A 228,354-nucleotide genomic window follows, 5' to 3' on the forward strand; every position below is an offset into this window, starting at 1 on the left:
GACTCGATGCTTGCCAAGCTGATAGTCCATGCGGAAAGCCGCGACTCCGCCATTGAGGCCATGCTGGCTGCGCTGGACCAGACCGTGATCGAAGGGGTCAAAACCACGATCCCGGTGCACAAGCTGTTGCTGGCCAGGCCCGAATTCGCCGCGGTCAGCCACCACTCGAAGTTCATAGAAACCGTTGCCGATCTAATGGAGGCGCCATGAATAGCCCCGCACCTGCAGTACCGGAGGCTCGCTACACCTGGGGCGGGGACGAATTCCTGTTCGTTGAAGTTTCGGAGTCCATGAGCCTGGCCGCCAATTTCAAGGTGATGTCCATTGCCGCGAAGCTTTCAGCCATGGAATTGCCGGGCATCGTGGATGTCTGTCCTGCCAACGCTTCGCTGCTGGTGCGGTTCGATCCTGACGTCCTGCCGCCGTCGACCTTGGAAAAGACCGTCCGGACTATTGAAGGGGACCTGTCCCATCAGGAGGATCGGGCCCTGGAAACCCGGATCGTCGAAGTCCCGGTCTGGTACGACGATCCCTTCACCGCAGAGGTGGCCGGGCGGTTCCGCGAAGGCTTCCATCAGGAGCCGGACGGCACGGACATCGACTACGCAGCAAAGGTCAACAACCTCAAGGACGCCGCCGAATTCATCCAGCGCCATCATGAGCAGCCGTGGCTTGTCACCATGGTTGGATTCGTCGCCGGCTTGCCGTTCCTGTTCCAGCTAGTTGAGCAGGACAAGCAGCTGGAAGTGCCAAAGTATCTGAGTCCCCGCACCGATACGCCCAAGCTGACGGTGGGCCACGGCGGCTGCTTCGGCTGCATCTACTCCGTGCGGGGTGCCGGGGGCTACCAGATGTTCGGGGTAGCCGCCGCGCCGATTTTCGATCCGGCCCAGGCACTGGCTGACTTCAAGGACTTTATGGTCTTCTTCCGGCCGGGCGACATCGTGAAGTTCAAGCCGGTCACGGAAGCCGAATACAACACCATCCAGGCCGAGATCTCGGCGGGGACCTTCCGCTACCGGCAGGCGCCCGTGACATTCGATGTGTCCAAGGCGCTGGCCCATCCCGAAGCGTACAACCAGGAACTTATGGGGGCCCTCAATGGCATTTGATATCAAGAACCCCGGGCTTGCCACCACGGTCCAGGACCAGGGCCGCACCGGCCACTACAACGTGGGCATCCCGCAGAGCGGATCCATGGACCAGTACTCTGCCGAACTTGGCAATGCCCTGGTAGGCAACACCGCCCGGGAAGCAGTCCTGGAATGCACGTATCTGGGCCCGGTGCTGACCACCGGCGAGGACGCCGTCGTCGCCATCACCGGGGCTCCAGTGGAGGTGAAAGTCAACGGCGAAGCCCGCCCCCAGTGGACGCGGCTGCGGCTGGGCGCCGGAGATGAGCTGAGCTTTGGGGTTATCCGCGGCGGGACGCGCTACTACATCGCTGTCCAGGGCGGCGTCGACGTTCCCGAGGTGCTCGGCAGCCGGTCCACCTACAGCCTGGGCGCGATCGGCGGCTTCCATGGCCGCAAGCTGGAGGCCGGCGACCAGGTTCCGGTCGGAATTCCGCTGAACGGCGGTGTTGTACCCAACGGCGACACGATTCCGGAAGAATTCCGTCCAGGGTTCGCAAAAGAACAGGACGTCAGGATAGTCCTTGGCCTGTACGACCACCGCCTCACCGCCGAAGGACTGGACAATCTCCTGAACGGCGAGTGGAAAGTGACCCCGGTGGCTGACCGGATGGGCTTGCGGTACTCCGGCCCCGGCGTGAAATGGATAGAGCGCGAGCAGCCTTTTGGGGCCGGTTCCGATCCGTCCAACATTGTGGACGCCGGCTACGCCGTCGGCTCCATCCAGATTCCCGGCGGTACCCAGCCGATCATCCTGCATCGCGATGCTGTCTCCGGCGGCGGCTACGCCATGGTGGGAACCGTCATCAGCGCCGACATGGATCTGGTTGCCCGTGCCGCTCCCGGGACCTCCACCCGATTCGTTGCCGTCAGCCAGGACGAGGCGCTGGTGGCGCGCAAGGAACTCGCTGAACGCAAACAGGAGGCGCGGGCAGCCCTCGGCTCCAGCCGCTGATGCACGGCACAAAAGCAGGAACCGGAAGGACTCCCGGTTCCTGCTTTTGTGTTTCCGGCTGCTGTACGGCCCGGATACTGGCCAATCGTCGATCCCTGCCGTTCACCGCCACTCCACAATGGGTTCATTACCACTGAGTACGTTGGCCGGGTCCTGTTGAGATCCACCCTTTGAAAGGCTCCCCCATGAGCACGACTCGCACCCGAGGCATCCTCACGGCAGCCGCAGCCATCGTCCTGACAGCGGCCGCAATCGGCGGCACTGCGGCCGCCCAGGCCGCCCAGGCCGCCGGCAACAACGATCAGCACGGCGGGGGCGACGCCGGCAGCCACCACGTAACTGACACGGCACTGTCCGAGGCGTTCAGCGGCGTCGACCGTGCCACAGCCTGGCAGCAGACCGGCAAGCTGAAGTTGGACTTTCCCACGTACCACACCGAAGGAATCGCCTTCAGTGAGGACCACATTTTCCTCTCGGCTGTCCAGATCCTGGAACCGACCACCAAGCTGCCCGCCACACAGGACGGTTTTGACCGTACGCCCGGCAAGGGCGTCGGCCACCTGTTTGTGATGGACAACGCCGGGAACCTCCAGAAGGACATCATCCTTGGCGAGGGCGACATGTACCACCCCGGCGGCATCGACTTCGACGGCACCAACGTCTGGGTGCCGGTTGCCCAGTACCGGCCCAACAGCAGCGCCATCGTCTACCGGGTGGACGCGAGCAGCCTCGAGGTGCACAAGCAATTCGAGGTCAAGGACCACTTTGGCGGCATCGTGATGGACAAGCAGACGGGCCACCTCGTCGGCAACACCTGGGGGTCGCGACGCTTCGCCGAATGGGACCTGCACGGCCGGCAGCTCGCTAGCTGGCAGAACCCGAACTACTTCATCGACTACCAGGACTGCCAGTACGTGCCGAACTCAAAAATGCTCTGCGGCGGGATCACCAACCTCCCCCAGGCCACGCAGTCCGGCGGAGCCGGCGCAAGCTACGAACTCGGCGGAATGGCGATGATCGACCTCAAATCCCGCAGTGTACTCCGCGACGTCCCCTTCCAGCAGTGGTCCACCGCCGGTCACGCGGCGACGCGCAACCCGTTCAAAATGACCGCCGACGGCGACCACCTCACCATGAGGGTGGCTCCCGACAACGGCGATGAGGGCAACGGCACCGAAATCCTCAGCTACGAGGCCACCGTTACCGCAACCGAGTAAGCCCCTTGCACCTCCTATAAATGAATGGACACCCTATGCCTCATCCAGCACGCTCCACCCGAAAACGCCTCGCCGCCGTCACCGGCGCCGCGGCTCTGGCCGCGTCGACGCTGGCAGCCGGCCTGATCGGCGTCGGCGCCGCCCCGGCCTCGGCCGGAGATAAGCACGCTGAAACCGCGACCCCGATCAAACATGTGGTGGTGATTTTTCAGGAAAACGTCTCCTTCGACCACTATTTCGCCACCTACCCGGAGGCCGCGAATATTCCCGGCGAAACCCAACAGGGCACCGGCACCCCGGCGGCCACCTTCACTGCCGCCAAGAGCACGCCCAAGAAAATCGACACCCTGGCCACCGCGGGCCTGCTAGCCCCGAACAACCCCAATACTGCCCAGCCGGCCCGCCTCTCGCCCATGCAGGCCGTCACCTGCGACCAGGACCACAACTATGGCGCCGAGCAAAAGGCATACAACGGCGGCTTGATGGACAAGTTTGTTGAGTTCACCAGCCGGGACGCCTGCGGCACCAACCAGTACGGCCGCAGCGGGCTGACAATGGACTACTACGACGGAAACACCGTCACCGGCATCTGGAACTACGCCCAGAACTACGCCATGAGCGACAACCACTTCAGCACCGTCTTCGGACCGTCCACTCCGGGTGCGCTGAACCTGGTCTCCGGCCAGACCCACGGAGCCACCGAATACACGGCGGCCGGCCAGCCCGTTAAACCGGCGGCCAGCGACTACACCGTCCGCCGGCCGGACGCGAAGGGCGTCGGCACCATCATCAACGACCCGGACCCGGTCTACGACGACTGCTCCAACAACAGCCACGCCAAAACCAACAACCTGGCCGGCCTAGACGGCAAGAACATCGGCGACCTACTTAACTCCAACGGCACGTCCTGGGGCTGGTTCCAGGGCGGCTTCGCGCCCACCACCCCGGCGTTCGGGAGCACACCTGCATCGTGCCTGTCCAGCCACACCAACGCCGCGGGCGCCGACGTCGTGGACTACTCCCCGCACCACCAGCCGTTCCAGTACTACGCTTCCACCGCCAACCCGCACCACGTCGCCCCGGCGTCGGACGCGGAAATTGGCCACAACGGCCAGGCCAACCACCAGTACGACCTCACGGCGTTCAACACGGTGGTCAACACCGACAACATGCCCGCCGTGTCCTTCCTAAAGGCGGGCATGTACCAGGACGGCCACGCCGCCTACTCCGACCCCATCGACGAGCAGAACTTCATTACCAGCACCGTCAACCAGATCCAGAATTCCAAGAACTGGGAGGATACGGCCGTGGTGCTCGCCTACGACGACTCGGACGGCTGGTACGACCATGTCGCCGCCAAGGTGAAGAACTCCTCCAACACTGAAGACGACGCCGCCTGGTGCACGGACGCCGCCGCCAGCGGAGTTCCGCTGGCGGGCGGCTACGCTGACCGCTGCGGACCCGGCCCACGCCAGCCGCTCGTGATCATCTCCCCCTACGCAAAGAAGAAGTTCGTAGACCACACCGAGACCGATCAAACCTCGATCCTGCGCTTCATCGAGGACAACTGGCAGACCGGACGGATCGGTGACGCTTCCGCCGACTCCGCGGCCGGCTCGCTGAACGAGATGTTCAACTTCCACAAGCAGCGCACCGGCAAGGTCCTGCTCGACGAAAACACCGGCGCCGTCGCCTCCATCACAAAAAGGAACGACGATGACGAAAAGCACGGCAGGGACGACGAGAGGTAGGCACCCTCGCGCAGTCCCTGCGCGTCCTCAACACAGCACCCCCAGGAACCGCCTCCGGCCACGCGCCGGAGGCGGTTCCTTTTCCTTGGCAGGCGGTCTTGATGCAGGAACCGTTTTCGGAGTAGACCAGCTAATACAGCCAACAGTCCGTCGCCCGGGCCGAGAGGTCCTTGCCGTAGCCGTGCAGACTCCGGGTGCCGGCGGGCGCAACAGCAAGGACAGAGGAGAGCACCATGAGCGAAGAGCAGGCGGCACCGAAGACAAAAGGTGTTGCGGCGCAGCTGCTGGGAACGGTTGACCTGGGGCCCGAGATCGAAGGCATGGCAGGACGCCTGCTCCGGATGCGGATGGTGACCATCGAGCCGGGAGGCGTCTTCGGCCCTGTGCATGACCATAAAGACCGGCCCGGCATGGTCTACATCCTGCAAGGAACCATCACCGACCATCGCAATGGAGCGGCCACGGACTATGGCCCGGGAATGGGTTGGCCCGAGGACGGGAACACCATTCACTGGCTGGAGAACAGGGGGGCCGCTCCGGCGGTGGAGATCTCGGTCGATATCGTCAGGCAGGCGTAGGCGCCCGCAGCGGCCCCGGATCAGGCCGGGAGGATCTTCCGGTTCACGCCTCTGGTGAAGCTATGCAAAAATACCCCCCAGGGTATAGAGTGGTTGGCATCACAGTGTGTAGCAACACGAAGAGAACGGCGTCCGCGCTGAAGCGACGCCCGGTTCGAGAGAGGCGTCTTATCCATGACTATGCATCACGAGATCCTGATCGTCGGAGGCGGCAATGCGGGACTGAGTGTCGCCGCCCGGCTCCGCCATGCTGGCCGGACTGATATCGGCCTGATTGAGCCGAGCGAGCACCACTACTATCAGCCGTTATGGACCCTGGTGGGAGGCGGTTCGGCCAGCCAGACGGAGTCGGTCCGTCCACAGGCAACCGTAATGCCGCAGGGAGTTGCGTGGATCAAGGACGCCGCGACGGATATTGACCCTGAGCGGCGAAGCGTCGCACTGGCGTCCGGCGGATCCGTCACCTATGACTATCTGGTGGTCTGTCCCGGCATCCAGTTGGACTGGGACAAGATTCCGGGCATGGCCCAGGCCCTGGAGTCGCCGACCGTCTCCAGCAACTACCGCTTCGACTTGGCACCAAAGACCTGGGACATGATCAGGAACCTGAAGTCCGGAACGGCCGTTTTCACCCAGCCCTCAGGGCCGATCAAATGCGCCGGCGCGCCGCAGAAGATCGCGTACCTGGCCGCCGATTACTGGCAAAAGCAGGGGGTGCTGGACAAGATCCGGGTCGTGATGGTTCTGCCGACGCCGGGTATGTTCGGGGTCAAGGTGTTCGCCGATGAGCTTGAGCGGGTGGTGGCCAAGTACGGCATCGAAGTCCGCTTCAACAGCGAGATGACCTCTGTGGACCCGGCCGCTGGCGTGGCAGTGATTACTGACAATGCGGCAGGCTCCCAGGAATCCTTGCACTACGACCTGCTCCACGTTGTGCCGCCGCAGTCTGCGCCGGACTGGCTCAAGCGCACCCCGCTGGCGGACCCGGCCAACCCCGCCGGCTACGTGGACGTTGACAAGCACACCATGCAGCACAAGCGGTACCCGGAAGTTTTTGCCCTGGGCGACGCGGGGTCTACACCGAACTCGAAGACCGGCGCTGCGATCCGCAAGCAGGCCCCGGTGCTGGTGAAGAACCTGCTGGCTGCCATTGAAGGGCAAGCCCCGGCCGCCCAGTACGGAGGGTACTCCTCCTGCCCGCTGACCACGGCGCGGGGGAAAATGCTGCTGGCGGAGTTTGATTACACTTTGCAGCCCGCCCCCAGCATTCCGTTCATCGACACCACGAAGGAACGCAGCGACATGTGGCTGCTGAAGCGCTACGGGCTTCCGTTTATGTACTGGAACCTGATCCTCAAGGGGCGCATATAACTCCACGGGCAGCAGGAGAACTCCGGCGGGGCAGGGGCTCCGCCCCGATCCCATCGGCGGGCAGGCGCGCCCACGGCAGGTTCCGGGGGCAACGCCCCGCCGGGGCCAGAATGGCACCATGAGCTTTTTATCCTCCGGCCGCGTTCAGACGCCCGTCCTGGACATCGGATACGAGTCCGCGGGCGACCCGGGCGGGACCCCGGTCATCCTTCTGCACGGATTCCCGTATGACGTTAGGGCCTTCGACGACGTCGCTCCGGTCCTCGCCGGCCAGGGCGCGTATGTGCTCGCGCCCTACCTCCGCGGGTTCGGTCCGACCCGGTTCCTCGACCCCACGACCATCCGCTCGGGCCAACAGGCCGCCCTCGGCCAGGATCTCATCGACTTTATGGATGCCCTCAGCATCGGCCAGGCCGTCGTGGCAGGCTACGACTGGGGCGGCAGGGCGGCCTGCGTCGTGGCGGCCCTGGAGCCCGGACGGGTTTCCGGCCTCGTCTCCGTGGGCGGCTACAACATGCACAACCTTGCCCGGTCCGGCGAGCCTGCCCTCCCGGAATGGGAGCGAAGCTACTGGTATCAGTACTATTTCCACTCGGAGCGGGGGCGCCGCGGGCTGGAACTAAACCGCGAGGAATTGTGCGGGCTGTTGTGGCGTACCTGGTCGCCCGGCTGGGATGGTGCGCGGCAGGCCTTCACCGCGAGCGCCCCGAGCCTGCACAACCCCGACTTCGTCGACGTTGTCATCCACTCCTACCGCCACCGCTACGGGCTGGTCGACGGCGACCCCCGGTACCAAGGGCTTGAGGAGCTGATCGCCCGGGAGCCGCAGATCAGCGTTCCAACGGTAATACTCGAAAGCGGGGACGACGGAGTCGGCGGCCCCGCGGCGGCAGCCGGCAGGGGGCACTTCACCGGCCCTTACCGCCACCGGGTCCTTCCGGGCATTGGGCACAACGTGCCGCAGGAGGACCCGGACGCGTTTGCGCAGGCGGTACTGAGCCTGGTCGGCTAAGAGACTCGAAGCGGGCCCTCAGAGCATAAGTTTGAAACCGAGGTGCGACGCTTCGAAGCCAAGCCGCTGATAGAACCGGTGCGCCGCGACCCGGGAGCCGTCGGACGTGAGTTGGACCAGTCTTGCGCCTCGCCGGCGGCCTTCGTTGACAGCCCAGCTGATCATGGCGCCCCCGAGTCCGTTGCTCCGCAGGTCCGCCCGGACCCGCACCGCCTCAATCTGCAGTCGAGTCGCCCCACCACGGGCGAGTCCGGGGATGAATGTCAGCTGCATCGTCCCAACTACCTCCCGATCAGTCGTCACGACGGCGACCAGCAGTTGCGCAGGATCGGCGTCAATGGCTTGAAAGGCGCGATCGTACGGCCCCCGGGCCTCGGCCGCTACCGAGTCGGTGGAGGCCCTGAGCTGGTCGTCCGCCAGGAGCCGCAAAATCGGGCCGACGTCGGAGGGTTCGGCTTTCCGGATCGTAAAGGGTCCACCGGGCAGGTCCAGTGCGGCGAGCATCATGGGCCCAGTATTTCAGCCCCCTGTGACCAGCTGGGACAACCGATGCCGCCGGCTAGTTTTCGATTGCCTCGGCGCGGCGGTGCTGCCCGGCTGAACCTGCGTTGTGGCTGGTGGCCGGCATGGCGATGACGGCGATCACCGTGAGCACTGCCCCGACCAGCACCGAGAGGAACACTGCCCCGGAGGCCGAGACGATGGTGTGCGGATCCGTGCTGCCGCCCGGGGTGCCGGAGTAGATCGCGTTGGCAACCGCCCCGAAGACTGCCACTCCGATGGCGCTGCCGATCGAGCGGGCGAAGAGATTGGTGCCGGTGACTACCCCGCGCTCGTTCCATTCGACGCTTGACTGGGCGGCAATGAGGCTTGGGGTCGCGACCAGCCCAAGACCGAGCCCGACGATGAAACAACTTATGGCGACTAAAAGAATGCTGGGTGTGGAGGCGGTCAGGGCAAGCACCGCTGCGCCGATGACCGTGACCGCGACGCCGATCATGGCGGTCCGCCGGAACCCGATCCGAAGATAGACCCGGCCCGACTGGGAGGCACTGATCGGCCAGCCAATCGTGAGCGCCGCCAGCGCCAAGCCGGCCAGGATCGGGGAGGTGGAGAGGGCACCTTCGAGGAACGTCGGCACGTAGGAGGTGAGGCCCAGCATGATGGCTCCGACGCCAAAGGAGATCATCGCCGTCGTCGCCAGCAGACGCCGCGATACCACCCACGGCGGCAGGACCGGTTCCGCTGCCCGCCGCTCAACGAGGATAAACGCTGCGAACAAGACTGCGCCGGCGGCAAAAACGGCGATGCTGATCGCGGAGTTCCAGGCCCACGCCTGGCCGCCCTCGAGGGCGCCGAGGATGATCAGGCTGAGCGAGACTGTCAGCAACCCCGCCCCCAAGTAGTCAACGCGGTGCTTCACCCGCTCGATGTCCTCGTGGAAGGACCGGATCAGCATCCACCCGGCCAGGAGGCACAGCGGGATGTTCACCAGGAAGATCCCCCGCCAGATGCCCAGCGAGGAAAACACGCCCCCGAGCGTTGGACCCACGACTGAGGAGACAGCCCAGACGCTGGCCAGGTAGCCCTGCACCTTGGCCCGTTCGGTCAGTGTGTAGATATCGCCGGCGATGGTGATGGCCATCGGCTGGACCGCCCCGGCGCCCAGTCCCTGCAGCACACGGAACGCAATGAGGGCCGGCATGCTCCAGGCGAGCCCGCACAGGATCGAACCGAGCAGGAACAACCCGATCCCGATCAGGATGATCGGTTTGCGGCCCACGATGTCGGAGAGCTTTGCATAGACGGGAACCGAGACGGCTTGGGCCAACAGGTAGGCGGAAAAGAGCCACGGAAAGGACGTGAATCCGCCAACGTCATGCACAATCGAGGGAACGGCGGTCGCGACGATCGTCGAGTCGATCGCCACCAGGCCGGTCGAAAGCATCAGGGCTATCAGGATGGGCCCGCGTTTGGAGCGGAAGCCGACTCCCTCGGCAAGTGTTGTTTTCACGTGATCGTCTCTTCCCGTCCGCGCCGAAGCGCGTTGCAGCCGGAACCGGTTCCGGCTCCGATTCCATAACTGCACCTTGGCGCGAAATAGTCCCGGCCAGGCCCGGGCAGGTAGTGCTCAGGCCTGGCGGTAGACCTTCCGCGCAATGGTCAGGCTCACGGCGGCGAGGACCGCAATGCTCACCAGGTAGAACCCGGGCACCAGCAGGGAACCGGTGGTGCCGATCAGCCAGGTCAGGATAAAGGGCGCGAATCCGCCGAAGACTGTGACGCCGATGTTGTAGCCGAGGGAAAGCCCTGTGGAGCGGATGCGGGCCGGGAACATCGAAGACATAATGGCCGGCAGCGGTGCAAAGTAGCTGGTGGCCAATACCGAGAGCACCAGTTCCACCACGACCATGGTGGGCAGGGCCGGCGCGGCGATGAGGAGCATAAACGCCGGGATGCCGACGACGATTGTGCCGGCAGCAGCCCAGGTCATCACCCGGGCCGGGCCCACTTTGTCCGCCAGCATGCCGATGAACGGCGAACCCAGGCTCATCACCACACCGAAGATCAGGGTGGAGAGGAAGGCCACGGATTTCGGCATCCCCAGGTTCACGATCGCGTAGGTGGGCATAAAGAGGGCAATGTAGACGCCCACGGATCCCAGCGATACAACACCCACGATCGCCCAGAGCCGGCCGCCGTTGCCGATGAACGTCTCCCGCAGCGGCGAAGTGGACTTTTCGGTGGCGAGAAACTCCGGGGTTTCCTCCATCTTGGACCGGATGTACCAGCCCACGGGTCCGATGGCCAGCGCGAAGATGAACGGCAGCCGCCAGCCCCAGGACTCGAGCGATTGGGTGCTGAGGTAGGAGTTGAGTACAAAACCGAAGATTCCGGCCAGCAGGATGCCGGCGCCTTGGGTGGCCACCTGCCAGCTGCCGTAGAACGCCTTCCGGTTCGGCGCGTACTCGATGAGGTAGGCCGTGGCCGTGCCGAATTCCCCGCCGGTGGCGAAGCCCTGGAGCAGCCGGGCGACCAGCACCAGGATGCTGGCGGTGACCCCGATGGCGGCGGCCGTGGGTGCCACGACAATCAGTAAGGTGCCAACAAACATCACCAGGATGGACACCAGCATGCCGGCCTTGCGTCCGGCCTTGTCGGCGTAACGGCCGATGATGATGCCGCCCAGCGGGCGCATGATGAAGGACACCCCGAACGAGGCGAAGGTCAACAGCAGTGATGCGGCTTCATTGCTGGTGGGGAAGAACAACTTGGAGATTGTGACGGCGAACGTGCCGTACACAATCAGGTCAAACCACTCCAGTCCGTTGCCGATCGAGGCGGCGACGACGGCTTTTCGGGCATTTTTTTGTTCCAGCGCCTGGGTGGCCGGCGGGCGCTGGCCGGTAGCCTGGTCACCGGAACCGAGGCTGGGGGCAGTTTGATGGCTCATGGCTGGGCAGTCCGTTCGGTTGGGGAGAGGTGGGCGGAGAGTGCCTGCAGAAAGCTCTCGCACGCGGCGATCTGGGAAAGCTCGATGTATTCGTTGGCCGTGTGGCCTTGGTCCATGTTGCCGGGACCGCAGACCACTGTGTCGATGCCGGCCCGCTGGAAAAGTCCCGCCTCGGTGGCGTAGACCACGGTCTCTTCGACGGCGTGTCCGCTGAGCTGCTGGGCCAGTTCCAGGGCGGCGCGCGGGCCTTCCGGGCTGAGCCCCGGGACCGTACCCCGTGGCTCCATCCGGATGTCTGCGGCCGGGTCCTCCTGTTGGATTTCGGCCCGCAGCTGCGCCAGGTGCTCCTCGATACGGGAGATCACCGTCGCCGGGTCCTCACCCGGAATGGTCCGGAACTCAAAGTCGAAGTCGCAGTGTTCAGCAACGGTGTTCACTGCCGCACCGCCGCTGACCAGGCCCACGTTGGCGGTGGTGTAGGGGACCACAAAGGTGTCATCAAACGGGCCGGACAGCCGGTGTTCGTCGGCGAGCGACCTGATAAAGGCAATGGACCTGGCCGCGTATTCGATGGCGTTGACACCGGTGGGGGTCATGGAGGAATGGGCGGCGATGCCCCTGACGCTGACGCGGAAGAGCTGGCTGCTCTTGTGCGCCGAGACGGGACGCATGCTGGTCGGCTCGCCGACGAAGGCAATCCGGGGATGGATCCCGCGTGCAGCGAGCTCGGTCAGCAGGATGACTGCGCCGTGGCAGCCGACCTCTTCGTCGTAGGTCCAGGCGAAGTGCAGCGGTTCGGACAGTTCGCGGGACAGGAACTCGGGAAGCAAACCCAGGATGGCGCCGCTGAAGGCCTTCATGTCGGTGGTGCCGCGGCCGTAGAGCCGATCCTCGCGAATCTCGGGGGTGAAAGGATCGCTGTGCCAGTCCTGGCCGTCCACGGGTACGACGTCGGTGTGGCCGGCGAGCATAACACCGCCGGTGACGGCGCCGTCCCGGGCCGGGATCGTGGCGAAGAGGTTGGCTTTGGTGCCGTCGGGGCTGGGAACGATGACCGGGGTGATCCCGTGGGCGGTGAGCTCGTCCGCTATGCAGTGGATCAAGGCAAGGTTGGAATTGCGGCTGGTGGTGTCGAAGGAGACCAGCTTCGCCGCCCAGGCCAGACCCGCGGCGCTGGGGGCGGCGGCAGTTGGATCGTCGGTGCTGGGTACTGCTGTTGCCGGTGTGGTGGCGGACGTCATGTGCTGGTTCCTCGCAGTGTTTGACGGCTGGGTGCGGTGGGCGGCAGCAGCTGGTTATGCCTGCGGGCCTATTCCGCTCTCTTCCCCAGTATTTGACCGACTCACCACTCATGTCAACACTTTGAACACGATTTGTTCATTAAATTGAACGCAGCGCATCTCCCGCAGGTCCGCCGTCGGCCGTGGTCCGTTAGAAGGAGGGCGGCGTCATGGCGCCGATCAGCGCCGCGTCTTCCGAGGTGGAGTTGCGGTACCAGTGCGGCAGCGCGGAGTCGTAGGTCAGCGAATCGCCTTCCTCCAGGTCATACCCCACGCCGTTGACGCAGACGTGGAGCCGGCCCTGCACCATGGTCACGCATTCTTCGCCGGCGTGTTTGAAAGGAGCATCCTCGTTGTCCCAGCCCGGGGCGATCTGGGCCCGCAGCATCCCCAGCTGGCCGCTCATGTGCGGTGTCAGGAGTTCGTAGATGAGGTTGTCCTCGGCAACTTCGAGCCGCCGCCGGTCCTCGCGCCGCACAAGCGCCCCGCCTTGGTCTTTGCTGTCAAAGAAGCGTCCCACCGGTACTTTCAGGGCCTGGGAGAGTTTGATCAGCGTGGTCAGCGACGGGTTTCCCTGGCCACGCTCGATCTGGCTCAGCAGGCCGGGGCTGAGGCTGGCCGCCGCCGCAAGGCTGCCGATGCTGTACCCAGCCTCCCGCCGTAGCTGCAGGACCAAAGCGCCGACGGCGGTCATCGCGCGCTCGGCCTGATCCTCGACCGGGGGATATTCCAGTCCTGCCCCGGGGCCAACGCCGTGATTCTCCATCCCACGATCGTCCGCCATAGTGAAGATATCGTCAAGATAATGAAGTGGGCGCGCCAGCCGAGGACACGCAGCAGCAACGGGACGGTGGCGGATGGTGGCGGGTTCGCCGTCGAGGGCAGCGGTCAAAAGGCGCGGCAAAAGGCGCGGCAAAAGTGGGTCCTCCATATTCGCGACACGCGCCCAGTCAACCAAGCAGCGCGCCACTTTCGTAGACTCAGTGGAGACTCGACATGTTTCCGCTAGGGACGTGCCCGCCACAGGAAGAGCCATCAATGAAGATTGTCGTCCTCGTCAAGGAGGTTCCCGACACGTACGGGGACCGAAAACTGAACCATGAAACAGGCCTCGCCGACAGGGAAGCCAGCGAGGCGGTCATCGATGAGATCGGTGAGCGGGCGCTGGAGCTGGCGCTGGCGTACGCCGACGCGAACGCGGGCACCAACGTCGCAGTCCTCTCCCTCGCTCCCGGGAATGCGACGGCAACCATACGCAAGGGGCTTGCGATGGGCGCGGGGAGCGCCACCCATGTCTCGGACGAGGCGCTCCGGGGTGCTGATCTTGGCCTGACCGCCGAAACCCTCGCCGCAGCGCTCCGCCGCATCGAGTTTGACCTGGTGATCACCGGGAACGTCTCCACCGATGGATCCGGGGGCATGATTCCCGCGATGCTTGCGGAATTGCTGGACGTGCCCCACGCCACCGGGCTCAGCTCCGTACAGATCCGCGACGGAGAGGTGTCCGGCTCCAGGGCCGTTGAATCCGGAGTGCAGCAGGTATCAGCGACCCTGCCCGCGGTGATTTCCATTACCGAGGCGCTTCCCGGGGCACGCTTCCCCAACTTCAAGGGAATTATGGCCGCGAAGAAGAAGCCCTTCGAGACGCTCACCCTCGCGGACCTCAGGATCACCGCCGACAGCCCGGACGCGGCGCGTTCGATTATGCTGACCATCGCCGAGAAGCCCCCGCGCGCGGCCGGCGTCAAGATCATCGACGAGGGTGATGCCGGCGAAAAGCTCGCTGACTTCCTGATCGAAAACCGACTGGCGTAAGGAGTAACGACATGACTGAATTCCCTCGTGACGCAATCCTCGTCGTTGTGGAAACCCGGGCTTCCGGTGAACTTGAGAAGGCTGCAGCCGGACTCTTCGGCGCTGCCGCCGCGGCTGGCACGCCGGTTGCCCTGGTACTTGCCGCACCCGGGGCCGGGAGCGCCGCCGCCGCGGAGGCTGCGGCCCTCGGCGCCGCGCGCGTACTGATCGCCGAGACCCCGGATGCTTCCGCGCTCGGCGTTCCGGGCGTTGACGCGTTGGCGGCCGCTGTGGAGCAGGTGCAGCCGGACGCGATCCTGATTTCGCACTCACTGAACGGGCGCGATCTCGCCGGCCGGTTCGCGGCGCGTTCGCGTGCGGCGGTTTCCGTCGATGCGATCGGCGTCGCACGTGATGAGGAGGGCGTCGTGGCTCACCACTCCGTCTACGGTGGCGCCTACAACGTAACCTCAACGTCCACGTTTGGGCCGCCGGTGATCACGGTTCGCCAGGGCTCCATCGAGGCCCGCGCCACGGCTCAGCCGGAAGCGGCGGAGAACCTGGCAGTGGCGCCCTCCGGGAAGCCGGCCGCGCGGATCGATTCCTTCGAAGAGGTTGTGGCGGCCACCTCGCGGCCGGAGCTGCGCGGGGCCGCGAAGGTTGTTGCGGGCGGCCGCGGCCTCGGGTCCGAGGAACAGTTCGCCCTCGTCGGACAGCTCGCCGACACACTCGGTGCTGCCATTGGCGCTTCGCGTGCCGCGGTGGATGCAGGCTTCATCCCGCAATCGCACCAGGTGGGCCAGACCGGGGTTTCCGTGTCATCGCAGCTGTATATCGCGCTTGGCATTTCCGGCGCGATCCAGCACCGGGCCGGCATGCAGACCGCGAAGACGATCGTCGCCATCAACAAGGATGCAGACGCACCCATCTTCGAGATCGCCGACTTTGGTGTGGTGGGCGATCTTTTTAAGGTTGTACCCCAGCTGATCAGCGCCCTTGAGGCTCGGAAGAAGTGACGGCAACCCAGTCCCGGCCGCTGCGGCGGGGCCTGCCGCGCGTGCCGGGTGGTGACCCCTGGCCCGCAGCAGGCCAGGCACCCGCACCCATCGTTATGGAACGAGCGGAGGGGGCCACCGCTCCCGCCGCTGCCCATCCAACGGAGCCGGCAGCTCCGGATCCGGCCGCTCCGGAGCCGGCAGCTCCGGTTCCGGCCGCTCCGGTTCCGGCAGTGAACGCCGACGCCGGGACGCGGCAGCTTCGCCGCGGTCTGCCCCGGGTGCCCGGCGGCGAGCCTTGGCCGCCCGCGGCCCTGGGCTCGGTGCCGGCGTCGGCTATGTCCGGGGCGCCCGCCGCGGGCGAAGCTGCAGCGCCAGCGCTGGACTCTGATTCTGCTGAGCCGGCTGCGCTGGTGGCACCTGCGACGGCGGCAGCGACCCCTGCGCAAGCAATCCCGGCGGCGACGCTACCCGCAGCTACCTTGGCGACCGCACCGGCCACGACGACGACGGCGGCAGCGACCCCGCTGCGTCGTGGGCTTCCCCGTGTCCCCGGCGGGGAGCCGTGGCCGCTGGCTGGACTTGCTCCCTCGGCCGCCGTTGCACCTACAGTTCAGGCAGCTCCCGGGCACATTGTCCAGGCTCCTGCGCGGGCTACCAGCGTGGAGCACGCCGTAGCCGAGGCCGAACCGCCGGTGGCGGCGGCGAGCGCACAAGAGGCCCCCGTGGTCCCGGCGACCACCGTCGCGAGCGTACCCGCCGTCCCGGCATCAGCACCGGCGTCGGCGTCGTCGTCGGGACCCGTACCGACAGCGACAGCGACAGCGGCGGCGACAGCACCGTCCGTTGCCGCGCAAAAGCCCGTCCGGCCAAAAGCCGAGGCGCGGCTCTACGGTGCCCGGACCCTGGGTCAGTGGATAAAGCTGGTGGTAATCCTCGCAGCCGGCGCGGTGGCCGCTGCCGGCATTTTGGTGCTCGCCGCGCGCGGTGTGACCACGCTGCCCGGTGTGCCGGCGTTCCTCGACCGATACCCGGGCGAATACAGCCTGCCCGAGACGGCGGAGCCTGGCTTTCCGTGGTGGGCGCAGTGGTCACACTTCCTGAATATCTTCCTGATCGCGCTCATCATCCGCTCCGGTTACCAGGTGCGCACCCAGCAGAAACCGCCGGCGTTCTGGACGCCGAAACGCGGTGGCAAGAAAATTAGCATAAACCTGTGGCTGCACCAGTCGCTCGACATTTTGTGGCTGGTCAACGGACTCGTCTTTGTGGTGCTGCTGTTTGCCTCCGGCCACTGGATGCGGATCCTCCCGACCAGCTGGGAGGTGTTCCCGAACGCGCTCTCCGCGCTCCTGCAGTACATAACACTCGACTGGCCCGTGGAGAATGGCTGGGTGAACTACAACAGCCTGCAGCAGCTGATGTACTTCATTGTCGTCTTCGTCGCGGCCCCGCTCGCGGCGATCACTGGCGTACGCATGAGCGAATTCTGGCCGAAGAACACAAAGACGTTGAACAGGGCCTACCCGATCGAGCTTGCGCGCGCGGTCCATTTCCCGACGATGCTGTTTTTCGTGGCGTTTATACTCGTCCATGTGTTCCTGGTGTTCGCTACCGGTGCGCTGCGCAACCTCAACCACATGTTCGGCGGCACCGACGCGGTGAACTGGGCAGGCTTCTGGCTCTTCGCCGCCGCCATCGCCGTCACCGCCGCCGGGTGGTACGCCGCCCGCCCGATCGTGCTCGCGCCGTTGGCGAGGCTGTTCGGCAAGGTGAGCAGCCGCTAGTATCGACCCGCGGCTGGCCAGGGAGCCGGTTCCCAGTCCTGTTGTTCGCTGGGGTAGGAGCGTCCCGAGGGCGAGATCCAGCGCGGCGGCTGGTCCCTGGTCGCACCATCAGGCCGCCAGGGCGTGAGGTGTTTGAGGCGGTGGTGCTTTCGGCAGGGCTGGCCAAGGTTTGCGACGCCGGTGCCGCCTCCCTCCGACCACGCCAAGAGATGGTCCGCCTCGTTGTCCAGGGAAGGGTTGCTGCAGCCGGGAAAAGGGCACCGGCCATCCCGGAGCCGGAGCCATTGGCGCATCGCCTTCGGAACCCGGTAGCTGGTGCGTCCGATTTCCAGCGGCGCTCCGCTGGAAGGATCGGTCAGCACCCGCAGGAACGATCCGGCACCATCGCCGACCAACCGGCGGGCCATACTCCCCGGAATGGGACCGTACCCATCCAAGAGAGCCGGTTCCTCCCCTGCGCCAATCAGCGTCAACACCGGAACGGTGACCAGGACCTGAGCCGCGGGTGATGGGGTTCCATCCGCCACTCCAGCCAGCAGCCACGTGGCGGCGACGTCGACCCGCAACTGGGTTAAGGTCCGGGATTCGGACGGACCCTGCAGGGCACGGGCCGCCTCCGTGGCACGTGCCCAGACCCCCGCCGCAGCGTCCGCCGGCAGGTAGGCTGAGAGCCACGCCATGCCGTCCCGGTCCGGGGCATATTCCAGCCGCCGGTCCTGCATGCTTCTGCGGTGGCGCACCTCCATGTTCACCGGATGGTGCCGTTCACGCCAACTGCGCGCCTTGGCCCGAAACCTGCCTGGCACCAGCTCTCCCGCCGGGCAGCCGCGCGCTGCAAAGGGAGCCTCCGGGTCCAGGAAATGAGCCTCCAGGGCGGCGGCCGCGGCGGGCTCCAGCCCGGACGTCTCATCACACATCACCCGTGCGTGCTGCCACGAAATGTTCCCCGACAGCAGCGCCGACAGCGTCAGCGGCAACCCTGTTGTAAGCGTGGCGGACTCCGCGAGGAGTGCCGCGGCCGACCTCTCACTCACTGTCAGCACGCAGGCAACTTCAGCCGTCACCGCCATCTGCCGGGCGATGCGTTGCTGCGGGGACACGGCCGGCGCCGTCATGGCCACCCCCGCGGCGGCGTAGCCGGCGGCGAAATGTACCTTCAGCGCGGCCAACCGGGCTTCCATACGGCCCACCTCAGCAAGACCATCCAGACACGCATCCGCCTGATCCCGAATCGGGTCAGCACCCAGCGCACCCACAATCGTGCCTGCGGTCGCGCTTTCGGTTACGGTCCCGCGGCCGGCGCAAACACCCCCACAGACATGAACAGACAGAGCGGCAACGGCGGCCGCCATGGCCGCCACCGTCTCCAGCACTGCTTCGCCTTCCATGCCCACAGCATCTCAGGAGGCACTGACAATTTAGCCGCCGGCCCGATCGTGCTCGCCCCGATCGCGAAGCCGTCCGGACAGGTGAGCGGCCGGGAGCCCGCGGGGCCCGTTCCGACGTCGGCCTACCGGGCCGTACGTCGAGTGAAGACCAGATGGAGGACACCGAGGGGGGACGGTGTCGCTTCGATGTCAAAGCGTTCTTCGAGTCCTTCGAGTCCGTCCCAGAGCCGTTCGCCCCGACCGAGGACGATCGGCACCAGGACAATGTGCATGTGGTCGATCAGATCGGCCTCGAGGAACTGCCGAACCGTACTGACACCGCCACCGATCCGAACATCGAGGTCGCCGGCCAGGGCCCGAGCCTGCTGGAGCGCGGAGACGGGGTCGGCGTCCACGAAATGGAAGGTTGTTCCGCCTTCCATCTCGAGTACCGGCCGAGGATGGTGTGTCAGCACAACAACAGGAGTGTGGAAGACCGGGCTTTCGCCCCACCAGCCCTTCCATTCCGCGTCCTCCCAGGGACCGCGCTGCGGGCCGAACTTGTTCCGTCCCATGATCTCCACGCCAACCCCGGGCCCCCACTGGCTGGCGAATGAGTCGTCGATCCCGCGGGATCCCGGCGACTCCCCGTGGATACCCATTTCGCGGAAGGTGCGCGTTTCGAACGCCCACTCCACTAGCCGTGTGCCTGCGTGACCGAACGGGGCGTCGAGTTGCTGGCCCTCGCCGGTGCCGAAGCCGTCGAGGGAGATCGAGAAGTTATGCACGCGGACGAGGGACATGTCATCTCCTGGAGTGGTTGTGGTTCGCAGTCACTGTATGGTCATCGATCCCACCGACTCCAGACCAACGCTGAAAGAACCGTACCCCCGTCGAGCAAAAACTGAACTCGCGCGGGCCGGCCGCCTAACTTGCCCAATCGGAGTCGCCGTAGGGGCGGCCACGGAAGTGTGCGCGGAGGTATTCACCCACTACTGCCGCTCCCAGATCGTCGGTTTCCGGCGCCACCACACGCGCATCGATGCGGCGGGCCATCTGCTGGACGAAGCGTTCCAGGCCCGGGTCATCGCCAAGCCGGAAGAACGTGGACTGCGCACCGGCTCGGCCCACCTTGTCCAGTTCCTCGACCGTGCGGCGGATGGTCTGCGGGTGCGGCGGCCAGGAGAAGACCGATTCGCCGTCGGGCAGCAGGTGGGCGGTGGGTTCGCCGTCGGTCACCACCAGCAGGACCGGCTGCATGGACGGGTGCCGGCGGAAGAAACGGCCGGCCAACAGCAGGCCGTGGTGCAGGTTGGTGCCTTGCTCGCGCACGGCCGGCAGGGAGGTGAGCTCGCCAATGTCCATCGACTGCGCGTAGCGGCCGAACGTGATCAGCTGCAGCCGGTCGCCGCGGAACTTGGTGGAGACCAGGTGGTGCAGGGCCAGCGCGGTGCGTTTCATCGGCACCCAGCGTCCCTCGGCGGCCATGGAGTAGGAAACGTCGACCAGCAGGACGACGGCGGCCTGCGTGCGCGCTTCGGTCTCCGTCACCTCAATGTCGTCCACCGCCAGCCGGAGGCCGTGGCTGGTATCGCCGCCGTCGGCGATGGTCCGGCGGATCGCGTTGGTGATGGTCCGGGTGACGTCCCAGGGTGCGGCGTCGCCGAACTCCCACGGCCGGCTGGAGCCGGTGGGCTCCCCCGCTGCCCCGGACTCCCGGGTTTCCCGGCTGCCCTGCCGGCCGGAGAGTTGCTTGGCGGCGTCGCGCAGCAGCGACCTGCCCAGCCGGCGCATGGCCTGGGGTGAGAGCTGCAGTTTCCCGTCCTCGTCACGCTTGAGGTAGCCGCCGTCGTGCATGGCCTTTTCAATCGCGGCGAGCGTGCGGGCGGTGACCGCTGCGTCGTCGCCGAGCTGTCGAGCCAGGGCGCCCAGGTCCAGGTCATCCATATGCGCACTGTCATAATCCTGGGAAAGTTGCTCGGCGAGGTCGTCCAGTTCGGCAAGGTCCTGGAGCGCGCCGGTGCCATCGCCCAGGCCCATCCCTTCCTGGCCCTCGAATTGTTCGGAGCCATTCCAGTCCTCGCCGGGGCGCAGGGCCTGGAGGGTCTGGTCCAGTTGGCCCAGCTGTGCCATCAGCTCCGGTGAGCCGAATGCTTGGGCGGAGAGCCGCATCAGCTCTTCGCGCTGTTCCGGGGACATGGACTGCATCATCCGCTGGGCGGCGGCCGCCCGCTTGGCCAGCGCGTCCACCAGCTCCTGAACCGACTGCGGGTTCTCCGGGAAGTGCTGGCCGTGGCGGGCCATGAAGCCCTGGAAGTCCTGCTCGGTGTCCACGCCGCGGCGGTGCTTGTCCAGGAGCTCGTTGAGGTCGCGCAGCATCTCGCTGATGGCGGCCCTGTCCTCCTCGGTGGCGCTTTCCAACGCCTGCTTCATGCCGGCGAACCGCTGGTCCAGGACTTCGCGGCCCAGCAGGTCCTTGATCCGTTCGTACGTTTCCTTGGCGGTGCTGGACTGCCAGTCGTAGGAGGACAGCTCCTGGACGGCGGCTGCCGTGGACTTGGGCAGGTTCTGCAGCTGCATTTCGCGGAACGCGCGGTCGGCGTTGTCCATCATCGCGTCGCGGGCCAGCTGTTTGCGCTCCTCCAGGACGGCGGCGTCCAGCAACTTTTTGACCTCGTTGAGGGTGCCGTCCAGGTTGTGCTTGCCCAGCAGGTCCTTGCGGCGCTGCTGGATGCGGCCGGCAAGATCGTCCAGGCCCTGTTGGTTCCGGCCGCCGCGCCGGAGGAACTCCTGCAGCGCGCGCCGGGGCGAGTAGCCGGCCATCACGTCGTCGGCGACGGCATCCAGCGCCTCCGCCAGGTCCACCGGGGGCGCCAGCGGGTCGGGTCCGCCGGCGTAGCGGCCGTACCTGGACCGGTTGTGAAGGCTCATGGCGCTTCCTGTCCTCTGCCTTGGAACTACCTAGCCGTAAATGGTGGCCTCGTCGTCGGACTCCTTGGAAATCCGGCGGCTGAGGTAGAGCCCTTCGAGTGCCAGTTCGACGGCGGCGGCGCGCTGGCCGTCGTTGTCAGCGCCCAGGCGTTCGCCGATCTCCTCGTAGAGGCCGGAGCCGTTGAGCGAGGGGAGGTTGGCCAGGAATTCCTTCGCGGTGACCAGCTCGCCGGTGGTCACCGTGGCGTGCCCGTCCAACGCGGTGACCAGCGGTCCCAGGTCCAGGCCGTGGAAATGCTCCCGCACGGCCTCCATGGTGGCGGTGCGCAGGAGGTGGTCCAGGATGTCCTGTTCGCGGCCCTCCTCGCCGGACTCGAACTCGATTTTTCCGGTCAGGACTTCCACGGCGGCGTCCAGGTCGATGATTCGGGCGACGGCTTCGTCCTCGCCGCGGACGCTGGCCCGGCGCAGGGCTGCGGCGGCCACCGTTTCGGCGCCGGCAATGGCGAACCGGGCGGACACACCGGAGGTCTGGTTAATGGCCGGGGACTGGCGCAGGGCCCGGGTGTAGCGGGCCAGGATTTCCAGTATGACGGCCGGTACGTTGGCCACCAGGTGGCCCTCCTGAGCGATGACGGACACTTCGTCGTCGAGCTCGATCGGGTAGTGCGTGCGGATTTCGGCGCCGAAGCGGTCCTTTAGGGGCGTGATGATCCGGCCGCGGTTGGTGTAGTCCTCCGGGTTGGCGGAGGCCACCACCAGGACGTCCAGGGGCAGCCGCAGCACGTAGCCGCGGATCTGTATGTCTCGTTCCTCCATCACGTTGAGCATGGAGACCTGGATGCGCTCGGCGAGGTCCGGGAGTTCATTGATGGCCACGATCCCGCGGTTGGAGCGCGGGATCAGGCCGTAGTGGATGGTTTCCGGGTCGCCCAGCCGGCGGCCCTCTGCCACGCGCATGGGGTCGACGTCGCCGATCAGGTCCGCGACGGAGGTGTCCGGCGTCGCGAGTTTTTCCACATAGCGTTCCGAGCGGTGGCGCCAGGCCACGCGCAGCCTGTCCCCCTCCGTGAGCGCCAAGGCACGCGAATGCGCGGTGATGGGCTCGAAGGGGTGTTCGTTCAGTTCCGAGTCCTCGATCACCGGCGACCACTCGTCCAGCAGCCCGGCCAGGGTGCGCAGCAGGCGGGTCTTGCCCTGCCCGCGCTCGCCGAGGAGGACAATGTCATGGCCGGCGAGCAGGGCCCGCTCCAACTGCGGCAGCACGGTCCGGCCGAAGCCGAAGATGCCGGGCCACGGATCACGTCCCGCCGACAGCGCGGCGAGGAGGTTGTCGCGGATTTCCCGGCGCAGGTCCTTCTGGACGTGGCCGGAGGCTCGCAGTTCACCAACTGTGAAGATTTCAGGGCGTTCAGTCACCCCTCCACCGTAGACCTCGCCTCGGGACCATGGCACCCCCTACCGCTCCGCAGTTTCCCCTTCCCTCGCAAGCTCGGGCGGGGACCCCTCCCGCTACGCTTAGAACTTGATGACTTCAGCAACCTCCGAACCTTCAGCGGAGCCCCGGCGGCAGGGCACGCTCCTGCTCCTGGAGTGCGACTTCGGCGACTGGACCGGCGCGGCAATCGCTGACCTGGCGGTCCTGCCGGAGTGGCGGACCGTGCAGAACAGCCCGTCCACCTTCCGCTTCCCCCACGGTGAGAGCTTTACCGAGATGCAGGACCGGATTGTTGGGTCGCTGGCAGCGCTCTGTGCGGCGCACCCGGGCGGCGTCGTCGTCTGTTTCTCCCACGCCGACACCATCAAGGCGGCGGTGGCCCATGCACTGGGCACACCCCTGGATCTGTTCCAGCGCATTATGATCAGCCCGGGCTCGGTGTCCGCGGTGCACTTTGTGGATGGCCAGCCGTCCACGGTGCCGATGGTGAATTCCCATTCGGAGCCGCTAAGCAAGCTGAGGCCGCAGTGACGCAGGAATCTGCGGGGGCCGGGCGGGAGCTGACGCTGCTCACCGAGGGCGGTGTGGAGCTGGTGGGCCAAATTCTGCGCAGCAGCAACGAAACGTTCCTGGTCCAGCTCAGCCACGGGGAGGACAGCGCACAGGCGGTGTACAAGCCCGTGGCCGGGGAACGTCCGCTGTCCGACTTTGAGCCCGGGCTGCACCGGCGCGAACGTGCTGCGTATCTGCTCAGCGAGTCGCTGGGTTGGGGCATGGTGCCGCCCACGGTGATCCGCGAGGACGCGCCGCTGGGGGTGGGCTCGCTGCAGTGGTTCATCGACTGCGACTTCCGCGAGCACTATTTCACCCTGGCGTCCGAGGACCCTTCCACCCACCCCGACATGGCCCGGATGGCGCTGTTCGATTACATCGCCAACAACACCGACCGCAAGAGTGGGCATGTGCTGCGCGGCGACGACGGGCGGATCTGGGGCATCGACCACGGGCTGTGCTTCTCGGCGATCTTCAAGCTGCGCACCGTGATCTGGGACTTTGCCGGTGACCCGATTCCCGAGGCCCTTCTGCAGGACATCGCTCCACTCGCCGAGGCCGTGCCTGCCGAGCTGGCCGAGCTGGCCGAGCTGCTCGACGATGATGAGGTCACCGCCCTAAAACGGCGCGTGCGGCGGATGCTGGCCGCGGGGGTGCTGCCCGTGGATCGGACGGGCATGCGCTATCCGTGGCCGCTCGTGTAAGGCTCGGGACCCCGCCACCGACGCGCACGGCTAGCACCGTCCAAGCCGGATCGCTCACGGGTTACGAGTAGCTGGCCCCCTCCAACAGCTCAGCGAGTCCCGCGGCAACCCGTTTGGAGCATCCGGATGGTTACCTCTGGCCGTCAGGTCGCTGGGCTGCGGTACGGGCGGACTTCGACGCCCTGGCTGCCGCGATCGCGGCAGGCGAAGCGGCGACGGCCGGTGACATCGCCGCCCGTCACACGACCGAAGCCCTAGAAATCCGCCTGCAGATGTACGCCGAGGGCCCGCGCCGGTTGGAGAGAAATTTGGGAGAGCCATTTCTGGCAATTCGTAGCTGCACCCGCGCTTCGATCCCTGTTGAATGCTACTCGCACTCCTCGCCCCCTTCGACAAGTGCGAGAAATGATATGCGCGGTGACGTCGAAAGGACACGGGGTCACCGACTGCGATAAATATCCGATCGACTTGCTAGATTCATAAAATGAGTGAATGTCCAGTCGTCGGACGTGAGCCAAGAGAGCTACCAAGCTTCTGACGGCTCGGCCAGTCCAAAGTTGCAGCTCCATAATCAGCGCCTTTGGTGGTCGGCAGCTCCCGAAGGCGACTGCGGGCTGGAGATTGAATTATTAATTCTACAACAACTCTTGGGGATGCTAATTATGAAAAGATACATAGTTGAAAAAACTATGGATGACCTGATGCAGGAAGCATATACCCTCATAATAGATGAAGGCCTGAGTATTTCACCGTCCAAAGGCGATGCCAAGGAAATCTTTGGATGCTTGCTGGAGCTGACTAATCCCAGAGCAAGAGTGAGTCGTAGCCAGTCCCGGCAACGCATCATTAGTGCCCTTGGAGAACTATTGTGGTATCTATCCGGATCAGACGATGTGGACCAAATCGCACACTACGTCGATTACTACAAGAAGGATCCGAGTCTTTCGATCGATGGTCACGTGACCGGTGCTTACGGCCCTCGTCTGTTCAACTTTGATGGAATTAACCAGCTTCAGAACGTAGTGGACAGACTCAGGACCAACCCTGATTCTCGCAATGCTGTAATTCAGGTGTTCGATCATCAAGATACCGAAAATGCGCCATGCACCCTCGCGCTCCAGTTCGTGATTCGCGAAGGGAAACTTCTACTGATGGTGAGCATGCGGTCGAATGATGTGTACCTTGGACTACCTCATGATCTTTTTGCCTTCACTATGCTGCAGGAACTTGTGGCACGATCCCTGGGCATCGAGCCTGGATCATATTTTCACTCTGTCGGGAGCTTTCACCTTTACGAACAAAATGAGTCGGCAGCTGGCTCTTACCTCGCAGAGGGGTGGCAAGATGAGGCGGCAATGCCCGTGATGCCTCTCGGTGACCCATGGGATGACATCAGGGAGCTGCTTCGACTCGAAGAGGAAATCCGGCTATGTGAACGGCTTGAGCTCACCAACCTCAAGCTCCCTGCAGACTTATATTGGCGAGACCTCGCTTACCTGCTCTGCGTCCTCAAGCTTCTCCGAGAGAGTAGAGTGTCGGATATTCCTAGTGTGTCTGCGAATATTGAGAGCAAGTACTTTCGCGAAATTCTACTTGAACGTATCGATAAAGAACTATGGAAAGAGAGCAGCGTTAGTGAGCGTAGGCAAGGCTGAACGGCCGAGCTATCAAGGTCGTTTTGATCAGCTAGACAATAGAATAAGGGAGTTCGAGCTTCAGAACGCGCCTCTACCTGGAATCCACAGTGATGAGGAACGCTCGGTTCTAATCAATCAATTAATCGACAGTGAACGACGAAATGAACATTTCGAGAGAATTTTATCGCGCCCCATTAGCGAAGACTTCAGCGATCCTCACTCAGACAACTTTGACCCACTTCGGGCAGCAATCTACCATTGGCGGAAGAACAATCAGGAAGAAGCATTCTGGCTGGTCTTCTTGTTCGTCCACTTTGGTAAACATCCGAGCGCAGGTTGGCGATACGCCCGCGAAGTCTACGGCCGCCTCAACTCGCATCCCATCTGGACTTGGGATGAAATCTCAGCCAACACGCCGGAGTTCCGCCTCTGGCTAGCCGAGAGCCAAGAACAGCTTTTGCGCCGGGATCAGCCACGTGGCTTCGGCAACCACCGCAAATATTCAAGCCTGAGCCATGAGAGCGACCGTGGTACCGCAGCGGTGTTCGAAAGCTACGTCGAGTGGGTCATGAGGTACGGAAGCCACAAAGGACTTATGGCTTACTACTCGTACTTGGGCACCGCCGAGGAACGCTTCGACGCTCTGTACAGGGACATGAAGGTTGTCACGGACTTTGGCAGAATAGCCAAATTCGACTACTTGATGACTTTATCGCGTCTGCACTTTCTCGAAGTTAGGCCCGGCTGCGCCTACTTGCAGGGCGCTACGGGCCCTCTGCAAGGTGCACGGCTACTTGTCACCGGGCCGGGTTCGTCCACGAGTGCTAAAGAGCTCGAAAAAGTTCTCAGCGTTTTCTCCGGAGTCACTCAGACCAGCTTCGACGTAATCGAAGACGCGATTTGCAACTGGCAGAAGAGCCCTGGCAAATTTAAAAAATTTGTTGTCTAGACGGTTCTACGCTTCAGCTTCAGGCTTGATCCATGGCGCACGTATCGGCGCTTCAGGTAGTTACCCTCCGCGTGATCAAGAACTCCACTACTCTGTAATTGGCCAACGACAATCCCGGGACTCGTGCCAGCCTCGGCTGCCATTCTTACTATCGTCCGCTTGGAAGGCTTCGCGAGACTGCTCGGCCGGTCTTCCAGTGGCCAGAGAGTATCCGCAGAGAAAGTGTTAGCTTGAGATTCAGCCTCGTTGCTCGCAAACTCTCCCGGATCGTCGTCGATATGCATTAAGTCATCCCCGTGCAGGAGCAGATGCCCAGCCTCATGGAAGAACGTAAACCAGAAGTGGTCGTCGACGAGATAGCGACCGCTGAGCTGTATCAGAGCTGAGCCGTCGTCAAGAATGCGGCTTGCGCCGCTTGCTGCGCATCCTTCTGGCGTCTGCACTATGACGCAAGATACCCCGCAATCGAGGGTGAGGGCTTGCAATCGGGGTAGGAAATTTTCCGGGTCCGGTACCCGAGTAAGTTCACGTATGGCTGGAAGAGCCGCCCAAAATGCACTAGGGACGAACGGTCCGCGCTTCAACGTTTCGTGCAGAATCTCTCCGGCTCGGAGCCACGCCGAAACCGCTGGAATTTGGCTGGCGAAAGATGCAGATGTGCGGAACTGCACACCCGCCAACTGAGCGGAGTACGTGGTCTTCCAACTGTCTAGGGAATCGATACCGAAATAGTCGAAGCACGCATCGATTCGATCTCGCCACCCGGAGGGAACGTCCAACCATTGGAGCTTCTTCATAGACTTTAGAGGCAATGACTGAACCCACTGGTCCGCTTCCAGAGTCGCCTGCATCTCACGGAACCGTTCCTCCCTTCGAAGCCAGAACGAGGTACTACCGCCGAGACTTGAGGATAAAGCCTCAGCCAGGGACGCATTTATGGTAAGAACACCTTGAATAAGCAAGTCAAATTCGGCCGCATCAAGTCCGCATGCGCCAGCGATATCGTCTGGAAAAAGGTCCTTGCTGCGAATCAGGTCGTTTATTGTGTCGCCAGGTGGGCTGGCCCAGTGCGGCACGAAGTCTTGGGTCGTCGTCATTTTGAAAATTCCGGCAGGTCGGTCAACTGCAATCGGTTCACCTTGCTCCAGTCGGGTTCTGAGGAATCAGCTGTCCAGATCATTGCATGGTCCGCCCGCGCTAGCGCGTAGTGATGTTCGAGTATGTGGACAGGTATACGATCTAGCGTCGACGCGGCAAGATCTACACCGATAGGCAGGTCTATTAGGTGGTCCGCAGCGTCCAGGTCGGCTAGTCGAGCATGGAGGAAATGAGTCAACTCGGGCCCTAACTGTCGGGTAGCGTACTCAGGCTCTAGACACGCTCTCTTCAGCTCACGGGTCTTGTAGCTAAGTATCAAATCTATGCCTTCTGTCGTGGCATCAGTTCCAACTGAAGCAAATCCTTCAGTCAATCCTACTTTGAAGAGCTGCGGGCGAGGCACGCCACGCAGGCGTCTCAGTGAAGAGATCCAGTGACCGGCGGCACAGAATGCCCGACATACGATAAGTCTGGTTGACGCGCGTCCCCTTGCAACTCGGCCGCCAATTCACTCGATCTCCTAGCTGCGGCACGCTGTGTAGCTTGGGAACGGCCTCCCGATTTACAACCGCAAAGTCCTCTTGGCCCTCCGCCATACGGCTCACGGGGAGGGCGAACCGAGGAATTAACGAAACTTGGATCGCCGAGCTTTACGGTAGGAAGATGCGAGATTGACCGCCAAGAAACTACGGGGAAACCAATCCGTTGCAGTAATACCCACTCAACGACCGGCGCGGCGCGAGCAGGAGCACTTCGGAGAGCAGAACTGGGTGAGTACCAAGGCAGGGAGACCGCATTGCGGGCGCGCTAAACCTCCGCCACCGGGGCCGCGAACTGCGCCTCGTACAGCCGCGCATACGCCCCGCCAGCCTCCAGCAGCGACGCGTGCGTGCCCTGCTCGACGATCTGGCCGGCCTCCATCACCAGGATGAGGTCGGCGTCGCGGATGGTGGAGAGGCGGTGGGCGATGACGAACGAGGTCCGGTCCGACCGCAGCGCGCTCATCGCCTTCTGCACCAGGACCTCGGTCCGCGTATCCACCGACGATGTTGCCTCGTCCAGGATCAGCACCGAGGGCCGGGCCAGGAACGCCCGGGCAATGGTGAGCAGCTGCTTCTCCCCCGCCGAGACGTTGGCGCCCTCGTCGTCGAGCACGGTGTCGTAGCCCTCCGGCAAGGACCTGACGAACCGGTCCACGTAAGTGGCCTTCGCCGCTTCCATGATCTCCGTCTCGGAAGCGGAAGGCCGGCCGTAGGCGATGTTGTCCCGGATGGTCCCGCCGAACAGCCAGGTGTCCTGCAGCACCATGCCCATCCGTGAGCGCAACTCGTTGCGGGTCATCGCGGTGACGTCCACGCCGTCCAGTGTGATCCGCCCGGCGTCGAGCTCGTAGAAGCGCATCATCAGGTTCACCAGCGTGGTCTTCCCGGCTCCGGTGGGGCCCACAATGGCCACAGTCTGCCCCGGCTCGGCCACCAGATTCAGGTCCGCGATCAGCGGCTTGTCCGGCGTGTACGCAAAGGACACGTCCTCGAACACCAGCCGCCCGCGCTTGGACTCCGGCGCGGCCCCGGGAACAGGATCAGCCGATTGCTCCTCGGTGTCCAGCAGATCGAACACCCGCTCGGCGCTGGCCACACCGGATTGCAGCAGGTTCGCCATGGACCCCAGCTGGGCCAGCGGCTGGGTGAACTGCCGGGAGTACTGGATGAACGCCTGCACGTCTCCGAGCTGCATGGCTCCGGAAGCCACCTGCAGCCCACCCACCACGGCGATCCCCACGTAGACCAGGTTCCCGATGAACGTCATGGCCGGCATGATCAGCCCGGAAATGAACTGCGCGCCAAAGCTCGCCTGGTACAGCTCCGCGTTCTTCTGCCGGAACGTCTCCTCCACCTCGCGCTGCCGGCCGAAGACCTTCACCAGCGCGTGCCCGGTGTAGGTCTCCTCGATCTGGCCGTTCAACTCACCGGTGTGCTTCCACTGGGCCACAAACAGTTTCTGCGAGCGCTTGGCGATCAGCGCTGTCGTCACCAGCGTCAGCGGAATTGTCACCAGTGCGATTAGCGCCAGCGTGGGCGAGAGGATGAACATCATGATCAGCACGCCCAGCACGGTCAGCAGCGAGGTGACGGCCTGGCTGATGGACTGCTGCAGGCTTTGGGAGATGTTGTCCACATCATTGGTGACGCGGCTGAGCAGCTCGCCGCGCTGCACCGAGTCGAAGTAGCGTAGCGGCAGCCGGTTGATCTTGGCTTCGATCCGCTCGCGCAGCCGGAACACGGTGCGCTGCACAATCCCGTTGAGCACGTACGCCTGCACCCAGCTGAACGCCGAGGCCAGCACGTAGAGCACCAGCGCCCACAACAGCACTGAGGACAGCGCGGTGAAGTCGATCCCAACCCCGGGCGTCAGCGTCATGGCGCTGAGCATGTCCGCTTTTTGGTTCTCCCCCGCGGCGCGCAGCTGGGCGATCAGTTGGGCCTGGCTCACCCCTGCGGGCAGCTGCTTGGACACGACGCCGGCGAAGATCAGGTTGGTGCCCTCACCGAGGAGCCGCGGGCCGATCACCGAGAACGCCACGCTCACCACCGCGAGTCCCAGGACCAGGGTCAACCACAGCCGCTCCGGGTGCAGCTGGCCGAGCAGCCGCTTCGCGGACGGGCCGAAGTTCATCGCCTTCTCCGCGGGCACGTTCATCCCGGCAAAGGGTCCGCCGTGGCCGGGGCCGCCGCGCGGACGGGGAATGCGCTCGACGGCGGCAGGTCCGCCGGGTTTCCCGGTTCCCCCGCCGGGCACCCGTCCGTCAGCTGCGGTCCGCGGGCCGGTGCTGTTGGTGCCGCTCATGCTGCCTCCTCCGCTGCGAGCTGGGAGTTCACAATCTCCTGGTACGTCTCCGAGGTCTCCAGCAGCTCCTCGTGCGTGCCGTCCGCGACGATCCTGCCGTCGTCGACGACGAGGATCTGGTCCGCGTCCACAATGCTGGAGACCCGCTGGGCGATGATCACCAGGGTGGCGCCGGCGGTGTGCTCCTTGAGCGCCCGCCGCAGCCGGGCATCGGTGGCGGTGTCCAGCGAGGAAAAGGAGTCGTCAAAGATGTAAAGCTCGGGCCGTTTCACCAGCGCCCGGGCGATCGCGATCCGCTGCCGTTGCCCGCCGGAGACGTTGGTGCCGCCTTGGGAGATGGCCGCATCCAGCCCGCCGTCCATCTCGCGGACAAAGTCCTCCGCCTGCGCAATGGACAGCGCTTGCCACATTTCATCCTCCGTGGCGTCGGGTTTGCCGTAAAGCAGGTTGCTGCGGACGGTCCCGGAAAACAGGTAGGGCTTCTGCGGGACCAGGCCGATGTGCCCCCAGAGCAGGTCCGGGTGCAGCTGGCGCAAGTCCACGCCGTCGATCCGGACCGAACCGGAGGTGGCGTCGAAGAGCCGCGGCATCAGGTTCACCAGGGTGGTCTTGCCGGAACCGGTGGCACCGATGATCGCCGTCGTCTGCCCCGCGCGGGCGGTGAAGCTGATCCCGGACAGGACCGGCCGTTCGGCACCCGGGTAGGCGAAACCGACGTCGCGCATCTGAAGCTCACCGCGGCCGGTGCGCCCGGAAAAGTCGACCGGATGCTCCGGCGGGCGGACGCTGGACTCGGTCCCGAGCACCTTCCCGATCCGGTCGGCCGAGACCGCGGCGCGCGGGATCATGATCGCCATAAACGTCGCCATCATAACGGACATCAGGATCTGCATCAGGTAGCTCAGGAACGCGATCATGGTGCCCACCTGCATGGAGCCGTCCTGGATCCGGAACGCGCCGAACCAGATCACGGCCACTGAGGAGACATTCAGCACCAGCATCACGGTGGGGAACGCGAGCGCCATCAGGCGGCCGGCGCGCAGTCCGGTGTCTGTGACGTCCGCGTTGGCCCGGCCGAAGCGGGCGCTCTCCACGTCCTCGCGGACGAAGGCCCGCACCACCCGGATGCCGGTGAGCTGTTCGCGGAGCACCCGGTTTACGGTGTCGATCCGGGTCTGCATCAGCCGGAAAAGCGGCACCATCCGGATGATGATGAGCCCCACGGCGACCAGCAGCACCGGCACGCTGACCGCGATCAGCCAGGACAGCTGCAGGTCCTGCCGCATCGCCATGATCACCCCGCCGATGCTGAGCATGGGCGCGGTGACCATCAGGGTGGCGGACATCAGCACCAGCTGCTGGACCTGCTGGACATCGTTGGTGGAGCGGGTGATCAGGCTCGGCGCGCCGAAGTGGGTGACCTCCTGTTCGGAGAAGGCCGCTACCTTACTGAAGATCGCCCCGCGCACGTCCCGGCCCAGCGCCATCGCCGCCTTCGCCCCGAAGTACACGGCGGCGATGGCGCACACGATCTGCAGCAGGGTCACCAGCAGCATCACGGCGCCGGTGCGCAGGATGTAGTCGGTGTCCCCCTTCGCCACACCCTGGTCGATGATGTCCGCGTTCAGCGTGGGCAGGTACAGCGACGCGATGGATTGCGCCAACTGGAAGACGACGACGGCGAGCAGCAGCCGCCGTTGCGGCTGTAAGTATTCAACGAGCAGTTTCCAGAGCATCCGAACTCCAAGCCACGTGTCACACAAAGTGATTCGAGGCTCAGTTTACGTCCGGATGCTTGGAACGGACGGGGTTCCTCTGAGGGCTGATCCGGGTTGGATCTCAGTCGACCGCGGCGCGGACGTCGCCCTCTTTGTGCCCGCCCTCCTTCTTGCCGAACGGCAGCACTTTGAGCAGCGGATGCAGGACAGCCATGACGACGAGGCCCCAAGCGAGACCAAGGACGGCCGAGCACAGGGTGTTCACAAGCCAGGCCAGGAAGCCGCCCACCACCGGGATCCCGGCGAAGGGAGCTTCCAGGACGTGGACCAGGTCATACGGCAGGTGCCAGCCAAGGTCGTAGGCCCCCTGGAGCATGATGTGGCCGCCGACCCACAGCATGGCGACCGTCCCGATAACGGTGATCGTGGTCAGGACGGCGGGCATGCCCTTGACGAGCAGCTCGCCGAAGCGCTGGGAGCCCGCCGACTCCTTGGTGGTCAGGTGCAGGCCGATGTCGTCCATCTTGACGATGAGCGCGACGGCTCCGTACACGCCCACCGTGATCGCGAGCGCCACAATCACCAGGATGACCGCCCGGGTCCACAGGGACTCGGCGGACACCTCGTTCATCGCGATGACCATGATCTCGCAGGAGAGGATAAAGTCCGTAGTGATCGCGCCCTTGGTGACCTTGGCCTCCGCCTCCGGGCCCCGGTCGACCGCCGGCGTCTCTTCATCGGCCTCGTGGTGGCCGCGGAGCTTATGCCAGACCTTCTCGGCACCCTCATAGCAGAGGTAGGTGCCGCCCAGCATAAGGATGAACGGAATGACCCCAGGGATGAAGGCGCTGATGAGCAGCAGCGCCGGCAGGATGATCAAAAGTTTGTTTCGCAGCGAGCCCCAGAAGATCCGCTTGATCATCGGCAGTTCGCGGGACGGGTCCGCCCCGGACACGTACTGCGGGGTGACGGCGGCGTCGTCAATGACCACGCCCGCTGCCTTGGCCCCCGCCTTGGCCGCTCCGGCTGCGACGTCGTCCACCGAGGCGGCCGCAATCTTGGCCAGGGCTGCGATGTCGTCCAGAAGGGCGACGAGACCGCCGCTCACAGCTCGCTTCCGGACTGCTGGAGGGCGTACGGCTGGACGAAGTTGCTTCGGTCAAGGCGCGTGATTGGCATCCTCGAATTATATGGTGGCGTGTAGCCCGTCGACGCTGGATCTGGACCGGGCCGGCTCGGTAGCGTGAAGGGCATGAACATCAGACTTGAGAACGTCGGCATCGCCGTCCGCGACTTGGAGGCAGCGATCGCTTTCTTCACCGACCTCGGTCTCGCGGTCGTTGGCCGGGACACCGTCAGCGGCGATTGGACCGACACCGCCGTCGGGCTTGACGGCAATCACGCCAACATTGCCATGCTCGAAACGCCGGACGGTCACGGCCGCCTCGAACTCTTTGAGTACATCCACCCCGATGCGATCGAGACGGCGCCCACGCGTCCCAACGAGATTGGCATGCACCGGGTCGCGTTCTCAGTTGCTGACATCGACGAGGCCCTGGAAATAGCCGCAAGGCACGGCTGCTATCCGCTTCGCGGCGTGGCGACCTACAAAGACATCTACAAGCTCACGTACGTCCGCGGGCCCAGCGGCATCCTCGTGATGCTCGCCGAGGAATTGAAGAAAAACTGAGCGCCTGGCCGGTGCGCCCGGTCGCCGGCCCGGTGTAGCTCGCGTGGTGGACACCGCGGGGACCGGAGACCCGGCAGCCACCGGAGGAAACACACGGACTGGAAAGCGCGCGTAGCCGGGGTGCCACCGTCGAAGTCGGCCGGTTTTGGGCGGCGGCGCTCGGCTGGGGTGTTTCCAGCGAGGGCCCCGGCGGCAACGAGTTTTGCGTCCTCACCCCGGGGGACGTCCGGGGCGGCGTCGCACGCCAAGTTGGGACCGGCCTGCCTCAGCGCACCACGACCACATCGGCGACGGCCGCGGGCTGCTCCAGCTCGTTGACCCGGACGGCGGCGGTGATCTTCCATTGACCCGCCACCGGCAACACGACCACGGCCCGGTAGCTGCCCGGCGTTTCTCCGGGCTGGACCTCGGCGGCCAGCGGTCCGAGACTCAGGTTCGGCTCAGCCACACTGACCTGCGGCATGCCGAGGGGCACGATGGGAGCGCCCCCGGCGTCGGTGAGGTCGAAGGTGATGACATTTGTCCCTGCCGTGCCCGGGCTGAACCGTCCGGTCAGGTGGCCGGTGCCGAGCTCGGCAAGCACCGGGGTGCCGACTGAAGTGGATGCCTCGGCTGCCGCCGCAACCAGTTCAGCGGGGTTATCGGTGGCGCGGGGGTTCTGCAGCGTCAGGGCCGAGGTAAGTCCAACGACCAGCACCACCCCCACCGCTTCCACGCGGATGGCCAGCGCCAGCCGGGGCCAGGCGCTCCCCGTGATTCCCTCGCGCTTCAGGCGAGGGACGAGCCCGAATCGGTTCCACGCCGCAAGTGCGCCAATGATGACGACCATGCCAAGTTTGGCCAGCAGAAGCAGACCATACGAACTGCCAACGAGGGCCGCCACCGAACCGACCATCACCACGGCCAGGACGGCGCCGGTGACGCCCAGCAGGACAACGATGCCACCGGCCAGCGTGGAGAACCTGCCCAGGACCACGGCCGCCTCGGCAGCGTCGCCCTTCCGGCGTCGGGCGCGGGCGAGGTGGATGACCAGGGCCGCGAGGCCACCCAGCCAAACAGCTGCCGTCCCGGCGTGGACCAGGTCGGCGCCCATCACCAGCCAGCTGGGTCCGAAGGTCCGGGTGTGGCCGACAGGCAGCACCGAGACCAGCGCCGCTCCGGCTCCCACCGTCCCGACCCAGAAGCCCTCCCGGCGCGGCAGCAGTGGCCGCAGCAGCATCAGTGCCACCCCGGAGGCGGCAAGGACCAGGGTCAGCGCGGCAGCCCCGAACCATCCGGTGAGGACGAGAGCCGGATCCAATAGCGCGCCGAGACCCAACCCCCGCTCCCGCACCACGGTGAGTGGCACCAGCACGACGTAGGCGCTAACAGCGACGAGTGCGGCCACCCAGGGGAGCCGACGACCCGCTGCGGTGGTGCGGGCAACAAACAAGTCGAAAACCGTGAAACCCACGAGACAGAACAAGCCCAGATATCCGAAAGCGCCGAGTGCCCCGTACAGGACGTCCACCGGCCGGGTGTCACTTTCGACGATGGTCGGGACCGCGGCGCTGGCCCTGCCCACTGCGAACGACAGCACCCCGGATTCAGGGTGCGAGTCGTCGGAAACCACCCGCCAGCCAAGCACGTAGCTGCCCTCGGCGAGATCCGGTGGCAGGGTAACCCGGACCGTCGTGTCCAGCGCCTCGACAGGCACGGGGCGATGACCCCCGCTGCCGTCGTAAAGCTGAAAGCCGTCGGGGACCAGGAAGACCGGCTCGTCGAAGGCGAGTTCTACCGATCTCTGCGCAACGGCCAGCACGGCGCCTTCGTCCGGCGTCGTGGATACAAGCTCGGCGTGCGCCCATGCCGGGGCCGCGGGCACCGCCAGCACCAGGGTGAGCGCTGCGAACAACATCCCGAGGAGCCGCCGGACCAGGGGTCCCCGGGCTCGGGATTCCCGCTCCCGGGTCCGATGGGGCGTTCCTCTCGACATGATCGTCTCCTCGTTCTGGGTAGCAGTGCCGATGCGGGGCTAGCAACGCTCACCGCCGCCCGGCCTGGGGGCCGGGCGGCGGTGAGCGTTGCTAAAATGCTAGTTGCCCGTTGTGAAGTTCCAGGTGACGGGCGTTAGCAGGTTGCCAGCGGTGTCCTTGATCCCGCTGCTGAGGGTGACGGTGTACTGGGTGTTGGCCAGCAGCGTGCCGGTCGGATTCAGCGTTGCCACCCTTGTGAGGCTGGAGTAGCTGACCGTTGCGGTGAAGGCGGCGCCGTTCGACGTCCGCTTGATAGTGAAGTTCCCGTTCGCCGTGGCCGTGTTTGGCAGACCGGTGACCGCCTCGCTAAATGTGGCGGTGATGTTCGCCGTCCGGCTGACCCTGGTGGCGTTGATCGCCGGGGTCCGAGCCGTGACGACTGGGGCGGGACCGGTGATGAAGGTCCACGTTTTGGCGGTGAGCGGGTTGCCGGCCACGTCCTTGACTGCGTTGCTCAGGGACAGCGTGTAGGTGCGGTCACTGGCCAACGGAGCGTCCGGCGTCAACGTGGCGACCCGGGTGATCGCGTTGTAGGTCACCTTCGAGGCGATGGTCGCCGCCCCCAGCTTCAGGGTGAAGTTGGGCGTACTGGCGGCGGTGGCGGGCAGGCCGGTCACGGCTTCGCTGAACGTTGCACTCAACGGTGTCCGCGCGAAGATCGTGCCCAGACCGACGCCGGTGGCCCCGGCGGCGGGGTTGGTGGTGGTGACTGTCGGGCCGGGTCCGGTGATGAAGCCCCAACTCGTCGCCGCTACCGATCCGCCCGAAACGCTCTTGATGGCCGTGGTCACCGAGAGGGTGTAGGGCTTGTCAGCGGCCAGTGCAGCCGTAGGGACGAGGGTGGCCGTCAACGTCGTCGCGTTGTAGGTCACCGAAGCCGGAACGGCCGTGTTGCCCTGCTTCAACGCGAACGAGGTGTTGCTGACGCCCGTGACTGCTTCGTTGAACGTGACGGTCGGCCGGATGTTGGTCGCCACCCCGGTCGCCCCGGATGCGGGGCTCTTAGTGGTCACCGTCGGCGTGGTGGAAGCGGTAAGCAGCGGTGCGGACACCGTGTTCCCCGCCGCGTTCCACGCCGTTACCCGGTAGGCGTACTGCCCGGTCCCGGCGGTCTTGTCGATGTAGGTGGAGACGTTCGCCAGTGTGGTGCCGACCTGTGCGAAGGCGCCGACCGTGCCGTTGGTCAGTGGCGCACGCTCGATCCTGTAGCCGATCTCGTTCTTGGCGTTGCCCCAGGTTGTGGGATCGGTGATCGACACCGGGGTCCCGTCAGTCCAGCTCAGCAACACGTCATTGGTGGGTCGAGTGAAGCTGACCACCGACGCGTCGGGGAGCGTGCGAGGCGTGCTGACCGAGATGGGCCGCATCATGTCCATCTCCTCGTGGCTGAGGATGTGGCAGTGCCACACGTACTCCCAGCCGAAGTTGGTCATGTCGTTGCTGATCGGGGCTATCGGGTTACCGTTGGTGTCGGTGTTGTTGAACCCGGCTTCGGACCCGTTCGGGCCGGTCGTCGAGCCTTTGGCGCCCAGCGGCATCATCGGGTTGAGTGGCCGGTTGCTGTCCGGGATGGCGAACGGGAGTTTCGGCACGATGGGACGGACCGCCACAATCGTGTCCTCCAGTGGGCTGACACGCACGGTGTCCTTCCAGCCGAGTTCTGTCGGTTCGGGCGGGATGATGATGTTGTCCCAGGTGACCCTGTTCAACACCTGCACGTCGTTGAGGTGGAAGTGCAGCGGGTGGGTGTCCACGCCGTTGTGGGTGATCTTCCAGATCTGCGTGCCGTCGGCGTTGGTGGAGATCGGGGTCACGTTGAGGCTGTTCGTGCCCTTGGTGCCGTCCAGCTTCTCCGTGACGGGGTTGACGAACGGGTAGAGAATGACGTTTTGCAATAGCGGTGTTGCTCCGGGCGCCTCCAACCCGATGTTGCCGCTCATCCGGCCCCACTCGTCAAAGTTAGCCGAGTTCATCTCGTCGTGGACGCTCTTGCCCTCAATGGGGATGCTGAGCTGCGGGCCCAACAGGGTGTCGAACTTGAACGTGTCTCCTCCTTGCTCGGCGATCCTGGCGAAGCCGTCGCACTTGGCTGCGGGGTTGGCGGCCGCGTTGCAGTAGCCGCTGTTGACGAAGCTCTTCCCGTAGGCCTGGTTGTAGGCTGCCTGGCCGACCACGATCGGGTTCTGGCTGGACTCGAAGACCCCGGCGGGGTTGCCGGCCGCGTCGGTGTGGTGATCGAAAGCCGCCATCAGCTTGCCCATCTGGTCGGCCGTGGTGTTCGGCCGGTCGAAGGCGAGCGCGGGTGCGGCGTTCGAAATCTTGACCTGCATGACCGAACGGGTGTCGGGTCCGTAACCGGGCAGGGTCGAAGGAGCGCCGGCCGGGGACATGTCCGGTCCTCCGGTGTAGTAGTCGTAGCCGGGGATCCGGCCCGGGAACGCCGCCGGTGCGTCGTTGTAGAGGATCAGCGTCTTCCCCTTGTAAGCCGAGAAGTCGACGATCACGTCGGCCCGTTCGGCCGGCGCGAGCAGCAGCGAGTGCTGGTCGACGTTGCCGACGTCGAACCGGGTCGGGTCGGTGATCCACGTCGTCTCGTGGGCCGGGACCACCGCCGGGGTCGGCAGGAAGCCGCCCTCGTTGCCGATCTGGATCCAGTCAGGGCCCTTGGGGCTCTTTGTGGTGTCCGGCGTCGGTGTGACGACGGGGTCGGTCTGCGCCATGGAGACCTCGCTGGACTTCAGCGCGACCTCGGTGCCGGTGGCGGGATCGGCGACGTACCAGGAAAGGTTCCAGAACCGGTCATCGGAGCCATTGAGGATCCGGAACCGGTACGTCTTCGGGTCCATGGTCGTCGTTGGGTAGGCGGTGCCGTTCACAACCGGCGTGTCGTGGAAGGCCTCCATGCCGACCGAGTTGTTGGGTGTCGACGGGATCACGGCCGGCTCGCAGAAGTCAGCCACGTTAGGGTCGCAGGCGGGGTCGTAGTAGGGGTTGGCCATCGGCGGGTACTTGGCGTCCTTGGCCGGCGGCCAGAACCATGGGCCGTAGAACCAGCGGCCGAACGCACTCATCCCGCTGGGGTCGCTGGGGTTCTGCGCGGGCATGTAAACGTGCGGCTGCCAGAGGTTGCCCTCACCGCCCCACTTCTTCGGGTCCCAGGTCGGGTCAAGCTGGGCCATCCGCTTCGCGCTCGGCACGAAGGTTTTGTCCTGAATGGTGAGCGAGGTCCCCATGCCGAGACCGTCGAGGGCCCCGCCGGGAGCCATCAGCTTCTGCTCGGTGTCGTCGGTGATCATGTAGCCGGCTTCCTCGCCGGCGTACACGTTGAGCCGCGTGATGCCCCACGAGTGGTCGTGGTAGAACATCATCCGCGCGCTCTGCTGGTTGGTGTAGAAGAAGGTCTCCGCGCCGGGGCCGGGATCCGGCATGTCCGGCACATTGCTGACGCTCACGCCCTTCGGGTACGCGGTGTTCTCACCGGTCGGGGTGACCCACTGGTGCGGTGTGCCGTCGCTGATCCACGGGGTGATACCGCCGTGCAGGTGCAATGTGGCACGGTTCTCCGAGTAGCAAGTAGTCGGCTTCGGCGTCTCGCCGCACATCGGGTTGCGCACGCCGTCGAGGACGCTCTTCTCATCCTTCGCCATGTCCACCGGGATCTTGGTGGTGGGGTCCAGCGTCATCATGCTGGGACCGGCACCCGCACCCATCACAGAGGTGTCGACCGGAAGGAACAGGTCACCATCCACGCCGGTGGGCAGCAGGTTGCGGAACAGTACCCGGACGGGCTTGTTCTTCGTTGCGATGATCGTGGGGCCGAGGTAGTGCGGCTTATCCACTCCGCTGAAGCTGATGGGACTGTCGGGAATGACGGGGTCGAGGTTGGCGTTGCCGAGGGCGACCTTTTTGCCCGGGACGACGCTGGTCGAGAGCTGAACGTACCCGCGGAGCAAAGTGGCCGGCAGGTCGCGGTGGAACTTCATCCGGTACTGCACGACCGCGATCTCGTAGTAGTCGGTGCCGGGGTAGGTAGTGGTGTCCGGCACCGCGACCGGGATGTACTGGCCCAGGTCGTTGGCGTTCGCCTCTCCCTGCCCCGGAAGGGTGTCGACGAACTTCTTGATCCCCGGGGTGAGGTATCCCGCTCCGGGGGTGGTGACCACAATGTCGGTAACCGAGCCCTTGACCGCCACCTTGGCGGTGGCGCTGGCGCCCTTGTCTGGAGTGCCTACGGTGTCGGCGATCGTCACGGTCGGTGCTGAACCGTAGCCCGCGCCGCCGTCGGTGACGTCTATGCGGGTAACGCCGATGGTGGCCTCAACCTTGGCCTCCTGGTCGGGAGCGGTCTTGCTGGCGTCGCTGACGGTCACGGTAGGGGCTGAGGTGTACCCGCTGCCGGCGTTCGCAATCCCGACGCCGGTGACCACGCCGTTGGCGTCCATCGTTGCGCTGCCGGTGGCCTGCTCGCCGTCGGCGAGGTCAGGCTTGGAGATGTTCACCAGCGGCTGGGTCTGATAGCCCTTGCCGCCGTCGGTCAGCTTCAGGTTGTCGACTGTACCGCTGGCCAGCGCATGTGCCTCGGAGCCCGCAGTGGGATTCCCGCCCGCCAGGGTCACGGATGGCGCGGTGAACCCGTAGCCGGTCTCGTTGACGTCGATGCTGGTGATGACGCCGGTGGCGATCTTGGCGGTGGCCTTGGCCATCGTGGTCGGGGTGACGCCAGCGGTCGTGATCTCCACAGTGGGCGGGACCACGTAGCCAGCGCCCGGGCTGGTCACGGTGACACCGGAGATGGCACCCGTCTTCGGGTCGACAGCGGCCGTCGCTTCCGCACCCGTGCCCGGGTCGGTGATGCTCGGCGTGACGTCGGCCCCAAAGGAGTACGTGCGGTCGTGGGAGAAGTCCGGGTAGTTCGAGGCACCGAGCTTGACCGTGCTGTCCTTGGCCGGGACGACGTTGGTGGCCAGCGCCGGGTCACCGCTCGCCGGTGTGCTTAAGGTGTCGCCATTGGCGGGGACTCCGGTGTCGATCGGAATGCCTTGGCCGTAGAAGCCGATCACGTCGTCCTTCTGCACCGTCACCGCTGGCACGGAATAGGTCTCGACCTCACCGGTGCTCACCGTCGGGGTGGGCACCTTCAGCTCGTTGCTGGCGTAGACGACGGTGTACTCCCCCGCGGTGCCGGTGGGTCGGAGCACCAGCGCGTAGAAGGTGTTGCCCGCCGAGGTGGTCGGGCTCGCTCCGGCGGTGCCCTGGTTCCAGCTCTGAAAGTCGTTGAGTGTGCCGGCAGGCAGCTTGGTATGGTCGAGCACCACCAGCACCGGACCCAACTCACCCGTCGGCTTCGCGTAGTCGGTTGCGTACTTGCGCTCGACCAGCGGGTTGCCGAACAGGACCGGCGTCGGGGTCCCGACGCTGATCTTCACCATCGCGTCCGCCAACGTTTGAGGGCTGTTCGCCCAGTTGGGGTAGGGGCCAAAGTAGTGCGGTACCTTCGTCATATCTGTGGCGCTCGAGGGAACCGCGGCCTCGGCCACATCGGGCCGGAAGAGGTTGTGCATCCCCCCCAAGGGGCCGAAGCTGCTGATCAGCAGCGCGAGCGCCACGATAATGGCCGTCCTGGCCAAGCGGCGCCTCGGGGCCCGGTGGAAGGGTGGGCGGGCAGATGGTTGCATGGTTGGTTCCCCTAACAATCGGAGCGCTTTCTGACTGGATACCCCCGCCGAACCAGAGCATACGATGGTGCCACGCCTGGGGCTCGCGTACCCGCTACCCGTCTTTCCACCGCCCCTACGCAGGATCTTGGGCTGCATACCCGCCCCGGGTTGCATCATTGGGGGAACGCCACCCGGAGCGTTCAGGGCTGCCGTCTTTCCATACCTGCAACGGACCACGGCGGCCCGGTTCGCCAGCGCCCCCGACGCTTGGACCGCAGGCTGCTCAGGGTCGTTTAGCCCTCATCCCTGCCGGCCTCGAATAGCTGGCCCGCGCCAGGGAACGTTTGGCTCGGAGGGCTGTGAAGTGACGATCTCGCGGGGGTGGGCAGATGCCGGCCGGCCCTAACGGGTGATGCTCAGTGGTTTCATTGGCGTAACACACGACGCCCGTTGCAAAGTGGCAGCTGCGCCGTCGGCCCTGGTGTTCTTGCCAGTGTCATCGCACCAGTCGATGTTGAACGGGATGGCAGTGACAGCCGCCTCGCCGGCGGCCATTTGAGCTGGGACCTCAAAGCTGTAAATGAAGCCACCCGCGTCATTCATCGGGGCAGTGGTGTTGATGACCGCGACGCTCGTCGCATCGGTGACAGTCACTTGGATGCTGGCGTTCTGGCCGTAGCGGGGATTGCAGTCAGCGTCTGGTGCCCTGACCGTCACCTTGTCGCCGGGCTTCGCGCTGGACGGGTTCACTGCAAAGGCGGGCGGGAAACAAGCAGGTTCTTCGTTCCCTGGCGAGGAAGCACATCCGGAGGCAGCGCCAGCTGCCAGGATGGCACTGACCGCCAAGACCACCGAAGATCGTCCGCCGGGATCGAAAACTGGGTGTCTACACGGGGCCGTCATTTCCTCATTATTAGTGGGTTAGCACCGAGCGGATACTCTGGCCAAACACTCGTCCCCGAATTGTTGCCCGGCAGCCGATACCAATGAGCGAACGGTTTCTTTGCGGGGATAACCAAGGAGCGGGCCGGTCCGCAGCTGGTTTAGCCGCCCAGCACCACGTTCGCCGGCGGCTCGCCCGTCAGCATCAGGTCGATCTGCCGCTGGAGCAGCCGGCCCATCCGCGGGAGCATCGCCGAGGTATCCCCGCCCACATGCGGGCTGATGATCACGCCTGGCGTCCGCCACAGCGGGTGGTCCTGCGGCAGCGGCTCCGGATCAGTGACGTCCAGGGCCGCCCGGATCCGGCCAGTGGCGGTATGCCGGATCAGGGCTTCGGTATCCGCGACGGGTCCGCGGGCCACGTTGACCAGCAAGGCGCCGTCGGGCATGGCCGCGAGGAAGGCATCGTCGATGAGGTGATGCGTGGCGTGGTTGAGCGGGACCCCCACGATCACAATGTCGTGCTCCGGCAGCAGGGCGGGCAGTTCGGTGATGCCGTGGACGTGGCCCCGCGGCTCGGCCCGTTCCGTGCTGGCCACGCGGGTGACGGTGGTTTCAAAGGGCAGGAGCCGGTCCTCGATCGCCTTGCCAACGCCGCCGTAGCCGACCAGCAGTACCTTGCGGTCCGCGAGGCTGGCCGTGGAGCGGGTCTCCCAGCGGCCCTCCTGCTGGTTCTGCAGTTGCCGCGGGAACTCGCGCTGGCTGGCCAGGACCAGGGCAAGGGCCAGCTCCGCGGTGGAGGTTTCGTGGACGCCGGCGGCATTGGCAAACACCCGGCCCGGCGGCAGCGCCTCCGCAACACCGTCATATCCAATCGACTGGCCCTGCACGAGCCCGGTTTCCACGGCCGCCAGGCTGCGCAGGACGCCCGGACCGCCCATGTAGGGCGGCACCACAATGTCGATCCGCGGCCGGGGAGGTTCCCCGGACAGGTCCCACTCGACGACGTCGACGTCGGGGTGCGGCCTGAGGTACTGGCGCAGGGTCGCATCCGGCAGGCTGACAGTAATTTTCCTCGGCATACCTGCCAGCCTAGCGGGGCCGCACGGGCCGACGGCGCAGGCTGCGCCGACCGCGGTGGCACGCCCGACAAAGTCAGAGCTGGGAGTTTCCCCTCAGCTTGGCGCCGCCCCGCGCGGGGCGTGGACTTGCCCCGCCTCCCGGCATACATTTCAAGGAATCCCCCTCTTGTTGACCCGGAAGGTCCTGCACCATGAACACCTCGGGACCCTCCCGCCCGGCCGCCAAAACCCTCAGCGCCCGGAGCAAGCTGCTCCTGGTCTGGGCGGTGACGGTCCTGGTGCTGCTCGGCGTGGGAATCCTGGCCGTTGTGCGCACCGGTCCCGTTCCGGCCTCGGGCTTCCTGTCCAGCCTGAAGGACCAGTGGCCCGGTCAGCCCGGTGCGGCTCCGGCGGCGCAGGCTCCGCGGGCCGCCGTCGACCTCGACGCCGAGATCCCGCGGATCCTGGCCGAGAACTCCCGCTACCGGATCGGCGTCGCAGTGGCGGACACCCGCGGCGGGGAGCCGCGCAGCTACGGCGACGGGGCCGAATTTGTGGCAGCGAGCACGGCAAAGATCATCACGGCGGCTGCCTACTACCATCTGGTGGAAACCGGCGAGAAATCCCTGGACGCGCCGCTGGGCAGCTATGACGCCGCGTTCCAGCTCCAGGCGATGGTCAACACGAGCAGCGACGACTCCTGGCTGCTGCTGATGCAGGACATCGGCTACCCGAAGCTGATCGCGTACGCCGCATCGATCGGGATCAGCTACGACCCGGAACTGAACCTGCTGACACCGGCCGAGATGGCGGGGTTGCTCCAGCAACTGTCCACCGGGCAGCTGCTCAACGCGGAGCACACCCGGGAGCTGCTGGGCTACATGCAGGAGACCAACAACGAACGGCTCATTCCCGCCGCAGTCGGCCCGGAGATCACTGTGCAGCACAAGTACGGCGAGGTGGAGGGCTACGTCCACGACGCGGCGCTCCTGACCACCGGCGAGCGGTCCTACGCGCTCACGATTTACACCTGGGGCGAGGACCTCGAGAGCGAGGAACGGTTGGCCGTGATCCACGAACTGACCGACGTGGTGGCGAGGGCGCTGCTGGACTAGGGCCGGTTAACGGAAAAGGCCCCTGCTGCAGCGGGTGCGGCAGGGACCTTTTCGTTCCGGCGGGAGAATCGGTTTAGCGGCCGAAGAGCTTGGCGAAGAAGCCGGTCTTGGTGCTGACTTCACCCTCGTGACCCTTGCAGCGGTCGGCGCCCTTGACGCCCCGCATGACCTGGTCAACGTGCTGGCCGCAGCCCGCCCAGGTGGTCTTACCGCACTTCTTGCATGCAACCTGTCGGCACATCTGGTTCTCCTTTGGGTAGGTCCGTCACGACGACTATACCCCCAGGGGTATGCCCGCACCAAATGCGGCCCCGGGAACACTCGCTGGCCGGACGGCGTTGGTTCCCTACAGTGGCAGCTGAACCGTGCCGCTCCCGCACAAACTGACTTCCGAACCGTACCGAGAGGACCGCTGATATGGCTTACATCAAGGTTGGAACCGAGAACAGCACCGACATTGAGCTCTACTACGAAGACCACGGGAGCGGGCAGCCGGTAGTCCTGATCCACGGCTATCCACTGGACGGATCCTCCTGGGAGAAGCAGACCACGGCACTGCTGGGCGCCGGCCACCGGGTGATCACCTACGACCGCCGCGGCTTTGGACAGTCCAGCAAGCCCACTGACGGCTATGACTACAACACCTTCGCCGCCGACCTCGACACCCTGCTCACCACGCTTGACCTGAACGACGCCGTGCTGGTGGGCTTCTCGATGGGTACCGGCGAGGCGGGCCGGTACCTCGGCACCTACGGCTCGGCCCGGGTGGCCAAAGCCGTGTTCCTCGGCTCCCTGGAGCCGTACCTGCTGCAGGCCGACGACAACCCCGACGGCGTCCCGCAGTCCGTATTCGACGGCCTGCTGGAGGCCGTGACCACGGACCGCTACGCCTTTTTCACCGAGTTCTTCAAGAACTTCTACAACAGCGACACCTTCCTGGGCACCCCCCGGCTGAGCGAGGAAGTGATGCGGGCCGGGTGGAACCTGGCATCCTCGGGCGGCGCCACGGCCTCCGTGGCCGCCCAGCCCTCCTGGCTCACGGACTTCCGGGGCGACATCCCGAAAATCGACGTCCCCACGCTGATTGTCCATGGCACCGCAGACAATATCCTGCCAATCGACGCCACCGGCCGGCGGTTCGCCAAGGCGCTGCCCAGCGCCGAGTACGTGGAGATCGAGGGCGCCCCGCACGGCATGCTGTGGACGCACGCCACCGAGGTTAACGAGCTGCTGCTGGGGTTCCTGGCAAAGTAGCGCCGCCCGGCTCGCCGGGATACCGAGGCAGCCAGGCACAACAGCTCCCGACGCAACACAAGAAGGGCCCGCGGCGCTGAACTGCTCCCCGAAAGTTGGACTCGCAATTGCGATGTATCCACTTTAGTGGCTAGTGATCGGCTCTTCGCAGAAGTCCCCGTCCCATTTGGGGCGGGGACTTCTGTCGTTGCTGGAAGTTCTGGCTGTTGAGGTAGGTGTCCGTTTGAGGTTTCTCTGGGGGCAGCGCACGATGAGTCTCGATCTGGAGGCCAGTCCGGCACGGTGCAGCGGTCATCCGCAGCGCGGGAATGAGGGTGTCGTCGTCATCGGCGCTACAGATGAACCCTCCGGGCCCAGCTCGGCCAAGCGTCCGGTCGAGTGTCGAGGTCGATACCTTGCAGACGAACCAAGCAGACCTCACCTGGGAGGCGCGTTACCGCCCAGAGGCTGTGGGAGCGACCTCGAGAATGGGCAGGAATCCACTCGAGCACTTCATTGAGGTCCGCGCCCGAAAGCTCCCACTCCTGTTTCGCGGCGTCTTCGGCCCAGAAGTAGACGCGGTACGTCGGATCGTTGACCTGCATGGTTTGATCCCGTGGATCGATGAGTTCTGCTCTCATCCAACGACCGTACATCTTGCGCCAGAGCATAGGTTAGGGCATCGGTTGTCTGTGCCCTCCGCCAGACGGATTAGGGGACCGATAAGGGCGGCTAAGAGGGACCTATGCCGCAAGCATCTGGGCACGATACCGTACCGGACTCAGACCCTTGAGCTTGGTGGAGATTCGTTCGGTGTTGTACCAGCGGATGTATTCGTGCAGTGCCGCGGCCAGGGCGTCAGCGTTGAGGAACCGGACACGGTGGAAGAGCTCTTCTTTGAGGTGACCGAAGAAGTTCTCCATGACGGCGTTGTCATAGCAGTTGGCTTTGCGGGACATCGATTGGACCGCGCCGGCGTCCGCCAAGAGCGTGCGCCAGGAGTTGTGCTGATACTGAAATCCCTGGTCGGAGTGCACGAGTGGTTTCTGCCCGTCCTCCAGCGTGGCCAGGGCGCCGCGCAGCGATGCATTTGCCAGCTCGAGATTGGGTGAAGTGCCGATTGCGTAGGAGATGATCTGCCGGTCAAACAGGTCCATGACGGGTGAGAGGTAGAGCTTCCGGTCACCGACGCTGAACTCGGTCACATCGGTAACCCACTTCTGATTTGGGGCATCCGCTTCGAACTGGCGTTTCAACAGGTTCGGGGCCACGACGCCCTGCTCGCCCTGGTACGAGCTGTACCGCTTCCTGCTTCGGACCTTGCAGACCAGCCGCAGGAAACGCATCAGCTTCAGGACGGTCTTCTTGGCGACCGTCCATCCTTGCTTCAGCAGCTCGATATGGATACGGCGGTGCCCATACCGGCCGTGGTTCTTCGTGAAAATCTCTGTAATGGTGGCCTTCAGAGAGGCCCGTGGATCTGGGCCTTTGAGGCGGGACTGGTGGTAGAAGAACGTGGACCGGGCTAACCCGGCTACCTCCAGGAGAACTTCCAGACGGTGCTCAGCCTTGAGAGCGATGACAGCGCGGACCTTTAGCGCCGTTCCTCGTCCCTCAAGGCGTTTACTTTTCCCAGGAAGGCCACCTCTGCGCGCAGGCGTTCGTTCTCACGCCGAAGACGCTGCAGCTCCGGTTCCTGCTCTGCTGGGGCATCTGGGCTCTTCCTCGGCCGGCCTTTCGGTTTCGGACGGAGGCCTTCCTCGCCTTCAGCCCGATACTTGCCCGCCCACACGGTAATCAGGTGTGGCGAGGACAGTTCGAGCTCCTTGGCTAGAGCGACCCTGTTCTCGCCGGAGAGATATCGCTGCACAGCGTTGAGCTTGAACTCGAACGAATACAGTCTGCTCGGTTTGGTCACTAAAGCAGTATCTCCGCGAACACGCCATCTGTCGTACAGCCGAAGGACTGCCTTCGTTCCTACCCCGAGCTTTGTTGCTACCGCCCGGGTGCCCCAGCCGATGTCAAACAGCGCCACCGCGGCCTCACGCTGCTCCTCGGACAACGAACTTCTTCCATCCATAAAACTGCTCCCCGAAAGTCAGAACTGATTTCTCAGTCCAACTTTCGGGGAGCAGTTCACGCCGCCGCGGGCCCTTCTGCGCGCCCATCGCCGGCCCCTCAGCGCCTCCGCGCCCGGCCCAACCGCACAGTGAGACGATCCCCACGGCAGTCACAATCGGTAATTTGGCCCAGCTGGGCCACAACGCAGGAAAATCCCTTGACAGTGGCGGAGGTCACTTCTACTCTGAATTTTGGGATCCCAAAATGGGATCCCAAAAGATCGCGTTACGGATCCCGAGCCGCAGTCAGTTACTTGCCCGGCGCGTCCGGATTGGACCCAGGGTGCCCCACCAACCGGCCTCCTGCCCCGCGAACACCCACGTCTTTTTCCCCGCCTGCAATCTTCCTCTCTGCAAAGGAGAAGTTGTGTCTGTTCAAAATACTGAAACCGCAGTACCCCTACCCGACGACAAGACCGGCAAGGACGGCGTGCAACGTCGCACCAACGTCCGCTGGAAAATGTTCCTGCTCCTGCTGGTCCTGGTCGCCGTCAACTACATCGACCGGGGCTCCATCTCGGTGGCCCTGCCGATCATCCAGAAAGAATTCAACCTCGCCCCCGAACTTGTGGGCCTCTTGCTCTCCGCCTTCTTCTGGACCTACGCGCTGATGCAGGTCCCGGTAGGCCTCCTGATCGACAAATTCGGTCCCCGCAAGGTCATGACGGCGTCCTGTGTTGGCTGGGGCGCGGCCACGGCAGCGTCCGGGCTGGCCGGCGGCTTCATCAGCATGTTCATTGCCCGGCTGGGCATCGGCGTCACGGAAGCCGGCGTTATGCCGGCCGGCGGCAAGCTCAACGCCATCTGGATGCACAAATCAGAGCGCGGACGCGGCGCCACGATCCTCGACGCCGGCGCGCCCCTTGGCGCCGGCCTGGGCGGCATCCTGATTGCCGGCCTAATCGCATCCACCGGCAGCTGGCGCATCGCCTTCATCATGGCCGGCGCCGCCACCGTACTGATGGGCCTTGCCGTCTGGTGGTACGTCCGGGACAACCCCCGCCAGCACCGCGGGGTCAATGCTGCCGAGGCTGAATACATCGAAGCATCCCACGCTGCCGAGGACGCCGCGGCCGAGCTCGACGGAAGCAAGGGCAAGCGCGCACTCCTGCCCTACCTGAAGTTCCGTTCCTTCTGGGCCATGTGCTTCGGCTGGCTGGGCTTCAACGGCGTCTTCTACGGACTCCTGACCTGGGGCCCGCTCTACCTGGCCCAGGACAAGGGCTTTGACCTGAAGACCATCGGCTGGTCCACCTTCGTAATCTTCGGTGCCGGCTTCGTCGGGGAAATCCTGGGCGGCGCGATCGCCGACAAGTGGCAGTCCACCGGCGCCTCCGCCAACCGCGTGATGCGCACACTCCTGGGCACCTCCAGCGTGGTTGTGATCGGCGGCCTGATTGGCGTCACCGTCGTGGCCGATCCCACCACCGCCGTTGTGCTCCTGTCCGTGGTGATGTTCTTCCTCCGCTGGGTGGGCCTGTTCTGGAGCATCCCCTCCATCCTGGGCGGCCGGACCAACGCCGGCGTCCTCGGCGGCGCGATGAACTTCAGCGGCAACATCTCCGGCTTCGTGACCCCCATCGCGGTCGGCCTGATCGTGGGCGCCACCGGCTCCTACACCTGGGCGCTGCTGTACTTCGTCGGATCCGCGATCATCATGGGCGTCTCCGTGCTGACCCTGAACTACAACAAGCGGCTACCTGTCTAAGCTGGCCACACGCACCTGTTCCTGAAGCCGGGAACGCTATGCCGGAAAAGAACCGAAAGTGGAGAAACATGCACAGCGCAGAACAGACCCAGGACAAGGAACGCCCCCTTCGGGAGTCCGTCCGGGACACCCTCCGCACCAGGATCTTCGAAGGGCATTACGTTCCCGGCACCAGGCTGGTGGAACGCGACCTCGCCGCTGAATTCAACGTCTCCCGCCTCCCCGTCCGCGAAGCGCTCCGCATGCTGCGCCAGGAAGGGCTCATCAGCGACCGGGGCGCCCGCGGGGCCGAGGTCAGCACCCTGAGCCCCAAAGACGTCGAGGATCTGTTCGACGTCAGGCAGTCCCTTGAGGTGTTGGCCTGCCGCCTGGCCGCGGCCCGCGCTACCGCGGAGGACCTCGGCGGCCTCAAGGGCCTGCTGGACGAGGCAGACCGCTGCCTGGCCAGGGGCGACATTATGGAAGCCCACCGCGCCAACAGCGAATTCCACGATGCCCTCACCCGGATCGCGGACAACGGCTTCCTCAGGTCCGCCCTGGAACCGCTCCAGGGCAGGATGCACTGGCTCTTCCGTCACGTCAGCGACCTGCCGGAGCTCATCGAAGAACACCGTGCCCTCTATGCCGCCATCGCCAGCGGCGACCCGGAACGGGCAGCTGCCCAATCGGCGTCGCACATCGGCAAATACCGTGAACAGTTTCCGGAGGATTTCAGCCGGACAGAACCCGCCCTTCATCGGAAGAACCCATGAAACTTCTTGTTATCAACCCCAACATCAGCGACGACGTTACGGCGCTGATCGAGGCGGAAGCCCTACGCTCCGCCGCCCCCGGCACCGAACTTGTGGTCCGGACCGCCGGATACGGCGTGGAATACATCGAAACCCGTTTTGAGTCACTGATCGCGGCGGGAGCAGTGGCCGAAATCGTCGCGGAATACACCCGTGACGGGCCGGGATCCGATACCAGCGTCGACGCCGTGGTGGTGGCCGCCTTCGGGGACCCCGGGATGCCGGCACTGAAGGAACTCACCGGCATCCCCGTCCTTGGCATCACCGAGGCCGCCCTTTGCGCCGCCGCCCTGCAGGGACACCGCTTCTCCATCATCGCCATCTCGGACCGGATCCAGCCCTGGTACCGGGACTGCGTGGAACGCTTCGGCCTCGGCGGCCGGCTCGCATCGATCCGCTCCCTCAACGAAGCGCTCCACGGCATCGCCTCGGTCCAGCAGGACTTCAAGGCAGCCTTGCTGGCACTCAGCCACCAGGCCGTCGCCGAGGACGGGGCCGACGTCGTCATCCTCGCCGGAGCGCCGCTCGCCGGGCTGGCCCGCGAACTCCGAGGGCAGATCGGGGTGCCCGTTGTGGACGGCATCTCGGCGGGCATCCGCCTGGCCGAAGCCGTTGTCGGACTTGATTCCGGCCCGCACCGCGCCGGTGCCTTCGCCGCTCCCCCGGCCAAGGCCCGCCGTGGCCTCTCGGAGAACCTGGAGGCGGCCCTCACCACCGCGCAGAACGCCGCCCGCGGCGAAACCGCCGCGAACCGCGCCATCCGGCAACCGGTCATCACCTAACCGGCCAACCAGCTACTTCTCCCCAGGAGGACACCGATGTCAGACACCCCAGAACTCGTCATCGCCAACGGCACAGTGGTCAACAGCTTCGGCCGCCAAGAGGCCCACGTTGTGGTCCGGGAAGGGCGCATCGACCGGCTTGTCGACGCTGCCGAGCCCATCCCCGCCGGCGTTCGCATCATCGATGCCGCCGGCCGGCTCGTTATTCCCGGCGGCGTCGACGGACACTGCCACGTTGCCCAGATCACCGGCCGTTTCCGCACCCTCGATGACTACCGGACCACGTCGACGGCCGCCTTGTGGGGCGGCACCACCACAATCATCGACTTCGGCATCCCCCGCGATGCCCGGGAGACCCCGCTCGCGGCCGTGCTGCACAAGAAGGAACTGGCCCGGGAGTCCCGCTGCGACGTGGCGCTGCACGGCTCCGTGGTCAGCTGGGACGAAACTGTGCCGTGGCAACTGGAGCAGCTCGCCGCCGAAGGCGTCAGGTCCGTCAAGATGTACACCACCAACCGCGGCAGCACCATGGCGGACGGGGACACGATCCTGAAGGTCATGCGCGAGATGGTGCGACTGGACGGGCTCACCTACATCCACGCCGAGCACGACCCCATCATCGCGGACTGTACGCAGCAGCACGCGGACGACGGCCGGATCGGCATCGAATACCTGCACCGCACCCGCCCCGAACTGGCCGAGGAGGTTTCGGTCAAGGAAACCCTGGCCATGGCCGAATACACCGGAGCCCCCGTCTACTTTGTGCACCAGTCAACCCCCGGCGCCGTGGACCTGGTCACCGAAGCCCGCGAACGCGGCCAGGAGGCGTACTCCGAGACCTGCCCGCACTACCTCACCCTCGACGACAGCGTCTACGGCTCGGTGATGCCCGAATGGTACGCCTGCTGCCCGCCCATGCGCAGTCCGCAGACAGTCGCCGCACTCCGGGATCGGCTTGCCGACGGCGCCATCCATACCGTCGCCTCCGACCACTCCTGCTACGACCTCACGCAAAAGCGGGAGCGCACGGACGACATCCGCGAAATGCCGCACGGACTCCCGGGCGTCGAAACCCGGATGCCCGTCACCTTCACCGCCCTGCTGGAGGCCTCCCGCGGAGCACGGGTGGAGGACTTCGTGGAAGTCTTCTCCGCCGGGCCGGCCCGCATCAACGCCCTCCCGGGCAAGGGAAGCATCGCGCCCGGGTTCGACGCCGACCTGGTCATCTTCGATCCGGCGGAGGAACGCGTTGTCGACGGCGGCGCCCTCCACATGGGCACCGACTTCTCGCCCTTCGAGGGCCGGACGCTCACAGGCTGGCCCGCCGTCGTCGTCTCCGCCGGACGTGTGGTGCTCGACGGCGGCGGGTTCCATGACCCCGGCCCGGTCGGGAACTTCGTGGCCCGCAACGGTTTCCGCGAGCATCAGGCCACCACTGCATCCGTCCGTGTTCCCGCCGCCCAGTCCACCCGCTAGGAGCCCCGCAATGCCTTCCGCAACCCGCGCCACCCGCATCGGCATGATTGTGCCGTCATCCAACACCTGCCTCGAACCGCAGAGCTACCGGATCCTGGGTGACCGTGAGGACGTCACCATCCACTTCGCCCGGATCCCCGTCACCCGGATTGCCCTGGACAAATCCTCGGACAAACAGTTCGATGCCGCCGTCATGCGCTCGGCCGCTGAACTCCTTGCCACCGCCGATGTGGACGTCATCGCCTGGAACGGTACTTCCGGTTCCTGGCTGGGCGTCGACTACGACCGCCGGCTCGCGGCGGACATCACGGACGCCACGGGCATCCCGGCCACCACCTCCACCCTGGCGTACATGGCGGCGTTCAGCTCGTTCGGCACGGAACGCATCGGACTCTTCACCCCGTACACCGCGGACGTCAACGAGCAGATCGTGGCGTCCTATCAACGGGACGGCATCAAAACCCTCGACCATCGGTACCTGGGCCTAAGCGACAATGAATCGTTCGCCCGCGTGGCGGATGAAGAGATGCGTCCGGGCTCGCTGGAGCTGGCGGCAGCCGGGCCCGATGCCATCATCTACCTCTGCACCAACCTCTATGGCGCCAACATCACCGCAGAAATCGAGGCAGAGACGGGCGTTCCCGTCCTGGACTCGGTGGCCGTCACGCTGTGGCATTGCCTCAAGCTGGCCGGCGCACCGCTGCTGGATCGGCGCTGGGGCAGGCTGCTCGCCTCGGCCTGAGCCGGCGCACTTACGCCGGGATGCCGGAACCGAGCAGCTCCTGCAGGCCGCGCTTAAAACCGGACCGGCCGCCATGCGCGGGATGCCTGATTTTCGTCACATCCAGGCCGCTCCGCAGCAGGCTGCGGTGCGCCACGTTGCCCACGGCCACCACTGTTTCGATCGCGAAGGTGTCGGCCAGCGCCCGCCAGAACGGAGATCCGAGTGCTGTTTCGGCGGCTGTTGGAGTGCGGTTGGACAGCGGCCGGCCGGGCACGTGGGTATGCCACGGACACGCACTCCAGAGCAACGGCAGGAAGTCCAGCTCGGCAAGGACCTCCCACATCACCGTTGCTGTGGGCTCTGCCGCAACGCCGTCAGCATCCGGCGGCAGCACGTATCCGCTTCCCGGCCCGAACAGGCCAAACCCGTGAGGATTTTGGAGGGTGGTGCGGCTGGTGAACGGGACTCCGGTGAGCTTCATGCCCCGAAAGCCCGGGGCTTCCCCTACCAGCAGCACTTTCGGGGACCGATCCAGCATTTCCCGCAGGTAAATCGCCAGATTCTGCCGGCGCAGCGCATTCGCGGGGATGCTGTGATCGAAGAAGTTGGCGCAGCCCGGACCCGTTTCCACCGACGCCAGCCTGGCAACAAAGTCCTCAATGGCGGATGGTGCCATGGTGGTGCCGCTCCCTTGGCAGTTCGTTGGTTACTTAGACTATCCGGGCGCTGGGCCGCCGGCACCAGCCCTTGTGGCGCCATATCATGGGGACATGACGGACATGACCATCTTTACGGTGGGGCACTCCACTCATCCCATCGACGAATTCATCAGCATCCTCAAAGCCCACGGCGTCAAGAAACTGATCGATGTGCGCACCGTCCCGAGGTCCCGGCACAATCCGCAGTTCGCTGCGGAAGTGCTTGCGGCGAGTGTGCGTGCCGGCGGGATCACCTACCGGAGAATGGCATCCCTCGGCGGTCTGCGGCCCACCAGCAAAGGAAGCCCCAATGGCGCCTGGCGGAACGCGTCGTTCCGGGGATACGCGGACTACATGCAGACCGAAGAATTCGCCGCCGCCGTCGGGAAGCTGATGGAACGCGGGCGGACCAACGATGCGGCGGTTATGTGCGCCGAAGCCGTCCCGTGGCGCTGCCACCGTTCCCTGATCGGCGACGCCCTCCTGCTCCGGAATGTCGAAGTGCTGGACATCATGACGGAAAAGTCCACCAAACCTCACGCACTGACTCCTTTCGCCCGCGTTGACGGGCACCGGCTCTGGTACCCGGCAGAGTAACCGCCTACCAGCGCGGGTGGATCGATGCGCGGAAATAGCGGTCGTAGACTTCGTGGACCCCGGCGTCGAACGTCGCGTCGATGCCGCCGACACCCGCCGCTGCGGCACTGGACCGGGCCTGGTCCGGGTTCCGCGCCCCGGGGATCACGGTGCTGACGCCGTTCTGGGCCGTGATCCAGGCGATGGCCGCCTGGGCGGTGCTGACGCCGTCGGGCACCAGTTCCTCGAACGCCGCCACCGCGGCCAAGCCCTGCCCGAAGTCCACACCGGAAAAGGTTTCCCCTACGTCGAAGGCCGAACCGGTGCGGTTGTAGTTCCGGTGGTCGTCCGCCGCGAAAGACGTGTCCGCGGTGTATTTTCCGGAGAGCAGCCCGGAGGCGAGCGGCACGCGGGCGATGATGCCTACGCCGGCCGCTGCCGCCGCGGGCAGCACCTCGTCCAGGGGTTTGAGCCGGAAGGCGTTGAGGATGATCTGCACCGTCGCCGTTCCGTCGTGGCGAAGGGCTTCGAGGGCTTCGTCCGTCCGCTCCACGCTGACGCCGTAATTCCGGATGGCGCCCTCGTCCACAAGTGTGTCCAGCGCGTCGTAGACTTCGGCGTTGCTGTACACGGCGGAGGGCGGGCAATGCAGCTGAACCAGGTCCAACTGCTCCAGGCCCAGATTCCGGCGGGAGCGGTCCGTCCACTCGCGGAAGTTCGCCAGGTTGTAGTTCTCCGGCAGTTGCTCCAACCGCCGCCCCATTTTGGTGGCCACGGTGATATCCAGGCCCGGGTTGGTCCGCAGAAACGCACCGATGGCCTGCTCGCTGCGGCCATCGCCATAGACGTCGGCGGTGTCGAAGAACGTAACGCCGGCCTCCACGGATGCGCCCAGCACGGCCTGCGCCTGCGCGGAATCCACGTTTCCCCAGTCCGCGCCCAGCTGCCAGGTCCCCAGTCCCACGATGGAGACGTTCCGTCCGGTCTTACCCAAGATTCGCTTTTCCATCATCAGACTATAGCCACCGTGCCGCGGGGAGGACCGGCGGACGCCACCAGGTCCGGGCGCCGGTCCGCCCACGGGCGCACCGTTTCGACGGCGGCACCCACTGCGAAGACCGTCGCATCATCGAACGGATGGCCCACGATCTGGACCCCCGTGGGAATGCCGCACTCGGCCATGCCGCTGGGCACTGCAAGCACCGGGCACCGGTTGGCGATATTAAACGGCGCCGTCATATGGGCTTGCCAGTAGTGCCCAAGCCGGACGCCGCCGGCGTCGATCCCGTCAAGATACATACCGTCGGCATCCAGCGCCGCGACGGCCGAGGCGGGGCAGATCAGGGCATCAAAGCCCGCCATCGCCGCGGCAAGGTCGGCCTGGATTCGGGTCTCCGCCCGGACCCCGTCGATGAAACGATTTTCCCCGGCAGCTTTTTGTGCGTCGGCCATAAAGCGCCGGGTGTAGGCGGCCAGCAGCTCCGGCGCATCGGCAGTGTCATCTTCCATGACCGGGCCCAGCAGGTAGCCGAAGTGCGTAAATATCGTCCGGCTGATGTGCTCCACGGTCCAGGGCAGTTCGATCTCCTCCACCACGGCGCCCGCTGCGGCCAACGCCGATGCCACGGCGCGTGTGTTGGCCTCCACATCAGCAGCAACCGGGTAGTTACCCAGCCGGATGCACAGTGCAATCCGCAGGCCGGCCACCGAATCGGCACCTGTCGGCGGCACGGCCAGCGCCAGGCCGCCGCCCAGGGACGTATGGTCAGCGGCATGCCGTCCGGCCATCACGTTTGCCAGCAGCGCCGTGTCCGCGACGGTCCGCGCCATCGGGCCGTCGCCCCGGTAGTGGTCTGCGGAAAGCGGCGGCAGGCCCGGGATCCGTCCGTACGGCGCCTTGTAGCCGACGGTGCCCGTAAACGAGGCCGGCAACCGGGTGGAGCCGGCGATGTCCGAGGCTGTGGCGAGCGGTGCCAGCCCCGCGGCGAGCGCCGCCCCGGAGCCTCCCGAGGAGCCGCCGGGGGAATATTGCGGATTCCAGGGATTGCGGGTCACACCCCACAAGGCGCTGTGGGTGACCGTGGCGCAGCTGTATTCCGGGGTTGTGGTGCGCGCATGAATGATTCCCCCGGCCCGCCGGATTCGATCGATGACTGGATGGTCTGCCTTTGCACGGTCCCCTTTGCGGGCGACGAGCCCCTGCGAGAGGGTGCGTCCCTTGAGCCCGTGCTTCTCCTTAGCGGCGACCGGCAATCCGAGCAGCGGTGTCAGGTCCCGTCCGCGTGCATAGCTGGCGGCCGCCTGCCGGGCGGCCGGGAGCGCTTCCTCAAACAGGGTTTCCGTCAGGGCATTGATGCCCCCATTCACGGCTTGGGTCCTTGCCGCTACCGCTTCCAGCAATTCCACCGGTGAGAGTTCCCGGGCCCGGAAGAGCCGCAGTGCCGTCGTAGCGTCAAGGTAGTGCAGCTCGGTCATGCCACGCCCGACGCCGGCACATCGGCAGCTTCCGCGAGGGCACCGTCGATGAGCTGGCGGGCGACTCCGGTGAGCATGTCCACTCCGGTGACCATGTCGGCGTCGGACGTGAACTCGCGTTCGCAGTGCGAGACGCCGTCGACGCTGGGAACGAAGAGCATCACGGCGGGCGCCACGGTGTTCATGGCCACCGAGTCGTGGCCCGCCATGGTCCGGATACGGCGGGAGGACAGGCCCAGGTCAGCGGCGACTTTGTCCGCAAGTTCCAGTCCGGCCTCGGGGAACCGGCGGATCGGGCGCACGTCGAAATCCTTGACGTTGACCTTGATGTCGTGTGTGCGGGCCAGCAGGTCGATGTCAGCGATGAGCTTGGCCCGGGCAGCCGCGACGATGTCCGGATCGCCTGATCGGAGGTCTGCCACAAGATGCACCCTTCGCGCCACCACAATGGGCGAGTTCGGTTCCAGCGTCAGCTGCCCAACGGAAGAGACAAGGGCCTGGTCCGCGAAGTCCTCGGTGACGTCGTGGACCATCAGGATGATTTTGGACGCGGCCACCAGGGCGTCGTGCCGGTCAGCCATGGCCGTCGCTCCGGTGTGGGACTGTTCGCCCAGCACTTCGATGTCCAGTTTCTGGGTGTACCAGCTGCTCTCAACCAAGCCGATATTGATCCCCTCCCGCTCCAGGATCCGGCCCTGCTCGATGTGGATCTCCGCGTAGCCGGCCACCTCGGGTCCCTCGGACGTACCGAGATACCCAATGCCCTCCAGCGCCTCGCGGACGCTGGTGCCGTGCAGGTCCCTGACGTCCAGCATCCGCTCCAGCGGCAGCAACCCGGCGAAGACTGAGCTGCCCATAATGCTCGGGGCGAAACGCCCGCCCTCCTCGTTGAACCAGTTCACCACCGCCAGGTTGAACCGCGGCGCCGGCCCGCCCGCAGCGACGTCGGCCCCGATCCGCCGTGCCGCGTGCAGTGCGGCGATGACGCCGTAGGCACCATCGAACCGTCCGCCGAGCGGCTGGCTGTCCAGGTGCGAGCCAATGAGCACATACGGTGCTCCCGGCGTCCACTCGAGCAGGGCGAACATGTTGCCGATCCCGTCGACCCGAAGTTCCCAGCCGGCGTCGTTGACCCAGTTGGCGAACCAGTTGCGGGTCTGCGCATCCTCGGCGGTGGCCGCCTGCCGGTCGACGCCGCTATTGGGCGTGGCGCCGATGGTGGCCACGAAATGGAAGTCTTGGAGGAAAGCTGCTGAGTTCATGGGAAGTCCTTTGTGTGGTGGGGTGTCGAGGAACCGGCGGCGGCGGGCTTAGCCGACGCGCCCGCGCGTCTCGGGCACCTTGGTGAACAGCACGAGCAGGAGCACAACGACGGCCGCGGCGGCCATGTAGAAGCCGGGTGCGTGGGGAACACCTGTGCTGCCGACCAGGGCCGTGCCGATGAACGGCGCTGTGCCGCCGAAAAGGGCGTAGGCGCCGTTGTAGCTGATCGCCGCCGAGGTGAAACGCGTCCGGGTCGTGAAGATCTCGACGAAGAAGGTGTAGCAGCCGCCGCCGTAAATGCAGAGCGCGACGACGAAGAGTGCCTGGCCCAGCAGGGCCAGGGGCAAGCTGCCGCTGGTGACCAGCATGAAGCTCGGAACCGAGAGCAGCGCCAAAGCTGCCGAACCTGCAATCAGCATCGGTTTGCGGCCGAAACGGTCCCCGAGGCGGCCGCCGATCGGAAGCAGGACAGCGTAGAGGGCGAGGGCTGCAGCGTTGGCCATCAGCGACTGCTCGCGGCTCAGGTGTCCGGTGGTCTGGACATAGGAGACGAAGTAGGCGGAGAGGAAGTAGAACCCCATGGCCGTCAGCCCCATCACAAAGATGACCTGCACCATCCGGAGCTTATTCTCGCGGAAGGATTCGCGGACCGGGCTGAATTCCTTGGTCCGGGCCGCCTTGGCCTCGTTGAACGCTTCGCTCTCCACCGTCCGGCTGCGGATCCAAGCGCCGAAAAGCGCCAGCGGCAAAGCCAGCAGGAACGGCAGGCGCCAGCCCCAGGCCGTGAAATCCTCGTTCGACAGGGACTGGCTGAGGATCAGGATCATCGTGCCGGCAAAGACTGAGGGCAGCGCAGTGGCGGCGATGGTGATGTTGAGCCAGAACCCGCGGCTGTTGACCGGTGCGTGTTCGAAGACAAACGACGGCGCTCCCACAGATTCACCGCCGGCGGAGAAGCCCTGGATGAGGCGGCAGAGGACCAGCAGGACCGGTGCCCATGCGCCGATCTGGGCATAGGTGGGAAGCAGCCCCATCAGGGCGGTTGCCCCGCCGATGGCAATAAGCGTGATGGTCAGGACGTGACGCCGGCCGATCCGGTCGCCGAGGGCCCCGAAGAACAACCCGCCGATGGGGCGGACCACAAATGCCACGCCAAAGGTCGCGAAGGTGGCCAGCATGGCCGTGACGGGATTGCTTCCCGGAAAGAACACCTGCGAGAAGATGACGGCGGTGAGGCCGTACAAGGTGAAGTCGTAGAACTCGATGAACTGGCCGATGCTGCCGCCAGCCAGCACCCGGCGCTGCATCTTGGTGATGCGGGGCACGGCAGGGGCGGAGCCCTGTTCCGTTGCGGTTCGGGCGGACTGCGGCTGGTCTTTGATGTCGTTGCTTGTCATGACAGCCACGCTAGGGGCGCCGTGTTTCCGATGACCTGTGCCAGGTTACGGCCGCGGAAATTGAATTCTGCGGTTGTTGCCGCGGTGTTGCCTGCCTGACTCGGCCTGGACATGTTTCGGACACGCGGGCTGTGAATCGGAACCATGGAATCTCCTTTGATCAGAATGGCTTTCGAGCTGAGGGATTCGGCCTAGGCCGTCGCTGCGGGGATTTTTTCACCGGTAAGTCGCCAACGCCGCCGCACTGCAGCAACTCTGTGTGATCCGCTTCACATCTGTCCAATTGATTGTTTTTGATCGATCGATCGATTTTGCCAATGCCAAAACGGCTGGCCGGCATGGCCGCGGCTGGTTTCGGGCGGCTAGTTCCGGGCGGCACCGTAGAGGCGGATACATGTCTGCTCAAAAGCCAGGGCCCTGCGGGTGGGGGTGACGCCGTCGGGGCGGACCAGCATAACTTCGATCGGCGGGAAATCATCCGTTAGGGTGAGCGCCACAACACGCCCCCCGGAGTACGTCAAGTCGCTGTGGAGCCGCTGGTTGAGCATGGCGTACCCGTGGCCCTTGGCCACAAATGACCGGACCGTTTCATAGCCGGCAAATCGGTGCCGGACATTCGGGGTTACACCGGCGATGGCATAGAGCTGCTCGTAGTATTCCCGGCTGTGCGGCAGATCCAGCACTACCGAAGGTTCGCCTTCAAGGTCCTTCAGCGCGATGCTGCGCTCGGGGCGGTTGGCTGCGGGATGCTCCGCGTGGACGAGCACATGGGGCGGCACGCGCTCCAGGACGGTGTGCGTGAATCCGCGGCCCAGGCCAAGACCGTACATAAGTGCCACATCGCACAAGCCCTCAAGCAGGGCGGACTGCAGACTCGCAAGATCGGCTTCGAGGAAGGAGACCTCAACTCCCGGGTGCTGGCCTTCGAAGGTCTGAAGAATTGCCGGGAGCCTGAACGGCGCCAGCGGCGAAAAGACACCGACTTTGAGCTCCCCCACCAGGCTCGTCGCGAGCCCCCGGGCCGACTCGTAAAGGGAATCGGCGTGTTCCAGCAACACCTTGATGTCCTGGGCCAGTTGCCTGCCGGACGGCGTCAGCCGCAGGCCGCGGGTCCGGAGCCGGACGAACAACTGGGTAGCCAGGCTGGCTTCAAGCTGGGCCATCGCCGTAGAGAGTGTGGACTGGGTGACCAGCAGCCGCTCGGCCGCGTTGGTCATATTTTCGAGCTCGGCCACCACCGCGAAGTACCGAAGCTGGGTGAGGGTAAAGGGCTTCGTCATCCTCAATGGTCGCATTCCCGCCCGCAGCACCATTGCCGCGCGGGCCCGATGGCGCGGACAACGGAAATATTTACAATGTGCAAAACGCGCAGCGATTCTCTTTACGCACCCGCACTTTTGCTGCGCCGCCGCGCCGGACACACTGAAGGCAAACAACTGACCACCCCGCATGAGGAGACACCTTGAACATCATCGAGCACTGGATCAACGGCCGCTACGTCCCGGCCGGGGCGCGCACGGCCCCGGTTACCAACCCGGCGACGGGCAAGGTCACCGGCCTGGTGTCACTGGCGAGTGCGGACGAGGGCAACTCCGCTGTCGCGGCGGCCCGGGCCGCGTTCCCTGCGTGGCGGGACACCTCCTTGGCCCGCCGCACACAGGTCCTCTTCGCCTTCCGCGAACTGCTCAACTCACGCAAAGGCGAACTCGCCGCCATCATCACCTCGGAGCACGGCAAGGTTTTGGATGACGCCCTCGGTGAGGTGACCCGCGGGCAGGAAGTCGTCGAGTTCGCCTGCGGCATCCCGCACCTGCTCAAGGGCAGCTACACGGAGAATGCGTCAACCAATGTGGATGTCCACTCGATCCGGCAGGCGCTGGGGCCGGTCGCCATCATCAGCCCCTTCAATTTCCCGGCCATGGTGCCGATGTGGTTCTTCCCCCTTGCGATCGCGGCCGGCAACACCGTCGTTATCAAGCCCAGCGAAAAGGACCCCACGGCGATCAACTGGATGGCCGAACTCTGGAAGGAAGCCGGGCTGCCGGACGGTGTCTTTAATGTCCTGCACGGCGACAAGGTGGCAGTAGACGCCTTGCTCGGCCACCCCGATATCAAGGCCGTTTCCTTCGTCGGATCCACGCCGATCGCCAAGTACGTCTACCAGACGGCAACCGCCAACGGGAAGCGTGTGCAGGCCCTCGGCGGCGCCAAGAACCACATGATTGTCCTGCCCGACGCCGACCTCGACCTCGCGGCCGACGCAGCAGTGAACGCCGGCTTCGGTTCGGCCGGCGAACGCTGCATGGCCATCTCCGCGCTCCTCGCCGTCGGCGGCATCGCCGATGAGCTGGTGGCGAAAATTGCCGAGCGTACCCGGCCGCTCCGCACCGGAGACGGCATGCGGGGCTGCGACATGGGCCCGCTTGTCACGGCCGTCCACCGGGACAAGGTGGCCGGTTACATTGACGCCGGCGAGGCCGCCGGCGCCACAGTGGTGGTTGACGGACGCCAGGTGGCCCCCGATTCGGAAGGTGACGGCTTTTTCGTCGGCCCCACCTTGTTCGACAACGTCACGCCGGACATGTCCATCTACCAGGACGAAATCTTCGGCCCTGTACTGTCGGTGGTCCGGGTCGACAGCTACGAGCAGGCGCTCGAACTGATCAACACCAACCCCTACGGCAACGGCACCGCCATCTTCACCAACGACGGCGGCGCTGCCCGCCGCTTCGAAAACGAGGTGGAGGTCGGTATGGTCGGCATCAACGTTCCGGTTCCGGTCCCCATGGCCTACTACTCCTTCGGCGGCTGGAAAAACTCGCTCTTCGGTGACACCCACGCCCACGGCACCGAGGGCGTCGGTTTCTATACCAGGGGCAAGGCTGTCACGTCCCGCTGGCTTGACCCCAGCCACGGCGGGATCAATCTTGGCTTCCCGCAGAACGCCTGACCGGCATCACACCAGAAAGGCATTTGATATGACTTCCACAATTGACAGCAGCATCCTGGACATCAAGGACACCGCCGAGACCGCCCGTCGGGCGTACGAGCTGGACCGCAAGCACGTTTTCCACTCCTGGTCCGCCCAGGACCTCCTGGACCCCATGGTTATCACGGCAGCTGCGGGATCCCACGTCTGGGACGGTGAGGGCAACAAATATCTGGACTTCTCCTCCCAGCTGGTCAACACCAACATCGGTCACCAGCACCCCGCCGTCGTAGCCGCGATCGCCGCCCAGGCCGCGAAGCTGTGCACCATCGCGCCAAGCTACGTCAACGACGCCCGTTCCGAGGCGGCCCGCCTGATCACTGAGCGGACCCCCGGGGAGCTGAACAAGATCTTCTTCACCAACGGCGGCGCGGATGCCAATGAGCATGCCGTCCGGATGGCCCGGCTCCACACCGGCCGCCACAAGGTGCTCTCCGCCTACCGCTCGTACCATGGCGGCACGCAGCTCGCCGTGAACCTCACCGGAGACCCTCGCCGCTGGGACAGCGACAACGCCAGCACCGGAACCATCCATTTCTTCCCGCCGTACCTGTACCGCACCGCGTTCCACTCCACCACCCAGGAAGAGGAAAGCCAGCGGGCCCTGGAGCATTTGGAGCAACTGGTCAGTTTTGAGGGCCCGTCCACCATCGCGGCGCTGATTCTCGAATCCATTCCGGGAACGGCCGGCATTTACCTGCCTCCGCCCGGCTACCTCCAGGGGGTCCGGGACCTCTGCAACCGATACGGCATCGTCCTGATCTGTGACGAGGTGATGTCAGGTTTCGGCCGGACCGGCAAGTGGTTCGCCATCGAGCACTTCGACGTCGTCCCGGACCTGCTGACCTTCGCCAAGGGAGTGAACTCCGGCTACGTTCCGCTGGGCGGGGTGGCGATCAGCCCCGAAATCGCGGCCACCTTCGGCAAGCGCGTCTACCCCGGCGGCCTGACCTACTCCGGACATCCGCTGGCCACCGCGGCCGCCGTGGCCACCCTCAACGCCATGGAGGACGAAGGGATTGTGCAGCATGCAGCGCTGCTCGGGGAAACCGTGATTGGGCCGGCACTCGCCGGCTTCGCGGAAAACCACCGCTCGGTGGGCGAAGTCCGTGGAACCGGGGTCTTCTGGGCCATCGAGCTTGTCAAGAACCGTGCGACGCGCGAGCCGATGGCTGCCTATGGCGGCTCCAGCCCGGAAATGAACCAGCTGGTGGCCGCCTGCAAGTCCCGCGGCCTCCTGCCGTTCGCGAACTTCAACCGCATCCACGTCGTCCCGCCCTGCAACACCAGCATCGAAGACACAGCGGCCGGACTCGCCATCCTGGACGAGGTCCTGGACATCGCGGACGGCTTCGCGGCCTGACGAAGGGCGGACTTCACCACGAACTGACGATCCACGCAAGGACGCCACGGCCCCGCGGACGAACATCGACCGCTGGGCCGTGGCGTTGTCGCAGACGGTTCAGGCCATCCGAGGTCCGGACGATGTTCCCCTCCCGAGCGCAGGCTGGCTACATCTGGCTGAATGCTGCCACGGCAGGATCTGCGCCGGCCCGGGCGCCGGACTCCAGCGCCGTGATTTCCGCCAGCTCGGCAGGGTCGAGTTCGAGGGCCACGGCACCGAGGTTTTCCCGCATGCGGGTTGAGTCGGCCGATTTCGGGATGACGATAGTGCCCTGGCTGAGGTGCCAGGACAGCACGATCTGGGCCGGGGTGGCACCGTACGTGTGGGCCAGGGACTTCACCGCGGCGGCATTCAGGTCAGCGCCCTGACCCAGCGGGCTGTACGCCTCCACGGCAATGCCCAGCGCCCGGCTCATGGCGGCCAGCTCCTGCTGCTGGAAGGTGGGGTGGATTTCGATCTGGTTCACGGCCGGGACAACGTCCGACGCCGACAGAAGGGTGTCCAGGTGGTCGGCCAGGAAGTTGGAGACCCCGATGGCACGGCTCCGGCCGCTGGCGTGGATTTCCTCCAGCGCCTTCCACGCCTCGGTGAACATCCCCTGGGACGGCACCGGCCAGTGGATCAGGTAGAGGTCCACATAGTCCACCGCGAGCGCCTTGCAGCTGTTCTCAAACGCTTCCCGGGCCTGGGCCTGCTCACCGTTACGGAGCTTGGTGGTGATGAAGATTTCCTCGCGCGGAATACCGGACGCGGCGATCGCCGCACCCACGCCGGCCTCGTTCCGGTACGCTGCGGCGGTGTCAATGTGTCGGTAGCCGGCCGCCAGGGCATCCTCGACAATGCGCTGGGTTTCCGCGGGCGGAACCTGGAACACGCCGAAGCCCAGCTGCGGGATGCGCAGGCCGTTGTTGAACGTCACGGTGGGAATGGTGGTTTCGTGTGCGTGGGTCATCATCACTTCTTCCGTTAGGGGATGGGCCTGCACACGATGCTACGCAGGCAGCGAAGTGAAGTCAGCGGATTTTCCACTCCCTGCGATTCCTAGGACTGGGAGTCCTACCTTCGGCGTAGAAAGCCAAGCGCCGGGCACGGCAGAATGGAGCGCATGGGTCAGAGCGCCGAGTTTGGAAAATTCCTGAAAGCCATGCGGTCACGGCTGACGCCGGAGAACGCGGGGCTCGCCTCGGGCTCTGCCGGCAGGCGGGTCCCCGGCCTGCGGCGCGAGGAGATCGCGCGGCTGGCTGACGTTAGCACCGACTACTACACCCGGCTGGAGCAGGGCCGCAACATCCACCCGTCCCGCGCCGTGCTGGATTCCGTGGCCCGGGCGCTGCGCCTGGACCCGAGCGAGCAGGCGCACATGATCGACCTCCTCGAGAACTGCGCGGATACCCAGCGTCCGCCGGCTTCGGCCCAGGGTGTGCGGCCCGCGCTGCGCCAACTCCTGGACGCCGTCGGCAATGTTCCAGCCCTGGTGCTGGGCCGCCGCACCGACATGTTGGCCGGAAACCCCCTGGCTTTCCTGTTGCTCGCCGATTTCCCTGCCCTGCCGGCGGCGGAGCGGAACCTGACCCGGTGGATCATCCTTGATCCGCTCGCGCGCGAGCTTTTCCGGGACTGGCCCGCGGTCGCATCCGAGGCCGCCGGGTCCCTGCGTGTGGACGTCGGCCGGCATCCCAACGATGCCCAGGCCAACCAGCTCGTCGGCGAACTCGCGGTCCACAGCGAGCAATTCCGCCAGTGGTGGGCCGGGCACCGGGTGGCCAGGGGCTCCGCGGGAAGTGTCCGGCTCCACCACCCCGTCGTCGGGGACCTGGAACTGAATTTCGAAGACCTCTCCCTGCGCGACGACCCGGATCAGGTGCTTCGGCTCTATTCAGCAAAACCAGGATCGCCCTCCGCCGATTCGCTCGCGCTGCTCGGCAGCTTTGGCGCCGGGTCAGCAGCAACAGAGGAAAGTCCGCGATCACAGGAAACCCGGGATGCATCCGGCGCCGCCAACACCGGCTGACCCGCTTGCTGACGCTTGCTAGCCTGAAGCTGTGAAATACGAATCCCTGTGGATCGGCATGCTCCTCGGCGCGGCCCTTGGCTTTGCCATCGGAGTTGCCACCGCCGACAAGCCCTTTACCGGGCTGTTGATCGGCGTTGCCGTCGGGGCGCTGGTGGGCCTTGCTGCCCGAAAGGACCCCACCAAGAGGTAGCTGGAGGCCTCCGCGGCGAAAAAGCCCGATGGCTTGAAACCGGTGGTTCCGCGCTGCCCGTCCGCTTGGCCAACTGGCAAAGTCGGAATACCCTACCTAGCGCGGTGGTTGTGGGGGGAAAGACTGCAGTGCCAACAGACGGACCCGCAGACCTCCGCAGACCCGAAGGACCCTTTATGAGCCCCCAGCTGACTGTCAAACTCCAGCCCGGAACCCCTGCCCCGGACTTCACCCTTCCGGACGCAGCGGGACAGCACGTCTCACTGGCCGACTACCGCGGCAAGAACGTCATTGTGTACTTCTACCCGCAGGCCGCCACGCCGGGCTGCACCACCGAGGCCTGCGACTTCCGTGACAACCTGGCGTCCCTGCAGGGTTCCGGCTATGAGGTGCTCGGCATCTCCCCCGACGCGCCCGAGGCGCTGGCGCACTTCACCGGCGACTTCGCGCTGACCTTCCCGCTGCTGGCCGACGAAGACCACGCCGTGGCGCTGGCCTACGGCGCTTGGGGCGAGAAGCTGGTCGGCGGCGAAGTCACCGACGGGATCGTCCGCTCCACGGTGGTCCTGGACCCCGAGGGCAAGGTCAAGCTGGCGCAGTACCAGGTCAAAGCGCAGGGCCACGTCGCTGCGCTGAGGGACGAGCTGGGCCTCTAAGCTCTCGCGTTGGCCGGGCGCACTGGGTAGGCTCAGTCCAAACAGCGCCGGACAGCGGCCCAACCGAAGGCGGACACCAAGTGGCAACTGGAACCAAGCTGGATCCGTGGGTCCTCAAGACAGCCCCGGGGACCTCCGAGTACACGATGTACCGCGACGAGGAATCTGATCCCCCTGCGCTCGTCTGCCAGGTCGGCTCCACCACACTGAAGTATCACCTCCGGGCCCTCGAAGACCTACCGCTGTGGCTGATGGAGAAAGTCGATTGGGTGCCATTGGGTGCCGCCGATGAGAACAAAGCGGCAGCCGATGGAACTGTCGAGGCCTGGGGGCGGCGCCCGGACAATCCGGTGGGCGGCTGGTACGGGCTGCGGAAGGGATACCGCGGCCGGTTTGGCATGTACTTGCCGCCCTTGCTGGAAGCGTTGGGCTTGGTGGAGCTCACACATAACAAGCGTAATAACTCCGTCCGAGCCATCATCGCCGACGCCTCGGGACCGGCTATTCCAGCCTAGGCGGGCCCGTCCGCGTTTCGGCAGCGCAGCCGGATCGGCGGTAGCAGTGGCTGCCGGGGCAGTAGGCTTAACGGCATGTCTACCCCCGAAGAATCCGGCACCGCAGGCGAACAGCACGTCCCCGAGCGCCGCAGCGTTACTGTCCGCCGGGCGCCCAAGTATGTGCCATTCCTGGTCCTGGGCGGACTTCTGGGCTTCGGCGTGGCCGCCTTCCTCGCCTACGGACTCCCGGGGGATGAAAGCTACGACGCCAGTGCGGTGTTTGGTTTCTTTATGATTCTCTGCGGCGCGGGCGGCATTATTGCCGGCGGCGTCGCGGCCCTCATCCTGGACCGCCTCAGCGTCCGCCGGGCCGAGCGCGCCGTCGTCGAATCCGTTCCGGACGCCGGGGATCCGCAGGGGCCCTGAACGGGCCGCAGGTCATAATCCGGACCCCGCAAACGTCCTCGCGCACAACGTGAGATAATCGACCGGTGGCACGCGGCGATGGAAAACTTTCTCATGACCTTCTCTCTGGCGAAAAGGGCCCCCAAGACGCATGTGGCGTCTTCGGGGTCTGGGCGCCCGGTGAAGAGGTTGCAAAACTCACCTATTACGGGCTGTATGCGCTACAGCACCGCGGTCAGGAGTCGGCTGGCATAGCCACCAGTGACGGCAACCGGATCAGCGTCTATAAGGACATGGGGCTTGTGTCCCAGGTCTTCGACGAGACCACCCTCAACACCCTGACCGGGCACCTGGCCGTCGGCCACTGCCGCTATTCCACGACCGGCGCGAGCCACTGGGCCAACGCGCAGCCCACCTTGGGCGCGACCGCGACCGGCACCGTGGCTCTGGCCCACAACGGCAACCTGACCAACACCGCCGAGCTCAAAGCCATGATCGCGGACCGCAACGCCGGCCAGCTCACCGGTGAAATGAAACAGGGGAACACCTCCGACACGGCCCTCGTCACTGCCTTGTTGGAGGGCGAAGAGGGTAAGTCGCTCGAACAGACCGCCATGGAGCTTCTGCCCAGGATCAAGGGCGGTTTCTGCTTTGTCTTTATGGATGAAGGCACGCTCTACGCGGCCCGCGACACCTATGGAATCCGCCCGCTGGTCCTCGGCCGGCTGGAGCGCGGCTGGGTGGTCGCTTCCGAGCAGTCGGCCCTCGCCACCGTCGGCGCCAGTTTCATCCGCGAAATCGAGCCCGGCGAGTTCATCGCTATTGACGAAGCCGGTGTCCGCTCCGAGCGCTTCGCCGAGGCGACGCCGGCCGGCTGCGTTTTCGAGTACGTCTACCTCGCCCGGCCGGACGCCTCAATTGCAGGCCGTTCCGTGTATGAGTCCCGCGTGGAAATGGGCCGTCAGCTGGCCCGCGAAAACACCCAGGAAGCGGACATCGTCATTCCGGTGCCGGAGTCCGGCACCCCCGCTGCCGTGGGCTACGCCGAGGAATCCGGCATCCCCTTCGCACACGGCTTCGTCAAGAACGCCTACGTGGGCCGGACCTTCATCCAACCCTCACAGACCCTCCGCCAGCTCGGCATCCGGCTCAAACTCAACGCCCTGGAATCCGTGATCCGCGGCAAGCGTGTGGTGGTGGTGGATGACTCGATCGTCCGCGGCAACACCCAACGCGCCATCGTCCGGATGCTCCGCGAAGCCGGTGCCGCGTCCGTCCACGTCAAGATCTCCTCCCCTCCGGTGCAGTGGCCGTGCTTCTACGGCATCGACTTCGCATCCCGGGCTGAGTTGATCGCCAACGGCGCCACCATCGAGGAGATCTGCCAGGCCATCGGCGCCGACTCGCTCGCCTACATCTCCGAAGACGGCATGATTGACGCCACCCGCCAGCCCCGCGAACGCCTGTGCACCGCTTGCTTCACTGGCAAGTACCCGATTGAACTTCCGGGGGCCGACAAGCTGGGCAAGAACCTGCTCGAACGCACCGACCTGGGGGGACTTCCGGCCGCCGGCGCCCCTGCCGGCCCGGCGCCTGCCACCACCGGCCCCACCGCGGTTGCCACCGACGCCGGGTCCGGATTTTCCCCGGACGAGGATCCGGCCGGGAAACCGGGGGCCACCGGCTGCGATCCGGGCCCCGACGCCGAATTCGAAGAACTGCTCACCGATGCCGATCGCATTGATCGTTCCATTGCTGCCGACAAGAAAGAGCCCGTATGACTTCCGCCTCCCCGGCCGCTGAGATGAACGCCGCCCAAAATGCTGTCGGCATCACCTACGCCTCCGCCGGCGTCGACGTCGAAGCGGGCGACCGCGCCGTCGAACTTATGAAGGGCGCCATCAAGGCGACCCATAACTCCTCGGTGATTGGCGGCGTCGGCGGCTTCGCCGGCCTGTACGACGTCTCGAAGCTGCTCAGCTACAAGCGCCCGCTGCTGGCCACCTCCACGGACGGTGTGGGCACCAAGGTTGCGATCGCGCAGGCCATGGACATCCACGACACCATCGGCTTCGACCTGGTTGGTATGGTCGTTGATGACATCGTGGTGGTGGGTGCCGAGCCGTTGTACATGACCGACTACATCGCCTGCGGCAAGGTGGTCCCGGAGCGGATTGCCGACATCGTCCGGGGCATCGCCGCCGCCTGCTCCGTTGCCGGCACCGCCCTGGTGGGCGGCGAAACCGCAGAGCACCCCGGGCTGCTGGGGGAGCACGAGTACGACGTCGCCGGTGCCGCCACAGGTGTTGTTGAAGCCGCCGACCTCCTGGGCCCGGACCGCGTCCGCGCCGGCGACGTCGTGATCGGCATGGCTTCCTCCGGGCTGCACTCGAACGGCTACTCCCTGGTCCGGCGCGTCATCAACCACGCCGGCTGGGCGCTGGACCGCCATGTCTCCGAATTCAGCCGTACCCTGGGCGAGGAACTGCTTGAACCGACCCGCGTCTACGCCGCCGACTGCCTGGACCTGGCCCGCACCTTCCCGGTGAACGGCTCGGCCGCGGGCGCAGCCGTGCACGGCTTCAGCCATGTCACCGGCGGCGGCCTTGCCGCCAATCTGGCCCGCGTGCTGCCGCAGGGGCTGCTGGCCACAGTGGACCGCTCCACCTGGCAGCTCCCGGCCATCTTCCGGCTGGTCGCCGAACTGGGCAACGTCCCGCTGGCCGACCTGGAGCGTACGCTGAACCTTGGTGTGGGAATGGTGGCGATCGTCTCACCGGAGGCGGCCGACGCCGCAGTGAACCGCCTCAACGAACGAGGCCTGCCGTCCTGGGTGATGGGCACCGTCGAGGAAAACTCGGACTCGGTCATCAAAACCGGCCCGGACTACGTACAGGGCGCCAAGGGCGTCGACGGCGGCGCCGTCCGGCTGGTCAACGCTTACGCATAAGCCGCCCCGGGTGCTCCCGCACCGCCGGGTAACCGGCGGTACGGGAGCACCCGTGCTTTTTAAACCTCCAGGACGCTGAAAACGCCGCCCTGCGGATCCGCGAGGGTGGCGATGGTGCCGGCTTCCTCGGCCTCGTCCGGTTCGATCAGGACCGTGCCGCCGGCCGCGACGGCCGCCGCAACGGCTTCCGCGACGCTGGACACGCCGAAGTACACCTGCCACCCCGGCTTGAGCGTACCCACGGCGTCCGCCGGGACCCCGGCGACCCCGGCCACTTCCGCGCCGTTGACCATCAGTGTGGTGTATCTGCCGCCGTCGTCTTGCGGATACTCCGTCACGTCGTGCCCAAACAGCTGTTGGAAGAACCCGACGGCGGTCTGCGGCTCGGGCGTCAGCAGTTCGGCCCAGGCCAGGGAACCGGGCTCCCCGCTAAGGGCAGCGCCGATGTGGCTTCCGGCTTGCCAGGCACCGGTGGTGCCGCCTCCGGGCGGGGCGAAGAGGACCAACACTCCGGTGCCGCCCACCGGCTCCGGGCCAAACTCAAGGCGTCCGCCGGCGTGGACCAGACCGGCAGCGAGGTCACCGGCGTCGGAAGACGCAAAGTGCACGTTCCACTGCCCCGGCACCCCGGCGCTCCGCTGCTGCGGATTCTGCGGCGCTAGCACTGCCACCAGGTCATCGCCCAGGAAGGCCTGGTGGCAGCTGCTCCCGTCCGGGGCCGGCAGATCGTTGTAGTGCCAGCCGAAGACCGCGGCGTAGAACGCCTTGGCAGACTCAACGTCGCTGCTCTGCAGGTCCGTCCGGCAGATCTCGCCGTCGGTGTACTCAGTATGGGTGGTCATAATATTCCTTCCGGAACAGAGTGCAGAAAACCCGCCGGTCGCTCCCGTACTGGGGGCGGCCGGCGGGCCTGAAATCGTGTGGTCGGCAATCCGCAATCGGAGGAGCATGCCGGAAGGAAGTTTCGACTAACCTATCCGACGGGAATCTACCTCGTCGTCGTCCTCTTCCACATCGTCCGCGTACTTATCCACGTAGGCCGAATAGTCCGGCTCCACTGGCTCAGCCGAGAATCGACTCGGTGCACGAACTTCAGAGCTCTTGAGCTCACGCTGAAGGGCAGTGTAGTCAGTGTTCGGGGAGTAGTACTTGATGTCCCGAGCCTGCTTGGTAGCTTTTGCCTTTTGACGGCCGCGCCCCATGGCGTGACCCCCTTTTTGTACTCGGACCGGAGGTGGTCACCATTGGCGTTAGTGAGGCCCCGGAATGTTTGGTCAATTTGTCGTACACCTAGATTACATGCTTTCAGCGGTAACTGCTCCCCGCGGCAACAGCCGTGGACAGTGTGGCGTGCGCCGCCACCCCTATCGGTCACCCGGCGGCATGCAGCCGGGCCAACATCTTAGATAGAGTTCCGTTGTGGGCTCCCGGAAACGGTCCCCTCCGCCGGACGTCCGGCCCCGGCAAAAACGCACGAAAGTGGTGAATTCTCAGTGACCGAAGAGAACGAAAGGCCCGGGGACGCCGGCACACCCGGGGTTCGCCCGGCCGGTGGATCCGGCGAGCGGCCGGTCCCCCCGAGGCCCTCGTCGCCGCCTACCTCCGGCACACCGGTCGTGCCGCCAGCGGCGCCGCTCCCGCCCCCCGTCCGCCCGTCCGTTCCGCCGGTTAACCGGCCCGACGCCGGGGAAGCCGGCGCGGGCGCGCCTCGAGGTGCCGGGGAAGCCGGCGCGGGTGCGCCTCGAGGGGCCGGGGAAGCCGCGGGAACAGCCGGCACAACCCTCGCAGGGGCAGGGAAGGCCGCCGCGAAGAACGCCAGGCGGCTTGGCGGGTGGGTTCGCCGGCAGCGTCCCGCCAGGATCGGCGCAGCCGCGGCCGCAGTCGTCCTTGCGGGCGCGCTGATCTGGTGGCTGACGTCGTTGGGCGGCGGCACCCAGCAGCCCGCTGCGGATGCCTCGCCCGCTGCCAGCGCCCCGTCGGCGCCGGCAAGCCGTGGGCCGCTCCCGCTGGAGGGTGTAGGCCCGTTGGATTTCCAGCTTGGAGACTGCTTCAAGGATTTCGACCCGGAAGCTCAGACGTCAACGGTCGTCGAGTGCAGCTCCGGCCACTCCGCCCAGTTGGTCGCCGTCGCGCGCTACGCTGACGCGGACTCCTACCCGGGACGGGACGCGCTCAAGCAAAAGGCCCTGGACACCTGCAAAACCGCATCGCTGGCGCCGAAGGAGTCCGACTATCTGCTCGGCTACAGGCTCGCGTACCCGAGCTCCACTAGCTGGGACAAAGGCGACCGTCGTGTGGACTGCTACGTGGCCATAGAGTCCGGGAACACCATCATGGAATCGCTGATTCCCTAGCGGCACCCCGGTCCGCCGGGATTTTTTGGCCCTCACACGAACTGCCAGCCGGAGAAAGGTCCGGCTGGCAGTTGGTGCTTACGGCCGCGCTAGAGGCGGTGGGGCGCTATTCTTTCCGGCGGACGGAGAGACCGTGGCCGGTGGCGGCGCCGCCGTCGGGCCGGTCCGACGCTTCGGCACCGCCCGTGGTGAGCTGGGTCAGGTCCGGGGCGGTATCCACCAGAACGGTGTCACCGTCCGTGATCTCGCCGGCCAGGATGGCTTTGGCGAGCCGGTCGCCGATTTCGCGCTGCACCAGGCGGCGAAGGGGGCGGGCACCATAGGCCGGGTCGAAGCCGGTGACGGCGAGCCAGGCCCTGGCGCCTTCGGTCACTTCCAGGTTGAGGCGGCGGCCCTTGAGCCGTTCGCCGAGTTCCTTGACCTGCAGTTCCACGATCCGGGACAGCTCCTCGACGCTGAGCGGATCGAACAGCACCACCTCGTCGAGCCGGTTCAGGAACTCGGGCTTGAAGGAGGCGTGCACGGTGGCCATCACGGCCTCGCGCTTGGCGTTCGCGTCCAGGGTGGGGTCCACCAGGAACTGGCTGCCCAGGTTGGAGGTCAGCACCAGGATCACGTTCCGGAAGTCCACGGTGCGCCCCTGGCCGTCGGTGAGGCGGCCGTCGTCGAGCACCTGCAGCAGGATGTCGAACACTTCCGGGTGGGCCTTCTCCACCTCATCGAGCAGGAGCACCGAGTAGGGCCGGCGGCGGACGGCCTCGGTCAGCTGTCCGCCCTCCTCGTAGCCAACGTAGCCGGGAGGCGCTCCGACGAGGCGCGCGACGGAATGCTTCTCCGAGTATTCGGACATGTCGATCCGCACCATGGCGCGTTCGTCGTCGAAGAGGAAGTCGGCCAGGGCTTTTGCCAGCTCGGTCTTGCCGACGCCGGTGGGGCCCAGGAACAGGAAGGAACCGGTGGGCCTGTTCGGGTCGCTGATCCCCGCGCGGGCGCGGCGGACGGCGTCGGAGACCGCGGTGACGGCCTTGGCCTGGCCAATCAGCCGCACGCCCAGGACGTGCTCCATGTCCAGCAGTTTCTGGCTCTCGCCCTGCAACATACGTCCGGCCGGGATGCCCGTCCAAGCGGAGATGACCTCGGCGATGTCATCGGCGGTCACCTCTTCGGCAACCATAAGGTCATGCTTGGCACCACCGCCGGCCACCCGGGCCGACTCGGCCTCGGCAGCTTCGTTGAGTTCACGCTCCAGGGCGGGAAGTTCACCATAAAGGATCCGGGAAGCGGCTTCGAGGTCGCCTTCGCGCTGGTACTTTTCGGCCGCGGAGCGCAGTTCGTCAATCCTGGCCTTAAGATCGCCGACCCGGTTCAGGCCCGCCTTCTCCGCCTCCCAGCGGGCGTTGAGCCCGGCGAGCATTTCCTTTTTGTCAGCCATGTCCGCCCGGATGGCGGCAAGCCGCTCCACGGACGCGGGATCAGTCTCCTTGGCCAGGGCCAACTCCTCCATGGTCAGGCGGTCCACCGACCGTCGCAGCTGGTCGATCTCCTCCGGGGCGGAATCGATTTCCATCCGCAGCCGGGACGCGGCCTCGTCCACGAGGTCGATCGCCTTGTCCGGCAGCTGCCGCCCGGAGATGTAGCGGTTGGAGAGCGTGGCAGCAGCGACGAGGGCGGAGTCGGCGATGGCGACCTTGTGGTGGGCTTCGTAGCGTTCCTTGAGTCCGCGCAGGATGCCGATGGTGTCCTCCACACTGGGCTCCCCGACGAAGACCTGCTGGAAGCGGCGTTCCAGCGCGGGGTCCTTTTCGATGTTTTCGCGGTACTCGTCCAGCGTGGTCGCGCCGATCAGCCGGAGCTCACCCCGCGCGAGCATGGGCTTGAGCATGTTCCCGGCGTCCATGGAGCTATCCCCGGAGGCGCCGGCGCCCACCACGGTGTGGATCTCGTCAATGAACGTGACGATCTGGCCGTCGGATCCCTTGATCTCCTCCAGGACCGCTTTGAGCCGTTCCTCGAATTCGCCGCGGTACTTGGCGCCGGCCACCATCGAGGCGAGGTCCAGGGCGATCAGGGTCTTGCCGCGCAGGCTTTCGGGGACGTCGCCGGCGACGATCCGCTGGGCGAGGCCTTCGACGACGGCGGTCTTGCCGACGCCGGGCTCGCCGATGATGACCGGGTTGTTTTTGGTCCGGCGGCTCAGCACCTGGATGATGCGCCGGATCTCTGCGTCGCGGCCAATGACAGGGTCCAGCTTGCCGGAGCGGGCAATCGCCGTAAGGTCGGTACCGTACTTCTCCAGCGCCTGGAAGGTGTTTTCGGGGTCGGCGCTGTCCACCTTCCGGTCGCCGCGGACACCCGGCAGTGCGGCGAGCAGGGCCTCGTGCGAGGCGCCGGCGTCGCGCATCAGCTTGCCGACGGCGTCACTTCCGGAGGCGAGCCCCAGCAGGAGGTGTTCGGTGGAGACAAAGGAGTCGCCCAGCCGCTCGGCCTCGTTCTGGGCGTTCTTGATTGCCTGCAGCGCGGTGCGGGACAACTGCGGCTGCTGCACCGAACCGCCGGAGGTGGACGGCAGCGCTTTGATGGTGGAGCTGGCCTGGACACTGACCGAATCCGGGTCCGTGCCCGTTGCGCGCAGGAGTGCAACAGCGACCCCCTCGCGCTGGTCCATCAGCGCCTTCAGCAGGTGGGCGGGTTCGAGCTGGGGATTGCCCGCCGTCGAGGCGTTCATGGCGGCTGCCGCAAGAGCCTCCTGGCTCTTGGTGGTGAATTTCGCGTCCAAAGAGAGCTCCTTCCGGGAAAAATGCTGATATTAAAGTTGAGTCTACTCCGCTCAACTTTGTGCGCAGTCCCTTTGGCTCCATGTTTGCCGACGGCGAAACTGCTGTCTAGGGCCAGAGTCCCCCCGGAGCGGCGCACCCCCTTGGGACATGCCCTTTCCAGCGCCGCACCAATGGACATGTTCCCAATATGCCCCCCCTCCGGGCCCGGGGCTGGACATGCCCCCCGGGGATCGGACGCGGAGATCGGGCATGTCCACTGGCGCACGGGTACGGGCCTGACCCAGGTCGCGGAGTAAAGTTCAGTCCGCAACCCAAGTGTGGACATGTCCCACGGAATGGGCACGCGGGAGTGGACATGTCCCACCTACCGCCGCACCCATGGACATAATGCAACATGCCCACAGGCTGGCCAGAGGAGTGGACATGTCCCCCAACGGGTCTAGCTCACCTCAATGATGCGCGCGGGCGCGGCGCTTGCCGCGGCCCTGTTCGCGCCGCCGCCGGACCGGCGTCGTGGTCCGGCAGCGCGAACAGGACGCCCCCGCAGCGGGATCTAGGCGAGCCGCGCTTCCTTGACCAGCTCGGCGCAACGCTCCCCGATCATCATGGTGGTGATGTTGGGGTTCACCGTGGTCAGTTCCGGCATCACCGAGGCATCGGCCACCCGCAGGCCGGTGACGCCTTTGACCCGAAGCTCCGGATCCAGCGGCGAGAGGACATCGTCCACGGCACCCATCCGGACCGTGCCCGCCGGGTGGTAGACGGTGTTGTGTGTTTTGCGGATGTAATCGGTGATCTCCGCGTCGCTCTGGATCGCTTCGCCAGGGTAGAGCTCCCGGCCGGCCCACTCCGCCATTTCCGGGAGCGCCACAATCTCGCGGGCCTTGCGGATTCCGGCTACCATCACCCGCATGTCGTGCGGGTCGGTGAAGTAACGCGGATCCACCCTCGGCTTGTCCCGGTAGTCGCTGCTGCGCAGCTTAACGGTGCCGCGGGACCGTGCATGGGTGACGTTAGGTGTCAGGCAAAAGCCGTTTTCCGTCGTCGGGAATCCCTGGCGCAGGGTGTGCATGTCGAACGGTACGGAGCCGTAGTGGAACATCAGGTCCGGGCGGTCCAGCCCTTCCTCCGTGGCGGCGAAGATCCCGATTTCCCACCACTGGGTGGACGTCTCCGGCATGGGCTGCTTGGCTTCCCACTGGATGACACCTTCCGGGTGGTCCTGCAGGTGCTCGCCGACGCCGGGGGAATCCACGCGGACCTCGATGCCGAATTCTTCCAACTGCGCGGCCGGCCCGATCCCGGAGAGCATCAGGAGCTTCGGGGAGTCAATCGCCCCCGCGGAGAGGATCACTTCCGCGCGCGCCGTCAGCGTTTGGGTCTTGCCGAAACTGTTATCCACCACGTCGACGCCGGTGCACCGGTTATCGGCGTCGAAGTTCAATTTGCGGGCCCGGAGGTCGGTCAGCAGCGTGAAGTTTTTACGATCCATGATCGGGTGGATATAGGACACCGACGACGATGCGCGGGTGCCGTCGGCTTGCCGGTTGATCTGGAAGAAGTTCGCCCCGTTGATGACTGTTTCGCCGGAGTTGAACCGCACCTGAGGAAGACCAGACTTTTCGCAGGCCGCCAGCAGTGCCTTGCCGCTGGGGTCCGAGGGCGGGACGTTCATCAGGTGCACCGGGCCGCTGTCGCCGTGGTGCTGACCTTCAGCTCCGGCATCCTCGTTGGTTTCGAGCTTTTTGTAGAGCCGGTACGCCATCTCGGCGTTCCAGCCGGCGGCGCCGAATTTCTGCTCCCACTCGTCAATGTCCTCCCGGGGCGCCCAGAACGCGATGCAGGAGTTGTGGCTGGAACAGCCGCCCATGACCTTGGCGCGGGCGTGGCGCATAAAGGAGTTGCCGTTTTCCTGCTCCTCGATGGGGTAGTCCCAGTCGTAGCCGGATTCCAGCAGTTCCATCCAACGGTCCAGCCGGAGGATCACGTCGTTGCCGCGGTCATCCGGCCCGGCTTCCACGAGGGCAACCTGCACCGCGGGGTCCTCGCTGAGGCGCGATGCCACGGCGGCCCCGGCGGAGCCGCCGCCGATCACAAGGTAGTCGAATTCGGTGTTGTTCAGATCCGTCATGTGCTACTTCCCCCCGTTGTGGTCAGCGAACCAGCCGGTGACCTGCGGATCGGTGTTGTGATAGACATGTTTGGACTCTTGGTACTCCGCCAGGCCGGTGGGGCCAAGCTCGCGGCCCACGCCGGACTGGCCGAAGCCGCCCCACTCCGCCTGCGGCAGGTAGGGGTGGAAGTCGTTGATCCAGATGGTGCCATGCCTCAGCTTGCGTGCCACCCGCTGGCTTTTTCCGGCATCCTGGGACCAGACCGCGCCGGCGAGTCCGTAGTCGGTGTCGTTGCCAAGCCTGATGGCCTCGGCTTCGCTGCTGAACGTCTCCACGGTGACGACCGGGCCAAAAGCCTCATCGCGCAGCACCGACATCCCGCTGGTAACCTGGTCCAAAATGGTGGGCAGGTAGTAGAAACCCTTGGCAAGGTCGCCCTCGCCCCACTTTCCGCCGCACCGCAGCCGTGCGCCTTCGGCGATGCCCTTGTCCACGTAGGCGGTGACTTTGTCCCGGTGGGCAGCGGAGATCAGCGCCCCGGTTTCAGCCTCGGGGTCGAAGGGTCCGCCGAGGCGGATCTGGCCGGCACGGCGAACGAGTTCATCCACAAAGCGCTCCGCGATCGATTCTTCAACGATCAGGCGGGCACCGGCAGAGCAGACCTGGCCGGAATGCACAAAAGCGGCGTTCAGGGCGTTGTCCAGCGCTGCGTCGAAATCGGCGTCGGCAAAAATAATGTTCGGGTTCTTGCCGCCGAGTTCGAGCGCTACCTTTTTTACCGTCGCGGCCGCCGAAGCAGCAATGGTCTTGCCTGTTTCCAAACCGCCGGTAAAGGAGACCATGTCCACATCCGGGCTTCCGGTCAGGACCGGTCCGACGACGCCGCCCGCTCCAAGGACCAGGTTCGCGACACCGTTTGGGAGTCCCAGTTCGTCCAGGACGTCCACCATCAGAATGGCGGTGTGCGGCGTTAGTTCGCTCGGCTTGAGGATGAAGCTGCAACCGGCGGCCAGCGCTGGCGCAATCTTCCACGCTGCCTGCAGGAGCGGGTAGTTCCACGGAGCGATCAAGGCGCACACACCCACCGGCTCGTACTCGATCCGGCTGATCACCGAGCTGGTGCCGGCGTCGACTACCCGGCCGGAGTCCTGCCCGGAGAGCTTGCCGAAGTATTCGAAGCAGTTGGCGATGTCGTCGATGTCGATTTCACTTTCCACCAGGCGTTTGCCGGTGTCCAGTGTTTCGGCGCGGGCAAATTCTGCCTTCCGCTCACGCAGCCGGGCGGCGACACGGAGCAGGAACGACCCGCGCTCCAGCGCCGAGGTACCAGCCCATTCGCCGCCGTCGAACGACTTCCGCGCGGACGCGATCGCCCGGACCGCGTCCGCAGCAGCAGCTTCGGACACAACGCCGACGACTTCGCCGTCCGCCGGGCACCGGATCTCCCGGGTGTCACCGTCGGCTGCTGCCGTCCACGTACCGTCGATGAATAGCGTTTCCGCGCTCATTTGTTTTCCTCCTGGGGTTCGAAATCGGCTTCCCAATTATCTTTTGCTGCGTGTTCCTCGATCAGGACCGTATTGCCGGGCTCGGCACGGTTTGAATGGAGGAACTGCAGATGTTGCTCGTAGTGGTCCAGCACATCGGTGATGACCTGCTCCTTGGTGTAACCCATCAGGTCGTACCCGTGGCTGCCTTCCAGGGCAAAGACTTCCATCCGGTAGTAGTGGTCGCCGGAGCCGGTGCTGCGGGTGGCGTAGGACGGCGTCTCGTACTGCACCGGGTAGACCTGGTACTTGAAGGCCCGCTCGTCGCCCATAGCAACCGCCAGGTCCACACTGTTGATCCTGATCGTGTCGACCTCCGTCACGGAGACCTCGGCCCCGGCACCCTGGGAGACAAGCTCGGCACTGACTTCGCGCAGGGCCGGGAGGGCCACTGTCTCCACGAAGCGGTTGGCCTGCCGTCGTCCCGGGTAGCTCATGGCCCGGGTCAGCCGCTGGCGCCAGTTCAGACCGTCGCGGTGTTCGACGCCGGCCCGGCCGGCAATCATGCCGGGCAGGCTGGCCCGGAAACTGTCCGTCAGGGATGCTTCCACACGCAGGGCCTTGAACAGCCCCAGCATAATGAACACCAGCAGCAGCGACAGTGGCAGTCCCATAATGATGGTGGCGTTCTGCAACGTGGTCACACCTCCGACCATCAGCATGGCCAGGGTCAGCAGGCCGGTGACAACTGCCCAGAAGACGCGCATCCACTTGGGACCGTCGGAGTCGGCGTCCTTGAGGTGTGAGGTGAAGTTGGACATCACCAGTGCGCCGGAGTCCGCGGAAGTCACATAGAAGAGCAGCCCGGTGAAGGTGGCCACCGCCGCGCTGATAGGCACTGCCGGGAATTCGGCGAGCAGGCTGTAGAAGCCCCGTTCCGGGTTGTTCATCGCGATCTCGCCGAACGCGGCATTACCGCCCATGATGAGGTCCAGGCTGGAGTTTCCGAAGATGGAGATCCACAGCAGAATAAACAGGAACGGCACGGTCATGGTGCCCACCACGAACTGGCGGATCGTGCGCCCGCGCGAGATCCGGGCGAGGAAGAGTCCCACAAACGGCGCCCAGGCGATCCACCAGGCCCAGAAGAACAAGGTCCAGGCGTTCAGCCAGTCCGTGGGGCGGTCGTAGGCGAAGGTATCCAGGGTCATGCCCGGGAAACGGCTGATCACGTCGCCGATGTTCTGCACGATGCCGTCCATCAGGAAACTCGTTTTGCCGGTGACCAGCACAAAGAGCATCAGGCCGACGGCGAGGATCACGTTCAGCTCTGACATCCGTCGGATGCCCTTCTCCACACCGGAAACCACGGATACCGTCGCCATCACCACGGACAGGGCTATCAGGCCGATCTGGACGCCGAGGTTTTCCGGGACACCGAACATAAAGGTGAGGCCGTAGTTGAGCTGGACCACGCCGATCCCCAGCGAGGTCGCGATGCCGAAGATCGTACCCAACAGCGCTGCGATGTCCACTGCATGGCCGATGGGACCCTCGATCTTCTTTCCGAAGATCGGGTACAGGGCTGACCGGATGCTCAGCGGGAGGTTGTGCCGGTAGGCAAAGTAGCCCAGCGCCAAACCCATTAGTGCGTAGAGGGCCCAGCCGGTGATGCCGTAGTGGAACAAGGTCCAGACCAGGGCCTGTCGGGCGGCATCAGCGGTACTGCCTTCACCCGTTGGCGGTGCAAGGTACTGGCTGACCGGCTCGGAGACCGAGAAAAACATCAGGTCGATACCGATCCCGGCGGCAAAGAGCATCGCGGCCCAGGTAAACATTCCGAACTGGGGCTTGGAATGATCAGGCCCCAACTTGGTTTTGCCCACCTTGGACATTGCGATGATCACAACAAACACCACAGCGGCGGTGACGATCAGGAAGTAGTACCACCCCATATTGGTCGATACCCACCCGACCAACGAGCCGATCACGGCTTCGGCGTTGTCCTTGGCAAGGATGGCCCAGAGTGCAATGGCAAGAACGCCAATGGCGGAACCAAAAAATACTGTTTTGTTGACCCGGGTCCGGCGTTCCGGAGGGGTGGCGCTGGCGGCGCCGGGCGGAGGATTTTCAGGAGTCCCGGACAAGTCCGTACTCGGCGGTGCTGGCTGGCTCATTGGGGGCCCATTTCAGTTTTCACGCTGCGGTGCGGACGCAGATTCCGCAGCTGTTACTGGTACCGGCGGGGCCTTGCTGGCGTGCGAGACCCGGACGGCGTGCGTCCGGCTGGGTGTCTTTTCGAGTTGTGCGCGGCTTTCGACGCTATCAAGTCACCAACACTCTCCCCCAAACAAGTGAGCCCGGTCACTGTCTCATAGCACACTATCCCATCGGCGAATTCTGAGCTCCCCGCGGGCAAGGCGGCCGGGCAGCGGCTCCGGGCGGGGCGGCGGACGAGACCGGTGAACGTGAGCCAGGGGGCGCCACCGTCGCGCTGTGCGTCCGCTGTCGCGGTGGCCGTTGCGGTGGCGGCCAATCGTGCAGATGACGACGGCGGGGCTGCTGCGGACGCGGCCGGCTCCCCCAAGGAACCGGCCGCGGCGCCGCACTTCACTCCATCAACGATTCTGTCACGAATATGACAAATCTGTCACGCTTCGTGCTTCGCCGTCCGCCGTCGGTATCCTGTGAACCATGGATGAGAACGCGCAAGGCCCGCACGACACCCACCGCCGGCTGTTCCTGGACAAGGCCGATCCGGCCGCCTGGCGCGCGCTCAACGGACTCGGGCTCAAGGCCAAGGAGTCGGCCGACGCGGCTGGACTGGAGCGCGGGCTCATTGAGTTGCTCAACGTCCGCGTCTCACAGATCAATGGCTGCGCTTTTTGCCTCGACCTGCACGTCCGGGATGCCTTGGCCAATGGCGAATCCTCGCAACGCATCGCCGTCCTTCCGGCGTGGCGCGATACCGGGATCTTCAACGACAAAGAACGCGCCGCCCTGGCCCTCGCCGAAACCATTACGAACATTTCCGACGCCGGGACCCGTGAGCAGGCCGGCGCAGCGGCCCGGAAACACCTGTCCGACGATGAATTCGCCGCCGTCAGCTGGCTCGCGATCACGATGAATGCCTTCAACCGCGTCTCCATCGTCAGCGGCCACCCGGTGAGGCCCGCATCCGACTAACGTGCGGTGGCTAAGCCGCCGCGGCCGGCCCGAGCGCGTTCGGCCCGGCCGCGGTTAGACCGGGTAAATCGCGACGGCGGCGGCCTTGATCACAAAGTAGGCCACGGCCCCCGGGACCAGGCCCAGGTCCGCCGAGGCCGCCGGGGTGATGTCCGCGGCGAGCCCGCCGGCACGGACCCGGATCTGGTCCCCGTGCGGTTCGAGTTCAGTGACCACCACCGGAAACGCGTTTCGCGGGCTGCCGTGCGGTAGCTCCGGAAAGACCGAAACTGCCGACGGGGCGAATGCAGCCACCCCGGCGCTGCCGGCGCCGCGGCCGCCGACACGACCGGCGTCGTCAGTCCCGCCGTCTTCGGCGTCATCATGTTGGCCTGCGATTTCCAGCCCCTCGGGCGTCCGCAGGCCCGCCGCCGTGATCGTGCCGGCGAGCAGGTTCAGCCCGCTGAGGCCGGCCGCGAAGCTGCTGCGCGGACGCTGGAGCACCGCGCGGGTGGGCCCGTCCTCGCTGACCCTGCCGTCCTCCAGGACGATCACGCGGTCCGCGAGAATCAGGGCGTCCAGGACGTCGTGGGTGACGATGATGGCCCGGCGCCCGGCCAGCACACGCTTGAGGAGCCGCCGCAGCAGTGGTGCGGCGTGAATATCCAGGGCCGCCATCGGTTCGTCCATTAACAGCAGCTCCGGCCCGGCCGCCAGCGCCCTGGCCACGGCGACCCGTTGGGCCTGCCCGCCAGAGAGCTGCCCGGGGCGACGGTCGGCGAGCTCGGCGGCCCCCACTTCCTGCAGCCAGTGCCGCGCCGTTCTTCTGGCCTGCCCCGGCGAAGCGCCTGCACTGCGGGGGCCGAAAGCGACGTTGTCCAGGGCACTCAAGTGGGGAAACAGCAGGGCGTCCTGCGCCAGCAGGGCGGTCCCCCGGCGGTGCGGTGCCGTCCAGACCGAGGCCTTGGCGTCGAGGTCAAAAAGTTGCTGCCCGCCGAGGGAGGCGCTGCCAGTATCCGGGCGGAGCAGGCCGGCGATCACGGCCAGCAGCGTGGATTTACCGGCGCCGTTGGGACCGAGAATCGCCACAGTTTCCCCTGCCCCAACGCTGAGCGAGACCTTGAAATCCCGGGCAGCCACCGTTGCCTCAAGCCGGAAGGTCACCGTGCAGTCCCCGCCGGAGTCTGGACGGCGCGGGGACGCCGGTATGAGAGCCCGACGACGATCACGGCCACCGCAACGAGGACCATGGACAGGGCCACGGCGGCGTCGGCGTCGGTTTCCCGCTGCAGGTAGATTTCCAGCGGCAGGGTGCGGGTGACGCCCTGCAGGCTGCCGGCGAACGTCAGGGTGGCACCGAACTCGCCCAGACTTCGGGCGAAGGACAGCACCGCTCCGGAGGCAAGTCCGGGCAGCACCAGCGGCATGGTGACGCGGCGCAGGACGGTACCGGGGCTGGCGCCCAGGGTGGCAGCGACCGCCTCGTACCTGGTTCCGGCGCTGCGCAGTGCACCTTCCAGGCTGACTACCAGGAAGGGCAGCGCCACAAACGTCTGGGCCAGAATCACGGCCGCAGTGGAAAAGGCGATCTGGATCCCGGCGAGCTCCAGGCTCCTTCCCAAAAGACCCTGGCGGCCGAAGGTGTAGAGCAGCGCAATCCCGCCTACCACCGGCGGTAGCACCAAGGGCAGCAGCACAAAGGCGCGGAGCAGGCGCTGGCCGGGAAAATCGCCCCGCGCCAGGACCAGCGCCAGCGGGACACCGAAGACAATGCACAGGGCAGTGCTCGCGGCTGCGGTCCGCAGGCTTAACCCCAGCGCCGTCAGCGATGCCTCGGAGGTAACCAAGGGGATGAACTGAGCCCAGTTAACCCGGGCAGCCATGGCCGCGAGGGGCAAGAGGACCAACAGGGCACCCGCCGCCGCGGCGGCGAAAATCCATGCGGGCATCCCGCTGAAGCCGGACGGCTGCCGTACTGCGCGTCCCCGGCCTGCAGGGCGGGCACCGGCAGGGCCGGCACCGGCAGGGCTGGTGGGGCGGGCCATCACGGCTGCGGGGCCCCGAAGCCGGCGTCGGCGAGGACCTTCTGGCCTTCGACGCCGGTCACAAAGGCAATGAATTCGGCCGCCAGTTCCTGGTTCCGACTCGCAGCAACGGTAGCTACCGGATAGGTATTGACCGCTTCCCGGGCGGCGGCAAAATCGATGCCCTGCACCTTGCCCCCCGCCGCCCTGACGTCGGTAACGTACACCAGCCCGGCGTCAGCCTGGCCCGAGCTGACCTTGCCCAGCACATCGGTGACGGACGATTCCTCGCTGACCGGCCGCAGCGCCACGCCGGCGACCCTTTCAACCGTCTTCGCGGCGGCGCCGCACGGAACCTGGGCGGCGCAGATGACCAGCTTCACGCCGGGCCGGGCGAGATCCTCCAAGGAATCGACGGCCGCCGGATTCGACGGCGGCACGGCGATGGTGAGGATGTTGCTGGCGAAGTTCCGGGAAGCCCCGGCCAGAAGCGATGCGTCGGCAAGTTTGGCCATGTTAGCGGTGTCCGCGGAGGCGAAAACATCCGCTGGCGCACCCTGGCTGATCTGGGTGGCGAGGTCGGACGAACCGGCGAAGCTGAGCCTGACGGCGGTGCCGGGATGGCTGGCCTCGAAGTCGGCAGCAAGTGAGGTAAACGTTGGCTTCAGGGATGCCGCGGCGAAGACGGTCAGGGTCCTGTTCGCGTCCCCGCCGGACCCTGACCCGGCAGCGGCGCAGCCCGAAAGGCCGGCCGCCAGCACCCCGGCCGTGATCAGCGCGACGGCATACCGCAGGACAACAGTCCGCCATGCCGCCAGGCCCGGAGTCGGGCCCCGCCTCATACGGCGCCCTTACCGCGCGGCGTCTCCAGGATCACCGTGGTGGCCTTAACAACGGCAGTGGCGACAGAGCCAAGTTCCAGCCCCAGTTCGTGCACAGCTTCGCTGCTCATCAGCGACACCACGCGGAACGGCCCGCACTGCAGTTCCACCTGGGCCATAACGGTGTCGGCGGTGATTGCTGTGACGAGGCCAACGAAGCGGTTGCGGGCCGAGCTGCCCGCTCTGGCCGGGTCATCGGGAAGCTGGGCCTGCTCCCGGGCGAGCCGCGCGAGTTCCAGCCCGTCCACGGCGTGGCGCCCGGCGTCGTCCTTGTGCGGGGTCAGGCTTCCGTTTTCGGTCCAGCGCCGGATGGTGTCATCACTAACACCCAGCAGCCGGGCCACCTCGGAAACGCGAATATTAGGCATAGGGCTACTCTAGCCCGCGCTTGCGGATCTTCAGTTGGTATTTGGGCGCAAAATCGAAAACCCAGACTGACGCCCGGCAGGTTCTTCGAAGCCGGGCCCCATAGCTTGGGCGCTGTTGTTGGGCCTAAAATCTTTGCGAGGGGTGGAGCCTCGGTCGTCCAAGGAGCAGCGCCATGAAATGGGTCAGGCCGGAGAACCCGGACTACGACGAAACACGCAAACTTTTCAACGCGATGATCGATCGGCGCCCGGCCGTCATCGCCCAATGTGCGGACCCGGGCGAGGTGGCCGAGGCTTTGCAGTACGCCAAGGACAACAGCCTGGCCGTTGCCGTCCGCGCTGGCGGGCATTCCGTTGCCGGTATGTCAACCAATGACGACGGTTTGGTAGTCGACGTCCGGCCGATGAGGTCAATCTCGGTGGACCCGGACAACAAGACGGTGACGGTGGGAGCCGGCGTGACGTGGGGAGAGTTCGACCGGGCCACGCAGGAACACGGCCTCGCCTGCACCGGCGGGCGGGCTTCCACCACCGGCGTCGCGGGATTCACACTGGGCGGCGGTTCGGGGTGGCTCGAGCGCTCCTACGGCTTCGCCTGCGACAACCTGCTTTCCGTCAAGCTCGTGACAGCCTCCGCAGAGCGGGTGACCGCCAGCGCCCAGGAGAACCCCGAGCTGTTCTGGGCCCTCCACGGCGGCGGAGGCAATTTCGGCATCGCCACCGAGTTCACGTTCCGCCTGCACCACCTTGGTCCTGGGGTTCAGGCGGGCCTGATGCTCTGGCCCGGCGATGCCTCGACCGAGATCAGCCGCGCCTACCGCGAACTTTGCCTTGCCGCCCCCGACGCCGTGGGCACTGCCCTGGTGTTCCTGACGGCACCGCCGGAACCGTTCGTTCCAGCCGGGATGGTGGGGAAACAAGGAGTAGGGATCGCCTATCTTTATGCGGGAGACCCCACTGACGGTGCTGAACACGCTGCGCCGTTCCGGGAGTTGGGCCCGGCAGTGGATCTGGTCAGCGAAATGAACTATGCCGATTTCCAGTGCATGATCGACGACCCGCCAAACCTGTACAACTACTGGAGCGCCGATTACCACAACGAGTTGCCGGACACCGCCCTGGACGTGCTCGTGGAGTCAGCGCAGAACCTGCCCGGCCCCCACTCCCAACTTCTGGTTGCCAGCCACCGCTGCAGAACCGCAACGCCAGGTGGGTCTCGCACCCGTTCGGGCTGGAGGAAACACCGGAAGGCGGCCAGGTGGCCAAGGCCTGGGTGAAGAAGTTCCGCCAGGACATCTCCCCCTATGCCACGGGCGGCGTCTGGCTGAACTTCGTCGGCGACGAAGGCCAGGACCGGGTCCGGGCAGCCTTCGGCGAGGAGAACTACAACCGGCTGGCCCAGGTGAAACTGGAGTTCGATCCGGAGAACACGTTTCGCGGCAACCAGAACATCCGGCCCGCCGCTACCTGATTGCCCGGCCGGTCCCCCGGCCTGCACCCTCCGGCTGTGAGACGGTTGGTAAGTAAGATGACCATCCGAGAGTGGGAGAGAAAAACAGCATGGGCAGTCCGGAACAGACAACCCCCTGGAGCGACAGCCTGGGCCGCGCCAGCATCAGGACCGCACAGGTCCTCCTGCTGCTGGTCCTGTCAGTGGTGGTGGTCTATGCCCTGATCCAGGTGCGCCTCGTGGTGATTCCCGCGCTGCTGGCCCTGATCCTCGCCGCCGCGATCGCACCCTTCGTCCACTGGCTGCGCCGCCGGGGCTGGCCCAGCACCGCCGCCACCACAGTCTCGTTCCTGGCGCTCCTGATCGCGTTCGGCGCTGTCATCACGGGCATCGTGGTCGCCGTCGTCAGCCAGGCCGACCAACTGGCCAGCAAGGCCACGGAGGGCTTCGACCGGGTTCACGCATTTATTCGTACGGGTCCGATCCCGGTTGATGACCAGCAGATCCAGCAGGCGCGGGACGCCGTCGTCGATTTCGCCACCAGCAGCACCGTGGGCGCGGGCGCCATTTCCGGGCTCAGTGCGGCCGGCAACGTCATCACCGGGGCCCTCCTGATGGCTGTCATCCTGTTCTTTTTCCTCAAAGACGGCCAGAGCATCTGGGCCTTTGTGCTGCGGGCGTTCAAGGGCCCGAACCTGGTGAAGGCACGCCGTGCCGGGGAGCGCAGCCTGAACGTGCTCGGCGGCTACGTGCGCGGAACATCCATAGTGGCCCTGGTCGACGCCTTTTTTATTGGCCTGGCTCTGGTAATAATGGGCGTTCCGCTCGCGCTGCCGCTGGCCGCACTGACCTTCATTGGCGCCTTTATCCCGCTGATCGGCGCTACCCTTGCCGGCACGCTCGCGGCCCTTGTCGCGCTGGTTGCCAACGGCCCGGTCGCGGCCCTGATCGTTATCATCGTTGTGATCGCAGTCAACCAGCTGGAGGGGAACTTCCTGCAGCCCGTGGTGATGGGCCAGGCCCTCAGCGTCCATGCCCTGGTGATTCTGCTGGCCCTAACGGCCGGCACCATCCTCGCCGGCATCATCGGCGCGATCCTTGCCGTCCCCTTGGTGGCTGTGGCCTGGGCCGCGATCAAGGCCTGGAATTCCGGAGACGACATTACCCCCGAGGCCATTGCAGCGGCCGAACACGAAACCCGACTGAACGAAAGGGGCGACGGCGTGCGGTCCAAGCCTAGGCGTGCGCGGGGCCGGCAGAACGACGGGTCGGACGCTGCCGCCGCCGATGTCCCACAGGACTGACCGGCGGCCGGATTAGACTTCCGTCATGGCCATCTACCTCGATCCGCCGCTCTGGCCTGCACACGGAACGCACTTCTCGCATCTGGTCTCGGACGCCTCGCTGGCGGAACTGCACGACTTTGCTGCGGCCGCGGGCATTCCGGACAGGGCGTTCGACGGCGACCACTACGACGTCGCCGAGGCCCGCTACAGCTCCCTAGTGGCGGCCGGAGCCATCCCGGTGGAGGGGCGGATCCTGGTCCGGAAGCTGATCGCCAGCGGGCTGCGGATCCCGGCCCGGCGGCGCAGCGGCTCACTCAAGCTGCCCCTGCTGACCCGGTGGAACGGGACCCTCCCCGGCCACGACGCCCTGTTCCTGGACCTGCTGGATCGCTGGGGCGAGGAGCACCGGAAGTATCACGGCCGCACGCACCTCCTGGCGGTCCTTGAGGCGTTGGACCTCCTCACCGGGCCTGCGGAGCCGCCTCGGACCGTGTTGCTCGCCGCCTGGTTCCACGACGCGGTTTATCGGGGGGTCGCCGGCCAGGACGAGGAGGAGTCGGCCCGGCTCGCCGAGGACCGTCTGGCCCATGCCGGCCTTCGTCCGGCTGAGGTGGAGGAAGTTGGCCGGCTGGTACGGATGACTGCGGACCACCGGCCGGAGCCCGGCGATGACGATGCAGCACTGCTCAGCGACGCCGACCTCTCGGTGCTGGGCGGAACCCCGGCAGCCTATGCCCGGTATCTGGCCGCCGTCCGGGAGGACTTTGCGCACATCGGCGACGACGACTTCGCCGCCGGACGCGCCGGCGTCGTCCGCCACCTCCTGCAGCTGGACCCGCTGTTCCATACCCGGCGCGGCAGGGAACTGTGGCTGGAGCCTGCACGGCGAAACCTCAAGGGCGAGACGCAGCCCTAGCCAAAAACCCGGTGGCCAGGCTCCAGCCGCGGCGTCCGGATCCGTTCAGGTACCGCGGCGGAGGTGTCCGGCGAGTCGGTCGAAGGACTGACGCCAGCCGACGCCTTGAGCGTCTCTGTTGTCGATACTGTCGAAAGGTCCCTGGAAGAACGTCATCCTGGTGCCGCCGTCGATCTCTTCCAGCTGGAACGTCACCTCGGTCTCGAAGCCTCGGGTTCCGTCCGCCCGGTCCCAGGCATGGGTGAAGACGAAGAGATGGGGCGGTTCGATGTCTGTGTGGACGCCGCTCCACCAGTGTTGCTCGCCGGTTCTGTCCTGGATCATGCAGGCCCGGTAGAGTCCGCCGATTTCCAGATCCGCATCGATGCTGTCCCGTGGAGTGTGGAATCCCCGCGGCCCCCACCATTCCGCAGCTTGGTCCGGGTCCGTCAAGGCGGACCACACCCGGGCGATGGGCGTCTGGAATTCGCGGGTGACCACCAGCATCAGGTCCTCTGCTGCAGCCGGGGCGGTTCCCTGCCCGGACCTGGCCGGACCTGCGCTGACGTGCTCGGACATCTCGGGACTCCTGCTCTGAAAGGGACTAGCGGTAGGCCTTGCTGTAGCTCGTCGCAAAGGGCCGGTCACTTGGGACGACCTGTTTGCCAAGCGGCATCAGCGAGACCGGAATCAGCTTGAGGTTGGCGATGGCAAGCGGGATGCCCACGATGGTGGCGGCCATTGCAATGGCGGTGACCACGTGGCCAATGGCAATCCAGATACCGGCGACGAGGAGCCAGATGACATTCCCCAGCAGCGAAAACACGCCCGTTCCACCGGGGCGGTCCACCACGGTTCGTCCGAAGGGCCACAGCGCATAGTTCGCGATCCGGAACGACGCCAGCCCCCACGGAATGGTCACTATCAGCAGGCAGCAGACGATACCGGCCGCGAAGTAGCCAAGCGAAAGCCAGAGGCCGCCGAAGAGCAGCCAGATGATGTTCAGCAGTGTCTTCATGGCTCCATTCTCCCCCGCCGGAGCCCATTCCGGCCTAGGGGTTCACCCTGAGAAATTCCTGAAATCCCCCGGGCCGCCCCGGCACGGCGCCCGGCGCTTTGCGAACGCACGGAAGGGCATAATACTTGGACCATGCCTGCACTCCTGAAGCTTGCCCTGATCGCGCCCGGGAGACGCAGATGACAACCATCGGAGACCTTCTTGGTCCCATTCTCGAAGTCATGACGTGGGTGGGTTTCGTCCTGGGCCTGCCGCTTCTGGTGTGGGGCTGGATTCGTCGCCGGCGCCGGTGCCAGTGGACCGGGACCACCGGGACAGTTATCAGCGCGGGCGGATTCACCGGCTACAGCTGGACGGACCACTCCGACGCCGGCCACCGGTCCCTGCTGCCGGCGGCCGAGTCGGGCGGCCTGGTGGTGGGCACCGACGTCGAGCTGTTCTACGATGTGTGCCACCCCTCGCGCTGGGGGCTGACCCCGCCAAAGCACGACAATGCGGCCTGGACCCTCGGCTGGATCCTCACCGGGGTGGGGATCCTGTCCACGGTCGGCGGCTTTGTGCTGCTGCTCTTCTGAATCCTGCGGAACCGGCCGGCTAGGCCTGCTTGACCATTGCGGCTTCGACATTGATCTTGACCTTGTCACTGACCAGCAGGCCGCCGGTTTCGAGCGCGGCGTTCCAGGTTAGGCCGAATTCCTTGCGGCTGATGTCCGCTTCCGCGCTGAACCCGGCACGGGTGGCGCCGAATGGGTCCACGGCAACTCCGGTGAACTCGACTTCCAAATCCACCGGCCGGGTAACGTCCCGGATGGTGAGGTCACCGGTCAGCACGTAATCCTCGCCGTCGCCCCTGATGCCCTGGGCGCGGAACGTCATCTCCGGATACTTTTCGACGTCGAAGAAATCGGCTCCGCGGACGTGCGCGTCGCGGTTTGCGTCTCCGGAATCAAAGCTGGCGGTCTTGATGCTGGCATGCAGGCTGGAGTCCGGCAGGGACTCACCGACACGGGCCTCCGCCGTCGCCTCATTGAAGCGGCCCCGGACCTTGCTGATGCCGGCGTGGCGGACGCTGAAGCCGACTTCGCTGTGGGACATGTCCAGTGTCCAGACGCCTTGGCTCAATCCTTCGGGCAGTGTCACAACGGTCTCCTTCGCGGCTGGCGGGCCGGGCCCGCCGGATCATCGGGGTACTCCCCCAAGGAGCCATGCTAGCCACGCCAACGCGGCGCGGCTAGCCTCTCGGAACCCGACCGGCTACGACGCCGGCTGCGGGGCCCAGCCGATCGCCGGTGCGATGTGCCGGACGACGGTGCCCAGCAGCTTGGCGTTGAAGTCCACGCCAAGCTGGTTGGGGACGGTGAGCAACAGGGTGTCCGCGGCCTGGACGGCGGCATCGGCGGCGAGTTCCCCGGCAATGGCGTCGGGCGCGCCAACGAAGCTCCTGCCAAACCGGGCCACGAGCCCGTCGATCACCCCGACCTGGTCGCGTTTCTCCCGCAGGGCGCTGAGGCCGAAGTACCGCCGGTCCTCATCGTCGACGATCGGCAGGACGCTGCGGCTGACCGATACACGCGGTTCGTGTGGATGGCCGGCGTCGGCCCAGGCCTGGCGGAACATGCTGATCTGCTCGGCCTGGAGCTGGTCGAAGGGCACGCCGGTGTCCTCCGTGAGCAGTGTGGAACTCATCAGGTTCATGCCCTGCTCCGCAGTCCAGACGGCGGTGGCGCGCGAGCCGGCGCCCCACCAGATCCGCCCGCCGAGGCCGGCGGAATGAGGCTGGACGGGCAGCAGCCCGGATCCGCCGCCGGCGTAGCGCGGCTCGGCCTCCGCCATCCCGGCGCCCGAGATGGCGCGGCGGAACACCGCCGTGTGCCGCCGCGCCATGTCCGCATCGGTTTCGCCGTCAGCCGGCACATGGCCGAACGCCGCGGCGCCGTCACGGGCGGGTTCGGGTGAACCGCGGCTGATTCCCAACTGCAGTCGCCCACCGCTGATCAGGTCCGTGGCGGCGGCCTCCTCGGCCATGTACAGCGGGTTCTCGTAGCGCATGTCAATCACGCCGGTGCCCATTTCGATCCGGCTGGTCCGGGCGGCGACAGCGGCCAGCAGCGGGAACGGGGACGCCTGCTGCCGGGCGAAGTGGTGCACCCGGAAGTACGCACCGTCCACGCCCAGTTCCTCCGCGGCAACGGCCAGTTCGATGCCCTGCAGCAGGGCGTCGCGGGCGGTCCGGGTGCGGGAGCCCTCGCCGGGGCCCCAGTGTCCGAAGGACAAAAATCCGATGCGCTTCATGTCAGGGGCAACACGGTGCGGACCGGCGGCATTCCTGCGGCAGCGGTCAGGGCTTCGCCGCCGTCACGAAGTCCCGGATTTTGGCCAGGTCCTTCGCCCCGCGGGAAGATTCGACGCCGGAGGAGACGTCCACCCCCCAGGCATCTGCCTGCGAGGCCGCGCCGGCGACGTTGGCGGGATCCAGCCCGCCGGCCAGGAGCCAGTTGCGCCCGGCCAGCCCCTTGGCGCGGACCAAGGCGTAGTCCCAGGCCTCGCCGGAGCCGGGGACGGCGGCGTCGATCAGGAGCAGGTCCTCGCCCCAGTCCGCGAACGCCTCCGCCGCGGCGGACATGGTGACGGCCCGGATCAACTTGAGTCCGGCGTCGTGCACGGTGCGCACGTCTGCCGGGGTGCGGTCGCCGTGGAGCTGGACCCAGTCCAGCCCGGCTGCCTGGGCTGCGGCGACGGCGTCCGCCACGGTTTCGTGCCGGAAAACACCGACGGCGGGGAGCCCGGCCGGGACGTGGGCCAGGAGTTCCCGCGCCTGCGCCGGGGTCACTTCCCTGGGGCTGCGGGTCAGGACAAAACCGACGGCGTCCGCGCCGGCTTGCACCGCGGTCCTCACCGACTCCGGGGTGCTGAGCCCGCATACCTTGACGAACATTCGGCTCCTTCTGCAGTGTGCCTGAGTTTTCTGCCTCTGACGTTACCAAGACCGCACGGGCGGCGGAGCCTCGCTAAGGTGAAGGGATGGAGATCATCCGTTATGCCGAGTTGAAAGCCCACCCCTGGCCCAACGGCGGCGGGGTGACCCGCGAAGTGGCGCGCCGTCCTTCGTCCGGCGTTCCGCAGGACAACGCCGCAGGTGCCGGCTGGGACTGGCGGGTCAGCATCGCCGAGGTAGCCAAGGCGGGCGAGTTCTCGGCGTTCACCGGCATGGACCGCGTTCTGACCGTAATCGAGGGGGAGCTGTTGCTCCTGACCGTCGACGGCGCCGAACACCCGCTGGAGAAATACCGCCCCTTCCGGTTCTCCGGCGACGCCGCCGCGGCCGGGGCGCTGCCAACGGGCGACATCCGCGACCTGAACGTCATCACCCGCCGGGGAGCCTTCAAGGGCTTCACCTCCATCATCGAACTCTCCAAAAAACGGGCACACCCGGTGTTCGAGGGCCAGCTGGGCATCCTGCTCCAAGGCCAGGCGGCCGTCGCGCCCGGTGGCCCAGCCGACGCCGAGCAAGTCACCGAGCCGCAGGCGCTGGACCGCTATGACGCCGTCGTGGGTTCGGACACCGCGTCCCCCGAGATCCTGGGCCGCGGCTTCCTGGCCGTGGTCTCCATCGACGCCGTCACCGACTAGCCATCCCGAACCCCGTCGGAAGAGCGTACGTTCGCCGCACCGCGGGGGCGTTGCTAGGCTGGAACCAAGGCCGACTTCTTTGCGGCCTCCGGACGACGGATCAGTACCCGGCACGCGACAAGACTGGCCACAGGAGCTGTTATGGCGTGGTTAATACTCGTACTGTCCGGATCCCTGGAAGCCGTCTGGGCTGCGGCCCTGCACCGGACAACGCAGGCCTCCGGCCGCCGCCGGATTGCGCCGGCCGTGGTCTTCCTCATCTCCGTCTTGGCCAGTACCGGCGGCCTCGCGGTCGCCATGCAGTCCATCCCGACCGGCACTGCTTACGCAGTCTGGGTGGGGGTCGGTGTGGTGCTGACCTCCGCCTACGCGATGATCACCAAAGTTGAGCCAGCGACCCGGGGACGGATCCTGTTGCTCGGCGGAATCGTCGCCTGCGTCGCCGGCCTGAAGCTGGTGGTGTGACAATGGCCGCGAAACGTACGCCGAAACTGCCGGCCAAGGCGCCCACATCCACCCTGTCCTGGCTCATCCTGCTGGCCTCTGCTGTGCTGGAGGCCGTTTGGGCCACAGCCCTGGGGCAGTCCGACGGCTTCACCCGTCCGCTGCCCACCCTCGTGTTCGCGTTGAGCGCGACCCTGAGCATGGTGGGGTTGGGGCTGGCGGTGAAAAGCATCCCGCTCGGTACGGCCTATGCCGTCTGGGTGGGGATCGGCGCGGCGCTGACGGTCGGCTGGGCGATGGCCACCGGCGTCGAGCCTGCGAGCCCGCTGAAACTGCTGTTTATCGCAGGGATTGTGGGCTGCGCGGCCGGACTGAAGCTGCTGCCGGCGCCACAGCAGCCGCAATCCGCTGCCGGATCTCCCCGCGTTTGAGCCAGAACGACGGCGTGTCCCGGCGACGCGCCGTCGGACCGGCCACACAGCGTTCAAAGGGTGGGGAGACTCTGGCGCCGCCGCCCGGAATACTCTTGCCTCGAGTGCGGTTCTTGGCTGGGACGGCAATTCCGGCAGCGAAAAGGAGTCCAAAGATGAATGCAGCGACAGTCCAACTCGGCGACGGACTGGTGGTCAGCCTCCTCGGGTTTGGCGGCATGGCCCTGACTCCGGTCTACGGCGACGTGGACCCCGCCGAGGCCCTGGCCACTCTGCACCATGCAGTGGATGCCGGCGTCAGCTTCATCGACACGGCGGACATCTACGGTGCAGGCAGCAACGAGGAACTGATCAGCAGGCTCCTCAAGGAACGCCGCCATGAGGTGCAACTGGCCACCAAATTCGGACTCGTGGGGAACCCGGCAGCCGGCTACTCCGATATCCGCGGCGACGCAGCTTACATTCGGCAGTCCGTGGACCACAGCCTCCAGCGCCTCGGCACCGACACCATCGACCTGTACTACATGCACCGCCGTGACCTCCGCGTTCCGATTGCGGAAACCGTGGAGGCCATGGCGGGGCTGGTGCAGGCCGGCAAAGTGCGGCATCTCGGCCTGTCCGAGGTGACGGCCGAGGAACTTCGTGAGGCCGTCAGTATCCACCCGATCGCTGCAGTCCAGAGCGAGTGGTCCATCTGGAGCCGCGATGTGGAACGCCACGTTGTTCCCGCGGCGGCCGAACTTGGTGTGGGTTTTGTGCCCTATTCCCCGCTGGGCCGGGGATTCCTCACCGGCACCGTAGACGGCTCGAAACTGGGAACCAACGACTTCCGCCGCAAGATTCCCCGGTTCGCCGCGACGGCCCTGGACGCCAATCAGGGCGTGGTGGCCGCCGTACAGTCTGTCGCGGCCGAGCTTGCCGCTGCCGGCCAGCCCGCAACTCCTGCCCAGGTGGCTCTGGCCTGGCTGCTCACGCAGGGCCGAAAGCTTGGACTGCCGGTGGTCCCCATCCCCGGCACCCGCAGGGCGGCGCGGATCGACGAAAACCTCGGCGCGCTGACGCTCGACTTCACCGCAGCCCACCTCGAGAAACTCGACGCCGCCGCGGACGCCGTCGTCGGCTCCCGCTCGGCGGACCCCAGCTGGGTGTCCGAGGGCCGCGAATAGCCGATCCGTAGACTAACCCCATGGACACGCTTATTCACTCGTTACGGGACATCACCATCCGCCGGATTTCGGTCAGCGAGATGGACAACAACGTATATCTGCTCACCAGCAAGGACTCCGGCGCGCAGCTCCTGATCGATGCGGCCGATGATCTGGCTGCCATCCAGGGCCTACTCACCGACGCCGCCGCGGATACCTCCGCCACGCCGAAGCTGGCGCTGATTGCCACCACCCACCAGCACTGGGACCACGTCCGAGCGCTCCCGGGCCTGGTAGCGGCCACCGGCGCCAAGACGGCCGCCGGGACGGATGACGCCGCCGCACTCCCCGTTCCGGTGGACGTGCCGCTCGATCACGGGAACATCGGGAACTTCGACGGCTTTGATGTGACAGCGGTGCACCTGCGCGGGCACACCCCCGGTTCGATCGCGCTGGTCTACCAGGATCCGGACGGTCCGGCGCACATCTTCTCCGGAGATTCGCTGTTCCCCGGCGGGGTAGGCAACACTCAGAAGGATCCCGTCCGGTTCGCCCAGCTGATCGACGACGTCAGCGCACGCCTGTTCGATGTGTATCCGGATGAGACCGTCGTGCACCCCGGCCACGGGAAACCCACCACCCTGGGTGCGGAACGCCCGCACCTAAAGGACTGGCGCGCCCGCGGCTGGTAAGACTTCATCGAGTGCTCCGTAACTGCCCTTTTGAATCTTCTCAACGGCAGTTACGTGGGCCCACGACCGCCGGGTTCCCTGACCGGGCTTGCGAGGTCAGGGAGCGGCTGGGGCTTAGCGGCTGCGGCGTTCGTTCGACGCCGGAGCGGACGCCCGGCGGGGTCCGCCGCTGCGTGCCGGACGGCTTTCGCTGGACCTGCCGTTGCCGCCGCCCGCGTAGGACCCGCCCGAGGTGCCACCGGTGTTCGAAGACCAAACAGCCGAGTTCGCTCCGGTCTTGCTTCCAGCGGGCTTGGCGCCGGCGGCTGCCCGCTGGCCCGTAGCCGGACGCCCGCCGCGCTGGCCGCCAGCGGCAGCACCCGTGCGGGGTGCGCCGCTGCGGGGTGCGCCGCTGCGGGGTGCGCCGCTGCGGGGAGCCGAAGCGCCCCGGGCGTCGCTGCGTCCTTCGGCGGCCCGTCCGTCCGAACCGCGGCCGGCCGCAGCGCGGCCACCTGCAGCGGGAACATCGTTACGGTGCGCGCCGTATGAGGTGGAGCGGGCCCGGGCGCTGCGGCGTTCTGCACGCTCGGCATCCATCCGGTCCTCGTTCCGCTCGATCACACGATCTGCGGCGTTACGCGCAGCAGCCTGGCCTTCGTAGGCCACGGCGCGGCGCTCGGCCCGGGGAAGATCGGTGCGGGGAGCTTCAGTTCCAACGCGTCCGCGGCCACCACGGCCACCACGGCCACCGGCGGTGGGTGCCGCCTGGGTAGTGCGGCGGGCGCGCTTACGCTCGGCGTTGGCACCGGTGGAACTGCCGCCGCCCTGGTTGGACTTGGCAGCCAGCAGCGCGGCGCGGGTGCGCGGATCAATCTTGTCGGCCATGTCGCCCACCAGCTGGGCAACCAACGGGGAGTTGGCGGTGACGCGCTCGAAGTTGACGTCGACGCCGGCAGCCTTCATCAGCTTCTTGACGTCGGACTGCTGCTCCGGCAGGGTCAGCGTGACCACTGTGCCGTCGGAACCGGCGCGGGCGGTACGGCCCGAGCGGTGCAGGTAAGCCTTGTGCTCCGTGGGCGGATCCACGTGGATGACCAGCTCGACGTCGTCGACGTGGACGCCGCGGGCTGCGACATCGGTGGCGACCAGGACGCGGACCTCGCCGGAGGAGAACTCGGCCAGGTTGCGGTCACGGGCATTCTGCGAGAGGTTGCCGTGCAGGTCGACGGCGGGGATACCGGCGTCGGTCAGGGTCTTGGCAAGCTTGCGGGCGTGGTGCTTGGTGCGCAGGAAGAGCACCCGGCGGCCGGAACCCGAGGCAAGCTCAACAATCAGCTGCTTCTTGACGGTCTGGTCGTTGACCACCAGCACGTGGTGCTCCATGGTGGTGACCGCGGCCTGTGACTCATCCACGGCGTGGGTCAGCGGGTTGGACAGGTACCGCTGGACGATCTTGTCCACGCCGTTGTCCAGGGTGGCGGAGAACAGCATGCGCTGGCCCTGGCTGGGGGTCATGTCCATCAGCTTCTTGACCACCGGGAGGAAGCCGAGGTCGGCCATGTGGTCGGCCTCATCGAGGACGGTAATCTCGACGCCCTCGAGGGTCAGGATGCGTTGGCGGATCAGGTCCTCCAGGCGGCCCGGGCAGGCGATGACGATGTCGACGCCGGCGCGCAGTGCCTTTTCCTGGCGGGCCTGGGAGATACCGCCGTAGATCACTGTGGTGTTCAGTCCCATGGCCTTGGCCATCGGCTCGATCGTGGCATTCAGCTGGGTGGCCAGTTCGCGGGTCGGGGCCAGGACCAGGCCCATCGGGCGGCCGGGCTTGCGGAAGTGCTTCGCTTCCCGCTCAGCGAGTCGTGCTACAAGCGGGATGGCAAAGGCAATGGTTTTTCCGGAGCCGGTTCGGCCGCGGCCCAGGACGTCGCGTCCGGCCAGGGTGTCCGGCAGCGTCTTGACCTGGATGGGGAACGGTTCCACGATCCCCTGGGCGGTCAGGGTGTCGGCCAGCGCTTTGGGCGTGCCGAGGGCAGCAAATGTAGTCATAGGTTTCAAAGTCTTTCAGGCGGTATCCGTGCGGATATCGGCCCCCGGCGCCGGTTGGCTCAGGGGTTCGCCGAAGAAAAGTCAGGTGATCAACCGGCCAGCTGCTGGGTAAGCCGGCGGCCGGGACCAAATAGAACGCGTTCATCGACGCAGGATGTGCCTCTCACATGAAAAAACCCACTCCCTGAACGAAAACCGAAAGGAATCCGGCAGGGGAACCGGTTGATGAACCGGACCGATCATTCAAGACCAAAGTGGGCATCACTGCACATCAAGTTCACCTAGTCTATCATCCGGCAAGGCCAGAGCCGTTTCCTGCCCCAGCTGAGCACCCCGGGGCCAGGAACAGCGGGATGTGCGAGGGCGGCCGGGCCGGTAGCTGCGCGGCGGCCGGAATGTTCGCCGCCTCCGCCCGCAGGACCAGCAGCGCCTCCGTGTCGATCAGCTTGCGGGCTCCGGTCCGCTCGTCCAGGATCCAGAACAAGTCCATGGCCGCCACCGTCCGGATTACCTCACCCCGATGGAAGAGTTTCCCGTTGTGCCACGCCTCAATCCGGTCCCCCACCGACAGCTCCGCGCACGAATGAACCTGCCGCGTACCCCCTGCAGTCATTGCCCGTTCCCTCCCGGATCTTGTTCCTAGCTCCGGCTCCAGAGTCCCCCGCCGACGTTTCGCGAGCGTTTCCGGGCCGTGATTTTTGTGTGTCAATATTTCGGCAGCTCCGCTTTACCGGTGTCCCCGGCTGCCTTCCCCTGCCATGATGTGGGAAGGAACACACGAGCGGCGAGGACAGCAATGGCAGAGCACAATCATCCCGAGCACACCGACAACAGCGGCGCCGCCCAGATGTGGGACGAGCGGTACCGCAGCAGGGACAGGATCTGGAGCGGGCAGCCGAACCCGCAACTCATCGCCGAAGCCGCTGCCCTTCCGCCCGGAACGGCTCTGGACCTGGGCTGCGGCGAGGGCGCGGACGCCATTTGGCTCGCCAGCCGCGGCTGGGAAGTGTCCGGCGTCGACGTCTCCGCTGTCGCCTTGGAACGGGCCGGTGCCCATGCGCGGGAACGCGGCCAAAGCGGGAGCATCACCTGGCTCCGGCAGGACCTCAGCACCTGGGTGCCCACCGAGCTCTTTGATCTGGTGACGGCCCAGTTCCTGCATTCCACCGTGATGCCCTGGCAGCAGGCGCTGCAGCTGGCGGCCGCAGCAGTGCGTACCGGAGGGACGCTGCTTATTGTTGGCCACCACCCGGACGGGTTGCCGCCGTGGAGCCAACACCACGACCACTCACCGGAACGGTTCTATACCGCCGAAGACCTGGCCCGCGAGTTGGGGATTGCGGCGCCGGAATGGCAGCTCGACGTCGTCGACACCCGCCATCGCAGTGCCACCGGGCCTGACGGCGAGGCAGCCGCGCTGACCGACGCCGTACTGCGCGCCACCCGGCTGGCAGCCCGCTAGGCAGGCGGACGTACACGGCGGTTCAGGTCTAAGCCCGCTTGTTGTTTCGCTCGTGCACGAGCGACAAGGCCAGCTTGGGACACAGCTGGACGGCGTCCCGCGCCGCTTCCAGGCTTCCCGCGCTGACGGGGACGTCGGTGCGGTTGCCGGACCGGCTCCGCCGCGACACCGGGTAGCCCCAATCGTCGCGGGCCAGCAACGCCGGCAGCAGCTCGGTGCACAGCCCGCGGCCGTCGCATTTGGTCCAATCGATATGCAGCGAGTCGCTCATGCCGCACGTCCGCCCTGCCGCAGGCAACGGCCGGTGAGATGGGCCTTGACATCGTCGGCAAAGATGTCCAATGCGCTGCTGACCACTTGGACGGTGCCGTCGGGATGATGGCAGGCGCCTCGGCCGGAGACGAGTTTGCCGAGCCGGTTCAGCTCCCCGGTCAGCCGCGGGTTGGGTTCACCGGAGGCAATCCGGTTCAGGACGCCGGCCATGGCGGGAAGGCCAAACATACACGGTCCGCATTGTTGGGCGGATTCCCCCGCCAAATAGCTAAGGATCCGTGCCGTGGCCGCCAGCCCGCACTGGTCCGCGGGCAGCGCATGGATCACTCCGGCCCCGGGGCGCACCGTCTGCCCGTCCGGGCCGGCGGGCGATATCCGGTAGTCCAGCGGCCTGACCCAACGGCCGTGATATCCGCCGACCAACACGGCGGAGAGGGAACGGGCGTCAATTCCGGCGTCGCGAAGGATCACGCCGAGGGCAGCGTTTCCGGCAACCTCCTGCACTTGTGCCGGCCCCGGTCCGGAGACCGTGACGAGGCGGGTGCCGGGGTCCGCCGGTGACCCTGCGCTGCGGAACCAATCGGCACCATAGCGGGCGATGAGACCGATGTGGGCCAGCGTCTCGACATTCAGAACCAGGGTGGGGCGGCCTTTGAGCCCGGATTCGGCCAGCCGGCGCCGCTTGTCCAGCGGACGGGCGGCACCGGTGGCAATGGCATTGACCGCGGCGCTGGCTTCCCCGGCGATGAAAGCCTCCGGTGCCTGAACCAACCGGATCCGGCGTGCTGCCGGCCGCTCGGCAATCGCAGGTGCCGCCTCATCGAGGCTCGCTGACGCTGCGTAGAGGTACATCTGCGAGCCTGCCACTGCGCGGTTGGCCACCAGCAAGCCGTCAATCACCAGGTGCGGGGCATTGGCCAGCAGCGTCCGGTCCTTGAAACTGAGGGGTTCGCCCTCGGCTCCGTTGGCAATCACCACCGGACGCGCCGGCAGGATTCCGGCCGAGCGGGATTCCGCAGTCACCGCCATCTTGCGCCAGGAGGCGAACGAAGCACCGCCCCGCCCGGTCAGCCCGGAGGCTTCCAGCACACGGATAAAGTCCGGTCCGATCGCTTCAATATCCAGTGGCCCAAAGGCCTCGAGATGGTCCTGCAGTCCAGCGTGCGCCCCGGCGGCGAAGAGCCGGTAGGTCCCCACCGGCGCCTGGGGCCGGAGAGCTTCGGCAAGCGAGGTGTTGGGCGGGGTCATGGCAGGCCTCCTTGACGGGCTTTTGACGTTTCGAGGAAGACGGCGGAAAGCCGCCAGATTACGGCGCCGCCGACGGCGGCCACCGACGCTGTGGCCAGAATCAGGAACCACGCGCCGGTCCCGTCGGTGCCGTTGCCGATGGCGTGGGCCAGCGCGATGGGCCAGACTGCGTAGCTAAGCAAATGGACGGCCTTGAAGGTTCGTTGCCCGATGCGATGGCGGAGCAGCCCCGTAATGACAATGGCAAGCACGAGGTCCAGGGCAACCGTTCCCAGCCCCTGCCAAAACGGTCGATAGCCACTGAGGAACGGGACAACCACATCGATCACGTTGAGCTTGGCGAAGGAATCCAGCAGCAGCGACCCCACGTGCAGGCCAAGGAATACCGTGGCGAGGACGGCGAAGTTGCGGTGCAGGAGCGTGACGGAGAACCGCGGCAGGATCAGCAGCGGCCTGCCCGAACGGGTCAGGATGCCCAGCAATACCGTTGCTGTGAACAAAGCCAGGGAGATAAAGCCGCTCACCCGCCCAAAAGCCCACATGGCCTCATCCACGGTGGTGGCCTCCCAACGCCGTCGGCTGCTCGCTGGGCCACCCACCGGTGGTGATGATCCGTCCTTGCTGGTCAACAAAACGGCCGGCAATGCCCCGGTCCCGGAACCAGTCCACGGCACGAAAACCCCGGACGACGCCGGCGGTACTGAACGCGTTGGCCTCCAGGCACGTCGGGGCCGCGACTGTGACGGAGCGCCACACAGTTTCGGCGGGGAAGCCGAAGCGCGGATCCAGGATGTGGTGGACCTGCGCACCCGCGTGCTGCCACCGTCGTTTCTGGGTGCTGGAGGTGGCCATCGCGGATCCCGCACCGAGGCTCAACTGCTGGGCCGGATCGTCATTGACATCCTGGACGAGCACCTGCCACCCGCCGTCCGGTGCCGGACCGGCAGTGGCCAGGTCCCCGCCAAAGCAGGCCAACACACCGCAGCCCAACTCGGAGTAGACCTGATCGGCCGCCCGATCCGCGGCGATGGCCTTGGCGGTGGCGCCAAGGTCCAGGCGGATATCGGCAGGGACTTTCAGAGTCCGCCCGTCGATGCTAATGCGGGTCCATCCTGCGCGCGCCCTGGCAACGGGATGCCCCGCAGGGCCCGAAGCCGTCCCGCGCCCGCCGCGGGGGAACAGCCTGACGCTCACGATGTCCCGGTCGTAGCCCAGGGCTTCCAAGTCCCTGCCCAAGGTGGGATCAACGTCGCCCTCGGTCCAGAGGGCGGCGTCGAGGGCGCGTTCGACGAGCAGCGCCAGCAGCGGGCTGACCTGGGCGCCCGCGGCAAGTTGCGGACCCAGCCTGGCCAGTTCCGAATCGTGCCTGAACCGGCTGCAAGCAACGTCAATATCGGCGAGGGTCCGCCGGACAATGCCAGCGGCCGCTGTGAGCGCGCCCGGTTCGGTTACGGTGACGCCGGCTTCCAGGCCCCAGACGGTCCATGATGCGCTGGCAGTCATTTCAGGACCCCGACGATTTGCCGTGGACGGCTCCGCCGCTGCCCGGCTGCACGGGTGTTATTCCGGAGTAGCTTTTGACCTGGCGCCCACTACTGCTATTCGAACTGCCGCTCCCGGTGGACGACGAACCGGTGGACCCGGTGCTGGTGGTGGCTGCCGCCTTCGTGCTTGGGGTGGCGGCGTAGACGACAGCCGATGCGATCCCCGCGGTCACAAGGCTGCCCGCCGCGACGGTGACGGTGATGCCGGCGGCCAGTCGTTTGCCGCTGCTTCGAGTGTCCATGGCCTGCTCCTAGAATTCCGCGGTGAGAATGCCGCTACCTCAATAGTCCTCCCGGATTCTTTGTGTTTTCTTAGACAATGCTGTCCCCCGGATTTGAGTCTTCACGGCTTGTCAGCGGCCGGCGAAGCGCTCAGGCAAGCGGCAGGGTGACCACAATAGAGGCCCCGCCCTCCGGTGGATGCGGCTCCACGCGCACGGTTCCGTGGTGCAGCGAGACAATCTCGGCCACAAGCGCCAGCCCAAGCCCGTAATGGCGCGGCTTCCCGGTGGCGGGAGCCTCGGGGCGGGCGGAGGCGAACCGTTCAAAGGCGCGCGCCTCTGTCCCGGCGGCAAAGCCGGCTCCGTCGTCGGTGACCCGAAGCACTGCGTCCCTGCCGCGGGTACTGACGCTGATGCGGACTGCGGTCCTGGCGTGGTCCAGTGCATTGGAAATGAGCGCGGTGAAGACCCTGCCCAGCGACACCGCGGACCCGCGGACGACGACGGGCTCCTGCGGGAACTCTGTTTCCAGCCGGAGGGACTGTGACTCTGCCTGCCCGCCGGCAAGGGCTGCGGCGCCGCCCCCGACGACACAAAGGTTGACCGGTGTGAAGTCTGCCGCTCCCCGGGGGTCGGCCGCCATCAGCAAGTCGTCCAGGATCCCTGTCAGCAGCTTTGAGTCATTGACGATGCCTTCGACGCCTTTCGCGATCTCCTGCGGTGCCGGAGCCGCACCGGAGCCCATCAGCCGCCGGCGCAGCAGCTGCGCCCTGGTGCTAAGCAACGTCAACGGAGTCCGCAGTTCGTGGCTGGCGTCGGCGATGAACCGGCGCTGCAGTGCCACACTCTCCACCAGCGGAAGCATGGCACGCCTTGCCATCCATACGGAAGCGGCTGCGGCGAGGACCGCGGCGGCCGCTCCGGCAACCACCAGTGCGAGGATCAGCCGGTCCGACTCCTCCTGCCGTTCTCGCTGGTCGACGGCGGCCTGGACCACCCTGCCGTCGTGGAAAGCGGTTAAAACGGCATAGGTCCGGCCCGCTACCTGGACTTTCCCCCGTTCGCTCCCGCCGGCCACACTCACGCGGGAGATGGCAGCGACGTCCGGCAGTCCTGCCGGCATGTTGCGTGAAACGCTCAGCTGGCCGTTGCTGGAGATGGCCAGGAAGACGTCCAGCGGGGCATCCCGGGTTGAGTCAATCAGGGTGGCCCCCACCAGTTTCCGGTTGTCTGCTTCATCGGCGCCGGCGGCCACGACGGAGAGCATAAGTCCACCCATAAGCGCGAGCAGAACCACGATAAGCGCAGCGAACTGAACGGCGAGCCGCACCACCGCGCCCTTCGAGTCAGTGCTGGCACGGGACCTCAACGGATTTCTCCGAGCCGGTAGCCGACTCCGCGGACTGTCAGCACCGAGGACCGGCCCAGTTTCTTCCGCAGGTAGTGCACGTAGGTGTCCACAACGCCGTCGTCGTCGGCATCCGGGAATACCGCGCTGACAAGGCCGTCCCGGGTGAAGATCTGGCGGGGGCTGCGGGCCAGCTGGGCCAGCAGCTCACTTTCCCGCTCGGACAGGACAATGACCGTTCCGGTGGCTGAGGTGACCGTGCGGCCGTCAACGTCCAGCATGCCGCCCGGGACCCGGACGGCGCCGGCCCGCGTCGGATGGCGGCGCAGCAGGGACCGCAGCCGGGCAAGGAGCTCGTCGACGTCGAAGGGTTTGCCCAGGTAATCCTCGGCGCCCCGGTCAAGGCCTTCCACGCGGTCCGCAGGATTGCTCAGCGCAGAGAGGATAAGTGCGGGGGCATCCACGCCGCGGTCCCGAAGCCGCTCAAGAACGTCCAGTCCTTCGATGGCCGGGAGCCCCCGATCCATCAACAGCACGTCGAACTCCTGGCTGAGACCCTCATGCAGGGCGCGTTGCCCGTCCTGGGCCAGCACCACGGCGTAGCCCTCGCCCGCAAGCAGCTCGCTGAGCATTGCGGCCAGGCTTGAATCGTCTTCCACCAGCAGCACCCTCGGCCCAACCGTCATGGTCTGAAGTATAGGTCCGGCGCCAGCGCCGGAGCCGTGCGCGGGTGCCGTGCGCGGCTGGCCCGCGGGGGTGCCCTGCGGCGGTGCCGTGCGGGGCTGGCCCGGCCACCCAGCTCGCGGCAACCGGGCAACATAAGGGCGGACGCCGGGCCCTAACCCTTCGACCTCCCCCGGCCGGGCCTCGCCGATGCCTGCGGCGCGGCCACCCGCGGGGCGACCACGACGACGGCGGCGGCGATCACCGCTGTAAGCGCGAAGACGCCGGCAAAGGAGGCCGCCGGCGCGCCCGCCGTGGTGAACGCGGAAAAGACAATTCCCGTGGTGGCGAGGGACAGGGCACCGCCGAGCGAGTCGGAAATGGACATCGCGGAGCTGTTGAAGCCCTCGTTCTGCTTGCTGGACAGGCCCAGGGTCATCACGCTGAGGCGGGCGTACATCAGCCCCATGCCGCCTCCGGCGAGTACCCACGCGGCGATCGCGACGACGGCTGGCCAGCCGAGGACCGTGGTCACCAGCACCAGGGCGATTGCGGCAAGCACCAACGCCGCGCCGATTCGGACTGCTCGGCGGTGATCCAGGCGCTCCCCGAGCCGGCCCTGGACTGCGGAGCCGGCGGCCCAGGCGACGGCGCCGCCGGTCAGGGTGAGCCCGGCGAAAGTGGGTGTGAAGGAGTATCGCTCCACCAGCAGGTAGGGCAGGTAAACCTCGGCGCCGAAAAACGAAGCAGCCGCTAAGCCGCGGGTGAGGATGACGCTGGGGAGGCCGCGTTGGGCGGTCAAAGTGCCCTGCGGCACCAGCGGGCGGACGGCGATCAGGGCCACGGCCACGGCGGCAACGGCCACGACTCCGCCGGCCACCGGAAGCCGGACGGAGAGGTTCAAGCCGAGGACGGCGAGCGCCGCGAGGGTAGCCCACGCAAGCCGGCCATAGCCCCAGGCCTTCCGCGCACCGCCAGTGGACATGTCCACCGGCGGTGCGCCTTCCGGGATGTCGGCGTCGGGCGTGCCGTGCAGTCCGCGCAGTGCCGGCACAATCATGAGCAGGGCCGGAACCACAAGCCCCACTACGCCCAGGAAGACCCAGTGCCAACTGGCCAGCTGCGCCACGAGGCCGGCGGCGAAGGGGCCCACCAGCGAAGGAATCACCCAGGCCGCGGAAAAAGCGGCGAAAATCTTCGGGTGCAGTGCCCGCGGATAAACCCGGGCGATCACGACATACAGCGCCACCGTAATTGCGCCGCCGCCGAGGCCTTGGACCAGGCGGCCTGCCACGAGGGCCGGCATACTCCCGGCCGTTCCGGCGGCCAGCAGCCCAACCGCAAACATGGCCACGGACGCGTACAGCGGCCCCACCGGGCCGTGCCTGTCAGACCAGTTGCCAGCGGCCACCATGCCAATAACGCCCGTGGCGAACGGCCCGGCAAACGCCAGGGCGTAGAGGGCAGCCCCATCCAGCTCACGGCTGACCACCGGCATGATCGTGGTCACCGCCAGCGATTCGAAAGCGGCCAGGAACACCAAGGCGCAGGCACCCAGGGTCACGAGTAAATAGTCGCGGTCGAAGATGCCTGCTGAATTTAGGCTCGAAACGCGGGCGGGTCGGAGTGCGGGCATGGCCTGATCGGTGGTCAGGGACGCAGCTCTAAAACATCAACCAAAACTGAGGTAGTGCCGGTCCGGGGGTTTGCTGGAGCTTTCAACGAATAACGCCAGAAGGTTAAGGGAAGCATGCCACAGCAGGCCCTTCGCGCCCTAGCGCGGGATTCCCGGCTCACGCTGCCGCAGCGCCAGCGCGGCGGTCACGGCCGCGGACGGCGAATGCAGCCATTTAGTGAAGCTGGCGTCCGGCGCTTCCAGGTTTAAAGTCACATCCGGGGTGCTGGGCATCAGACGGTGGTCAGCACGGGGGCGGTGAGCTTGCCGTCGCGCATGGTGGCGACCGAGTCGGTCAGCGGGACGAATTCGGTGTCGTGGGTGACCATAACGGTGGCGACCATAAAGTCGTCGGTGACACGGCGCAGGAGCCGGACGATCGAGCCGCTGCGTTCGTGGTCCAGGGCCGCGGTGGGTTCGTCCACGAGCAGGACCTTGGGATCGCCCATCAGGGCGCGGGCGATGTTGACCCGCTGGCGCTGGCCGCCGGAGAGCTGGTGCGGCCGTTTGTCCGCACTCGAGGAGAGTCCGACGACGTCGAGCAGTTCCGCGGCTTTCGCACGGGCGGCTTTGACGGACTTTCCGCGCAGGTGATCGCCGATGATGAGTTGTTCGGCGGCCGTCAGGGACGCGAGCAGGTTCGGTTGCTGGAAGATGATGCCGATCTTCTCCCGACGCAGCGCGGTGAGGTCCTTGTCGCCGAGCCCGGTGGCGTCAGTTCCGTCGATGATCACGAGGCCACGGGTGGGGCGGACGAGGGTGGCGGCGGCGGCGAGGAGACTGGATTTGCCGGAACCTGACGGACCGACGAGGGAGACCATCTGACCCGCCTGTACGGTGAGGTTCACGGCGTCAAGGGCCTTGATGGTTCCGTCCCCGTCCGGGTATTCGAGGCTGACGTTGACGAGGTGGAGGGGACCGCGCTCGGAGGTGCGGGAGCTGGAGGTAGAGGACATGGTGTTGTTTCCTTTCAAAATGTGCACGGGCCGGGATCTGCGCTGCGGACGCGGCCAGGCGTCCGGGGAGGTTTTAGTTCCCGCCGAGGGCGATGAGGGCGTCGACCTTGGTGACGCGGCGGACCGCCAGCGCCGCTCCGGCAAGGCCGAGGGCGATGATTCCAAGGATGGGCAGGAGTGTTGTTGCGGGGTTGACCAGGAAGGGGGCTGCCTGGGCGGCGAAGAAGCCGCCGAGGATGCCGATCCCGCCGCCGAGTCCGGCCCCGGCCAGCAGCACGACAGCGGCCTGGGTGATGGCGTCACGCAGGATGTAGGCACTTGATCCGCCCATCGCCTTCAGCACGGCGATGTCGCGGGTCCGCTGGACGGTCCATACGGTCAGGAAGGCCACGATGACCAGGGCGGAGATGCCGTAGAGGAACGCCTGCATCAGAAGCAGGGAGCCGTTCTCGCTCTTGTAGGACCCCAGTGCCTGGAAGGATCCGGTGCGTGTCGCACTTACGGTGCGGGCTGCTGCGTTCGCGGCTGCCTCGTCAACGGAGGCGCCGTCGTTGTAGGTGACGGCGGCGACGGTTCCGAGCTGCTCCGGGTCGCTCAGGTGGGCCAGCTTCGACCAGGCGGGAAGCGCTGTCCAGACGACGCTGGTGTGCGAGTACCACTGGTCCTCGACCACTGCACTGACGGTCAGTTCGATTCCCCCGACGCTGGCCCTGTCCCCGATTGTCATGGAAAGGGCTTTGGCGACGGTTTTGCCGATCACCACGGTGTCCGCGGTGACCCGGGACGGCGCCAGCCGGGCGTCCGGCGAGACACCGAAGACTGCGACGTTGGTGGTGCCGGTACCCGCCCCGGTATCCGCGGCCACGGCCTGGAACCGGGTCTGGCTGATGCCCACTGCCTCCGCGTTCCGGACGCCGGCCCGGTTTCTCCAGCTGTCGAGCTGGGCGGCGGTGACTTCGCTTTCGGTGAAGGAGGCCTTGGGCTCGTTGGTGCCCGGGGCGCCAAAGACGATGCTGTCCACTGCCTTGGCGTCGACTCCCCCGCCGTTGGTGGCGCCGAGTTTGTCAATGGCCGACGTCGACTGGTCGCCCAGCCCGGCTGTGAGTCCCGAGAGCATAACGAGCAGCAGGGTGATCAGGGCAACGACGCCGCCCATCAGGGCAAACCTGCCCTTGGCGAAGCGGATATCGCGGATGGCAAGAAACACGTTTGTTCTTCTTTCAGTGGGTGAGGCGGTGGCCGGAAAAGCTCCTAGATCCACTCTCCCGCGGGCAGGCGGCGGCGCCATCGTGCAGTTGATTGAGCCGCGGTCGAAGAATGGTTGAGCCCCGGGTCAACCATTTGATTGATCCGGCCCGGGCCGGGCAGGCATAAGCTGATCCAATGCCTGCCACGGAACCACTCCACGCCCGGAACGGGACCGGTCTTAGCCGACCCGGCGACCCGCTTCGCGGACTGGACGCTGCGCCCTCCGTTGCGATCCTGCGCGTACTGAGGGTCACCCTGCACGTCGGCTTCGCCGCCCTGCTCGGAGTGGCTGTCCTGAGGCTCCTGGTGTCCAATGAGAGGGACCCCGGGCGGTATGCCTTGGCCGGGACAGCGCTTGTTCTGGCCGGGGTTTACCTCACCGGCACCATGATGGAAAAGCGCTTCGCCGCCGGCAGCACAGCGCGCGATCCGCGCCGCTACGGTGTCCTGTGGCTGGGAATCGTCACCGCTTTGTGGGCCCTCCTGCTGGCCGGAAGTTCCGACTTCGCATGGCTGGCTTTCCCGCTCTTCTTCCTGCATTTGCACCTGTTGCCGCGACCGGTGGCGCTGCCGATGATCGCGCTGATGACGATCGCGGTGATTGCGGCCCAGTGGGGGGCCAGCGGACTTCCCGCCCCGCAGCTCGCCGTGGTCCTTGGTCCGCTGTTTGGCGCGGCGTTTTCGGTCGTGACCGGGCTGGCCTACCGTGCCCTGTACCGCGAAGCCGAGAACCAGCGCCGTGCAGCCGATGAACTCCGCCGGACCCGTGCGGAGCTGGCAGCAACCCAGCACGACGCCGGTGTCCTGGCCGAACGCGAGCGGCTGGCCCGGGAAATCCACGACACCCTTGCCCAGGGGCTCTCCAGCATTGTGCTGGTGGCCCGCGCGGCCGAAAAGTCGCTCGCCGCCGGGGACACGGCCACCGCGGCGGCACGTTTCGCGCTGGTGCAGCAGACAGCCTCGGAGAACCTCGCCGAAGCCCGGAACTTCGTCCGCGGACTATCGTCCCCTCATCTGCAGGAAACCTCCCTGGTGGAAACCCTTCGCAGGCTCTGCGACACCACGGAGACCAGCTCCGCGGCCGGGGGCGTTGGGCTGCGGTGCCGGTTCGAGCTCGACGGGACCCCCGCGGAGCTGCCGCAGCCGTACCGGGTGACCCTGCTCCGGGCAGCCCAGGCCAGCCTCGCCAACGTCAGGGACCACGCGAAAGCGGGCAACGCAGTTGTGACCGTCGCGTTTCTGGGCAGTGAAGTCACCATGGACATCTACGACGACGGCATCGGCTTCGACCCCGCCGGGTTGGCTGCCCGGATGAACGAACGGACGGATGGAAGCGGTTTCGGAATCCGGTCACTTCAGGAAAGGGTCACGGCGCTCAACGGCTCGCTCGAGATCGAATCAGCCCCCGGGGAGGGTACGGTGGTGGCCATCCGGCTGCCACTGGACGACGCCCCGGAGAGGGAACAACAATGAACGAGATCCGCATCCTGCTGGTCGATGACCACCCCGTTGTCAGGGCGGGGCTGCGGGCCATGCTCACCGAATTCGAGGGCATCTCGGTGGCAGCCGAAGCAGCCGACGGCGACGCAGCGCTCAAGGAACTCAAACGGTTGAAAACCCTGGGCGACCGCGTGGATGTTGTGCTGATGGACCTGCAAATGGGCGCAGGCATGGACGGAGTCACAGCGACCTCGCAGATCAAGCTGCTGGAGGCCGCCCCGCCGGTCCTGATCCTGACCACGTACGACACGGATGCGGACATCCTGGCCGCCGTCGAGGCGGGGGCCAGCGGCTACATGCTCAAGGATGCACCGCCAGAACAGATCCGGCAGGCCGTGCTGGCTGCCGCCGCCGGACAGACTGCCCTGGCTCCCAAAATAGCGGCCCTGCTGATGAACCGGATCAGCAATCCCACAGCTGTCCTCACGCAGCGGGAGGTCCAACTGCTGGAATTGCTGGCGACCGGGCTCAGCAACCGCGCTATCGCGAAACAGAGCTTCATCTCGGAGGCAACCGTAAAGACGCACCTGGTGCACATCTACGGCAAACTGGGTGTGGACAACCGCACCGCAGCCATCGCGGCAGCAACCCGGCGCCGAATCATCCGGGCCCCCGGCCAGCAAGGATAGGACACCCTCGGCGCTCTTTCCGGGTCCGTCAGCCTCCGACGAAACGGTTCCGCCCGGCCCGGTAGCCGAACACCGCGGCCAGCGAACCAACCGCGAGGAAAATCACACCGGCCGCCGCGAAGGACCCGGTAGCCTGATGCAGCTGGCCGACCATCAGGGTGCCGGTGGAACCCACCCCGTAGCCCACACCCTGCATCATGCCGGACAGGTGCGCCGCGGTGTGCCCGTCGTTCGCGCAGGATCGGGGCCAGCCAAGCGAAAACGCTGAAGGACATCATGGCTTGGAGGACCATAAAGAGGGTCACCTGCCATGCCACCGCCGAGCGCCACACATTGACGCCGCCGCGCGAAGCGTGGTGGGTGCCGTGGGGCTGCCTGATGGCCAGCGGCACAAACAGCAGAAGAACAACGCCGGCGGGCAGCGCCCAGAACCGCAGCGCCGCGGTCCATTCCCGGTCGCGCTGAAGACCGGGTAGGTGAACCCTGCGCCAAGCGCAGCGGAGGCGCAGATCGCGGTGGTCTAGAGCCCGCCCATCAGGCCGTAGCGGCGGTGGAAAATTCCGGCCATTTCCGGAGCGCGCTCCTCGCGGGATGGCGGGCTGGCAGCGGGGCTCAGGGATGAAGCTTATGCGAACGGCGTCTCCGGCGGGAGCCCGCCGCGGGCAGCAACCTGCCACGGCCCGCAGCCTGGCGCCGCGCCGCGCGGGCGGGACCCCGCCGGTTCAGCCGGCCGCGCCGATCCCCTCGGCAGGAACGACGACGGCGCCGCTCGCCCGGGAATCCGGGTTCAGCATCCAGCCCACGCGCTTCACGGTGCGCAGCATGACCACGCTTTCGACGAGCACGATCCCGGGCACTTTTTGCTGCAGGACCAACTCGATGCTCATAACGTCCGCCAGGGACTGCAGCCACATAATGATCACAAAGTTGGTCGGACCAGTGGTGGACGCGCTGAGCCGCACGTTCCGCATCGTCTTCAACTCAGCGGCCGCTTCCTCATGCCGCCCGGCCGGGACATTGACGAACCACTGGCAGGTCACAGGGAACGCCGAGAAGCGCTGGGCGACCTCGCAGCGGAACGACAGGATCCCGCTGGCGAGCACCCGGTTCAGCTGTCGCTGCACGGTGGCGGGGTGCCTGCCCAGCCCTCGGGCAATGTCCGCCGCCGTCGCCCGCCCGTCCTTGGCCAGGTAAGGCAGCAGCGCCAGGTGGCTGGCCGGCAAATCGTCCCTGGCGGCGGCCCGGACGACACCGGGGGCATCCGGGCCGGCCATCGCCTTAACAGCGGCCTGCTGGGCCCGGCTCAGAACATTCAGCCGCCAGGTGCCGCCGCTGGCGTGCAGCCTGGTGCACAGTGCGGTCTGGTACTTGATCAGACCGTCGATCTCCTTCAAGCGCGAAACCACCTTGGTGCTGAAGTCATCCAGCGAGGAGGTGATCACGGTCAGCATGAGGTCCCGGTTGCTGGCGGCCTCCTCCACCGTGATGATCTCCGGCATCCCGGCGAGTTCGGCGGTGACTTCCCGGCGCCGGTGCATTTCGCAATCCACTGCGACGAACGCCAGGCACATCTGGTGGGGGTCGCCGATCAGGTGGGCCGTGATCCAGGAGACGCCGGCGGTCCGCAGCCGTTCCCAGCGGGCGGCGAGGGTGGTGGCGTGGACCCCCAGCACGTCCGCCGCATCCGCCCAGCTCAGGCGCGGCGCTATCTGCAGGACGTTGATCAGCGCAAGGTCATCCTCGCTGAGTTCCATGATTTCCCTCCGGCGATGCACGAAACCTGCGATAGGCAGTGCATTTTGCATTTTTTCAGGCCTTTATGGCCCTGTGAGGCAGGTCACTCCAGAATAGACCCAAGACCCCGCCGGGCCGAACCCGGCCGAACCGAACCTAAAGGAGACCACGTGCCGATCACCGCAGACGCCCGCGAAATGCAGGCGGATCTTGCCCGCTTCCGCCACGAGCTGCACCGGGAGCCGGAAATCGGGCTGACGCTGCCCCGCACCCAGGAGAAGGTGCTCCAGGCCCTCGACGGGCTCGGCTATGAGATCACGCTCGGCCGGGACACGACGTCCGTCACCGCGGTCCTGCGCGGACAGGCTCCCGGCGCGGACACCCGCCCGGCCGTGCTCCTTCGCGCGGACATGGACGGCCTGCCGGTGCAGGAAAAAACCGGCGTGGACTTCACCTCCAGGATCGACGGCGCCATGCACGCCTGCGGCCACGACCTGCACACCGCCATGCTCACCGGCGCCGCGACCCTCTTGGCCGAACGCCGGCACCGGCTGGCCGGCGACGTCGTGCTGATGTTCCAGCCCGGCGAGGAAGGCTTCGACGGCGCCAGCCACATGATCCGGGAAGGCGTCCTTGACGCCGCGGGCCGACGGGTGGACGCGGCCTACGGCATGCACGTCTTTTCCGCCCTGGAACGGTACGGCACGTTCTGCACCAAGCCCGGCGTGATGCTCAGCTCCTCGGACGGCCTGACGGTCACCGTGCTCGGGGCCGGCGGCCACGGCTCGGCCCCGCACTCGGCCAAGGACCCGGTCACCGCGGCCGCCGAAATGGTCACTGCCCTCCAGGTCATGGTCACCCGCCAGTTCAACATGTTCGATCCCGTGGTCCTGTCGGTGGGCGTGCTGCAGGCCGGCACCAAGCGCAACATCATCCCGGAAACCGCCCGCATCGAGGCCACCATCCGGACCTTCTCCGAGGAATCCCGGCAGAAGATGATGGAGGCCGTGCCGCGCCTGCTCAAGGGCATCGCGGCGGCGCACGGGCTCGACGTGGACGTCGACTACCAGCAGGAGTACCCGCTCACCATCACCGACGAGGACGAGACCCGCACCGCGGAGACCGTCATTGAGGGCTTGTTCGGCGATTCCAGGCTCGCCCGCTGGGCCACCCCGCTGAGCGGCTCCGAGGACTTCTCGAGGGTCCTCGCCGAGGTCCCCGGCACGTTCATCGGGCTGAGCGCCGTTCCCCGCGACGCCGACCACGCCACCGCCGCGTTCAACCACTCCCCGTACGCCACGTTCGACGACGGCGTGCTGGCCGACGGGGCCGCGCTCTACGCGGAACTCGCCGTTAGCCGGCTCGCCGCGCTGGCAGCAGCCGGCCTTCCCGGCGCGGGCGACACCGCCGCCGCCTCCACCCTTTCCTAACCCCACCCCCGAGGGAGAAACCATGACCGCCACCACGTCCGTGCCCACGGCACCCCGGACCTCCACCCGCAAAACGATCATCGGCACCGGCATCGGCAACGCCGTCGAATGGTACGACTGGGCCATCTACGCCACGTTCACGCCGTTCATCGCCAGCCAGCTCTTCAGCAAGGCCGATCCCGCCTCGGCCGTGCTGTCCACGCTGGCGATTTTCGCCGTCGGCTTCGTGGCGCGCCCTTTCGGCGGATTCCTGTTCGGCTGGATCGGTGACCGGATCGGCCGCAAGGCGTCCATGACCCTCGCAGTCGGCCTCGCCTCGGTGGGCAGCTTGATGATCGCCGTCGCGCCGACCTTCGCCACCGTCGGCGCGTGGGCGTCCTTTATGCTCCTGGTCGCGCGCCTCGTGCAGGGCCTGGCGCACGGCGGCGAGCTGCCATCGTCGCAGACCTACCTGTCGGAGATGGCGCCGAAGGAACACCGCGGCTTCTGGGCCACCCTGATTTACACCTCCGGCACAGTCGGGATTCTGCTCGGTACGCTGCTCGGCGCCGTGCTGAACATGGTCATGAGCACGGAAGTGATGAACGCCTGGGGCTGGCGGATTCCGTTCCTGGTCGGCGCGGCCATGGGCCTGTACGCGCTGATCATGCGGTCCCGGCTGCCCGAGACGGACGTCTTCGCCGGTGAAGCCCTGGCGGAGAAGCGCGCGCCGATCTGGCCGCAGATCGTCCGGCACCGCAAGCAGGCGCTGCAGGTCATCGGCCTGACGGTCGGCCTGACCGTGATCTACTACATCTGGGGTGTCGTCGCCCCCAGCTACGCCACCACGGCGCTGAAGATCGACCGCGGCGAAGCGCTCTGGGCCGGCGTGATCGGCAACATCGTCTTCATCGCCGCGCTGCCGTTCTGGGGCAAGCTCTCGGACCGGATCGGCCGGAAAAAGGTGCTGTGGGCCGGCGCGATCGGCGCAGGCATCATGCACTTTCCGATGACCGCCCTCCTCAAGGATTCGGCCTGGCAGCTGGCCGTAAGCATGTCGGTGATGCTGATCTTCATCGCCGCGAGCGCGGCAATCGTCCCCGCCGTCTACGCGGAGCTGTTCCCCACCAGCATCCGCACGGTCGGCGTCGGCGTCCCGTACTCGATCTGTGTGGCCCTGTTCGGCGGCACCGCGCCGTACCTTCAGCAGTGGCTGGGCACGAGCCTGCAGATGCCGCAGCTGTTCAACATCTACGCCCTGGTACTGCTGGCCATCTCCGCCGCCTTCGTCTTCACCATCCCGGAAACCAAGGGCAAGGACCTCACCGCCTGACCCGGTGCGGCGCCGGTTGCTCTATCAGTTATGGCTGTTCTGAAGGCTCAGAACAGCCATAACTGATAGGGCATCGTGTGGTGCGGGGAGGGCAGGGGTTAGGTCAGCCGCCGATGAAGCGGTTCCGCCCGGCCCGGTAGCCGAACACCGCGGCCAGCGAACCAACCGCGAGGAAAATCACACCGGCCGCCGCGAAGGACCCGGTAGCCTGATGCAGCTGGCCGACCATCAGGGTGCCGGTGGAACCCACCCCGTAGCCCACACCCTGCATCATGCCGGACAGGTGCGCCGCGGTGTGCCCGTCGCGGGTGCGGACCATGATCATGGTGAGCGCGACGGCGGTCAGGCTGCCCTGGCCCAGGCCCAGCAGCCCGGTCCACAGCCAGATCAGCTCGAGCGGGCCGAAAATGCTCAGCGCGAAGCCGCAACCGGTCATCAGCGCCACGACGGTGTTGATGGCCCGCTGGTCCCGGAACCTGGTGGCGAGCGCCGGGGCGAACAAGGAACCGAGCATCTGCAGAACGATTGAGACGGAGACGATCACCCCGGCCGTGCCGCCGTCCACCCCTCGTTCGCGCAGGATCGGGGCCAGCCAAGCGAAAACGCTGAAGGACATCATGGCTTGGAGGACCATAAAGAGCGTCACCTGCCAGGCCACCGCCGAGCGCCACACATTGACGCCGCCGCGCGAAGCCTGGTGGGTGCCGTGGCGTTGCCTGATGGCCAGCGGCACAAACAGCAGAAGGACAACGCCGGCGGGCAGCGCCCAGAACCGCAGCGCCGCGGTCCATTCCCCGGTCGCGCTGAAGACCGGGTAGGTGAACCCTGCGCCAAGGGCAGCGGAGGCGCAGATCGCGGTGGTGTAGAGCCCGCCCATCAGGCCGAGCCGGTGCGGGAAGTCACGCTTTACCAAGCCGGGCAGCAGCACGTTACACAGCGAGATCGCGGCACCGCAGGCCGCCGTTCCGGCCAACAAGGCAGGCAGGTGCCCGGCGCCCCCGGCCTCCAGCGGCCGCAGCAGCAGCCCGGCAGTGAGCACCGCCATGGCGCCGAGCAACACCCGCTCGGCCCCGAAGCGGCGGGCCAGGACCGGCGCGAGCGGCGCGAACACACCCAGCAGCGTCACCGGCACGGTGGTGAGGACGACGACGGCCCAGCCCGGCAGTCCGGCGTCGGCCGTCACCTCGGGAAGCACCGCGGAGAAGCTGGAGAATACGGTCCGGAGGTTCAGCCCGATCAGGACCAGGCACACGCCCAGATAGGCCAGGGTGCGGCGGCTGCCGACCCGGGTGGGCTCCGCCGCGGGAACGTCATCGATTTCGGCGTCCACGAGCAGGGCCCGACGGTCGGCGGCATCGTCGCCGCCGGCGGCATCGTCGCCGCCGGCGGCGGAATCCAGGGAGCTTTTCGGTACGGTCACGGACCCCATTCTGGCAGGCCTGCCAACCAACCGCGTCCGGAACACCCGGTCCGGCAATACCGTCAGCCCGGCCGGGCGCCGGAACTCCACTATTCTGGAAGGGATGAGTGAATCCCCAGAATCCCCCGAAGTGCCGCAGCCATCGCGCCCAATAACCCCCGGCAGCCAAGCCTCCTTCGGCACGTATGGCGGGCGCCCGGTCAGTTTTGTGCGCCGCGGCACCCGCCTGCAGGGCCGCCGGCAGGCGGCCTGGGAGGAACATTCCGACCGGTGGGCGATCGATGTCCCCCGGCACATCGCCAACACCTCCGTGCACCCGGACTACGTCTTCGACGCCGAAACCGAATTTGGCCGCACAGCCCCGCTGATCGTGGAGATCGGCTCCGGCCTGGGCGACGCCGTCTGCCATGCCGCCGAGGAGAACCCGGACACGGACTTCCTCGCCGTTGAGGTCTACACCCCGGGCCTGGCCAACACGCTGGTCAAGATCAACAGCCGCGGCCTGCGCAATGTCCGAGTGGTGGAGGCGAATGCCCCCGAGGTACTGGCCACCATGCTGCCGGCCGGTTCCGTGACGGAGCTGTGGGTCTTCTTCCCGGACCCCTGGCACAAGTCCCGGCACCACAAGCGCCGCCTCATCCAGCCGGCCTTCGCTCAGCTGGCAGCACGGTCCCTCAAACCCGGCGGCCTCTGGCGGATTGCGACGGACTGGTCCAACTACGCCGTGCACGTCCGCGAGGTCCTGGCTGACTCCCCCGACTTTGAGAACCTGCACGACGGCGAGCGCAGCGGGGCGCAGAGCCCGCTCACGCAGGTATGGCAGTCCGGTGTCGAAGCCCTTGTGGGCGGGGCGCCGGTCAAGGAGGGCCGGGCACCTGTCAGCACCGAGCACACCGGCCCCAACGAGGGCACCGACGACGCAGGCGGCTGGGCCCCGCGCTTCGAGGGCCGGATCCTGACGAGTTTCGAGAACAAGGCCCATGAAGCGGGCCGGCTCATCTTCGACCTCAGCTACCGGCGCCGCTAGGACAGACACCGCTGTTCCCGGCCGCCTCCGCGTGGCACGATAACGGGAGATGCACGAACCGGTCGGAACCCACGTCCGGCAGAACCACCAAGCAAGTTGAGGGGCCCGCCATCAAGAGAGAACTCAAGGACGCCGCCGACGTGGCGGAGAACATCACCAACTCCCGTGCGCTGGAACTGGTGGCCCGTGCCGGTTTTGCCGTGAGCGGCATCCTGCACCTCCTCATCGGCGTCGTTTCGATCCGGCTCTCCATGGGTGGTGAGGGCGAGGCTGACGTCAGCGGAGCCGTCGAACAGCTCGGCAGCCAGCCGGCCGGCCCGTTGCTGCTGTGGAGCTCCTTCGCCGCCTGCGTGGCCCTGGCAATCTGGCAAACCAGTGATGCCATCTTCGACTTTGAGCACCTGCAGGCGAAGAAAAAGGTGGGGAAGAAGCTCAAAGCAGCCCTCCAGACCGTTGTCTACGCCGGACTCGCCGTCACGCTGTTGTCCTTCGCCAGCGGCGCAGGCAAGGACCACAGCACGTCCACGAGCGATCTCACGGTGACCGTTATCCAAGCCCCCGGAGGCTATCTGCTGCTGATCGCCGTCGGCGCAGGGATCGGAGTCGCCGGAATTGTCTATGCCATCCGCGGCTTCCGGCAGTCCTTCCTCAAGCACCTCCGCCTCCCGGCCCCGCGGCAGGCAAGGACGGCGGTGACCATCCTCGGCGTCGTCGGCTACGCAGCGAAAGGCATCGCCTTGCTGCTGGTGGGCCTGCTGGTAACCATTGCCACCGTGAAGGCCCACCCAGAGGAGTCAACCGGACTCGACGGCGGCCTAAAGGCCCTCCGCGACCAGCCGTTCGGTGTGTACATGCTGGCCGCCGTCGGCGCTGGCCTGATCTGTTATGGCATCTTCATGATGGTGCGGGCCAAACTGGCGAAGATGTAAGGCCGGAGGCGCCCGGACCACCCGCTCATCCCTGCGGCACGGCTATGAAGGCCACCGTTTGTTGCTGCCCGTTGCGCATTTCAATGCTGGCGATGTTGGCCAGCTGCACGGGCGTGGCACCGGTGATCCGGACCCTGCCGCTGGGCGTGGCCGTCCACGCGCAGGCTCGGTCCTCGGTGCCGGCGCTGTCCTTCACCCAAAGCGAGAAGGTGCCCTCCAGCGGCAGGCTGCGGCCGTCGACGGAAAGCTCGGTGCCCCACGTCTTTTTGACCATCCCTACGGTGATCTGCGGTCCGTCGCTGGCCTGCACCGAGTAGCTGGCGTCCGGTTTGGGCGGCGGGTTAATCAGCGGCGCAGCGAGGATTCCCAGGGCGAGGCAGGCCGCTGCCGCCGCCGCGAGCGCCGCGGTCCAGCGGCGTCGTGCCTGCCGGCGCCGGCTGGACAGGTCGTCGAGCATCCGTCGCGGTACGCCGGCCGGGGCGGGAGCCGGCTGCTCCGGTTCCCGCCCCGCCGTGGCCGCGGCGCCGAGGGCGACGGCGTCGGGCACCGGAAGCGCGTCCAGCAGTGCCGGAAGGCTGGCCAAGTCGTCAAGTTCCTGCCGGCACTCCGCACAGCCGCCCAGGTGCTGTTCGAAGGTTAGGGCCTCCGCGGGCGCCAGGCCGCCGAGCAGGTAGGCCCCGAGCAGCTGGTGCACTTCGGAGCCGCTCACCGCTGCACCCCCATCTCATCCAGGATCGTCCGGAGGGCCCGGACGGCGTAGAAGGCCCGGGACTTGACTGTTCCGCTCGGGATATTCAAACTCTTCGATGCCTCCTGGACGGTGAAGCGGCGGTAATGGAGGGCCACGAGTACGTCCCGGTGCTCGGTGCTCAGCCGCATCAGGGCCTCCTCCATCAATACCCGGTTGAGGAGGTCGTCAACACGCTCCTCCCCGCCGGCCAGGTCAGCCAGATCGCGGTCAGTTGTCTCGCGGGGACGGCGCTGGGCCTTGCGGTAGTTGTCGATCATGATGTTCCGGGCCGTCCGGAACAAATAGCTGCGCAGGCTTCCCGTGATGTGCGGAGACTGCTGCCAGACCCGCAGCACGGTCTCCTGCACCACATCCTCCGCCACCTGCGGGTCCCGGCAGGCGCTGAGGACAAAGCGCCTGAGGGCCGGCCCGTGGTCGCGGTAAATCGCTGCCACCACCTCTTCGTCCAGCGGCATGACGGGCCTCCAGGACTCGTAGGGTTCTGCGCTTGTACCCTAGGACGCGCGGATCCCTGGAACGGTTCACTCATCCCGGTTCCGGGCAGCAGCCCAGGGATTACTGTGAACCATTCTGCCCCCGGCGCCGTCGTAACGGGTAGCTCCGGCCTGGCAAGTTGGCCGGTTTGAGTCAAGGAGCAGCAGATGAAAAAGCACTACAGCGTTGGCCTGTCCGCTTTTGCCCTGGCAGCACTACTCTCGGGCTGCGCCGGCAGCACTGCCACGCCCACGTCGCCCTCGGCCGCCACTACGCCGTCCGGCGGCTCCGCAGCGAGCCCGGTACCGGTTTCCGCCCCAGCACCGGCGGCGTCCACCCCGGACCTCAAGGTCACGGATTCCACCGCTGGCAGGATAGTCGTTGACGGCAAGGGCCGCAGCGTCTACTACTACACCAAGGACGCCAAAGACTCTGGGACCAGCACCTGCACGGGCGGCTGCATTGCCGCGTGGCCGCCGGTCCTGGCAACCGCTGACGCCCCCGCGGTTGACGGCGTTGCCGGCACCGTGGGGACCATCGCCACCCCGGAGGGCAAAAAACAACTGACCATCAACGGGATGCCGGTGTATTACTACGCCAAGGATCTGGCCGCCGGGGACATCCGGGGGCAGGGGGTGGGCAGCGTCTGGTACCTCGTGGCGCCTTCCGGTGACATGATCACCGGCACGGCGGGGCAATAACTGCCGGACAGCAGTTAACTGCCGGCCGCGGCGCCGGACTTTCCGGCTTAGTCGTCTGTGGCTTCGAACTCAACGGCAGCCAGAATTTCCTTCGTCTCGGGGTGGATCATAACCGCTTCCTGGTCATCGTCGAGCATCAGGAATTCACCCTGGTCGGTGGTGAAATGCCATGCCAGGGTGGTCTGGCCGTCGTGGTCGTAATTGGGGTCGCCCATGGTGATCTTCAGCAGGGTATGCCCGGCCACCTTGCAGAGCTCGCGGATGATTACCTCGAATTCCGGCGCATCCAGCAGTTCGTCCTCGGCGGCCTCGGCCTGGCGCTCCGCCAGGTTCGGGACCCGGGACACGCGCTCGGCGATGTGCTGGTCCAGTTCTTCATCCGCCAGAAGCAGAAGGTCTGTCTGGCCGCGGAGCCAGGCGGCGTTGAGCGCGATGATGTCTTCGGTCTCCAGCAGGGTTTCGAAGTCGCCGTCGAGCTCTTCCAGGACCCGGACGGCGTCCGGTACAACACCGTCCGGTACAACACCGTCCGTGCCGCCGTCCAGATCCGCATCCCCGTCAAGGTAGGCATCGCTTTCCTCCTCGGTGAGGGAGTCAAAGGCCGCTGCGGTGCGGTTAAAGAGGTCCAGGTGCGCGGCGGCCCCCATGTCTTCCAGCCCGGCCCGGACGTAGTCGTCAATGACCGTGCGTTCGGGCGCGGTAAACACGTACTGGGCGAACCCGCCGCCCAGCGACTGCGTCAGATAGAAGTCGACGTAGTAGCTGCGCAGTGCGTTCGGTGCAATTTCCTCGACATCGAGCAACTCCGCGTACATGGCGTTGACCACCTCGACGTTCGCGTCAACGACGTCCGCGTCGCTGCCGCTGATGATCGCCTTCGGCAGGACCGTCGCGTAACCGGTGGCGGGCATGGTGGTGGAAAGGCCGTTGCTCATGGGAAATCCTCACTGCTGAAGGCGGGTGACGCTCCGTTCCCCTTTACGGTACGTGGCACCACCGGCAGCGCGGTTGAGCCGAAGCTGAACGTCCGGCGAAGTTTGGGTGTCCCGAACGGAGTGCGCGTCCGGCCGGTTATCCACCTGGCCGGACGCCGCAGTCCGGGGAGTCCTGCCAGGCTCGCTAAGATGGAGCAGATGACCAACTGCTGAAAGTAGTACGCACATGCCATCCCATCCGGACGAGAGTGCGGCACTGGCAATACAGACCCCCGCGATCAACGACCGCTCCCTTGCGGCCGGGCTTGCCTACGCCATGGGGAGCCGTGTTTCCGGTATTTCCTTCGATGCCGCCACCGGCCTGATGCTCGGCAAGGTCCGCGGCGGATCCGATGTGCCCTATTCGACGACGGCGAAACTGGTCCGTAAGGCGGGCGGCTGGAGCTGCACCGTGGGCGTGTGCAGCTGCCCGGTCCGTAAGGACTGCAAGCATGTGGCCGCGCTCCTGTTCACGGCCGAGGACAACCCGGCGATCCGGGTCCAGCTGTTGACCCCCGCCGACGGCAGCCGGCTGTCCCGGCAGGCACCGGTGCTCGAGGTCCCGGACTGGGAACAGGCGCTGAGCCCGCTGATCTCGCAGCCGGGAATCACCCAGTCCACCAACGGAATTCCGCTCGCGCTCCAGTTCGAGATCGAGGAACCGGCCCCGCACTTCTCCTACACCGGACGCCGGGATCCGCTGCGCAGCGTGCGCCAGCTCAAAGCCCGCCCCGTGATCATGGGCGCGAAGGGGAAGTGGATCCGCGGCGACGTCTCCTGGAACACCCTGAGCTACTTGAGCTACCGGCGCGAATGCAACGAGGCCCACGTGGAGTGGATGCAGGAGTTCCTTGCCGCCCACACCGCCCAGGCCAACCGCCAGCATGGTGGAACCGGGCTGTGGCTGGGCCTGAACACCTACGCCGGCAAGAACCTGTGGAGCCTGCTCACCCGGGCCCGGAAGATCGGTGTCGCGCTGGTGCACAGCCGCGGCCAGGAGCCGGTGCGGCTCGTGGAGCAGCCCGCCGCCGTCGGGCTCAACCTGACCCGGTTCGGCCCTGGGCCGGTCCCGGCCGAGGCCGACGGCGGCGGCGGCGGACCCGCGGCGCCGGCACCGGCCGGCGACGGCGGTGGGCTCTCGCTCGCCCCCACCATCACCGTGGAGGATGAGGTGGTCGATCCGGCAACCGTCGGGACCATCGGACGCCCGGCGCACGGAATCTTCCTCACCTCCGGGCCGGACGCACTGCCCGGTGCCGCGACCACTGACACCATCATCACGCTCGCACCGCTGGAAGGCGGCCTCAGCGAGGAGCTGCTGACTTTCGTCACGGCCGGCACCACGCTGCACATTCCAGCCCGGGATGAGAGCCGCTTCCTGACCGGTTTTTATCCCAAGCTCAAACAAAGCGCCCGGGTCACGGCTTCCGACGAGTCAGTGGAGCTCCCCCAACTGGCCCTTCCCACCCTGTCGCTGTTGGCCAACTACGGCGCCGACCACCGGGTCCGGCTGCACTGGGAATGGCACTACAAGTCCGGCAAGCTCGTTACGGCCCAGCCGCTGTGGCGTCACCCCGGCGATCACGGCTACCGGGACGACCCCGCCGAGGCCCGCATCCTGGAAGCCGTCGGACAGCCGTGGGATGTGGTGCCGGCCCTCGGCGAGTCGGCCACGGGCGGGTGGGGAACACCCCGGCTGGCGGCTTCGGCGGAACTCAGCGGCCTCGACACCCTGGCCTTCACCGAAGAGCTGCTCCCCTTGCTCCGCGACGTCCCCGGCGTCTCGGTGGACACTGCCGGTGAGATCGCCGACTACCGGGAAGCCGAAGAGGCGCCGGTGGTGGCGATTTCGACCAAGGCCACCGACAGCCGGGACTGGTTCGATCTTGGCATCGTGATCACCCTGGAAGGCCAACCGGTCTCCTTCGCGGCGATGTTCTCCGCCCTCGCCGCGGGCCAGACACGCATGCTGCTGCCCAGCGGCGCCTACTTCTCACTGGACCTGCCTGAGCTGCACCAGCTCCGGGCCCTCATTGATGAGGCCCGTTCGCTGCAGGACAACAAGGACGCCCCGCTGCAGATCAGCCGCTTCCAGGCCGGGCTCTGGGACGAACTGGCTCAGCTCGGCATCGTGGACGAGCAGGCAGCCGCCTGGCGTGAGGCTGTCGGCGGGCTGCTGGAAGGCGGCGTAAAGGGGCTGCCGCTGCCGGCAACGCTCAACGCCGAGCTGCGCCCCTACCAGCTGGAAGGGTTCAACTGGCTCAGTTTCCTCTACCGGCACGGACTCGGCGGCGTGCTGGCCGATGACATGGGCCTCGGCAAGACGGTGCAGGCGCTGGCACTGATCTGCGCCGCCAAGGTCGCGGCAGGGGTCCCTGCCGAAGCACTCGACGGCGGCGCAGCCGCCGCGCCTGCCGGCGCGCCCCCCGGCGCTGCGCCCTTCCTCGTTGTTGCCCCGACAAGCGTCGTGGGCAACTGGCAGGCCGAGACCGCCCGGTTCGCCCCGGGCCTGACAGTGCGCGCCATCAGCGAAACGTTCGCCAAGAGCGGCTCCGCTCCAGCCGAGGCGATGGCCGGAGCGGATATCATCATCACCTCCTACGCCTTGTTCCGGATCGACTACGAGGCCTATGCCTCCAAGGAGTGGGCCGGGCTGGTCCTGGACGAGGCCCAGTTCGTCAAGAACCACCAGTCCAAGGCCTACCAGTGCGCGCGGAAACTCCCCGCGGTGTTCAAACTCGCCATCACCGGCACACCGCTGGAGAACAACCTGATGGAGTTCTGGGCCCTCACCTCGATCGTCGCACCGGGGCTCTTCTCAAGCCCGAAGCGGTTCGCCGAGTACTACCAGAAGCCGGTCGAAAAGAACGGGGACAAGGCGCAGCTGGACAAGCTCCGGCGTCGGGTCCGTCCGCTGATGATGCGGCGCACCAAGGAACAAGTCATCCACGACCTGCCGCCCAAGCAGGAGCAGATCCTCGAGGTTGTACTGAACCCGCGGCACCAGAAGGTCTACCAGACACACCTGCAGCGCGAACGCCAGAAGATCCTGGGCCTGATCGAGGACGTCAACAAGAACCGCTTCACCATCTTCCAGTCCCTGACCCTGCTGCGGCAGCTCAGCCTGGACCCCTCGCTGATCGATCCCTCGCTCTCCGGGGTCCGGTCCAGCAAGCTCGATGTGCTTTTCGAGCAGCTCGACGACCTTGTGGCGGAAGGGCACCGGGCCCTTATCTTCAGCCAGTTCACCGGGTTCCTCGGCAAGGTCCGGGAGCGGCTTGTCGAGGAGAAGATCGAGTTCTGCTACCTCGACGGCAGCACCCGTAACCGCACCGACGTCGTTAATGAATTCAAGAACGGCGCCGCGCCGGTGTTCCTGATCAGCCTCAAGGCCGGCGGTTTCGGCCTGAACCTGACGGAGGCTGACTACGTGTTCCTGCTGGACCCGTGGTGGAACCCGGCGTCGGAAGCCCAGGCCGTGGACCGGACCCACCGGATCGGGCAGGCCCGCAACGTTATGGTCTACCGGCTGGTGGCGAAAGACACGATCGAGGAGAAGGTTATGGCGCTCAAGGCCAGGAAGTCCCAGCTGTTCGCCGACGTGATGGAGGGCGACGCGCTGACCGGCGGGGCGCTCACGGCCGAAGACCTGGCCGGGCTGTTCACCGACTAAGCCACGGGCGTCGCCGGAGCCGTGCCAGTAGCGTCGCGGCGAGCAGCGCCGTCGTCAGCTCCAGGGCAATGACTGCCAGCAGCGCCCCGGCACCCGACGGCGGCGCTTCGGCCACAGCAGCGGCATGGTGGCTATGGCTGGCGCCCCCGGTCCCGGGCACCGCGCCGAGAAGCAGGACCGCATGCACCCCGGTCATCGCCAGCGCCGAGGCCATCACCTGCCGCAGCGGCCGGGCCGGGCCCTGCCGCCAGATGTGTACGGCGCACGGCAGGCACACCGCCACCATGGCCAGCATCAGCACGTTCAGCGCAGTCCCATGCTGGTTCCCGGCAACAAGCCACAGGTGCGCGAGGCACGACCCCGCCGTCACGGCGGCGCAGATCCTGGCGTGCAGGACCACACCGGCGATGCCGGCCATTCCCCCCGCCACTGCCATGACCACCGTCTAGCTGTGGCAGTGGCCGCCGGCCGGCTGTGCACTTGCGGGCACATCCAGCACGGGGCTGCGGTCGAAGAAGCCCTCCGGCCGCAACCTAAAACCGGCCGTGTCCACGGGCATGATGGGCCAGTCCTCGGGCCGCGGGAAGTGGGTCAGGCCGAAGGTGTGCCAGATGACGATGTCCTGGCCGTCCAGGTCCCGGTCCTGCGCTGTGTACTGCGGCAGCCCCGCTCCCCCGCCGTGCTGGTTCACGAAATCTCCCGTGGGGTAGCGCTCGTCCTCGGCGAACCGGGTAACCCACAGATCCTTCGTGGCGAAAGCGGCGCGCCGGGCAATCGAGGACGCCGGGTCCGCCAGCAGGGTGGGCTGGCCTTCGGCGTGGAGCTTGTACGCCACCGGTTCGCCGAGGCGGTTCCGTGACTGCGGGTTGGAGATGACCCAGGTCCGGCCGTTGCGGGCATCGGCCTCGCGTGCGCCGTCGGATTCACGGGCGATGAGCGTGCGCTTCCGGGAGAAGGCGTTGCCGCGTTCGTTGCCTTCGCCAATCGCCTGCCGGACGATGTCCTCTTCTTCCACCCGGTTGGTGAAGCCATCGATTGCCATGTCCAGGCGGGCGCTGAACAGGTGCTGGTGATAGGGGGCGCCCAGCCCCGGGGCGAGCTGGGAGATGTTGGCCGAGCCGCCTGCCGGGTAGGCGGAGGTGAAGACGACGCCGGTGGCCTTGGCCTCGAACTCGACGGTGCCGTCGAGGTAGAGGTACCAGTAGAAGCCGTAGTCGTAGTTGCCGATGGTCGTGAAGAACGAAATGACCAGGCGGCGGTTGCGGCGGGTGTAGTTGATGCCCGTCCAGAGGTCGGTGTGCTTGGCCAGGATCCCCCAGTCTTCCTCGTGCATGCAGATGCCGTTGCGGATTTCGCGGGGGTTGCCGAAGGCGTCGCTGATGACGGGGCTGAGGTAGGTGATCTCGCCGAGGCAGTCGCACCCCAGTTCCAGGGAGTTGGCGTACTGGCCGACCAGGTATTCGCCGGTGTCGAAGTAGTTCTGCCAGGACCGGATCGGCGACGGGTCCCCGTACGGGACCACCATTTCGGCGATCGACGCCCGGTTGATGACTGGGCGCAGGCGTTCGCCGTCCTGGAACGCAAGGTTATGCAGCACCACGCCTTCACGAACATCGAAGCCGACGTCGAGGCTCCACTTTTCCCACTCGATGTGGTTGCCGCCGGTGACGGTGAAGCTGGGTCCGTCCGGCTGGGTGATGTTGATGGGTTTCTGCGTGCTGCGGAGCGGACCGGTGAGCTCCGGGTCCGTGTAGTTGCCGTGCTCTGCGGGAATCGGGACGATACCGGTGTCCAGGACCTGGGTGACTTCCTTGCTGACCACATCGACGTACGCCACGAGGCCGTCCACGGGGTGCGCCCAGGCGCTGTCCTCGGGGAAATCCTGCACGAAAGCCAGCCCGCGCAGGATGCGGCGGCCCTTTTCCTCCGGATACTCGAAGACACCGGCGGATAGGGGCGCGACCCGCACCTTTCCGACGTCGAGTCCGCGCGCTGCGAGCGCCTCAAGCCACCGCTCATCCGTGGCCAGAAGCTCCTCGACGACCTCGAACTCTTCTTCCAGGACAGGGAGTTCACCGGCCACCGCGGTGTCCAGTTCGACGACGGAAATCACCGCGCCGCTGGAGACCGAGACCGTCACGTCGGCCGGACGTCCTCCCGATACGTCGTGCAGAAAGACCCGGAACCGGCGGTCCCCGGTTTCCGCCGCCGAGCCCCTGGCGGGATCCAGCAGGCCCAGGTACGCGATTCGTTTTGTCTCGCCCAGCAGCCCCGCTGCGCGCAGGACGCCTTGGACTGCCGTGATTTCGGCACTCGCGGCCAGACTGTACGGACTGGATGGACTAAACGAGGTGCGGGTGTCAGTTTGTGCGGTCATGGTGGCGGCCTTTGTCCGGGGACCCTGGCGGGTCAGAACTTTATTTTCTATAGTTGTAGAGAATACGGAAATGTAAGCTGTGCCACAAGAGTCCGTCGTGAAATGTTTTGGGGAGCTGTCCGGTGCCAAAGATTGTCGACCACAACCAGCGGCGGCTTGAACTCGTTGATGCCACGTGGCGGATCATCGCCCGGCTCGGAATCGAAAGTGCCACCATGCGCGAGATCGCGCTCGAAGCCGGCTTTGCGAACGGTGCCCTCAAGCCTTACTTCCCCACCAAGGATGACCTGCTGACCTTCGCGTTCGGGCATGTCTTCAACCGCACCAACGAGCGGATCGCCGGAGTCACGGCAGGGCAGGCGGGACTCGCGGCCCTCAGGGCATTCTGCGTCGAAGTGCTGCCCCTGGATGAGGAGCGGATCAACGAGGCCCGAATTGTTATTCCGTTCTGGCAAAAGGCCATCAACGATCCCGACAAGGCCGCCATCCACCGGGACTCGATGCAGCTGTGGCTTGCCGCGCTGCGGCAGTACCTCGCCGAGGCGCGGCAGGCCGGCACAGTCACCACCGCCGTCACCGACGCGGCCCTCGCCGGACAGCTGCTCAATCTCCTGCTTGGCGCGCAGATCGCGGCGGCGCTCGCCCCGGAGGGCAAGGTGGAGCTTGGGCTGAGCGAGCAGTTGGACGGATTCCTGATCCTGCTGGGCCACTAGTTCCGCGGAACCTTTTTTATTCGCCGGTTGTCGAAAATAGATGACACCGGTCGATTCCGGCGTTACCCTAAAAGGACTGTGTCCCATGACACATTTTCCGCAGTACGACGGCGTCAGGATCCTTTATGAGCGCAGTTGCAGCCCGCCCCTCTTGCAGTCCCGCCGGACAGGACCTGCGCACCAGCACAGCGACCTCCTTCGATCACTGGCGGCACCTCGTCGCGGAGTCCTTCGTTCCGTTGGCCGCCTCAAGCAGGGACGCGGACAACTTCCGCGGCCGCATGCGGGCCCGAAGGCTGGACCGCGTGGCGGTCGTCGAGGTCGCCTCGACGAGCCATGAGGTGCACCGGACGCCGGCGCTGATTGCCCAGTCCCAACAGCGCTATTTTAAACTCAACCTGCAGCTGCAGGGCACCGGGCTCCTTATCCAGGACAACCGCGAGGCTGTCCTGGAGCCGGGCGACCTCTCCATTTACGACACCAGCCGCCCCTACACGCTGGCCTTCGAGGGCGACGCCCGGCTTATGGTGGTGATGTTCCCCTGGGACGCACTGTCCCTCCCGCCGGACTGCATCGCGCAGCTTTCGGCAGTGCGGATGGCCGCCGGCTCAGGCCTCGCCGCAATCGTCGGGCCGTTCATCGCCCACCTTGCCGAGAACCTCGATGCCCTGAGCGGCCCCAGCGGGTCCCGCCTTGCCACGAATGCCCTCGATCTTGTGTCCACGATGCTGCATTCGGAGCTGGATATGTCGGCGGACCGGATGCGGCCGCAGGCCCTCCTGGCGGCATCCGTCCGCGAGTACATCGATGCCCGACTGGCCGATCCGCTGCTCTCGCCGGCTTCCATCGCGGCAGCCCATTTCATCTCCACCCGGCACCTGCACAACGTTTTCCACGAATCCGGAACCACAGTGGCGAGCTGGATCCGGAGCCAGCGGCTGGAAGGGGCGCGCCGCGAACTGCGGGATCCGCTCCTGGCCGGCATGCCCGTCGGAGCCGTGGCCGCGCGCTGGGGATTCCTGGACGCGGCCCATTTCAGCCGCTCGTTCCGTGATGCCTTCGGCGAATCCCCCAGCGACTGGCGGCGCGGCGCCTAGAGCTGCCACCCCCGGCAGGCGGCGGCCCCGGCGCTTGTGCAGCACCCGCACCCGGCACCAGCACTGGCACCCGAAAGGGCGGTCCCGGCGCTGCCCGGAACCGCCCATGCGGCGATCGAAGCCCGCGGCTATGCGGGGGCCTCCTCCCGCGCGGCCCTGCGCTCCACCCCGACCTCCACCAGCACACCGGCAACGAAGACCAAGGGAACGGCGGCAAGCAGGCCCATGGCCGTTTCGGCGCTGCCGCCGATGAGTGCCGTGAAGTTGCTGGCAACAAGGGCCAGAACCCAGCCAAGTAGCAGGGTGGCGAGTGTCGGCGCCACTTTGGTCTGCCAGACCTGGCCGGCCACCCTTTCGCGCCGGAAATACGCGACGACGGCAAGGGAGCAGAGGATATACAGGACCAGGAGCGCCGCCACGGCCAGCCCGCTGAACCAGGAAAAGAGGGTCAGCACAGGGTCCAGGGAAAGTACTGCGAACGGTGCCACCAGCAGGAACGCGATCACGGTCTGGATTCGCGCTGCGGTGGCGGGTGCCCGGTGCCGGTTGGTGCGGGCGACAGTGCCCGGCATCGACCCGCGCAGCGCCAGTGAATGGAGGTAGCGGTTGATGCCGTTATGGAAGGCGATAATGCCGGCCAGCAGGGAAGTCACGAGCAGGATACCGGTGGCGATCCCGGCCCACGGCCCGAAGAGTTCCACCATCGGTGTCAGTACGAAGGAGGTGGAGTCACCCGATTCGAGGGCCGCCCCCGCCGCATCAATGACATGCGAGGGGCCATAGTAGCTGACCAGCATCCACGAGATGAAGGAGAAGAACACCGAGATAACCACTACCGAAAGGTACGTGGCCCGGGCCACCGTGCGCTGGGCGTCCTTGGCTTCGGCTGAGTAGATGGCAGTCGATTCGAAGCCGAACATGGAGGCGACAGCGAACATAATGGCCACGCCCGGGGCGCCCGTCGCGATCGCCGCAGGAGAAAAGGAAGCCGCCAGGCTGATTCCTTCGGGGCCGCCGCCGCGCAACAGCACGGTGAAGCCGAACATGATCAGGATGGCGACCTCCAGGCCCACCAGCACCGCCAGTACCCGCGCCCCCAGTTCGATGTTGAGGGATCCCAGCACCTGTACGCCCGCCATGGTGACCACGGCCAGCAGCCACCAGGGAACCACGAAGCCGGCGGACCCGAGGAGTCCGGCAAACGCGGCGCCGTACAGCCCGTACATCGCGGCCTGGACGGTGCTGTAGGCAAGGAGGGCGAGCCACGCGGCTCCCGCCCCTGTTTTGCGTCCAAAGGCGGCCGTGACATAGGCGTAGAAGGCGCCGTTGGCCTGGATTTTGCGGCTCATCGCAACGAACCCGACGGCGAAGATTACGATGACAATGCCCACCACCAGGTACGCCCCGGGCGCTCCAGGGCCGTTGCCGAGGGCCGCGGCCAGGGGGGACGCCCCGACGATTCCGGTCAGCGGCGCCTGGGCGGATAAGACAAAAAAGAGAATGCCCATCACGCCGACGCTGCCGGCGCGCAGTGCTGTGGAGTGCTCGGCGCGGGGAGCGGCTTCCGCGGTCCGGGACTCGGATTTTGAAATACTCATCGGATCCTTCTTAACGGTCATGAGTCTGGGGATTGGCGGTGCGAGAAAGGCGGTATGGGAAAGGAGGGGTGTCTGGCACCATGCAATCCAGCATTGCAGGTGACGCCCATCACCCTTTTGTCGATCAGCGATCGTTTGTTGTCCCTCAGCGCAACGGCATCCCAGGGCCGCCGCGATCCTTCGCAGTGGGTCAACTGCAGTTCGCGCAAAGACAAGACTGCTCGCCCCGCAACGGAGGACACTCGGAGACGACAGCTCGGCCAACTACTCGATGTGGAGTACACCCCATGGAAACTTACGACGCCCTCCTGGCCTCGATCACCCCGGACACCGGCGACACCCGGACCATCCTTGACCCCGCCACCGGCGCCGTCGTCGGTGAAGCGCCGGTGCACACCTTGGCGGACCTGGAGCGAGCCGTTGCCGCTGCCGGCGCCGCGCAGCCCGCGTGGGCGGCATTGGGCCATGACGCGCGGAGCGCCGCACTGTTGCGGGCCGCCGAGGCCGTCGAACGCTCTGCCGAAGAACTCGCCCATCTGCTCTCCCGCGAGCAGGGCAAACCCCTGAACGGCCCCAACGCGCGGTTCGAGGTCGGCGCCTGCGCCGCGTGGCTCCGCACTGCTGCCGGCACCGCGATGGAGCCGGAGACCGTGGTGGACGACGGCGAAACCCGCGCCGAACTGCACTACCGGCCCATCGGCGTCGTCGGGGCTATCGGGCCCTGGAACTGGCCCATGATGATCACCGTCTGGCAGATCGCACCGGCCCTCAGGATGGGCAACGCCGTGGTGGTCAAACCTTCCGAATACACCCCGCTCTCCGTCCTGGCCCTGGCGAAGGTCCTCAACGAGGAGCTGCCCGAAGGCCTCCTCACCGTGGTCTCCGGCGGCCGCGACGTCGGCGCACGGCTGGCCGAACACCCCGCGATTGGAAAGGTGATGTTTACCGGCTCCACCGCCACGGGCAAGGCCATCATCAGGTCCTCCGCAGACACGGTCAAACGCCTCACCCTCGAGCTCGGCGGCAACGACGCCGGCATCGTCCTGCCCGACGCCGACCCCAAGGCCATCGCCGAAGGCCTCTTTTGGGGCGCCTTCATCAACACCGGCCAGACGTGCGCGGCCCTCAAGCGCCTCTACGCCCACAGCGACATCTACGATGCCGTCTGCGAGGAACTTACCGCCGTCGCGGCCGCCATGCCGATGGGAAACGGCCTCGACGAGGGCAATGTGCTTGGCCCGCTGCAGAACAAGCAGCAGTTCGACATCGTGGCCCGGCTGGTTGATGCCGCCCGCGACTCGGGGGCCAAGCTCCTGCTGGGCGGGGACCCGGACACAGACCAGCCCGGCTACTTCTACCCCGCCACCCTGGTTGCGGACATCGACAACAACAATGCCCTGGTGACCGAGGAACAGTTCGGTCCCGCGCTGCCCATCATCCGCTACAGCACGGTGGACGAGGCCGTCACCATGGCCAACGCCCTCGACGTTGGACTCGGCGCCTCGGTCTGGTCCGCCGATCCGGCGGAAGCCCGCAAGGTCGCGGCCCGGCTCGAGGCCGGCACCGTCTGGATCAACAAGCACGGCGCGGTTGACCCGAGGGTCCCCTTCGGCGGTGCCAAGCAGTCCGGCTACGGCCTGGAATTCGGCGTCGAAGGCCTCAAAGCCCTCGGAGTACCGCAGGTCATCAACGGCTGACCATTTTTCAACAGCCGAAAACCGGTCGGCCGGGGCGGGCCGGGCCGGTCAGAGGCCCATCGCGGTCCGGACCTCCTCGAGAATTCGGTGCATGGCGGACTCGGCCGCGCCTGCGTCCCCCGCTGCGACCGCGGCGGCGACATCCTCGTGCGCCTGCAGCGCTTCTTGCCGCGGGTGGAAGGGCATCAGCCTCTGCCGGGTGCGGCTGGAGAGAACCTCGGCCACCATCCCGTCCAGGGCCTGGAACATCTCGTTGCCGCTGCTGTGCAGGAGCAACTGGTGAAAGGCGATGTCGGCGGTCAGGAATCCTTCCAGATCGCCTGCCTCTCCGAGCCGGCGCAGCTCCGCCGCCAGCGTAACGAGCCGACGGCGTTCGGCGGAGCCCGCCCGGCGGGCCGCACCGGCCGCGGCGATTGGCTCGACGGCGATGCGGAGTTCAGTGAGGCTGGCGTACTGTTCAGTCCGTCGCCCTGAGGCCAACCGCCAACGCACCAGCTTCGGGTCAAAAACGTTCCAGTGCGCGGAATCCTGCACCACGATGCCTACGCGGCGCCGGGAATAGACCAGATTCATCGATTCAAGCACCCGCGTGGTGTCGCGGGCGAGGGTCCGGGAGATGCCGTACTGCTGCTGGATGCCCTCCAGTGTCAGCCGTTGTCCGGGTGCGAAGGTGCCCGAGACAATTCCCTCGCCCAATTCGTCCAGGACCCGCAGGTGCAGGGCACGAACGGGTTCACCCCGGTCAGCGGCGTCGCCGTGTTCGCCGTCGCCGCCGTTCTCCTCGCCGCGCTCCTGGTCTGGTGTCGCCGTCGACATGTCGAGCCTCCCTCTGCCCGCAAGGGCTGCCTCCCAGCATAGTGCCCGCTCAGCCAAAGGTATGACTTTTCTAACGTAAAGATAGTACGATTGCCACATCAAAGGTGCTACCTTTTTGATCGGGCTGTAGCGATGGCCCTTGGTTTGTCCGCGTCTTCGGACATCGTCTACGGAGGTAAACAATGACGTTTTCTGCCATTCACCTGGTGGTGATGGGGGTTGCAGGTGCCGGAAAGTCCACGGTTGCCGAGGCGCTGTCCCGAGATCTGGGCTGGGCCATGGCCGAGGCCGACGAATTCCATCCGCAAGCCAACATCAGCAAGATGAACAGCGGCACCCCGCTGGAAGACAGCGACCGCTGGCCCTGGCTGAACGCCATCCGGGACTGGATGACCTCCCAGGCCCGCGCCGGGCAGTGCACGGTCCTGACGTGCTCTGCCCTCAAAACCGACTATCGCGAGTTGCTCTCCGGAGCGGAAGGCAGGGTTGTCTTCCTGCATTTGGACGGCGAACCCGGGCTGCTGGCGGAACGTATGCAGGGCCGCGCGGGCCACTTTATGCCCGTCACCCTGCTGCCCAGCCAGTTGGCCACACTGGAACCGCTAACCCCCGCCGAGCTCGCCGGGGGAAGCCTGCGCCTGGAAATCACCCGGACCCCCGAACAGCTGATCGCCGAGATCAAGGCGTCGCTGGGGCTCTCCGGCGGACCCGGCACCGGCCTGTCCCCCAGGGCCTGACTCTTCCGCTCATTCCTTCCGGCCTTTTCACCCCTTTTCACCCCTATTGCCCGTTGCTTCAAAGGAGAACCATGACCATCGAAGGATGGACTCAAACCCTCGGCGCAGGTCCCCTGCTGCTGATCGCCGCCGCGGCCATCGCCGTGCTGCTGTTCCTCATCATCAAGCTGCGCGTCCATGCGCTGCTTGCCCTGATCCTGATCAGCCTGGCCACCGCGTTCGCCACCGGAATACCGGCGGACAAGGTCGTGACCGTCCTGGTCAGCGGTTTCGGCACAACACTTGGCGCGGTCGCGCTGCTGGTCGGCCTCGGTGCGATGCTCGGCCGCATTGTGGAGACCAGCGGCGGGGCCAAGGCCCTGGCTGACCACCTCATCAACCTGTTCGGCGAAAAGCGTGCGCCTTTCGCCTTGGGCCTCGCCTCGCTGATCTTCGGTTTCCCAATCTTCTTCGACGCCGGCCTCGTTGTGATGCTCCCGGTGGTCTTCGCTGTCGCGCACCGTCTCGGCGGCGGCGTACTGCGCTACGGGCTTCCCGCAGCCGGCGCCTTCTCGGTGACCCATATCTTCCTGCCCCCGCACCCGGGTCCGGTCGCAGCCGCAACGTTCTTCGATGCCAACATCGGCCTGGTCCTTATTGTCGGCCTGATCGCTGCCATCCCCACCTGGTACGTCACGGCATATCTGTTCGGCCTGTGGACCGGTAAGCGCCTGGTCCTGCCTGTCCCCACCCTGCTGGGCCAGGCCGACGCCGCAGCTGAAGCCAACCCGCCTAAGTTCAGCACCGTCGTCGGGGTCCTGCTGCTACCGCTGGTCCTGATCTTCCTCAACACCGGGCTGAGCACACTCTCCTCCGCCGGCGTGCTGCCGGCCTCGGCCAAGTCCGAGGCTTGGTACCAGGTCCTGCGGACCCTTGGTGAGACCCCGGTAGCCCTGCTGATCTCTGTCCTCGTGGCGGCTTTTGTCCTGGGCCGCAGCCGCGGCCTGCACGGCAGCACCTTGGAAAAGCTGTTCGAGTCGGCGCTGGGCCCGGTCTGCTCCGTTATCCTCATCACCGGCGCCGGCGGTATGTTCGGCGGTGTCCTGCGCACGTCGGGCATCGGCAAGGCTCTCGCTGATGTCCTCGGCGACGTTGGTATTCCGCTGATCCTCGCCGGCTTCCTGATCGCGGCCATCCTGCGCATCGCTCAAGGCTCCGCCACGGTGGCGCTGACCACCACAGCGGGACTGATCGCACCGGCCGTTGCCGCCGCCGGCATGAACGGCATGCAGCTGGCAGCCCTCGTGATCGCGGTCGCCGCCGGCTCCGTGGTTGTATCCCACGTCAACGACTCCGGCTTCTGGCTGGTTGGCCGCTTCTTCGGAATGGACGTCAAGACCACGCTGAAGACCTGGACCGTGATGGAAACACTCATCGGTGTGATGGGCTTCGGGATCGCTGCGGCCGTCTTTGGCCTCGCCGGCCTCGCCAGCTAGCCGCGCGGGCGGCCGGCCGGGCCGGCCCCGGCACACGCAACCAGAACGACGACGGCGGGATATCCCGCCGTCGTCGTTCGTTCAAAGTCCCTGGCGCGAAGGAGGACCCGGCAGCCGAAGGTGCCGGGCGGTCAGCCGGCGGTTTCGCTGCCCTGGCGAACCGCGGGTTCAGGCGCGCTGGTGGACAGGTGCAGCCGGGTGGAGAGCGCTGCGATCGCCGCGAAAACAAAGGCGCCGATGGCGATGGCCAGGGACGTTGCGGCCACAGCTCCATAGCCGCTGATCCGCGGGTCGAGGAACGGATAGGGGTACCACCCGGCGATCGGGCCCCTGATCAGGCTGTAGACGAGATAGAGGAGCGGAAACCCAAGCCAGATCAGGGACGTCCGCAACGGGATTCTGGTCTTGGGCAAGTCAACGAGCCAGTCGATCACCATAATCGTGGGGATCGTAAAGTGCAGGACCACATTGATCCAGGGGATTGGCGTGTTAACGTCCACGTTGCTCAGCAGCAGGTTGTACACAATTCCGGTGATGGTCATGTAGATGGTCGCCGCGCCCCGCAGCAAATCAAGCCACCGCGGGTTTTCTCCCCGCCACGCGAAGGTGCCTGCTACTGCCAGGGTCACAAAAGCGATGACGTTTGATTCGATGGTGAAGTAGCTGAAGTAATTCACCGTCGATGCTCCGGGCACGCTGGTGAGCAGATGCGCGAGCTGAAACGCGACGGCCAGCAGTCCTATGGCAGCGAACCAGTACCTGAAGATCGCAAGCCCGCGGTTGGGGATCGTCATGGTGTCTTCCTTCATGTGGGGTTCAGGGGCCAGGACCGGCTGGCACCTTCGCATTTCATCTTTGCCCTATTGGGATGAATGTACCGTGTCCACACCCGTCGCGGCCCGGACCGCCACCCCGGGTCAGCAGGCGTCAGCCTCCGCGTTGAGATCCCGGCCCCTGGTTTCGGGAGCGATGAACCCGGCCGCCCAGCCGATCGCGGCGTAGCTCATCAGGATAGCGGCGATCGGCACCCAGCCCGGACCCGTCGCCGCGACGACGGCGGCGGCCAGGACGGGCCCCAGGCCGCCGGAAAGCACCGCGCCGATCTCCTTGACCGTCGTCATGAAGGTAAAGCGGTGCTTGGACCCGAACATCTCCACCAACCAGGTTGATTCCACGCCGTACATGTTGGGCAGCGGACCGCCGATGAAAATGACGAAGACGAGGGCCACCAGCAGCGGGTTCCGGGTTTCAATCAGCAGCATCGCAGGGATGGTGAAGGCGAACTGGAAGCCGGAGAGCCACAGCCAGACCCGGCGCCGGCCGAACCGGTCGGTGAGCTTGCCCGTCAGCAGAACTGTGGCGACGCCCAGGATCGAGCCGAGCGTCACGCCGGTCGTGACGAGGTTGGCGTCCATTTTCACCACGGACACGGTCCAGCCGATCAGGAATCCCTTGACGAGGTAGACCGAACCGTTCTCACCGAGCTTGATGCCCAGTGAGACGAGGAATGATTTTTTGGCGTCCGCCGCGTCACGCCAGACGCTTTGCTGCCTGGCCTCGACGCGCGCCGCAGCACGCCGCGCCTTGAGCTCCTCGAAGACCGGAGATTCGCTGACGCTGCGCCGCAGGTACAGCGCCACCAGGGTGGTCACGACGCTCAGCAGGAAGGGAATACGCCACCCCCAGGCGAGGAATTCCTGCTTCGGCATCTGCGATAGCAACAGCCACAGTCCGCTGGCCAGAAGCACACCGGTCGCGGTCCCCAACGCCACCACCGCACCATAGAAACCGCGTTTGCCAGCGGGCGCGGATTCCACCAGCAACAGCGAGGCCCCGGACAGTTCAGCGCCGGCACCGAAGCCCTGGATGAGCCGCAGGAGCACCAGGAGGATGGGCGCGATAACGCCCACCTGGGCGAAGGTCGGCAACAGGCCCATCCCCAGGGTGGCGATCCCCATCATCCCGACAGTGATCACCAAGATCCACTTGCGGCCGTATTTGTCCCCGAGATAGCCGAAGTAGATTCCGCCCAGCGGCCGGACGAGGAACCCGGAGCCGTAGGCGGCGAAGCTGGCCAGCAGCGCCATTGCCGGGTCGACATTGGGAAAGAACAGCGGCCCGAAGACCAGCGCCGCGGCCAGGGTGTAAAGCGTGAAGTCCATGTACTCCAACGCAGAGCCCAGCCAGGATGAGATCGAGGTGCGGCGCAATTCAGCCGGCGTCACCCCAGGATGCAGCGCCGTGCCCTGCGCGCCCGCCTCGGCGTGTGTCAGTTTCAGGTTTTCAGTAACCACGGATTTTCTCCCTCGTGAAGAGCCTGCAGGCAGGCTCGGCCGTAACGTCGTTGTTCGGATGGTGGTGCAGGGTGGTGCCGGAGACCGGTCAGCTCCGGAGCAGGGACACGGTTTCCGCGATGCAGGCAGGCTTTTCGGAACCTTCCAGCTCGATCAGGTGCCGGAACTGCAATTGCCGGCCGTTGGCCGTGTTGGTCACCGAAGCCAGCGTCAGCCGGTCCCTGATTCGCGAGTTCACCAGGGCGGGCGCCGGGAACCTGACCTTGTTCAGGCCGTAGTTGATGATCATCGCCGCGCCCTGGACCCGGTAGACCTGACCGGCAAGGTACGGCAGCATCGAGAGGCTGAGATACCCGTGGGCGAGCGTGGCGCCGAACGGTCCGGCAGCGGCCCGCTCCGGATCGGTGTGGATCCACTGCTGGTCCAGGGTCGCATCGGCAAATGCCTGGATCTGGGACTGCTCCAGGGTGTGCCAGGCGCTCACCCCGATTTCCTGTCCAGTCATGCTTGCCAGCTCGGCGGCGTCCTCGAACAGCCTCATCTAAACCCTTTCCAGCAGCATGGCGACGCCCTGGCCCAGCCCGACGCACATTGTGGCCAGGCCGCGGCCGGCGTTTTCGCGTTCCATCCGGCCCAGCAGCGTGACGACAATTCTTGATCCGGAGGAGCCCAGCGGATGCCCGAGGGCGATTGCGCCGCCGTCGTTGTTGACGGTGCCGGCATCCATGCCGAGCAGCCGCATGCAGGCCAGCGACTGCGCCGCGAAGGCCTCGTTGAGCTCGACGGCGCCGACGTCGTCCAGGCTCCAGCCCGCCTTGGCCAGCGCCTTCCGGGTCGCTGGGACCGGGCCGATCCCCATCACGTCCGGGGCGACGCCGGCGGCCTGGCTGGTGACGATGCGCGCCCGCGGCGTCAGGCCATAGCGCGCCACGGCCTCACCGCTGGCGACCACCACTGCGGAGGCGCCGTCGTTGAGGGAACTGGAGTTGCCCGCGGTGACGATTCCGCCGGGCTTGACGAGTGGCCGGAGCCCGGCCAGGGACTCGGCGGTGGACCCGCGCCGCGGCCCTTCGTCGGTGTCCACAAGCGATACTTCACCGCGCCGGCCGGTGACCGGGACGGGGACGATTTCGTCCCTGAAGCGTCCGGCGTCGATCGCCGCCAACGCCAGTTCGTGCGAGCGCAGCGCGAAGCTGTCCGCGTCGGCGCGGGAGATCCCTTCTCGGCCGGCCACTTCTTCGGCGGTTTCGGGCATCGAGAACCGGGCGTTGGATTCCATCCGCGGGTTGACGAACCGGGCACCGATCGAAGTGTCCGCCAGCTCCCCAGGTTTCGCGTAGGGTTTCTCCGGCTTGGCCAGCACCCAAGGTGCCCGGGTCATGGACTCGACGCCGCCGGCCACCACCAGCTCGGCGTCGCCGTTGCGGACCGCCTGCGCCGCCATGCTGACGGCGGTCAGGCCGGAGGCGCACAGCCGGTTGACCGTTACAGCGGGGACGGCCTCGGGCAAGCCGGCCAGCAGCACTGCCATCCGGGCGACGTTCCGGTTGTCCTCCCCCGCCTGGTTGACGCAGCCCAGGATGACCTCGTCGATGCTGGCCGGGTCGACGCCGGCGCGAGCCACGACGGCCTGCAGCACGAGCGCGGCCAGGTCATCGGGCCGGACCGTCGCGAGTGCGCCGCCGTGGCGGCCCACCGGCGTGCGGACGCCGCCGACCAGGAATGCCTCGGGCATCAGCGGGCCCCGCCGTTGATGTAGAGCGTCTGGCCGGAGACGTAAGAGGAATCGTCGCTGGCGAAGAAGGCAACGGCGGCTGCCACTTCCTCGGGCTGGCCCACCCGGCCCAGCGGCGTGCGGGCCGCCACCGCCTCCTGGTGTTCGGCCGGGCTGCTGCCGACGCGCTCGGCGGTGGCCGCGGTCATCGAGGTGGCGATGTAGCCGGGGGCCACGGCGTTGACCGTGACGTTGAATGGGCCGAGTTCGATGGCGAGCGTCGCCGTCAGGCCCTGAATGCCGGCTTTCGCGGCGGCGTAGTTGGCCTGGCCGCGGTTGCCCAGCGCGCTCCGGCTGCTCAGCGAGACGATTTTCCCGTACTTCGCAGGGACCATGTACCGCTGGGCCGCACGGGAGCACAGATAGGCACTGGTGAGGTTGGTGGCCAGGACCGAGTCCCAATCCGGCCGGTCCATTTTGAAGAACAGGTTGTCGCGGGTGATACCGGCGTTGTTGACCAGGATGTCGAGGCGGCCGAACTCCCGATGGATCTCCGCAAAGACCCGGTCCACGGTGGCTTCGTCGGTGACGTCGCAGGCGGCGGCGATGGCGCGGCCGCCTGCCGCGAGCACCTGCGGGTCGACAGTGATCGCCTGAGCGGTGGCTTTGGCGCCTTCCTCATTGAGGTCCAGGACGACGACGGTGCCGCCCCCCGCGGCCAGCTTCAGCGCCGTGGCGGCGCCGATCCCCTGGGCGCCGCCAGTGACGACGGCCACTCGGTTGGTGAAATTAGTCATGGTGTTTCCTTCGCTTGCGTGGAATGTGGCTGATGCCCGGGTGGCGATTGCCTGGCCGGGGACTAGCTGAAGGCGGAGAAACCGGTAATCTCCCGGCCAACGAGCAGGGACTGGATGGAATCGGTGCCTTCGTAGGTGGAGACGACCTCCATGTCGGTCATATGCCGGGCGACATGGTTCTCCAGCAGCACACCGTTGCCGCCGAGCATGTCCCGGGCTTCGGAACAGATCCAGCGCGCCTTCTGCGCCGTGTGCATCTTGGCCAGCGACGCCATGGGCCCGGTCATGCGTCCGTCCTCGGCCAGGACGGCAAGCCGGAAGCAGATCAACTGCATGGCCGTCAGTTCGGCGAGCATGTTGGCGAGTTTGTTCTGCACCAGCTGGAAGCTGCCGATCGGTTTACCGAACTGGTGCCGGGTCTTCGCGTAGTCCACCGCGATCTCGTAGGCCGCCATTGCGTGGCCGAGGGACTCCCACGAGGCTCCGCTGCGGGTGGACGTCAGAACGCGGGTGACGTCCTTGAAGGAGTGGCAGCCGGTGAGCCTATTGTCCGCCGGTACCCTGAGTCCTTCGAGGGTGATGTCCGGCTGGAGGATCGCCCTTTTGCCGATCTTTCCGGTGATGACCTCGGTGTGATAGCCGTCCGGGTAGCTGCCGTCGTCGTTGCGCTCCATCACAAAGGCCTTGACCTTGGCGTCCTCGTCGTCGCGGGCGAAGATAATTACGACGTCGGCCATACTGGCGTTGCCGATCCACCGCTTGCGGCCGTTGATGATGTAGTTGTCGCCCTCCCGCCGAGCGCTGGTCTCCAGGGCCACCGAATCGGACCCATGGTCCGGTTCGGTCAGGGCGAAGGCACCGATTTTGTCCAGGGTGGCCATCGCGGGGAGCCAGCGCTGCTTTTGTTCCGCGCTGCCGAGCATGTTGATGGTGCCCATGGCCAGGCCGGACTGGACACCCAGGAACGTATTGACGGAGCCGTCGCCGCGGGAGACTTCCGCCGCGACGATTCCGGCGGCGAGCCGGCTCAGCCCGGGGCAGCCGAATCCGGTGATGGTGGTTCCTACGATGCCGAGGGCGGCGAGTTTCGGGATCAGCTCGAACGGGAACTCGGCGCGCTCCCAGTAGCCGTTTATAACTGGCAGCAGGTCCTTGTCGACGAAGCTGCGGACCTTCAGCCGAAGGGCGCGGTCCTCGGCGGTGAGGAAATCATCCAGCAGGTAGAAGTCGGTGCCTTGTGCGGCCGGTTCCGGTGTCATTGGGTCAGCTCCAGGGGTGGGTGATCGGGAATCTGCGGTTCACGGGGTTCCGTGTTTGCCGGTGTGGGCCGGAACTGGGCGAGCCAGTGCCGTTCGCGTTCCGCCAGGGGCCGCGACTTGCCGGTTTCGGGCCAGACTGAAACAAGCACTGTCCGGCCCTCGACGGCTACAGCGCCGTTTTGGGTGCCGGTGAATTCGAGGCCGACGGAGCTGGTGCCGATCCTGCTGACCGCGAGTTCAACGTCGAGGTCTTCGCCGTAGTGGATCGGCCGCCGGTAGTTCAGCTCGAGGGCTGCCACTACGGTGGGGGCCGCGTCGGTTGAGTGGACTCCCTGCATCGTGGCCCGCCATTTGAGTCTCGACTCCTCCAGGAGTGTCACGACGGCGGCGTGGTTGACGTGGCCATTAAGGTCCTGGTCCGACCACCGCGGGGAGATCCGGGTCCGGTATGCCTCAGGCATGGGCCAGCGTTTTCTGGTGCAGCAGCCAGTTCCGGACCAGCTCGGAGCTTTCGTTGAGCTCCGGCGGTGCGAGTGAGTAGTCCACCGGGGTGCGGGAGTACTCGACGGGATGCCGCACGGTGGGAATCTGCCGCGCCCCGCTGCCGGCCAGCACTACCGGCTGCAGCCCGAGCTGCTCGGCGAAATCAACCCCGCCGCGGACATCCTGGATCGGCGCGCACGGCAGCCCCGCCGCGGAGAGCTCAGAAAACCACTGCGCGGCGGACTGGGTGGCCAGCCGGGCGTGGAGGATGTCGCGCAGCTCGTCCCGGTGCGCATTGCGTTCCCGGGTCTTGGCGAACTTCGGGTGCCGGCCGACTTCGGGGATCGCCAGCGCCCCGCAGAGCCGGACGAACTGGGCATCATTGCCCGTGGCGATGATGATCATGCCGTCGCCGGTCTGCATCGGTGCGTACGGATACATACTGGGGTGCTCGTTGCCCATCCGGGCCGGCACCACACCGCCGGTCACGTAGGCCGCGGACTGGTTCACCATGCCGGACAGTGCGGAGGTCAGGAGGTTCAGCTCCACCAACTGGCCTTCGCCGGTCTGGTCCTTGTGGTGCAGGGCCCCGAGGATGCCGATGGCCGCGTGCAGGCCGGTAATAACGTCAAAGAGGGCGATGCCGGCCCGGTACGGCTGCGTGTCCTGGTCACCGGTCAGGCTCATCATTCCCGAGGCGGCCTGCACAAGCAGGTCATAGCCCGGGATGTGCGCGCCTGCCCCGGTGCCGAACCCGGTGATGGAGGCGTAGATGATGTCCGGCTTCAGCTCCGCGGCTGCGGCATAGTCCAGACCCAGCCGCGCCATGTTGCCGGGCTTGAAATTTTCGATCATAACGTCCGCGGAGCGGATCAGCGAGCGCGCCACGTCAAGGTCCTCCGGGTCCTTCAGGTCCAGGGCAATGGAGTGCTTGTTGCGGTTCACCGCCAGGAAGAATGTGGCCTCGCCGTCGCGGACCGGGGGCATGTAGGTGCGGGTGTCGTCACCGTCGGGGCCCTCGACCTTGATGACTGTGGCGCCCATATCAGCCAGCAGCATGGTGGCGTACGGACCAGCCAGCACCCGGCTGAAATCCGCGATGACGACGCCGGCCAGGGGCCCGGTGCCTTCCCGGCCCAGGACGTCAACGCCGGGCCCGGCTCCGCCTGCGGCGGGGCGGTTGCGCCCGCCGGCCGCCGGTTTACTGCTCGGTTGTGTCATTCTGTACCTCCGGTATGTGGTCTGCATCACCTACCCTCGCAAGCGGATTGATCCGCGTCCAATACGCATTTGGTGCTGGATTGATACCCCACCGCCATCAATGCCTATTTCGTTGTGTTGGGTATCTTGGGCATATGAACAATGACGTTTACCTGAGCGGAAGCTGACCTGGCGTGGAAATACAACAGATCCGGGCCTTCCTGGCCGTGGCCGAAGAATTGCACTTCGGCAGGGCCGCGCTCCGGCTCCACATGGCTCAACCGCCGCTGAGCCGGTCCATTCAACGGTTGGAACACGAACTCAAGGCACCGCTCTTTGTCCGGAGTACCCGGACGGTCCAGCTAACGCCGGAGGGCGAGGCACTGCTGGCGCCGGCCCGGGACATCCTGGCGGCCTGCCGTCGCTCAAGCCTCGCGGTCGCCTCGGCAGGCCGCGGCGAAACCGGTCGCGTGCGGGTCGCGTTTGCCGGCGTTTCCTCCCACGTGATGGTGGGCAAGCTCGCCAAGCGCGTCCGGGAGGCGCATCCGGGAATTGATTTTGAACTGTCCAGCTCCAACTTCGCCCTGCCGGCGATGGACAAGGTCCTGAGCGGTGCCATGGAGGTGGGCCTGGGCCGCTGGAACTTCATCCCGGCGCTCCTGGACTCGCGGATCGTGGCCAACGAGCGGCTTGTGGTGGCCTTGTACGAAGCCCATCCCCTCAGCGGCCGCGATTCGCTGAACATGGCCGACCTCGCGGATCAGCCCTTCGTCACCCTGCCCGAGCACCCGGGATCGATCCTCCATGACCACCTCCGCAGGCTGTCCGGCGACGCCGGCTACGCCGCGGAGATCGTCCAGGTGGCCCCGGACTCCCAGACGCTTATGGCGCTCGTCGCCGCGGAAATCGGCGTCGCCCTGACGGTGTCTTCGGTACCGGAGAACTTCAACCACCCCGGGGTCATCTTTCTGCCGCTGGACGGCCCGGCCGAGAACATCCAGTTGCGGCTGGTCTGGCGGAATGACAACACCAGCCCGGCACTGCGGGAGGTCCTTCGGCTCTCGGAAGTAGTCTTGCCGTCGCCGGACGCAGGCGCTCATTGATACGCCCAGGACATCAGCGGCCGCAGGATTTGGTATTGGATCTTCAGCAATCCAGCTGTCACAGTGGTCGGAGCTCGACGGGCCTGAAGTAGACCCGCCGTTAACTAGCCGCATCCGACGCCAGGAGAACAAACCGTGACCGTAACCGCACCCGCCCTGGCCCTCGACGATGTGCTCAACCTGGACAGCCTCCTGAGCGCGGATGAGCTGCAGTTGCGAGGCACTGTCCGCGACTTCGTGAACAAACGCATCCGGCCCTACATTGCCAGCTGGTACGAGGACGCCCACTTCCCCTTGGAGCTGGTCCCCGAACTCGGGAAGCTGGGCGTCCTCGGGATGCACCTAAAGGGCTATGGCTGCCCCGGCCGCAGCGCCGTCGAATACGGCCTGGCGGCCATGGAACTGGAGGCCGGGGATTCCGGGCTCCGGACCTTCGTCAGCGTCCAAGGCTCGCTGGCCATGAGTGCCATCCATAAGTGGGGGTCCGAGGAGCAGAAAAACGAGTATCTGCCGGCCATGGCCCAAGGCAGGACGATCGGCTGCTTCGGGCTGACCGAGCCAACCGCCGGCTCCGATCCGTCCAGCATGGCGACTTTCGCGGAGTCCGACGGCAACGGCGGCTGGGTCATCAATGGCGCAAAACGCTGGATCGGGCTTGCCTCAGTGGCCCAGATCGCGGTCATCTGGGCCAACACCCGCGAGGGAATCCGCGGATTCATCGTGCCCACGGATACACCCGGCTTCACCGCGACGCCCATCGGATCCAAGCTGTCCATGCGGGCATCAATCCAATGCGACATCAGCCTGGCCGACGTCCGGCTGCCGGCCGCGGCGCTCCTCCCCGGCGCCCGCGGGCTCAGCGGCCCGTTCTCCTGCCTCAACGAAGCCCGCTACGGCATTATCTGGGGTGCCATGGGCGCGGCCCGGGACTCCTACGAATCCGCCCTCGCATACGCGCAGGAGCGACTGCAGTTTGGCAAGCCCCTCGCCGGCTACCAGCTGACCCAGGAAAAGCTCGTTAATATGCTGCTGGAAATCCAGAAAGGGACGCTCCTGGCCCTGCATACCGGACGACTGAAAGACGCCGGGACGCTGGAGCCGGTGCAGATTTCGGTGGGAAAGCTCAATAACGTCCGTGAGGCCATCGCCATCTGCCGGGAAGCGCGCACCATCCTGGGCGGGAACGGCATCACGCTGGACTATTCTCCGCTCCGACATGCCAACAACCTCGAATCCGTGCGCACCTATGAGGGCACCGACGAGGTCCACACCCTCATTCTGGGCCAGCGCATCACGGGCATCTCCGCCTTCCGCCAAGGCTGAAGGCGCCTTCCGCAGCCGCTTCAGCGGGCGGGCATTAGTCCCGGATGGCAAGCCGCACCGGCCCGGAGTTGGCCAACCCGGCCGGGGCCGCCCTTGGTGTTAGAGATCCTTCAACCGGTACAGCATCAATGCCACGTGCAGGGAGGTCCGGGATTCCGGCTCATCCAGTTCGAGGCCAAGCTTTCGTTCCAGGCGCGCCAACCGCGAATACAGTGTTGGCCGGCTCAGGAAGCTGGTGCGGGCCAGTTCGGCCTTATTCCCCTGAGCTTCCAGGTATTTTTCAAGCAGCAGCAGTTCCTCGGACTCGTTTCCGCCCAGAATTCCCGCCAATTCGCCTTCCACGAACGTCTGGACCCGCGGATCACTGCGCAGGAGAGCCAGCAGCCCCCGCAGCCGGATGTCGGCAGCGCGATAAAACGGCTTGCCTCGTTTTTGCAGCGTGCTGGCCGCTTCGGCTACGTGATTCGCCTCATCAAGTCCGGCGGCGGCCAGCAGGAGGGAACCCTGCGGATGTCCAATGCCGGCAGCCCACTGCAGGTCTTCGGCGCTGTCTGCTGCCCGGCGGCGAAGCTCGGCGCAGATTCTCGTGACGGCCCCCTCCTCAGCCTGTTTCGGCGGCAGGCCAAGCAACAGGGCCACCGTGCCGGTCTGCAAACTTGCAGCCAGGGCAGAGTACTTCAGCGATTGAAGCGAGCGGTTCACCGATTCCAACAGCGCCCGCTCCCTTCGCTGGAGGGCCAGGGGGCCCTCGCCGCCCCGCGGGTCCAGCCGAAAGACCACGGGCACGTACATCTGATAGCTCCGGAGCCCCAGCGCACCTGCCCGCGCCTGGGCCTCGGCTTCACTGAGGGAGCGCGGTTGGCGGAGCTCGTGCATCAAACCCGCGCGTGCCTGGTATCCGAGTTCGCGCTGATCCCGTTCGGCGAATCGATTGATGGAAAGCGCCTGGCCTGCCCGTTCAAGCACCATCGACGCGTCCGTGTCATTGTCCAGCGTCACCGGCACCACCAGCCTGCCCCAGCGCTGTGAGCGAAGGCCGACGGGCGTCTGCAGCCAGTTTTCCTCACCGGTGCGTGTGGTGGCCTCGTTGAGATGGACAACGCGGGAGCGGTTCTCCCAGTCGTTGAGCAGCTTTCCGGCCGGAACGCCGGCACCGTCGAAGGCGAGGACCAAGTGCGAAATATTCTCGAGAACAACCGGCGCACCGATCAGCTGCGCCGCACGGGCGACGATCTCGTCCGCGCCGGCACTCTCCAGGCTGAGCAGCGTAAACACCTCATGAACATGCCTTGCCTTCTCAACCCGCTCCAGCTGCCCGGCGAGGATTATCTTGTGCACGTTTTCCGTGATTTCCACAAAACGCACCGGCTTGCGCACCAGGATCACCGGAATTCGAGCAGAAGCTGCCGCCTCGCGCAGCGCCCGTGACGCTTCAGCCCTGTCATCGAGGATTTCCACGATCACTCCTGCGGCGCCCAGGGACGCCAGTTCGGCCAAATACCGGGTGGCGGCGCTGCTGGAATCTTCAAAGGCCAGGCCCGTGGTGAGCACCAGCTCCCCGCCTTCAAGAAATCCCGTGAGGTTCCGGAGCTCGGCCACATGGATCCACCGCACCGGAGTCCCAAGCTTACTGGCCCCGGTGAGGATCTCGGGATCCCCTTTCCTGACAGCAGGAAGGGAAAGGATGTGGTCAACGGTCAAGCGCATCTACACAGTGTAACTATTGGGCGGTTCTTTCGATCAGGGTGTTAGGGCGCTACCCGAGGCCTGCCCAGTCAGCCGGAACGGCACGAGTGGCGCGAAGAAGGCGCCGAGCTCCGCCGTTGCCGTCAGCGGCAGGACGTTGGCCACGTACTGGTCAGGGCGGACGATCACAATGACGCCGCCGCGGTCCAGGCCGCGCAGTTCGAAGATGTCCGCCGTCGGGTCGGTGCCGTAAACCTTCTCCAGATAGGTGAGCCGGAACGGGCCAACTTCCGGGGTAAACACCGCCGGAACAGCCGTGATGTCCACACCCGCGTGGTCCTGCTGGTAGATCACTTTCACGTCGAACCAGGCGTCGGCGTCCGCTCCGTCCGGGGTAGCTGCCAGCGGCGATTCCGGCGCGTTGGCCAACCAGGCGGCCAGCTCCGTCGTGGGCGACGGAGCGCCGGCCGCAGCCTGATCCGCGAAGACGTAGATACGCCACCGGCCATCCGCCGCGGCCTGGTGGCCGAGCTGAAGCGGGTTTGTGTCGCAGACGCGCTCCACCGGCGCGGATTTGAAGCGCTTGCCGACAGGAAATCCGGTAGCCAGGCCCTGGTGGGTCGCTTCGCCGACGATCATCGAAGGCGAGTACTCGGTCATAAAGCCCGCAGGAAACTCTGCCGTGCGCACGTAGAAGTCCTCGAGCTCGGAGGGGTTCTCGAACTCTTCGGGCTTCTTCGCCATCAGGGACGACCACAACTTGTCGAAGTCGATGAGGTTCTTCGCAACAACCTGCCGTTCGGCCGAGTAGGTGGAGAGCAGGCTCTCTGGGCTGCGGCCGTCAAGTACGTGACCGAGTTTCCAGCCGATGTTAAAGCCGTCCTGCATGGAGACGTTCATACCCTGGCCGGCCTTGGCACTGTGTGTGTGGCAGGCATCGCCGGTGATGAACACGCGCGGCGTGCTGATGCCGAGCTCCGCCGGAAGGACGTCGTCGAACCGGTCGGTAAGGCGGTGGCCCACCTCGTACACGCTGTGCCAGGCGACATTGCGCACGTCGAGAACGTAGGGGTGGAGGATTGCGCCGGCCTTGGCGATGATCTGCTCGATGGTGGTGTTGCGCACGGCGCCGTTGTCAGCCGGGTCTACCTCGCCGAGGTCGACGTACATTCGGAACAGGTGGCCGCCCTCGCGCGGGATGAGCAGGATGCTGCCACCCGTACCGGACTGGATGGCGCACTTGGTCCGGATGTCGGGGAAGTCCGTGCCGGCAACAACGTCCATAACCCCCCACGCGTGATTGGCTTTGTCGCCGGCGAGCGTGCAGCCGATCGAGTCGCGGACTTTGCTCCGGGCCCCATCCGCCCCCACAACGTACTTGGCACGGACAATCCGCTCGGTGCCTGCGTCGGGACCATCAGTATGGAGCAGCGTCACACTGACGGGGTATTCGCCGTCGCCGTCGACCTCAAGGCCCTGGAATTCCAGGCCAAAATCGGGGGCTATGCGGGTGGGCGCATTGGCCATAAACTCGGCGAAGTAGTCCAGCACCCGGGCCTGGTTGACGATCAGGTGCGGGAACTCGCTGATGCCGGCAGGATCGTCGGCGGCACGGGCCGCCCGGACGATGCGGGACGAATCCTTCGGGTCCGGCTTCCAGAACGCCATCTCGGTAATGCGGTAGGCCTCGGCGATGATCCGTTCGGCGAAACCAAAGGCCTGGAAGGTCTCTACGCTCCGGGCCTGGATACCGTCAGCCTGGCCGATGGCGAGCCTGCCACCGCGGCGCTCCACGATCCTTGTGGTCACTGCCGGGAACTGGGAGAGCTGGGCTGCCGCGAGCATCCCGGCGGGCCCCGTTCCGACGATGAGGACGTCGACGTGCTCGGGAAGCTCGGCGGGGCGTTCGATCCCGACGCCGGCGGCCGGCTGGACTCGCGGGTCACCGGATACGTAACCGTGGTGGTGGAACTGCACGGGCTTTCCTCACTTCGTTGTGTGGCGGACTCTCGCCGAGACGGCGTTCGATAATAGAACAGACTGTTCGATAATAGAACTCGAACACTGGTTCCTCACTCTACGGCACCTATGACGCAGGTTACAAGTGCCCAAAAAGATCCGGACGCAGGGGTTGACGACATGTCCGTCGCGGGGCATTCTTATCGTATACGATTTCGTACTCGATGAGGAGCTACTTTTGGAACAGGTCACCGACCACACCCTGGCCGCGGCCCGCAAAGTCATCGCGGTGCATATTAACTACCCCAGCCGGGCAGCCCAGCGCGGCCGCACCCCCGAGCAGCCGTCCTACTTCCTGAAGCCATCGTCCTCCCTGGCCCTCAGCGGTTCAACGGTGGAGCGTCCGGCCGGGTGCGAACTCCTCGGCTACGAGGGCGAGATTGCGCTGATTATCGGCAAGCCCGCCCGCCGGGTGGGCATCGAGGACGCCTGGAGCCACGTCGAGCGGGTCACGGCCAGCAATGACCTCGGCGTCTATGACCTCCGCTACGCCGACAAGGGCTCCAACCTCCGGTCCAAGGGCGGCGACGGCTTCACCCCCGTCGGGCCCGGACTGCTCGCCGCGGACGCCGTGGACCCGGCCGGCCTGCGGATCCGCACCTGGCACAACGGCCAGCTGGTCCAGGACGACACCACCGGGGACCTGCTGTTCCCGTTCGCCCAGCTGGTCGCGGATCTGTCCCAGCTGCTCACGCTCGAAACGGGCGACATCATCCTGACCGGCACTCCCGCCGGCGCCTCCGTTGCCAAGCCCGGCGACGTCGTCGAAGTAGAAGTCAGCGCCGGCGAACTGACCACCGGCCGGCTCGTGACCACTGTCGTGGACGGCCTGACGCCGTTCGCGGACTTCGGCGCGCAACCGAAGACTGACGATCTCCAGCGCGAGGAGGCCTACGGGTCCCGCGCCGCCGCCGGGCTGCCCGACGTCGGCGGGACGGCGCCGGAACCGGCGTTAACGCCGGAGCTGAAGGCAAAGCTGGCGAGCGTGAGTACCGCTACCCTGTCCTCCCAGCTGCGCAAACGGGGCTTGAATAACGTCAGCATCGACGGCCTGCAGGCCACCCGCCCGGACCAGCGGATCGTGGGCCTGGCCCGGACTCTGCGGTTTGTGCCGAACCGCGAAGATCTTTTCAAGACCCACGGTGGCGGCTTCAACGCGCAGAAGCGCGCCATCGATTCGGTGAACCCGGGCGAAATCCTGGTGATGGAAGCCCGCGGCGAAAAGGGCACCGGAACCATCGGCGATATCCTGGCCCTGCGCGCCCAGGTCCGAGGCGCCGCAGCAATCATCACCGACGGCGGCGTGCGGGACTTCGCCGCCGTCGCCGCGATGGAGATGCCCACCTACTACGCCAACCCGCATCCGGCAGTGCTGGGACGGCGCCACATTCCCTGGGATACTGACGTCACCGTCGCCTGCGGCGGCACCACCGTCCAGCCCGGCGACATCATCGTCGCCGATGCGGACGGCATCCTGGTTATCCCGCCGGCCCTCGCGGCGGAACTCGCAGACGATTCCATTGCACAAGAACGCGAGGAAGTCTTCATTTTCGAGACGGTTCAGCAAGGCCACAGCGTGGACGGGCTTTACCCGCTCAACGCCGCCTGGCGGGCCCGCTACGAAGAATGGGAAGCAGGCAAAGCCCGTGACTGAGACTGCCACCGCCGGAAATGCAGCCGGAACAGGGAACGCGGCCAGCAAGTCAGAAATGGCGTACGCAGTGGTGAAGGCCCGGATCGTGGACGGTACGTACTCCCCCGGCTACCGCCTGGTGCTGGCCAAGATCGCCGAGCATCTCGGCGTCAGTGTGGTCCCGGTCCGCGAGGCTATCCGCCGGCTCGAAGCTGAAGGGCTGGTGACGTTCGAGCGGAACGTCGGGGCCACCGTTTCCGGCATCGACCCCACCGAATACCTCTACACCATGCAGACCCTGAGCATCGTCGAGGGGGCCGCCACAGCCCTGTCAGCTCCGCTGATCGGGGAGGCGGACATTGCCAGGGCACGGGCGGTCAATGCGGAAATGCGGGACTGCCTGGAACACTTCGATCCCGACCGCTTTACCCGGCTTAACCAGGACTTCCACAGCGTCCTGTTCGAGCACTGCCCCAACCCGCACATCCTGGACCTCGTCCACCGCGGCTGGAACCGGCTGGCCTCGCTGCGGTCCTCCACGTTCCGTTTTGTCCCCGGCCGAGCCCGCGAATCCGTGGCCGAACATGAGGCCCTGCTGCGGCTGATCGAGACGCGGGCCGGCGCCGACGCCATTGAAAAGGCGGCCCGCAGCCACCGCAGCGCCACCCTTGACGCGTACCTCGCCCAGGCAGCAGCACCTGCCGACCAGACCCCCCTTAGCAGTTAGGAAAACAACAATGACGTTTACTGCCCCCGCCGCCGCGACCACCGCCCACTACGTTCCGCAGGACCTGCCCACCCACATCCAGCACTACATCAACGGGGAGTTCGTCGACTCCGTCGGCGGGGCGACCTTTGATGTGCTCGACCCGGTATCGAACGAAAATTATGCCACCGCTGCGGCCGGCCAGAAGGAAGACATCGAACTCGCCGTCGCCGCCGCCCGCGCAGCGTTCGTCAACGGCCCGTGGCCGAAAATGAAGCCCCGGGACCGCGCCCGCATCCTGAACAGGATCGCCGACGCCGTCGAGGCCCAGGAGGCACGCCTTGCCGAACTGGAGACGTTCGACACCGGCCTGCCGATCACCCAATCCCGGGGCCAGGCGCTCCGGGCAGCAGAGAACTTCCGCTTCTTCGCGGACCTGATCGTGGCCCAGTTCGATGACGCCATGAAGGTTCCGGGCTCGCAAATCAACTACGTCAACCGGAAGCCGATCGGCGTCGCAGGCCTCATCACGCCCTGGAACACCCCATTTATGCTGGAGTCCTGGAAGCTCGCCCCGGCCCTGGCCACCGGCAACACTGTGGTGCTCAAGCCCGCCGAGTTCACGCCGCTGTCCGCGTCGCTGTGGGCGCAGATCTTCAAGGATGCCGGGCTTCCTGACGGCGTCTTCAACCTGGTCAACGGCCTCGGCGAGGAAGCCGGCGACGCCCTGGTCAAGCATCCGGACGTCCCGCTGATTTCGTTTACCGGCGAAACCACCACCGGGCAGACGATCTTCCGCAACGCCGCGGCGAACCTCAAGGGCCTGTCGATGGAGCTGGGCGGGAAGTCCCCGTGCGTGGTGTTCGCGGACGCCGATCTGGACGCCGCGATCGACTCCGCCTTGTTCGGGGTCTTCTCGCTCAACGGCGAGCGCTGCACCGCAGGTTCCCGTATCCTCGTGGAGCGTTCGGTGTACGCGGAGTTCTGCGAAAAGTACGCCGCCCGGGCGAAAAACATCGTCGTCGGCGATCCGCACGACCCCGCCACCGAAGTCGGCGCGCTCGTGCACCCGGAGCACTTCGCGAAGGTGGCCTCTTACGTGGAGATCGGCAAGTCCGAGGGCCGGCTCCTGGCCGGCGGCGGACGACCGGAGGGACTGCCGCACGGGAACTACATCGCCCCCACCGTCTTCGCCGACGTCGCCCCTGACGCGCGGATCTTCCAGGAGGAGATCTTCGGTCCCGTCGTCGCGATCACCCCGTTCGATGACGACGACGAAGCGCTGGCTTTGGCGAACAACACCAGGTACGGCCTGGCCGCCTATATCTGGACGCAGAACCTGACGCGCGCCCACAACTTCGCGCAGAACGTGGAGGCTGGAATGGTCTGGCTCAACAGCCACAACGTCCGGGACCTCCGCACCCCCTTCGGCGGTGTCAAGGCCTCCGGCCTGGGCCACGAAGGCGGCTACCGCTCCATCGACTTCTACACCGACCAGCAGGCCGTTCACATCACCCTCGGCACCGTCCACACGCCCAAATTCGGCGCCTAACCAGCCTCCTCAACGAAGAGAGAAGACCATGAGCACCTTTGTCCCCACCCCCTCCGTTCCAGCCCCCGACATCGTCCGCTGCGCCTACATGGAGATCGTCGTCACGGACCTCGCCAGGTCCCGCGCCTTCTACGTGGACCTGCTTGGCCTGCACGTGACCGAGGAAGATGAAAACAGCATCTACCTGCGTTCCCTGGAGGAGTTCATCCACCACAACCTGGTGCTGCGCAAAGGCCCCATCGCGGCAGTTGCCGCATTCGCGTACCGGGTGAAGTCCCCGGCCGAGGTGGATGCCGCAGAGGCCTACTACAAGGAACTCGGCTGCCGGACCGAACGCCGCAAGGACGGATTCACCAAAGGCATCGGTGATTCTGTCCGGGTCGAGGATCCGTTGGGCTTCCCCTACGAGTTCTTTTACGAGACCGAGCACGTCGAACGCCTCACCCAGCGCTACGATCTCTACTCGGCCGGGGAACTGGTCCGCCTGGACCACTTCAACCAGGTCACTCCGGACGTCCCGCGCGGCCGGAAGTACCTCGAGGATCTCGGCTTCCGCGTCTCCGAGGACATCCAGGACTCCGACGGCGTCACCTACGCTGCCTGGATGCACCGCAAGCAGACAGTGCATGACACCGCCCTGACCGGCGGCAACGGCCCCCGGATGCACCATGTCGCATTCGCCACGCACGAGAAGCACAACATCATCCAGATCTGCGACAAGATGGGCGCCCTGCGGATCTCGGACCGGATCGAACGCGGTCCGGGCCGGCACGGCGTGTCCAACGCCTTCTACCTCTACATCCTGGACCCCGACGGGCACCGGATCGAGATCTACACGCAGGACTACTACACCGGCGATCCTGACAACCCCACCATCACCTGGGACGTGCACGACAACCAGCGACGCGACTGGTGGGGCAACGCAGTGGTCCCCTCCTGGTACACCGAGGCCTCACTGGTCCTGGACCTGGACGGCAACCCGCAGCCCGTCATCGAACGGACGGACGCCTCCGAGATGGCAGTCACAGTGGGCGCCGACGGATTCTCCTACACCCGCGCAGCAGGCGCCGAAGCGGAGGGCTTTAAGCTCGGGGCGCAGCTGTAGCCATGCTGGATGCCAAGACGATCGAGGCCATCGCCGACGAACTGCTGGAGGCCGGCCGCAGCCGGACCCCGGTACCCCGCCTCACTTCCCGCCACCCGGGCATGACAGTGGAGGACTCCTACGCCGTCCAGCAGCTCTGGCGCCGCCGGAACGAGGACGCCGGCCGGTCCCTGGTGGGCCGTAAGATCGGGCTCACCTCCCGGGCGATGCAGGTGGCCACCGGCATCACGGAACCGGACTACGGGGCGATATTCGATGACATGGTCCTGGAAACCGGCTGCTCGGTGCCGTGGGAGAAGTACACGCACCCCCGGGTGGAGGTGGAACTCGCGTTTGTGCTGAAGAAGGACCTGGCCGGTCCCGGCTGCACAGTCTTCGACGTGCTGAACGCGACCGACTATGTGGTTCCGGCCCTGGAGATCCTGGACTCCAGGATCGAAATGGAGGGCCGGACCATCGTGGACACCATCGCGGACAACGCAGCGATGGGGGCCATGGTGCTGGGCGGCAACCCGGTCCGGCCGGATGCCGTGGACCTGCGCTGGGTCTCCGCGATCCTCTACAAGAACCAGACAGTGGAAGAGACCGGTGTCGCAGCCGGCGTCCTGGACCACCCCGCGAACGGGGTGCACTGGCTTGCCAACAAGATTGCCGCGCACGGGGACAGCCTGAAGGCCGGGGACATCATCCTGGCCGGCTCCTTCACCCGCCCCGTCTGGGTTTACGCTGGCGATACCATCCACGCAGACTACGGACCGCTGGGAGTCGTGACATGCCGCTTCGAGTAGCACCGGAGAGCACTTTCCGCGACGCGCTGGCCGCGGCGGGCCGGCCGCTGGCGGGTATGTGGGTCTGCTCCGGCAGCCCGCTAGTCGCCGAAATCTGCGCCGGCGCGGGCCTGGACTGGCTCCTCATCGACGCCGAACACAGCCCCAACGGACTCGAATCCGTCCTGGCCCAGCTTCAGGCCGTCCACGGTTACCCGGGGCAGGTGCTGGTCCGGCCTCCGGTCAATGACACAGTGCTGATCAAGCAGTACCTGGACCTTGGCGCCCAGAACCTGCTGGTGCCGATGGTGAACTCCGCGGCTGAGGCCCGGGCCGCCGTCGCCGCCACCCGGTACCCTCCGCACGGTGTCCGGGGGGTCGGCTCCGCGCTGGCCCGCTCCGGCCGCTGGAACCGGATCCCGGATTACCTCGCCCGAGCCGGGCAGACCATCAGCCTCACCGTGCAGATTGAATCAACTGCGGCCGTCGCCGCCGTTGAGGACATCCTGGCGGTCGACGGAGTGGACGCCATCTTCCTCGGACCCTCCGACCTCGCCGCCTCCATGGGACTGCTCGGACAGCAGGAACATTCCGAGGTGCGCGCCGCCGTCGAACACTGCCTCACAGCCGCCGCGACGGCCGGCAAACCCGCCGGCGTCAACGCCTTCAACCCGGACACCGCGCGGCGCTACCTGGCCGCCGGGGCATCGTTTATCCTGGTCGGCGCGGACGTCGCCGTGCTGGCCCGGGCCTCGGAGGGCTTTGCCCAGGCATTTATTCCGGCGGTTGATTCCGCCGGCCAGCAACCCGCCAGCTACTAGCCTGCCCGCGAACACAGCTGTGCCCGGGACCGCCAAGGTCCCGGGCACAGCTATTTGCTAATCGGTTCCGCGCGGCCGCCACACCACCAGCGCCTGGGACCTGGCCCGGGGGCGTTTGCCGCGGGCCAGGCTGACGACGTCGCCCGCGGCTCCCGCCGCGAAGATGCGGGCGTCGAGGGGGCGGGAGCGGCGTTCGAGTTCGCCGCTCAGCTCGGCGACGCGCCGCTGCAGGGCCGCCACCTGGTTCTCCAGCTGGAGGATCCGCTTGATGCCCTCGAGGGAGACGCCCTCCTGCGAGAGCCGCTGTACCTCGCGGAGCATGGTGATATCCCGCTGGGAATAGCGCCGTGACTTGCCGGGGGCCCGGCTCGGGGACACTATGCCCAGCCGGTCATACTGTCGCAGGGTCTGCGGGTGCATGTCCGCCAACTCCGCAGCGACGGAGATGACGAAGATCGGCTGCTCGAAGTCGATGGCCATGGCAGGCATCCGTTCCTAGAGCCGGGCCCTGGCTGCCAGTTCGGCGCGGACATCCTCACCGGCGGTGGCCGTAGCGAAGGACTTGACAGCCTCTTCGGCCTCCTTGTTCAGCTTCCGCGGGACGGCGAGGTCGATGACGACCAGCAGGTCACCGGTGGCCTTGGTGTGCTTGACTCCGCGTCCCTTAACACGCAGCGTGCGGCCGGACGGGGTGCCGGCAGGCACGCGCACCTTTACCTTGTCGCCGTCGATGGTCGGAACCTCGATGTCCGCGCCCAGGGTTGCCTCCGGGAAGGTAACCGGTACGTGGATTCGCAGGTTGTCCCCGTCGCGGACGTAGAAATCGTGCGGCTTTACCGAGACGGTCACCATCAGGTCCCCGTACCCGGCCGGCCCGTACTGGCCCTTGCCGCGGACGCGGACTTTCTGGCCGTCCTTGATGCCTGCGGGAATGCGGACGTCGATGACTTCGCCGTCCGGTTCACGCAGCCCGATGGTGGTTCCGCGGATGGAGCCCGCGAAGGAGATCGAAGTGGACGCCGTCCGGTCCGCACCCTTTTGCGGGGCACGCTGGAAGGACTGGCCGCCGCCGAAGCCGCCGCCGGCTCCGCCGCCGAACAGGTCCGCAAACTCAGGAGGAAGCCCGCCGCCGGCGCCGTAGCCGCCGGACTGACGGCCGCCGCCACCGGTGAAGAGTCCGCCGAAAAGGTCTTCAAAACCGGCTCCGCCGGCCCCCGGGCCACCGCCTCCCGGGGCGAAACGCGCGCCGCCGCCCATGGCCCGGATGGCGTCATACTGCTGGCGCTCGTCTGCATCGGAGAGCACGGAGTACGCCTCGGAGATGTCCTTGAACTTCTTCTCCGACGCGACGTTCCCCGAGTTGGTATCCGGGTGGTGCTGGCGCGCGAGCTTCCGGTAGGCCTTTTTGATGTCCGCGTCGGAAGCGTCCTTGGCGACACCAAGGATCTTGTAAAAGTCCTTGTCCACCCAATCCTGGCTAGCCAATGGCGTTTCCTTTCAAATCTGTGTGCCGAAGTGACAGTTCGCGCCAATGTTCCTTATAAACACCGGAGCGAACTGTCACCTCGATGACGTTACTGCTAGGCCGGGACCGCCACGATGACCTGGGCTGCCCGCAGGACCCTGTCGCCGGACTTGTAGCCCGAGCGCAGGACCTGGCTGACGGTGTCAATTTCGACATCCGTGCCGGGCTGCTGGATGAGGGCCTCGTGGATCGTGGGGTCGAACTCCACGCCGGTCTCGTCAATGCGCACCAGGCCGTAGGTCTTCAGCGCATTCTCCAGCTTGGCGGCAATGGCGGCGAACGGGCCGTCCGTAAGGTCACCGTGCTGCCGGGCGGCGTCGACGTCGTCGAGCACCGGGAGCACCGAGTTCAGGACGCCAATGACGGCCATCTCCCCTGCCACGGCGCGGTCACGTTCGACGCGCTTGCGGTAGTTGACATACTCAGCCTGCAGGCGGCGCAGGTCATTTCTGAGCTCCTCCGCCTCAGCACCGTCGGCGCCCTGGGCTACGGAATCCTCGGCCGGTACGTCAACGCCGTTGAGGATGTCCTCCGCCTGGGACAGCGCGTCCCCGGAGTCGGATTCCCGTGCGGCGGCGCGCTCCTGGTCGGGGTGGCGGGCCTGGCCGGTCTTCGGGTCAACCTTGCGGTTGTCGTGGATGATCGGTTTCTGCGGCTCGTTCTCCCGCTGCTGACCGTCGCCACGGCTCCCGGAAGAACCGTGCTCTTCTTCGTTACCGTGATGCGGCATGATTACTTCTTCTCGTCTTCGTCAACGATCTCGGCGTCGACGATGTCCTCGTCGGCTCCCGCTGCGGGCTCGCCGGCAGCGGCACCCTCGGCGCCGTCCGGAGAGCCGGCCTGGGCGTAGATGGCCTCGCCGAGCTTGGTCTGGGAAGCCTGCAGCTTCTCAAACGCCGTTTTGACGGCCGAGTCATCGGTTCCTTCGAGGGCAGCCTTCAGGGCGTCGACGTCGGCCTGGACCTCGGTCTTGACCTCTTCAGGCAGCTTGTCGGCGTTGTCAGCGATCAACTTGTCCACGGAGTAGGCCAGCTGCTCGGAGGTGTTGCGGGTGTCCGCTGCCTCGCGGCGGGCCTTGTCCTCGGCTGCGTGCTCTTCGGCGTCCTTGACCATGCGGTCGATGTCTTCCTTGGAGAGGCTGGAACCGCCGGTGATGGTCATGGACTGTTCCTTGCCGGTGCCCTTGTCCTTCGCCGAGACGTGCACAATGCCGTTGGCGTCGATGTCGAAGGTAACCTCGACCTGCGGCATGCCGCGCGGCGCCGGTGCGATGCCGGTCAGTTCAAAGGTACCCAACGGCTTGTTGTCCCGGGTGAACTCGCGCTCGCCCTGGAAGACCTGGATGGCTACCGAGGGCTGGTTGTCATCGGCAGTGGTGAAGGTTTCCGAGCGCTTGGTCGGGATGGCCGTGTTGCGCTCGATCAGGTGCGTCATGATGCCGCCCTTGGTTTCAATACCGAGGGAGAGCGGGGTGACGTCGATCAGGAGGACGTCTTTACGCTCGCCCTTGAGGACACCGGCCTGCAGTGCGGCGCCGACGGCGACAACCTCGTCCGGGTTGACGCCCTTGTTCGGCTCTTTGCCGCCGGCCAGGTCCTTGACCAGGTCGTAGACGGCAGGCATCCGGGTGGAACCGCCGACCAGCACGATGTGGTCGATCTGGGAAAGCTGGATGCCGGCTTCCTTGATGACGTCATGGAACGGCTTTTTGGTGCGCTCAAGCAGGTCCTTGGTGAGGTCCTGGAACTTGGCGCGGGTCAGCTGCTCATCCAGGTGCACCGGACCGTCGGGGGTGACGGAGAGGTACTGCAGGGAGACATTGGTGCTGGACGAGGAGGAGAGTTCCTTCTTGGCCTGCTCGGCTGCTTCACGCAGGCGCTGCAGGGCGATCTTGTCCTTGGACAGGTCGATGCCCTTGACCTTGAGCTGGTTCAGCAGGTAGTCGACAACGCGCTGGTCCCAGTCGTCGCCGCCGAGGCGGTTGTCGCCTGCGGTGGAGCGGACCTGAATGGTGGAGAAGTTGTCTTCGTCCTTGCCGACCTCAAGGAGGGAAACGTCGAAGGTTCCGCCGCCGAGGTCGAAGACGAGGATGAGCTCGTCTTCCTTGCCCTTGTCGAGGCCGTAGGCCAACGCTGCAGCGGTGGGCTCGTTGACGATGCGCAGGACCTTAAGGCCAGCGATTTCGCCGGCTTCCTTGGTGGCCTGGCGCTCTGCGTCGTTGAAGTACGCGGGAACGGTGATCACAGCGTCAGTGACCTTCTCACCGAGGTAGGACTCGGCGTCGTTCTTGAGCTTCATCAGGATACGGGCGGAGATTTCCTGCGCCGTGTACTTCTTGTCGTCCACCGCGACGTTCCAGTCGGTGCCCATGTGGCGCTTGACCGAAGCAATGGTGCGGTCAATGTTGTTGACGGCCTGGCGCTTGGCGATCTCGCCAACGAGCACTTCGCCGGACTTGGAGAATGCAACAACCGACGGCGTGGTGCGCCCACCCTCGGCGTTGGCAATAACGGTGGGCTCGCCACCTTCGAGAACGGAGACGACGGAGTTGGTTGTTCCGAGGTCAATACCTACTGCACGTGACATGTGTTGCTTCCTTCTTTCCGGGGAATCTAGCTGAAATCGCTGCAGACCACTGGGATCCGACCGATATGAGCGATCTGCACTCAACTTTACTCCGGCTCGGGGCAATGTCAATCCAAAGTTGAGCGTCATCCGCTCAACCTCGGATTAACTTGCACCAGGAACACGCCGCAGACAGCAAAAACTCCCGGAATTCCGGGAGTTTCACTTGGCCGCCTGTCCACCGGCGACGAATTTCGCTGTCCGCGAAGGCCGCCGCCGGGTGCGGACCTGCCGCTTAGCCGTCCCCGCGGTCCGGCTCGCCCGTCGATTCCGTCCGAACGGGCGCCGCGCCGGCGGCGCCGCGGCCCGCACCGGGGGTGCCGGCGGCGCCGTAGTCGCCGTCCGGATACTCGCCCTCGTTCGCTGCGGAGGCCGGCGCGCCGACGCTACCTGCCGCGCCATAGTCGCCCTCGGGATAGTCGCCCTCTTCCACACCAACGGCCGTGGCGCCGCTGACGCCGGCATTGCCGTAGTCGCCGCTGGAGTATTCGCCTTCTTCGGCCTCGAGCGGGTTGTCCCCGGCGGTGCCTGCCGTGCCGTAGTCACCTTCGACATACTGGCCCTCCGCGGCAGGGTCTTCGGGCTCCGGGGCCGTTCGATCAAACTCGCTGTTTTCGGACATGTTTGGATCCTTTCCGGAAGCCTCGGCGCGCCAGTCAGGCGCAGGGGCAGTCTATCGACCACCACCGGGAGGCAACAGGGTGAACTAAACCAGGATCATCGGCTGCTCCCGGGGTCGGCGGCTTGCGTCCCTGCCGGCAGGTCCGGTTGCGGCGCGGCGCCGGCAAGGCCGGCGAGTTCTGCCAGTGCAGCCAGGTGCAAGGCGAACAATTCATCCGGAGCCGCAAACGTTCCCTCGCCGTACTGCCCAAAGACCTCGAAGCTGATGGTGCCGAACAAGGCGCTCCAGACAAGCGCGCCGCGAGCCAGCAGGGCGTCCGGGACCGCCAGCCCCATCTCGCTGCGGATGCGCTGCAGGTCTGCGGCGAGTCCGGACAAAGCGGCGCCCTGACCGCCTGGCGCGACCAGCCCGCCGGCGCGGTAGGCGCCGTCGAGTACCGCCATCAGGGCGTAGACCACCCTGGTGCCCGGGCCCGTTGTTCGCTCGGCCGGCGCCTGGTACCCGGGCACAGGACTGCCGAAAAGGAGGCTGTAGCGCGCCGGCTCGCGCAGCGCCCAGCTGCGGACCGCGGCACCCAGGGCCCCGAACTGCCCGCAAAAGTCGGCCGCAGGTGCTGCAGCCACGGCGGCGTCGACTTCGTCGGCGAGCTCGTTGTAGGCATCGATAAGCAGCAGGGTCAGCAGCTCTTCGCGGTTCTCCACGTACCGGTAGACCGCCGAGGAGACGACGCCAAGGTCCCGGGCAACGGCGCGGAGGGACAGCGCGGCCGCCCCGTGAACTGCCAAATGCTCCCGCCCCAGGCGCACAATATCTTCAACGGTCCGGGCCCGGGCCCGCTCCCGGGGCGTGGTCGGCTTGCCGGATGGTGCGGTGGCGGATTGCGGCATGGCTTCAGCATTCCATAAACCAGAGCAGTGTCAACAAATGAGAGCACTGCTCTTGACTTAGCCAGGGATCGGCCGCATCCTGAGGTGAGAGAGCACTGCTCTCAGTTCCGGAGGTTGCCCCAGGAAAGGCGGCCGCGCCCGGACAGCCGCCGTCCGACCGGAATGAAAGCGAGAAATCGATGTCCCAGCACGCATCCCCGGAGGCAGAAGCCTCTACCTTATTTGTCGTCACCGGCGCCGGGCCGGTCGGCTGGACGGTTGCCGCACAGCTTGCAGCGGAAGGCCATCGGGTTCGGGTGCTTACCCGGTCCGGCAGCGGACCCGACCATCCCCGGATCGAAAAGATGGCCGTGAACGTGGCCAATCCGGCGCAACTTGGCGAACTGTTCCGCGGCGCCCACGCCGTGTTCCACTGCATTCACGGCTCCCAATACAGCGCAAAGGCATGGGCGGAGGAATTGCCGGGCGCAGAGCAGTCGGTTCTTGCCGCGGCGGGCGAGGCTGGCGCGGTCGTCGTTTTTCCGGAAAGCCTGTACTCCTACAGCGCTCCGGAGCGCCCGATGACGGAGGACGGCCCCCGCGCGGCTGAGGGCGGCAAGCGCGGGGTGCGGACCGCACTTCTGGCCGCCCGCGCGGCGTCCGAGACGGACACCGTGAGCGTGGTCGCAAGCGACTTCTTCGGCCCCCGGGTGCGCGGCGCACATGCGGGCGAGCGAATGGTGAAGCCGGTGCTGGCGGGCACACCGCTGGTGGTCATCGGCAAGGCATCCCTACCGCACTCCTTCACCTACGTGCCCGACCTGGCCGCCGCGATGATCCGGGCGGCGCAGGACCCAGCGCTGTGGAACCGGGTGTGGCATGCACCCACCGGCACCGCGGTGAGCCAGCGGCAGATCGCCCGCGCGTTCGCCGCAGCCGCCGGCGGTCGGGCGCCGCGGGTGGCCGCTGTGCCCGGCTGGGCTCTGCGGATCATTGGCCGGTTCTCCCCGGGAACGCAGGAACTGGTCGAAACCCTTTACCAGTTTGAGCAGCCGTTTGTGCTGGACTCACACGCCAGCGAGGCGGCCATGGGACTGCGGCCCACGCCGCTGGAGGAAGCAGCCGCCGCCACAATTGCCTGGTGGGGGGGCCAGGAACGGTAGCGGCGGCTGCGGGCTCTGGCTAGCGGATTCCTGCCTCCGCGGATGCCGTTTCAGGGGCGGCCGGCTCCGCGCGAGCGGCGGAGCGCGTCCCGGCGCGTCCCAGCTTGCCTGGCCACCAGATTCGCGGGCCGATGTCGTAGGCCAGGGCGGGGATCAGGAGTGAGCGGACCAGGATGGTGTCCAGCAGCACTCCGAAGGCCACGATGAAGGCCAACTGCGCCAGGAACATGATCGGGATGATGCCCAAGGCGGCGAAGGTGGCAGCAAGCACCACGCCGGCGGAGGTGATAACGCCGCCCGTGACGGCCAGGCCGCGCAGGATGCCGGCCCGGGTGCCGTGCTTAAGGGATTCCTCGCGGACCCGGCTCATCAGGAAGATGTTGTAGTCAACACCCAGTGCCACGAGGAAAACGAAGCCGAACAGCGGAACGGTGGCGTCTGCTCCCGGGAATCCGAAGATGTTGTTGAACACGAAGGCGGAGACTCCCATCGCGGCACCGTAGGACAGGACCACCGAGGCGACCAGCAGGACCGGCGCCAGCACCGAGCGCAGCAGCAGCATCAGGATCAGGAGGATGACCGCGAGGACCACCGGAATGATGGTGACGAGGTCGCGCTGGGCCGTGGTGTTGGTGTCCAGGGCCGTCGCGGTGACGCCGCCGACGAGTGCACCGGCGTCGGTCTTCTTGAGCTCCCGGCGCAGATCGACAACAACGTTCTCGGCCTCGTTGGAGTCCGCCGCGAAGTTCAGTGTCGCGTTGATCAGGACCTTGCCGTCCCGGACCGAAGGAGTCGACGGTGCCGCGGGCGCACCCGGGGCCGCTGGCGCGCCGGTGATCGGCACTCCGCCGTCGGCCAGCAGGTAGGCATCCCCCACACCGTCAGTGGCTTTGGTCTTGTCCAGTACGTCCTGGGCCTTCGATTCTTCGGCGACGATCACGGCGGGACTGCCGGAACCGGCGTCGAAGTGCCGCGCCAGGGCGTCCTGCCCGTCCACCGCGTTGGAGGCAGTGAGGATGACGTCGGTCTGCGGGACGCCGTTTGCCTTGAGCTGCAGGACGCCGGCGGATGCTGCCAGCAGCAGCAGCACAGAGGTGATCCAGACGGCCCGGGGCCGGCGTGAAACAAGAGAACCGGTCGCGCGCCACAGGCCCTTCTGGCCCTCAAGTCCTGTGACGAGCTCGGGCTCGCGCTCGGTCTCCGGCAGCAGCTTGGGCCGGAAAGGCCAGAACGCAGTCCGGCCCAGCAGCGCCATCAGCGCGGGGAGCAGGGTCAGGGCCGCCAGGAGCGAGCACAGGATGCCGGCCGCCGCCACCGGGCCGAGGGCCTTGTTCGAGTTAAGGTCCGAGAACAGCAGACACAGGAGGGCGATGATAACCGTGGCGCCGGACGCCAGGATCGGCTCCCAGGCCGCCTTCCACGCGGTGAGGGCGGCGGCAGTGCGGTTTGTAGTGTGCGTCAAGGCCTCACGGAAGCGCGCCACATAGAGCAGCGCGTAGTCCGTCGCTGCACCGATCACCAGGATGGACAGGATGCCCTGGCTCTGCCCGTTGAGCTGGATCCAGCCGAGTTTGGCCATGCCGAAGACGAGCAGGATAGCGGCGGTGAGGGCAAAAACCGAGGTGAACAGCACCGTGATCGGCAGCAGCAGCGAGCGGTAGACAATCAGCAGAATCAGGAACACCGCGCCAAGGGCCACGAGCAGCAGAATGCCGTCAATGCCGGCGAAGGCGCTGACCAGGTCCGCGGTAAGCCCGGCCGGTCCGGTGACGAAGGTCCGCATTCCCGCCGGAGCAGATGCCTGTACTTCGTCGCGGAGTTCCTGGACCACTTGTTTCACCTCGTCGGATGAGCCGATCGGCACCACAAACTGCACCGCTTTGGCATCCTTTGACGGGATGGGCCCCACGACTGTGCTGCCGGCGCCGAGCGCTTCCAGCTTGCCCTTAAGCGCCGCCGCCTCGCCGAGCTGGGCCGGGGTGAAGGCTGCGTCGTTCTCAATGACGATGACTGCAGGTATTTCCTTGGAGTCCCGGAACTTGGCCTGCCAGTCCTGGGCCTCCGTGGCTTCGGCTCCCGCCGGCAGGAAGGAGGCCTGGTCATTCGAGGAAACCTCGCTCAGCCGGCCAAAGGTCGGACCGCCGATCCCGGCGATGGCCAGCCAGGTAATAACAAGGAGGACGGGAACCAGCCAGCGCAGCCAGAAGGGGACGCGGGTACTGCCCTGTGATGTCTTGGTCATGGTTCCTTCTCGAACGGGCCTGGATCAATGCAATTGAGTCTATAATAGACTATCTCCACAATGGAGATAACCCTGAAAGTTAACTTCCCGAGCGTGAGCGCGGAATCAGCAAAGCTACGGTGCCACGGGCTGCTGAAGTAAACTCCGGAAGGCACCTGCTGCGAAGCAGTGGGCAAGGCAGAAGGAGAGAGGAAGGTTCGCGTGAGAGTTGACCCGCCGGAACTCCCCGGACCCCAGGGTCCGCCTCCGCTGGTGCGACTCCTGCAGGAGTTCAGCCTCGAGGCCAACCGCTACGTGGATTCCGCCGGCGGCCGCAACGACATGCACCGGACGGACCTCAATGCCTTGGGTGTGATCATGCAGCACACCGCGAGGAACCAGGTTGTCACGCCCGGAGTGCTCCGCAAGGAACTCCACCTGAGCTCACCCGCCACCACCGCCCTGATTGATCGGCTGCACAGTTCCGGCCACGTGGTCCGCGAACGGCAAGGCCCGGACCGCCGCCAGGTCCAGCTCAGGATGACCCCGAAGGCCTACCGCGACGGCGGAGCCATGTTCCAGCCGCTCGCCCGGCACATGGCGGCCGCGATGGCCGAATTCACCCCGGCGGAACTGGACGTCGCGACACGGTTCATGGCCTCGATGATCGAGGCGACTGTCAGGGCCGGCCAAGAGGCCGCACAACAGCCGGCACCGTCTCCCGCCGAGCCGCGCTAGTTGGCGTTTTCGAGCGCCGCATCGGCAATACCTCCGGGGCGGCTCGCCTGCCGGCCAAGATGGCGGCCACGGCCAGCCCGAGCGGGACCACCAGTGCCCAGCCGCTGAAAAGCAGCACGGCCAGCATCACAGCAGCGGCCACAATAACCCCGCACCAGGCCGGCGTCCGTGCGGGCAGCAAACGAATCCCGGCGAGCAGGCCAAACGCGGTCACGGCGGTGAAACAGGCCGACGCCGCCCCGATCTGGAACTGCATGTCGCCCAGCCCGGCTGCCGCCGCCCCGAAGGACAGCAACGTCATCACGCCCAGCAGTGCAAGGCTGGCCGTGGGCACCTCCCCCGGACCGGCACCCCGCGCAAGGAGCCGCGGCAGAACGCCGTCGGACGCCAGGCTTGCCCCCAGCCGGCTGGCGCCGGCAACAAAGGTGTTGACCGGGCCGAAAGTCAGCACCGCGGCGGCGACGGCGGTCAGCGGCGCCGCGAGTCCGCCGAGTCCCTTCTCAAGCAGTTGCGCGATCGGCACGTCGCTGCCCGGAAGGGCTGGACCCAGCACGGCGAGCGAGGCCGACACGACGCCGAGATAGACCACACCGACCACGATCAGGGTGAGCCAGGTGGCCCGTTTGAGGTCACGGTCCGGGTGGCGGAACTCCCCGGCGATGTGCGTGACCGCCTCCCAGCCGGCGAAGCAGAAGAAGAGCAGGCTGGCCACGCCGCCCACGGCCCAGTAGCCGTGCGGCGCGAACGGCTCGAAGTTCTCCGCCCTGGCAAACGGCGCGGCCAGCGCGATGGCCAGTGCCAGCAGTCCGACGAGCAGCACCATCAGCACCAGCTGGATGCCGCTGGACATCCGGATCCCGACGGCGTTGCTCGCGAAGGCGGCGGCCAGCAGCAAGGCAGCGGCCACCAACGCCGTCCCGCGGCCGCCGCCCAGCGCGTGGGCGATGTAGTTCCCGCCAATCACGGCCGTCGCCGGGGCACCGAACGGAATTGCGAAGTAGAAGAGGTAGCCCGCCACGGCCGAGGCACGGCGCCCGTAGGCACGCGTGACGAAGTGGGCAATTCCGCCGGCGTCGGGCTGCTGGCGGCTCATCTCAGCGAAACTGAAGGCCACGGGGGTGCAGAACACCAGCAGCAGGGTCCAGGCCAGGAGCGACGCCGGCCCGGCCTCCTTGGCGGCGATGGCCGGAAGGACAAGGATGCCCGAGCCCAGGATTGCCCCGACGTAAATGCCGGTGGCCCGGAACAGGCCGAGCCCTGCCTGCTTGCTGCTGTTGGTTTTCACTCCTCTAATCATCCGCTGAACCGACCCTGCCGGAAGCGGCAAAACGGACGGCTGCGCGCGAAATCCTGCCGTCTTCCCGGCCGTTTCCCCCGCATTCGCGGATTTGTCGGTGCGGGGCGGTAGCGTTTTATTATGAGTGCGCAGCAGCCTGAAGATGTGTACAGCCACGGCCACCACGAGTCGGTGGTCCGCGCCCACGCCTCCCGGACGGCGGAGAACTCCGCGGCGTTTGTGATCCCGCACCTGACCCCGGGGGGTTCGGTGCTCGACGTCGGCTGCGGGCCGGGCAGCATCACGTGCGATTTCGCCGGACTCGCCGCCCCCGGGAAAGTCACCGGACTGGACCGCTCGCCCGAGGTGGTCAGCCAGGCGACCGCCCTCGCGGCGGAGCGCGGCGTGCAGAACGTCGAGTTCGTGGCCGGCAACATCTACGACCTCGACTTCGAAGACGAGACGTTCGACGTTGTGCACGCCCACCAGGTCCTGCAGCACCTCACGGACCCGGTGGCCGCCCTGCGGGAAATGCGCCGCGTCGCCAAGCCCGGCGGGATCGTGGCGGTGCGCGATGCCGATTTCCACGGCATGAGCTGGTACCCGGCCGTCCCCGAGCTGGATGAATGGATGGAGCTCTACCAACGGATCGCACGACGCAACGGGGCGGAGCCCGACGCTGGCCGCCGCCTGGTTTCGTGGGCCCAGTCCGCCGGGTTCACCGACGTCGCGCCCTCCAGCAGCAACTGGCTCTACGCCACCGGCCAGCAGCGCCGTTGGCAGGCCCGGGTGTGGGGCGAACGCGTGCTGCACTCGGCATTCGCGGACCAGGCACTCGAATACGGCTTCGCCAACGCCGCCGACCTTGCCCGGATTTCGGCCGGCTGGCACCGCTGGGGTTCCACGGCCGACGGCTGGTTCCTGATCCCCAACGGCGAAGTGATCGCCCGGGCGTGAGTGGCGGTCCGTTATCCACATAACCGGTGCTGGCTCTGGAGCTCGAAGGGCAGATTTTTTAGCATCAAGACATGATCATCCAGGCAGGTTTTGACTTCGAGATACTCGCCCGCCCGCTCATCATCCAACACAACATGCTGATGCCAAGCCTTGTGCTGATCTGCCTGGACTCGGACATGCAGCTAAACGACATTGACGTCGTCCCCGGCGATTTCGCTGGCTGCCTGGTTCCCTTCCAGGATGCCGTGCTGGCGGCACTGGTTCCGGACGACACGAAGTACTTTGCGATCGCCCATCCCGGCAGCTTCGGTGCAAGCTGCGGCTATCCGGATCCGGTTCTGGACGAGGCCCATGACTTGGAATCGAAGGCGGCCGAACGGGGCATGCAGCTGATCGGCCACTTCGCCATCGACGAAACGGGCTATATGTCTGCCCGCGCCCGCTCGTACTTTGACCAGTATCCGCGTCACGCGGACCTGCCAAGGACAATGTTCCACTGGTCGCATTCGAGGCTGGGCACGTGCGGCTGAGCCCTTGCGCATGCCGGATCTTCCGGGTTCACACCAGCCATTCCCCGCCGGCGGATCAGCCGCTAGGGTGCAGGTAAAGACTCAACGGCGAGGAGATCCCATGCGCAAGGTGACGGCCGGACTGTTCAGTTCCGTGGACGGCGTGGTGGAGGACCCGTTCCGTTGGCAATTCGACAGCTTCGATGAGGAGCTGGGCGCGGGGATGAACGAGATGATGGGCCGGATCGATACCGGACTCCTGGGCCGCATCGGGTACCAGCAATGGGCGGAGTACTGGCCGAACGCCGAAGCCGACGCAGACTTCGGCGGGTTCATCAACCCGCTGCCCAAATATGTGGCGTCCCGCACCCTGACCGGCGATCTAATGTGGCAGAACTCGCAACTGATCGGGGGACCGCTGGAGGATTTCGTCGCGGGCCTGAAGGACGGCGACGGCGGCGACATCGGCGTGTTCAGTAGCATCTCGTTGGTCCGGCAGCTGTTCTTCGCTGGGCTCTTGGACAGCCTGATGTTGATCGTCCATCCCGTGATCGCAGGCAGTGGCCGCAGGCTCTTCGCGGATGGCGATCCGCTGAGCCGGCTTGAGCTGCAGGCATCCCAGCAGACCAGCAAGGGCAACATGATCTTAAACTACGGCCTGCGCGGCAGCTGAGGGGGCGATTCAGGCTCCCGGTGACCTCCCGACGGCCGGCAGCACCCGGCGTGGAAGGGGTGTCCGCGGCCGTAAACTGAATCAGTGCAACCCTCCCTTTGGCTGGCCCTGGCGGGCGCCGGTGTCCTGATCAGCTTCACGCCCGGCGCGGGCGCCATCAACACCATGAGCAATTCGCTGAACTCCGGCTTCCGGCGTTCCATCTGGGGGATCCTCGGCCAGCAGGCCGCTTTGGTGGTGCACATCGTGATCGTGGCCCTCGGCGTCGGGGTGCTGGTGGCGAGCTCACCGGTCGCCTTCAACGTGATCCGCTACGCAGGCGCCGCCTACCTTGTCTACCTGGGCATCCAGCAGTTCCGGCACAAACCCGACCTGGACCAGGAAAAGGCCGCCGCGCTGCGCAACGAGCCGGCATTCTCCATGTTCCGCCGCGGCCTGTGGGTCAACCTGTTGAACCCCAAGGCGATCGTGTTCTTCCTGGCTTTTATGCCGCAGTTCATCCGCCCGGAGAACCCGCTCCTGCCGCAGTACCTGACCCTGTCAGCCACGGTGATCGTGATCGACATCCTGGTCATGTGGTTCTTCTTCGCGGCCGCAGCCAAGACCTTCCAGCGTTTCACCCACGACGCCCGCGGCCAGCGCATCCTCAACCGGACGTTCGGCGTGCTGTTCATGGCCGTCGGCGTCATGCTGGCCCTTATCCGCTGACGGGCCCAGGCTACGGCCAGTTATGGCTGGATGGCGCTCAGCTTCCGAAGGTCGGCCTTCCTGATCTTGCCGCTGGCGGTCCGGGGCATCTCATCGACAAACAGCACGGACTTGGGAATCTTGTAACGTGCCAGGCGTCCATCCAGGTACCGCCTGAGCTGCTCTTCCGTGAGGTGGGCACCCTCGCGCAGCAGAACCACAGCCCGGGGCACTTCACCCCATTTCTCATCCGGCACGCCAATCACGGCCACGCTTCCCACCGCCTCGAGTTCCGTGATGGCCTGCTCCACTTCTGCGGGATAAATGTTCTCGCCGCCGGAGATGATCATGTCCTTGATCCGGTCCGAGACGAAGAGGAACCCGTCGTCATCCTTGTATCCCATATCGCCTGACTTGAACCAACCGCCCTCTGCATAGGACTCGGCGGTGGCGTCCGCGCGGTTCCAGTACTCGGGGATCACGTTCGGGCCCTTGATCTGGATCTCGCCGGCCGTCCCCGGCGCAGCGGTGTCCCCGTCGAAGCCGGCGATTCGCACATCGGTGAAGAACTGCGGAAGTCCGGCCGATCCAGCCTTATCCCTGGACCGGGCCGCCGGCAGGGTGCTGGCGCCCGGCGCAGTCTCGGTCATGCCGTAGCCATTGGAGAACCGCATGCCGCGCGCTTCATACGCCTCCAGCACCCGCATCGGCACCGCTGACCCGCCACAGGTGAGCTTGTTCAAGGAGCTGAGGTCCGCAGTGGCCCACGCCGGGTGCTCGGCGAGCATCTGATAGGTGGTCGGCACCCCGCTGATGGTGGTCGCCCGGTGCCGCTCAATGAGTTCCAGTGTCCGGCCGGGGTCGAACTTCGGCTCCAGCACCACAGTTCCTCCCTTGAGGAGGGTGGGCAGGACGCCCATGTCCAGCGACGCCACGTGGAACATCGGCGAAATCATCAGCGCCACGTCCTGCGAGGAGAAGTCGAAATCAACGATCACGTTGATGCAGTTCCACGTGACGTTGCCGTGGGTCAGCAGGGCCCCCTTGGGCCGGCCCGTAGTCCCGGAGGTGTAGAGGATCATGGCACCGTCGTCCAGCGTGACCGGTTCGTCGACCGGCTGGTCCGAACCGGAGGCCACCAGGTCCGCAAAGTCCTCCACCGCCGTCGGGCCCCCGGCGGCTCCACTGCGCACCGCCGGGTTATTGCCGGCGCCGGCATCGTCTACGACGACGAGCCTTGCCACTGCCGTGCCGGCCGACCCGCGGGCTGCCAGGTCGCCGAGGCTGCCTGCATGGACCAGTACCCCGACGCCGCAGTCCTGCAGCTGGAACTGGATTTCCGGGGGTGCCAACCGCGTGTTGAGCGGGACGAAAATGGCGCCCAGGGTGCCGCACGCAAAGAGGGTTTCCAGGAAGGACGGGTGGTTCTCGCCCAGGTAGGCAACCCTGTCGCCCTTGGCCACGCCGCGGTCCCTCAGGGCGTTGGCGAGGCGGACGGTCCGGTCCGCGAACTGTTCATAACTAAGTTCCCGGTCACCGCTGATCAGGGCGGTCTTGTTGCCGGACTTCGGGCGGCGACGTTGCAGCCACGAACCGATGCCAAAATTTTCCACGGCGAATCCTTTCTACTGTGAGGTTAGCCCGTGTGAGGGGACCCGATGAAGGGTCAGGCCCGGACGGTGCGGAGGTCGTTGTTCTTCGGTTCCCGGGTCAGCAGGATGAAGACGATGGAGACGACCGACATGATCGCCAGATACCAGACCACTGATGCCGTGTCCTGGCCTGAGTCCTTGAAGATCTGGGCCACGATGCCCGGAGTGAACCCGGCCCCAAGCAGGGTTGCCAGCTGGTAGCCCAGGGACGCCCCGGTGTAGCGGGAGGTGGTGCCGAACTGCTCGGACACGAAGGCCGCCAATGGACCGAACAGTGTGGAGTGGATCATCAGGCCGATGGCGAACGCCACGAAGATCAGCATGATGTTGTTGGAGGAGAGCAGCTGGAACATCGGCACCAGGTAGATGATGAAGAGAACCAGTCCGCCGATCATCACCGGCCGCCTGCCCACCTTGTCGGAAAGCCGGCCGCCCATGATCACGAACACGATGGAGATCAGGGAGGCAGCAGCAAAGGCGTACAGCACGCCCTGGCGGTCGGCGCCCTTGGAGACGGCGTAGGTCACCGAGAACGTGGCCAGGACCACCTGGAGCGCGAAGCCTGCGGCGCCGGCGAGCATAGTGAAAATCAGGGTCTTGGGCCGCCGCAGGACCTGTACCAGGGGCGCGGCCGGCTTTGCCGTGATCCCGGCGCCGTTTGCCTGCGCCGCGCTCTCCCGCTCAGCTTTTTCCTGTTCAATGGCGGCTTTGAAGATAGGGCTTTCGGAAACCTTGAGCCGGACGAACATGCCCACGCCCAGCAGCACGAAGGAGAGCAGGAACGGCACCCGCCAGCCCCAGGCGAGGAACTGATCGTTCGGGAGCGCTGAGAACGCGCCCATGATCAGGGTGCCCAGGACGGCGCCGGTGGGCGCCCCGGCGTTGACGAACGAGGCGGCAAAACCGCGTTTGCCTGATTCGGAGTGCTCCAGCGCCATGAGGGCGGCCCCGCCCCATTCACCGCCGACGGCGATGCCCTGGAAGACACGAAGAATCACGAGGAGCACCGCACCCCAGGGGCCGGCCACCGAGGCACCCGGGACCAGCCCGATCAGGGTTGAGGCCACGCCCATGACCAGCATCGAGATGATCAGCATGTTCTTGCGGCCCATCCGGTCGCCGAAGTGGCCGAAGATGATGCCGCCAACCGGGCGGGCCACGTAGCCCGCGGCAAACGTGCCGTAGGCGGCCACCACGCCTACCCAGTCGTCCATGCCGCTGAAGAAGACCTTCGGGAAGACGATCGCCGCGGCCGTGGCGTAGAGGAGGAAGTCGTAGTACTCGATGGTGCTGCCCAGGTAGCTGGAGGCAATGACGGTGCGCGCTTCCTTGCGTCGCTCGGCGGTGCCCATCGCTTGAAGCTGAGTGAGTCCTGACATGGTTGTTCCTTTGAACAGAGGGAGGGTTCGTAGAGGGGGCTTTTTACTTGTAGAAGCGGGCGAGGAACTCGGCGACGACGGCGGGCCGCTCCTGGCCTTCGATCTCGATGGTGTTGGCGACCTTGATCTGGGCACCGCCCTTGACCTCGGTCACTTCGCTGATGGTGGACCGCATCCGGATCCGCGCGCCCACCTTGACCGGGGACGTGAAGCGGACTTTGTCCAGTCCGTAGTTGACCTTCGTGGTGACGCCGTCGACGTCGAACAGCTCGCCCCAGAAAGGGATGATGAGCGAGAGGGTGAGGAAGCCGTGGGCGATGGGGGCGCCGAACGGGCCGTCCTTGGCGCGTTCCGGGTCAACGTGGATCCACTGGTCGTCACCGGTGGCGTCGGCGAACTTGTTGATCTGTTCCTGGGTGATTTCGCGGTACTCGGTGACCCCGAGATCGGTGCCGGCGAGCGTGAGCAGTTTGTCGAAATCGACGACGAGATTGGGCATGATGTCCTCCTGGAGGGCTGGGTGGGGCAGGGAACTGTCCGACGGCGGTGCCGGAGCGGGGTGTGTTGGATTTGGTGGGTGCCGGGGTCAGCGGGTGAAGGCGCTTTCGCCGGTCAGGGCCCGGCCGACGATGAGGGCGTTGATTTCGTGGGTGCCTTCGTAGGAGTAGACGGCCTCGGCGTCGGCGTGGAAGCGTGCGACATCGGTTTCAAGGGTGATGCCGTTGCCGCCGACCACTTCGCGGGCCAGGGCCACGGTTTCGCGCATCAGCAGGGATGTCTGCATCTTGGCCAGGGCGGAGTCCTGGTCCCGGTAGATGCCGTTGGACTGCTGCTCGGTGAGCCGCACCACGAGAGACAGCGCCGAGGTGACGTTTCCGAGCATCCGGGCCACTTTTTCCTGGACCAGCTGGAAGGATCCGAGCGTGCGGCCGAACTGCCGGCGTTCCGTGACGTAGCGCAGGGCCGCCTCGAATGCACCGGCCGCGATCCCGGTGGCAATCCAGGCGACGTCCGAGCGCATCGCGCGCAGCATTGCCGCGACGTCCCGGAAGGACTCCACGTTGTGCAGGCGCATCGATTCGGGCACCCGTACGCCCTCGAGGGTGATGTGGGCGTTCTGCATCATCCGTAACGCGGTCTTGCCGTGGATCTTCTCCTGCGTCACGCCGGGGGCTTCCCGCTCGACGAGGAAGGCCTTGACCTGGCCGTCGGCCACGTCGCGGGCAAACACGGCCAGGACGTCCGCGGTGGCGGCGCCGCCGATCCAGCGCTTGGCGCCGTCGAGGATCCAGGTGTCGCCCTCACGGCGGGCGGTGGTGGAGAGCCCGCCGGCGATGTCGGAACCGGACTCCGGCTCGGTCAGCGAGAAGACCCCCTTGAGCGAGAAGTCGATGACCTTCGGCATCCATTCGGCCTGCTGTTCCGCGGAGGCACCGACCCGGATCGCGGTCCGGAACAGTCCGGCCTGGGCTGTGTAGAAGGTGGCGAGCGAGGCGTCGGTGCGGGCGAGCTCGAAGATCCGGAAGCCCTGGTAGATTCCCCGGGCCGGGCTGCCCTCCGGGCCGCGCAGTTCGGCCGGCTCCATCAGGTCCAGGCCGATCAGCGGCTCGGCGAGCTCATCCGGGAACTCGCCGCGTTCCCAATAGTCCGCCAGCAGCGGCCGGGCCTTCTCGTCGAGGAAGGTCCGCAGCCTGCCCAGCACGCGGCGTTCCCCCGCGGTCAACAGGGACTCGGCGTCGTAGTAGTCGCAGACGCCGTACAGCCGGGTTTGTTGTTCGGTATCGACAGTCATCTCAGCCTCCCAGTCCGAGCAGGCGGACGGCGTTGTGCTTGAGGATCTTGGGCCGGACCTCGTCCTTGAGCGGCAGGTCCGCAAAGGCGCGCAGCCACTTCTGCGGGGTGATCAGCGGGAAGTCGGTGCCGAAAAGGACCTTGTCCTGCAGCACGGAGTTGGCCATCTTCACCAGCGATTCCGGGAAGTACTTCGGGGACCAGCCGGAGAGGTCGATGAAGACGTTGGACTTGTGCGTGGCGATGGAGTTCGCCTCGTCCTGCCACGGCACCGAGGGGTGGGCCATGATGATCTGCAGTTCCGGGAAGTCCGCCGCGACGGCGTCCAGCAGCAGCGGGTTGGAGTAGCCCAGCTTGATGCCGTAGCCGCCCGGGAGCCCGGCGCCCATGCCGTTTTGTCCGGTGTGGAAAATCGCCGGGAGGCCGAGTTCCTGCAGGGCGGCCCAGAGCGGGTAGAACTGTTCGTTGGAGGGGTCAAAACCCTGTAGGGACGGGTGGAACTTGAACCCGCGGGCACCCAGGTCGATGGCCTGGTGCTTGGCGCCCTGGATGGCCTCGGCGCCGGTCCGTGGGTCCACGCTGCCAAACGGGATCAGCACGTCGTTGTTCCGCGCGGCGCCGGCGACGAGGTCTTCGATGCTGTTCGGCTCGTGTTTGAGCTGGGTGCGGGCATCGACGGTGAACACGACGGCGGCCATGTTCAGTTCGCGGTAGACCTCGGCGATCCGGTCCAGCGACGGGGTGCGGTCCTCGGACTTGAAGTACTTGGCGGACGCTTCGCTGAGGGCCGACGGCAGGGATTCGTGGCCGTGGCCGTCCACCTCAAGGTGGACGTGCATGTCGATCGCGTCGAGCTTTGCCGCGTCGATGCCGAGTTCATAGCGCTGGGAGGCCATGTCAGCGGACCTCTGCCGGTTCGGGCTTGAGCTCTTCCGGAAGCGGCAGGAATTCCTCGCCGACGCTTTGCAGCTTGTCGCCGAAGAGCTTGCCAAAGTTTTCGATCAGGTCGGCATAGCCCCAGCCACCTTCGCGGTACTCGGTAACGGCAGCCCCCGGGTGGGTCCAGAGCTGCAGACGGTCCCCGCCGGCGCCGATCGCCTGGCCGGTGATGCCGGCAGCTGCGTCGGAGGCGAGGAAGGCAACGAGTCCGGCGACGTCGTCGGCGGTTCCGAACCCCAGATCGTGACGGAAGAAGGCCGGCATGGCCTCGCCGCGTTCGTCCGCTTCGACGGCCTTCTGGAAGTACGGGACGGTCTTGGTCATGGCGGTGGCGGCCACCGGGATGACGGCGTTGGCGGTGACGCCGGCCTTCTTCATTTCCAGCGCCCAGGTGCGGACCATGCCGACGATTCCGGCCTTGGCGGCGGCGTAGTTGGTCTGGCCGAAGTTGCCGCGCTGGCCGGTGGGCGATCCGATGGTGATGATGCGGCCGGCGATACCGTTTTCCTTGAAGTAGGCGAACGCTTCGCGGGCGCAGGTGAAGGTGCCCTTGAGGTGGACGTTGATGACGAGGTCAAAGTCCTCGTCCGTCATCTTCAGCAGGGACTTGTCCCGCAGGATGCCGGCGTTGGTGACCAGGATGTCGAGCCGGCCGAAAGCCTCCACCGCTTTCTGCACGAGCTGCCGGGCGGCTTCGGTGCTGCCCACCGGAGCGACGACGGCGACGACGCGGCCGCCGTCGGCCTCAATGGTCCGGACCGCTTCAGCGGCCACGTCGGCATCCACATCGTTGATCACGACGGCGGCGCCCTGGCGGGCGAGTTCCCGGGCGTACGCCAGACCCAGGCCGCGGCCGCTTCCGGTGACGATTGCTACTTTCCCTGACAGGCTCATGCTGCTCCTTTGCACTGCGCCTTGCGGCGGATATCCCAGGGAGCCTGCGTGTGATGCACATCTCCCTTGACTGCTTCAATTAGAAACTTAATCCTTGAGAATGTCAATGATTTATTTCTGCATCCAATCAGCTTCCCCACCCGCCGCATTCACCGCTCCCGGTGCACGCTTTTCGCAGGCGCGGTGCACGTGGGATCATTGAATAATTCAACGACCCGGCTGGCTACCCGCCCGAAAGGCACCATGACACAACAGGTACACCTCGCCGCCGAAAGCTCCGGCGAGGCTTCCACCCGGCTGGCGGAATCAAGCATCAGCACTGACATAGGCTTCCTGCTGGCCAAGCTGCACGCCGCCGGCAGCGTGCTCAACAACGCGGCCCTTGCAGAGTTCGGGCTGAAGGAGCGGTCCTACTCCGTGCTGGCGCTGGCCTGCGGCAATCTGGGACCCACCCAACGCGAACTGGCCGAGTTCCTCAGCCTGGATCCCAGCCAGATCGTGGCACTCATTGATGAGCTGGAACAGCGCGGCCTCGTGGAAAGAAAGCCGGGACCCTCAGACCGGCGGCAGAAACTGGTGTCCGCCACAAAAGCAGGCCGCACCCTCCACGCTGCCGCCCAGAAGGCAACCCAGGCCGCCGAGGCGCGACAGCTGGTCATGCTTACCGGCGAGGAGGTGGCGTCTCTGCGGTCCATTCTCCGCAAGGCCGTCTGGTCCGGGAGTCCCGCAGGCCAATAGTTCAAACCTTGCAAATATGATGTGACAAAGCCTGTAACATCCACCGCCGGGAACTAGCCAAGCGGACACCGATCATCCATGCTTGCACTATGACCTCAGCGCCGAGCCAGTACCGGATCATCGCGGTCTGCACCGGGAACATCTGCCGGTCGCCGATGGCCGAACTGATGCTGGCGGAGGCCATCGCCGCGGATGGCCTGGCCGGCGCCGTCGTTGACTCGGCGGGGATCACGGCCTACGAAGTGGGCCGCCCGATTGATCCGCGGGCCGCCCGCAAACTCACCGCCAACAGCATTTCCTCGGAACGTCACGTGGCACGCGAATGGGACACCAGATGGTTCCACAACCGCGACCTCATCCTTGCCCTGGACGTGGACCATTTCGGCTGGTTGCAGCAGGCCGCACCGGACCGCGAATCCGGGTCCAAGATCCGGATGCTGCGCAGCTTCGATCCGGCCGTCGCGGGCAAGGATCCCCTCGACCAGGGCATCGACGACCCCTGGTACGGCGGCCACGCGGACTTCGACCTCACCTGGGACCTGATCCACGCCGCACTGCCCGGGATCGTGGCGCATGTCCGGACGGAGCTGTCCCGGCGTCAACGGCCCGGCGGGCAACAACCGGGCAGTGATCAACCGGGCAGTGATCAACCCAATGCAGGGCAGCGGGTACGCTCTAAATCATGAGTCCCGCACCCGTCATCATCGCCATCGACGGACGATCCGGCGCCGGCAAGACCACCTTGGCGATCGAGCTGGCGGCGACGCTCCGCGAGCACCACAAGGTCTCCCTCTTCCATCTGGAAGACATCTATCCCGGCTGGAACGGGCTTGTGGCCGGCGTCGAGCGTTACGTCTCCACGGTCCTGGCCCCGCTGCACCGCAGCGAGCCCGCCGAATGGGTCAGTTGGGACTGGACAGCCCACTACGACGGCGCCACCCGCACCACCCAGCCCGCTGAAATCGTCCTGGTGGAAGGCGTGGGTGCTGCCGCCGCAGCCGCCCTCCCCTTCCTGGCCGCCGTAATCTGGGCCGATTCGCCCGAACAAGACCGGCGCAGCAGGGCCCTGGCCCGCGACGGTGAAACGTACGAACCGTTCTGGGACAAGTGGGCCGCCCAGGAGCAGGAGTGGCTGGCCGGGGATGACGTTCCGGCCCGCGCCGATGTCCGGGTGCTGAACCGTGCCGACGGCGCCGCGCCTGCGGAAGTACTGCAGTCCCTCTTGTACCTGCCGGCTCTGGCTCCGGTGCTGCTGCCCGAACGCAGTGCACGCACCGGGCTGGAGCTGCAGGCCGAACGGATCGACGCCGTCCCGGACCCGGTCCTGGTGTTCGAAGCCCTTTTCGGCGGCTCGGCCAATGCCGTCTGGCTCGACTCATCGCTGACGCCCGTGGCGCCCGACGGCGGTGCGGCGGCGGAACGCAGCCGCTTCAGCATCCTGGCGGACGACGGCGGCCCTTACGGACAGTCGGTCCGGCACAACTCGGGGACGACTTGTGTGAGCGTCGGAAACGCCAGCGTCACCACCGAGGGGCCGTTCTTCCGCTGGCTCGACGGCGTCTGGGGCCAGCCCACACTCCGCGGCCCCAAGGACTACCCGTGCGGGTTCACCTTGGGCTGGCTCGGCTACCTCGGCTACGAACTCAAACGTGAGACCGGCGGCAGCGACGCGCCGGCCGGGACCCCGGATGCCTGCCTGCTTTTCGCCGGTCGCGCAGTGGTCCTGGACCACGTGGAGCGCACGGTCTGGCTGCTGGCGCTGGACGCCGCAGACGCCGGAGACTGGCTGGCTACTGCCCGCTCCGCCATCACCGAGGCAAGCAACCGAAAGCCGGCCGGCGCCGGCCACGTCCTCGACCCCCGCGCACCCGGCCACGGCGCCCCGGACTTTACGGCCCGGGACTCGGAAGCATCCTATAAGTTCAAAATCAGCCGGGCGCAGCACGAGATTACCGAAGGCAACAGCTACGAGGTCTGCCTGACCACCGCACTGACCGCCAATCTTCCCGCCGCGACCCTCGAGCCTTGGCAGGCGTACCTTATGCTGCGGCGGGGCAATCCCGCGCCGTTCGCCAGCTACCTGCGCTTCGGCGACCTCACTGTGGCGAGCACCTCGCCGGAGCGGTTCCTGCGGATCGCGCCCGACGGTGCCATGCGCGCCGAGCCGATCAAAGGCACCCGGCCCCGGGATGCGGATCCGGCACGGGACGCGTTGCTGCGGACCGAGCTCGAGTCCTCCCCGAAGGACCGCGCCGAGAACATCATGATCGTGGACCTGCTCCGCAACGACCTCAGCCACTTCGCCGTGCCGGGCTCGGTATCGGTCAGCAGGCTCTGCGCGATCGAAAGCTACGCCACAGTGCACCAGTTGGTCAGCACCATCGATGCCCGCCTCAAACCGGGGATGCCCCGGGCCGAGGCCGTTGCGGCGTGTTTTCCCGCCGGCTCCATGACGGGCGCCCCCAAGGTCAGCACCATGGCCATCCTCGACCGGCTTGAGGGAGCACCCCGCGGCGTGTACTCCGGCGCGATCGGCTATTTCTCGCTCAACGGCGCGACCGACCTGGCCGTCGCCATCCGGGCCCTCGTTCTCAGGCAGCTGCCCGGCGGCCGCACCGGGCTCAGCCTCGGCGTCGGCGGTGCTATTACGGCAGACTCCTCACCCCAGGCGGAGTACGAAGAGATCCGGACCAAGGCCTTCGGCGTTCTCACTGCGCTGGGCGCGCAGTACCCGGCCGGCTGACTCGTGCGCTGCGGCGCTACTGCAATGTGGCCGTCAGGCGGGCCACATTGTCCACATACTTAACCCCCACGGGCCGCCGCATCCAGTCCTCGAGCGTCAGTTCGCGCGAGAGCCCCCGGTAGGTGTCCGCCACGGCGCTGACGCGTCGCACCACGTCCGCGCCCAGGAGCATCACTGAAACCTCGAGGTTCAGCGAGAAGGAGCGCATGTCCATGTTGCTGGAGCCCAGCACGGCGACCTCGTCATCGATGGTGAAGTGCTTGGCGTGCAGCACAAACGGCGCCTTGTACAGGTAGATGCGCACTCCGGCTTCGAGGAGCGCCTCATAGTAGGACTGCTGGGCGTGGTGGACGAGGAACTGGTCGCCCTTTTCCGAGACGAACAGCTCGACCTCCACGCCGCGCTGAGCTGCCGTCGTCACGGCGTACAGCAGTGAATCGTCCGGGACGAAATAGGGGCTGCAGATCGAAATATTGTGCTGGGCGGAGTAAATCAATGTGGTGAAAAGCCGCAGGTTGTTTTCCGTGATGAAGCCGGGGCCGCTGGGAACCACCTGCGCCGTCACGTCGCCTGCGTGTGTTTCGGGCCGGTGCGCGAGCTGATCCTCGAGGGACTCGTCCGTTTCACTGAGCCAGTCCGTGGCGAAGACGACGTTGAGGGTGGTGACAATCGGCCCGCGCAGGCTCGCCATCAGTTCGACCCATTCGCGGCCGACTTTGCGGTGCCTGGGGTTGTTGTAGGAGGGCTCGATCAGGTTCTGCGACCCGGTGAAGGCAAGCTCGCCGTCGATCACCATAATCTTGCGGTGGTTGCGCAGGTCCGGCCGGCGCCATTGACCGTGCACGGGCCGCAGCGGCAACATCGGCCGCCAACGGATTTTGCTGGCCTTGAGCCGGGCGATCAGCTTGCTGTAACCCTGGATGCGCAGGGTGCCGAGGTGGTCAAACAGAAGCCGGACTTCGACGCCGCGCTCGGCGGCCTCTTCCATCGCGGTCAGCAGATCGTCGGTGACGTGGTCGGAGCTCAGGATATAGAACTCGGCGTTGACAAATGACTCTGCTTGACGGACGGCCGCTGCCATCGCCTTGATCGAGTCCGGGTAGCCGGGCAGGAGCTCCACCTGGTTGCCGTCCACCATCGGCAGTGAACCGAGGGTTTGGTTCAGCTCCGCTGCGGAGGCCACCCATTCCGGGCCGCTGTACCGGCTTTCCTGCATCGCCAGATCGGCGGTGCCGGCCCGTACCCGGGTATTCACGGCGTCCTGCTGCGCACGGCGCCTGCGGGACAGCCTGAAGTTGCCAAAAAGCAGGAACAGGACCAAGCCCAGTGCGGGGACAAAAAAGATGATCAGGAGCCAGGCCATGGCCGTGGTGGGACGTCGGTTTCCGGGGATGATGCCCAGTGCCAGCACCCGGATCCCCAGGTCCACGACGGACAGGATCAGCAGCATCCAGGGCGGGAGTGTCTCCGCCAGCGAAAATGGCCACAGCACAGGTGAACCCCTCAAGTTCCAGACCCGCGGAACCTTTCCGGAACGGGCAACCGTCAAATCCTATCCCGTGGTCCGCGGCGCTAAGCTAAAGTCATGAATTCTCCTGCCGGTGTTCCCGGCCCGGCCCCGGTGCTGGTCTTCCTGGATTCCGCGTTCGACGGCGGCCGGGTGGCCGATGCCACGAAGCCGCAATTGATGGCGACGGACCAGGGGGCCACCCGCGGCGACGGTGTTTTCGAGTCGCTGCTGGCCGTTGGCGGGCAGCCACGGAAGCTTCAGGCGCACCTGAATCGGCTGGCCGGTTCCGCCGGGTTGCTGGAGCTTGACCTCCCGGCGGAGGATCGCTGGCGCCGGGCGATCACGACGGCCATCAGCGAGTACCGGGGCCAGCACGTACCCGGCGCCGGAGACTCAGCGGACGACGAACTCGTTGTTAAACTGCTCGTGACCCGGGGCGTTGAAGGCGCCGCCGGGCCAACCTGCTGGGTCCAGGCCTCCGTCCCCGGCGCCATCGGCCGACGCCAACGCGAGACCGGGATCGACGTCATCCTGCTGGACCGCGGCTATGACAGTGAAGTCGCTGAACGGGCGCCCTGGCTGCTCATGGGCGCCAAGACGCTCTCCTACGCCGTCAACATGGCCGCGCTGCGCTACGCGCATGCCCAGGGTGCCGACGACGTTATCTTCACCTCCGCGGACGGCAAGGTCCTGGAGGGCCCGACGTCGACTGTCCTGCTTGCCCATCTGGAAACCGCCGACGACGGTGCCGGCGGCGTGCGGACCCTCCGGCGGCTCATAACCCCGCAGCTCGACAGCGGGATCCTGCCCGGCACCTCGCAGGGTGCCCTGTTTACCGCGGCGAAGGCCGCCGGCTGGGAGCTGGGCTACGGACCGCTTGAGCCCCGCGACCTCTACGACGCCGACGCCGTGTGGCTCATCTCGAGCATCCGGCTGCTGGCGCCCGTCAACCACATCGACAGCAGGGAAATCGGCACCCCGGAACAGCGCAAGCAACTCACCGCGGAGCTCAACACGCTGTACGCCACCATCGGGTAGGCACAGTGATCGGGGCAGCTTTCAGGCCCTGAGCTGCGCGCGTGGCCGCTGGGCGCCGGCGGTACCGGATCCCGTTCGGACGGGATTGTTCCGGCGGAGTACCCTCTCCCGGACTTCCTGGACCAGTGCGGCGATCACGGCCAGGCTCGTAAACAACGAATAAAACGGCATCAGCGGCAGCGCCCATACATGCCGCAAGTCTTTCCACGCCCGGTTGGCGCCCAGCGCGCACACCGGCAGGACCAAAGACACAAGCAGGCCCAACCAGGCCAGGACCACCCAGTCGACGCCGGCCGGCGGGCGGTAGCCGGCCGCAAGGAGGACGGCCACGCCGAGGAGCAACGGGATCTGAAGCGCAGGAAGGACCACCACGGTAATGGCGTGGAACACCAGCTGCGTTCCGAACGGGCCGTACCGGAGATTGCCGATCAGATCTTTGTGCAAGGCCATGGTCTGCAACAGGCCGAGGTACCTGCGGACCCGTCGGCGCCAGAGGCCGCCAACGGTCAAGGGAGACTCCGCCAGGACAACAGCCCTCGGGGCGAATACCACCCGGTAGCCTGCCTTGTGAACCCGCCAGGCCAGTTCCAGGTCTTCGCTCACCGTGTCCTGCCGGAACAGTCCCACGTGTTCGAGCACACTGCGCGGGAAGGCGCCGATGGCACCCACGTCGGTGGGTATACAGCCGACTACCGCCAGGGCGCGCCGGACCAGGCCGCCGCCGATGTGGCCGGTGAAGGTTAGCACCCGGCCCTGGACCCCTTTGACCTTCACCGGCCGGCCATCACCACAGACCGCGCCGGTTCGCTCGTCGTCAAATCCGCGGAGCATCATCCCGACGGTGTGCCGGGAAAGAATGACGTCCGCATCGATAAACATCAGGATCTCGCCGGCGGCGTTGCGGATCCCGAAGTTCAAGGCCGCCGCCTTGCCGGCGTTGGCCTGCGCCAGAACCTTAATCCGGGGATCCCTGGCAGCGAGAGCCGCCATAATCGTGGCGGTGCAGTCCGTTGAACCGTCATCCACCAGGATCAGCTCGTACCGGTCGTAGCGGGTGCGCTGAATCGATCGGACGCAGTTCTCAATAGCGGCTGCCTCGTTGAATGCCGGGACAATTATCGACACACGGGGCCACGCATCGAACATCGTGGGGACTTCGCGGCGTCGGCGATGGGCGCTCCGAAGTTCGAACCAGACGGCAAGCGGCACAACGAGCAGTTTCACCAGCCCGAACAACAGGACCGGCAGCCCGAGGAGGACGAGCGGGAACTGGGCCGCCGGGAGCGCTGCGGTGACGTTCATTTCAACCCATGGCATCGGCGAACGGCCCCATGCAGTGCCGGAACGACGCCGGGTTGAAGGAGGGCAGGATAAAGGACGCCAGCACCGCATCGAGCAGCTCAGGCGCGAGTCCGCTGTTCGATCCGAAGCGGGCGTTCACCGCCAGAACCACGGGTGTCCCGTCGGCGCGTCGACGAACGTCCACCTCCACAGGCCCCGTGAGGCCCAGCGCGCGGACCGCAGCCATCGCCACGTTGCCCACGTCGATCGCTTCGCCCGCCTCGGCCCGGCGAGTGGTCACGGCGTTGCCAACGATGCGGTCCGCCGGCCCAACCTTCGCCACAACAACCGCAAATGGCGCGGCACCGTTGTGCGCCGGTGTTCCGAAAACCATGGGCCGGTACTCGTTTCCGGGGATGAATTCCTGGACGATGCGGCTGTCCGGCAGTCGCTGCCAGTCCATTTCCGTGCGGCCATCGACGACTGTCACGACCCGGCCGCCTCGGGACGCCCGGGGTGAGACGACGACCGGTCCGCCCAGGGCGGCCATTGCAGCGTCCGCACCGGCGAAGTCGCTGGGCACGCCGAACCGGGGCACGGGAACGCCCGCTGCATGTAGTTGCCAGGCCGTAAAGAGCTTGTCATGGGCCAACGCCACCGGGCCCGGATCGCCGATCATCACACGTACGTCCGCTCCGAACGCCGCCCGGAACGCGGCGAGCTGCGGCAGTTCCTCGCTGACCGTGGGAATGACAAGATTGATGCCTTCCTGGCTAACCAGTCGCCGAAGTGCTGATACCCGTTCCGCGTCCGTCGCGTGCGGGACGGGGAACACCGTGAATCCTGCCCCGTCCGGCAGCTCGAGGATGTCCGTCCCGAGGACAGGAATGTCGCGCGCTTTCAGTTGGGCCGCGATGGCCTGGCCCGCAGGGCCGCAGGCGCCGGTGACCAATACGCGCGGCCTCACCGCTGTGCCGTCCTGGCAGCCCGGACCCGGCCATCGCCGCCGGCGTCCGCACCGGAGGGCCGGTTCGGAATCAACCCTTCCGTTACCTGGCGGCCGGGTGTGCTGATAACAGCGGCCAAGGCCGTGCTCAGGAGAATAATGAGTAGAACATATATCGCGGCCATAGCAGTCCCCTTCCCTTGTTAAAGGCCCGGCAGTCGACGGCGCCGCACCGGCCTAACTGGCTGGATCATCAGAGCCGGCCGCAAAACTGAGCGATCCTCGGATGGCGTTTTAGGGCCTGGCGACTTCCGTGGCGCTGGTCCTTCAGTAAAGTCGCGCCGACTGCCAAAAGTCCCGAGTAGGAACTACCCGAAAGCCTCCCCGGTTCAAATTCGAGGCCCCGGGGGTTTGTACCTGTGTGCAATCCCCCGAGTACGTGGATGGGGACGCTGGCATGACCGCTGGCGAATGGCTTATGAACAAACCTCCGTTTCCACCCCGCTCCTTAACATGACGGCCGCCGCCGTGCGGTCCGGCGTCACAGGTGTTACGTTCTTTGGGAGTAATGAGAACCGGCGCCAAGCCCTGACTGGCCGGTCGGCAACCCTCCCTTCCGCGGCGGGGTGCCTCAGGTGAGTACTCGGCATATCGACCATTCGAGCTGCAAGCGTGAAAGAAGGAGATCCGTCATGCCTGACGCGTCCACCGCTGCTGTCCCCCGGACAGCAGCGAACAAAGCCCCGGCCCCGTCCCCCTCAGTCGCCGGTGCCGCCGAGCAGAAACTGCTGTACCGTCTGTTCACCGGAGCCGATGACCGCGCCTTCTGCGAGCGTGTATCGGCCGCCCTCACCGAGGGCTACGTTCTGCACGGCGGCCCGGCTGTCACGTTCAACGGCAGCAACGTCGTCGTGGCCCAGGCACTTGTGCTGCCGGCGGCGATCGCCAACGCCGATGCGGCCGTCGCCAGCGCCGTGGACGATCTCGACTTCGACGGCGGGGGCCACGCGTGAGCTACGCCGGGGACCTCAGCCCGCAGGAGGCCTGGTCCAAGCTCGGGGACGGCGCCATCCTGGTGGACGTCCGCACCGAGGGTGAATGGGCCAGCGCCGGAATTCCGGACACCAAAGCGACGGAGAATGATCCGCTCTTCATCCAGTGGAGCCTCGCCGGCGGCATCCCCAATTCGCAGTTTCTGGCGCAACTGAGACAACAGGCCCCCGAAGCCGGCGGCACCGAATTGTTGTTCCTGTGCCGCTCGGGCGCGCGCTCCGTCGCGGCCGCAATCGTCGCCACCGAGGACGGTTTTACCTCCTTTAACATCCTTGAGGGCTTTGAGGGCGAACCCGACGGCGAGGGCCAACGCACTGTCAACGGCTGGAAAAACCGCGGCCTCCCCACCAATCTCGGAAGACACTAAGTGACATTCAACCCTGATGCCGCCGACTGGAGCGCGGACACCCAGGCCGTCCGCGGCGGACTCGACCGCACCGGATTTCAGGAGACGTCAGAACCGGTCTTCCTGAACTCCGGCTTCGTCTACGAATCGGCGGCCGCCGCGGAACGCGCCTTCGCCGGCCACGACGAGCGTTTCGTCTACTCCCGCTACGGCAATCCCTCTGTGGCGACGTTCCAGGAGCGGCTCCGGCTGCTCGAAGGCACCGAGGCCTGCTTTGCCACGGCGTCGGGCATGTCCGCTGTCTTTACTGCCCTGGGTGCCCTGTTGGCCGCCGGCGACAGGGTGGTGGCGGCCCGATCGCTGTTCGGCTCATGCTTTGTGATCCTGAACGAGATCCTGCCCCGCTGGGGCGTCGAGACGGTCTTCGTTGACGGCCCGGACCTGGTGCAGTGGCGCGAGGCGCTCGCCAAACCCACCACTGCTGTCTTCTTCGAGTCGCCCTCGAACCCAATGCAGGAAATCGTGGATATCGCGGCAGTGAGCGAAATGGCGCACGCGGCCGGGGCGACGGTCGTCGTCGATAATGTCTTTGCCACTCCCCTGCTGCAGCGCTGCGGGGAGCTCGGCGCGGACGTGATCGTCTACTCCGGCACCAAGCACATCGACGGCCAGGGTCGCGTCCTTGGCGGCGCGATCCTGGGCACCAGGGATTTCATCGAGGGCCCGGTCAAGCAGCTGATGCGCCATACCGGCCCGGCACTCTCGGCCTTCAACGCATGGGTGCTGACCAAGGGCCTGGAGACGATGGCCCTGCGGGTGAACCACTCCTGTGCCTCCGCGCTGCGGCTGGCCGAGTGGCTTGAGGAGCAACCCGCGGTCAGCTGGGTCAAGTACCCGCTGCTGCAGTCCCACCCGCAGCATCAGCTGGCCGCCCGGCAGATGAAAGCCGGCGGCACCGTGCTGACCTTCGAGCTCGCCGCGTCCGCCGGGCATTCGGCGAAGGAGGCTGCGTTCGCGCTGCTGGACGGGCTGCGGATCATCGATATCTCCAACAACCTCGGCGATTCGAAGTCGCTGATCACCCATCCCGCCACCACGACGCACCGCGCTATGGGGCCGGAGGGCCGTGCGTCGATCGGGCTCAGTGACGGCGTGGTGCGCCTCTCGGTGGGACTCGAGGATATTGCGGACCTGATCCGCGACCTCGGGCAGGCGCTCAAATCTTGCTAGCGCCGTTTGCGGTGCTTGAGTTGGCAGATAGCGGCGATGCCTTGGCGGAGAACTGCCGTGAACTGCACACTCAGCGCCGCCGGACCGGGCCCAGCGTTGTGCTCCCGTCGGCGGGTTCCCCGGTGTCCGGTCCCGGCACGGTCGCCGCGACGGCGCGTTCAACGACGGCGGACAGGCCGCCGGCGTCGAACGGTTCCCTTTGCAGCTGCGACCCGGTGCCCTCGGCGAGCATCCGGCTAACACCATGGCGCACCAAGTCCAGCTCGCCCTGATCCACCAGCACGGGCGCTACGAAGTCCACCAGGGCGTGGACCACTTCGGCAGCCGGGGCTGGGACGAAGGTCCCGAAGTCCAGCAGCTGCCCGCGCAGTCCGCAGTTGCTGGCCTGCCAGGCGGCCATCCGCAGCAGCAGCGTCGGCACCGGGGCGGGATCAACGCCGTCGTGCCATTCCCGGGACGCGGACTCCACAAGCGCACGCACCAGCACGGCGATCAGCGCGGCGTCCTCGGCCCGCAGGCAAACGTCTGCGACCCGGACCTCCAATGTGGGATAGTGCCGGCACAGCCTCGAGTCGAAGTAGACCATTCCTTCATCCATCAGGACGCCGCTTTCCACCAGACGGTTTACGACGCGGCGGTAGACCGGAAGGCTGCCGAAGATCATGGTGGGGCCCGATCCCGGCCAGCGGTTCCAAGCCTGGGTGCGGTAGCTTTCGAATCCTGTCTCAGCACCGTTCCAGTAGGGCGAATTTGCGCTCAGGGCAATCAGCACAGCAAGTTTGTCGCGGATCCGGTCCATCACTGCCACACCCTCTTCCGGAGACTCCACAAGGGTGTGGACGTGCAGGCCGCAGGTGAGCTGGTTCCGGACGGTGCGCCCAAAACGCTGCTGCATGGTCAGGTACCGCTGCTTCGGCGTCAGGTGGGTTGCCGAGCCGAGCGGCGACGTGCCGAGGGCGGCGATCCGGCCGCCATGCACCCTGGCGGCGCGGTCCGCGAGGGCACGGCCCTGCCTGAGCTGCCGGAGCAACTCGGCGTACTCCAGGCACGGCCGGGTCCGGGATTCAAGCTGTTCCAGCTTGAGCTCATAGCTGAAGTTCGGTTCCTCATAGACCGGCGGCTGCGCGGAACCGGCCCGGCCGGAGGCCCGCTTCGGGGGTTCCAGCCGGGGCAAAATGGCGTCGGCGAGGGGAAGCGGCATCCCGGTTTCGGGGTCCACGATGAGCAGTTCCTCCTCCACACCGAAGGTGCGCATGATTCCATTGTGCGCCAGGTCTCCGTGAAGCGCGCCGCCTCGCTACGGGGTCGCTCAGTCCTGGAAGTACTCGATTTTTGCGCCGAGGGTGTTGAGCCGCTCGGCCAAGTCCTCGTAGCCTCGTTCGATCACATAGATATTGCGCAGTTCCGATACGCCGCGGGCGGCGAGCATCGCCAACAGCAGGCAGGCAGCGGGTCGGAGGGCCGGCGGGCAGCCCACCTCTGCCGCACGCCATTTGGTGGGGCCGTTGACGTAGATCCGGTGCGGGTCCAGCAGCTGCACCTGCGCGCCGAGTTTGTTCAGCTCCGTCAGGTAGATCGCCCGGTTGTCATAAACCCAGTCGTGGATCATCGTCTGGCCCTGGGCATTCGCGGCGATGACCGCGAAGAAGGGCAGGTTGTCGATGTTCAGCCCGGGGAACGGCATGGGGTGGATCTTGTCCTCGGGTGCCCGCAGTACCGAGGGCCGGGTGGTGACATCCACCAGCCGGGTGCGCGCGTTGCGGGCCAGATACTCCCCGGACACTTCCAGCTGCTGACCCATCTGTTCCAGCGTCGCGAGCTCGATTTCCATAAATTCGATCGGGACGCGCCGGACGGTCACTTCCGAGTTTGTGACAATGCCGGCGGTGATCAGGCTCATCGCCTCGATCGGATCTTCGGACGGGAAATATTCAACATCGACGTCGACGGAGGGGCGGCCGGTGATCTTCAGCGTGGTGGTTCCTACGCCGTCGATCCGGACCCCGAGCATCTCCAGGTAGAAGCAAAGGTCCTGCACCATGTAGTTGGGGCTGGCGTTGCGGATGACTGTGGTCCCGCCGCGGTGGGCGGCTGCCATGATGGCGTTTTCGGTAACGGTGTCGCCGCGTTCGCTGAGCACAAAGGACCGGTCCGCCGCGTCCGCGGGCGGCGCCTGCACGGCGTAGTAGCCGGACTTGGCGTCCACGCTGAGGCCGAACTGGCGCAGCGCCTGCATATGCGGCTGCACCGTGCGGGTGCCAAGGTCGCAGCCGCCGGCATAGGGCAGCCGGTATTCGGCGGATTCGTCCAGGAGCGGGCCCAGCAACATAATGACGCTGCGGGTCCGGCGGGCCGCCTCGATGTCCATCGCGTCAAGGTCCAGGGCCGCGGGGCGCCGGATCTGAAGATCACTGGCGTTGAGCCAAACGCATTCGACGCCGATACTCGTCAGCACCTCGACGATCCTGTTCACTTCTTCGATGCGTGCGAGCCGGCGCAGGGTGGTGGTGCCGCGGTTGATCAGGCTGGCGCACAGCAGGGCGACACCTGCGTTTTTGCTGCTGTTGACGTCCACCGAACCGGACAGGGTCCGGCCGCCTTCCACCCGCAGATGCGTCATGGCGGGCCGCCCCACCTTAACGATGCTCCGGTCAAAAATAACCTCAAGACGCTGGATCATTTTCAGGCTCAGATTCTGCTTGCCTTGTTCCATTCGGGCGATGGCGCTCTGGCTGGTTCCCAGCTCGGCGGCCAGCTGGCCCTGGGTCCAGCCTTTTTGCCCGCGGGCATCGCGGAGTAACGCACCAACGTGTTCAGCAGTCTGTTGAGTCATCCCGCAAAAATATCATGGGTGACGTATTTCTCCGGTCATTTCAGATAAGACGCCGGAAAAATCGCTGCGATACCCGTTCCGTGCGATAATTATCGCTATTGCCGGGCAAGGAAGACCATGTTCCAGGTGCCTGCCGCCAACGACGCCGCGACGGCGGAACCGGCGATCAGGAGTCCGCCGAGAACCACCCAGACGTCCAGGGCGCTGAAGGTGGATTTCCGTGCCCAGGTCCGCGGCGCATCGCCGAAGCCGCGGGCCTCCATAGTGACAGCGAGGCGGGAGGCGCGCCGGACGGCCTGCACCAGCAGCCCGAAGCTCTGCCCCAAGGTGGCGCGGAGCCGCTGCAGGGGGTTCCCGTGGGAACCCACACCGCGGGCACGGCGGGCCATCCCAATGGTGTGCCACTCTTCGGCCATCAATCCCACAAGACGCATCGCGGCAAGCGTTCCGAGGACAAAGCGGTGCGGGAGTTTCGCGTTCTGCGCGAGGGCGTCCGCCAGGTCCGTGGGATCCGTACAACTCATCAGCAGCACCGCCGGCAGCGCGATGGCCAGCCCGCGGACCATAAAGCCGACCCCTAGCTCCAGGGAACCGTCGCTGATGGACCAAATCCTGGCATCAAGCAGAATACGGCCGCTGTCCGGCGCCAGGATGGTGGTACTCCAGCCGCCTAGCGCCGCGGCCAGGATCAAGGGCCAGCCACGGAGCCAGAGTAACCCGGGTCGCAGCCCGGCCAGCGGAAGAAGTGCCAGAACCAGGGCCAATGCCACCGAGGCCGACACCCAGTCGATCGACAGCGCCAGGGCAAGGGTAATGAACACAACGGCGGCGAACTTCGAGAGCGGGTTGGCCCGGGTCAGCAGGGCATGATTGCCGCGCAGCGTCAGTTCCTGTCTCATGGTGTGCTCAACGTCCCGGCCCGCGGCGCACGGGGGCCAGCTCATCGGGCTCCGCTTGATCGGGGACCTGGAGGCTGAGTTCGGTCCCTCCGAGGACGTGGCTGAATTCGGCGTCGTGCGTCACCGAGACGACGGCGGTGCCGGCGTCGAGGAGTTCGGAAAGGAACGAGGCCAGTTCGGCCCAGGTGTTGGCATCCTGGCCGAAGGTTGGTTCGTCGAGGATGAGGACGTCCGGATGGGCTGCCAGGACGGTGGCCACCGACAGGCGACGTTTCTCGCCCCCGGAGAGTGTGTACGGGTTCGCGTCCACGAGCTCCGCCAGCCGGAGCCGCTCGAGCAGTTCGTCGACGCGTTCCTCGCCGCGGCCCAGGTGCCGGGGGCCGAACATCAGCTCATCAAGTACCCGCCCCGTGACGAACTGGTGCTCAGGTTCCTGGAACACTGTGCCGATCCTTGAGATCAGCTGCCGGGCCTTCCACTTGTACGGATCGCTCCCGGCACCGGAGCTGAGTTCCGGGGTGGCCGAGACCGTGCCGGAGACCGGCGCGAGCAGGCCCGCGAGCGTCAGGGCGAAGGTGGACTTTCCCGATCCGTTGGGGCCGGTAATGGTCAAGGCCTCCCCGGCGCGGACCCGGGCAACAATGCCGGACTGGACGGGCGCCGGCGGAATGGGTCGAAAACCGCCCCGGAGGCCCGCCCGGCGCGGCCGTTCGCGGGACACGGCCAGGTCCTCAGCGGCAAGCAGCAGTCCCGCTGTCGGGGTGCGGGCAATCTGGCCACCGGGCGCCCCGGCGGCGGCCCTGCCGACGGCCGAGGCGGCGGCCGATGCCGGGCCGGCGGGCCGCGGCCGGTGACGCGTCCGGGTCTGCGGCACGTAACCGGGCACCCAAACACCCGCCGCGGTGAGCATGTCCCGCGCCTGGTCCAGGACCTGGTCCGGCGGTCCGTCGATCAGCACCGCGGTGTCCGTCGCCGAGCCCGGCTGCAGCACCACAATCCGGTTCACGAGGTCTTTCCAGACGGCAACCCTGTGCTCCACGACCACCAGGGTAGCGCCGGTCTTGTCCAGGCAACGGCCGACGGCATCACGAAGCTCCAGCACTCCGGCCGGGTCCAGGTTGGCGGTGGGCTCGTCGAGGAGAATCAGTCCGGGGCGCATCGCCAGGATGCCGGCGAGGGCCAGGCGCTGCTTCTGGCCGCCGGACAGCGCCGACGTCGGGTGGTCCAGCGGCAGGCGGCCGAGTCCGACGTCGTCGAGCGCTTCCGCTGCCCGGGTCCAGATGTCGGCCGGGGGCACTGAAAGGTTTTCCGCCCCGAAGGCGACGTCGTCGCCCAGGCGCGAGAGCACCACCTGCGTCTCCGGGTCCTGCTGCATCAGCCCGGCCCGGCCGCGCCGCTCCCGGGGTGATGCCCCGTCGATCAGCAAGCTGCCGGTCTCCTCGGCATCCCCGTCGTCCGCCGGCCCGCGGCCAGCGGCTCGCCCGGCGTCCCCGCCGGGCGAGTCGCCGAGTACACCGGCCAGGGCGTGGAGGAGCGTGGATTTGCCGGCACCGGATGGTCCCAGCAGCAGCACACGTTCCCCTGCCTGAATGTCCAGGTCAAGGCCGCGGACTGCGGGCCGGGTCCGGCCCGCGTGCCACCAGCCCCAGCCACGCGCGGTGATCGCAGCCGGGCGGACCCGGTCGGAGGATGTCATCAGCCGTGTGCGCGGGTCAGGAAAAGACCGGCTCCGCGGCCGCCTTGCGGGAGGCGAAAGAGCCCAGCACCCCAGTCCTGGCCAGGGCCCGGGTGGCGAGCCAGGACAGGCCGCCGGCGATCACGGCGCCGGAGATCACAGTGAAAACGATGTAGGCCAGCTTGTCACCGGAGGCATAAGCGATGTTCCAGCCCCAGGGCAGGAACGAGTCATTCAAGCCGCAGAACAGGCCCGCCCCGGCGCCGGCCAGCAGTGCCACCGGCAGGTTGAATTTCCCGTGAAAGGACGGCACATTGAACTTCTTGTAGAGCACCGCGGCAAAAACCAGCTCGGCGCCGAGGCCCTGCAGGATGCCTGAGATCAGCACTGTGGTGCCGTACTGCGAGCCCATGATCAGCTCGCCGGTGGCGGCCACCGATTCGCAGAACAGTGCAGCACCCGGCTTGCGGATGATCAGCATGCCCAGCACGGCCGGGAGCATCCAGCCTCCGGCGTAGAGCCCGGTGAGCGGCGGATAGAACGCATTAACGGGGGCAGAAACCAGGTTGGCACCCTGGGACCAGGCCCAGAAGATCACGCCGCCGGCAACCGCAATGAGCGCCGCCACCACAATGTCCACCACACGCCAGTTGTGGCTGTACCGGACGGGCGCGCCGGCTGATCCGGGTTGTACGGATCCGGGCTTGGCAGATGTATCAGTCATATCGTCCTCCTGAGGAACAGGAGGGGAGAGTGGCCCGGGCCTGCAGCTTCCGCTGCCGCTCCGGCCACTCTGAGAACTCGACTCCCTTGCGCCGGTACTAACCGGATCAGGTTCGAGGGTCTGCGGCTGTCCGCACTCTCAGCGCCCACCTGTGGTCTCCCCGGATTTCCCCGGTGATGCCCGACGGCGGCGCTCCCCTGTCGTATCTAAAAATCGCCCTTGTGGGCGTGACCCACTTTACACCCGTGGAGGTTTGTTTTTCCGGAGTCGGCCGTCACAATCCGCCGGCGCCCGGGACGGCCGGCCTAGTAGAGGCAGCAAGCACGGGAACGCCGGATGCCGCGCCCTGCCGGCCACCAACGGCGGCGAACTAGAACGGGAACCCTAACAAGTGACCAACTCACCAGCGCGGTCCCCCCCGGCTACGACCCGGACTCCGGGGACGAGCAGCCGGGCGGCGGGTTGAGGAGGGATGGTCGCCACCGTCACAGTGTCGGGGTTGCCGCAAAAGCCGACCATAAACTGGTGGACAAAGCCCGCGCGGAAATACTCGGCCGCCCCGGGACGTCAGGCTGAGCTGCCGCCGTTGTTAGCGCCTCGAGCCGTCCGGCCGGCAAGGCGGATCAGCGCAACCCCCACGCCCACGAACCAGGCCCACATCAACACTCCGTATCCGCCGTAGAACTCCGGAACAGTATGCCGTAGCGCCTCCGCAACGACGCCGAGGCCGCCGATCGCGATCCCCAGCCAGGCCAGGGTCTGCGGCAGCACGCCCTTCAGCATGACGAAGGAGATCAGCAGGATGCCAAGCGCGGAGAGGACTCCGACGACGGCCGCCGTGTTGTTCTCGGCGACGATCGCCTCGGCGGCGGTCGAGTAGCGGAGCCGGGACGCGTCGTCGTCCGCGGCCGCGTAACGGTCGCTGAGATATACCAGCACCATGGATCCCCGGCTGGTGACAGGGACGGCCATGATCAAGGCCCACGGCACGGCCCCGACCACGGCGGCCAGCAGGGCACGGCTCTTGTCGAGCGGGGCGAGCGCCACGAACAACGCCACGAATACCACCACCGGCAGGATGTTCGGCACGATCCACAGCAGTTGTTCGGCAATGTAGATCCCCTTGTTCCGCGCGATGAATGCCAGCGTCTCGGCGCCGCCGTGGACCGGAGGCGGGGCGAGGAAGTCCAGGACCAGCGCGAGAATCAGCAGCGCCACGAAAAGAATCGAGGAGATGCCGGCCCAGAGATAGAGCGTCCGCCATGTCTGGCCGTCAGCCGACGGGAGGTCCGGCCGGGTGTGGGCAAGCGAATGGGTTTGGGGCTGTTCCATACTTGAAGTTACGTCTGCCCCGCCCCACCGGACAGGGGCGTTGGTCCCAAGCTGGCCCGGGTCCGCCCGCAGGTCCCCAACTGGACCGTCGGGCGAGGAACGCTAGGCTAGGGGAAGCCCTGTTTCCCTCCCGCAAGGAGTTGCGAAGAATGAATATTTTCATCAAACTGCTCGGCGCCGGCGTCAGCCTGCTTGCCGGCTACGTCGGCACCAAGCTCGTGGACACCGTCTGGGAGAAGTCCACCGGCAATAAGCCACCCAAGGGCCACGAGGACGATGTCCCCACCACCCTGCGCTCGGCCCTGACTTTTGCGCTGATCTCCGCGTCCGTCAGCGCCATCATCCAAGTACTCGCAAATCGCGGCACCCAGCGGGCGGTTGCACGCTTCGCCAAAACCCAGGACCTGGTCTAGGGCGCATCCTCTAGCTTCACCGCCCGCCGGTGTCCCCGGCGTCGTCGTCAGTGAATCCCCGGGTGCCGGCTGCCTGCTGCACCACGGCCTCCAGGTCGTCGGTGCTGAGCAGCTCCGGGTGGAGGTGCTTGGTCCGGTACCCGGCGCGGCCGACCATATGCGCGGAAACCGGAACCGTGAGCAGCTGGAAGATCCATGCCACCACCAGCACCGGCCAGACCCACCAGGTGCGCATTTGAAGGCCCAGCGCGAACAGCAACAGGAACAGTCCCAGCACCTGGGGCTTGGTGGCTGCGTGCATCCGGGTCATCAGGTCGGGAAAGCGGAGCAATCCCACCGCCGCAGCGAGGGACATCAGGGCACCGACCACCATAAAGACAGCCGAGACGGCGTCGATCACGGTGTCGGCGGAAAATGTCTCAGGAGGCACTGCTTTTCTCCCTCCGGTCGGCAACGAAGCGGGCTACCGTGACGGAGCCGACGAACCCGATAAGGGATACCGCCACCAGCAGCATAAGGTTGTTCAGGTGCCGGTTCACTGCCATGTCGATGCACATGGCCGCCCCCACGATGGCCAGGAGCACGTCCGCGGCAAGCACCCGGTCCAGCAGCGACGGACCCCGCGCGATCCGGATGATCGCCCCGCCGGCGGCCAACGAGAGCACCACCGCGGTCACGGTCAGGACTAGCGCCATCACGGCCCCACCTCCTGGTTGAGTGCGGACACTTCGGCTTTGGTCCCCATGATCCGGATCAGCCCGGCCTCCGTGTCGCGGACGTCCTTGCGCAGTTGCGCGGCGCCTGCTGCGTTGCGGACGTTGATCCCGTGCACATAGAGCGTGGATGTGGAGCGATCCACTTCCACCACCATGGAACCGGGGATCAGCGCGGTGACGTGACCGGTCGCCGTGACCAGCAGGTCAGAGTGGCTCCGGAGCGGGACGGCCACAACGGCACTGACCACCTTGGGTCCCTTGGCCGCTGCCAGGTACAGGACCTGGCAGCTCGCTGCCACCACTTTGGCCAGGAACACGAGTACAAACGGCACTGCACGGAGCAGGTTGAAGCGCCCGCCCAGTTCCACCGGCGGCAGGTAGAACAGCCGGGCGACAACGACCGAAATCAGGGCTCCGAAGAGCAGGTTACCGGGGCTGAAGTCCCGCCAGAGGGCGCCCCAAACCACTACGAGCCATACGAGCAGCGGCAGTTCCTGCCGCAGCGAGATCCGTTTCCGGCTCATTTGGAGGCCTCCTGCGGCTGTGGCCCGGGCCTCGGCGGAACCGGCGCATCTTCGCCCAGGACCGCCTGGATGTAAGAGGTCCGGTCCAGCATGTCGAAGGCAGACTGGTCCGCGACCTTGAACAGCGGGCCGGCGAAGATGGTCAGCCCGACGCCGAAAAGCACCAGGCCTAGCGTGGAACCCACCATGGTCCGCGGCAGCAGCGTGACGTTGGTCTTGCCCGCCCGGTCCCCCGTTGCCGAATCTTCCGGGGCAGCCAGCAGCACCGGATCCGGGTGTTCCGCGTCCTCCGGTTTGCGCCAGAACGCACGGTTCCAGACCCTGGCGATGGCAAGCAGCGTCAGCAGGCTGGTCAGCACTCCGCCGGCCATCAGTGCGAAAGCCAGCGGTGTTCCCAGCTGAACCCCGGCCTGAAGCAGACCCAGCTTGCCCAGGAAGCCGGAGAACGGCGGGATCCCGGCCAGGTTCATTGCCGGGACAAAAAACAGCACCGCCAGCAGGGGCGACAACTTGGCCAACCCGGCCAGGCGGTCCACCGAGGAACTTCCGCCACGGCGCTCAATCAAGCCCGTCACCAGGAACAGGCTGGTCTGGATGGTGATGTGGTGGACGACGTAAAATACGGCGGCGCCCAGCCCTGCCACCGAGGACATCGCCAGCCCGAACACCATGTAGCCGATGTGGCTGACCAGGGTGAAGGACAACAGCCGCTTAATGTCATTCTGGGCCAGTGCGCCCAGGATTCCGACAATCATTGTCAGCAAGGCGGCCACCATCAGCGGCGCATTAAAAGTGTCGCCCGGGAAGAGCAACGTTTCGGTGCGGACAATGGCGTAGACACCCACCTTGGTGAGCAGCCCTGCGAACACCGCGGTGACTGGAGCCGGGGCCGTGGGGTAGGAGTCCGGGAGCCAAAAGGACAGCGGGAACACCGCCGCTTTGATGCCAAACGCCACCAGGAGCATTACGTGCAGCAGGTTTTGGGTGCCCTGGTCCAATTGCGCCAGCTTGATGGCGAGATCAGCCATGTTGATGGTGCCGGTAGCGCCATAGATCATCGCGATCGCCATCAGGAAGAGCACTGAGGACACCACCGAGACCACCAGGTAGGTCACGCCTGCCCGGATCCGCGGGCCCGTTCCGCCGAGGGTCATCAGCACGTAGCTGGCGGTCAGGAGGATCTCGAAGCCCACATACAGGTTGAACAGGTCGCCGGAGAGGAACGCATTGGACACCCCCGCTACCAGGATCAGGTAGGTGGGGTGGAAGATCGAGACCGGCGCATCCCGATCGCCGTCGGCCATGCCCTGACCGGTGGCGTAAATCAGCACGGCGAGGCTCACCGAGGAGGAGACCACCAGCATCAGCGAAGAAAACTGGTCCACCACCATCACGATGCCCCATGGCGGGAGCCAGCCGCCGAGGTTGACCGCCGACGTTCCGCCTTCCCAGACGGAGGCCAGCAGCAGACACTCCAGCAGCAGCGTCACGGACAGCAGCGCGATGCTCACCGTCCGTTGCGCACGCGAATGTCGGATCAGCAGGAAGGTGAGGGCCGCCCCGAGGATGGGAAGGAGGACGGCGAGCGGGGCGAAACTGGCAATGTTCACTGTCCGTCTCCTTCCGGATTGGGTAGTTGGACGTTCAAGGAACCCGGTTGCTCCTCCGCCGCCGCCCGCTCGGCGTTCAGCGTACGGTCTGCCACTTGGACCGTGGCTTCGGCGCCGGCTGGGACGTTGGAGACCCCCTGGCCGTCCGAACCGATCATGGTCAACGGAAACTCGGAGGTTTCCACCGGGATCACGGAGTCGTCCTCGACGTCGAAGCTGGGGGTCCGCGCCACGCGGCGGTCCTCGGCGTCGTCCTGGATTTCATCCTCGCGGGCCAGCACCCAGGTCCGGTAGATGATGCCGAGCATAAAGGCCGTGACGGCAAAAGAGATCACGATCGAGGTGAGGATGAGGGCCTGAGGCAGCGGATCGTTGTAGTCCCCGGCCGCGGTGTCCTTGCTGAACATCGGCGCCAGGCCGGCGTACCCGCCGGTGGTCAGAATCAGCAGGTTTGTGGCGTTTGTGAGCAACATCAGGCCCAGCAGGACCCGGGTAAGGCTGCGTTCGAGAATCAGGTAGATGCCGCAGGCGTACAAGGCTCCCATGACCGTCAGCAGTGTCAGGTTGACGCTCATGCTTTTCCCTTGGCTGTGGTTTCGGCCGGTACTCCGCCGGGCTCCTGGTCGCTGGCCGGTTCGTGTGACTGTTCCTCGAAATGTTCGTCGATTTCGGCGCCCAGGCTGCGCAGCACGTCCAGGGCCAGGCCGACGACGACCGTGTAGACGCCGATATCGAAGATCGTGGGGGTGACGAACTTGACGTCGCCGAAAACCGGCAGCCAGAACTCGATGATGGCGCTTTGGAACACCTGGCCGCCCAGCAGCAGCGGTACCAGGCCGGATGCCGCCGCGGTGGCCAGGCCAATACCGAGCAGGGTGCCGGCGCTGACGGGCGACGCCTCGCGCAGCTCGAAACGACCGCCGGCGAGGTACCGGACTGTGAGGGCCAGCCCGGCGGTGAGGCCACCGGCGAAGCCGCCGCCGGGAAAGTTGTGGCCCGCGAGCAGCAGGTAGATCGAGAAGACGATTATTGAGTGGAAGACCAGCCGCGTGACGACTTCGAAGATGATCGAGCGGCGTTCCGGGGCCAGGGTCCGGCCGGCCACAAGCCATGCATCACGGCTCGAGGCGGCGAAACGTCGGCTGATCGCCAAAGCCGCCTCGTCACGGGTATTGCCGCGTTCGCCTCCGGAATTGCGGCGGCCGACGGACCCTTCGGCCACTGTGGCGGATGCCCGGATCCCCTCGCCGCGGTTGTGGACGAAGATCAGGCTGGCAACGCCTGTGGCCGCCAGCGCCAGCACGGAGATTTCCCCGAAGGTGTCCCAGGCCCGGATGTCCACGAGGGTCACGTTGACTATGTTCAGCCCGCCGCCACCCTCGTAGGCCAGTTTGGGGAAATCGAGCGAGACGGGTGCAGCCACCCGGGCGCCGAGGGCGTAGATGGCGACAAAGACCATGGTGATGCCAAACGCCGCTCCGATAATCACCCGGACCACCCGGTATTTGCCGCCGGTCCTGTCGCGTAGTTCCGCCGGGAGGCTGCGCATGGCCAGAACAAAGGCCACGAGGATGATCGATTCCACCAGCATCTGGGTCAGCGCCAGGTCAGGAGCGCCCTGCAGCGCGAACAGCAGGGCGATTCCGTAGCCGGTAACGGACACCATCAGGACGGCCAGGAAGCGTTTGTTGGCCCGCACCGCGGCCAACGCCCCGATCACAATTCCTGCGCCCGCCACAATCTGCAGCGGGGAATTGGGGTCAATGAAGTAGAGGTTCGGGGGCACGGGCTTGTTCGCCAGCACAAGGGCCGTCAGCGGAAGGACGAATGCCACGGTCAGGATGACGGAGAGGTAGAAGAACAGCGAGCCGCGCTGGGTCCGGCCGGTAATCCACACTGCGGCGTCGTCGAGCGCGCCGATAGCCAGCTGATAGCTGCGGTCACCGTCAATCCAGCCGGGGACCAGTGCCTGGAGCCGGGAGACGGTGTTCCGGCCGTAAAACATGGCCAGGCCCAGGGCGAAGGTGATGGCGGTCAGGCCCAGGCTGGGGGTAAGTCCGTGCCACAGCGCCAGATGGCCGGCAGCGGCCGCTGCATCCTCGCCGTCGGGCACAAACAGTGCAGCGTACGGCTGGATCCAGCCGTCTACCGGCGCAGGCCACAACCCGTAGGCGACGGTCAAAAGGCTCAGGATGGCGGGGGCGGCCAGGAAAGCGGGCCTGATCGGTTTGAAAGGCGTTGTCCTGACGCCGGACTTGACGGCGAACGCGCCCCACATAAACCGTGCGCTGTAGGCGAAGGTCAGGATGGAACCCAGCACCAGGCCGGCCAGGAGCACCAGACCCCACGGACCGGCCGACGCGTCGGCGCTGAAGTGGACGAAGGCTTCAAAGACTGATTCTTTCGCGACAAAACCCGCCAGCGGCGGGATTCCGGCCATTGAGGCGGCCCCGACGGCGGCCATAATGGCCAGCGCCCGGGAGGAACGGTAAACGCCCGAGAGCTTGCGCATATCGCGGGTTCCGGCCTGGTGGTCAATGATGCCCACCACCAGGAAGAGCGTGGCCTTGAACAATCCGTGGGCGAGGAGAAGTGCGAGCCCGGCAAGGGCCGCCTCGGGGGTGCCGAGTCCCACGACCATGGTCAGGAAGCCGAGTTGGCTGACCGTACCGTAAGCGAGGATGAGCTTTATGTCCGTTTGCCGCAGCGCCCGGTAGCCGCCGACCAGCATGGTGGCCAGACCGAGGCCAAGCACTACCGGCAGCCAGAACGGGGTTTCCGTGAACCCGGGCGCCAGCCGCGCCACGAGGTAGATGCCGGCCTTCACCATGGCCGCGGCATGCAAATAGGCGCTCACCGGGGTGGGAGCAGCCATCGCGCCGGGAAGCCAGAAGTGGAACGGAACCAGCGCCGATTTGGTGATCGCACCCACCAGGATGAGGAGGACGGCGGCAGCAACGGCGCCCGCGGCGGGACCGGTGACGAGCTCAGGCGCCAAGCCCAGAATGGTAGAGATCCGGTAGGTCCCGGCGTTGTAACCGAGGATGATCAGCCCCACGAGCATGGCCAAGCCGCCGGCGGTGGTGACAATCAAGGCCTGCAGGGCGGAGCGCCGAGCGGACAGCCGGGCCCGGGCGTAGCCGATCAGCAGGTAGGACAGGACCGTGGTCAGTTCCCAGAAGATGAACATCAAGAGCAGGTCATCTGCCGTCACGAGTCCGAACATCACCCCGGCGAAGGCCACCAACTGGGCGCCAAATCCACCGAGGTACTCGTCTTTGTCCTTGAAGTACCGGGCACAGTAGACGAGGACCAGCGCGCCGACCCCGAGGACCAGCAGGGACATCACCCAGGCCAGGGCATCCATCCGGAAGGCGAGCTCCAGCTTTAGCTCGGGGGTCCATGGCAGGACCTCGGCGGTTCCGTTTCCTGCAGCTCCGCCCTGGGCCGCACCTGCGTTGGCATAAACGGCGCCGTGCTGCAGGACCAGCCAGAGGAACGAACCGGCAGGCACTGCCGCGAGGGCGTAGAAGGAGTTCCGGCCGAATTTTCGGAAGAGCCATGGCGCCACAGCAGCCGCCGCAAAGTGTGCGGCAAGGACTGTGATCACTGGTATCTCCGCAACGTCAGGATTTCATTTATCAACAAGTTGGAGCAGGCGGCGTATTCGTTCGGTTCAGTCCGGACAGTTTACCAAGCGTTGACAAATTCTTTTCCCACGGTAGGCCGGGTCCTGGGCGGACTGCGGATATTATTCACGCTATGAACTCCGCTGCCGTCCCTGAGGCCGTGCGCCCAGAATCGGAACTTGAATCCGGGCACCAGGCGTCCCACAAGGGGCGCATCCTCGCGTGGGCGGCCTGGGACTGGGGCTCGGCCGCCTTCAATGCTGTGATGACCACCTTTGTCTTCACCGTGTACCTGACATCCAAGGCCTTCGGCGGCGAGGACCATGCCTCCGCGGTCCTGGGCGGCGCGTTGGCGATCGCCGGTGCCGCAATCGCGTTGCTGGCACCAGTCACCGGGCAGCGCTCGGACAACGGTGGGCGGCGCCGGCTGTGGCTTGGGGTCAACACGGCCGCTGTCGCGGTCCTGACCGCCCTGTGCTTTTTTGTTTTCCCGCGCCCTGAGTTCCTGCTGCTAGGGGTGGCACTTATTGCGCTGGCCAACGTGTTCTTTGAGTTTGCCGGCGTGAACTACAACGCCATGCTCGCCCAGATCTCCACCCCAAAGAACATCGGCAAAGTCAGCGGCTTCGGCTGGGGCATGGGATACCTCGGCGGCATCGTGGCACTGCTGATTGTGCTCCAGCTTTTTGTCCAGCCCAGCTTCGAGTGGTTCGGCGGCTCGACGGCGGACGGCCTGAACATCCGGCTGGTCGCGGTGTTCTCCGCCTTGTGGTTCTTCATTTTCGCGTTGCCTGTACTGTTCGCCGTTCCGGAACTGCCCAAAACAAGGCAGGGCGCCGCGCTGGGATTCCTGGCCTCCTACGGCCTGTTGCTGCGGCGGATCAAGGCGATCTACCGAACCAGCCCGCACACCATCTATTTCCTTCTTGCCAGTGCCGTGTTCAGGGACGGGCTGGCAGCGGTGTTTACCTTCGGCGGCATCATCGCCGCGGGTACGTTCGGGTTCGAACTCACGGAGGTCATCTTTTTCGCGATTTTCGGAAACGTTGTTGCCGCGGCGGGTGCCATCGTGGGCGGCTTCCTCGATGACCGGATCGGTCCTAAATCGGTCATCACCGGTTCGCTGGCAGGGCTTCTGGTCGCCGGCTCGATGATCCTGGTCCTCGGCAACGGAAACTATTCCCTCTTCGGCATACAGTGGGCCGGCACCACCACGTTCTGGATCTTCGGACTGTTCCTGTGCCTCTTTGTGGGACCGGCACAATCCTCCTCCCGGGCCTACCTGGCCCGGCTTGCCCCGCACGGGGAATCCGGTGAGCTGTTTGGCCTCTACGCCACGACGGGCCGGGCCGTCAGCTTTCTCGCGCCCGCACTGTTTACGCTGTGCATCGCCGTCGCGGCCCCGCTGGTGGAACCCGGCGGGGCGCAGCGCTGGGGCATTCTTGGCATCATGGCAGTGCTCCTGGCAGGGCTGTTGCTCCTTCTTCCGGTCAAGGCACCGGACCGGACCGAGATCGCCGTCGTCCCGGCAGCCTGAACCTCCCCGGAATCCCCTGCGGCGCACTAGGCTGGAGGGATGAATGTGGATGAAACAGACCTTCCGGGACTGGGCCGGCGCAAGGACTTTATGACCGCCTCCGGGCGGCGGATCGGCGTCGTGGAACACCGCGAAGGCCAGACTGAACTCATCGTCTCGACCTGGGACGATCCGGACACCTGCCAGGCGTCCGTTCCGCTGACAGTCGACGAAGCCGCCGCCCTCGGAAACCTGCTGGGCGGCCAGCGGCTGGCAATGCAGCTCTCCGAGGCGCACCGCGAGGTTCCGGGAATCGTCACCCGGCAGTTCTCCATCGCAGCCGACTCCCCTTTCCACAACCAGCCGATGGGCAAAGCCTGCATCCGGACCCGAAGCGGCGCCTCGATCGTCGCGATCATGCGCGAAGGCGAAGTTCTTCCCTCCCCCGGGCCCGACGTCGTCCTGCACCCCGGAGACCTCCTCGTAGCAGTCGGAACGCAAGAAGGCCTGGACACAGCGGCCAGCATCCTGCGCAACGGCTGACAGCATGGACCCGCTCGCACTGACCCTGATCGAACTCGGGGCCGTCGTCTTTTGCCTCGGCCTGCTGGCGAGGCTGGCCGGGCGGATCGGGATGTCCCCTATTCCGCTGTACTTGGTCGGGGGCCTGTTCTTCGGTGCAGGCGGGCTGGTCAAACTCGAGGGTATGCACGAATTCGCGCACCTCTCCAGCGAGATCGGCGTTATCCTGCTCCTGCTTATGCTCGGATTGGAATATACGGCGGCGGAGCTGGTCACCGGGCTGCGGCGTTCCTGGCAGGCCGGTGTCCTGGACCTCGTGCTGAACTTCCTGCCGGGCGCCGTGCTGGCGGCGCTGTTGGGCTGGGGCGTCGTAGGGGCGATGGTGATGGGCGGCGTCACCTACATTTCGTCCTCCGGGATCGCTGCCAAGGTGATCACCGACCTGGGTCGAATCGGTAACCGCGAGACTCCGGTGGTGCTCTCGATCCTGGTCTTCGAAGACCTGGCCATGGCGGTGTACCTGCCGGTGCTGACGGCAACCCTGGCCGGCGTGAGTTTCGTGGCCGGACTGCAGACGGTCGGGATCTCGCTCGCCGTCGTGACCATCGTCCTGATTGTGGCGTTGCGACACGGGCACCACGTGTCCAAAGCCGTGCACAGCGAAAACTCCGAGGTGTTCCTGCTGAACCTGCTCGGCGCCGCCCTGCTGGTGGCCGGACTGGCAGCGGCCATGCAGGTCTCGGCCGCGGTGGGTGCCTTTATGCTCGGGATCGCCATTTCCGGGGCCACCGCGCACAGCGCCACCCGGATCCTTGAGCCGCTGCGGGATCTCTTCGCAGCCATATTCTTTGTGGTCTTCGGGCTCAACACGGACCCAACGAGCATCCCGCCCGTCCTTGGCTGGGCGTTGCTCCTGGCCATCGTCACCGCGGCCACCAAGATGCTCACCGGGATCTGGGCGGCGAAGCGTGCTGGGATCGGCGTGCCGGGGCGCTTCCGCGCCGGAGCCGCGCTAATCGCGCGCGGCGAATTCTCAATCGTTATTGCCGGCCTCGCCGTCGCCTCCGGCGTCGTACCCCAGGAACTCGCTGCCTTGGCCACCGCCTACGTGCTGATCATGGCAGTCACTGGCCCGCTGATAGCAAAGTTTGTGGAACCGGTTGTGGCGATGCTGCGCCGCCCGGCCAAGCCGTCCAGGGTTCGGACTGCGGACGGCATCTAGGCTGGACGCCGCTGCCGCACGGGCGTCCGCGCAGCGGGCCGGGTCAAATGACGGTGCGGTGGAAATTCAAATGGCTCCGGCTCGCCGTCGGGCCGCGCTGGCCCTGATAGCGGTTACCGTACTCGCCGGAGCCGTAGGGGTGCTCGGCGGCAGAGGTCAGCCGGAAGAAGCACAGCTGCCCAATCTTCATACCCGGCCAGAGCTTGATGGGCAGCGTCGCCATATTCGACAGCTCAAGGGTCACGTGTCCGGAAAAGCCCGGGTCGATGAATCCTGCCGTGGAGTGGGTGAGCAGGCCGAGCCGGCCCAGCGAGGACTTGCCTTCCAGCCGGGCGGCGATGTCGTCCGGGAGCGTCACTGTCTCGTAGGTGGAGCCCAGCACGAATTCCCCGGGATGCAGAATAAAGGGTTCGCCGGAATCGACCTCCACCAGTCGGGTCAGCTCGGGTTGTTCCTCCGCCGGATCGATGTGGGCGTACTTGTGGTTGTCGAAGAGTCGGAAGAACTTATCGATCCGCACGTCAACCGAGGACGGCTGAACCATGGCAGGGTCGAACGGCTCAAGAACAATCCGGTGGGAAGCTATTTCGGCACGAATGTCGCGGTCAGAGATCAGCACAGTGTCAAAATTACAGTACTCACCGGGAACAGTGGTGTGCCGTCCCGGTATTACAGTTCCGGTTCCTGCTCCAGCACTGCCTTGAGCTGGTCCAGTTGGCCGACTTCAGCCCTCATCCGACGCCGGAACCGGGAACTCAACCGGGCCAGGAGCCCCCGCGCTTCGCCCTCCAAGGCAAACCGGACGCGGGTACTGGTGCCTTCGGTGCTCAGGTAGTAGCCGCCGCGGGTCCGCTCCGGCCCGGCAAGGACAGTGAACCGGATCTCTGCCCCCGGCCGCGCCTCGGTGATCTCGACGTCGCAGCATTCCGTCCGTCCGGCGGGTGCAGCGAGGCTCTGGCGGTAAACGGCACCCTTGGCCCCGGCCACGCCCGATACGAGTTCAACGCCGCGGACTCCGTCACGCCAGCTCGGCAGATTGCGGGCATCGAGCAGGAAGTCGTACACGGACATTGCGTCCCGGTGGATCACGACGTCGTACTCTGCAATTGCCACTGAAATCCTCGCTGCGCTGACGGCTGATGGGCGTAGCCCGCTTCCCCGGAACTGCAGCTAACCCCTTCAGGATAATCAGCAAGGCCCCGCCCGCACGGTTCCGGGAACGAGCCTTTATCGAACAGTTATGGGAATCCCCAGGCTGTTTAGTGCTCAGTGGAGCCTCAGGCCTTCCCTGCCATCTGACGCGAACGCCGTTCTGCCGCCGGTGTAGCGACCGGGTGTGGCCAGCCGGGGAGCGCCGGGCCACGATGTCGCAGGGGCGACGTGTTCGGCGAACGCGCGTGGCTGGGGTAAGGTAAATCTCGTTGTTCCCCGGGACCGGCTTCAGCATTTCGGCCGTTCCCACTGCGGCTGTAGCTCAATGGTAGAGCGCTAGCTTCCCAAGCTTGATACGCGGGTTCGATTCCCGTCAGCCGCTCCACTTCGCCAGGGTTTCTGCGCCTTGGACCCCTCCGGGCCGTTAGGTCCGTGCCTGTATGGTTCGAAGTCAGGAACCTCTTCGGTTCCGCTACAGGAGCGATCATGGCTGACAAGTCCCCCCGTCAAGCAGCATCCAAGAAATCCGGGAAATCCCTGAAGGAAAAGCGTGCCGAGAAAAGGACCGCCGCTTTGCCGCCAAGCTCCCTGGACAAGGCGACCGGCTCGAAGCCGGCCAGTCCGAAGAAAAAGTGAGCGGTCCGACGAACCGTCTTACCCTCGGAGTGCTTGCCAGCACCCGGAAACCTGACGAGCAGCGCCTCCCGATCCACCCTCTCCACCTGGACCGCATAGCCCCGGAACTCCAGCGGCAGCTCATTCTGGAGGAGGGCTACGGCGAGCGCTTCGGCGTCTCGGATGCCCATCTGGCACCGCTGGTGGGGCGCATCGTCCCACGCGCCCAGCTTCTCGCCGAGGCCGACGTCGTCCTGTTGCCCAAACCGCAGCCCGAAGACCTTGCCGAACTCCGGGACGGTCAGGTCCTCTGGGGCTGGCCGCACTGCGTCCAGGACCGGGCCATCACCCAACTGGCGATCGACAAAAAGCTCACGCTGATAGCGTTCGAGGCGATGAACCACTGGGCCAGCGACGGCGGCTTCGGCTTGCACGTGTTCCACAAGAACAACGAACTGGCCGGTTACTGTTCGGTGCTGCACGCCCTGGGCCTAACTGGTTCCACCGGAGACTACGGCCGCCGGCTGAGCGCAGTGGTGATCGGCTTCGGGGCCACGGCGCGCGGTGCGGTCACGGCGCTGAACGCCCATGGCGTACACGACGTCCAGGTCCTGACCAACCGCGGGGTTGCCGCGGTTGGCTCCCCCATCCATTCGGTGCGGATCGCGCAGTTCGACCACAGCGACAAGGCGCCGTTCCTGAGCGAAGTCATCACCGAGCGCGGCCGCGTGCCGCTCGCACCGTTCCTCGCCGGGACGGACATCGTCGTCAACTGCACACTCCAGGATCCGAACGCACCACTGACGTATCTGCGCACGGAGGATCTCGACAAGTTCCGGCCCGGGAGCCTGATCGTGGACGTGTCCTGCGATGAGGGTATGGGCTTCAGCTGGGCGAAAAGCACCACGTTTGCCGAGCCGATGTTCACCGTCGGGGACCATATCGCCTACTACGGCGTGGACCACAGCCCGTCCTACCTGTGGAATTCCGCCAGTTGGGAAATCAGCGAGGCGCTGCTGCCCTTCCTGGAAACCGTGATCAGCGGACCCGAGGAGTGGGCCGCGAACGAGACCATCCGGCGCGCCATCGAGGTCCGCGACGGAGTCGTCCTCAACCCGGACGTACTTCAGTTCCAGCAACGGCATCCGGCGTACCCGCACGGCCCGCTGGCAGGCTGACCGGCCGGGGTTTCCGCTACAAAAACCGAGGGCCGCTGCGCGGATCCAAGCAGCGGCCCTCGATCTGCCGTGCGCAACGTTAGGGTGTGGCGGCAGCCGGCCGCCCGCCCGGGTACTGCCCTGTCGCCGGACCGGCAGCCCTGCGGACGATCTTGACGAGTCTGCGCCGGTCCCGCAGGTCCACCCGGAGCATCAGCTGGTCGCGGCGGGCCAGCACAACGGCGACCGTCGCGGCTGCCAGGGCCGGTACCGCGCCGGAAACCAGGATGGCCGTGTGCGGATCCACGTGCTCTGCCAGCCAGCCGAGCATGGGCCCGCCAATGGCCTGCCCGCCGATCAGGACCATAATGTACAGGCTCATCACGCGTCCGCGGATTGCCATGTTTGAGCTGATTTGGACCAACTGGTTGGCGGCGGTCAGGAACATCAGGCACCAGAACCCGGCCAGCACCATCGCCGCCGCGAACCATTCGATGGAAGGCGCCAGCGCCGCCAAGCAGAGCATAAGCCCGTACATTCCGGCGGCGAGCATCACCGAACGCAGCCGCAGCTCACGCCGGCGGGCGGAGGTGATAGCCCCGGCCAGCGCCCCGAGGGCCACCGTCCCGTTGAGCACCCCGTAGCCGCCGGCGCCGACGTCGTACACACGGTCCGCGAAAGCGGCAAGCAACACCGGCAGGCTCATCGCGAACACAGCGACGAAGGCCGCCATCAGCCACGGCCAGTAGATGGTTGGTTTGCTCAGCGCATAGTTCAGCCCTTCACGCAGCATTCCCTTGCGCTTGGGCACGGGTGCGCTGGTGTGCAGCTGGTCCTTCCGCAACGTGAGCAGCATGGCAACTGTCGAGCAGCACGCGACGGCGTTCGCGGCGAATGCCCAGCCGGCACCCACCGCGGTGATCAGCAGGCCGGCGAGCGCGGGTCCGATCAGCCCGCCGAGCTGGAACGTTGTGGAATTCACGCTGATGGCGTTCCGGAGATAGGCCGGGCCCACGAGTTCGTTGACAAAGACCTGCCGCGCGGGCTGGTCCAGCACGGTCACCAGGCCCAACGCCAGGGCGATGACGTAGACGTGCCACACCTCAATCCGCTGGCTGAGCGCCAGCACGGCGAGAACGGCCGCCAGCGCCGCCGCCACTGACTGGCACAGCATCAGGATCCTGCGCTTCGCGAACCGATCCGCCATCATCCCTGCCCACGGCCCCAGAAAGAGCGATGGCAGGAACTGCAGGGCGACGGTGATCCCGACGGCGGTGACGGAACCGGAGAGTTGGAGGACCAGCCAGTCCTGCGCAATCCGCTGCATCCAGAGGGCGATGACGGCGATGAAATGGCCGATCGCGAAGATGCGGAAATTGCGGACCTTCAACGATATGAAGGTGTGGCGCCACGGCAGCCTTTGGCTTACGACGGCGACAGGCTGGGTAACGGCGTCTGGCAGTGCGGTGACGGTGGCCTCTAACGGCGGTGGGGGTGCCACGGAATGTCCTCAAGGGAGCGGGGTGAATGGGGATGCCTTAACGCTAAGCTGGCCGCAATAGATTGTGGAAGCTTATTCACCGCATAACTCGCATTACGTAACGCAATGGGATGCGGGAACGCGCGCACGGCCCGGGAGGCCTCATGTTTGAACCTGCCCAGCTGCGGTCCTTCCTGGCCGTGGCTGAGACTCTGAGCTTTACCAAGGCCGCGGAACGGCTGGGCCTGGCACAGCCGACGGTCAGCCAGCATGTCCGCAAGCTGGAGACCGCCGCAAAACGGGTCCTCGTGGCGCGGGACACCCGGGACGTGCGCCTCACCGACAACGGGGACGCGATGGCAGGTTTCGCCCGGAGCATCCTCTCCGCCCATGATGCGGCGGCACGCTATTTCTCCGGATCGGCCATGCGCGGGCGGCTGCGCTTCGGTACCGCCGACGACCTGGCCATCACCGGGCTCCCGCGGATCCTGCGGGAGTTTCGGCAGGTCTACCCGCAGATCAACCTGGAACTGACAGTGGGCCAAAGCGACCAGCTCTACAAGCGGCTCAATGCCGGCCAACTGGACCTGGTCTTCGTCAAATGGGTTGCCGGGGCCAAGGACGGCACGGTAGTGCAGCAGGACTCGTTCGCCTGGGTCGGCTTGGAGCAGACCTCGCTGGATCCGACCGAGCCGGTGCCGCTGATTGCCTACCCCGCCCCCAGCCTCAGCCGGAAGCTGGCCATCGACGCGTTGGAGTCCGCTGGCAGGACTTGGCGGATCACCTGCGCAACCCGGCAGATCAGCGGGGTGCTGGCCGCGGTCCGGGCCGGGATCGGGGTGGCGGTCATGCCGTCCTCGCTGGTGCCGGAGGACCTCAAGATCATCACCCGGCGCTTTGACCTGCCCCCGGTGGGCGACGTGGACTTCACCCTGATCCGAAATCCGCTGGCCAACACCGAGGTGATTGAGGCCTTGACCCAGACGATCGCCGGCCGGCCGCTGAAGCGCTCCGCTTGAACGGACCCGCCGGCGTCGGGGCCGGAAGCAGCGGCGCAGCCGGGGATACCTGCCCAGCGCCTGCGCCGATCCGTTGCGGCCTACGCGACCCGGCGCTGTACCTACTTGGATTGCATACTTACGCATACCATTGATCCACCCGGATTCGTGGCATATCCTGAGTACGTTAACGGTCAAGCAGCGGCCAACTACACCGATTCAACAAACGGATGCTGTACCTGGGTCTGCCGCACGGCGACTTCCGGAGGCGTTCGGGATAGGCCGACAATGACGCCAGCCAATAACCCCCACCACAGTCCGCTCACCGCAGTATCGTCAGGCGGTGGCCTGAAGACTGCGAGCCCGCTCTCCCAAGCCGTGCACCGCGGCTCATCCGCCCACCACCCCCGCGGGGGCCAGCTGAACCCTCACTTGCCCACCCTTGTTGAGGCCGATTACGTGGGCAGCCCGTTCTGCGAACGCTGCGGGAACGACGAGTTCATCTACCTTGAGACATTTGTTCCTGCCACGCACCGGAGGGACGGCTCCATCAACAAGCTGGGCGAAGTCACCTACTTCTGCTCCGGATGCGACGACTTCTCCGCCCATGCGGTGCCTGCCTCGTGGGTTCCGCCAGGCTGGTACTTCGGCTGAGTCCGGTCCGGGGCACGCCGCGCCCCAAAATCAATGAGCCGGGCGACCACTATTGGAGGGTGGTCGCCCGGCTCGTTTAATCCGCCTCCCGGGGGCAATGCCCTAGATCAGTGTGTCGGTGATGTGGTTGGGGGTGCCGAACCGGTGGGCGGTGATGCTGATGGCTTGCTCGTGCAGGAAGGGCAACAGGTCAACATGTCCGGATTCGGTAGCCGGCTGGTGGTAGATGGCGAGATCGGGGCGTCCGCCGGTGGCCTGGGCCAGGACTGTGTGGTTGCCGCCAAGGAGCCTGATCCGTGTGGTTGTTGTTGTCTTCGCGGCGGCGAGCCAGTCGGCGTCGTTCTGCACTGTGGTGTCGATGCCGAGGCCGGAGAAGACCGTGTGCAGCTTGGCGGGCAGCGCCTCGCCGCTGGACACCGTCAGGGTTGAGCCGGCGAGGACTCCGGCCGCGACGGTCCGGACAAGGTGGGTGAGGGGTTCAGCGTCGGAGCGGCGGATGGTCACGGGCAGGGGCCGGTAGCGGAAGATGTTCCGCTCGGCGGCCAGCCCGGTGGCGTCCCTGGCGGTGCCAAACTCGTCCGCCCAGGCGCGGGCGTCCGAGCCCAGTGCACGCTGCAATGATTCGAATTCGACGGCGGCCATCTCGCTCCGGGCAGCCTGCAGGATCCGCTGGACGCCAGGGTGCCCTGGTTCGGTGCTTCGGGCCGCGGAGCTGGGCTTGCTGGTCCAGGTGCCGAGTCCGGTCAGGTAGTTTGGACCGCCGGCCTTGGTGCCGGCGCCGACGGCGGATTTCTTCCAGCCGCCGAAGGGCTGGCGCTGCACAATGGCGCCGGTGATACCGCGGTTGACGTACAGGTTGCCCGCCTGGACGGTGTCAAGCCACAAGCCGACTTCCTCCGGATCCAGGGAGTGCAGACCGGACGTGAGGCCGTAGTCGATCTGGTTCTGGATCGCGATTGCCTCGTCCAGGGTGTCCGCGGTCATAACCCCGAGCACGGGGCCGAAGAATTCGGTGAGGTGGAAATATGAGCCGCGGCGCACGCCGTTGCGCACGCCCGGGCTCCAGAGCCTGCCGGTGTCATCAAGTTTCCGGGGCTCCACTGCCCAGGACTCGCCTTCGCCGAGTGTGGTGAGGGCGCTGAGCAGCTTGCCGTTGGCGGGTTCGATGATCGGGCCCATCTGGCTGGCCGGATCCTCCGGGTACCCCACCTTCAAGGACGTCACGGCGTCGACCAACTGGTGGTGGAAGCGCCTGGATTTCGCCACCGAGCCGACGAGGATCACCAGCGAGGCCGCAGAGCACTTCTGCCCGGCGTGGCCAAACGCGGAGTACGCGACGTCTTTGGCGGCGAGGTCGAGGTCCGCGCTCGGGGTCACAATAATGGCATTCTTACCGCTGGTCTCGGCGAGCAGGGGCAGGTCCGGGCGGAACGAACGGAACAATTCGGCCGTTTCGTAGCCGCCGGTGAGGATCACCCGGTCCACCGCGGGGTGGCCGATCAGCTGCCGGCCCAGCTCCCGCTCGCCGAGCTGAACCATGGTCAGGACGTCTCTCGGGACGCCGGCTTCCCACAGGGCCTCGACCATCACGGCGCCGCTGCGGCAAGCCTGCCTGGCGGGTTTGATGACAACGGCGGAGCCTGCGGCCAGGGCCGCGAGGGTAGAGCCGGCCGGGATGGCTACCGGGAAGTTCCACGGCGGCGTCACGACCGTGAGTGTGGCCGGCACGAAGGTGGCGCCGTCGACGTCGTCGAGTTTGCGGGCCGATTCGGCGTAGTAGTGCGCGAAGTCAACCGCCTCGCTGACCTCGGGGTCACCCTGGTCGATGGTCTTGCCGGTCTCGCTCGCCATGACCTCAAGCAGCTCAGCGCGGCGGGATTCCAGGACGTCGCCGGCGCGGTGCAGGATTTCGGCCCGCTCGGCTCCGGACAGTGCGCCCCAGGCCCTGCCCTTCGCCACGGCGGTCGCGATGACGGTCTCAAGGCTAGCCTCGTCATGGATGGTGGCCGCTTCCACGGCCGCGTTGCCCAGAGTCGAGTGCGGAACCCGCTCCAGGATGGCCCGGCCCCAATCGCGGTTCGCCGGCAGCGACGGATCGGTGTCCGGGGTGTTCGCAAAGGCGTCGCGCGGCATCGGCATGGCCGGGAGTGCGCGGTTCTGCCGCCTGTTCGGGCCGGGCACCGTGCCGTCCAAGTCGGCGAGGGAGGCGAGGAAGCGCTCCTTCTCTCGCTCGAAGAGGGAGCGGCTTTCTGGGGAGTTCCCCCCGAGTTCGAACACGGCGGACATGAAGTTTTCCTGGCTGGCGCCTTCCTCGAGGCGGCGGATCAGGTACGCGATCGCGACGTCGAACTCGGCCGGGTGCACCACTGGTGTGTAGAGCAGCAGCGAACCGACGTCCTTCCTGACCGCTTCCGCCTGGCCCTGGGCCATCCCCAACAGCATCTCGAACTCGATCCCGGACTCCACACCGCGCTGTTTGGCCAGCAACCAGGCGAACGCAATATCGAAGAGATTATGACCGGCCACACCGATCCGGATGTTCCCGATCCGGTCCGGGTGCAGCGCGTAATTGATGACGCGCTTGTAGTTGGTATCCGAATCCTGCTTCGTTCCCCAGGTGGCGAGCGGCCAGTCATGCAATGACGCTTCGACCTGCTCCATCGGCAGGTTCGCGCCCTTCACCACACGGACCTTGACCGCGGCACCCCCGCCGGCGCGGCGCGCGGCAGCCCAGTCCTGCAGCCTGACCATCGCAGACAGCGCGTCCGGGAGGTAGGCCTGGAGCACAATGCCGGCCGCCAGGTTCTTGAACTCGGGCTTATCAAGGATCCGGGTGAAGACCGCGATGGTCAGATCCAGATCCTTGTATTCCTCCATGTCCAGATTGATGAACTTCGCCACCGGGAAGGACGCCGCCCGGGCGAACAGCGGGGTCAGCTTCTCCACCACATGCTCCACGGCCTCATCAAACGCCCACGGCGAGTGCGGGGCGACCGTCGAGGAAACCTTGATCGAGACGTAGTCAACGTCCGGACGGGCAAGGAGCGTATGGGTGCCCTCAAGCCGGCGGGAGGCCTCGTGCTCACCGAGCACTGCCTCGCCCAGGAGATTGACGTTGAGCTTGATGCCGTCCTTGCGGATCTTCGCGATGGCGGGACCGAGCTTGGCGTGGGTCGCGTCAACGATCAGGTGCCCCACCATCTCACGCAGCACCCGGCGTGCGATCGGGATAACCAAGCGCGGCAGCAACGGGGCCATGGTGCCGCCGAGCCGGACGGCGCCGCGCATGTACCAGGGCAGGAAAGCGGGCACCTTGGGTGCCAGCGCCGCGAGGTTCCGCGCTGCAACTCCCAGGTCCTCGGGACGGACGACGCCGTCGACGAATCCGACGGTGAAGTCGAGGCCGTTCGGGTCCTTCAACACCCCGGCGAGCTGGGCGGCCGAGGCATCAACCGGAACGCTTGCCGCCGCGGACAGCCAGCGACGCACCAACCCGATCGTCTCTTCCGACAGGGCGGTGGCCTCAAGGACCGCAGAGTCGTCCGAAAAGGTTGCCTGCTCGGCCGCGTTGCCGGCCTTCACACCGGACTCCGTTGAAACGTTGGTCATGGCTGCACTCGTTCTTTCTCAAAAATGTGGACCGTTCTTGTTTCAGTATGCGACCGGATTTTCATAAGATAAAGCGATGTTTTTCGAGCAATACTGGTCAGAAAATCGAACGTTTTGCCCGCCCCGCCAAACGACCCTCCCTCACCTCCGGCGCTGATTCGCACGGCCCTCCCTCACTTCCGTCGGGAAACCACGAAACCCTCTCCCACAAGATGAGAGAGGGTTCGCCGATCGTGGACCGGAGTTGAGGGAGCGTCGGGGGAAACACGACCGGAGCTGAGGGAGCGTCGGGGCTAGCCGATGTGGCGGTGCATCTCCACGGCTTCTTCGTGCCGGGGGCTGTCGGGATTCATCAGTGAGTGCTTTCGGCCGTAGCCGAAGTAGATGACAAGACCAACGACGAGCCAGACGCCGAATCGCAGCCAGGTCTCCCAGTGCAGTTGAAACATCAGGAACCCGGAAGCCAGTACACCGAAGGCCGGAACGAGGGGCATCAGCGGCAGCCGGAACGTGCGCGGGGCGTCGGGTTTTTTGTAGCGGAACACGATCACCGAGAAGCAGACGACGACGAACGCGGCCAGGATGCCGATGTTGGTCAGGTCGGCGACTGCCTTGATCGGGAATACCCCGGCCAGCAGTGCCGAAGCGACGCCGGCAATCCAGGTCACGCGCTGCGGGGTGCCGTGGCGGTCGGTCTTGGCGAACCAGCCGGGGAGCAGGCCGTCGCGGCTCATCGAGAACCAGACGCGGGTGACGCCGAGCAGGAAGGTGAGCATCACGGTCAGGATCGACAGCACGGCAAAGACCGAGATAATCGTGGCGATGACCGGCAGGCCGACACCGTTGAACGCGGAGGCGAAGCCGGCCTTGGGGTCGATGTCCTTGAAATTCTGCATGCCGGTGAGCACCAGGGTGGCGGCAACGTACAGGAGCATCGCGATGATCAGGGACATAATGATGGCCTTCGGCATGTGCTTTTTGCCGTCGGTCGCCTCTTCCGCTGCGGTACTCATGGCGTCGTATCCGAACACTGCGAAGAACACGGTGGCCGCGCCTGCCACCACCGGACCGAAGCCGCTGGGCATAAACGGGTTGTAGTTCCCCGTGTCGATGTAGAAGATGCCCAGGCCGATGATGAACAGGATCAGGACGACCTTGATCCCTACGGCTACAAGTTCGAAGCGGCCAAAAGTCTTGGTGCCGCGGGACAGGATCCAGGTCACGAGCAGGCAGACGGCGATCGCCGGGAGGTTGATGATTCCCCCGGTGCCCTCGTCCGGCGTCGCGGTCATCCAGGCGGGCATGTGCACGCCGATGCCGGTCAGGAACGCATCGAAATACCCGGAAATGCCGATGGCCACAACAGCCACGATCGCAATGTACTCCAGCAGCAGGTCCCAGCCGATGAACCAGCCGATGATTTCCCCGAGGGCCACGTAGCCGTACGTGTATGCCGAGCCGGCCCGGGGGATCATTCCGGCGAATTCCGCGTAGGACAGCGCGGCAGCCGCGGAGGCGAGGCCCGCGATCAGGAAGGAAAACAGTACGGCCGGTCCGACGCCGGGTTCGGACTCGCTGCCATGGGCCACCAGGCCCGCCAGGGAAAAGATGCCGACGCCGATGATACCGCCGACGCCGATGGCCGTCAGCTGCCATAGCCCAAGGCTCTTGAAGAGCCCGCTATGAAGGCTTTCTTCCTCGATGTCGTCGATTGGCTTGCGCCGCAAGATCGACCTGGTCATGTCTTGTGCGTTCATTTTCAGGGTCTCCCGTTTGGTGTGGCACCCATCAACCCACCCTGTGATGGGGGTAACTCAACGACAACAGTATGCAAGCCGGATTGCATTAGATAAAGTGAATTCTCCTAATCAATAACCATTAGATTTCACAAAGGAATAGCGATGCTGGATGTCCGGCGATTGCGCCTGTTGCGCGAACTGAAAATCCGCGGCACCCTGGTCGCGGTAGCGGAAGCGCTGCAGTACAGCCCGTCGTCGGTGTCGCAGCAGCTGGCACTGCTGGAAAAGGAGGCCGGCGTCGAACTGCTTCGCAAAACCGGTCGCCGGGTTCAGCTCACCCCGCAGGCCGAAGTCCTGGTAGCCCACACGGCCCATTTGCTGGAAACGCTGGAACAGGCCGAGGCGGACCTGGCAGCCTCCCTCACGACAGTGACCGGCACCGTTCGGATGGCCGTTTTCCAGTCCGCGGCGCTGGCACTGATGCCTGACGCGCTCACCCGTATGTCCTCACGCTATCCCGAGGTGAGGGTTGAAATGACCCAGCAGGAACCCGAAACGGCACTCCACGAAACGTGGGCCCGCGATTTCGACCTGGTGATTGCCGAGCAGTACCCCGGACACGCAGCACCCCGGTATGCCGAGCTCGACCGCGTCCGGCTCACAGGCGATGCGATCCGCCTCGCGGTTCCGCCCGCCGCCGCCGACCGCGCGGCAATAACGTCCCTCGCGGAGACCGCCGGGATGGCGTGGGTGATGGAACCCCGCGGGGCCGCGTCGCGGCATTGGGCAGAGCAGGCTTGCCGCAGCGCCGGCTTTGAGCCCGACGTCCGGTTCGAAACGGCTGACCTGCAGGCGCAGATCCGGCTGATCGAATCCGGCAACGCCGTGGCCCTTATGCCTGACCTCGTCTGGACCGGAAGAGGCACGACGGCGGATCTGATCACCCTGCCGGGTGATCCGCACCGGACCATCTTCACTTCGGTGCGGCGTTCCAGCGTCAAGCGCCCGGCAATCCTGGCCGCGCGAGAGATCCTGGCCGAGACCGCCGCGTCCATCCCGCCCGCGGGCCCGTAATATGGCGGGTCGGCGCCCCCTGGCGCACAGCGCCGCCGGCGGACCGGCGCTAGACTGGTGGCGTTATGAACCGCACAATATTCAAGTCCAAAATCCACCGCGCCACGGTCACGCACGCGGACCTCCACTACGTCGGATCGGTCACCGTGGACCTGGATCTGCTGGACGCCGCCGACATCCTTCCCGGCGAGCTGGTATCCATCGTCGACGTCACCAACGGTGCCCGGCTTGAGACGTACACAATCGCCGGCGAGCGCGGTTCCGGGGTCATTGGCATCAACGGTGCCGCCGCACACCTGATGCACGAGAACGACATCATCATTCTGATCACCTACGCCCAAATGACCACGGACGAGGCCAAGGCCTATCGTCCCAGGGTGGTCCATGTGGATAAGGACAACAACATCGTCCAGATCGGCTCCGACCCCGCGGAGGCTCATACGCCGGGGACCATGCGTCCGCCGTTCGCGCTGGATAACGCAACACTTAGCTGACGCCGAGCCGCCGCGCCGGCGGAGTGTCCACGCCGTAACGGGCACCAGGAGTAAATAAAGCTGATTACTCTTGGCAGGTGACTGCCACCCTATGCCTGACGCCGACGGCCACCACATGCTAGGCGTTCTCGCCGGATTCTTTGTGGTGTGGTGCATCATCCTGGTGGGCATGTTCGTCGGCCGGCGCGGGATCCTGGGTACGAACGCCCGCTCCGTGCTCAGTGCGTTGACCTTCTTTGTTGCCAGCCCCGCACTGCTTTTCGAAACGCTCGGCAAGGCTCGTCTGGACGACGTCTTCGCGGCGCCCCTGCTGGTCACAGCAGCCGGTGCCATCACCACTGCGGCGCTTTTCTTCGTCATTGTCCGCGTCCTCCTGAAGCGTTCCGTGCCGGAATCGCTGATGTCCTCGATGGGCGCCTCGCTGGCCAATTCCGCCAACCTAGGCATCCCGATCGCCGCCTTCGTCCTTGGCGACGCCAGCTACGTGGCTCCCCTGCTGATCTTCCAGCTGGCCTTCTTCACGCCGCTGTTCCTGATGGCCCTCGACGCCACGACAAGCAACCACCGGACCACACCGCTGGGTTTCGGGCTGATGATCCTGCGAAATCCGATGATCGTGGGCTCCGGACTCGGCCTGCTCGTGGCGGGGACCGGCTGGCGGGTCCCCGATCTCGTGATGCAGCCAATCCACCTGATCGGCGGCGCCGCGATTCCGGCCATGCTGATCGCCTTTGGCATGAGCCTCAATGGGTCCCGGCCCCTGCAGGCCTCTGCGGGCCGGCGTCTCGACACCCTGCTGGCAAGCGGGTTCAAGCTCGTTGTGCATCCCGCGCTGGCTTACGTTTTCGCGCGCTTCCTCCTTGGCATGGAAGAGCAAGAGCTATTTGCGGTGGTGGTCACGTCGGCGTTGCCCACGGCGCAGAACGTGTTCGTTGCCGCAAGCCGCTACCAGACCGGGCTCACGGTCGCGAAGGACACCGTGCTCGTCACCACAGTCGTCGCAGTGCCCGCCATGATCTGCGTGGCACTGCTCCTCGCCTGATACCGGCCAGGCCGTGCCCGGGTTGTTTCCCGCGCCGGTAGGCTGGGACCGGCTTTAGCCGGCCCGCGGAGATCCGGGGCACCAGCACAATATGGGGACAAAATGCACACACTCAGAACGCGCAGCAGCGGCGCATCCGGCGCCGTCGACTGGATCGTTTCCGGCCTGGCGGGACTGCTGCTGGTCTCAGCCACGGCCTGCGCCGCACCCGGGACAGGTCCGGCCGCCGCCCCGGCGGCCACCGCAGGCGCTACAGCACCGGCGGAGCCAGGGACGCCGGCGCCGGCCACCTCGCCCGCGGACATCACCGCCGGCCCGCGCGCCGGCAACGCCCTGGACGAATTGGCCACGATTCCGGTCAAGGGCCGGGCACCCAAGACGGGTTACTCACGCGAAGAGTTTGGCCAGGCCTGGGCCGACGTCGACCGCAACGGGTGCGACACCCGCAACGATGTGCTGCGCCGGGACCTGACAGCCCTCGCCCTCAAGCCCGGCACCGGGGAGTGTGTGGTCCTCTCCGGCGTCCTGAACGACCCGTACACGGGGACCCTGATCAATTTCCTCCGCGGCAGCACCACCAGCGCCGCCGTACAGATTGACCATGTGGTGGCCCTCAGCGACGCCTGGCAAAAGGGCGCCCAGCAACTCACCGCGGCCCAGCGGCTGTCCCTGGCCAACGACCCGCTGAACCTGCTCGCGGTGGACGGCCCCAACAACCAGCAAAAGAGCGACGGCGACGCCGCCACCTGGCTGCCGCCAAACAAAGCCTTCCGCTGCGACTATGTTGCCCGGCAGATCTCCGTCAAGTCCGGCTACGGCCTCTGGATCACCCAAGCCGAGCATGATGCGATGGCACGGATCCTCGGCGGCTGCCCGGACGCAACAATCCCTGCCGGCACAGGTACGGCCACCCCCAACACGCCGTCCCCGGCGGCGCCAGTTCCCGCAGCCCCGGGCCCCGCAGCGCCGGCCCCTGCGGCCGTGTTCTACGCGAACTGCGCCGCTGCCCGGGCGGCCGGGGCCGCGCCGCTGCGATCCGGCCAGCCAGGCTACCGCGAGCAGATGGACGGCGACCGCGACGGGGTCGCCTGCGAATAGGGATGTCGGGGTCCGGAACCTAGTTCTTCGGCAGCGCGTCCAGCAGACGGGCGCACCGGATGAAACCCAGGTGCGAGTACGCCTGCGGATGGTTTCCCAAGTGCGTTTCGGTGCCCGGGTCGTACTCCTCCGGCAGCAGCCCGGTCGGCCCAAACAGATTGACCAGCTGGTCGAACAGGTCCCATGCCTCCTCGATGCGCCCAACCGCCACGTACGCCTCAATGAGCCAGGTGGTGCAGATGTGGAAGCCGCCCTCCAGTCCGGGCAGCCCGTCGTCGTAGCGGTAGCGGAACACCGTGGGGCCCACCCGCAGCTCCCGTTCCACCGCTGTGACGGTGTCCAGAAAGCGCTGGTCGGCGACGTCCAGGAGGCCGGAGAGCCCAATGTGCAGCACCGCAGCGTCCAGATCCGGGCTGTCATAGGCCACCGTGTAGGACGCGGCGCTCTCATCCCAGCCCTCGCGCAGGACTTCGTCCCGAATGAGAGCCGCAGTGGGGGCCCACTGCGGCAGCGGCGTCCGTCCGTGCCGCGCGGCGGTGCGCAGCGCCCGGTCCAGAGCCACCCAGCACATCACCTTGGTATATATGTGGTGCCGGGGCGCCCGCCGGGCTTCCCAGATTCCGTGGTCCGCCTCCTGCCAGCGGGTTAGGACGGCAGCCGCCATCTGGACCATCAGCTCCCAATGGGCCTCGGCCAGTTCCCCCTGCCGCGCGCTCAGGGCATCGATGAGCTCGGCGATCGGCCCGAAGACGTCAAGCTGCACCTGATGGTCGGCGGCATTGCCGATCCGCACCGGCCGGGAGCCCGCGTAACCGGGCAGGCTCTCGATAATAGCCTCGGTTGACAGCGGAGCCCCGGTAACCGAATACAGCGGGTGCAGCCACTCCGGGCCCGGAGAGTGGGCAAGGATCCGGCCCAGCCAGGCGAGGAACCCCTCAGCCTCCGACGTCGAGCCGAGGTCCACCAGCGCATTAACAGTCATCGAGCCGTCCCGCAGCCAGCAGTACCGGTAGTCCCAGTTCCGCGTGCCGCCGATCCCCTCCGGCAGGGAGGTGGTGGGCGCCGCCAGCACCGCACCGGTGGGCTCGTGCACCAGGGCCCGGAGCACCAGGGCGGACCTGCGGACCAGGGACGGTTTCACCGCGGGCAACTGCAGCGCCTGCACCCAACGCCGGGAATGATGCGCGACGGCGGCACGGCGGGAGTTTTCCTCGGGCGGCGCCGCGCGGTGGAGTTCCGTGTCGCCGCAGCGCAGGTTCAGCACCACCGGACCGTGCCGCAACTCAACCTCTGCAGTCGCGGTGGCGTGGCGGCCGTCGGAGGTGATCCTGAAGCTGGCACCTGGGGCAAGCAGGATCATCGGGTCGGCGGTCCCCACCACGTGCAGCTCTGATCCACGGGCCTCCATGCTGAAGTGCGCGTTGGCGTAGTCCGGACGGGGCGCAAAGACAATCCGCGCAGTCCCCGTTCCGGAAAGCACCCGGACCAGGCTGGTGACACCCTCCGGCGCCGGTTCCAGGTAGTCGGTGACTGTCACGTCGGCCCAGCGGGTTTCCACGATCATCGTGCTGTCCACATAGCGCTGCCCCAGGACCTGCGAGGCCTTGACCGGTTCGACCGAAAAGTGGCCGGCAGCGTCACCGCCGAGCAGATGCGCAAAGAGCGATCCGGAATCCGGCAGCGGGTGGGTCATCCAGCAGATCTTGGCATCCGGGGTGATAAGGGCAGTGGACGAGCCGTTGCCGATCATGGAGTGCCGCTCCAGTCCGACGGCGTCCTCTCCGAAGAGCCAGGCCCGCCGCAGTTCAAAGAGGATGGCCAGCACCCGGGCGAAGGACTCGGGGTCCGGAAGCCGATGCGGCGCCAGGGTGGGTCCCGCCCCCACCCGCAGCGCCATGTCCGGCCCGCGCAACGTCGCCATTGCCAGCTCATCGCTCGCAGCGTCTCCCGCGTAGAGGGCTGCGCTGACGCCGAGCATGGAGCGCAACTGTTCCAGGGCGCCTGCCTTGGCCGGTTCCACCACGGAAAGGTCCAGCACCGAACCGTCCACAATCAGGGCCAGCCCATGCGCGCGGGCTATCACCTGCGCTTGCGCGGTGGCGAGTGCAACGACGTCGGCAGCGGCCGGGCGGGTGTGCACCGACACTGCGACGGGTTTCCGTTCGATGGTGATTCCCCGGTAGGCGCCCACAGTTTCGGCAAGGGCCTGGCTGGCTTGCTGCAACACGGATTCGGTGGCCAGGGACAGGCCGTGGGCATAACCCATGTCGAACTCGGCACCGTGCGAGCCGACCAGGTGGACCTCGGCCGGGAGCCGGGAGACTGCGGCCAGGTCGCGCAGGGAACGCCCCGAGATGACGGCGGCATGGGTGTTGGGGAGCGCCGCCAGCGCACGGAGGGCAATCGCCGCGCTGCCCAGCGGCAGGGTCTCGGTGGAAATGCCTTCCGCCGCGCACAGGGTCCCGCCGTAGTTGCACGCCACCAGCAGCGCCGGGGTGCGGGCCAGGATCTTAAGTTCCGCCAGGAGTTGTGGCGTCAGCCCGTCGTCGGCGGCGTTGGTCTGGACGAAGGCCCGGAGCAGGCCCAGCGGCAGGGACTTCGTCAGGAGGGCAGAGTCCGCCAGGGACTGGTTGAGCGGAGTGGGCATGTGCGGAGTCCTTTGGTTAGTCCCCCATGCCTGCCTTGAGTGCGCCCGCTGCCGGGCGTACTCCCAGTATTCGCTGCACCCCGTTTCCCTCGGGTGTCCCGGCGGTTGCAGTTATGTAAATTCCGCAACCGCCGGGACCCGCATCGGACGCCGACGGTGGCTGGACGCCGGAGCCTAGACCCGCACGAGTCCTGCGACGTCGGCCAGAAGCTGTACCGAACGCAGCCGGGAATCGGTGGCATTGCTCTGGTGCGCGACGATCAGCTCGTCGGCGTCGGCATGCGCGGCGAATCCGTCCAGGTATTCCAACACGGCGTCGGGGGTGCCCACGGCCGAGTACTTCATCATCTGGGCGATGTGCTGGCCCTGCGGCGACTCCAGGACCATGTCCGCCTCGTCGTCGCTGAATTCGCGGCCGTTGCCGAAGAACAGTGAGACCCTGGCGCGTTTGGTCGCTTGGAAGTTCTGCTGCGCCTCGGCTGCGGAATCCGCCGCGATCACGTTGACGCCGGCAATCACGTGCGGGGCGTCCAGCTGCGCGGAGGGCTGGAAGTCGCGGCGGTAGATGGCTACGGCGTCCCGCAGCGCGTTCGGCGCAAAATGCGAGGCGAAGGCGTAGGGCAGGCCCAGCTGCGCAGCGAGCTTGGCGCCGAACAGGGAGGATCCCAGGATGTACAGGGGGACGTTGGTGCCCTTGCCCGGGGTGGCTTCCACGCCCTGGATGCGGGTGGGGCCGGTCAGGTAGCCCTGGAGTTCCAGCACGTCCTGGGGGAAGCTGTCCGAAGACATCGGGTCGCGGCGCAGGGCACGAAGCGTATTCTGGTCGCTGCCGGGCGCACGGCCCAAGCCAAGGTCGATCCGTCCAGGGTGCAGGGTCTCGAGGGTGCCGAACTGCTCGGCGATAGTCAGCGGTGAGTGGTTTGGCAACATCACCCCGCCGGCGCCGAGGCGGATACTTTCGGTGTGCGCGGCAACGTGGGCGATCAGCACACTGGTGGCCGACGAGGCGATGGCCGACATGTTGTGGTGCTCGGCGTACCAGACGCGCCGGTACCCCAGCTTCTCGGCGAGTTGCGCCATGGCCACGCTGCCCGCCAGGCTCTCGGCCGCCGTCTGGCCCTTACCGATGGTTGCCAGGTCAAGGATGGAAAGCGGAACAGTCACGGAAAAGCCGGCCTTTCGTAGCGGGGAATTCTCAGTAGCCGCACCGGATCCCGGTGCGGGCACACTGTGGACAACGACGCCGGGCCCCGGGATATTTCTGTGCCAGCTGTGGCGTCCCCCATGCTCTTTCCGGGCTGAGGCTCAAGGAGGGGGATAGTTGCAGTCCCGTCCGCCGGAGCCGAACTCCGGCACTGCGACGCGTCCGGAATACTCAGCTGGCTCAGGGAGTTGCCGCCCCTATGAGCCATAACAACTCACAGCATCCGCAAACATCCGCCACGATCGCGCTCAAGGACCTGGGCACCGTCCATCGGCTGGGATTCGGCGCCATGAGGATTGTTGGGGACGGCGTCTGGGGCGAGCCAGCCGACCGCAACGCCGCCATCGCCGTCGTCCGCCGTGCGGTTGAGCTCGGTGTCGACTTCATTGACACCGCTGATTCGTACGGGCCCAATATCAGCGAGGAAATCCTGGCCGAGGCACTGCACCCGTACAAGGCGGGGTTGAGGATCGCCACCAAGGTCGGGTTCACCCGTACCGGCCCGCACGAGTGGGTGCCGCTGGGCCGGGCCGAATACCTGCGCCAGCAGACCGAACTGAGCCTGAGAAAACTGAAGGTCGACGCCCTGGATCTGCTCCAGCTGCACCGGATCGACCCCAAGGTAGACCCGGAGGAGCAGTTCGCTGTGCTTCGTGACCTGCAAAACGAGGGCAAGGTGAAGGCCTTGGGCCTGTCCCAGGTCAGCGTCGCAGAGCTCGAAGCAGCCGGTAAGTACTTCACCGTTTCCACCGTGCAGAACCGCTACAACCTGACCGACCGCAGCTCCGAGGACGTGCTGAACTACGCCGAGGAGAACGGGATCGGATTCATCCCCTGGGCGCCGATCTCCGCGGGCGAACTTGCTCAGCCCGGCGGCCCGCTGGATGAGGCTGCCAAGCGGCTGGGCGCCACCACTTCGCAGGTGGCCCTCGCCTGGCTGCTGCGCCGCTCCCCAGTGATGATGCCGATCCCCGGAACCGGTTCGGTCAAACACCTCGAAGAGAACCTGGCCGCTGCCGGGGTTGTCCTGGACGACGCCACCTACGCCGAGCTCCAAGCCGCCCACTAAGTCCCCAATATCAACGCCGGCCCCGTGGCCGGCAGAACAGGAGCCTGACATGGCTAACATCCTGATGGTCGTATCCGCCGCCGATTCCCTCACCATGCGCGACGGGAGCGAACACCCCACCGGCTATTGGGCTGAGGAACTGGTCGTTTCGCATCAGACCCTGCTCGACGCCGGGCACACCGTCCACCTCGCCACCCCGGGCGGCGCCAAGCCCACTGTTGACCAGGTCAGCCTCGCACCCGAGGCCGCCGGCGGCGAGGAACGGGCGAACGGATTCCGCGACTACATCGCCACGATCGACGCTGAGCTGTCCGCGCCGCTGGTGCTTGCCGACGTCAGCATCGCCGGCTACGACGCGGTCATTATGCCCGGCGGCCATGGCCCGATGACCGACCTTTACGAGGACAAGGACCTTGGCAAGCTCCTGGTTGCGGCGAACGCCGCCGGCAAAGTCATCGCACCGTTCTGCCACGGCCCGGCCGGCCTGTTGAGCGCCACGGACGACGCCGGGGCGTTTGCTTTCGCCGGCCGCCGCCTCACCGTGTTCACGAACGAAGAGGAACTCAACGGCGGCACCGGCCCCAACACGCCGTGGTTCGTGGAGGACGAGCTGAAGGACAAAGGCGCCATCGTCGAAACGGCGGCTGCCTGGAGCTCCCACGTTGTGCGCGACGGCAACCTGATCAGCGGCCAGAACCCGCAGTCCAGCGAGGCTGTGGCGAAGGAAGTTCTCAAGGCCCTCGCCGAATAGCAGCATAAAAACAACATCCGCTGAAGCCGGGTCCGGGCCGCCGGACCCGGCTAAGCTGTCCGCATGGCCATCAAATCCACCGCAGACAAAGTCGCCACCATCCAGCAGGGCTACACCCTTCAGGGGCCCACAATTGAGCTGGGTGCCGCGATCGTCGACGGCGAGGTCCACAAGGACGCTCCTGTCCGGCTCCCGTTGTCCATGATGAACCGCCACGGACTGGTGGCCGGGGCAACGGGCACGGGTAAGACCGTGACCTTGCACATGATGGCGGAACAGCTTTCCACCGCCGGGGTCCCGGTGTTCCTGGCGGACATCAAGGGGGATCTCTCCGGGCTGGCTACAGCCGCCACCGGCAGTGAGAAACTCATCACGCGCACGGCGGGGATCGGGCAGCCCTGGTCCGGCAAAACGTTCCCGGTGGAGTTCCTGGCCCTGGGCGGGGACGGCACCGGGATCCCGGTCCGCGCCACTATCACCTCCTTTGGGCCCGTCCTGCTTTCCCGCGTTATGGAGCTCAACGAAACGCAGGAATCGAGCCTGCAGCTGGTCTTTCACTTCGCGGACAAGAACCAGCTCGAACTGATCGACCTCAAGGACCTTCGCGCGGTCATCCAGTTCCTCACGTCCGCGGAGGGCAAGGACGAACTTGAGGAACTCGGCGGGCTTTCGAAGTCGACCGCCGGCGTTATCCTGCGCGAGCTGATCACCCTTGAGGCGCAGGGTATGGAGAAGTTCTTCGGCGAACCCGAGTTCGACACCGCAGAACTTTTGCGCACCGCCCCGGACGGGCGCGGCGTGATCACCTGTCTGGAGCTGCCCACCCTGCAGACCAAACCGATGCTGTTCTCGACGTTCCTGATGTGG

205 protein-coding genes, 1 tRNA gene, 1 pseudogene and 3 riboswitches (2 of these 210 cut by a window edge) are annotated in these 228,354 nt (G+C 66.2%); of the genes and pseudogenes, 95 read left to right on the forward strand and 112 right to left on the reverse strand.

Translation table 11 applies throughout. From position 1 onward, the window contains the following. From QK287_RS01355 to QK287_RS01390, 8 genes are all read left to right on the forward strand, one after another. Positions 1 to 210, forward strand: partial view of an acetyl-CoA carboxylase biotin carboxylase subunit gene (locus QK287_RS01355; protein ID WP_226775393.1) — the final stretch only. Its footprint begins 1,143 nt before the window's first position; 210 of the gene's 1,353 nt are visible here — the last part of the coding sequence; the start codon falls outside the window, past its left edge; its stop codon occupies positions 208 to 210. Continuing rightward, positions 207 to 1,112: an allophanate hydrolase subunit 1 gene (locus QK287_RS01360; RefSeq protein ID WP_226775392.1), complete on the forward strand. Its 906-nt coding sequence runs from the start codon at positions 207 to 209 to the stop codon at positions 1,110 to 1,112. The genes QK287_RS01355 and QK287_RS01360 overlap by 4 nt, the downstream gene beginning before the upstream one ends. After that, complete coding sequence (locus tag QK287_RS01365) at positions 1,102 to 2,088, forward strand: biotin-dependent carboxyltransferase family protein (RefSeq protein WP_226775391.1); 987 nt, start codon at positions 1,102 to 1,104, stop codon at positions 2,086 to 2,088. Before QK287_RS01360 ends, QK287_RS01365 begins: the two co-directional genes overlap by 11 nt. A 185-nt stretch (positions 2,089 to 2,273) precedes the next feature. Beyond that, complete coding sequence (locus tag QK287_RS01370; RefSeq protein WP_226775390.1) at positions 2,274 to 3,305, forward strand: DUF6454 family protein; 1,032 nt, start codon at positions 2,274 to 2,276, stop codon at positions 3,303 to 3,305. Between the two features lie 35 nt (positions 3,306 to 3,340). Beyond that, positions 3,341 to 5,056, forward strand: a complete 1,716-nt coding sequence (locus QK287_RS01375; RefSeq protein ID WP_282358799.1) for an alkaline phosphatase family protein — start codon at positions 3,341 to 3,343, stop codon at positions 5,054 to 5,056. A 233-nt stretch (positions 5,057 to 5,289) separates the two neighbouring features. After that, positions 5,290 to 5,634, forward strand: coding sequence for a cupin domain-containing protein (locus QK287_RS01380; protein ID WP_226775388.1), 345 nt, complete (start codon positions 5,290 to 5,292; stop codon positions 5,632 to 5,634). Between the two features lie 174 nt (positions 5,635 to 5,808). Beyond that, positions 5,809 to 7,005, forward strand: coding sequence for an FAD/NAD(P)-binding oxidoreductase (locus QK287_RS01385; protein WP_226775387.1), 1,197 nt, complete (start codon positions 5,809 to 5,811; stop codon positions 7,003 to 7,005). A 118-nt stretch (positions 7,006 to 7,123) separates the two neighbouring features. After that, entirely contained in the window at positions 7,124 to 8,017 is an 894-nt protein-coding gene (locus QK287_RS01390; protein WP_226775386.1) for an alpha/beta hydrolase, read from the forward strand. A gap of 18 nt (positions 8,018 to 8,035) precedes the next feature. Here QK287_RS01390 and QK287_RS01395 read toward each other — a convergent pair whose 3' ends face one another. The 5 genes from QK287_RS01395 to QK287_RS01415 form a co-directional block, all read right to left on the reverse strand. Continuing rightward, positions 8,036 to 8,524 (reverse strand): GNAT family N-acetyltransferase, encoded by a 489-nt coding sequence (locus tag QK287_RS01395; RefSeq protein WP_309485694.1) that lies wholly within the window; start codon positions 8,522 to 8,524, stop codon positions 8,036 to 8,038. Between the two features lie 52 nt (positions 8,525 to 8,576). Beyond that, on the reverse strand, positions 8,577 to 10,031 hold the full coding sequence (locus tag QK287_RS01400; RefSeq protein WP_226775385.1) for an MFS transporter: 1,455 nt from the start codon (positions 10,029 to 10,031) through the stop codon (positions 8,577 to 8,579). A gap of 117 nt (positions 10,032 to 10,148) precedes the next feature. Beyond that, positions 10,149 to 11,471, reverse strand: coding sequence for an MFS transporter (locus tag QK287_RS01405; RefSeq protein ID WP_226775384.1), 1,323 nt, complete (start codon positions 11,469 to 11,471; stop codon positions 10,149 to 10,151). Beyond that, entirely contained in the window at positions 11,468 to 12,712 is a 1,245-nt protein-coding gene (argE, locus tag QK287_RS01410) for an acetylornithine deacetylase (RefSeq protein ID WP_282358803.1), read from the reverse strand. Before argE ends, QK287_RS01405 begins: the two co-directional genes overlap by 4 nt. Positions 12,713 to 12,902: 190 nt before the next feature. Further along, on the reverse strand, positions 12,903 to 13,517 hold the full coding sequence (locus QK287_RS01415; protein WP_226775382.1) for an XRE family transcriptional regulator: 615 nt from the start codon (positions 13,515 to 13,517) through the stop codon (positions 12,903 to 12,905). 272 nt (positions 13,518 to 13,789) lie between these two features. Between QK287_RS01415 and QK287_RS01420 the strand changes: the two genes are divergently transcribed. The 3 genes from QK287_RS01420 to QK287_RS01430 are packed head-to-tail and all read left to right on the forward strand — an operon-like array spanning position 13,790 to position 17,327. Beyond that, positions 13,790 to 14,566 (forward strand): electron transfer flavoprotein subunit beta/FixA family protein, encoded by a 777-nt coding sequence (locus tag QK287_RS01420; protein ID WP_282358806.1) that lies wholly within the window; start codon positions 13,790 to 13,792, stop codon positions 14,564 to 14,566. An 11-nt stretch (positions 14,567 to 14,577) separates the two neighbouring features. Then, positions 14,578 to 15,561: an electron transfer flavoprotein subunit alpha/FixB family protein gene (locus QK287_RS01425; protein WP_282358808.1), complete on the forward strand. Its 984-nt coding sequence runs from the start codon at positions 14,578 to 14,580 to the stop codon at positions 15,559 to 15,561. After that, entirely contained in the window at positions 15,558 to 17,327 is a 1,770-nt protein-coding gene (locus tag QK287_RS01430; protein ID WP_282358809.1) for a cytochrome b/b6 domain-containing protein, read from the forward strand. The genes QK287_RS01425 and QK287_RS01430 overlap by 4 nt, the downstream gene beginning before the upstream one ends. Here QK287_RS01430 and QK287_RS01435 read toward each other — a convergent pair. The 4 genes from QK287_RS01435 to QK287_RS01450 form a co-directional block, all read right to left on the reverse strand. Beyond that, the gene (locus QK287_RS01435) at positions 17,324 to 18,715 is read right to left on the reverse strand and encodes an HNH endonuclease signature motif containing protein (RefSeq protein WP_282358810.1); all 1,392 of its coding nucleotides are present in this window, start codon (positions 18,713 to 18,715) and stop codon (positions 17,324 to 17,326) included. The two genes, QK287_RS01430 and QK287_RS01435, sit on opposite strands and share 4 nt — an antisense overlap. Positions 18,716 to 18,837: 122 nt before the next feature. Beyond that, positions 18,838 to 19,497 carry a dihydrofolate reductase family protein gene (locus QK287_RS01440; RefSeq protein WP_282358811.1) on the reverse strand — a complete coding sequence of 220 codons (660 nt, stop codon included), beginning with the start codon at positions 19,495 to 19,497 and terminating at the stop codon, positions 18,838 to 18,840. 124 nt (positions 19,498 to 19,621) lie between these two features. After that, positions 19,622 to 21,625, reverse strand: a complete 2,004-nt coding sequence (locus tag QK287_RS01445) for a VWA domain-containing protein (protein ID WP_282358812.1) — start codon at positions 21,623 to 21,625, stop codon at positions 19,622 to 19,624. Between the two features lie 30 nt (positions 21,626 to 21,655). After that, a complete protein-coding gene (locus tag QK287_RS01450) occupies positions 21,656 to 23,044 on the reverse strand; it encodes a sigma 54-interacting transcriptional regulator (RefSeq protein WP_282358813.1) in 1,389 nt (462 codons plus the stop codon). Between the two features lie 109 nt (positions 23,045 to 23,153). On the opposite strand from QK287_RS01450, the gene QK287_RS01455 reads away from it, so the two are divergent. The 4 genes from QK287_RS01455 (at position 23,154) to QK287_RS01470 (ending at position 26,905) form a co-directional block, all read left to right on the forward strand. Further along, a complete protein-coding gene (locus QK287_RS01455; protein ID WP_282358814.1) occupies positions 23,154 to 23,594 on the forward strand; it encodes a histidine phosphatase family protein in 441 nt (146 codons plus the stop codon). After that, positions 23,591 to 24,319, forward strand: a complete 729-nt coding sequence (locus QK287_RS01460) for an SCO1664 family protein (RefSeq protein WP_282358815.1) — start codon at positions 23,591 to 23,593, stop codon at positions 24,317 to 24,319. Before QK287_RS01455 ends, QK287_RS01460 begins: the two co-directional genes overlap by 4 nt. 509 nt (positions 24,320 to 24,828) lie before the next feature. Next, positions 24,829 to 25,974 carry a thymidylate synthase gene (locus tag QK287_RS01465; protein ID WP_282358816.1) on the forward strand — a complete coding sequence of 382 codons (1,146 nt, stop codon included), beginning with the start codon at positions 24,829 to 24,831 and terminating at the stop codon, positions 25,972 to 25,974. Continuing rightward, positions 25,955 to 26,905 (forward strand): hypothetical protein, encoded by a 951-nt coding sequence (locus QK287_RS01470; protein WP_282358817.1) that lies wholly within the window; start codon positions 25,955 to 25,957, stop codon positions 26,903 to 26,905. The genes QK287_RS01465 and QK287_RS01470 overlap by 20 nt, the downstream gene beginning before the upstream one ends. Here QK287_RS01470 and QK287_RS01475 read toward each other — a convergent pair. The 4 genes from QK287_RS01475 to QK287_RS01490 form a co-directional block, all read right to left on the reverse strand. After that, entirely contained in the window at positions 26,902 to 28,002 is a 1,101-nt protein-coding gene (locus tag QK287_RS01475) for an ImmA/IrrE family metallo-endopeptidase (protein WP_282358818.1), read from the reverse strand. The genes QK287_RS01470 and QK287_RS01475 overlap by 4 nt on opposite strands. A gap of 808 nt (positions 28,003 to 28,810) precedes the next feature. Next, positions 28,811 to 30,850, reverse strand: coding sequence for an ABC transporter ATP-binding protein (locus tag QK287_RS01480; protein ID WP_282358819.1), 2,040 nt, complete (start codon positions 30,848 to 30,850; stop codon positions 28,811 to 28,813). Then, positions 30,847 to 32,586, reverse strand: a complete 1,740-nt coding sequence (locus QK287_RS01485) for an ABC transporter ATP-binding protein (RefSeq protein WP_226775371.1) — start codon at positions 32,584 to 32,586, stop codon at positions 30,847 to 30,849. The genes QK287_RS01480 and QK287_RS01485 overlap by 4 nt, the downstream gene beginning before the upstream one ends. Positions 32,587 to 32,689: 103 nt before the next feature. Next, positions 32,690 to 33,676 carry a DUF808 domain-containing protein gene (locus QK287_RS01490; RefSeq protein WP_282358822.1) on the reverse strand — a complete coding sequence of 329 codons (987 nt, stop codon included), beginning with the start codon at positions 33,674 to 33,676 and terminating at the stop codon, positions 32,690 to 32,692. A 144-nt stretch (positions 33,677 to 33,820) separates the two neighbouring features. On the opposite strand from QK287_RS01490, the gene QK287_RS01495 reads away from it, so the two are divergent. Further along, on the forward strand, positions 33,821 to 34,258 hold the full coding sequence (locus QK287_RS01495; RefSeq protein WP_226775369.1) for a VOC family protein: 438 nt from the start codon (positions 33,821 to 33,823) through the stop codon (positions 34,256 to 34,258). 265 nt (positions 34,259 to 34,523) lie between these two features. Here QK287_RS01495 and QK287_RS01500 read toward each other — a convergent pair whose 3' ends face one another. The 4 genes from QK287_RS01500 to QK287_RS01515 all read right to left on the reverse strand — a co-directional run bounded on the left by QK287_RS01500 (position 34,524) and on the right by QK287_RS01515 (position 43,894). Then, the gene (locus QK287_RS01500) at positions 34,524 to 36,233 is read right to left on the reverse strand and encodes a CopD family protein (protein ID WP_282358823.1); all 1,710 of its coding nucleotides are present in this window, start codon (positions 36,231 to 36,233) and stop codon (positions 34,524 to 34,526) included. Between the two features lie 99 nt (positions 36,234 to 36,332). Beyond that, positions 36,333 to 41,900, reverse strand: a complete 5,568-nt coding sequence (locus QK287_RS01505) for an Ig-like domain-containing protein (protein WP_282358824.1) — start codon at positions 41,898 to 41,900, stop codon at positions 36,333 to 36,335. A 432-nt stretch (positions 41,901 to 42,332) separates the two neighbouring features. Then, positions 42,333 to 42,584, reverse strand: a complete 252-nt coding sequence (locus tag QK287_RS01510; protein ID WP_282358825.1) for a hypothetical protein — start codon at positions 42,582 to 42,584, stop codon at positions 42,333 to 42,335. Positions 42,585 to 42,973: 389 nt separating this feature from the next. Next, a complete protein-coding gene (locus QK287_RS01515) occupies positions 42,974 to 43,894 on the reverse strand; it encodes a 2-hydroxyacid dehydrogenase (protein ID WP_282358826.1) in 921 nt (306 codons plus the stop codon). 191 nt (positions 43,895 to 44,085) lie between these two features. On the opposite strand from QK287_RS01515, the gene QK287_RS01520 reads away from it, so the two are divergent. Next, on the forward strand, positions 44,086 to 44,988 hold the full coding sequence (locus QK287_RS01520) for a serine hydrolase (RefSeq protein ID WP_282358827.1): 903 nt from the start codon (positions 44,086 to 44,088) through the stop codon (positions 44,986 to 44,988). A gap of 73 nt (positions 44,989 to 45,061) precedes the next feature. On the opposite strand, the gene QK287_RS01525 is transcribed toward QK287_RS01520, so the two are convergent. After that, positions 45,062 to 45,229: a hypothetical protein gene (locus QK287_RS01525; protein WP_226775362.1), complete on the reverse strand. Its 168-nt coding sequence runs from the start codon at positions 45,227 to 45,229 to the stop codon at positions 45,062 to 45,064. 176 nt (positions 45,230 to 45,405) lie between these two features. Here QK287_RS01525 and QK287_RS01530 point away from each other — a divergent pair, with 176 nt between their 5' ends. Continuing rightward, the gene (locus QK287_RS01530; protein ID WP_282358829.1) at positions 45,406 to 46,242 is read left to right on the forward strand and encodes an alpha/beta hydrolase; all 837 of its coding nucleotides are present in this window, start codon (positions 45,406 to 45,408) and stop codon (positions 46,240 to 46,242) included. A gap of 332 nt (positions 46,243 to 46,574) precedes the next feature. On the opposite strand, the gene QK287_RS01535 is transcribed toward QK287_RS01530, so the two are convergent. The 3 genes from QK287_RS01535 to QK287_RS01545 form a co-directional block, all read right to left on the reverse strand. Next, a complete protein-coding gene (locus QK287_RS01535; protein ID WP_282358831.1) occupies positions 46,575 to 46,862 on the reverse strand; it encodes a hypothetical protein in 288 nt (95 codons plus the stop codon). 102 nt (positions 46,863 to 46,964) lie between these two features. After that, positions 46,965 to 47,801, reverse strand: coding sequence for an IS3 family transposase (locus QK287_RS01540; RefSeq protein WP_348774689.1), 837 nt, complete (start codon positions 47,799 to 47,801; stop codon positions 46,965 to 46,967). A gap of 14 nt (positions 47,802 to 47,815) precedes the next feature. Beyond that, positions 47,816 to 48,283 carry a helix-turn-helix domain-containing protein gene (locus QK287_RS01545; RefSeq protein ID WP_240685157.1) on the reverse strand — a complete coding sequence of 156 codons (468 nt, stop codon included), beginning with the start codon at positions 48,281 to 48,283 and terminating at the stop codon, positions 47,816 to 47,818. 425 nt (positions 48,284 to 48,708) lie between these two features. Between QK287_RS01545 and QK287_RS01550 the strand changes: the two genes are divergently transcribed. From QK287_RS01550 to QK287_RS01570, 5 genes are all read left to right on the forward strand, one after another. Then, the gene (locus tag QK287_RS01550; RefSeq protein ID WP_226775360.1) at positions 48,709 to 50,049 is read left to right on the forward strand and encodes an MFS transporter; all 1,341 of its coding nucleotides are present in this window, start codon (positions 48,709 to 48,711) and stop codon (positions 50,047 to 50,049) included. A 68-nt stretch (positions 50,050 to 50,117) separates the two neighbouring features. Further along, on the forward strand, positions 50,118 to 50,801 hold the full coding sequence (locus tag QK287_RS01555; protein WP_226775359.1) for a GntR family transcriptional regulator: 684 nt from the start codon (positions 50,118 to 50,120) through the stop codon (positions 50,799 to 50,801). Then, positions 50,798 to 51,622 carry an aspartate/glutamate racemase family protein gene (locus QK287_RS01560; protein WP_226775358.1) on the forward strand — a complete coding sequence of 275 codons (825 nt, stop codon included), beginning with the start codon at positions 50,798 to 50,800 and terminating at the stop codon, positions 51,620 to 51,622. The genes QK287_RS01555 and QK287_RS01560 overlap by 4 nt, the downstream gene beginning before the upstream one ends. A gap of 36 nt (positions 51,623 to 51,658) precedes the next feature. Next, positions 51,659 to 53,098: an amidohydrolase family protein gene (locus QK287_RS01565; protein ID WP_282358834.1), complete on the forward strand. Its 1,440-nt coding sequence runs from the start codon at positions 51,659 to 51,661 to the stop codon at positions 53,096 to 53,098. A 10-nt stretch (positions 53,099 to 53,108) separates the two neighbouring features. Next, positions 53,109 to 53,840, forward strand: coding sequence for an aspartate/glutamate racemase family protein (locus QK287_RS01570; RefSeq protein WP_253031915.1), 732 nt, complete (start codon positions 53,109 to 53,111; stop codon positions 53,838 to 53,840). A gap of 10 nt (positions 53,841 to 53,850) precedes the next feature. Here QK287_RS01570 and QK287_RS01575 read toward each other — a convergent pair whose 3' ends face one another. Next, positions 53,851 to 54,498, reverse strand: a complete 648-nt coding sequence (locus QK287_RS01575; RefSeq protein ID WP_282358836.1) for a uracil-DNA glycosylase — start codon at positions 54,496 to 54,498, stop codon at positions 53,851 to 53,853. A gap of 94 nt (positions 54,499 to 54,592) precedes the next feature. On the opposite strand from QK287_RS01575, the gene QK287_RS01580 reads away from it, so the two are divergent. Beyond that, the gene (locus QK287_RS01580; RefSeq protein ID WP_282358837.1) at positions 54,593 to 55,117 is read left to right on the forward strand and encodes a DUF488 domain-containing protein; all 525 of its coding nucleotides are present in this window, start codon (positions 54,593 to 54,595) and stop codon (positions 55,115 to 55,117) included. A gap of 4 nt (positions 55,118 to 55,121) precedes the next feature. Here QK287_RS01580 and QK287_RS01585 read toward each other — a convergent pair whose 3' ends face one another. The 5 genes from QK287_RS01585 to QK287_RS01605 all read right to left on the reverse strand — a co-directional run bounded on the left by QK287_RS01585 (position 55,122) and on the right by QK287_RS01605 (position 61,511). Beyond that, positions 55,122 to 56,105 (reverse strand): aldo/keto reductase, encoded by a 984-nt coding sequence (locus QK287_RS01585; protein WP_282358839.1) that lies wholly within the window; start codon positions 56,103 to 56,105, stop codon positions 55,122 to 55,124. A 2-nt stretch (positions 56,106 to 56,107) separates the two neighbouring features. Beyond that, positions 56,108 to 57,571, reverse strand: coding sequence for an amidase (locus QK287_RS01590; RefSeq protein WP_282358840.1), 1,464 nt, complete (start codon positions 57,569 to 57,571; stop codon positions 56,108 to 56,110). Then, positions 57,568 to 58,833, reverse strand: a complete 1,266-nt coding sequence (locus tag QK287_RS01595) for a M20 family metallo-hydrolase (protein WP_226775351.1) — start codon at positions 58,831 to 58,833, stop codon at positions 57,568 to 57,570. The genes QK287_RS01590 and QK287_RS01595 overlap by 4 nt, the downstream gene beginning before the upstream one ends. Before the next feature lie 48 nt (positions 58,834 to 58,881). Next, entirely contained in the window at positions 58,882 to 60,231 is a 1,350-nt protein-coding gene (locus QK287_RS01600; RefSeq protein ID WP_226775350.1) for an MFS transporter, read from the reverse strand. A 362-nt stretch (positions 60,232 to 60,593) separates the two neighbouring features. Next, positions 60,594 to 61,511 (reverse strand): LysR family transcriptional regulator, encoded by a 918-nt coding sequence (locus tag QK287_RS01605; RefSeq protein WP_226775349.1) that lies wholly within the window; start codon positions 61,509 to 61,511, stop codon positions 60,594 to 60,596. Between the two features lie 182 nt (positions 61,512 to 61,693). Between QK287_RS01605 and QK287_RS01610 the strand changes: the two genes are divergently transcribed. Both QK287_RS01610 and QK287_RS01615 read left to right on the forward strand, forming a co-directional pair. Then, a complete protein-coding gene (locus QK287_RS01610) occupies positions 61,694 to 63,181 on the forward strand; it encodes a CoA-acylating methylmalonate-semialdehyde dehydrogenase (RefSeq protein ID WP_226775348.1) in 1,488 nt (495 codons plus the stop codon). Positions 63,182 to 63,209: 28 nt separating this feature from the next. After that, the gene (locus QK287_RS01615) at positions 63,210 to 64,583 is read left to right on the forward strand and encodes an aspartate aminotransferase family protein (protein WP_282358844.1); all 1,374 of its coding nucleotides are present in this window, start codon (positions 63,210 to 63,212) and stop codon (positions 64,581 to 64,583) included. Positions 64,584 to 64,731: 148 nt separating this feature from the next. Here QK287_RS01615 and QK287_RS01620 read toward each other — a convergent pair whose 3' ends face one another. Further along, positions 64,732 to 65,580, reverse strand: coding sequence for an aldo/keto reductase (locus QK287_RS01620; RefSeq protein WP_282358845.1), 849 nt, complete (start codon positions 65,578 to 65,580; stop codon positions 64,732 to 64,734). A gap of 150 nt (positions 65,581 to 65,730) precedes the next feature. Here QK287_RS01620 and QK287_RS01625 point away from each other — a divergent pair, with 150 nt between their 5' ends. From QK287_RS01625 to purM, 7 genes are all read left to right on the forward strand, one after another. After that, positions 65,731 to 66,636 (forward strand): helix-turn-helix transcriptional regulator, encoded by a 906-nt coding sequence (locus QK287_RS01625; RefSeq protein ID WP_282358846.1) that lies wholly within the window; start codon positions 65,731 to 65,733, stop codon positions 66,634 to 66,636. Between the two features lie 31 nt (positions 66,637 to 66,667). Next, on the forward strand, positions 66,668 to 66,829 hold the full coding sequence (locus QK287_RS01630) for a glycine zipper domain-containing protein (protein WP_226775344.1): 162 nt from the start codon (positions 66,668 to 66,670) through the stop codon (positions 66,827 to 66,829). A gap of 176 nt (positions 66,830 to 67,005) precedes the next feature. Beyond that, on the forward strand, positions 67,006 to 67,485 hold the full coding sequence (gene bcp, locus QK287_RS01635; protein ID WP_226775343.1) for a thioredoxin-dependent thiol peroxidase: 480 nt from the start codon (positions 67,006 to 67,008) through the stop codon (positions 67,483 to 67,485). Between the two features lie 80 nt (positions 67,486 to 67,565). Then, entirely contained in the window at positions 67,566 to 68,000 is a 435-nt protein-coding gene (locus tag QK287_RS01640) for a DUF6855 family protein (RefSeq protein ID WP_226775342.1), read from the forward strand. Between the two features lie 75 nt (positions 68,001 to 68,075). After that, positions 68,076 to 68,408, forward strand: a complete 333-nt coding sequence (locus tag QK287_RS01645; protein WP_226775341.1) for a hypothetical protein — start codon at positions 68,076 to 68,078, stop codon at positions 68,406 to 68,408. A 65-nt stretch (positions 68,409 to 68,473) separates the two neighbouring features. Continuing rightward, complete coding sequence (gene purF, locus QK287_RS01650; protein WP_226775340.1) at positions 68,474 to 70,168, forward strand: amidophosphoribosyltransferase; 1,695 nt, start codon at positions 68,474 to 68,476, stop codon at positions 70,166 to 70,168. After that, a complete protein-coding gene (gene purM, locus QK287_RS01655; RefSeq protein WP_253031903.1) occupies positions 70,165 to 71,337 on the forward strand; it encodes a phosphoribosylformylglycinamidine cyclo-ligase in 1,173 nt (390 codons plus the stop codon). Before purF ends, purM begins: the two co-directional genes overlap by 4 nt. Before the next feature lie 59 nt (positions 71,338 to 71,396). Here purM and QK287_RS01660 read toward each other — a convergent pair whose 3' ends face one another. Together QK287_RS01660 and QK287_RS01665 are read right to left on the reverse strand one after the other, a co-directional pair. After that, on the reverse strand, positions 71,397 to 72,179 hold the full coding sequence (locus QK287_RS01660) for a VOC family protein (RefSeq protein WP_282358855.1): 783 nt from the start codon (positions 72,177 to 72,179) through the stop codon (positions 71,397 to 71,399). A 126-nt stretch (positions 72,180 to 72,305) separates the two neighbouring features. Continuing rightward, positions 72,306 to 72,539: a DUF3073 domain-containing protein gene (locus QK287_RS01665; protein ID WP_226775337.1), complete on the reverse strand. Its 234-nt coding sequence runs from the start codon at positions 72,537 to 72,539 to the stop codon at positions 72,306 to 72,308. A gap of 414 nt (positions 72,540 to 72,953) precedes the next feature. On the opposite strand from QK287_RS01665, the gene QK287_RS01670 reads away from it, so the two are divergent. Then, positions 72,954 to 73,691, forward strand: coding sequence for a septum formation family protein (locus QK287_RS01670; RefSeq protein ID WP_282358857.1), 738 nt, complete (start codon positions 72,954 to 72,956; stop codon positions 73,689 to 73,691). Between the two features lie 106 nt (positions 73,692 to 73,797). Here QK287_RS01670 and clpB read toward each other — a convergent pair whose 3' ends face one another. From clpB to betT, 4 genes are all read right to left on the reverse strand, one after another. Beyond that, positions 73,798 to 76,467: an ATP-dependent chaperone ClpB gene (clpB, locus tag QK287_RS01675; RefSeq protein WP_282358859.1), complete on the reverse strand. Its 2,670-nt coding sequence runs from the start codon at positions 76,465 to 76,467 to the stop codon at positions 73,798 to 73,800. 554 nt (positions 76,468 to 77,021) lie between these two features. Then, entirely contained in the window at positions 77,022 to 78,599 is a 1,578-nt protein-coding gene (locus tag QK287_RS01680; protein ID WP_282358861.1) for a GMC oxidoreductase, read from the reverse strand. 3 nt (positions 78,600 to 78,602) lie between these two features. Continuing rightward, entirely contained in the window at positions 78,603 to 80,090 is a 1,488-nt protein-coding gene (locus QK287_RS01685) for an aldehyde dehydrogenase family protein (RefSeq protein WP_282358863.1), read from the reverse strand. Then, a complete protein-coding gene (betT, locus tag QK287_RS01690; protein ID WP_226775332.1) occupies positions 80,087 to 82,246 on the reverse strand; it encodes a choline BCCT transporter BetT in 2,160 nt (719 codons plus the stop codon). The genes QK287_RS01685 and betT overlap by 4 nt, the downstream gene beginning before the upstream one ends. A 517-nt stretch (positions 82,247 to 82,763) precedes the next feature. On the opposite strand from betT, the gene QK287_RS01695 reads away from it, so the two are divergent. Next, positions 82,764 to 83,255, forward strand: coding sequence for a carboxymuconolactone decarboxylase family protein (locus QK287_RS01695; protein WP_226775331.1), 492 nt, complete (start codon positions 82,764 to 82,766; stop codon positions 83,253 to 83,255). Positions 83,256 to 83,309: 54 nt separating this feature from the next. Here QK287_RS01695 and QK287_RS01700 read toward each other — a convergent pair whose 3' ends face one another. The 4 genes from QK287_RS01700 to QK287_RS01715 form a co-directional block, all read right to left on the reverse strand. Next, a complete protein-coding gene (locus QK287_RS01700; protein WP_282358867.1) occupies positions 83,310 to 84,398 on the reverse strand; it encodes an ATP-binding cassette domain-containing protein in 1,089 nt (362 codons plus the stop codon). Continuing rightward, positions 84,395 to 85,183, reverse strand: a complete 789-nt coding sequence (locus tag QK287_RS01705; protein ID WP_226775329.1) for an ABC transporter permease — start codon at positions 85,181 to 85,183, stop codon at positions 84,395 to 84,397. Before QK287_RS01705 ends, QK287_RS01700 begins: the two co-directional genes overlap by 4 nt. Before the next feature lie 95 nt (positions 85,184 to 85,278). Further along, positions 85,279 to 86,100 carry a molybdate ABC transporter substrate-binding protein gene (gene modA, locus QK287_RS01710; protein WP_282358869.1) on the reverse strand — a complete coding sequence of 274 codons (822 nt, stop codon included), beginning with the start codon at positions 86,098 to 86,100 and terminating at the stop codon, positions 85,279 to 85,281. Continuing rightward, complete coding sequence (locus tag QK287_RS01715) at positions 86,097 to 86,507, reverse strand: TOBE domain-containing protein (RefSeq protein WP_282358870.1); 411 nt, start codon at positions 86,505 to 86,507, stop codon at positions 86,097 to 86,099. Before QK287_RS01715 ends, modA begins: the two co-directional genes overlap by 4 nt. A gap of 173 nt (positions 86,508 to 86,680) precedes the next feature. Between QK287_RS01715 and QK287_RS01720 the strand changes: the two genes are divergently transcribed. The 4 genes from QK287_RS01720 to QK287_RS01735 all read left to right on the forward strand — a co-directional run bounded on the left by QK287_RS01720 (position 86,681) and on the right by QK287_RS01735 (position 90,159). Next, positions 86,681 to 87,784, forward strand: a complete 1,104-nt coding sequence (locus QK287_RS01720; RefSeq protein ID WP_282358871.1) for an FAD-binding oxidoreductase — start codon at positions 86,681 to 86,683, stop codon at positions 87,782 to 87,784. Next, on the forward strand, positions 87,766 to 87,978 hold the full coding sequence (locus QK287_RS01725) for a BBE domain-containing protein (RefSeq protein ID WP_282358873.1): 213 nt from the start codon (positions 87,766 to 87,768) through the stop codon (positions 87,976 to 87,978). The genes QK287_RS01720 and QK287_RS01725 overlap by 19 nt, the downstream gene beginning before the upstream one ends. A gap of 89 nt (positions 87,979 to 88,067) precedes the next feature. Next, the gene (locus tag QK287_RS01730; protein WP_282358874.1) at positions 88,068 to 89,261 is read left to right on the forward strand and encodes an AI-2E family transporter; all 1,194 of its coding nucleotides are present in this window, start codon (positions 88,068 to 88,070) and stop codon (positions 89,259 to 89,261) included. 25 nt (positions 89,262 to 89,286) lie between these two features. Continuing rightward, a complete protein-coding gene (locus QK287_RS01735) occupies positions 89,287 to 90,159 on the forward strand; it encodes a DUF4031 domain-containing protein (RefSeq protein WP_282358875.1) in 873 nt (290 codons plus the stop codon). 45 nt (positions 90,160 to 90,204) lie between these two features. On the opposite strand, the gene QK287_RS01740 is transcribed toward QK287_RS01735, so the two are convergent. After that, positions 90,205 to 90,717 (reverse strand): SRPBCC domain-containing protein, encoded by a 513-nt coding sequence (locus tag QK287_RS01740; protein WP_282358876.1) that lies wholly within the window; start codon positions 90,715 to 90,717, stop codon positions 90,205 to 90,207. A gap of 25 nt (positions 90,718 to 90,742) precedes the next feature. Beyond that, positions 90,743 to 91,156: a YccF domain-containing protein gene (locus QK287_RS01745; protein ID WP_282358878.1), complete on the reverse strand. Its 414-nt coding sequence runs from the start codon at positions 91,154 to 91,156 to the stop codon at positions 90,743 to 90,745. A 179-nt stretch (positions 91,157 to 91,335) separates the two neighbouring features. On the opposite strand from QK287_RS01745, the gene QK287_RS01750 reads away from it, so the two are divergent. Further along, positions 91,336 to 91,731: a hypothetical protein gene (locus QK287_RS01750; RefSeq protein ID WP_282358879.1), complete on the forward strand. Its 396-nt coding sequence runs from the start codon at positions 91,336 to 91,338 to the stop codon at positions 91,729 to 91,731. 19 nt (positions 91,732 to 91,750) lie between these two features. Here the strand turns inward: QK287_RS01750 and QK287_RS01755 are convergent, their stop codons facing one another. The 3 genes from QK287_RS01755 to QK287_RS01765 form a co-directional block, all read right to left on the reverse strand. Further along, positions 91,751 to 92,296: a YceI family protein gene (locus tag QK287_RS01755; protein WP_226775320.1), complete on the reverse strand. Its 546-nt coding sequence runs from the start codon at positions 92,294 to 92,296 to the stop codon at positions 91,751 to 91,753. Positions 92,297 to 92,410: 114 nt separating this feature from the next. Beyond that, the gene (locus QK287_RS01760; RefSeq protein WP_253031891.1) at positions 92,411 to 93,448 is read right to left on the reverse strand and encodes an LLM class flavin-dependent oxidoreductase; all 1,038 of its coding nucleotides are present in this window, start codon (positions 93,446 to 93,448) and stop codon (positions 92,411 to 92,413) included. 46 nt (positions 93,449 to 93,494) lie between these two features. Further along, positions 93,495 to 94,091, reverse strand: coding sequence for a phosphoribosylanthranilate isomerase (locus QK287_RS01765; protein ID WP_282358881.1), 597 nt, complete (start codon positions 94,089 to 94,091; stop codon positions 93,495 to 93,497). Between the two features lie 86 nt (positions 94,092 to 94,177). Here QK287_RS01765 and QK287_RS01770 point away from each other — a divergent pair, with 86 nt between their 5' ends. From QK287_RS01770 to QK287_RS01790, 5 genes are all read left to right on the forward strand, one after another. Next, positions 94,178 to 94,786 carry a HutD family protein gene (locus QK287_RS01770; protein ID WP_226775310.1) on the forward strand — a complete coding sequence of 203 codons (609 nt, stop codon included), beginning with the start codon at positions 94,178 to 94,180 and terminating at the stop codon, positions 94,784 to 94,786. Positions 94,787 to 94,849: 63 nt separating this feature from the next. Next, positions 94,850 to 94,918, forward strand: a riboswitch (guanidine-III (ykkC-III) riboswitch). Between the two features lie 9 nt (positions 94,919 to 94,927). Continuing rightward, a complete protein-coding gene (locus tag QK287_RS01775; RefSeq protein WP_226775309.1) occupies positions 94,928 to 95,251 on the forward strand; it encodes an SMR family transporter in 324 nt (107 codons plus the stop codon). Between the two features lie 2 nt (positions 95,252 to 95,253). Continuing rightward, positions 95,254 to 95,661: a multidrug efflux SMR transporter gene (locus QK287_RS01780; protein ID WP_226775308.1), complete on the forward strand. Its 408-nt coding sequence runs from the start codon at positions 95,254 to 95,256 to the stop codon at positions 95,659 to 95,661. Between the two features lie 155 nt (positions 95,662 to 95,816). Continuing rightward, on the forward strand, positions 95,817 to 96,827 hold the full coding sequence (locus tag QK287_RS01785; RefSeq protein WP_282358886.1) for an aldo/keto reductase: 1,011 nt from the start codon (positions 95,817 to 95,819) through the stop codon (positions 96,825 to 96,827). A 20-nt stretch (positions 96,828 to 96,847) separates the two neighbouring features. Beyond that, positions 96,848 to 97,498: an MBL fold metallo-hydrolase gene (locus QK287_RS01790; RefSeq protein ID WP_226775305.1), complete on the forward strand. Its 651-nt coding sequence runs from the start codon at positions 96,848 to 96,850 to the stop codon at positions 97,496 to 97,498. A 114-nt stretch (positions 97,499 to 97,612) separates the two neighbouring features. Here the strand turns inward: QK287_RS01790 and QK287_RS01795 are convergent, their stop codons facing one another. Further along, entirely contained in the window at positions 97,613 to 99,523 is a 1,911-nt protein-coding gene (locus QK287_RS01795; protein WP_282358889.1) for a DEAD/DEAH box helicase, read from the reverse strand. A 289-nt stretch (positions 99,524 to 99,812) separates the two neighbouring features. Then, a complete protein-coding gene (locus QK287_RS01800) occupies positions 99,813 to 100,136 on the reverse strand; it encodes a hypothetical protein (protein ID WP_282358891.1) in 324 nt (107 codons plus the stop codon). A gap of 183 nt (positions 100,137 to 100,319) precedes the next feature. Between QK287_RS01800 and QK287_RS01805 the strand changes: the two genes are divergently transcribed. Further along, the gene (locus tag QK287_RS01805) at positions 100,320 to 100,985 is read left to right on the forward strand and encodes a class I SAM-dependent methyltransferase (RefSeq protein WP_226775302.1); all 666 of its coding nucleotides are present in this window, start codon (positions 100,320 to 100,322) and stop codon (positions 100,983 to 100,985) included. 28 nt (positions 100,986 to 101,013) lie between these two features. Here the strand turns inward: QK287_RS01805 and QK287_RS01810 are convergent, their stop codons facing one another. The 11 genes from QK287_RS01810 to QK287_RS01860 all read right to left on the reverse strand — a co-directional run bounded on the left by QK287_RS01810 (position 101,014) and on the right by QK287_RS01860 (position 110,120). Further along, complete coding sequence (locus QK287_RS01810; protein ID WP_282358894.1) at positions 101,014 to 101,256, reverse strand: ferredoxin; 243 nt, start codon at positions 101,254 to 101,256, stop codon at positions 101,014 to 101,016. After that, the gene (locus QK287_RS01815; protein ID WP_282358896.1) at positions 101,253 to 102,506 is read right to left on the reverse strand and encodes an NADH-ubiquinone oxidoreductase-F iron-sulfur binding region domain-containing protein; all 1,254 of its coding nucleotides are present in this window, start codon (positions 102,504 to 102,506) and stop codon (positions 101,253 to 101,255) included. Before QK287_RS01815 ends, QK287_RS01810 begins: the two co-directional genes overlap by 4 nt. Continuing rightward, positions 102,503 to 103,060, reverse strand: coding sequence for a ferric reductase-like transmembrane domain-containing protein (locus tag QK287_RS01820; protein ID WP_282358897.1), 558 nt, complete (start codon positions 103,058 to 103,060; stop codon positions 102,503 to 102,505). Before QK287_RS01820 ends, QK287_RS01815 begins: the two co-directional genes overlap by 4 nt. Beyond that, positions 103,053 to 104,009 (reverse strand): FAD:protein FMN transferase, encoded by a 957-nt coding sequence (locus tag QK287_RS01825; RefSeq protein WP_282358898.1) that lies wholly within the window; start codon positions 104,007 to 104,009, stop codon positions 103,053 to 103,055. The genes QK287_RS01820 and QK287_RS01825 overlap by 8 nt, the downstream gene beginning before the upstream one ends. Before the next feature lies 1 nt (position 104,010). Continuing rightward, entirely contained in the window at positions 104,011 to 104,292 is a 282-nt protein-coding gene (locus QK287_RS01830; RefSeq protein WP_282358899.1) for a hypothetical protein, read from the reverse strand. A gap of 130 nt (positions 104,293 to 104,422) precedes the next feature. Continuing rightward, entirely contained in the window at positions 104,423 to 105,640 is a 1,218-nt protein-coding gene (locus QK287_RS01835) for a HAMP domain-containing sensor histidine kinase (RefSeq protein WP_226775296.1), read from the reverse strand. Continuing rightward, positions 105,637 to 106,305 (reverse strand): response regulator transcription factor, encoded by a 669-nt coding sequence (locus tag QK287_RS01840; RefSeq protein WP_282358901.1) that lies wholly within the window; start codon positions 106,303 to 106,305, stop codon positions 105,637 to 105,639. The genes QK287_RS01835 and QK287_RS01840 overlap by 4 nt, the downstream gene beginning before the upstream one ends. Positions 106,306 to 106,457: 152 nt before the next feature. Next, positions 106,458 to 107,918: an MFS transporter gene (locus QK287_RS01845; protein ID WP_282358902.1), complete on the reverse strand. Its 1,461-nt coding sequence runs from the start codon at positions 107,916 to 107,918 to the stop codon at positions 106,458 to 106,460. Positions 107,919 to 108,056: 138 nt separating this feature from the next. Continuing rightward, positions 108,057 to 108,191, reverse strand: a complete 135-nt coding sequence (locus tag QK287_RS01850; protein ID WP_282358904.1) for a hypothetical protein — start codon at positions 108,189 to 108,191, stop codon at positions 108,057 to 108,059. Then, complete coding sequence (locus QK287_RS01855; RefSeq protein ID WP_226775292.1) at positions 108,191 to 108,913, reverse strand: ABC transporter ATP-binding protein; 723 nt, start codon at positions 108,911 to 108,913, stop codon at positions 108,191 to 108,193. Before QK287_RS01855 ends, QK287_RS01850 begins: the two co-directional genes overlap by 1 nt. A gap of 73 nt (positions 108,914 to 108,986) precedes the next feature. Beyond that, a complete protein-coding gene (locus QK287_RS01860; protein WP_226775291.1) occupies positions 108,987 to 110,120 on the reverse strand; it encodes an ABC transporter permease in 1,134 nt (377 codons plus the stop codon). Between the two features lie 176 nt (positions 110,121 to 110,296). Here QK287_RS01860 and QK287_RS01865 point away from each other — a divergent pair, with 176 nt between their 5' ends. Together QK287_RS01865 and QK287_RS01870 are read left to right on the forward strand one after the other, a co-directional pair. Continuing rightward, complete coding sequence (locus QK287_RS01865) at positions 110,297 to 111,634, forward strand: sensor histidine kinase (protein ID WP_282358908.1); 1,338 nt, start codon at positions 110,297 to 110,299, stop codon at positions 111,632 to 111,634. Further along, entirely contained in the window at positions 111,631 to 112,290 is a 660-nt protein-coding gene (locus tag QK287_RS01870; RefSeq protein ID WP_226775289.1) for a response regulator transcription factor, read from the forward strand. Before QK287_RS01865 ends, QK287_RS01870 begins: the two co-directional genes overlap by 4 nt. A gap of 28 nt (positions 112,291 to 112,318) precedes the next feature. Here the strand turns inward: QK287_RS01870 and QK287_RS01875 are convergent. Beyond that, positions 112,319 to 112,837 (reverse strand): annotated as a pseudogene (locus tag QK287_RS01875) (hypothetical protein); the annotation flags it as partial. Positions 112,838 to 113,012: 175 nt separating this feature from the next. Continuing rightward, entirely contained in the window at positions 113,013 to 114,044 is a 1,032-nt protein-coding gene (locus tag QK287_RS01880) for an Lrp/AsnC family transcriptional regulator (RefSeq protein ID WP_226775288.1), read from the reverse strand. Positions 114,045 to 114,194: 150 nt separating this feature from the next. On the opposite strand from QK287_RS01880, the gene QK287_RS01885 reads away from it, so the two are divergent. Both QK287_RS01885 and QK287_RS01890 read left to right on the forward strand, forming a co-directional pair. Then, positions 114,195 to 115,454, forward strand: coding sequence for a M20 family metallopeptidase (locus QK287_RS01885; protein ID WP_226775287.1), 1,260 nt, complete (start codon positions 114,195 to 114,197; stop codon positions 115,452 to 115,454). Positions 115,455 to 115,476: 22 nt separating this feature from the next. Continuing rightward, complete coding sequence (locus QK287_RS01890; RefSeq protein WP_226775286.1) at positions 115,477 to 116,766, forward strand: MFS transporter; 1,290 nt, start codon at positions 115,477 to 115,479, stop codon at positions 116,764 to 116,766. Positions 116,767 to 116,869: 103 nt separating this feature from the next. On the opposite strand, the gene QK287_RS01895 is transcribed toward QK287_RS01890, so the two are convergent. After that, positions 116,870 to 118,102 carry an MFS transporter gene (locus tag QK287_RS01895; RefSeq protein WP_282359042.1) on the reverse strand — a complete coding sequence of 411 codons (1,233 nt, stop codon included), beginning with the start codon at positions 118,100 to 118,102 and terminating at the stop codon, positions 116,870 to 116,872. A 187-nt stretch (positions 118,103 to 118,289) separates the two neighbouring features. On the opposite strand from QK287_RS01895, the gene trmB reads away from it, so the two are divergent. Further along, entirely contained in the window at positions 118,290 to 119,213 is a 924-nt protein-coding gene (gene trmB, locus QK287_RS01900) for a tRNA (guanosine(46)-N7)-methyltransferase TrmB (RefSeq protein ID WP_282358913.1), read from the forward strand. A 140-nt stretch (positions 119,214 to 119,353) separates the two neighbouring features. After that, the gene (locus QK287_RS01905) at positions 119,354 to 120,142 is read left to right on the forward strand and encodes a DUF1206 domain-containing protein (RefSeq protein ID WP_282358915.1); all 789 of its coding nucleotides are present in this window, start codon (positions 119,354 to 119,356) and stop codon (positions 120,140 to 120,142) included. A 25-nt stretch (positions 120,143 to 120,167) separates the two neighbouring features. On the opposite strand, the gene QK287_RS01910 is transcribed toward QK287_RS01905, so the two are convergent. Continuing rightward, entirely contained in the window at positions 120,168 to 120,851 is a 684-nt protein-coding gene (locus QK287_RS01910) for a zf-HC2 domain-containing protein (RefSeq protein WP_282358916.1), read from the reverse strand. After that, a complete protein-coding gene (locus QK287_RS01915; protein ID WP_282358917.1) occupies positions 120,848 to 121,348 on the reverse strand; it encodes a sigma-70 family RNA polymerase sigma factor in 501 nt (166 codons plus the stop codon). Before QK287_RS01915 ends, QK287_RS01910 begins: the two co-directional genes overlap by 4 nt. 186 nt (positions 121,349 to 121,534) lie before the next feature. Here QK287_RS01915 and QK287_RS01920 point away from each other — a divergent pair, with 186 nt between their 5' ends. Further along, on the forward strand, positions 121,535 to 122,068 hold the full coding sequence (locus QK287_RS01920; RefSeq protein ID WP_282358918.1) for a hypothetical protein: 534 nt from the start codon (positions 121,535 to 121,537) through the stop codon (positions 122,066 to 122,068). A gap of 47 nt (positions 122,069 to 122,115) precedes the next feature. On the opposite strand, the gene QK287_RS01925 is transcribed toward QK287_RS01920, so the two are convergent. Next, entirely contained in the window at positions 122,116 to 122,979 is an 864-nt protein-coding gene (locus tag QK287_RS01925) for a hypothetical protein (RefSeq protein WP_282359044.1), read from the reverse strand. A 250-nt stretch (positions 122,980 to 123,229) separates the two neighbouring features. Between QK287_RS01925 and QK287_RS01930 the strand changes: the two genes are divergently transcribed. After that, complete coding sequence (locus QK287_RS01930) at positions 123,230 to 126,715, forward strand: DEAD/DEAH box helicase (protein WP_282358919.1); 3,486 nt, start codon at positions 123,230 to 123,232, stop codon at positions 126,713 to 126,715. On the opposite strand, the gene QK287_RS01935 is transcribed toward QK287_RS01930, so the two are convergent. Both QK287_RS01935 and QK287_RS01940 read right to left on the reverse strand, forming a co-directional pair. Continuing rightward, entirely contained in the window at positions 126,705 to 127,151 is a 447-nt protein-coding gene (locus QK287_RS01935; RefSeq protein WP_226775279.1) for a hypothetical protein, read from the reverse strand. The genes QK287_RS01930 and QK287_RS01935 overlap by 11 nt on opposite strands. 9 nt (positions 127,152 to 127,160) lie before the next feature. Next, complete coding sequence (locus QK287_RS01940) at positions 127,161 to 129,092, reverse strand: primary-amine oxidase (RefSeq protein WP_282358921.1); 1,932 nt, start codon at positions 129,090 to 129,092, stop codon at positions 127,161 to 127,163. Positions 129,093 to 129,214: 122 nt separating this feature from the next. Between QK287_RS01940 and QK287_RS01945 the strand changes: the two genes are divergently transcribed. Further along, entirely contained in the window at positions 129,215 to 129,805 is a 591-nt protein-coding gene (locus QK287_RS01945; RefSeq protein ID WP_282358923.1) for a TetR/AcrR family transcriptional regulator, read from the forward strand. 125 nt (positions 129,806 to 129,930) lie between these two features. Beyond that, positions 129,931 to 130,902, forward strand: coding sequence for a helix-turn-helix domain-containing protein (locus QK287_RS01950; protein ID WP_282358924.1), 972 nt, complete (start codon positions 129,931 to 129,933; stop codon positions 130,900 to 130,902). A gap of 128 nt (positions 130,903 to 131,030) precedes the next feature. Here QK287_RS01950 and QK287_RS01955 read toward each other — a convergent pair whose 3' ends face one another. Then, a complete protein-coding gene (locus tag QK287_RS01955; RefSeq protein WP_282358925.1) occupies positions 131,031 to 132,500 on the reverse strand; it encodes an APC family permease in 1,470 nt (489 codons plus the stop codon). Between the two features lie 287 nt (positions 132,501 to 132,787). Between QK287_RS01955 and QK287_RS01960 the strand changes: the two genes are divergently transcribed. Beyond that, the gene (locus QK287_RS01960; protein WP_282358928.1) at positions 132,788 to 134,197 is read left to right on the forward strand and encodes an aldehyde dehydrogenase family protein; all 1,410 of its coding nucleotides are present in this window, start codon (positions 132,788 to 132,790) and stop codon (positions 134,195 to 134,197) included. 48 nt (positions 134,198 to 134,245) lie between these two features. Here the strand turns inward: QK287_RS01960 and QK287_RS01965 are convergent, their stop codons facing one another. After that, positions 134,246 to 135,013 carry an FCD domain-containing protein gene (locus tag QK287_RS01965; protein ID WP_226775273.1) on the reverse strand — a complete coding sequence of 256 codons (768 nt, stop codon included), beginning with the start codon at positions 135,011 to 135,013 and terminating at the stop codon, positions 134,246 to 134,248. A 182-nt stretch (positions 135,014 to 135,195) separates the two neighbouring features. Between QK287_RS01965 and QK287_RS01970 the strand changes: the two genes are divergently transcribed. Continuing rightward, positions 135,196 to 135,750: a gluconokinase gene (locus tag QK287_RS01970; RefSeq protein WP_226775272.1), complete on the forward strand. Its 555-nt coding sequence runs from the start codon at positions 135,196 to 135,198 to the stop codon at positions 135,748 to 135,750. 71 nt (positions 135,751 to 135,821) lie between these two features. Further along, positions 135,822 to 137,225, forward strand: coding sequence for a GntP family permease (locus tag QK287_RS01975; RefSeq protein ID WP_226775271.1), 1,404 nt, complete (start codon positions 135,822 to 135,824; stop codon positions 137,223 to 137,225). A gap of 131 nt (positions 137,226 to 137,356) precedes the next feature. On the opposite strand, the gene QK287_RS01980 is transcribed toward QK287_RS01975, so the two are convergent. From QK287_RS01980 to QK287_RS02015, 8 genes are all read right to left on the reverse strand, one after another. Then, complete coding sequence (locus QK287_RS01980) at positions 137,357 to 138,019, reverse strand: Pr6Pr family membrane protein (RefSeq protein WP_226775270.1); 663 nt, start codon at positions 138,017 to 138,019, stop codon at positions 137,357 to 137,359. Between the two features lie 123 nt (positions 138,020 to 138,142). Beyond that, the gene (locus tag QK287_RS01985; RefSeq protein WP_253031857.1) at positions 138,143 to 139,519 is read right to left on the reverse strand and encodes an MFS transporter; all 1,377 of its coding nucleotides are present in this window, start codon (positions 139,517 to 139,519) and stop codon (positions 138,143 to 138,145) included. An 88-nt stretch (positions 139,520 to 139,607) separates the two neighbouring features. After that, entirely contained in the window at positions 139,608 to 140,060 is a 453-nt protein-coding gene (locus QK287_RS01990; protein ID WP_226775268.1) for a MaoC family dehydratase, read from the reverse strand. Beyond that, complete coding sequence (locus QK287_RS01995; RefSeq protein ID WP_282358932.1) at positions 140,061 to 141,254, reverse strand: acetyl-CoA C-acyltransferase; 1,194 nt, start codon at positions 141,252 to 141,254, stop codon at positions 140,061 to 140,063. Further along, positions 141,254 to 142,030, reverse strand: coding sequence for a 3-oxoacyl-ACP reductase FabG (fabG, locus tag QK287_RS02000; protein WP_282358934.1), 777 nt, complete (start codon positions 142,028 to 142,030; stop codon positions 141,254 to 141,256). The genes QK287_RS01995 and fabG overlap by 1 nt, the downstream gene beginning before the upstream one ends. Positions 142,031 to 142,092: 62 nt before the next feature. After that, positions 142,093 to 143,289 (reverse strand): acyl-CoA dehydrogenase family protein, encoded by a 1,197-nt coding sequence (locus QK287_RS02005; protein WP_226775265.1) that lies wholly within the window; start codon positions 143,287 to 143,289, stop codon positions 142,093 to 142,095. Then, complete coding sequence (locus QK287_RS02010; protein ID WP_282358939.1) at positions 143,286 to 143,750, reverse strand: thioesterase family protein; 465 nt, start codon at positions 143,748 to 143,750, stop codon at positions 143,286 to 143,288. The genes QK287_RS02005 and QK287_RS02010 overlap by 4 nt, the downstream gene beginning before the upstream one ends. After that, positions 143,743 to 144,993 carry a CoA transferase gene (locus QK287_RS02015; RefSeq protein WP_282358941.1) on the reverse strand — a complete coding sequence of 417 codons (1,251 nt, stop codon included), beginning with the start codon at positions 144,991 to 144,993 and terminating at the stop codon, positions 143,743 to 143,745. The genes QK287_RS02010 and QK287_RS02015 overlap by 8 nt, the downstream gene beginning before the upstream one ends. A 173-nt stretch (positions 144,994 to 145,166) precedes the next feature. Here QK287_RS02015 and QK287_RS02020 point away from each other — a divergent pair, with 173 nt between their 5' ends. Both QK287_RS02020 and QK287_RS02025 read left to right on the forward strand, forming a co-directional pair. Next, entirely contained in the window at positions 145,167 to 146,075 is a 909-nt protein-coding gene (locus QK287_RS02020; protein ID WP_282358942.1) for a LysR substrate-binding domain-containing protein, read from the forward strand. Between the two features lie 135 nt (positions 146,076 to 146,210). Then, positions 146,211 to 147,398: an acyl-CoA dehydrogenase family protein gene (locus tag QK287_RS02025; protein WP_282358944.1), complete on the forward strand. Its 1,188-nt coding sequence runs from the start codon at positions 146,211 to 146,213 to the stop codon at positions 147,396 to 147,398. Between the two features lie 99 nt (positions 147,399 to 147,497). On the opposite strand, the gene QK287_RS02030 is transcribed toward QK287_RS02025, so the two are convergent. Continuing rightward, the gene (locus QK287_RS02030; protein ID WP_282358946.1) at positions 147,498 to 149,105 is read right to left on the reverse strand and encodes a PucR family transcriptional regulator ligand-binding domain-containing protein; all 1,608 of its coding nucleotides are present in this window, start codon (positions 149,103 to 149,105) and stop codon (positions 147,498 to 147,500) included. Between the two features lie 33 nt (positions 149,106 to 149,138). Beyond that, the gene (locus tag QK287_RS02035; RefSeq protein ID WP_282358948.1) at positions 149,139 to 151,061 is read right to left on the reverse strand and encodes an FAD-binding monooxygenase; all 1,923 of its coding nucleotides are present in this window, start codon (positions 151,059 to 151,061) and stop codon (positions 149,139 to 149,141) included. 220 nt (positions 151,062 to 151,281) lie between these two features. Here QK287_RS02035 and QK287_RS02040 point away from each other — a divergent pair, with 220 nt between their 5' ends. Genes QK287_RS02040 through QK287_RS02065 form a run of 6 tightly spaced genes read left to right on the forward strand, consistent with a single transcriptional unit; the run spans position 151,282 to position 157,687 of the window. Next, entirely contained in the window at positions 151,282 to 152,757 is a 1,476-nt protein-coding gene (locus QK287_RS02040; RefSeq protein WP_226775258.1) for a fumarylacetoacetate hydrolase family protein, read from the forward strand. After that, the gene (locus QK287_RS02045; RefSeq protein WP_226775257.1) at positions 152,750 to 153,463 is read left to right on the forward strand and encodes a GntR family transcriptional regulator; all 714 of its coding nucleotides are present in this window, start codon (positions 152,750 to 152,752) and stop codon (positions 153,461 to 153,463) included. The genes QK287_RS02040 and QK287_RS02045 overlap by 8 nt, the downstream gene beginning before the upstream one ends. A 10-nt stretch (positions 153,464 to 153,473) precedes the next feature. Next, positions 153,474 to 154,994, forward strand: coding sequence for a 5-carboxymethyl-2-hydroxymuconate semialdehyde dehydrogenase (hpaE, locus tag QK287_RS02050; protein WP_282358949.1), 1,521 nt, complete (start codon positions 153,474 to 153,476; stop codon positions 154,992 to 154,994). A gap of 28 nt (positions 154,995 to 155,022) precedes the next feature. Then, positions 155,023 to 156,099, forward strand: a complete 1,077-nt coding sequence (gene hpaD, locus QK287_RS02055) for a 3,4-dihydroxyphenylacetate 2,3-dioxygenase (protein WP_226775255.1) — start codon at positions 155,023 to 155,025, stop codon at positions 156,097 to 156,099. Positions 156,100 to 156,101: 2 nt separating this feature from the next. Further along, a complete protein-coding gene (gene hpaH, locus QK287_RS02060; RefSeq protein WP_226775254.1) occupies positions 156,102 to 156,887 on the forward strand; it encodes a 2-oxo-hept-4-ene-1,7-dioate hydratase in 786 nt (261 codons plus the stop codon). After that, a complete protein-coding gene (locus QK287_RS02065; RefSeq protein WP_226775253.1) occupies positions 156,872 to 157,687 on the forward strand; it encodes an HpcH/HpaI aldolase/citrate lyase family protein in 816 nt (271 codons plus the stop codon). Before hpaH ends, QK287_RS02065 begins: the two co-directional genes overlap by 16 nt. Positions 157,688 to 157,744: 57 nt before the next feature. Here QK287_RS02065 and QK287_RS02070 read toward each other — a convergent pair whose 3' ends face one another. The 6 genes from QK287_RS02070 to QK287_RS02095 all read right to left on the reverse strand — a co-directional run bounded on the left by QK287_RS02070 (position 157,745) and on the right by QK287_RS02095 (position 163,346). After that, positions 157,745 to 158,167 (reverse strand): helix-turn-helix transcriptional regulator, encoded by a 423-nt coding sequence (locus tag QK287_RS02070; protein WP_226775499.1) that lies wholly within the window; start codon positions 158,165 to 158,167, stop codon positions 157,745 to 157,747. 15 nt (positions 158,168 to 158,182) lie between these two features. Continuing rightward, positions 158,183 to 159,172, reverse strand: a complete 990-nt coding sequence (locus QK287_RS02075) for a DnaJ C-terminal domain-containing protein (RefSeq protein ID WP_226775252.1) — start codon at positions 159,170 to 159,172, stop codon at positions 158,183 to 158,185. Between the two features lie 95 nt (positions 159,173 to 159,267). After that, positions 159,268 to 159,942, reverse strand: coding sequence for a nucleotide exchange factor GrpE (locus QK287_RS02080; protein ID WP_226775251.1), 675 nt, complete (start codon positions 159,940 to 159,942; stop codon positions 159,268 to 159,270). Positions 159,943 to 159,944: 2 nt separating this feature from the next. Further along, positions 159,945 to 161,798: a molecular chaperone DnaK gene (gene dnaK / locus QK287_RS02085; protein WP_226775250.1), complete on the reverse strand. Its 1,854-nt coding sequence runs from the start codon at positions 161,796 to 161,798 to the stop codon at positions 159,945 to 159,947. A 274-nt stretch (positions 161,799 to 162,072) separates the two neighbouring features. Further along, positions 162,073 to 162,459: a hypothetical protein gene (locus QK287_RS02090; RefSeq protein WP_226775249.1), complete on the reverse strand. Its 387-nt coding sequence runs from the start codon at positions 162,457 to 162,459 to the stop codon at positions 162,073 to 162,075. A gap of 95 nt (positions 162,460 to 162,554) precedes the next feature. Beyond that, on the reverse strand, positions 162,555 to 163,346 hold the full coding sequence (locus QK287_RS02095) for a TetR/AcrR family transcriptional regulator (RefSeq protein WP_282358953.1): 792 nt from the start codon (positions 163,344 to 163,346) through the stop codon (positions 162,555 to 162,557). A 179-nt stretch (positions 163,347 to 163,525) separates the two neighbouring features. Between QK287_RS02095 and QK287_RS02100 the strand changes: the two genes are divergently transcribed. Then, positions 163,526 to 164,488, forward strand: a complete 963-nt coding sequence (locus tag QK287_RS02100) for an NAD-dependent epimerase/dehydratase family protein (protein ID WP_282358956.1) — start codon at positions 163,526 to 163,528, stop codon at positions 164,486 to 164,488. Between the two features lie 19 nt (positions 164,489 to 164,507). On the opposite strand, the gene QK287_RS02105 is transcribed toward QK287_RS02100, so the two are convergent. Continuing rightward, on the reverse strand, positions 164,508 to 166,730 hold the full coding sequence (locus tag QK287_RS02105; protein WP_282358958.1) for an MMPL family transporter: 2,223 nt from the start codon (positions 166,728 to 166,730) through the stop codon (positions 164,508 to 164,510). Positions 166,731 to 166,931: 201 nt separating this feature from the next. On the opposite strand from QK287_RS02105, the gene QK287_RS02110 reads away from it, so the two are divergent. Beyond that, a complete protein-coding gene (locus QK287_RS02110) occupies positions 166,932 to 167,447 on the forward strand; it encodes a MarR family transcriptional regulator (RefSeq protein WP_282358959.1) in 516 nt (171 codons plus the stop codon). On the opposite strand, the gene QK287_RS02115 is transcribed toward QK287_RS02110, so the two are convergent. Further along, positions 167,389 to 168,732: an amino acid permease gene (locus QK287_RS02115; RefSeq protein ID WP_282358961.1), complete on the reverse strand. Its 1,344-nt coding sequence runs from the start codon at positions 168,730 to 168,732 to the stop codon at positions 167,389 to 167,391. The genes QK287_RS02110 and QK287_RS02115 overlap by 59 nt on opposite strands. Positions 168,733 to 168,864: 132 nt before the next feature. Here QK287_RS02115 and QK287_RS02120 point away from each other — a divergent pair, with 132 nt between their 5' ends. The 4 genes from QK287_RS02120 (at position 168,865) to QK287_RS02135 (ending at position 171,570) form a co-directional block, all read left to right on the forward strand. After that, complete coding sequence (locus tag QK287_RS02120) at positions 168,865 to 169,680, forward strand: methyltransferase domain-containing protein (protein WP_282358963.1); 816 nt, start codon at positions 168,865 to 168,867, stop codon at positions 169,678 to 169,680. A gap of 71 nt (positions 169,681 to 169,751) precedes the next feature. Further along, positions 169,752 to 170,210, forward strand: a complete 459-nt coding sequence (locus tag QK287_RS02125; protein WP_282358964.1) for a hypothetical protein — start codon at positions 169,752 to 169,754, stop codon at positions 170,208 to 170,210. Between the two features lie 100 nt (positions 170,211 to 170,310). After that, entirely contained in the window at positions 170,311 to 170,862 is a 552-nt protein-coding gene (locus QK287_RS02130) for a dihydrofolate reductase family protein (RefSeq protein WP_282358966.1), read from the forward strand. An 84-nt stretch (positions 170,863 to 170,946) separates the two neighbouring features. After that, complete coding sequence (locus QK287_RS02135) at positions 170,947 to 171,570, forward strand: LysE family transporter (RefSeq protein ID WP_282358968.1); 624 nt, start codon at positions 170,947 to 170,949, stop codon at positions 171,568 to 171,570. A gap of 20 nt (positions 171,571 to 171,590) precedes the next feature. Here the strand turns inward: QK287_RS02135 and QK287_RS02140 are convergent, their stop codons facing one another. The 6 genes from QK287_RS02140 to QK287_RS02165 all read right to left on the reverse strand — a co-directional run bounded on the left by QK287_RS02140 (position 171,591) and on the right by QK287_RS02165 (position 178,204). Beyond that, entirely contained in the window at positions 171,591 to 173,162 is a 1,572-nt protein-coding gene (locus QK287_RS02140; protein ID WP_282358970.1) for a long-chain fatty acid--CoA ligase, read from the reverse strand. A 53-nt stretch (positions 173,163 to 173,215) separates the two neighbouring features. Beyond that, positions 173,216 to 174,580, reverse strand: coding sequence for an MFS transporter (locus QK287_RS02145; protein ID WP_282358972.1), 1,365 nt, complete (start codon positions 174,578 to 174,580; stop codon positions 173,216 to 173,218). Between the two features lie 43 nt (positions 174,581 to 174,623). Next, positions 174,624 to 175,079 carry a MaoC family dehydratase gene (locus tag QK287_RS02150; RefSeq protein ID WP_226760581.1) on the reverse strand — a complete coding sequence of 152 codons (456 nt, stop codon included), beginning with the start codon at positions 175,077 to 175,079 and terminating at the stop codon, positions 174,624 to 174,626. 87 nt (positions 175,080 to 175,166) lie between these two features. Further along, positions 175,167 to 176,372, reverse strand: a complete 1,206-nt coding sequence (locus tag QK287_RS02155; RefSeq protein ID WP_282358979.1) for an acyl-CoA dehydrogenase family protein — start codon at positions 176,370 to 176,372, stop codon at positions 175,167 to 175,169. Between the two features lies 1 nt (position 176,373). Continuing rightward, on the reverse strand, positions 176,374 to 177,267 hold the full coding sequence (locus QK287_RS02160) for an amidohydrolase family protein (protein WP_282358980.1): 894 nt from the start codon (positions 177,265 to 177,267) through the stop codon (positions 176,374 to 176,376). Position 177,268: 1 nt separating this feature from the next. Beyond that, the gene (locus QK287_RS02165; RefSeq protein ID WP_226775236.1) at positions 177,269 to 178,204 is read right to left on the reverse strand and encodes an SDR family NAD(P)-dependent oxidoreductase; all 936 of its coding nucleotides are present in this window, start codon (positions 178,202 to 178,204) and stop codon (positions 177,269 to 177,271) included. Between the two features lie 243 nt (positions 178,205 to 178,447). Here QK287_RS02165 and QK287_RS02170 point away from each other — a divergent pair, with 243 nt between their 5' ends. From QK287_RS02170 to pabB, 3 genes are all read left to right on the forward strand, one after another. Then, positions 178,448 to 178,942, forward strand: coding sequence for a MarR family transcriptional regulator (locus tag QK287_RS02170; RefSeq protein ID WP_253031829.1), 495 nt, complete (start codon positions 178,448 to 178,450; stop codon positions 178,940 to 178,942). Between the two features lie 89 nt (positions 178,943 to 179,031). Then, positions 179,032 to 179,628, forward strand: a complete 597-nt coding sequence (locus tag QK287_RS02175) for a low molecular weight protein-tyrosine-phosphatase (RefSeq protein WP_282358981.1) — start codon at positions 179,032 to 179,034, stop codon at positions 179,626 to 179,628. Next, on the forward strand, positions 179,625 to 181,685 hold the full coding sequence (gene pabB / locus QK287_RS02180; RefSeq protein ID WP_282358983.1) for an aminodeoxychorismate synthase component I: 2,061 nt from the start codon (positions 179,625 to 179,627) through the stop codon (positions 181,683 to 181,685). Before QK287_RS02175 ends, pabB begins: the two co-directional genes overlap by 4 nt. Positions 181,686 to 181,701: 16 nt before the next feature. Here pabB and cls read toward each other — a convergent pair whose 3' ends face one another. Next, complete coding sequence (gene cls / locus QK287_RS02185) at positions 181,702 to 183,135, reverse strand: cardiolipin synthase (RefSeq protein ID WP_282359045.1); 1,434 nt, start codon at positions 183,133 to 183,135, stop codon at positions 181,702 to 181,704. Between the two features lie 135 nt (positions 183,136 to 183,270). Here cls and QK287_RS02190 point away from each other — a divergent pair, with 135 nt between their 5' ends. Beyond that, positions 183,271 to 184,233, forward strand: a complete 963-nt coding sequence (locus tag QK287_RS02190; protein WP_282358985.1) for an aminodeoxychorismate lyase — start codon at positions 183,271 to 183,273, stop codon at positions 184,231 to 184,233. A 21-nt stretch (positions 184,234 to 184,254) separates the two neighbouring features. Here QK287_RS02190 and QK287_RS02195 read toward each other — a convergent pair whose 3' ends face one another. Together QK287_RS02195 and QK287_RS02200 are read right to left on the reverse strand one after the other, a co-directional pair. Continuing rightward, positions 184,255 to 185,535 (reverse strand): glycosyltransferase family 2 protein, encoded by a 1,281-nt coding sequence (locus tag QK287_RS02195; RefSeq protein WP_282358987.1) that lies wholly within the window; start codon positions 185,533 to 185,535, stop codon positions 184,255 to 184,257. Between the two features lies 1 nt (position 185,536). After that, positions 185,537 to 186,481 (reverse strand): ATP-grasp domain-containing protein, encoded by a 945-nt coding sequence (locus tag QK287_RS02200; RefSeq protein WP_282358988.1) that lies wholly within the window; start codon positions 186,479 to 186,481, stop codon positions 185,537 to 185,539. A gap of 543 nt (positions 186,482 to 187,024) precedes the next feature. After that, positions 187,025 to 187,139: riboswitch (SAM riboswitch) on the forward strand. A gap of 13 nt (positions 187,140 to 187,152) precedes the next feature. Between QK287_RS02200 and QK287_RS02205 the strand changes: the two genes are divergently transcribed. From QK287_RS02205 to QK287_RS02215, 3 genes are read left to right on the forward strand one after another with little or no spacing between them, the layout of a single operon-like run. Next, complete coding sequence (locus tag QK287_RS02205) at positions 187,153 to 187,473, forward strand: DUF1737 domain-containing protein (RefSeq protein ID WP_348774688.1); 321 nt, start codon at positions 187,153 to 187,155, stop codon at positions 187,471 to 187,473. Beyond that, the gene (locus tag QK287_RS02210; RefSeq protein ID WP_282358991.1) at positions 187,470 to 187,880 is read left to right on the forward strand and encodes a rhodanese-like domain-containing protein; all 411 of its coding nucleotides are present in this window, start codon (positions 187,470 to 187,472) and stop codon (positions 187,878 to 187,880) included. Before QK287_RS02205 ends, QK287_RS02210 begins: the two co-directional genes overlap by 4 nt. Further along, the gene (locus QK287_RS02215) at positions 187,881 to 189,089 is read left to right on the forward strand and encodes an O-succinylhomoserine sulfhydrylase (protein WP_282358993.1); all 1,209 of its coding nucleotides are present in this window, start codon (positions 187,881 to 187,883) and stop codon (positions 189,087 to 189,089) included. It abuts the gene before it with no gap. A 70-nt stretch (positions 189,090 to 189,159) separates the two neighbouring features. Here QK287_RS02215 and QK287_RS02220 read toward each other — a convergent pair whose 3' ends face one another. From QK287_RS02220 to QK287_RS02245, 6 genes are all read right to left on the reverse strand, one after another. After that, positions 189,160 to 190,344, reverse strand: a complete 1,185-nt coding sequence (locus QK287_RS02220; RefSeq protein ID WP_282358994.1) for a glutamate--cysteine ligase — start codon at positions 190,342 to 190,344, stop codon at positions 189,160 to 189,162. A gap of 54 nt (positions 190,345 to 190,398) precedes the next feature. Further along, positions 190,399 to 191,922: a UDP-N-acetylglucosamine 1-carboxyvinyltransferase gene (locus QK287_RS02225; protein WP_226775225.1), complete on the reverse strand. Its 1,524-nt coding sequence runs from the start codon at positions 191,920 to 191,922 to the stop codon at positions 190,399 to 190,401. A 95-nt stretch (positions 191,923 to 192,017) separates the two neighbouring features. Then, on the reverse strand, positions 192,018 to 192,821 hold the full coding sequence (locus tag QK287_RS02230) for an energy-coupling factor transporter transmembrane component T (RefSeq protein ID WP_226775224.1): 804 nt from the start codon (positions 192,819 to 192,821) through the stop codon (positions 192,018 to 192,020). A 7-nt stretch (positions 192,822 to 192,828) separates the two neighbouring features. Then, positions 192,829 to 194,517, reverse strand: coding sequence for an ABC transporter ATP-binding protein (locus QK287_RS02235; RefSeq protein WP_282358997.1), 1,689 nt, complete (start codon positions 194,515 to 194,517; stop codon positions 192,829 to 192,831). 16 nt (positions 194,518 to 194,533) lie between these two features. Next, positions 194,534 to 195,220, reverse strand: a complete 687-nt coding sequence (locus QK287_RS02240; RefSeq protein WP_282358999.1) for an ECF transporter S component — start codon at positions 195,218 to 195,220, stop codon at positions 194,534 to 194,536. Between the two features lie 65 nt (positions 195,221 to 195,285). Next, a riboswitch (TPP riboswitch) is annotated at positions 195,286 to 195,429 on the reverse strand. A gap of 358 nt (positions 195,430 to 195,787) precedes the next feature. Beyond that, the gene (locus QK287_RS02245; protein ID WP_282359000.1) at positions 195,788 to 196,552 is read right to left on the reverse strand and encodes a DUF4386 family protein; all 765 of its coding nucleotides are present in this window, start codon (positions 196,550 to 196,552) and stop codon (positions 195,788 to 195,790) included. A gap of 149 nt (positions 196,553 to 196,701) precedes the next feature. Here QK287_RS02245 and QK287_RS02250 point away from each other — a divergent pair, with 149 nt between their 5' ends. Beyond that, the gene (locus tag QK287_RS02250; RefSeq protein ID WP_226775221.1) at positions 196,702 to 196,965 is read left to right on the forward strand and encodes a DUF4235 domain-containing protein; all 264 of its coding nucleotides are present in this window, start codon (positions 196,702 to 196,704) and stop codon (positions 196,963 to 196,965) included. A gap of 16 nt (positions 196,966 to 196,981) precedes the next feature. Here QK287_RS02250 and mnhG read toward each other — a convergent pair whose 3' ends face one another. Genes mnhG through QK287_RS02280 form a run of 6 tightly spaced genes read right to left on the reverse strand, consistent with a single transcriptional unit; the run spans position 196,982 to position 203,425 of the window. Continuing rightward, a complete protein-coding gene (gene mnhG, locus QK287_RS02255) occupies positions 196,982 to 197,395 on the reverse strand; it encodes a monovalent cation/H(+) antiporter subunit G (RefSeq protein WP_263659566.1) in 414 nt (137 codons plus the stop codon). Continuing rightward, a complete protein-coding gene (locus QK287_RS02260; RefSeq protein ID WP_253033514.1) occupies positions 197,385 to 197,660 on the reverse strand; it encodes a monovalent cation/H+ antiporter complex subunit F in 276 nt (91 codons plus the stop codon). Before QK287_RS02260 ends, mnhG begins: the two co-directional genes overlap by 11 nt. Further along, entirely contained in the window at positions 197,660 to 198,205 is a 546-nt protein-coding gene (locus QK287_RS02265; RefSeq protein WP_226775219.1) for a Na+/H+ antiporter subunit E, read from the reverse strand. The genes QK287_RS02260 and QK287_RS02265 overlap by 1 nt, the downstream gene beginning before the upstream one ends. Further along, on the reverse strand, positions 198,202 to 199,815 hold the full coding sequence (locus QK287_RS02270; RefSeq protein WP_282359005.1) for a Na+/H+ antiporter subunit D: 1,614 nt from the start codon (positions 199,813 to 199,815) through the stop codon (positions 198,202 to 198,204). The genes QK287_RS02265 and QK287_RS02270 overlap by 4 nt, the downstream gene beginning before the upstream one ends. Continuing rightward, entirely contained in the window at positions 199,812 to 200,390 is a 579-nt protein-coding gene (locus QK287_RS02275; protein ID WP_253031815.1) for a Na(+)/H(+) antiporter subunit C, read from the reverse strand. The genes QK287_RS02270 and QK287_RS02275 overlap by 4 nt, the downstream gene beginning before the upstream one ends. Next, positions 200,387 to 203,425 carry a Na+/H+ antiporter subunit A gene (locus tag QK287_RS02280; protein ID WP_282359006.1) on the reverse strand — a complete coding sequence of 1,013 codons (3,039 nt, stop codon included), beginning with the start codon at positions 203,423 to 203,425 and terminating at the stop codon, positions 200,387 to 200,389. The genes QK287_RS02275 and QK287_RS02280 overlap by 4 nt, the downstream gene beginning before the upstream one ends. 152 nt (positions 203,426 to 203,577) lie before the next feature. On the opposite strand from QK287_RS02280, the gene QK287_RS02285 reads away from it, so the two are divergent. Genes QK287_RS02285 through QK287_RS02295 form a run of 3 tightly spaced genes read left to right on the forward strand, consistent with a single transcriptional unit; the run spans position 203,578 to position 206,704 of the window. Next, a complete protein-coding gene (locus tag QK287_RS02285; protein WP_282359007.1) occupies positions 203,578 to 204,981 on the forward strand; it encodes an MFS transporter in 1,404 nt (467 codons plus the stop codon). A 39-nt stretch (positions 204,982 to 205,020) separates the two neighbouring features. Then, entirely contained in the window at positions 205,021 to 205,503 is a 483-nt protein-coding gene (locus tag QK287_RS02290; RefSeq protein WP_253031812.1) for a cation:proton antiporter regulatory subunit, read from the forward strand. A gap of 4 nt (positions 205,504 to 205,507) precedes the next feature. Further along, positions 205,508 to 206,704, forward strand: a complete 1,197-nt coding sequence (locus tag QK287_RS02295; protein ID WP_226775213.1) for a cation:proton antiporter — start codon at positions 205,508 to 205,510, stop codon at positions 206,702 to 206,704. 43 nt (positions 206,705 to 206,747) lie between these two features. Here QK287_RS02295 and dcd read toward each other — a convergent pair whose 3' ends face one another. Further along, on the reverse strand, positions 206,748 to 207,323 hold the full coding sequence (gene dcd / locus QK287_RS02300; protein WP_226775212.1) for a dCTP deaminase: 576 nt from the start codon (positions 207,321 to 207,323) through the stop codon (positions 206,748 to 206,750). A gap of 50 nt (positions 207,324 to 207,373) precedes the next feature. Next, entirely contained in the window at positions 207,374 to 207,817 is a 444-nt protein-coding gene (locus tag QK287_RS02305; protein ID WP_253031811.1) for an SRPBCC family protein, read from the reverse strand. A 350-nt stretch (positions 207,818 to 208,167) separates the two neighbouring features. Here QK287_RS02305 and QK287_RS02310 point away from each other — a divergent pair. After that, positions 208,168 to 208,241 (forward strand) — tRNA-Gly (locus QK287_RS02310). 247 nt (positions 208,242 to 208,488) lie between these two features. Then, entirely contained in the window at positions 208,489 to 209,649 is a 1,161-nt protein-coding gene (locus tag QK287_RS02315; RefSeq protein ID WP_226775210.1) for a N(5)-(carboxyethyl)ornithine synthase, read from the forward strand. Between the two features lie 79 nt (positions 209,650 to 209,728). Here the strand turns inward: QK287_RS02315 and QK287_RS02320 are convergent, their stop codons facing one another. Continuing rightward, entirely contained in the window at positions 209,729 to 211,129 is a 1,401-nt protein-coding gene (locus QK287_RS02320) for an MFS transporter (protein ID WP_282359009.1), read from the reverse strand. A 143-nt stretch (positions 211,130 to 211,272) separates the two neighbouring features. On the opposite strand from QK287_RS02320, the gene QK287_RS02325 reads away from it, so the two are divergent. Together QK287_RS02325 and QK287_RS02330 are read left to right on the forward strand one after the other, a co-directional pair. Then, positions 211,273 to 212,127 carry a LysR substrate-binding domain-containing protein gene (locus QK287_RS02325; RefSeq protein WP_226775208.1) on the forward strand — a complete coding sequence of 285 codons (855 nt, stop codon included), beginning with the start codon at positions 211,273 to 211,275 and terminating at the stop codon, positions 212,125 to 212,127. A gap of 267 nt (positions 212,128 to 212,394) precedes the next feature. Continuing rightward, complete coding sequence (locus QK287_RS02330) at positions 212,395 to 212,760, forward strand: hypothetical protein (RefSeq protein WP_226775207.1); 366 nt, start codon at positions 212,395 to 212,397, stop codon at positions 212,758 to 212,760. Positions 212,761 to 212,862: 102 nt separating this feature from the next. Here QK287_RS02330 and QK287_RS02335 read toward each other — a convergent pair whose 3' ends face one another. Beyond that, positions 212,863 to 216,369 carry a proline dehydrogenase family protein gene (locus QK287_RS02335; protein WP_282359011.1) on the reverse strand — a complete coding sequence of 1,169 codons (3,507 nt, stop codon included), beginning with the start codon at positions 216,367 to 216,369 and terminating at the stop codon, positions 212,863 to 212,865. A gap of 293 nt (positions 216,370 to 216,662) precedes the next feature. Further along, positions 216,663 to 218,126, reverse strand: coding sequence for an amino acid permease (locus QK287_RS02340; RefSeq protein WP_226775205.1), 1,464 nt, complete (start codon positions 218,124 to 218,126; stop codon positions 216,663 to 216,665). A 144-nt stretch (positions 218,127 to 218,270) separates the two neighbouring features. Between QK287_RS02340 and QK287_RS02345 the strand changes: the two genes are divergently transcribed. From QK287_RS02345 to QK287_RS02360, 4 genes are all read left to right on the forward strand, one after another. Continuing rightward, positions 218,271 to 219,182 carry a LysR substrate-binding domain-containing protein gene (locus QK287_RS02345; RefSeq protein ID WP_226775204.1) on the forward strand — a complete coding sequence of 304 codons (912 nt, stop codon included), beginning with the start codon at positions 218,271 to 218,273 and terminating at the stop codon, positions 219,180 to 219,182. 65 nt (positions 219,183 to 219,247) lie between these two features. Next, the gene (gene panD / locus QK287_RS02350; RefSeq protein ID WP_226775203.1) at positions 219,248 to 219,676 is read left to right on the forward strand and encodes an aspartate 1-decarboxylase; all 429 of its coding nucleotides are present in this window, start codon (positions 219,248 to 219,250) and stop codon (positions 219,674 to 219,676) included. 115 nt (positions 219,677 to 219,791) lie between these two features. Next, positions 219,792 to 220,718 (forward strand): AEC family transporter, encoded by a 927-nt coding sequence (locus QK287_RS02355; RefSeq protein WP_226775495.1) that lies wholly within the window; start codon positions 219,792 to 219,794, stop codon positions 220,716 to 220,718. A 102-nt stretch (positions 220,719 to 220,820) separates the two neighbouring features. Further along, positions 220,821 to 221,816, forward strand: a complete 996-nt coding sequence (locus QK287_RS02360) for a DUF1524 domain-containing protein (protein ID WP_282359012.1) — start codon at positions 220,821 to 220,823, stop codon at positions 221,814 to 221,816. A 19-nt stretch (positions 221,817 to 221,835) separates the two neighbouring features. Here QK287_RS02360 and QK287_RS02365 read toward each other — a convergent pair whose 3' ends face one another. Continuing rightward, positions 221,836 to 224,463: a trehalase-like domain-containing protein gene (locus QK287_RS02365; RefSeq protein ID WP_282359013.1), complete on the reverse strand. Its 2,628-nt coding sequence runs from the start codon at positions 224,461 to 224,463 to the stop codon at positions 221,836 to 221,838. A gap of 174 nt (positions 224,464 to 224,637) precedes the next feature. Further along, complete coding sequence (locus QK287_RS02370) at positions 224,638 to 225,627, reverse strand: LLM class flavin-dependent oxidoreductase (protein ID WP_226775200.1); 990 nt, start codon at positions 225,625 to 225,627, stop codon at positions 224,638 to 224,640. A 239-nt stretch (positions 225,628 to 225,866) separates the two neighbouring features. On the opposite strand from QK287_RS02370, the gene QK287_RS02375 reads away from it, so the two are divergent. The 3 genes from QK287_RS02375 to QK287_RS02385 form a co-directional block, all read left to right on the forward strand. Continuing rightward, positions 225,867 to 226,736, forward strand: a complete 870-nt coding sequence (locus QK287_RS02375) for an aldo/keto reductase (protein WP_282359014.1) — start codon at positions 225,867 to 225,869, stop codon at positions 226,734 to 226,736. A gap of 49 nt (positions 226,737 to 226,785) precedes the next feature. Next, entirely contained in the window at positions 226,786 to 227,487 is a 702-nt protein-coding gene (locus QK287_RS02380; RefSeq protein ID WP_282359015.1) for a type 1 glutamine amidotransferase domain-containing protein, read from the forward strand. A 63-nt stretch (positions 227,488 to 227,550) separates the two neighbouring features. Next, a protein-coding gene (locus QK287_RS02385; RefSeq protein WP_282359016.1) for a helicase HerA-like domain-containing protein crosses the window boundary here: on the forward strand, positions 227,551 to 228,354 show its 5' end (the start). 867 nt of this gene lie beyond the right edge of the window; 804 of the gene's 1,671 nt are visible here — the first part of the coding sequence; it begins with the start codon at positions 227,551 to 227,553; its stop codon lies beyond the right edge, outside the window.

Origin of the sequence: Arthrobacter sp. AL05 (assembly GCF_029960715.1) — a bacterium.
Classification (GTDB): Bacteria; Actinomycetota; Actinomycetes; order Actinomycetales; family Micrococcaceae; genus Arthrobacter.

Excerpts from the sequence above, each read along its gene's own strand:
- QK287_RS01360 (WP_226775392.1), top strand. The coding sequence starts at position 207 with ATGAATAGCCCCGCACCTGCAGTACCGGAGGCTCGCTACACCTGGGGC.
- QK287_RS01365 (WP_226775391.1), top strand. The coding sequence starts at position 1,102 with ATGGCATTTGATATCAAGAACCCCGGGCTTGCCACCACGGTCCAGGAC.
- QK287_RS01370 (WP_226775390.1), top strand. The coding sequence starts at position 2,274 with ATGAGCACGACTCGCACCCGAGGCATCCTCACGGCAGCCGCAGCCATC.
- QK287_RS01375 (WP_282358799.1), top strand. The coding sequence starts at position 3,341 with ATGCCTCATCCAGCACGCTCCACCCGAAAACGCCTCGCCGCCGTCACC.
- QK287_RS01380 (WP_226775388.1), top strand. The coding sequence starts at position 5,290 with ATGAGCGAAGAGCAGGCGGCACCGAAGACAAAAGGTGTTGCGGCGCAG.
- QK287_RS01385 (WP_226775387.1), top strand. The coding sequence starts at position 5,809 with ATGACTATGCATCACGAGATCCTGATCGTCGGAGGCGGCAATGCGGGA.
- QK287_RS01390 (WP_226775386.1), top strand. The coding sequence starts at position 7,124 with ATGAGCTTTTTATCCTCCGGCCGCGTTCAGACGCCCGTCCTGGACATC.
- QK287_RS01395 (WP_309485694.1), bottom strand. The coding sequence starts at position 8,524 with ATGATGCTCGCCGCACTGGACCTGCCCGGTGGACCCTTTACGATCCGG.
- QK287_RS01405 (WP_226775384.1), bottom strand. The coding sequence starts at position 11,471 with ATGAGCCATCAAACTGCCCCCAGCCTCGGTTCCGGTGACCAGGCTACC.
- argE (WP_282358803.1), bottom strand. The coding sequence starts at position 12,712 with ATGACGTCCGCCACCACACCGGCAACAGCAGTACCCAGCACCGACGAT.
- QK287_RS01415 (WP_226775382.1), bottom strand. The coding sequence starts at position 13,517 with ATGGAGAATCACGGCGTTGGCCCCGGGGCAGGACTGGAATATCCCCCG.
- QK287_RS01420 (WP_282358806.1), top strand. The coding sequence starts at position 13,790 with ATGAAGATTGTCGTCCTCGTCAAGGAGGTTCCCGACACGTACGGGGAC.
- QK287_RS01425 (WP_282358808.1), top strand. The coding sequence starts at position 14,578 with ATGACTGAATTCCCTCGTGACGCAATCCTCGTCGTTGTGGAAACCCGG.
- QK287_RS01435 (WP_282358810.1), bottom strand. The coding sequence starts at position 18,715 with ATGGAAGGCGAAGCAGTGCTGGAGACGGTGGCGGCCATGGCGGCCGCC.
- QK287_RS01440 (WP_282358811.1), bottom strand. The coding sequence starts at position 19,497 with ATGTCCCTCGTCCGCGTGCATAACTTCTCGATCTCCCTCGACGGCTTC.
- QK287_RS01445 (WP_282358812.1), bottom strand. The coding sequence starts at position 21,625 with ATGAGCCTTCACAACCGGTCCAGGTACGGCCGCTACGCCGGCGGACCC.
- QK287_RS01455 (WP_282358814.1), top strand. The coding sequence starts at position 23,154 with ATGACTTCAGCAACCTCCGAACCTTCAGCGGAGCCCCGGCGGCAGGGC.
- QK287_RS01475 (WP_282358818.1), bottom strand. The coding sequence starts at position 28,002 with ATGACGACGACCCAAGACTTCGTGCCGCACTGGGCCAGCCCACCTGGC.
- QK287_RS01480 (WP_282358819.1), bottom strand. The coding sequence starts at position 30,850 with ATGAGCGGCACCAACAGCACCGGCCCGCGGACCGCAGCTGACGGACGG.
- QK287_RS01485 (WP_226775371.1), bottom strand. The coding sequence starts at position 32,586 with ATGCTCTGGAAACTGCTCGTTGAATACTTACAGCCGCAACGGCGGCTG.
- QK287_RS01495 (WP_226775369.1), top strand. The coding sequence starts at position 33,821 with ATGAACATCAGACTTGAGAACGTCGGCATCGCCGTCCGCGACTTGGAG.
- QK287_RS01500 (WP_282358823.1), bottom strand. The coding sequence starts at position 36,233 with ATGTCGAGAGGAACGCCCCATCGGACCCGGGAGCGGGAATCCCGAGCC.
- QK287_RS01515 (WP_282358826.1), bottom strand. The coding sequence starts at position 43,894 with ATGCCGAGGAAAATTACTGTCAGCCTGCCGGATGCGACCCTGCGCCAG.
- QK287_RS01520 (WP_282358827.1), top strand. The coding sequence starts at position 44,086 with ATGAACACCTCGGGACCCTCCCGCCCGGCCGCCAAAACCCTCAGCGCC.
- QK287_RS01525 (WP_226775362.1), bottom strand. The coding sequence starts at position 45,229 with ATGTGCCGACAGGTTGCATGCAAGAAGTGCGGTAAGACCACCTGGGCG.
- QK287_RS01530 (WP_282358829.1), top strand. The coding sequence starts at position 45,406 with ATGGCTTACATCAAGGTTGGAACCGAGAACAGCACCGACATTGAGCTC.
- QK287_RS01535 (WP_282358831.1), bottom strand. The coding sequence starts at position 46,862 with ATGAGAGCAGAACTCATCGATCCACGGGATCAAACCATGCAGGTCAAC.
- QK287_RS01555 (WP_226775359.1), top strand. The coding sequence starts at position 50,118 with ATGCACAGCGCAGAACAGACCCAGGACAAGGAACGCCCCCTTCGGGAG.
- QK287_RS01560 (WP_226775358.1), top strand. The coding sequence starts at position 50,798 with ATGAAACTTCTTGTTATCAACCCCAACATCAGCGACGACGTTACGGCG.
- QK287_RS01565 (WP_282358834.1), top strand. The coding sequence starts at position 51,659 with ATGTCAGACACCCCAGAACTCGTCATCGCCAACGGCACAGTGGTCAAC.
- QK287_RS01570 (WP_253031915.1), top strand. The coding sequence starts at position 53,109 with ATGCCTTCCGCAACCCGCGCCACCCGCATCGGCATGATTGTGCCGTCA.
- QK287_RS01575 (WP_282358836.1), bottom strand. The coding sequence starts at position 54,498 with ATGGCACCATCCGCCATTGAGGACTTTGTTGCCAGGCTGGCGTCGGTG.
- QK287_RS01580 (WP_282358837.1), top strand. The coding sequence starts at position 54,593 with ATGACGGACATGACCATCTTTACGGTGGGGCACTCCACTCATCCCATC.
- QK287_RS01585 (WP_282358839.1), bottom strand. The coding sequence starts at position 56,105 with ATGGAAAAGCGAATCTTGGGTAAGACCGGACGGAACGTCTCCATCGTG.
- QK287_RS01590 (WP_282358840.1), bottom strand. The coding sequence starts at position 57,571 with ATGACCGAGCTGCACTACCTTGACGCTACGACGGCACTGCGGCTCTTC.
- QK287_RS01595 (WP_226775351.1), bottom strand. The coding sequence starts at position 58,833 with ATGAACTCAGCAGCTTTCCTCCAAGACTTCCATTTCGTGGCCACCATC.
- QK287_RS01600 (WP_226775350.1), bottom strand. The coding sequence starts at position 60,231 with ATGACAAGCAACGACATCAAAGACCAGCCGCAGTCCGCCCGAACCGCA.
- QK287_RS01605 (WP_226775349.1), bottom strand. The coding sequence starts at position 61,511 with ATGACGAAGCCCTTTACCCTCACCCAGCTTCGGTACTTCGCGGTGGTG.
- QK287_RS01615 (WP_282358844.1), top strand. The coding sequence starts at position 63,210 with ATGACTTCCACAATTGACAGCAGCATCCTGGACATCAAGGACACCGCC.
- QK287_RS01620 (WP_282358845.1), bottom strand. The coding sequence starts at position 65,580 with ATGATGACCCACGCACACGAAACCACCATTCCCACCGTGACGTTCAAC.
- QK287_RS01625 (WP_282358846.1), top strand. The coding sequence starts at position 65,731 with ATGGGTCAGAGCGCCGAGTTTGGAAAATTCCTGAAAGCCATGCGGTCA.
- bcp (WP_226775343.1), top strand. The coding sequence starts at position 67,006 with ATGAGCCCCCAGCTGACTGTCAAACTCCAGCCCGGAACCCCTGCCCCG.
- QK287_RS01645 (WP_226775341.1), top strand. The coding sequence starts at position 68,076 with ATGTCTACCCCCGAAGAATCCGGCACCGCAGGCGAACAGCACGTCCCC.
- purM (WP_253031903.1), top strand. The coding sequence starts at position 70,165 with ATGACTTCCGCCTCCCCGGCCGCTGAGATGAACGCCGCCCAAAATGCT.
- QK287_RS01660 (WP_282358855.1), bottom strand. The coding sequence starts at position 72,179 with ATGACCACCCATACTGAGTACACCGACGGCGAGATCTGCCGGACGGAC.
- QK287_RS01665 (WP_226775337.1), bottom strand. The coding sequence starts at position 72,539 with ATGGGGCGCGGCCGTCAAAAGGCAAAAGCTACCAAGCAGGCTCGGGAC.
- QK287_RS01680 (WP_282358861.1), bottom strand. The coding sequence starts at position 78,599 with ATGACGGATCTGAACAACACCGAATTCGACTACCTTGTGATCGGCGGC.
- QK287_RS01685 (WP_282358863.1), bottom strand. The coding sequence starts at position 80,090 with ATGAGCGCGGAAACGCTATTCATCGACGGTACGTGGACGGCAGCAGCC.
- betT (WP_226775332.1), bottom strand. The coding sequence starts at position 82,246 with ATGAGCCAGCCAGCACCGCCGAGTACGGACTTGTCCGGGACTCCTGAA.
- QK287_RS01695 (WP_226775331.1), top strand. The coding sequence starts at position 82,764 with ATGGATGAGAACGCGCAAGGCCCGCACGACACCCACCGCCGGCTGTTC.
- QK287_RS01705 (WP_226775329.1), bottom strand. The coding sequence starts at position 85,183 with ATGCCCGCATGGATTTTCGCCGCCGCGGCGGCGGGTGCCCTGTTGGTC.
- modA (WP_282358869.1), bottom strand. The coding sequence starts at position 86,100 with ATGAGGCGGGGCCCGACTCCGGGCCTGGCGGCATGGCGGACTGTTGTC.
- QK287_RS01715 (WP_282358870.1), bottom strand. The coding sequence starts at position 86,507 with ATGCCTAATATTCGCGTTTCCGAGGTGGCCCGGCTGCTGGGTGTTAGT.
- QK287_RS01720 (WP_282358871.1), top strand. The coding sequence starts at position 86,681 with ATGAAATGGGTCAGGCCGGAGAACCCGGACTACGACGAAACACGCAAA.
- QK287_RS01730 (WP_282358874.1), top strand. The coding sequence starts at position 88,068 with ATGGGCAGTCCGGAACAGACAACCCCCTGGAGCGACAGCCTGGGCCGC.
- QK287_RS01735 (WP_282358875.1), top strand. The coding sequence starts at position 89,287 with ATGGCCATCTACCTCGATCCGCCGCTCTGGCCTGCACACGGAACGCAC.
- QK287_RS01740 (WP_282358876.1), bottom strand. The coding sequence starts at position 90,717 with ATGTCCGAGCACGTCAGCGCAGGTCCGGCCAGGTCCGGGCAGGGAACC.
- QK287_RS01745 (WP_282358878.1), bottom strand. The coding sequence starts at position 91,156 with ATGAAGACACTGCTGAACATCATCTGGCTGCTCTTCGGCGGCCTCTGG.
- QK287_RS01750 (WP_282358879.1), top strand. The coding sequence starts at position 91,336 with ATGACAACCATCGGAGACCTTCTTGGTCCCATTCTCGAAGTCATGACG.
- QK287_RS01760 (WP_253031891.1), bottom strand. The coding sequence starts at position 93,448 with ATGAAGCGCATCGGATTTTTGTCCTTCGGACACTGGGGCCCCGGCGAG.
- QK287_RS01765 (WP_282358881.1), bottom strand. The coding sequence starts at position 94,091 with ATGTTCGTCAAGGTATGCGGGCTCAGCACCCCGGAGTCGGTGAGGACC.
- QK287_RS01770 (WP_226775310.1), top strand. The coding sequence starts at position 94,178 with ATGGAGATCATCCGTTATGCCGAGTTGAAAGCCCACCCCTGGCCCAAC.
- QK287_RS01775 (WP_226775309.1), top strand. The coding sequence starts at position 94,928 with ATGGCGTGGTTAATACTCGTACTGTCCGGATCCCTGGAAGCCGTCTGG.
- QK287_RS01780 (WP_226775308.1), top strand. The coding sequence starts at position 95,254 with ATGGCCGCGAAACGTACGCCGAAACTGCCGGCCAAGGCGCCCACATCC.
- QK287_RS01785 (WP_282358886.1), top strand. The coding sequence starts at position 95,817 with ATGAATGCAGCGACAGTCCAACTCGGCGACGGACTGGTGGTCAGCCTC.
- QK287_RS01790 (WP_226775305.1), top strand. The coding sequence starts at position 96,848 with ATGGACACGCTTATTCACTCGTTACGGGACATCACCATCCGCCGGATT.
- QK287_RS01795 (WP_282358889.1), bottom strand. The coding sequence starts at position 99,523 with ATGACTACATTTGCTGCCCTCGGCACGCCCAAAGCGCTGGCCGACACC.
- QK287_RS01800 (WP_282358891.1), bottom strand. The coding sequence starts at position 100,136 with ATGACTGCAGGGGGTACGCGGCAGGTTCATTCGTGCGCGGAGCTGTCG.
- QK287_RS01805 (WP_226775302.1), top strand. The coding sequence starts at position 100,320 with ATGGCAGAGCACAATCATCCCGAGCACACCGACAACAGCGGCGCCGCC.
- QK287_RS01810 (WP_282358894.1), bottom strand. The coding sequence starts at position 101,256 with ATGAGCGACTCGCTGCATATCGATTGGACCAAATGCGACGGCCGCGGG.
- QK287_RS01815 (WP_282358896.1), bottom strand. The coding sequence starts at position 102,506 with ATGACCCCGCCCAACACCTCGCTTGCCGAAGCTCTCCGGCCCCAGGCG.
- QK287_RS01825 (WP_282358898.1), bottom strand. The coding sequence starts at position 104,009 with ATGACTGCCAGCGCATCATGGACCGTCTGGGGCCTGGAAGCCGGCGTC.
- QK287_RS01830 (WP_282358899.1), bottom strand. The coding sequence starts at position 104,292 with ATGGACACTCGAAGCAGCGGCAAACGACTGGCCGCCGGCATCACCGTC.
- QK287_RS01840 (WP_282358901.1), bottom strand. The coding sequence starts at position 106,305 with ATGACGGTTGGGCCGAGGGTGCTGCTGGTGGAAGACGATTCAAGCCTG.
- QK287_RS01845 (WP_282358902.1), bottom strand. The coding sequence starts at position 107,918 with ATGCCCGCACTCCGACCCGCCCGCGTTTCGAGCCTAAATTCAGCAGGC.
- QK287_RS01850 (WP_282358904.1), bottom strand. The coding sequence starts at position 108,191 with ATGCCCAGCACCCCGGATGTGACTTTAAACCTGGAAGCGCCGGACGCC.
- QK287_RS01855 (WP_226775292.1), bottom strand. The coding sequence starts at position 108,913 with ATGTCCTCTACCTCCAGCTCCCGCACCTCCGAGCGCGGTCCCCTCCAC.
- QK287_RS01865 (WP_282358908.1), top strand. The coding sequence starts at position 110,297 with ATGCCTGCCACGGAACCACTCCACGCCCGGAACGGGACCGGTCTTAGC.
- QK287_RS01870 (WP_226775289.1), top strand. The coding sequence starts at position 111,631 with ATGAACGAGATCCGCATCCTGCTGGTCGATGACCACCCCGTTGTCAGG.
- QK287_RS01880 (WP_226775288.1), bottom strand. The coding sequence starts at position 114,044 with ATGGAACTCAGCGAGGATGACCTTGCGCTGATCAACGTCCTGCAGATA.
- QK287_RS01890 (WP_226775286.1), top strand. The coding sequence starts at position 115,477 with ATGACCGCCACCACGTCCGTGCCCACGGCACCCCGGACCTCCACCCGC.
- trmB (WP_282358913.1), top strand. The coding sequence starts at position 118,290 with ATGAGTGAATCCCCAGAATCCCCCGAAGTGCCGCAGCCATCGCGCCCA.
- QK287_RS01915 (WP_282358917.1), bottom strand. The coding sequence starts at position 121,348 with ATGCCGCTGGACGAAGAGGTGGTGGCAGCGATTTACCGCGACCACGGG.
- QK287_RS01920 (WP_282358918.1), top strand. The coding sequence starts at position 121,535 with ATGAAAAAGCACTACAGCGTTGGCCTGTCCGCTTTTGCCCTGGCAGCA.
- QK287_RS01925 (WP_282359044.1), bottom strand. The coding sequence starts at position 122,979 with ATGCCCGCCACCGGTTACGCGACGGTCCTGCCGAAGGCGATCATCAGC.
- QK287_RS01930 (WP_282358919.1), top strand. The coding sequence starts at position 123,230 with ATGCCATCCCATCCGGACGAGAGTGCGGCACTGGCAATACAGACCCCC.
- QK287_RS01935 (WP_226775279.1), bottom strand. The coding sequence starts at position 127,151 with ATGGCAGTGGCGGGGGGAATGGCCGGCATCGCCGGTGTGGTCCTGCAC.
- QK287_RS01940 (WP_282358921.1), bottom strand. The coding sequence starts at position 129,092 with ATGACCGCACAAACTGACACCCGCACCTCGTTTAGTCCATCCAGTCCG.
- QK287_RS01950 (WP_282358924.1), top strand. The coding sequence starts at position 129,931 with ATGAGCGCAGTTGCAGCCCGCCCCTCTTGCAGTCCCGCCGGACAGGAC.
- QK287_RS01955 (WP_282358925.1), bottom strand. The coding sequence starts at position 132,500 with ATGAGTATTTCAAAATCCGAGTCCCGGACCGCGGAAGCCGCTCCCCGC.
- QK287_RS01960 (WP_282358928.1), top strand. The coding sequence starts at position 132,788 with ATGGAAACTTACGACGCCCTCCTGGCCTCGATCACCCCGGACACCGGC.
- QK287_RS01965 (WP_226775273.1), bottom strand. The coding sequence starts at position 135,013 with ATGTCGACGGCGACACCAGACCAGGAGCGCGGCGAGGAGAACGGCGGC.
- QK287_RS01970 (WP_226775272.1), top strand. The coding sequence starts at position 135,196 with ATGACGTTTTCTGCCATTCACCTGGTGGTGATGGGGGTTGCAGGTGCC.
- QK287_RS01975 (WP_226775271.1), top strand. The coding sequence starts at position 135,822 with ATGACCATCGAAGGATGGACTCAAACCCTCGGCGCAGGTCCCCTGCTG.
- QK287_RS01980 (WP_226775270.1), bottom strand. The coding sequence starts at position 138,019 with ATGACGATCCCCAACCGCGGGCTTGCGATCTTCAGGTACTGGTTCGCT.
- QK287_RS01990 (WP_226775268.1), bottom strand. The coding sequence starts at position 140,060 with ATGAGGCTGTTCGAGGACGCCGCCGAGCTGGCAAGCATGACTGGACAG.
- QK287_RS01995 (WP_282358932.1), bottom strand. The coding sequence starts at position 141,254 with ATGCCCGAGGCATTCCTGGTCGGCGGCGTCCGCACGCCGGTGGGCCGC.
- fabG (WP_282358934.1), bottom strand. The coding sequence starts at position 142,030 with ATGACTAATTTCACCAACCGAGTGGCCGTCGTCACTGGCGGCGCCCAG.
- QK287_RS02005 (WP_226775265.1), bottom strand. The coding sequence starts at position 143,289 with ATGACACCGGAACCGGCCGCACAAGGCACCGACTTCTACCTGCTGGAT.
- QK287_RS02010 (WP_282358939.1), bottom strand. The coding sequence starts at position 143,750 with ATGCCTGAGGCATACCGGACCCGGATCTCCCCGCGGTGGTCGGACCAG.
- QK287_RS02015 (WP_282358941.1), bottom strand. The coding sequence starts at position 144,993 with ATGACACAACCGAGCAGTAAACCGGCGGCCGGCGGGCGCAACCGCCCC.
- QK287_RS02030 (WP_282358946.1), bottom strand. The coding sequence starts at position 149,105 with ATGCGCTTGACCGTTGACCACATCCTTTCCCTTCCTGCTGTCAGGAAA.
- hpaE (WP_282358949.1), top strand. The coding sequence starts at position 153,474 with ATGACGTTTACTGCCCCCGCCGCCGCGACCACCGCCCACTACGTTCCG.
- hpaD (WP_226775255.1), top strand. The coding sequence starts at position 155,023 with ATGAGCACCTTTGTCCCCACCCCCTCCGTTCCAGCCCCCGACATCGTC.
- hpaH (WP_226775254.1), top strand. The coding sequence starts at position 156,102 with ATGCTGGATGCCAAGACGATCGAGGCCATCGCCGACGAACTGCTGGAG.
- QK287_RS02065 (WP_226775253.1), top strand. The coding sequence starts at position 156,872 with ATGCCGCTTCGAGTAGCACCGGAGAGCACTTTCCGCGACGCGCTGGCC.
- QK287_RS02070 (WP_226775499.1), bottom strand. The coding sequence starts at position 158,167 with ATGGCCATCGACTTCGAGCAGCCGATCTTCGTCATCTCCGTCGCTGCG.
- QK287_RS02080 (WP_226775251.1), bottom strand. The coding sequence starts at position 159,942 with ATGCCGCATCACGGTAACGAAGAAGAGCACGGTTCTTCCGGGAGCCGT.
- dnaK (WP_226775250.1), bottom strand. The coding sequence starts at position 161,798 with ATGTCACGTGCAGTAGGTATTGACCTCGGAACAACCAACTCCGTCGTC.
- QK287_RS02090 (WP_226775249.1), bottom strand. The coding sequence starts at position 162,459 with ATGTCCGAAAACAGCGAGTTTGATCGAACGGCCCCGGAGCCCGAAGAC.
- QK287_RS02095 (WP_282358953.1), bottom strand. The coding sequence starts at position 163,346 with ATGCCGCAATCCGCCACCGCACCATCCGGCAAGCCGACCACGCCCCGG.
- QK287_RS02100 (WP_282358956.1), top strand. The coding sequence starts at position 163,526 with ATGTCCCAGCACGCATCCCCGGAGGCAGAAGCCTCTACCTTATTTGTC.
- QK287_RS02105 (WP_282358958.1), bottom strand. The coding sequence starts at position 166,730 with ATGACCAAGACATCACAGGGCAGTACCCGCGTCCCCTTCTGGCTGCGC.
- QK287_RS02120 (WP_282358963.1), top strand. The coding sequence starts at position 168,865 with ATGAGTGCGCAGCAGCCTGAAGATGTGTACAGCCACGGCCACCACGAG.
- QK287_RS02125 (WP_282358964.1), top strand. The coding sequence starts at position 169,752 with ATGATCATCCAGGCAGGTTTTGACTTCGAGATACTCGCCCGCCCGCTC.
- QK287_RS02130 (WP_282358966.1), top strand. The coding sequence starts at position 170,311 with ATGCGCAAGGTGACGGCCGGACTGTTCAGTTCCGTGGACGGCGTGGTG.
- QK287_RS02145 (WP_282358972.1), bottom strand. The coding sequence starts at position 174,580 with ATGTCAGGACTCACTCAGCTTCAAGCGATGGGCACCGCCGAGCGACGC.
- QK287_RS02150 (WP_226760581.1), bottom strand. The coding sequence starts at position 175,079 with ATGCCCAATCTCGTCGTCGATTTCGACAAACTGCTCACGCTCGCCGGC.
- QK287_RS02155 (WP_282358979.1), bottom strand. The coding sequence starts at position 176,372 with ATGACTGTCGATACCGAACAACAAACCCGGCTGTACGGCGTCTGCGAC.
- QK287_RS02160 (WP_282358980.1), bottom strand. The coding sequence starts at position 177,267 with ATGGCCTCCCAGCGCTATGAACTCGGCATCGACGCGGCAAAGCTCGAC.
- QK287_RS02165 (WP_226775236.1), bottom strand. The coding sequence starts at position 178,204 with ATGAGCCTGTCAGGGAAAGTAGCAATCGTCACCGGAAGCGGCCGCGGC.
- QK287_RS02170 (WP_253031829.1), top strand. The coding sequence starts at position 178,448 with ATGACACAACAGGTACACCTCGCCGCCGAAAGCTCCGGCGAGGCTTCC.
- QK287_RS02175 (WP_282358981.1), top strand. The coding sequence starts at position 179,032 with ATGACCTCAGCGCCGAGCCAGTACCGGATCATCGCGGTCTGCACCGGG.
- pabB (WP_282358983.1), top strand. The coding sequence starts at position 179,625 with ATGAGTCCCGCACCCGTCATCATCGCCATCGACGGACGATCCGGCGCC.
- cls (WP_282359045.1), bottom strand. The coding sequence starts at position 183,135 with ATGCTGCTGATCCTGTCCGTCGTGGACCTGGGGATCCGGGTGCTGGCA.
- QK287_RS02190 (WP_282358985.1), top strand. The coding sequence starts at position 183,271 with ATGAATTCTCCTGCCGGTGTTCCCGGCCCGGCCCCGGTGCTGGTCTTC.
- QK287_RS02195 (WP_282358987.1), bottom strand. The coding sequence starts at position 185,535 with ATGAACGTCACCGCAGCGCTCCCGGCGGCCCAGTTCCCGCTCGTCCTC.
- QK287_RS02205 (WP_348774688.1), top strand. The coding sequence starts at position 187,153 with ATGCCTGACGCGTCCACCGCTGCTGTCCCCCGGACAGCAGCGAACAAA.
- QK287_RS02220 (WP_282358994.1), bottom strand. The coding sequence starts at position 190,344 with ATGCGCACCTTCGGTGTGGAGGAGGAACTGCTCATCGTGGACCCCGAA.
- QK287_RS02225 (WP_226775225.1), bottom strand. The coding sequence starts at position 191,922 with ATGACTCAACAGACTGCTGAACACGTTGGTGCGTTACTCCGCGATGCC.
- QK287_RS02230 (WP_226775224.1), bottom strand. The coding sequence starts at position 192,821 with ATGAGACAGGAACTGACGCTGCGCGGCAATCATGCCCTGCTGACCCGG.
- QK287_RS02235 (WP_282358997.1), bottom strand. The coding sequence starts at position 194,517 with ATGACATCCTCCGACCGGGTCCGCCCGGCTGCGATCACCGCGCGTGGC.
- QK287_RS02240 (WP_282358999.1), bottom strand. The coding sequence starts at position 195,220 with ATGACTGATACATCTGCCAAGCCCGGATCCGTACAACCCGGATCAGCC.
- QK287_RS02245 (WP_282359000.1), bottom strand. The coding sequence starts at position 196,552 with ATGGAACAGCCCCAAACCCATTCGCTTGCCCACACCCGGCCGGACCTC.
- QK287_RS02250 (WP_226775221.1), top strand. The coding sequence starts at position 196,702 with ATGAATATTTTCATCAAACTGCTCGGCGCCGGCGTCAGCCTGCTTGCC.
- QK287_RS02260 (WP_253033514.1), bottom strand. The coding sequence starts at position 197,660 with ATGGCGCTAGTCCTGACCGTGACCGCGGTGGTGCTCTCGTTGGCCGCC.
- QK287_RS02265 (WP_226775219.1), bottom strand. The coding sequence starts at position 198,205 with ATGAGCCGGAAACGGATCTCGCTGCGGCAGGAACTGCCGCTGCTCGTA.
- QK287_RS02275 (WP_253031815.1), bottom strand. The coding sequence starts at position 200,390 with ATGAGCGTCAACCTGACACTGCTGACGGTCATGGGAGCCTTGTACGCC.
- QK287_RS02285 (WP_282359007.1), top strand. The coding sequence starts at position 203,578 with ATGAACTCCGCTGCCGTCCCTGAGGCCGTGCGCCCAGAATCGGAACTT.
- QK287_RS02290 (WP_253031812.1), top strand. The coding sequence starts at position 205,021 with ATGAATGTGGATGAAACAGACCTTCCGGGACTGGGCCGGCGCAAGGAC.
- QK287_RS02295 (WP_226775213.1), top strand. The coding sequence starts at position 205,508 with ATGGACCCGCTCGCACTGACCCTGATCGAACTCGGGGCCGTCGTCTTT.
- QK287_RS02325 (WP_226775208.1), top strand. The coding sequence starts at position 211,273 with ATGTTTGAACCTGCCCAGCTGCGGTCCTTCCTGGCCGTGGCTGAGACT.
- QK287_RS02330 (WP_226775207.1), top strand. The coding sequence starts at position 212,395 with ATGACGCCAGCCAATAACCCCCACCACAGTCCGCTCACCGCAGTATCG.
- QK287_RS02335 (WP_282359011.1), bottom strand. The coding sequence starts at position 216,369 with ATGACCAACGTTTCAACGGAGTCCGGTGTGAAGGCCGGCAACGCGGCC.
- QK287_RS02340 (WP_226775205.1), bottom strand. The coding sequence starts at position 218,126 with ATGAACGCACAAGACATGACCAGGTCGATCTTGCGGCGCAAGCCAATC.
- QK287_RS02345 (WP_226775204.1), top strand. The coding sequence starts at position 218,271 with ATGCTGGATGTCCGGCGATTGCGCCTGTTGCGCGAACTGAAAATCCGC.
- panD (WP_226775203.1), top strand. The coding sequence starts at position 219,248 with ATGAACCGCACAATATTCAAGTCCAAAATCCACCGCGCCACGGTCACG.
- QK287_RS02355 (WP_226775495.1), top strand. The coding sequence starts at position 219,792 with ATGCTAGGCGTTCTCGCCGGATTCTTTGTGGTGTGGTGCATCATCCTG.
- QK287_RS02360 (WP_282359012.1), top strand. The coding sequence starts at position 220,821 with ATGCACACACTCAGAACGCGCAGCAGCGGCGCATCCGGCGCCGTCGAC.
- QK287_RS02365 (WP_282359013.1), bottom strand. The coding sequence starts at position 224,463 with ATGCCCACTCCGCTCAACCAGTCCCTGGCGGACTCTGCCCTCCTGACG.
- QK287_RS02375 (WP_282359014.1), top strand. The coding sequence starts at position 225,867 with ATGAGCCATAACAACTCACAGCATCCGCAAACATCCGCCACGATCGCG.
- QK287_RS02380 (WP_282359015.1), top strand. The coding sequence starts at position 226,786 with ATGGCTAACATCCTGATGGTCGTATCCGCCGCCGATTCCCTCACCATG.